Annotated in this window: 158 protein-coding genes, 1 other RNA gene and 1 pseudogene; 80 read left to right on the top strand and 80 right to left on the bottom strand. The window is 44.6% G+C overall.

What is annotated here, in order from left to right; genetic code table 11:
• From LHL20_RS08145 to LHL20_RS08135, 3 genes are all read left to right on the top strand, one after another.
• On the top strand, positions 1 to 1,636 hold a 1,636-nt coding region (locus tag LHL20_RS08145), incomplete at its 5' end, for an NADH-quinone oxidoreductase subunit L (protein ID WP_226432942.1).
• A complete protein-coding gene (locus LHL20_RS08140; protein WP_226432941.1) occupies positions 1,636 to 4,047 on the top strand; it encodes a YbcC family protein in 2,412 nt (803 codons plus the stop codon). The genes LHL20_RS08145 and LHL20_RS08140, both read left to right, overlap by 1 nt.
• A 165-nt stretch (positions 4,048 to 4,212) precedes the next feature.
• Entirely contained in the window at positions 4,213 to 5,805 is a 1,593-nt protein-coding gene (locus tag LHL20_RS08135) for an ABC-F family ATPase (protein ID WP_226432940.1), read from the top strand.
• An 84-nt stretch (positions 5,806 to 5,889) separates the two neighbouring features.
• On the opposite strand, the gene LHL20_RS08130 is transcribed toward LHL20_RS08135, so the two are convergent.
• The 3 genes from LHL20_RS08130 to LHL20_RS08120 are packed head-to-tail and all read right to left on the bottom strand — an operon-like array spanning position 5,890 to position 8,880.
• Positions 5,890 to 6,807: a hypothetical protein gene (locus LHL20_RS08130; protein WP_226432939.1), complete on the bottom strand. Its 918-nt coding sequence runs from the start codon at positions 6,805 to 6,807 to the stop codon at positions 5,890 to 5,892.
• 58 nt (positions 6,808 to 6,865) lie between these two features.
• Positions 6,866 to 8,005: an N-acetylglucosamine-6-phosphate deacetylase gene (nagA, locus tag LHL20_RS08125; protein WP_226432938.1), complete on the bottom strand. Its 1,140-nt coding sequence runs from the start codon at positions 8,003 to 8,005 to the stop codon at positions 6,866 to 6,868.
• A 2-nt stretch (positions 8,006 to 8,007) separates the two neighbouring features.
• Complete coding sequence (locus LHL20_RS08120) at positions 8,008 to 8,880, bottom strand: BadF/BadG/BcrA/BcrD ATPase family protein (protein WP_226432937.1); 873 nt, start codon at positions 8,878 to 8,880, stop codon at positions 8,008 to 8,010.
• 269 nt (positions 8,881 to 9,149) lie between these two features.
• On the opposite strand from LHL20_RS08120, the gene LHL20_RS08115 reads away from it, so the two are divergent.
• The gene (locus LHL20_RS08115) at positions 9,150 to 9,905 is read left to right on the top strand and encodes a MipA/OmpV family protein (RefSeq protein WP_226432936.1); all 756 of its coding nucleotides are present in this window, start codon (positions 9,150 to 9,152) and stop codon (positions 9,903 to 9,905) included.
• A gap of 10 nt (positions 9,906 to 9,915) precedes the next feature.
• Here the strand turns inward: LHL20_RS08115 and LHL20_RS08110 are convergent, their stop codons facing one another.
• The 4 genes from LHL20_RS08110 to LHL20_RS08095 all read right to left on the bottom strand — a co-directional run bounded on the left by LHL20_RS08110 (position 9,916) and on the right by LHL20_RS08095 (position 14,504).
• Complete coding sequence (locus tag LHL20_RS08110; RefSeq protein ID WP_226432935.1) at positions 9,916 to 10,398, bottom strand: CreA family protein; 483 nt, start codon at positions 10,396 to 10,398, stop codon at positions 9,916 to 9,918.
• A gap of 108 nt (positions 10,399 to 10,506) precedes the next feature.
• The gene (gene hutH / locus LHL20_RS08105) at positions 10,507 to 12,060 is read right to left on the bottom strand and encodes a histidine ammonia-lyase (RefSeq protein WP_159623823.1); all 1,554 of its coding nucleotides are present in this window, start codon (positions 12,058 to 12,060) and stop codon (positions 10,507 to 10,509) included.
• A gap of 4 nt (positions 12,061 to 12,064) precedes the next feature.
• Positions 12,065 to 13,747 carry a urocanate hydratase gene (hutU, locus tag LHL20_RS08100; RefSeq protein WP_226432934.1) on the bottom strand — a complete coding sequence of 561 codons (1,683 nt, stop codon included), beginning with the start codon at positions 13,745 to 13,747 and terminating at the stop codon, positions 12,065 to 12,067.
• 31 nt (positions 13,748 to 13,778) lie between these two features.
• A complete protein-coding gene (locus LHL20_RS08095; RefSeq protein WP_226432933.1) occupies positions 13,779 to 14,504 on the bottom strand; it encodes a UTRA domain-containing protein in 726 nt (241 codons plus the stop codon).
• 118 nt (positions 14,505 to 14,622) lie between these two features.
• Between LHL20_RS08095 and hutI the strand changes: the two genes are divergently transcribed.
• Together hutI and LHL20_RS08085 are read left to right on the top strand one after the other, a co-directional pair.
• Positions 14,623 to 15,852: an imidazolonepropionase gene (hutI, locus tag LHL20_RS08090; RefSeq protein WP_226432932.1), complete on the top strand. Its 1,230-nt coding sequence runs from the start codon at positions 14,623 to 14,625 to the stop codon at positions 15,850 to 15,852.
• A complete protein-coding gene (locus LHL20_RS08085) occupies positions 15,845 to 16,972 on the top strand; it encodes a formimidoylglutamase (RefSeq protein WP_226432931.1) in 1,128 nt (375 codons plus the stop codon). The genes hutI and LHL20_RS08085 overlap by 8 nt, the downstream gene beginning before the upstream one ends.
• On the opposite strand, the gene sstT is transcribed toward LHL20_RS08085, so the two are convergent.
• The 5 genes from sstT to LHL20_RS08060 form a co-directional block, all read right to left on the bottom strand.
• On the bottom strand, positions 16,969 to 18,186 hold the full coding sequence (gene sstT / locus LHL20_RS08080; protein WP_226432930.1) for a serine/threonine transporter SstT: 1,218 nt from the start codon (positions 18,184 to 18,186) through the stop codon (positions 16,969 to 16,971). The genes LHL20_RS08085 and sstT overlap by 4 nt on opposite strands.
• Positions 18,187 to 18,321: 135 nt before the next feature.
• Positions 18,322 to 22,059: an AAA family ATPase gene (locus LHL20_RS08075; RefSeq protein WP_226432929.1), complete on the bottom strand. Its 3,738-nt coding sequence runs from the start codon at positions 22,057 to 22,059 to the stop codon at positions 18,322 to 18,324.
• The gene (sbcD, locus tag LHL20_RS08070) at positions 22,056 to 23,465 is read right to left on the bottom strand and encodes an exonuclease subunit SbcD (RefSeq protein ID WP_226432928.1); all 1,410 of its coding nucleotides are present in this window, start codon (positions 23,463 to 23,465) and stop codon (positions 22,056 to 22,058) included. The genes LHL20_RS08075 and sbcD overlap by 4 nt, the downstream gene beginning before the upstream one ends.
• A gap of 311 nt (positions 23,466 to 23,776) precedes the next feature.
• The gene (locus LHL20_RS08065; protein WP_159623839.1) at positions 23,777 to 24,100 is read right to left on the bottom strand and encodes a DUF3718 domain-containing protein; all 324 of its coding nucleotides are present in this window, start codon (positions 24,098 to 24,100) and stop codon (positions 23,777 to 23,779) included.
• Between the two features lie 257 nt (positions 24,101 to 24,357).
• Positions 24,358 to 25,602 (bottom strand): TMEM143 family protein, encoded by a 1,245-nt coding sequence (locus LHL20_RS08060; protein ID WP_226432927.1) that lies wholly within the window; start codon positions 25,600 to 25,602, stop codon positions 24,358 to 24,360.
• 168 nt (positions 25,603 to 25,770) lie between these two features.
• Here LHL20_RS08060 and LHL20_RS08055 point away from each other — a divergent pair, with 168 nt between their 5' ends.
• The gene (locus tag LHL20_RS08055; protein WP_226432926.1) at positions 25,771 to 26,370 is read left to right on the top strand and encodes a YigZ family protein; all 600 of its coding nucleotides are present in this window, start codon (positions 25,771 to 25,773) and stop codon (positions 26,368 to 26,370) included.
• A gap of 24 nt (positions 26,371 to 26,394) precedes the next feature.
• On the opposite strand, the gene LHL20_RS08050 is transcribed toward LHL20_RS08055, so the two are convergent.
• The 4 genes from LHL20_RS08050 to LHL20_RS08035 all read right to left on the bottom strand — a co-directional run bounded on the left by LHL20_RS08050 (position 26,395) and on the right by LHL20_RS08035 (position 31,512).
• A complete protein-coding gene (locus LHL20_RS08050; RefSeq protein WP_226432925.1) occupies positions 26,395 to 26,931 on the bottom strand; it encodes a peroxiredoxin-like family protein in 537 nt (178 codons plus the stop codon).
• Positions 26,932 to 27,210: 279 nt separating this feature from the next.
• Positions 27,211 to 28,674 (bottom strand): serine hydrolase, encoded by a 1,464-nt coding sequence (locus tag LHL20_RS08045; RefSeq protein WP_226432924.1) that lies wholly within the window; start codon positions 28,672 to 28,674, stop codon positions 27,211 to 27,213.
• A gap of 368 nt (positions 28,675 to 29,042) precedes the next feature.
• Positions 29,043 to 30,986, bottom strand: coding sequence for a M1 family metallopeptidase (locus LHL20_RS08040; RefSeq protein WP_226432923.1), 1,944 nt, complete (start codon positions 30,984 to 30,986; stop codon positions 29,043 to 29,045).
• Between the two features lie 97 nt (positions 30,987 to 31,083).
• Entirely contained in the window at positions 31,084 to 31,512 is a 429-nt protein-coding gene (locus LHL20_RS08035; RefSeq protein ID WP_159623847.1) for an organic hydroperoxide resistance protein, read from the bottom strand.
• A 162-nt stretch (positions 31,513 to 31,674) separates the two neighbouring features.
• Here LHL20_RS08035 and LHL20_RS08030 point away from each other — a divergent pair, with 162 nt between their 5' ends.
• From LHL20_RS08030 to LHL20_RS08020, 3 genes are all read left to right on the top strand, one after another.
• The gene (locus tag LHL20_RS08030; protein WP_159623848.1) at positions 31,675 to 32,127 is read left to right on the top strand and encodes a MarR family winged helix-turn-helix transcriptional regulator; all 453 of its coding nucleotides are present in this window, start codon (positions 31,675 to 31,677) and stop codon (positions 32,125 to 32,127) included.
• Between the two features lie 199 nt (positions 32,128 to 32,326).
• The gene (gene trhA, locus LHL20_RS08025; protein WP_159623849.1) at positions 32,327 to 33,013 is read left to right on the top strand and encodes a PAQR family membrane homeostasis protein TrhA; all 687 of its coding nucleotides are present in this window, start codon (positions 32,327 to 32,329) and stop codon (positions 33,011 to 33,013) included.
• Between the two features lie 59 nt (positions 33,014 to 33,072).
• A complete protein-coding gene (locus LHL20_RS08020) occupies positions 33,073 to 33,570 on the top strand; it encodes a hypothetical protein (protein WP_226432944.1) in 498 nt (165 codons plus the stop codon).
• Between the two features lie 9 nt (positions 33,571 to 33,579).
• Here the strand turns inward: LHL20_RS08020 and LHL20_RS08015 are convergent, their stop codons facing one another.
• From LHL20_RS08015 to LHL20_RS08000, 4 genes are all read right to left on the bottom strand, one after another.
• Positions 33,580 to 34,521, bottom strand: a complete 942-nt coding sequence (locus LHL20_RS08015) for a hypothetical protein (RefSeq protein ID WP_226432922.1) — start codon at positions 34,519 to 34,521, stop codon at positions 33,580 to 33,582.
• A gap of 29 nt (positions 34,522 to 34,550) precedes the next feature.
• Complete coding sequence (locus LHL20_RS08010; RefSeq protein WP_226432921.1) at positions 34,551 to 35,321, bottom strand: hypothetical protein; 771 nt, start codon at positions 35,319 to 35,321, stop codon at positions 34,551 to 34,553.
• Positions 35,318 to 35,851, bottom strand: a complete 534-nt coding sequence (locus LHL20_RS08005; RefSeq protein ID WP_202263895.1) for an RNA polymerase sigma factor — start codon at positions 35,849 to 35,851, stop codon at positions 35,318 to 35,320. Before LHL20_RS08005 ends, LHL20_RS08010 begins: the two co-directional genes overlap by 4 nt.
• Before the next feature lie 168 nt (positions 35,852 to 36,019).
• Positions 36,020 to 36,928 carry a hydrogen peroxide-inducible genes activator gene (locus LHL20_RS08000; RefSeq protein ID WP_226432920.1) on the bottom strand — a complete coding sequence of 303 codons (909 nt, stop codon included), beginning with the start codon at positions 36,926 to 36,928 and terminating at the stop codon, positions 36,020 to 36,022.
• A gap of 255 nt (positions 36,929 to 37,183) precedes the next feature.
• On the opposite strand from LHL20_RS08000, the gene LHL20_RS07995 reads away from it, so the two are divergent.
• Positions 37,184 to 38,164: a universal stress protein gene (locus tag LHL20_RS07995; protein ID WP_226432919.1), complete on the top strand. Its 981-nt coding sequence runs from the start codon at positions 37,184 to 37,186 to the stop codon at positions 38,162 to 38,164.
• Positions 38,165 to 38,296: 132 nt separating this feature from the next.
• On the opposite strand, the gene LHL20_RS07990 is transcribed toward LHL20_RS07995, so the two are convergent.
• From LHL20_RS07990 to LHL20_RS07970, 5 genes are all read right to left on the bottom strand, one after another.
• Positions 38,297 to 39,568: an inorganic phosphate transporter gene (locus LHL20_RS07990; RefSeq protein ID WP_159623856.1), complete on the bottom strand. Its 1,272-nt coding sequence runs from the start codon at positions 39,566 to 39,568 to the stop codon at positions 38,297 to 38,299.
• Between the two features lie 340 nt (positions 39,569 to 39,908).
• Positions 39,909 to 40,625: a phosphate signaling complex protein PhoU gene (gene phoU, locus LHL20_RS07985; RefSeq protein WP_202263885.1), complete on the bottom strand. Its 717-nt coding sequence runs from the start codon at positions 40,623 to 40,625 to the stop codon at positions 39,909 to 39,911.
• Between the two features lie 89 nt (positions 40,626 to 40,714).
• Entirely contained in the window at positions 40,715 to 41,521 is an 807-nt protein-coding gene (gene pstB / locus LHL20_RS07980) for a phosphate ABC transporter ATP-binding protein PstB (protein WP_159623858.1), read from the bottom strand.
• A gap of 2 nt (positions 41,522 to 41,523) precedes the next feature.
• Positions 41,524 to 43,080: a phosphate ABC transporter permease PstA gene (pstA, locus tag LHL20_RS07975; protein ID WP_226432918.1), complete on the bottom strand. Its 1,557-nt coding sequence runs from the start codon at positions 43,078 to 43,080 to the stop codon at positions 41,524 to 41,526.
• Complete coding sequence (locus LHL20_RS07970; protein ID WP_226432917.1) at positions 43,073 to 45,256, bottom strand: ABC transporter permease subunit; 2,184 nt, start codon at positions 45,254 to 45,256, stop codon at positions 43,073 to 43,075. The genes pstA and LHL20_RS07970 overlap by 8 nt, the downstream gene beginning before the upstream one ends.
• Positions 45,257 to 45,456: 200 nt before the next feature.
• On the opposite strand from LHL20_RS07970, the gene LHL20_RS07965 reads away from it, so the two are divergent.
• The 4 genes from LHL20_RS07965 to LHL20_RS07950 all read left to right on the top strand — a co-directional run bounded on the left by LHL20_RS07965 (position 45,457) and on the right by LHL20_RS07950 (position 50,614).
• Positions 45,457 to 45,963, top strand: coding sequence for a glycine cleavage system protein R (locus tag LHL20_RS07965; protein WP_159623861.1), 507 nt, complete (start codon positions 45,457 to 45,459; stop codon positions 45,961 to 45,963).
• A 108-nt stretch (positions 45,964 to 46,071) separates the two neighbouring features.
• Entirely contained in the window at positions 46,072 to 48,144 is a 2,073-nt protein-coding gene (gene ppk1, locus LHL20_RS07960; protein WP_202263878.1) for a polyphosphate kinase 1, read from the top strand.
• A gap of 7 nt (positions 48,145 to 48,151) precedes the next feature.
• Positions 48,152 to 49,714: an exopolyphosphatase gene (ppx, locus tag LHL20_RS07955; protein ID WP_226432916.1), complete on the top strand. Its 1,563-nt coding sequence runs from the start codon at positions 48,152 to 48,154 to the stop codon at positions 49,712 to 49,714.
• A gap of 102 nt (positions 49,715 to 49,816) precedes the next feature.
• Positions 49,817 to 50,614: a substrate-binding periplasmic protein gene (locus LHL20_RS07950; RefSeq protein WP_226432915.1), complete on the top strand. Its 798-nt coding sequence runs from the start codon at positions 49,817 to 49,819 to the stop codon at positions 50,612 to 50,614.
• Positions 50,615 to 50,634: 20 nt separating this feature from the next.
• Here the strand turns inward: LHL20_RS07950 and LHL20_RS07945 are convergent, their stop codons facing one another.
• On the bottom strand, positions 50,635 to 52,629 hold the full coding sequence (locus tag LHL20_RS07945) for a prolyl oligopeptidase family serine peptidase (RefSeq protein ID WP_443983611.1): 1,995 nt from the start codon (positions 52,627 to 52,629) through the stop codon (positions 50,635 to 50,637).
• 346 nt (positions 52,630 to 52,975) lie between these two features.
• On the opposite strand from LHL20_RS07945, the gene LHL20_RS07940 reads away from it, so the two are divergent.
• Positions 52,976 to 53,428 (top strand): hypothetical protein, encoded by a 453-nt coding sequence (locus LHL20_RS07940; RefSeq protein WP_226432913.1) that lies wholly within the window; start codon positions 52,976 to 52,978, stop codon positions 53,426 to 53,428.
• Between the two features lie 73 nt (positions 53,429 to 53,501).
• On the opposite strand, the gene LHL20_RS07935 is transcribed toward LHL20_RS07940, so the two are convergent.
• From LHL20_RS07935 to tkt, 4 genes are all read right to left on the bottom strand, one after another.
• Complete coding sequence (locus LHL20_RS07935; RefSeq protein WP_202263866.1) at positions 53,502 to 54,401, bottom strand: fructose bisphosphate aldolase; 900 nt, start codon at positions 54,399 to 54,401, stop codon at positions 53,502 to 53,504.
• Positions 54,402 to 54,638: 237 nt separating this feature from the next.
• A complete protein-coding gene (locus LHL20_RS07930) occupies positions 54,639 to 55,814 on the bottom strand; it encodes a phosphoglycerate kinase (protein ID WP_226432912.1) in 1,176 nt (391 codons plus the stop codon).
• Between the two features lie 145 nt (positions 55,815 to 55,959).
• Complete coding sequence (epd, locus tag LHL20_RS07925; protein WP_226432911.1) at positions 55,960 to 56,970, bottom strand: erythrose-4-phosphate dehydrogenase; 1,011 nt, start codon at positions 56,968 to 56,970, stop codon at positions 55,960 to 55,962.
• A 19-nt stretch (positions 56,971 to 56,989) separates the two neighbouring features.
• A complete protein-coding gene (tkt, locus tag LHL20_RS07920) occupies positions 56,990 to 58,981 on the bottom strand; it encodes a transketolase (RefSeq protein WP_226432910.1) in 1,992 nt (663 codons plus the stop codon).
• Between the two features lie 398 nt (positions 58,982 to 59,379).
• On the opposite strand from tkt, the gene metK reads away from it, so the two are divergent.
• Positions 59,380 to 60,525, top strand: coding sequence for a methionine adenosyltransferase (metK, locus tag LHL20_RS07915; protein ID WP_159623878.1), 1,146 nt, complete (start codon positions 59,380 to 59,382; stop codon positions 60,523 to 60,525).
• Positions 60,526 to 60,619: 94 nt separating this feature from the next.
• Here metK and LHL20_RS07910 read toward each other — a convergent pair whose 3' ends face one another.
• Entirely contained in the window at positions 60,620 to 61,138 is a 519-nt protein-coding gene (locus tag LHL20_RS07910) for a hypothetical protein (protein WP_226432909.1), read from the bottom strand.
• A gap of 270 nt (positions 61,139 to 61,408) precedes the next feature.
• Between LHL20_RS07910 and LHL20_RS07905 the strand changes: the two genes are divergently transcribed.
• The gene (locus LHL20_RS07905) at positions 61,409 to 61,879 is read left to right on the top strand and encodes a hypothetical protein (protein WP_202263852.1); all 471 of its coding nucleotides are present in this window, start codon (positions 61,409 to 61,411) and stop codon (positions 61,877 to 61,879) included.
• 13 nt (positions 61,880 to 61,892) lie between these two features.
• Here the strand turns inward: LHL20_RS07905 and LHL20_RS07900 are convergent, their stop codons facing one another.
• Positions 61,893 to 62,396 carry a 3'-5' exonuclease gene (locus tag LHL20_RS07900; protein WP_226432908.1) on the bottom strand — a complete coding sequence of 168 codons (504 nt, stop codon included), beginning with the start codon at positions 62,394 to 62,396 and terminating at the stop codon, positions 61,893 to 61,895.
• A gap of 343 nt (positions 62,397 to 62,739) precedes the next feature.
• Here LHL20_RS07900 and LHL20_RS07895 point away from each other — a divergent pair, with 343 nt between their 5' ends.
• The 3 genes from LHL20_RS07895 (at position 62,740) to LHL20_RS07885 (ending at position 67,552) form a co-directional block, all read left to right on the top strand.
• On the top strand, positions 62,740 to 63,927 hold the full coding sequence (locus LHL20_RS07895; protein ID WP_226432907.1) for an ABC transporter substrate-binding protein: 1,188 nt from the start codon (positions 62,740 to 62,742) through the stop codon (positions 63,925 to 63,927).
• A gap of 3 nt (positions 63,928 to 63,930) precedes the next feature.
• The gene (locus LHL20_RS07890) at positions 63,931 to 66,813 is read left to right on the top strand and encodes an ATP-binding protein (protein WP_226432906.1); all 2,883 of its coding nucleotides are present in this window, start codon (positions 63,931 to 63,933) and stop codon (positions 66,811 to 66,813) included.
• Between the two features lie 76 nt (positions 66,814 to 66,889).
• Positions 66,890 to 67,552, top strand: coding sequence for a substrate-binding periplasmic protein (locus LHL20_RS07885; RefSeq protein ID WP_226432905.1), 663 nt, complete (start codon positions 66,890 to 66,892; stop codon positions 67,550 to 67,552).
• 6 nt (positions 67,553 to 67,558) lie between these two features.
• Here LHL20_RS07885 and LHL20_RS07880 read toward each other — a convergent pair.
• From LHL20_RS07880 to LHL20_RS07855, 6 genes and pseudogenes are all read right to left on the bottom strand, one after another.
• Positions 67,559 to 68,487, bottom strand: a pseudogene (locus tag LHL20_RS07880) (DMT family transporter).
• A gap of 150 nt (positions 68,488 to 68,637) precedes the next feature.
• An RNA gene (gene rnpB / locus LHL20_RS07875) (RNase P RNA component class A) lies at positions 68,638 to 68,989 on the bottom strand.
• A 79-nt stretch (positions 68,990 to 69,068) separates the two neighbouring features.
• Positions 69,069 to 70,532: a potassium/proton antiporter gene (locus LHL20_RS07870; protein WP_226432904.1), complete on the bottom strand. Its 1,464-nt coding sequence runs from the start codon at positions 70,530 to 70,532 to the stop codon at positions 69,069 to 69,071.
• 20 nt (positions 70,533 to 70,552) lie between these two features.
• Positions 70,553 to 73,096, bottom strand: a complete 2,544-nt coding sequence (secD, locus tag LHL20_RS07865; protein ID WP_226432903.1) for a protein translocase subunit SecD — start codon at positions 73,094 to 73,096, stop codon at positions 70,553 to 70,555.
• An 86-nt stretch (positions 73,097 to 73,182) separates the two neighbouring features.
• Entirely contained in the window at positions 73,183 to 73,548 is a 366-nt protein-coding gene (locus tag LHL20_RS07860) for a hypothetical protein (protein WP_226432902.1), read from the bottom strand.
• A gap of 187 nt (positions 73,549 to 73,735) precedes the next feature.
• On the bottom strand, positions 73,736 to 74,392 hold the full coding sequence (locus LHL20_RS07855) for an NAD(P)H-dependent oxidoreductase (RefSeq protein WP_226432901.1): 657 nt from the start codon (positions 74,390 to 74,392) through the stop codon (positions 73,736 to 73,738).
• A 140-nt stretch (positions 74,393 to 74,532) separates the two neighbouring features.
• Between LHL20_RS07855 and LHL20_RS07850 the strand changes: the two genes are divergently transcribed.
• The 8 genes from LHL20_RS07850 to nrtS all read left to right on the top strand — a co-directional run bounded on the left by LHL20_RS07850 (position 74,533) and on the right by nrtS (position 78,839).
• Entirely contained in the window at positions 74,533 to 75,012 is a 480-nt protein-coding gene (locus tag LHL20_RS07850; protein WP_226432900.1) for a hypothetical protein, read from the top strand.
• Positions 75,013 to 75,338: 326 nt separating this feature from the next.
• A complete protein-coding gene (locus LHL20_RS07845) occupies positions 75,339 to 75,815 on the top strand; it encodes a YHS domain-containing (seleno)protein (RefSeq protein WP_159623894.1) in 477 nt (158 codons plus the stop codon).
• A gap of 6 nt (positions 75,816 to 75,821) precedes the next feature.
• On the top strand, positions 75,822 to 76,151 hold the full coding sequence (locus LHL20_RS07840) for a thioredoxin family protein (RefSeq protein WP_226432899.1): 330 nt from the start codon (positions 75,822 to 75,824) through the stop codon (positions 76,149 to 76,151).
• A gap of 10 nt (positions 76,152 to 76,161) precedes the next feature.
• Positions 76,162 to 76,446, top strand: a complete 285-nt coding sequence (locus LHL20_RS07835; RefSeq protein WP_159623896.1) for a BufA1 family periplasmic bufferin-type metallophore — start codon at positions 76,162 to 76,164, stop codon at positions 76,444 to 76,446.
• Positions 76,447 to 76,476: 30 nt separating this feature from the next.
• Positions 76,477 to 77,385, top strand: coding sequence for a DUF692 domain-containing protein (locus LHL20_RS07830; RefSeq protein WP_226432898.1), 909 nt, complete (start codon positions 76,477 to 76,479; stop codon positions 77,383 to 77,385).
• The gene (locus LHL20_RS07825) at positions 77,375 to 78,124 is read left to right on the top strand and encodes an HvfC/BufC family peptide modification chaperone (protein WP_226432897.1); all 750 of its coding nucleotides are present in this window, start codon (positions 77,375 to 77,377) and stop codon (positions 78,122 to 78,124) included. The genes LHL20_RS07830 and LHL20_RS07825 overlap by 11 nt, the downstream gene beginning before the upstream one ends.
• Positions 78,125 to 78,139: 15 nt before the next feature.
• Positions 78,140 to 78,634, top strand: coding sequence for a TlpA family protein disulfide reductase (locus tag LHL20_RS07820; protein WP_226432896.1), 495 nt, complete (start codon positions 78,140 to 78,142; stop codon positions 78,632 to 78,634).
• Between the two features lies 1 nt (position 78,635).
• On the top strand, positions 78,636 to 78,839 hold the full coding sequence (gene nrtS / locus LHL20_RS07815) for a nitrate/nitrite transporter NrtS (RefSeq protein WP_226432895.1): 204 nt from the start codon (positions 78,636 to 78,638) through the stop codon (positions 78,837 to 78,839).
• Here nrtS and LHL20_RS07810 read toward each other — a convergent pair.
• The 3 genes from LHL20_RS07810 to LHL20_RS07800 form a co-directional block, all read right to left on the bottom strand.
• On the bottom strand, positions 78,836 to 80,068 hold the full coding sequence (locus LHL20_RS07810; RefSeq protein WP_226432894.1) for an alpha/beta hydrolase-fold protein: 1,233 nt from the start codon (positions 80,066 to 80,068) through the stop codon (positions 78,836 to 78,838). The genes nrtS and LHL20_RS07810 overlap by 4 nt on opposite strands.
• Positions 80,069 to 80,145: 77 nt before the next feature.
• Positions 80,146 to 80,604: a DoxX family protein gene (locus LHL20_RS07805; protein ID WP_202263776.1), complete on the bottom strand. Its 459-nt coding sequence runs from the start codon at positions 80,602 to 80,604 to the stop codon at positions 80,146 to 80,148.
• A gap of 115 nt (positions 80,605 to 80,719) precedes the next feature.
• Positions 80,720 to 81,535: an AraC family transcriptional regulator gene (locus LHL20_RS07800; RefSeq protein ID WP_226432893.1), complete on the bottom strand. Its 816-nt coding sequence runs from the start codon at positions 81,533 to 81,535 to the stop codon at positions 80,720 to 80,722.
• Between the two features lie 218 nt (positions 81,536 to 81,753).
• Between LHL20_RS07800 and LHL20_RS07795 the strand changes: the two genes are divergently transcribed.
• Positions 81,754 to 82,695: a LysR family transcriptional regulator gene (locus LHL20_RS07795; protein ID WP_226432892.1), complete on the top strand. Its 942-nt coding sequence runs from the start codon at positions 81,754 to 81,756 to the stop codon at positions 82,693 to 82,695.
• Between the two features lie 4 nt (positions 82,696 to 82,699).
• Here LHL20_RS07795 and LHL20_RS07790 read toward each other — a convergent pair whose 3' ends face one another.
• Complete coding sequence (locus LHL20_RS07790; RefSeq protein ID WP_226432891.1) at positions 82,700 to 83,617, bottom strand: PhzF family phenazine biosynthesis protein; 918 nt, start codon at positions 83,615 to 83,617, stop codon at positions 82,700 to 82,702.
• A gap of 90 nt (positions 83,618 to 83,707) precedes the next feature.
• Between LHL20_RS07790 and LHL20_RS07785 the strand changes: the two genes are divergently transcribed.
• The 4 genes from LHL20_RS07785 to LHL20_RS07770 all read left to right on the top strand — a co-directional run bounded on the left by LHL20_RS07785 (position 83,708) and on the right by LHL20_RS07770 (position 86,636).
• Positions 83,708 to 84,631: a LysR family transcriptional regulator gene (locus LHL20_RS07785; protein ID WP_226432890.1), complete on the top strand. Its 924-nt coding sequence runs from the start codon at positions 83,708 to 83,710 to the stop codon at positions 84,629 to 84,631.
• 146 nt (positions 84,632 to 84,777) lie between these two features.
• Positions 84,778 to 85,725 (top strand): DUF3034 family protein, encoded by a 948-nt coding sequence (locus LHL20_RS07780; protein WP_226432889.1) that lies wholly within the window; start codon positions 84,778 to 84,780, stop codon positions 85,723 to 85,725.
• A gap of 16 nt (positions 85,726 to 85,741) precedes the next feature.
• A complete protein-coding gene (locus LHL20_RS07775) occupies positions 85,742 to 86,167 on the top strand; it encodes a group I truncated hemoglobin (RefSeq protein ID WP_226432888.1) in 426 nt (141 codons plus the stop codon).
• Positions 86,168 to 86,294: 127 nt separating this feature from the next.
• Positions 86,295 to 86,636, top strand: coding sequence for a hypothetical protein (locus tag LHL20_RS07770; RefSeq protein WP_226432887.1), 342 nt, complete (start codon positions 86,295 to 86,297; stop codon positions 86,634 to 86,636).
• A 61-nt stretch (positions 86,637 to 86,697) separates the two neighbouring features.
• Here LHL20_RS07770 and LHL20_RS07765 read toward each other — a convergent pair whose 3' ends face one another.
• On the bottom strand, positions 86,698 to 87,420 hold the full coding sequence (locus tag LHL20_RS07765) for a YebC/PmpR family DNA-binding transcriptional regulator (protein ID WP_226432886.1): 723 nt from the start codon (positions 87,418 to 87,420) through the stop codon (positions 86,698 to 86,700).
• A 243-nt stretch (positions 87,421 to 87,663) separates the two neighbouring features.
• Positions 87,664 to 88,761, bottom strand: coding sequence for a cell division protein ZapE (gene zapE / locus LHL20_RS07760; RefSeq protein ID WP_226432885.1), 1,098 nt, complete (start codon positions 88,759 to 88,761; stop codon positions 87,664 to 87,666).
• 263 nt (positions 88,762 to 89,024) lie between these two features.
• Between zapE and LHL20_RS07755 the strand changes: the two genes are divergently transcribed.
• From LHL20_RS07755 to LHL20_RS07745, 3 genes are all read left to right on the top strand, one after another.
• Entirely contained in the window at positions 89,025 to 89,462 is a 438-nt protein-coding gene (locus LHL20_RS07755) for a ZapG family protein (protein WP_159623910.1), read from the top strand.
• An 88-nt stretch (positions 89,463 to 89,550) separates the two neighbouring features.
• The gene (locus tag LHL20_RS07750) at positions 89,551 to 90,912 is read left to right on the top strand and encodes a DegQ family serine endoprotease (protein WP_202265892.1); all 1,362 of its coding nucleotides are present in this window, start codon (positions 89,551 to 89,553) and stop codon (positions 90,910 to 90,912) included.
• 273 nt (positions 90,913 to 91,185) lie between these two features.
• On the top strand, positions 91,186 to 92,256 hold the full coding sequence (locus LHL20_RS07745; protein ID WP_226432884.1) for a trypsin-like peptidase domain-containing protein: 1,071 nt from the start codon (positions 91,186 to 91,188) through the stop codon (positions 92,254 to 92,256).
• A gap of 124 nt (positions 92,257 to 92,380) precedes the next feature.
• Here LHL20_RS07745 and murA read toward each other — a convergent pair whose 3' ends face one another.
• The 7 genes from murA to mlaF form a co-directional block, all read right to left on the bottom strand.
• Complete coding sequence (murA, locus tag LHL20_RS07740; RefSeq protein WP_159623912.1) at positions 92,381 to 93,643, bottom strand: UDP-N-acetylglucosamine 1-carboxyvinyltransferase; 1,263 nt, start codon at positions 93,641 to 93,643, stop codon at positions 92,381 to 92,383.
• 12 nt (positions 93,644 to 93,655) lie between these two features.
• Complete coding sequence (locus LHL20_RS07735; protein WP_159623913.1) at positions 93,656 to 93,913, bottom strand: BolA family protein; 258 nt, start codon at positions 93,911 to 93,913, stop codon at positions 93,656 to 93,658.
• A gap of 31 nt (positions 93,914 to 93,944) precedes the next feature.
• Positions 93,945 to 94,253 (bottom strand): STAS domain-containing protein, encoded by a 309-nt coding sequence (locus tag LHL20_RS07730; protein ID WP_159623914.1) that lies wholly within the window; start codon positions 94,251 to 94,253, stop codon positions 93,945 to 93,947.
• Entirely contained in the window at positions 94,250 to 94,927 is a 678-nt protein-coding gene (locus tag LHL20_RS07725) for an MlaC/ttg2D family ABC transporter substrate-binding protein (protein WP_226432883.1), read from the bottom strand. Before LHL20_RS07725 ends, LHL20_RS07730 begins: the two co-directional genes overlap by 4 nt.
• A 103-nt stretch (positions 94,928 to 95,030) precedes the next feature.
• Positions 95,031 to 95,504 carry an outer membrane lipid asymmetry maintenance protein MlaD gene (gene mlaD, locus LHL20_RS07720; protein ID WP_159623916.1) on the bottom strand — a complete coding sequence of 158 codons (474 nt, stop codon included), beginning with the start codon at positions 95,502 to 95,504 and terminating at the stop codon, positions 95,031 to 95,033.
• A 9-nt stretch (positions 95,505 to 95,513) separates the two neighbouring features.
• Entirely contained in the window at positions 95,514 to 96,290 is a 777-nt protein-coding gene (mlaE, locus tag LHL20_RS07715) for a lipid asymmetry maintenance ABC transporter permease subunit MlaE (protein ID WP_159623917.1), read from the bottom strand.
• Positions 96,287 to 97,087, bottom strand: coding sequence for a phospholipid ABC transporter ATP-binding protein MlaF (gene mlaF / locus LHL20_RS07710; RefSeq protein ID WP_159623918.1), 801 nt, complete (start codon positions 97,085 to 97,087; stop codon positions 96,287 to 96,289). The genes mlaE and mlaF overlap by 4 nt, the downstream gene beginning before the upstream one ends.
• A 535-nt stretch (positions 97,088 to 97,622) precedes the next feature.
• On the opposite strand from mlaF, the gene LHL20_RS07705 reads away from it, so the two are divergent.
• The 12 genes from LHL20_RS07705 (at position 97,623) to mgtE (ending at position 107,016) form a co-directional block, all read left to right on the top strand.
• On the top strand, positions 97,623 to 98,579 hold the full coding sequence (locus tag LHL20_RS07705; protein ID WP_226432882.1) for a calcium/sodium antiporter: 957 nt from the start codon (positions 97,623 to 97,625) through the stop codon (positions 98,577 to 98,579).
• Between the two features lie 2 nt (positions 98,580 to 98,581).
• Positions 98,582 to 99,562, top strand: coding sequence for a KpsF/GutQ family sugar-phosphate isomerase (locus LHL20_RS07700; protein ID WP_226432881.1), 981 nt, complete (start codon positions 98,582 to 98,584; stop codon positions 99,560 to 99,562).
• Positions 99,563 to 100,111, top strand: a complete 549-nt coding sequence (gene kdsC, locus LHL20_RS07695) for a 3-deoxy-manno-octulosonate-8-phosphatase KdsC (RefSeq protein WP_159623921.1) — start codon at positions 99,563 to 99,565, stop codon at positions 100,109 to 100,111.
• Positions 100,108 to 100,686 (top strand): LPS export ABC transporter periplasmic protein LptC, encoded by a 579-nt coding sequence (lptC, locus tag LHL20_RS07690; protein ID WP_202263738.1) that lies wholly within the window; start codon positions 100,108 to 100,110, stop codon positions 100,684 to 100,686. Before kdsC ends, lptC begins: the two co-directional genes overlap by 4 nt.
• Complete coding sequence (gene lptA / locus LHL20_RS07685) at positions 100,655 to 101,209, top strand: lipopolysaccharide transport periplasmic protein LptA (RefSeq protein ID WP_202263736.1); 555 nt, start codon at positions 100,655 to 100,657, stop codon at positions 101,207 to 101,209. The genes lptC and lptA overlap by 32 nt, the downstream gene beginning before the upstream one ends.
• A gap of 2 nt (positions 101,210 to 101,211) precedes the next feature.
• Positions 101,212 to 101,937, top strand: a complete 726-nt coding sequence (lptB, locus tag LHL20_RS07680) for an LPS export ABC transporter ATP-binding protein (RefSeq protein WP_159623924.1) — start codon at positions 101,212 to 101,214, stop codon at positions 101,935 to 101,937.
• Between the two features lie 73 nt (positions 101,938 to 102,010).
• Positions 102,011 to 103,507 (top strand): RNA polymerase factor sigma-54, encoded by a 1,497-nt coding sequence (locus LHL20_RS07675; RefSeq protein ID WP_202263733.1) that lies wholly within the window; start codon positions 102,011 to 102,013, stop codon positions 103,505 to 103,507.
• Positions 103,508 to 103,536: 29 nt separating this feature from the next.
• A complete protein-coding gene (gene hpf, locus LHL20_RS07670) occupies positions 103,537 to 103,824 on the top strand; it encodes a ribosome hibernation promoting factor (protein ID WP_012517338.1) in 288 nt (95 codons plus the stop codon).
• A 13-nt stretch (positions 103,825 to 103,837) separates the two neighbouring features.
• On the top strand, positions 103,838 to 104,281 hold the full coding sequence (ptsN, locus tag LHL20_RS07665) for a PTS IIA-like nitrogen regulatory protein PtsN (RefSeq protein WP_202263731.1): 444 nt from the start codon (positions 103,838 to 103,840) through the stop codon (positions 104,279 to 104,281).
• Positions 104,282 to 104,339: 58 nt separating this feature from the next.
• Positions 104,340 to 105,185 carry an RNase adapter RapZ gene (rapZ, locus tag LHL20_RS07660; protein WP_202263729.1) on the top strand — a complete coding sequence of 282 codons (846 nt, stop codon included), beginning with the start codon at positions 104,340 to 104,342 and terminating at the stop codon, positions 105,183 to 105,185.
• On the top strand, positions 105,185 to 105,457 hold the full coding sequence (locus LHL20_RS07655; protein WP_159623928.1) for an HPr family phosphocarrier protein: 273 nt from the start codon (positions 105,185 to 105,187) through the stop codon (positions 105,455 to 105,457). The genes rapZ and LHL20_RS07655 overlap by 1 nt, the downstream gene beginning before the upstream one ends.
• Before the next feature lie 200 nt (positions 105,458 to 105,657).
• Positions 105,658 to 107,016 (top strand): magnesium transporter, encoded by a 1,359-nt coding sequence (gene mgtE, locus LHL20_RS07650; RefSeq protein WP_226432880.1) that lies wholly within the window; start codon positions 105,658 to 105,660, stop codon positions 107,014 to 107,016.
• A 19-nt stretch (positions 107,017 to 107,035) separates the two neighbouring features.
• On the opposite strand, the gene LHL20_RS07645 is transcribed toward mgtE, so the two are convergent.
• Positions 107,036 to 107,773 (bottom strand): response regulator transcription factor, encoded by a 738-nt coding sequence (locus LHL20_RS07645; RefSeq protein ID WP_226432879.1) that lies wholly within the window; start codon positions 107,771 to 107,773, stop codon positions 107,036 to 107,038.
• Between the two features lie 208 nt (positions 107,774 to 107,981).
• Between LHL20_RS07645 and LHL20_RS07640 the strand changes: the two genes are divergently transcribed.
• Both LHL20_RS07640 and LHL20_RS07635 read left to right on the top strand, forming a co-directional pair.
• Positions 107,982 to 108,797 carry a spondin domain-containing protein gene (locus LHL20_RS07640; RefSeq protein WP_226432878.1) on the top strand — a complete coding sequence of 272 codons (816 nt, stop codon included), beginning with the start codon at positions 107,982 to 107,984 and terminating at the stop codon, positions 108,795 to 108,797.
• An 11-nt stretch (positions 108,798 to 108,808) separates the two neighbouring features.
• Positions 108,809 to 109,648, top strand: a complete 840-nt coding sequence (locus LHL20_RS07635) for a spondin domain-containing protein (RefSeq protein WP_226432877.1) — start codon at positions 108,809 to 108,811, stop codon at positions 109,646 to 109,648.
• A gap of 165 nt (positions 109,649 to 109,813) precedes the next feature.
• Here LHL20_RS07635 and LHL20_RS07630 read toward each other — a convergent pair whose 3' ends face one another.
• The 7 genes from LHL20_RS07630 to rplM all read right to left on the bottom strand — a co-directional run bounded on the left by LHL20_RS07630 (position 109,814) and on the right by rplM (position 114,933).
• Entirely contained in the window at positions 109,814 to 110,290 is a 477-nt protein-coding gene (locus LHL20_RS07630) for a ClpXP protease specificity-enhancing factor (RefSeq protein WP_198814515.1), read from the bottom strand.
• Positions 110,287 to 110,919: a stringent starvation protein SspA gene (gene sspA / locus LHL20_RS07625; protein ID WP_012517332.1), complete on the bottom strand. Its 633-nt coding sequence runs from the start codon at positions 110,917 to 110,919 to the stop codon at positions 110,287 to 110,289. Before sspA ends, LHL20_RS07630 begins: the two co-directional genes overlap by 4 nt.
• A 111-nt stretch (positions 110,920 to 111,030) precedes the next feature.
• Positions 111,031 to 111,765 carry a cytochrome c1 gene (locus tag LHL20_RS07620; protein ID WP_159623934.1) on the bottom strand — a complete coding sequence of 245 codons (735 nt, stop codon included), beginning with the start codon at positions 111,763 to 111,765 and terminating at the stop codon, positions 111,031 to 111,033.
• A complete protein-coding gene (locus LHL20_RS07615; RefSeq protein WP_226432876.1) occupies positions 111,762 to 113,027 on the bottom strand; it encodes a cytochrome b in 1,266 nt (421 codons plus the stop codon). Before LHL20_RS07615 ends, LHL20_RS07620 begins: the two co-directional genes overlap by 4 nt.
• 1 nt (position 113,028) lies before the next feature.
• Positions 113,029 to 113,661 (bottom strand): ubiquinol-cytochrome c reductase iron-sulfur subunit, encoded by a 633-nt coding sequence (petA, locus tag LHL20_RS07610; protein WP_159623936.1) that lies wholly within the window; start codon positions 113,659 to 113,661, stop codon positions 113,029 to 113,031.
• Positions 113,662 to 114,099: 438 nt separating this feature from the next.
• Entirely contained in the window at positions 114,100 to 114,492 is a 393-nt protein-coding gene (gene rpsI / locus LHL20_RS07605) for a 30S ribosomal protein S9 (RefSeq protein ID WP_014948330.1), read from the bottom strand.
• A gap of 12 nt (positions 114,493 to 114,504) precedes the next feature.
• On the bottom strand, positions 114,505 to 114,933 hold the full coding sequence (rplM, locus tag LHL20_RS07600) for a 50S ribosomal protein L13 (protein WP_014948329.1): 429 nt from the start codon (positions 114,931 to 114,933) through the stop codon (positions 114,505 to 114,507).
• 268 nt (positions 114,934 to 115,201) lie between these two features.
• Here rplM and LHL20_RS07595 point away from each other — a divergent pair, with 268 nt between their 5' ends.
• The 16 genes from LHL20_RS07595 to LHL20_RS07520 all read left to right on the top strand — a co-directional run bounded on the left by LHL20_RS07595 (position 115,202) and on the right by LHL20_RS07520 (position 130,075).
• Complete coding sequence (locus tag LHL20_RS07595; protein ID WP_226432875.1) at positions 115,202 to 116,113, top strand: hypothetical protein; 912 nt, start codon at positions 115,202 to 115,204, stop codon at positions 116,111 to 116,113.
• An 80-nt stretch (positions 116,114 to 116,193) separates the two neighbouring features.
• A complete protein-coding gene (locus LHL20_RS07590; protein ID WP_226432874.1) occupies positions 116,194 to 116,859 on the top strand; it encodes a response regulator in 666 nt (221 codons plus the stop codon).
• A 1-nt stretch (position 116,860) separates the two neighbouring features.
• Positions 116,861 to 118,150: an ATP-binding protein gene (locus tag LHL20_RS21175; protein ID WP_226432873.1), complete on the top strand. Its 1,290-nt coding sequence runs from the start codon at positions 116,861 to 116,863 to the stop codon at positions 118,148 to 118,150.
• On the top strand, positions 118,134 to 118,499 hold the full coding sequence (locus LHL20_RS07580) for a cupredoxin domain-containing protein (protein ID WP_159623940.1): 366 nt from the start codon (positions 118,134 to 118,136) through the stop codon (positions 118,497 to 118,499). The genes LHL20_RS21175 and LHL20_RS07580 overlap by 17 nt, the downstream gene beginning before the upstream one ends.
• Positions 118,489 to 119,253, top strand: coding sequence for an FTR1 family iron permease (locus tag LHL20_RS07575; RefSeq protein ID WP_226432872.1), 765 nt, complete (start codon positions 118,489 to 118,491; stop codon positions 119,251 to 119,253). Before LHL20_RS07580 ends, LHL20_RS07575 begins: the two co-directional genes overlap by 11 nt.
• Positions 119,250 to 119,945, top strand: coding sequence for a hypothetical protein (locus tag LHL20_RS07570; protein ID WP_226432871.1), 696 nt, complete (start codon positions 119,250 to 119,252; stop codon positions 119,943 to 119,945). Before LHL20_RS07575 ends, LHL20_RS07570 begins: the two co-directional genes overlap by 4 nt.
• A gap of 83 nt (positions 119,946 to 120,028) precedes the next feature.
• Positions 120,029 to 120,766, top strand: a complete 738-nt coding sequence (locus tag LHL20_RS07565) for a glycosyltransferase family 2 protein (RefSeq protein ID WP_226432870.1) — start codon at positions 120,029 to 120,031, stop codon at positions 120,764 to 120,766.
• Positions 120,756 to 121,448 (top strand): TVP38/TMEM64 family protein, encoded by a 693-nt coding sequence (locus tag LHL20_RS07560; RefSeq protein ID WP_226432869.1) that lies wholly within the window; start codon positions 120,756 to 120,758, stop codon positions 121,446 to 121,448. The genes LHL20_RS07565 and LHL20_RS07560 overlap by 11 nt, the downstream gene beginning before the upstream one ends.
• On the top strand, positions 121,445 to 123,145 hold the full coding sequence (locus LHL20_RS07555; RefSeq protein WP_226432868.1) for an ArnT family glycosyltransferase: 1,701 nt from the start codon (positions 121,445 to 121,447) through the stop codon (positions 123,143 to 123,145). Before LHL20_RS07560 ends, LHL20_RS07555 begins: the two co-directional genes overlap by 4 nt.
• A 152-nt stretch (positions 123,146 to 123,297) precedes the next feature.
• Positions 123,298 to 124,050: a thermostable hemolysin gene (locus tag LHL20_RS07550; RefSeq protein WP_226432867.1), complete on the top strand. Its 753-nt coding sequence runs from the start codon at positions 123,298 to 123,300 to the stop codon at positions 124,048 to 124,050.
• Positions 124,040 to 125,563 carry an AMP-binding protein gene (locus LHL20_RS07545; protein WP_226432866.1) on the top strand — a complete coding sequence of 508 codons (1,524 nt, stop codon included), beginning with the start codon at positions 124,040 to 124,042 and terminating at the stop codon, positions 125,561 to 125,563. Before LHL20_RS07550 ends, LHL20_RS07545 begins: the two co-directional genes overlap by 11 nt.
• Before the next feature lie 3 nt (positions 125,564 to 125,566).
• Entirely contained in the window at positions 125,567 to 126,247 is a 681-nt protein-coding gene (locus LHL20_RS07540; RefSeq protein WP_226432865.1) for a TenA family transcriptional regulator, read from the top strand.
• Positions 126,248 to 126,292: 45 nt separating this feature from the next.
• Positions 126,293 to 127,138, top strand: a complete 846-nt coding sequence (locus LHL20_RS07535) for an SDR family oxidoreductase (protein ID WP_226432864.1) — start codon at positions 126,293 to 126,295, stop codon at positions 127,136 to 127,138.
• Positions 127,139 to 127,259: 121 nt separating this feature from the next.
• Entirely contained in the window at positions 127,260 to 127,859 is a 600-nt protein-coding gene (locus LHL20_RS07530; protein ID WP_413228886.1) for a tetratricopeptide repeat protein, read from the top strand.
• Between the two features lie 207 nt (positions 127,860 to 128,066).
• Positions 128,067 to 128,714 (top strand): hypothetical protein, encoded by a 648-nt coding sequence (locus LHL20_RS07525; protein ID WP_226432862.1) that lies wholly within the window; start codon positions 128,067 to 128,069, stop codon positions 128,712 to 128,714.
• A 194-nt stretch (positions 128,715 to 128,908) separates the two neighbouring features.
• Complete coding sequence (locus tag LHL20_RS07520; protein ID WP_226432861.1) at positions 128,909 to 130,075, top strand: hydroxymethylglutaryl-CoA reductase; 1,167 nt, start codon at positions 128,909 to 128,911, stop codon at positions 130,073 to 130,075.
• A 12-nt stretch (positions 130,076 to 130,087) separates the two neighbouring features.
• On the opposite strand, the gene LHL20_RS07515 is transcribed toward LHL20_RS07520, so the two are convergent.
• Positions 130,088 to 130,456 carry a YbaN family protein gene (locus tag LHL20_RS07515; protein WP_226432860.1) on the bottom strand — a complete coding sequence of 123 codons (369 nt, stop codon included), beginning with the start codon at positions 130,454 to 130,456 and terminating at the stop codon, positions 130,088 to 130,090.
• 302 nt (positions 130,457 to 130,758) lie between these two features.
• On the opposite strand from LHL20_RS07515, the gene LHL20_RS07510 reads away from it, so the two are divergent.
• Both LHL20_RS07510 and LHL20_RS07505 read left to right on the top strand, forming a co-directional pair.
• Complete coding sequence (locus LHL20_RS07510; protein ID WP_226432859.1) at positions 130,759 to 132,921, top strand: TonB-dependent siderophore receptor; 2,163 nt, start codon at positions 130,759 to 130,761, stop codon at positions 132,919 to 132,921.
• Positions 132,922 to 133,009: 88 nt separating this feature from the next.
• Complete coding sequence (locus LHL20_RS07505) at positions 133,010 to 134,197, top strand: PepSY-associated TM helix domain-containing protein (RefSeq protein ID WP_226432858.1); 1,188 nt, start codon at positions 133,010 to 133,012, stop codon at positions 134,195 to 134,197.
• Between the two features lie 53 nt (positions 134,198 to 134,250).
• Here the strand turns inward: LHL20_RS07505 and mazG are convergent, their stop codons facing one another.
• The 11 genes from mazG to djlA form a co-directional block, all read right to left on the bottom strand.
• Positions 134,251 to 135,138, bottom strand: a complete 888-nt coding sequence (mazG, locus tag LHL20_RS07500) for a nucleoside triphosphate pyrophosphohydrolase (protein WP_226432857.1) — start codon at positions 135,136 to 135,138, stop codon at positions 134,251 to 134,253.
• On the bottom strand, positions 135,116 to 137,299 hold the full coding sequence (gene relA, locus LHL20_RS07495; protein WP_226432856.1) for a GTP diphosphokinase: 2,184 nt from the start codon (positions 137,297 to 137,299) through the stop codon (positions 135,116 to 135,118). The genes mazG and relA overlap by 23 nt, the downstream gene beginning before the upstream one ends.
• 5 nt (positions 137,300 to 137,304) lie before the next feature.
• Positions 137,305 to 138,786, bottom strand: coding sequence for a 23S rRNA (uracil(1939)-C(5))-methyltransferase RlmD (gene rlmD, locus LHL20_RS07490; protein WP_226432855.1), 1,482 nt, complete (start codon positions 138,784 to 138,786; stop codon positions 137,305 to 137,307).
• 26 nt (positions 138,787 to 138,812) lie between these two features.
• Positions 138,813 to 139,205, bottom strand: coding sequence for a holo-ACP synthase (gene acpS, locus LHL20_RS07485; protein WP_226432854.1), 393 nt, complete (start codon positions 139,203 to 139,205; stop codon positions 138,813 to 138,815).
• Between the two features lie 28 nt (positions 139,206 to 139,233).
• A complete protein-coding gene (gene pdxJ / locus LHL20_RS07480) occupies positions 139,234 to 139,971 on the bottom strand; it encodes a pyridoxine 5'-phosphate synthase (RefSeq protein WP_226432853.1) in 738 nt (245 codons plus the stop codon).
• 188 nt (positions 139,972 to 140,159) lie between these two features.
• Positions 140,160 to 140,864, bottom strand: coding sequence for a DNA repair protein RecO (gene recO / locus LHL20_RS07475; RefSeq protein WP_226432852.1), 705 nt, complete (start codon positions 140,862 to 140,864; stop codon positions 140,160 to 140,162).
• Positions 140,865 to 140,944: 80 nt separating this feature from the next.
• Positions 140,945 to 141,226, bottom strand: a complete 282-nt coding sequence (locus LHL20_RS07470) for a hypothetical protein (RefSeq protein ID WP_202263656.1) — start codon at positions 141,224 to 141,226, stop codon at positions 140,945 to 140,947.
• A 23-nt stretch (positions 141,227 to 141,249) separates the two neighbouring features.
• Complete coding sequence (gene recJ, locus LHL20_RS07465) at positions 141,250 to 142,971, bottom strand: single-stranded-DNA-specific exonuclease RecJ (protein WP_226432851.1); 1,722 nt, start codon at positions 142,969 to 142,971, stop codon at positions 141,250 to 141,252.
• 165 nt (positions 142,972 to 143,136) lie between these two features.
• A complete protein-coding gene (gene dsbC, locus LHL20_RS07460; protein ID WP_159623962.1) occupies positions 143,137 to 143,859 on the bottom strand; it encodes a bifunctional protein-disulfide isomerase/oxidoreductase DsbC in 723 nt (240 codons plus the stop codon).
• Positions 143,860 to 144,108: 249 nt separating this feature from the next.
• The gene (gene xerD / locus LHL20_RS07455) at positions 144,109 to 145,035 is read right to left on the bottom strand and encodes a site-specific tyrosine recombinase XerD (RefSeq protein WP_226432850.1); all 927 of its coding nucleotides are present in this window, start codon (positions 145,033 to 145,035) and stop codon (positions 144,109 to 144,111) included.
• A complete protein-coding gene (gene djlA, locus LHL20_RS07450) occupies positions 145,036 to 145,896 on the bottom strand; it encodes a co-chaperone DjlA (RefSeq protein ID WP_226432849.1) in 861 nt (286 codons plus the stop codon).
• Positions 145,897 to 146,323: 427 nt separating this feature from the next.
• On the opposite strand from djlA, the gene LHL20_RS07445 reads away from it, so the two are divergent.
• The 8 genes from LHL20_RS07445 to LHL20_RS07410 all read left to right on the top strand — a co-directional run bounded on the left by LHL20_RS07445 (position 146,324) and on the right by LHL20_RS07410 (position 156,967).
• On the top strand, positions 146,324 to 148,576 hold the full coding sequence (locus tag LHL20_RS07445) for an LPS-assembly protein LptD (RefSeq protein ID WP_226432848.1): 2,253 nt from the start codon (positions 146,324 to 146,326) through the stop codon (positions 148,574 to 148,576).
• A 61-nt stretch (positions 148,577 to 148,637) separates the two neighbouring features.
• On the top strand, positions 148,638 to 149,921 hold the full coding sequence (surA, locus tag LHL20_RS07440) for a peptidylprolyl isomerase SurA (protein WP_159623966.1): 1,284 nt from the start codon (positions 148,638 to 148,640) through the stop codon (positions 149,919 to 149,921).
• A gap of 14 nt (positions 149,922 to 149,935) precedes the next feature.
• A complete protein-coding gene (gene pdxA / locus LHL20_RS07435; RefSeq protein ID WP_226432847.1) occupies positions 149,936 to 150,922 on the top strand; it encodes a 4-hydroxythreonine-4-phosphate dehydrogenase PdxA in 987 nt (328 codons plus the stop codon).
• Positions 150,919 to 151,746 (top strand): 16S rRNA (adenine(1518)-N(6)/adenine(1519)-N(6))-dimethyltransferase RsmA, encoded by an 828-nt coding sequence (gene rsmA / locus LHL20_RS07430; protein ID WP_226432846.1) that lies wholly within the window; start codon positions 150,919 to 150,921, stop codon positions 151,744 to 151,746. The genes pdxA and rsmA overlap by 4 nt, the downstream gene beginning before the upstream one ends.
• A gap of 7 nt (positions 151,747 to 151,753) precedes the next feature.
• Entirely contained in the window at positions 151,754 to 152,128 is a 375-nt protein-coding gene (apaG, locus tag LHL20_RS07425; protein WP_226432845.1) for a Co2+/Mg2+ efflux protein ApaG, read from the top strand.
• Positions 152,129 to 152,139: 11 nt separating this feature from the next.
• Positions 152,140 to 152,967 carry a symmetrical bis(5'-nucleosyl)-tetraphosphatase gene (locus LHL20_RS07420; protein WP_226432844.1) on the top strand — a complete coding sequence of 276 codons (828 nt, stop codon included), beginning with the start codon at positions 152,140 to 152,142 and terminating at the stop codon, positions 152,965 to 152,967.
• 273 nt (positions 152,968 to 153,240) lie between these two features.
• The gene (locus LHL20_RS07415; protein ID WP_226432843.1) at positions 153,241 to 155,265 is read left to right on the top strand and encodes a HAMP domain-containing methyl-accepting chemotaxis protein; all 2,025 of its coding nucleotides are present in this window, start codon (positions 153,241 to 153,243) and stop codon (positions 155,263 to 155,265) included.
• 121 nt (positions 155,266 to 155,386) lie between these two features.
• On the top strand, positions 155,387 to 156,967 hold the full coding sequence (locus LHL20_RS07410; protein WP_226432842.1) for a diguanylate cyclase: 1,581 nt from the start codon (positions 155,387 to 155,389) through the stop codon (positions 156,965 to 156,967).
• 77 nt (positions 156,968 to 157,044) lie between these two features.
• Here LHL20_RS07410 and lysC read toward each other — a convergent pair whose 3' ends face one another.
• The 4 genes from lysC to LHL20_RS07390 form a co-directional block, all read right to left on the bottom strand.
• Complete coding sequence (gene lysC, locus LHL20_RS07405; protein ID WP_226432841.1) at positions 157,045 to 158,394, bottom strand: lysine-sensitive aspartokinase 3; 1,350 nt, start codon at positions 158,392 to 158,394, stop codon at positions 157,045 to 157,047.
• A gap of 59 nt (positions 158,395 to 158,453) precedes the next feature.
• Positions 158,454 to 158,894, bottom strand: coding sequence for a DUF192 domain-containing protein (locus LHL20_RS07400; protein WP_226432840.1), 441 nt, complete (start codon positions 158,892 to 158,894; stop codon positions 158,454 to 158,456).
• Between the two features lie 150 nt (positions 158,895 to 159,044).
• Positions 159,045 to 159,905, bottom strand: coding sequence for a DNA ligase (locus tag LHL20_RS07395; RefSeq protein ID WP_226432839.1), 861 nt, complete (start codon positions 159,903 to 159,905; stop codon positions 159,045 to 159,047).
• A 372-nt stretch (positions 159,906 to 160,277) separates the two neighbouring features.
• Positions 160,278 to 160,871 (bottom strand): hypothetical protein, encoded by a 594-nt coding sequence (locus LHL20_RS07390; RefSeq protein WP_202263602.1) that lies wholly within the window; start codon positions 160,869 to 160,871, stop codon positions 160,278 to 160,280.
• A 241-nt stretch (positions 160,872 to 161,112) separates the two neighbouring features.
• On the opposite strand from LHL20_RS07390, the gene LHL20_RS07385 reads away from it, so the two are divergent.
• Entirely contained in the window at positions 161,113 to 161,523 is a 411-nt protein-coding gene (locus tag LHL20_RS07385; protein WP_202263600.1) for a hypothetical protein, read from the top strand.
• A 9-nt stretch (positions 161,524 to 161,532) separates the two neighbouring features.
• On the opposite strand, the gene LHL20_RS07380 is transcribed toward LHL20_RS07385, so the two are convergent.
• The 5 genes from LHL20_RS07380 to LHL20_RS07360 all read right to left on the bottom strand — a co-directional run bounded on the left by LHL20_RS07380 (position 161,533) and on the right by LHL20_RS07360 (position 167,876).
• A complete protein-coding gene (locus LHL20_RS07380) occupies positions 161,533 to 162,711 on the bottom strand; it encodes an alpha/beta hydrolase-fold protein (protein ID WP_202263597.1) in 1,179 nt (392 codons plus the stop codon).
• Positions 162,712 to 162,839: 128 nt separating this feature from the next.
• Positions 162,840 to 163,049 carry a response regulator gene (locus tag LHL20_RS07375; RefSeq protein WP_226432943.1) on the bottom strand — a complete coding sequence of 70 codons (210 nt, stop codon included), beginning with the start codon at positions 163,047 to 163,049 and terminating at the stop codon, positions 162,840 to 162,842.
• 95 nt (positions 163,050 to 163,144) lie between these two features.
• On the bottom strand, positions 163,145 to 163,324 hold the full coding sequence (locus tag LHL20_RS07370; protein ID WP_226432838.1) for a hypothetical protein: 180 nt from the start codon (positions 163,322 to 163,324) through the stop codon (positions 163,145 to 163,147).
• A 170-nt stretch (positions 163,325 to 163,494) separates the two neighbouring features.
• Positions 163,495 to 166,305, bottom strand: a complete 2,811-nt coding sequence (locus LHL20_RS07365) for a bifunctional aconitate hydratase 2/2-methylisocitrate dehydratase (RefSeq protein ID WP_226432837.1) — start codon at positions 166,303 to 166,305, stop codon at positions 163,495 to 163,497.
• Positions 166,306 to 166,691: 386 nt separating this feature from the next.
• Complete coding sequence (locus LHL20_RS07360) at positions 166,692 to 167,876, bottom strand: PQQ-dependent sugar dehydrogenase (protein ID WP_226432836.1); 1,185 nt, start codon at positions 167,874 to 167,876, stop codon at positions 166,692 to 166,694.
• A gap of 66 nt (positions 167,877 to 167,942) precedes the next feature.
• Here LHL20_RS07360 and LHL20_RS07355 point away from each other — a divergent pair, with 66 nt between their 5' ends.
• Positions 167,943 to 168,392: a hypothetical protein gene (locus LHL20_RS07355; RefSeq protein WP_226432835.1), complete on the top strand. Its 450-nt coding sequence runs from the start codon at positions 167,943 to 167,945 to the stop codon at positions 168,390 to 168,392.
• Between the two features lie 121 nt (positions 168,393 to 168,513).
• A complete protein-coding gene (locus tag LHL20_RS07350; RefSeq protein WP_226432834.1) occupies positions 168,514 to 170,082 on the top strand; it encodes an AMP-binding protein in 1,569 nt (522 codons plus the stop codon).
• Positions 170,083 to 170,201: the final 119 nt, after the last annotated feature.

Genomic DNA, 170,201 nt, shown 5'->3' with positions numbered 1-170,201 from the left:
GTGCTTTACTCCACACAATAAAAAGGAGTACATCATGTCGTCACAAACCAGTTCATTTCTGCTTGTTTTATTACCGCTGTTTTGGACTTTAATGTCATGGTTCAGCGGACCAAGAAACACATTTTTTTCAAAGCTTTATATTGAAAGAATAGCAATATGGGGCAGTATTATTCTGTTTGCTATTTCACTTGTTGTTGGCTTTATCGAGAACAACACTGCAAGTGTAAGTACCATGCTGGTTACCCTCTCTCCTTTGAAGTCAGCAGTTATTTTAACGGTAGTAGCAATTGGCGTAATTCTTATGCGCTTCTCGCGCAATTACTTTGTTGGTGAAGCATGCTACCCGCGTTTCTTAAAATGGATGCAACTTACTCTTGCGTCAGTGGTTATTACTATACTAGCTAATCACCTCATTGTTTTCTGGTTTGGCTGGCTGGCAGTAAGTTTGTCGTTGCATAACCTACTGTTATTATATCCCGACCGTCCCCGCGCCATCGTTGCAGCACATAAGAAATTTATTTTAGCCAGAACCTCTGAATTGTTTATGGCCGGCGCATTTGCGTTACTTTACTTGGCTTTTGACACGCTTTACATCAACCAAATTGTCAATGCACTTGTGCAAACCTCGTTAATTAATAGTGACGCACTGAGTAGTACACAACAAGAGTATACTGAGCTTGCGGCTTGTTGTATTGCCATAGCAGCACTCATAAAATGTGCACAACTTCCAGCGCATGGATGGCTAATTAATATTGTTGAAGCGCCAACACCCGTTAGTGCACTACTTCATGCCGGTGTCATTAATTTGGGCGGGTATTTGTTATTAGCTTTTGCCCCACTTATAGCCCTTCATGCTTCTGCGCAATGGATCTTAGCCGTTGGCGCTGGTTTAAGTGTGTTATTTAGTGCGCTCGCCATGACTACGCGCGTAACGGTAAAAGTTCGCTTGGCGTGGTCTACTTCGTCGCAAATGGGTTTAATGTTGGTTGAATGCGCCCTTGGTCTGTATTCTCTTGCGCTTATTCATTTGGTTGCGCACTCTTTCTACAAAGCGTATGCCTTCCTAAATTCTGGTTCAGCGGTATTCGAAGCGCTAGAAGATGATATTAGTGCCCATCGAACGCCACAGTTTGCAGATTGGTTAAATGCACTGTTTGTTACATCACTTATTGTGTTGGCCAGCTTTTCATTTGCCGAATATCAAGGGCCGCTCAGCCCATGGCTGCTTATTACGCTCGCCTTTACCGCCTACATCGCCACACGCACAGCGAATTCAGATCAAACACAGTTGTACGTTCTAGTAGGTATTTCCATTGTGCTCATTAGCTTATATAGCACAGCAAAAGACATGGTAACCCGCTACCTTTTTGCGCATTTCCCCGCGCCAGCTTCTATGTTGTCAACTATCGATATCTGGGTTGTCAGTCTAATTGCCGCGCTTTTTATTATTCACATCGCAATGCAAACCTTCGGGCATAAACCTGCAGTTCAGCAATTTAAACAGTTACTTTTTGCAGGACTTTACCTAGATGAATGGTTCACAAAAATCACCTTGAAAGTGTCGCCTATTTCACTTCGCAAACGCAGTACAACCAAGCAGACCTCAGCGTCGGTTACTCACATTGGAGGCAAGTAATGGCTGTTTTATCGCTCAATACCACTAATTTAGATACTAAACGCCTGTTTCGCGCTGCTAGCGAGGCGTGTGATAGCGTTGCGCCCAACTTTCCATTAGACAAAATGATTGCAGTGAATCCATTTTGGAAGCTAATTGACGCACCTTTTCAGGATGTATCAGCGCGCGTACACGCACTTACTGGAATAAACGCAATTATGCCTGCGTCGCATTGGCTCGACCTTTATAAAGAAGGGGCCATTTCAGACGATGCCGTAAAACACAGTATGGACCTGTACGGCATTAATCTGAATAAAGAGACGTTTCTATCCACCCTATCTGATGATACTCAATCGCCACCTTTACCGCTATTGACCAAACATTTCGACGCTTACCGAGGCGCTAGCGAAATGACATGGGAAGAAGAATGCACATTTCAGATTAGCCAGTTTTGTGCAGCTTATTTTCAGCATGAATCGCCTCTTGTTCAAATAGAAGGAAACTCACCAGCGGACACCTTATATAAGAGCTGGCTAAACGGTTTAAAGCACGACACCGGTATTAGCGTGCTGATGAGCACCAAAAGCCTTAAAGGCATTTTCAAATCTTTGCCAGACACAGTCGATGCACTACTAAGGGAATCTGCAGATGAGCTTGGCCTTGAACCCGTGCGCGCAAAGGATTATTTCTATGCGCTGATTATGAGTATTAATGGCTGGGCGTCGTATGTTGCCTACCGCACCTGGCTGAAAGACAGTAATGAAATGCAAGGGTTGCTCGCTATTCGCTTAGCATGGGAACTTATCATTCATCGCTATTACCAAGCACATCAGCAGGAAAGAGGTCAGCAGGTTAGCATTAGGTGGCAATACTTGCTTAAACAGCTTCCAGCACGTATTGCACAGCATAAAGACAAAGAACTCGCCTTGTGGGTAATGATGTATGCCTATGAATACGAGCAACAGCAGCGCTTGCAGTCTAAACTCATTACGTCATCGCCAGCCCCGCAGCTTACGCCCGACGTACAGGCCATTTTCTGCATTGATGTTCGCTCAGAAGTAATACGTCGCATTTTGGAACTGAAAAGTCCTACGATTAAAACAATGGGCTTTGCAGGCTTCTTTGGAATGCCTATCGCTTATGCTCCTGTAAATACCGATGCAACACGCCCTCAATTACCTGGGCTTTTGTCTCCAAAGCTTACGGTAAAAGAAAAAGATGCCACTTCTCACAGAGCAGAGTTTATTCAGCAGCGTGCCACCTGGCACAAGTGGAGTAAGTCCCCCCTTGGCAGTTTCTCTATGGTTGAATCAGCGGGCTGGTGGTATGCCTTTAAGCTACTGAAAAATACCCTTATGCCATCAAGTAAAGAGAACCCAATTAATACGCTGAGTCATCACAGCGAATGGGAAATCAGTAATGAACGCGGCCTACTTAGTCTAGATGACAAAGTGGCACTTGCTGCAGGTGCCCTCAAAATGATGGGGATGACAAAATTTTCTCCAACGGTATTGCTGGTAGGACACGGTAGCAAATCCCGCAATAACTTACATGCAGCAGGACTAGATTGCGGCGCCTGTGGCGGTCAATCTGGCGAAGTAAACGTGCGAGTATTGGCACAGCTTTTAAACGAAGGTGAAGTGCGCAAAAAGCTCATAAGTATGGGTTACAAGATTGCTGGCAATACTCGCTTCGTGCCAGCACTACACAATACCACTACCGACGATATTGAGTGTTTCGATACGCAAGTACCTGAGAAAGTTAAAAACTTACTTGTTGAAGCCAAGCACCAAGCACAGAAAGAACGGGCTAAGCACTATAGTAAGAATCTACCTTTTGAGTCGGACAAAAAACGTAATCAACGCTTTCAACACCGTGCTTGTGATTGGTCGCAGGTACAGCCTGAATGGGGATTAGCAGGCAACGCCTCTTTTATTATTGGCCCTAGAATTCGCACTCGTGGTCTCGATTTAGAAGGTAAGAGTTTTCTGCACGATTACACATGGCAAATAGATGAAGATAGCGCTGTGCTAGAAACCTTAATGACAGCCCCTATGATTGTTACCAATTGGATAAATAGCCAATACAACGCATCGGTTGCCGACAATCAAAAACTGGGCAGCGGTAACAAAGTGCTTCACAACGCGCTTTTCAACAATATTGGCGTGTTTGAAGGCAATTCGGGTGACCTGCGCATTGGCTTATCTAAACAATCACTGCATAACGGTGAACGTTGGGTACATCAGCCACAGCGACTCAGCGTTTACATTGTCGCGCCTAGCAGCAAGATTTTGCAAATAGTGCAAAAACACCAAATGCTTCAGGACCTCATTAATAATGACTGGCTGTATGTATTTAGCTGGGAAAGTCCCGCTGTTATCGAAAGACTATACAAAGGCAAGTGGTACAAATCCCACGGTTTAAGCATGTAAGTAATGTGTTGTGTGTAGGAGAAGTGACAGGGACGTCTTTTTCTCCTTGCTGTTCAATTTTCCCTCGACTTATGCAGTGTATTTCCTTATAGTGCGCCGGCTTTTACATATTGGTGGCATTCCCATCAGTATCTCCTCTTTAGTTTTACCCTCTGGAAACCTGTTTTGATTACCACTGCAAATATCACCATGCAATTTGGCTCTAAGCCATTATTTGAAAATATTTCTGCTAAATTTGGCAACGGCAACCGATATGGCCTTATTGGCGCAAACGGTTGCGGTAAGTCTACCTTTATGAAAATTTTAAGCGGTAAGCTTACTCCGTCATCAGGAAACGTATCGATGGCGCCAGGTACAAAGCTTGGTATTTTAAGCCAGGATCAATTTGCATTCGAAGAGTTCAGTGTTGTTGACGCGGTGATCATGGGAGACCGTGAGCTATGGGAAGTTAAGCAAGAGCGCGATGCCATATACAGCAAATCTGAGATGAGCGAAGAAGACGGTATGCGTGTTGCGGACCTTGAGACCCAATTTGCAGAAATGGACGGTTACACCGCCGAAGCCCGTGCAGGTGATATTCTTAACTCAGCGGGCATCGATGAAAGCTATCACTTTGGCCTAATGAAGGAAGTTGCACCCGGTAAGAAAGTACGTGTGCTTCTTGCTCAAGCCCTATTCGCCGAGCCTGACATTTTGTTACTCGACGAACCGACCAACAACTTGGATATTTACACCATTAGCTGGCTTGCTGACGAATTAAACAAACGTAAGTCGACAATGCTGATTATTTCGCACGACCGTCACTTCTTAAACTCGGTGTGTACCCACATGGCCGACATCGACTATGGCGAACTGCGCATTTATCCGGGCAACTACGACGATTACATTCAAGCTGCTATGTTAGTGCAAGAGCAGTTGCATGCCGAAAATGCGAAGAAGTCGGCAGAAATCGAGGAGCTCCAAAGTTTCGTAGCGCGATTCTCAGCTAACGCATCAAAAGCAAAGCAAGCAACCTCGCGCGCACGACGTCTTGAAAAAATCGAGTTGGCTGAAGTTAAAGCGTCTAGCCGCCGCAAGCCTTACATTGTATTTAAGCAACATAAAAAACTTCACCGACTTGCGATCACCCTTGAAGAACTTGGTCATAGCTACCCAGACCTACCGCTGTTTGACAATGCAAATTTGCTTCTAGAAGCCGGACAACGTCTAGCCATTATCGGTGAAAATGGCGCGGGTAAAACAACGCTGCTGAAGTGTTTAGTTAACGATATTGAACCTACGTCGGGAAGTTATAAATGGGCTGAAAATGCCGCTATTGGTTACATTCCACAAGACAACGCGAAATATTTCGCCGACGATCTTACGATGTTCGAATGGATGAGCCAGTGGCGCAGTCCAAAGCACGATGACCTTCAAATTAAAGGGATGCTTGGTCGACTGTTATTTACATCTGACGATTTTAACAAACGCGTTCAAGTGTGTTCAGGTGGTGAGAAAAACCGTTTGTTATTTGGCAAGCTAATGCTTGAAGACATTAACGTTTTGGTAATGGACGAGCCTACTAACCACATGGACATGGAATCTATCGAAGCGCTAAATAATGCGCTTTTCAAATTCGATGGCACCGTGATTTTTGTAAGCCACGACAGAGAATTCGTGTCTTCACTTGCAACGCAAGTTATTGAAATAAAAGATCAGAAGCTTAACCACTTCGATGGCAATTACGAAGAATTTTTGGCTCACAAAGAAAACGCCTAAAACCAATATTTGCGTGTGAGGCGACTCTGTTAAGCCTCACACGCTCCTCTTCTTTACCATCTCAGTCAACTGCCTTAAACGCAGCTAGTGTGCGGCAAAGTAATCCGCAGCCACCTCAGCCAAGTCGTTAATATAGTCAGTAATTGCTTGTTTAACGGGAATTAGTTCATCTTGAGTTAGTTCGTCAAAATCACTCGGCGCAAAAAAGCTTTCCAGTTTGAGGTTTTTCGCTTTATCGTTGGTAAGTACTTCAAATTCAGGTAGCGACGATACCTCAATTGGCGTGTCGATGCGTTCAACACTCACAGTAAAGCTTGCCGAAGCAACGTAATTATCGGTCCCTAGAAAGCTTCGGGTGAATAAACCATACCCTTCGCTTCTATGCTCAACACACCCATAAGTACCACATTCTGTCGCCGCTATAGTGGGGGTTTCGTTAACGATAACCACAGCTGACACCCCGGTGCTAACTAGCGCATTTCTTAATGTATCAGCACCATTAAAAAACACTGATTTGTCCTGTTCATTTACGACAAAATTCGTTTTTTCATTCATTGACGATAAAACAGATTTATCAATGCTATCTAGTGTAGCAACGTCAACAACATCATAACCACTACTCGATTCTATTTTGGCCTTAAGCGTATTGAAAATAGTTGATTTAATTTGCCAGTCATACGGGTATTGCTTGGTAAAATTATTAAACGTTGTGGTACCAAGGTGTGTGTGGGTGGGATGCTCACTGACATTGACGAGTATAGCTATTTTTTCAACAGGCACTTTGTGTGAAGGCCGCTGATTGTCACTTATTCCTGAATCGGCGGAAGTATCAGTATCTTGTTTATCGCTTCTAGTGGGGTTAGCGTTAGAAGTATCGTCGCCTTTCACCGCTTCATCAGAAGTATTAACAGCGGGGTCAGTTACGGTGGGAATATCCCTTGAAACGCACCCGACAACCATTAATAACACAAACATAACGCCAATCTGAGAACATAACTTCATTGTGAGTCCTTGTAGTGGTCCCTTTTGTTGCACTATGTCTTTAATACTCTTTTGGTCGCTAAAAGACCACTCGCATTTTGCTCCACACTTGCTTTAATTGGTTACGTTGATCTACCAGCACAAAATCGGCATTTCTCCCCAACGCAATACTGCCAATTTCATTCTCAACGCCCATAAAGTGAGCTGGCGTGGTACTGGCCATTAAGCTGGCTTGTTCAAGTGTTACGTTGCATCCATCAATGGCATTAACTAGCGCAGAATGCATATCTAAACATGAACCTGCCAATGTGCCATCTGGCGTGGTGAGCTTATCTCCCTCACGCACAATTTCGGTATTGAAAAAGGGTATTGTGGTGAGGTCGCTGCCAGCATGTGCCATGGCATCGGTGACTAGCATAGCGCGCTTTTCTCCTTTCACCTTAAGCGCAAGCTCAGCGCTTCTTGGATGAAGGTGAAAGTGATCGATAATAAAACCACAATAGGTTTGGGTATTAAGCAGTGCAGCGCCAACTGCGCCCGGTTCTCGTGACGTTAAGGCTGACATTGCGTTATAAAGGTGGGTAAAGCCCGTCGCCCCAGCATCGATAGCAAGCTGAACCTCATCAAACGTGGCGTTGGTATGGCCTAACGATACTACAACCCCTTCAGACACCATTTCTTTGATAAAACCAACATCGATGGCTTCAGGGGCAACTGTAATCAGTACTCGACCAATATCTTTGCGCGTTATTGTGGCGATCTCTGCATCAGAAGGAGGTCGTATGAAGCGTTCATCGTGTACCCCTTTTTTAGCTCTGCTTAGAAAGGGCCCCTCAAAATGTACGCCTTTAACAATTGCTTTTACACTAGCGACGCCTGATGCCATTACCTCAGCAACAGCGTCTGCAGCCGCTGCCATAGTGTCAGCATTATCAGTAATGATGGTGGGCAACATTGCCGTAGTGCCATAACGCAAATGCGCTAACGCCATGGTTTCAATGTGCGTTACAGACGGCTTGTCATTAAACAAAATACCGCCACCACCATTAACCTGTGTATCAAAAAAACCTGGCAGCAAGCGCCCTTTAAGCACATGCTCACACTCAGCCTTGCTCGCTTCTCGAATGTCGGTGATAACACCATCATTGGTAACAATCGTTTGATTTTGTGCCCAACCATTAGGCAATAATACGGCTTCAACAGTGAGCGTTGATATCATAGCTAGTTAGTCTGTTTCAAAAAATCAATAGCACCTTGCTGGGCGGGCTTTGCAGCATCACACAGCACGCTAGACACGTCTGATGATAAAAATGGTCGATAAACATTTGATAAGCCACCTACAAAACAAATAGGTAACGCCTGCCCTGCTTCACGGTGTAAGGCTTTACCTAATTTTGAAAGGTAGTCACCACCTTGCTCAAGTAGCTTTTTGGCACTTTCACAGCCTTGGGAAAAACTTTCCACAACAATGGGGGCAAGCTGACCATAAGACTCTGCGGTAAACTGTGAGACCTCTTGAATAAGGGTTTGAGGATCGGTGACATCAAAATGAGAGGTTAAACGTTTAAACAGCATACCGCGATTTTCAATGTTATCGAAGGCAAGTAGTGTGTGCCTGATAGCTGATTGGCCTAACCATGCTGCGCTGGCGTTATCGCCTACATTCAAGCCATAGCCACCTTTATCGGCAAAGCGCCCTTTTTGGTAAACGGTACCAGCCGAGCCAGTACCACAAATGATCATCGCGCCGTCTTGCCCGTTGTGCGCGCCAAGGCATGCTGCGTGTAAATCACTCATTACTTCAAGACGAGCGAATGGCATGGGCAGCGAGAGAAAAGCACTTTTCGCTTGTGGAATATTGGCTCCTGCTAACCCTGCTGCAACGGCAATGTCGCCAAGCGCAACATTGACGGTAGATTTTTGAATAGCGTGTTCACTTGCCTGAATAATCGAGGTCAGTGCTTGGGTGGCATTGCTCATAATATTGGCTGGACCTGCTTCACCCGTACCCAATATATTTCCATTGATGTCTTGTAACATTGCACGACAATAGGTGCCGCCGCCATCAATCCCAATTACAAATTCTTGACTCACTTCAATTCCAGATATCACTCAATAGCCGCCCACTTTACCACTGCTTCAATTCAATATCACTGTCATATTTGACCTGCATACTGGGGGCTCTGTCGTTAATTTTTAAAACACCCACAGCGCGTATACAGACCGCTGGGCGCTTTATTTGTTCAATTTGTACAAGATATTAGTTTGCCCGGGTATCAGTTTGAATAAAAACAACTATTTACTTCGCGGTTGTGATCAAGTTTCGCCGTTTACCAGTATTGTCATTAAAAAGGATGTTCAACATGAAATACCAATCTCTAAGTTCATTGGCAGCGCTTTCGTTACTCACTTGTAGCTTCAATACCTACGCTCAAGCTCCACAACAACCTCAAGGCTGGATGTGGGGATTCGGCGTTGCTGCCTCACAAGATGTATATACTGATTTCGATAATCGAGTTGTTCCTATTCCTATCATTGGTTATGCGGGCGAACGCCTGCGCGTTTACGGCCCTTTTGCAAGCTATCAACTACTACAAGAAGGGGCGATGTCTGTTGATGCTCAGTTGGTGCCTGTATTTGCTGGTTTCGAAGAAGATGACAGCTTCATTTTTGAGGGTATGGAAGACAGAGACTTTAGTTATGCAGCGGGAGTTGCACTAAGCTACAATTGGCAAGGCTGGACGTATTCTTTATCGACTAACGCCGATATTCTTGGAAAATTTGATGGCTATCAAGCGTCGTTTCGCTTAGGTAAACCCTTTCGATTTGACGGCTACATGATTGAGCCATCGCTGGGTGTAACTTTCCAAGATGAAAACTATGTGGATTACTACTACGGTGTGCGCCCTGAAGAAGCAACAAACTTTAGAGCTTTCTATGAAGGAGAAAGCGCGGTTAACACAGAACTACGTCTTGCCATTTCAACACGACAGTTCTTGGGCGGTATGACTCGCCTTGAATTTGGCGCGACCTTTTTTGATGACAGTATCAGCGACAGCCCTTTGACTGACGATGATACTGCTCTAAGCGCGATGTTTGTTTACACACGCATGTTCTAACAACGAAAACTTACGTTGAAGGTTGAGATGACACCGCAAACGCTTGGGTTTCCCAAAGCGGTACGGTAGATATGCTATGCTTGTAACTGCCTGAAGTTTCTTTCGTACTGTACGACAAATAGATCAGCGTTTTAGTCTCTTCATCATAGATACGGCGAAGTTTCATATTTTTAAAAAATACGCTTTTGGACTTTTTAAATATGACTTCGCCTGAATCAGATTTATCTATCTCTGAAAGCATCTTGGCCGTTATAGGCCCAGTTTGTCTGCAAGCGATGGAGCTATCAGACGGGTCGGAAAAATCCAAATTGGCTTCAATGCTTGATATATGACAAGTTACACCTGTTACAACTGGGTCTTGTAGCGCATCAATCTTAATGTCTTTAGTTGTAAACAGACCAAGGGAGACATCACCCACCTCGCTGTCGCTACACCCTGCCAATGTCAAACTTGTCGCACCAACAGCCAATACTGTTTTAAACCATCGCTTCATTTTCTTCTCCCTAATACTAAAGCTGCCCCCAGCCTATTACATTTTTGCGAAACGCAACCACATGATTTAGGCCGAGGGATTAGCCAATGTACTAAGCATGGGGTGTGTTTACTTGTCATTCAACATATTTAATGCCGTTGTATCCATTAAATGATGCTGTTTGATAAGTTGTTTGGCAGCTTCAATGTCAGGAGCAAAGTAACGGTCTTTATCGTAAAACGGTACTTTTTCTCGTAACAGTGACATTAACGGCAGTAAACGCTCACTGGTTTTTAGCGGCTTTCTAAAGTCTAAGCCTTGGCATGCTGCTAACCACTCAATGGCTAAAATGCCGGCGACATTGTCAAATATATCGCGAAGCCTGCGGGCGGCAAATGTCGCCATAGACACGTGGTCTTCTTGGTTTGCTGATGTGGGAAGAGAATCAATTGACGCCGGATGTGCCAGCGTTTTGTTTTCACTGGCCAATGCGGCACAGGTAACCTGAGCAATCATAAAGCCTGAGTTAACACCGCCGTTTTCCACCAAAAATGGCGGTAAGCCACTTAGATGCGTATCAATCATCAATGACATGCGACGTTCAGACAATGCACCAATCTCAGATAACGCAATAGCTAACATGTCCGCCGCCATCGCCACCGTTTCTGCGTGGAAGTTGCCGCCAGATAAAATATCACCCTGCCCACTATCACCACCATCATCGTTCACAAATACTAACGGGTTATCGCTAACACCATTAGCTTCAGTGACTAGCACTTCTTGTGCGTAGCGCATTTGCTGCAAACACGCCCCCATCACCTGAGGCTGACAGCGCAAAGAGTAAGGATCTTGTACTTTTTCACAGCCCTTATGTGACTGTCCAATTTCTGAGGTATCTAGCAGAGTTCGAAATGCTTCGGCCACATCGCACTGGCTTTGGTGGCCGCGTACTTGGTGGATGCGTGGGTCAAACGGCACGCGTGATCCTAGCGCGGCATCAACGGTTAATGCACCAATACCGATGGCACTGCAAAGGGCATTTTCAGTGTAAAACAAGCCTTGTAAGGCAAACGCGGTAGACGCTTGTGTACCATTTAATAGCGCAAGCCCTTCTTTTGGCGCAAGGGCAATGGGTTCAAGTCCTGCTATTTGTAGCGCTTCAGTGGCGGTAATTCGCTTGCCTTCATAGAACGCTTCACCTTCGCCCAATAGCACCACGCTCATGTGCGCTAACGGCGCTAAGTCGCCGCTTGCACCTACCGAGCCCTTTTCCGGAATGGCGGGGTAGACTTGTGCGTTGTATAGCTTAATGAGTGCTTCGATAACACTTAGGCGAATGCCAGAGAACCCACGAGCCAATGAGTTTATTTTAAGCAGCATCAGCAAGCGTACGGTATCTTCGCTCATGAAGTCCCCTGTACCAGCGGCATGGGAAAGCACAATACTGCGTTGTAAGAGTTCAAGCTCATCGACATTAATGCGCGTGTTGGCTAACAAGCCAAAGCCTGTATTAATGCCATAGACAGTGCGGTTTTCTTTTATGACGTTTAACACAACCTGCTCTGCGGCATTGATGGCGGGTTTAGCACTTTCATCAAGTGCCAAGTGCACATGCTGTCGATGTACGTCACGCAGTTGTGAAAGAGTAAGCGTACCGGGAATAAGGGTTAATGTAGGTTTCATTCGCTTATTCCTCGCCTTTTGCCGTATTTAACATTGGCAGGTCTAAGTTGTGCTTTTGCGCACAGGTTTTAGCAATATCGTATCCAGCATCGGCATGACGCATAACCCCTGTTGCAGGGTCATTGTGAAGCACGCGCGCAATGCGTTCGTCAGCTTCTTTTGAGCCATCGCACACAATAACCACACCTGAGTGCTGACTAAAGCCCATGCCAACGCCGCCGCCGTGGTGCAAGCTTACCCACGTTGCACCGCCTGCGGTATTGAGAAGTGCATTCAATAACGGCCAATCTGAGACTGCGTCAGAGCCATCAAGCATAGATTCTGTTTCTCTGTTCGGCGACGCTACCGAGCCAGAGTCAAGATGATCGCGTCCAATGACCACTGGCGCACTTAGCTCACCATTGCGCACCATTTCGTTAAAGGCTAAGCCAAGCTTTTGTCTTTCGCCTAACCCAACCCAGCAGATACGCGCGGGTAACCCCTGAAATTGAATACGTTCTTTGGCCATATCAAGCCAATTGTGCAAATGCGGATTATCAGGAATAAGCTCTTTTACCTTGGCGTCAGTTTTGTAAATATCTTCAGGGTCGCCAGATAATGCAGCCCATCTAAAGGGCCCTATGCCTTGACAGAAAAGCGGACGAATATAGGCTGGCACAAAACCTGGGAAGTCAAAGGCATTAGCAATTCCTTCTTCCAGTGCCATTTGACGAATGTTGTTGCCGTAGTCTAGCGTTGCCGCCCCGGCCTGTTGGAATCCCAGCATTGCTTTTACTTGCAGCGCCATTGACTGCTTAGCCGCTTTTACCACGTGCGCTTCATCAGCGGCGCGCTCAAATACTGCTTGCTCCATCGACCAACCTACTGGTAAATAGCCATTTAGCGGGTCATGTGCACTGGTTTGATCGGTAACCACATCGGGTATAACACCGCGCTCAAGTAACGCTGGAAATACTTCAGCCGCGTTGCCAAGCAAACCAATTGAAATAGGCGTACCTGATTTTTCTGCCTGAGCCAGCATATCTAATGCTTCATCAATCGAGCTCGCTTTTCTATCAACATAACCAGTGCGAATTCTAAAATCGATACGACTTTCATCCACTTCTACGGCAATCATTGAAAAACCCGCCATGGTTGCTGCTAGCGGCTGTGCGCCGCCCATACCACCAAGACCACCGGTTAAAATCCAACGTCCCTTTGCTTGGCCATCGAAATGGGTCTTAGCAACACTGACAAATGTTTCATATGTACCCTGCACAATGCCTTGCGAGCCAATATAAATCCAAGAACCTGCGGTCATCTGCCCGTACATCATCAAGCCTTCTTTATCGAGCTTGTTAAAGTGCTCCCAGTTAGCCCAGTGTGGAACAAGGTTAGAGTTAGCAATGAGTACGCGAGGTGCGTTTTCATGAGTAGGAAACACGCCAACCGGTTTACCTGATTGCACTAGCAGTGTTTCGTTGTTGTTCAGGCGCTTTAACACCTCGACAATTTTATCGAATGACGCCCAGTCTCTGGCCGCACGGCCAATACCGCCATATACCACAAGGTTTTGTGGGTGCTCAGCAACATCAGGATCTAAGTTGTTCATCAACATGCGAAGTGGCGCTTCAGTTTGCCAACTTTTAGCATTCAGCGTAGTGCCCTTTGGGGCGCGAATGACTCGTGTAGGGTCGAGGCGTTTCATAAACTTCTCCAAAAATATGTGAAGGCCGTTATTAGAATTCTAAGTGGCCACCTAAGCGGTAACGACTTCCGGGGTGATATAGCACCGCGTGACTTACCACTGTGTTATCTGATGTGTTTTCTTGCAGCTTTGTGCGTGTAAAGGTGCGCCTTGTTACTTTCAAGCAAGGCTCTTTATGTTGAATAAGAAGCGATTGAGCAATGTCTTTGTCTACCAACACTGCTTCCACGCTATGGTCGGCCTGTGACAAAGGTGCAACTTGGTTTAAGTAGTAGTTCGCCGTTTGCGCTTTAAAGTCTTTATCAAGGTAATCTGCTATCCACTTTGGGCAAACCCAGCGGTCTTCATACTGCACCGGCAGCTTGTTTTCGCAGTGCACGATAATGCTATGGAATACGTCATCTCCTTCGCTTAGCCCTAATCGCCTAGCGATGTCAGCGCTTGCCGAAGTGCGCTCCAATAACAAAATTTCGTTGCTGTACTGATGCCCGCGTTGCTCAATTTCATCGCGAATACTTTTAATTTCCAGCATGGAACTCATAGGGCGATGATCAGACACAAAGGTTCCAATTCCTTGGCTTCGCATCAAAATACCTTCATCAACCATTTCACTAAGCGCACGCCTTGCTGTCATTCGACTTACGCTATGCTGCTGTGCCAGCTGGTTTTCCGAGGGCACCTGCTCTCCTGGCTTCATGTCACCCTTTTCAATGGCATCGAGTAACGCCGTTTTGATTAATACGTAACGTGGCTGCATAACAAGGATGTACTACTCTTAGTCTTTAACATTTTGATAACAGCATACTTGTATATACAAGTATGTACAAGTAGACTCAGTACAAAATTTGTTTTTACGTAGGAAGCAACATTTGGCCATGAATTATCAATACGACGCCTTATTCCACAATGTGCGCATTGCCTCTATGCAAGATAACAATGCCCTATACGGAGAACTACTAGACACGGCCGTGGCTGTTAAAGATGGTCACATTGTTGCGCTTATCGACGCGCAAAATAACAGCGAGTTTCAACAACACGCTAAAGCGGCTAAACAACTTATTGACGGCAATAATCAATGGCTATTGCCCGGTTTTGTCGATTGCCACACACATTTGGTGTATGGCGGCAATCGCGCCATAGAATTTGAACAACGTCTTCGCGGTGCCAGCTATCTTGAAATTGCTCAGCGAGGTGGCGGCATAAAAGGCACCGTCGCCAGTACGCGAAGCGCAAGCAGTGAAGAGTTACTCAAAAATGCTGTTAAACGGGCAAAAAGGCTATGCGAAGAAGGCGTCACAACGGTTGAAATAAAGTCGGGATATGGACTGGATATCGACACTGAAGTACGCATGTTAAAAGTTGCCAAGCAACTTGAACAATTGTTGCCTGTTTCCGTTTTTACGACCTACTTAGGGGCACATGCGCTGCCTCACGAATTTGCTGATGATGCTGATGCCTATATCGATTTTGTTTGCGAGCAGGCTATGCCACGTATGGCAACAGAGCACCTTGCCGATGCGGTAGATGTATTTTGCGAGACCATAGGGTTTTCAACGGCACAAACCGAGCGGGTGTTTAACAAAGCCCTTGAACTTGGACTACCCGTAAAAGCCCATGTAGAGCAACTTAGCGACAGCAAGGGTGCTTTACTGGCAGCGCGCTACAATGCGTTATCGGTGGATCATATTGAATATTTGGCTGACAGCGACGTCCCTATACTTGCTCAAAGCGGAACCGTTGCGGTGTTGTTACCTGGTGCGTTTTATTATTTAAATGAAGTACAAAAGCCGCCTATTAACGCGCTTAGAAGCCATAATGTGCCTATGGCAGTGGCAACTGACTTTAATCCGGGAAGCTCGCCCCTTGCATCTATTTTAACGGCAATGAACATGGGCTGCGTCCAATTTCAGTTAACGCCTGAAGAGGCGCTGCGCGGTATTACCGTACATGCCGCAAAGGCGCTGGGTTTGACCGACAGAGGCGTTATTGATGTAGGCAAAGTGGCTGATATCACGTTGTGGGATATAGATACTCCTGCTGAACTTGCTTATTGCATTAATGGACATCGCCCCACTGCCATTTTTAAAGGAGGCGAACATGTTTAACTGGCAAGGTCGTACTGACAGTGAAGATGGTGAAAAAGGCCTGCGATGGCATCAGCGCGTTAAGCGTGATGTTGATCTTCAGGACTTCGCAAGTGATGCTGTTACCACGGATGTTGCGCTAGTAGGGTTTGCAAGCGATTTGGGCGTTAAGCATAACAAAGGCAGGCTTGGCGCCGCTGGTGGGCCTAACGCAATCCGCGGCGCCCTTGCCAATTTGCCGTGGCACTGGCCTTACGCTCAGTTGACTGATTTTGGCGATGTGGGCGTCGACCCTATTCGAACAGCTAATTCGCAACATAGCTCACATGGCAATTCAGATATCGATAACACGTCGCGTACCGCGCAAGAGGCAATACCACAATGTGCACTCTCCCAAGCGCAGAACCAATATGCAAACGCTATCAGTTATGCCCTTACAGCCGATTTGCACACGAAGGCTAACGGTACGACTAACAAGAAGCCTACCGACAATCAACGACTTGTGATTGGTTTAGGCGGCGGTCATGAGATAGCCTGGGGAAGCTACTTAGGGCTTTTTAATGCCCATGCTAACCATGCTGAACAGGCAACTGTCGCAGGTAAACGTTCAGGTAAGCGCATAGGTATTATCAATTTTGATGCGCACTTTGACTTACGTAAACCGGCCCCGAACACCAGTTCAGGCACACCATTCAGGCAAGTGTATGAACACTGTCAACTGCACAATGTGCCTTTTCATTACGCCTGTGTCGGTGTGTCGAAAGCGGCGAATACTTCTGCGCTTTTTGAATTTGCTGACTCTTCTAATACGCGTTACGTTTTGGATACTCAGTGTAACTTTTCTACCATCTGCGACACCTTAGCGCCCATGTTGCAAGACATTGACTTGCTTTATGTCACCGTGTGTTTAGATGCGTTTCCAGCATCTGCAGCACCTGGCGTGAGTGCGCCAAGTGCACTGGGTATAGACCCACTATTGGTTATTCGCGTGTTACGTTACTTGGCAGAAAAACAACAGGCCATGCAATACAAGTGGCAACTTTGCGATATTGCCGAAATGAACCCGCAGTTTGATATAGACAGTCGCACAGCCAAGCTGGCTGCACGACTTATTTTTGAAGTGACTGACGCGCTGGTTTAGTTTTCAGCGCGTTGACAAGCGGCTGCAGTAAACAACACATCGGTAGAGCTATTCAGCGCGGTTTCAGCAGAGTCTTGAATGACACCAACAATAAAGCCCACTGCCACTACTTGCATTGCAATTTCGTTAGGAATATTAAACAAGCTGCACGCGAGGGGTATAAGCAGTAGCGAACCACCTGCAACACCTGAACTACCACACGCCGATACAGCAGCAATAACGCTAAGCAAGACTGCCGTTGGAAAATCAACATCTATACCTAGGGTATTTACCGCTGCGAGTGTTAACACGGTAATGGTAATGGCAGCGCCAGCCATGTTAATGGTCGCACCCAGCGGAATAGACACCGAATACGTATCTTCATCAAGCTTTAAGCGTTTGCAAAGGGCCATATTCACCGGAATATTGGCCGCAGAACTGCGCGTAAAGAAAGCCGTGATGCCACTTTCTTTTAGGCACTTAAATACCAGTGGATAAGGGTTCTTTTTCGTCGCCAAGAAGACCAAAAATGGGTTGGTGATAAGGGCGATAAACAGCATGGCGCCAACCAGCACAGTAATAAGTTGCCCGTATTCTACAAGCGCACCAAACCCGGTAGAGGCAATAGTGTTTGCCACTAATCCAAAGATACCAAATGGCGCAAGCTTGATCACAAAACTAACAACGCTGGTTACGCTGTCTGCCATGTTTTGAAGCAAGGCTTTGGTTGCTTCGCTGGCATGCCTAAGCCCTAATCCAAGACCGACGGACCAGGTAAGAATGCCGATATAGTTACCATTAACCAGTGCGTTTACGGGGTTATCTACCATATTGTAAAGCAAGGTAGTTAGGACCTCTGACACGCCTTTTGGCGCAGCTTGGCTTACCTCTGACGTCACAAGGCTCAGGCTTGTTGGAAAAGCAAAACTGGCAAGCACCGCTGTTAAAGCGGCAATTAAGGTACCAATTAAATAAAGGACAAGAACGGGCTTAATAAAGGTTTGCTCGTTTTGTTTGTGATTGGCAATTGATGCCATCACTAGAACGAAAACAAGCAGTGGTGCAATTGCTTTTAAGGCTTTGACAAACAGAGTTCCTAGTAAACCGGCTGATTGTGCTGACGTGGGCGACAAAGTCGCTATCGCAATGCCGCATACAATTCCGATGATAATTTGCAGTACCAAACTGCCATTCATATAGCGCTGAAACAGGCTCGGGCGTGACGTTGAATCCATAAATATTGGTCCATTATTATTTTGACGACGCACCTTATAGGATTACGCGCCGCAAATGAACCTGTTTGGCCTTAGTTTCCTGCAAATTACCGTATGATTGGCGTTTATACCAGTTTACGGTTCATCTCAACTTGATCACCCCACCGCGTATTGTTTTTCTAACGCACTTAACCCAACGCCGTTGCGTTTGATCACTTTGAGCTGAGTAGGAATGCGTTCTTTCATGGCTTCGATATGACTGATTACGCCGATCATTTTGCCGCTGGCGTTTAAGTTGTCTAGCGCATCAAGCGCCACATCCAGCGTTTCAGCATCTAGTGTGCCAAAGCCTTCATCTAAAAACAGTGAGTCGATACTGGTCTTGTGACTCACCAAATCAGAAAGCGCTAATGCAAGCGCTAAGCTCACCAAAAAGCTTTCGCCGCCTGATAAGGTTTTGGTATCACGCACAACGTCGCCCTGCCACGTATCCAACACACTTAACCCAAGACCTTCGTTTTCCTTGCGAATAAGCTGGTAGCGACCGTGCAACTTATCGAGCTGTTGATTCGCTAACTGCACCAGATTGTCTAGCGTTAAACCCTGCGCAAAGCGCCTGAATTTGTCACCGCTTGCCGAGCCAATTAACGAGTGTAAATAAGTAATGTCATCGTAGTAGGTTTCAAACGACGCCATTTCACTGACCAACTGCTGCTGCTTTTCGCGTGCTTGGTTGTTTGCCCTAACCTGCTGCTCTACCTGCCCTTGTTGTGAAAGCAGCGTATCTTTTTGCGCCATTTTTTCTGTAAGTGCGTCTGACACCCACATGGCGCCCTTCTCATCAAGGCTTGCCTGCCACGATGTTGCATTCTCATGAGATAACAGCTTGTTTAACGCCTCTTCAGCATTGGATAAGCGCAGTTGCGCTTGACTGCGTTTTTCGGCAAGTGTTTTTTCTAAACTGACTAGCCGCTTGCGTTCATCATCGCCAAGCAATGCAGCGGAAAAGGCCTTTTCATCATCAAACGGGCTTGCTGACAACTTTTCGGTAAATTGCGCATTGGCCTGTTCAAATGCGGCACTTTTCTCTTTTAACTGCTCGTTTAACTGTGCAATTTCAGCTTCTAGTGTAGACACACGGGTATCCGCGGCATGCAATTGCTGCGTGGTGTCTTGCAGAGTAGATTCTGCTTTGGCTATTGCGTTACTTGCCTGGGTTCGTTGTGCATCAATGTCTTTCTCAGGAAACAGAGTGTCTCGTTTTTGTTTAAGCGCAGCTATGGTTTCCGCTACTTTAACGCTCTCATCATTAGCTTGTTTTAACTGCTTTGACACACTCTCAATGTCGCGTTTTAGCTCGATAACTTTATTATTAAAGTCAGTGATATGCGGTGTTAATGCTTCGAATTGTTGTTTGTTTTGCTTGTAGGTTTTAAGGGCTTCAGCCTTATCAACCAGCCACTTCTGAAGGTTTTGTGCGCTGGGTGCTTGTTCTTTTTCTTGTTCTGGCGCCTGTTCTAGCAATTCAGCTATACGTGTTAATACCGACTGAGTACGGCTGTCGAGATCACGTTGTTTTTTCTCCAACACATCGCTGTCATTGGTCATTCGTTGTTGTAGCGAAGTGACCTGTTGTTCAATCAACTGCTTTTCATTGGTTTTACTTAACAAGGTATTTTTTGTGTTCGTCACGGTAGACGTTGCGCCATTTAAGGCGGCTTCTGCATGAGCAATATTCTCAAGCTGCGCTTTTATTGCCTCGCCTCGCGCTTTAAACTGGGCCACAAAATCTGACAGGCCCTTTTTGTCTGTAATATCAAGCGCAGGTAGCGTCTCGTTAAACGACGCGAAGGCAGTGATGAGTTCCTCGGTAAAGTCACGCCATTTAACGGTAAGTGATTCCTTAGACGTAGTAAGTTGGCCGCACTGCTTTTCAATTTGCGCAAGTGTGAGCTCTGCGTTAGTAACACTCTCTTTGGCTTTGGCACCTTCTAGCTCAATGCTTTCTAGCTTTTGCTTAAGGGCATCACGACGGGTAATAGTCTCTGGTATATCAATCGCTACGCTTGATACAGGGTGCTCGTTTGCGCCACACACAGGGCAGGGTTCACCGGCTTTAAGCTGCGCACGCAGCTGAGCCACTTCAGCATCAAGTGCGATAAGTGCTTCAATATCTTTAAGCTCAGTTCTGGTTTGCTTGTACAATTCGACAAGCCGGTTTCGCTCAGCCTGCTGCTGTAAAAGAGTTTCACGTTGCGCATGGTGTTGCGACGTCAATTCACTAAGCTCACCTTCAGCATCACTATATTGTTGCTGTAAATGCTCTAGCTGAAGCAAATTGTTCCACTGCGCTAGCTTGCTATCACGCTCCAGCGTCAGTGCCGCTTTATCACCGTTAACTAATAATGTATCAAGCACTTGCTGGCATTGTGCGAGGTGTTGCTGTTCCTTTTCACACTGCGTGCTAAGCGCTGCAACAGATTGCTCAATGCCCTGCTGCTTTGATTTAAGCTCGGCTAAACTATGGGTATCGGCTTCATGCTTTTGAGCCAACGCTGAAATTGTTTGATATTCATTGGCAATATGCCCTGCGCTTTCATGCCACCCGCTAATGTGTTCGGCCATAGCGCCTAGGCTTGCGTTCGCGTTAAGGTAGCTAGACAGCGCTTCTTGCTCACGCTTTTGACTTGCCACATCATGCTCTCGCTGCGTTTTTTGCTGCTCTAGCGCGTTTAATTCACGGGTAAGCGTTTCAATAGATGCACGGTGATGACGCAGTGCTTTTTCACTATGACCAAGTTCGTTGTCTATAGGAAGAACATCGTTTGTAATGCGCTGCTCTAGTGCGCTACTTTGCGACTTTGCATTATTAAGCGCAGCATGGGCCTGTTCAACCCGTTGGGCGGCTTGTTGTTTTTGTTGCTGCACATCTGGCAACAGCGCTGTTTTTTCATTCAGGCGCGTTTGATAGCTTTCTACATCTAACTTGAGTGATTGCATGCGTACATAAGGCACCCTAAGCGCTTCGGCAGGTTCACTGCGCCTTAAACTATCGAGCTCATCTTTAGCTTCGCTTATTGCCACATCAGCGTCGGCTTTGTTGTGCTTTGCCGTATTTACTGCGCTTTGACTGTTTTCTAATGCTTGTTGCCAATGCTTTTGTTGCTGTAAATACTCAATATCTGTATTCAGCGCTTTCACACTCACTTGCACTTCACTAAGCTGTTGCTCAAGGGCCGAAACTTGCTCTTCGCTAAGTAGGGTTACACCTTCTAACTTAAGCGAGTATTCTTTTTTGGTTTGCTTGGCTTCAGTAAATTGTTGATGCACCGCCTGTGATATTTGGCCGTAAATCTCTGTTCCGGTAAGCTCTTCAAGGAGCTCCGCCCTATCACCTTCATTAGCATTTAAAAATGCAGCGAAATCGCCTTGAGACAGCATCATCGATTTTGTAAAGCGCGCAAAGTTAAGCCCCGTTAAGCGCTCAATCTCGTCACTTTTAGGTCGCACTTGTGTGGCCAGCACTTTACCTGATTCAACTTCGGCAAGTTCTACATCGGCACTTTGCAAATTGCCATCAGCTTTACCTCTTGCTCGTCGCATACTCCAAAACGCGCGGTACGCTTTGCCCTTAATATCAAATTCTACCTCAGCCAAACACTCGGCAGTACCGCGGGTCATAATGTCGTTGTTCGACACAGAAATCGCCCCAAGGCGCGGCGTTTGGTGGTAAAGGGCCAGACAGATGGCATCGAGCAATGTAGTTTTTCCCGCGCCAGTGGGCCCGGTAATAGCAAATAAACCATTGTCTACAAAAGGCGATTGTGTGAAATCAATTTTCCACTCGCCTTTGAGGGCGTTTAGGTTTTTAAGACGTAAATTGAGGATCCTCATGCTTTATCCTCCGTCTCATCAAAGAACAGCGAGGCTTGCTGTAAACTCTTTGTATCTTCTGGCGGTGTATTTTCTGGCGTCTCGCCAAGCTCGCTACTTTGAACGCTCTTTTTGCCACCATCTTGAATACTGTTTTGAACACCTTGCTGACCATCAAGGTCTTCTTGATTGGTGTTGACCAACTCAACAGCGTCAGCAAATAAGTTGGATATCCGCGACATACGCTCAGGCGTGTCGTCAAAATTCTCAAGCTCAAGTCGCGCTTCGAACACCTCAGTGACTGACAGCTCACTTAGCTGCACATTCTGCTTATCAGATAAGCGCTTCACTTGCTGTTTTCTCACCCGCTTAAGCTGCAAAATTTCTGCATGCTTTCCGTCTAGCATTTGCTGAATGCGTTGCTGTAAGTCCGTCAGGTAGTCTTGAGTTTCAACTTCAATACACAGCCATGCTGGCTGCGCTTCAGTGGCATTAGCAATGTCGTCAGACGTAGTAATTTTTTGCTCTATGGTGGCAAGGTCGCCCTTTATAACTTGCATTGCCTGAAAACGAGGCACCGATATTGTGGTTATCTCGGGGCCATTTTCATCACCATCAAAATCCACCAGCACAACTTGTTTTTGCGTATTAAGCTCATCAAAACTTAGGGGAATTGGCGAGCCAGAGTAACGAATATGTGCTTTCCCAGCCACTTTTTGTGGTCGATGAATATGACCTAACGCAATGTAATCTGCCGGCGGAAAGCCCGATGCATCAAAACCTTCTAATGTACCTATGTAAATATCGCGAACACTTTCTGACTGGCTTACGCCAAGTGCTGTTAAATGTCCTGTGGCAATAATAGGGATCAGCTTGTCACTTGCGCTTGAACTAGCTTCACGCAGCGACACGGCCTTTTGGAACAAAGTGGCGTAATGCTGTTTTATTGCATCACCCAACGCTTGGCGTTTTTCAACAGCATCTTGCCCTGCGCTACTTATAATGACATCACGAGGACGAATAAATGGCACCGCACACAAGATGGCACCGCAATTCCCCTGACTGTCTTCTAATGTAATGACCTGGTCGTCAGCATCGCCGAAAGTACTGGCGATAACGTGGCTATTTAAGTATTTCAGCAACGCTTTGCTTTCGTTAAGTACAGATACAGAATCGTGATTTCCGCCCAGTACAATCAGCGTACATTTCTTTGTTTGCAGCGCACCGATAAATTCATGATATAGCTCACGGGCATAACTTGGCGGTGTGCCCGTATCAAACACATCGCCTGCTACAATAAGTGCATCAACACTGTGCGTTTCAACTTCATTAAGAAGCCATTTTAAAAAGGCAGCGTGTTCGTTCTTTCGGCTTTTGGTAAAAAAGCTTTGGCCAAGGTGCCAATCTGAGGTGTGCAGTATTTTCATGTAGCAGAGAAACCAGGAATGTAGTGTAGAGAATTAGCGCATCAAGACGGTTAATGCCTTGTCTGTATGAACTATAGAGATTTTCTATTTGTGTGACAACGACCTAATGACATTAAGGTCTATGGTTTTTGGGTTTTGGTTTTTGAGTTTTGAGTTTGGGTATTGAGGTTTGAGCTTTGAAGCTTGGGTTTTAAAATTTGGGATCTTAGTGGCACTTACATCTGTTTTGAAAATGGTGTGCGCTATATTGAGCAAGCCATTGCCCATTCACGATGACTGCTGGTGAATGGGCAAGGTTACGGTACGCCAACTTATTTGCTGTAAGAAACGTTAGCAATAGCCTGGCTTTCAATATTTAGGTACTTTTTAATTGCTTCACTGTTTGCACCGTATTGGTCAACGAATTCAGCAACAGACATGCCGTTACAGGTCATTTCGCTGGCAACGTACTGCTTATCAACAGCAGACAGTTTAAGCTCTTTATGCAATTTCCATTTATTACCCGTAGCTGCAGCAACACAAAGATTTGAAGTAACAGAGTCATCTGCTGCCTCAATTTGTGTAGAGGCCATAGCAGCACCAGTGAACATAGTAGCAATTGCAACAGTAGCGATAGATTTTACAAGCGTTTTCATAGCACGATTTCCTTATTGGATGACATTGAGTAATGTTTAGTGAATGCACTTGTGTGCAATTTGCTAAACTTACCTAGTCTATTTCAATGACCGCGCCAACTTTTAATTATTCAACCAATTCAAAAGCTTAAACAAAAAACACCAAAAACAAAGCCAACATCACTCTGTGCCAAAAACCATCAAAATACGCTATTGACTAACATTTAGCGATTTTGACCACTACGATTTTTTTTGCCTTTGCAATGAACGTGAACTTGCTACGCACTTTGATAGATATTATCCCAATAATCATCGAGTATAGCGCAAGCCTCACGCAATGGTTTTGCTTTAAATATGTCGTTTGATTGCGAAACAATATTCATACGCACAAGTTTGTTAAGGGCATCGGCCACGTCGAAATCGAGTACGCATTGGTGCTTCTGCATAAACCAGTGCTCAATTTTCTCGTCGAGCTCCTCTGCGCTAATGCCCGCGCTACCGAAGTTAAGCAAAAAGGAATAAGCCAACAGCGCCTCTTTACAATCCTCTTCTTCTGCAGCATCGATAAGGGTGTGAAAAACGCCCGCGTTGTTATCAAGGTTTTTAAAATAGAGATTGTCAGACAAGGCTTTCATAAAGCGAATCTTTCTGTTTTTAAACTTTGTCCACTCTTTGAAAACAAAGCTTCCGAAGACGCCCATACCAATACCAAAGGTCATTAAACTTTGCGTAGTGAGCGTGACTTCTTCATCTCTTAACCCTAACCAAAACGCCACTACTGACGCCATTAAAATAAGCGATGCGCCAAGCTTAGTAACCAATACTACCGTGCCTCCTACTGCCGCCGACGCGCCGATAATCAGCTTATCTAGTGGTCTCATGCGCACTTCGCTGTTGGGAAACAGCATTTCCAAATCGGCTTTTGGGACGTTCTGAAAAAGCTTCACTATGGTTGAGCCGGGCGTAAAAGTAAGTGATTTTCGGTTATTTTGATTAAAGTAATCTGCGTCTTTAAACGTAATGTATACCGCTACGCGATCGTAGTGCGTAAACTCAATTTTTCTTTTTCTTAGCCCCCACCACTGACGGAGTGTTTCGGTTTTAACTGACTCTCCACGTCGGTAAAACACAACATCTTCAAAATCGTCAAACTGTACTTCTAAGCGCACTTTAAATAACGACTCTTCATTAAGCGCTTCTCTTAGGTCTTCGTCAGTGACTTTCTCAAAATTTGCAGCGTCGAGCAGTTCGGCAAAGCCCGACGAAAATGCCTGTTTGCTTGTTTGTAAGTCAGTATGAGTTATTTGACCTATCACCCGAGTATCACGGTTAGGATCAAACAGCGCATAGTTATCTTTAAGGTGTTCTAAACGATTGTGATAATCATAATGAATGCGGCTCACTAAAAGCTTCGCGAACGTGTCGAATTGATTGGCATTCTCTATATTAGGCGATTCAGTAAGGTCTTCGCACAATGTAATAACATCATGCTTTCTAAAAGGAATATAGCGTTCTCGCGTCATTGTATTTTTCTTATTCCCGAGCATAAACAAATGAGGTTATAGCAATGTGGTACAGCAAAGCTAGACTGAACTCAAGTTTCAGTTCCCAGTTTACATCTAAGGTATAAACGTCATCACTTCATAGATATTCATCATTTTATGTGCATCACGATTTGGTATACTTAACCAATGAGTTATCCCGTTCCTGCCAATCAGGTTGAAACCCTGTACGAAATAAAGAAAAGCAAGTTTATTGCTTTTGCTGCCTTTGCGAATTCTCGCGAAAGTGCCATGGCGTTGTTAGACAGCGTTAAACAACAATATCCGGACGCACGTCACCATTGTTGGGCCTATGTATTTGGTAGCCCTAGTATGCCCACTAGTGCAGCGATGGCCGATGACGGTGAACCGAGCGGTACTGCGGGGAAACCGATTCTTAATGTGCTACAACACAAAGACATTGGTGACATCATGATTATTGTCACACGCTACTTTGGTGGCATTAAATTAGGTGCAGGCGGATTAGTACGAGCCTATTCAGCGGCTGCACAGCAAGTAATTGACGAATTAGAGATACGCCAAGAAATAAGCTTAGAAGATGTGTTTGTAGAGGTCGACTTTAAGCATGAACAATTTGTGCGCCACTTGGTAGAACAAGCTTCAGGCGATATAGCACAGTGCGATTATTCCCACTGTGTAGATATGCACATAAAGCTACCTGCCACCGAAGTGGCAGGATTTAAAGCGCACATGGCACCTGTCGCGATGAGTGTAAAGTCGTCGCGTTAGCTAGAGAGTTAAAACTGACTCACGCTATGCCTTATACGTGCCACGGATAGGGTAATTGTTGTCTGGATTTCTTATAAACTCTAACCCTGAAACCAACTGCTCTAGATCGGGGCGTACAAATGGTGCGTTGGCTATTTCAGCAATATGAATCTCGTTATTCTCGTTGAGCACAAATAACGCAGGTTCAGCAAAGTTATGATCCGTTTCTTTTTCTGAACGAGGCGTTGAGATGTAAAGTCCTAGTGTCTCCATGTCTTGCTGAGTAAGGCCGTAAGCAATAGGAAAACTGATGGAGAGATCTTTCATATGCGCTTCAAATTGCGCTTTGCTGTCTCCACTAACAGCGACTAAGTCGACGTTTAATTCTCGTAGCCGACCTTTGAATTCTTCAAGCTTGTTGAGATATTTAGTACAGATTGGACAGTGCTTTCCCCGAAACACTACAACCATTTTCCAGTCACATCCTTCTTGCTTGTCAGCAAGTGCGACAACCTCATCTGAAGACGATTTAACCGTAATATCGGGAAATTGAGTAGCGGGGTGCAATTTCTGTGTATACATATCGAGTTCCTTAGCAATAGTAATTCGTAAATCCTTCACAAAAGCGATGAATGCTTCACTTTTATTTTGAAGTATCATTTATTGCTACGCTGATTCGTCTTAATAGATCGGCACAATGAAGTAGCGCCTACGAAAAGTGTGGTAAAACAGCATGATATTAAAGTACTGTTTACGCCGTTTACTAGTGTGATTGAAAGCGGTGCGCAACACGATTCAGGTAAGTGCAGCCGGTATGTTTAGCACTATATCGGTTAAAATACAGCAGCCAGAAGCCCGTATTTAGTCTGCTTCACTGATTTGTTTTAGACGTGTAGCGCTGTTATCACACCAAAAGCAATTTTCTGCAGGCTTGCGTTTAATCGCTTGGGTAAAAGCCTGCTTAGCCGGTGCATACTGCCCGTTTATAAAATACGCCTCCCCCAGACTGTCCCATAAATTACCGTCGTCGCTGTAGAGTTCGACATTCAGCAGTAACAGGGCTATTGCGTCGTTATATCGTTCATGATCCACTAACCGCAAACCGGCGCGATTCAGAATACGCTTGTTATCAATCTTGCTGGCAAAAGTTTTCTGTATCACTGCCTTTTTGTGCTCAGGGCTACCGGTTGTGTTTAGCGATAGTCCTACGATTTGGCTGGTGATGCCGGTCTCATAGACTGGTAACGGTTCATTTTCAAAAAGGTACTGCTCGATGTAATAAGGCAAGGCCATGGTACTTTCTACCAATGCATTTGAGGCAAACAGGATTAGTATCTTTTCATCAGGCAACCAACGAAAATCAAAGTAGTAGGTTCCATTTGAGCCATTGTGACCAACAAAAGTGGTTTCCCGTGGGGTTGGCATGACTGCCCAGCCATAACCATAGTGGCTGGTGCCCTCCTCGTTTTCTGCTACATGGGGCTCAAAGAGCTGATCGCGGTATTTTGCAGACAACACCGATTCACTCTGTAGCGCTTGTGCCCACAGATACATATCATTCATGGTGGATAGCATGCCGCCATTTCCTTTCAGTGGCCAGGCGATAGCTGTATCCTCAAAGTACTTATCCCGGGTACTACCCGTCTCTACTTCGCCAAACAAATACCCTGCAGCCGCAGGGAGTTCCGCCAATACTGGATTAAGATAACCAGTATGGTACATACCGGCTGGCTCAAACAAGGCCTTTTGAAGGTACTCTTCGTAAGACATCCCGCTTACCAGCTCAATGATCCGCGCCAGAATACTGTAACCAGCATTTGAATAGGCATAGCCTTCACCTGGCGCAAAATAAAGCGGTAAAGCAAACAGCCGGTTAAAGAACTCATCGGTCGGGACGTGTGTAAAATCACTCGCTCCAATGCCATTGGCAATGCCGGCTGAATGGGTAAGGAGCTGATGCAGAGTGATAGCTTGTTTATCTTCGGGCAGGCTGTTAAAAAACCGGCTAATTGGCATTGTAGTGCTTAGTTTGCCCTGTTGTACAAGATGCATCACTGCCGCAGCGGTAAACTGCTTGGTTACAGAACCGATATCAAACAAGGTATCGGCGGTAATAGGCGTACTCCCCTGTCGCTCTGTTTTTCCGTAACCTTTATTTAAACGAAGCTTACCGTCTTCAGCAATTAAAACGGCGCCGCTGAAACCGTTGGTCTCAGCTGTGATTAAATACTGATCGAGCTTATTTAAGCCGGATGCATCGGCGGCTAACACCATGGGGCTGGTTGTTATCACCAGGGCAAGTAGGACTATTTTGAGTAAACGCATTACCAACTCCGTTTCAGGTGCTTTTTAGTAGAGTCGCAGACGCAGACCAAAAAGTTTTTATTGTTGCTGTTGTTGTTTAATCGTCTGCCACTGAGAAACGTAACAGTTGTATAGTGTCTGGTCGAATAGGTAAAAATCAATCTTAAGTGTGGATGCAAATTGTAAACAAGCGTTAATGTCCACGCTTGCCGCTCAAACACGAAAAAGCTAAAAGCATCTGCCGGAACATTTATGAAATTTTATACCGTCAGGTTCTGTCAGCTATGGTTGAGATTACCTCTTGGAAATGTTGCTCTTTCTGAAAGTAAAAAAGCAGCCCTAGGGCTGCTTTGATTTTTTGTCTTTCGCAATTACTACTGAGAGAATTATTACTGAACGTAACCCTCGTTAGCTTTCACCGTCAGTGGGTGATAGCCCGGCTTCGCTTCTTCAAACGCACGTTTTGCAAAGGCTTTGCCTTCTGGCGTTTTAGACAGTTCGCGATAAAGCGGCTTAACCAGCTTATTACGACCAATAGTGACTAAGTAGCTATATAAACGTTCAAAGGCAGGTTGGTAGTTGTTCTCAACTGCAATCATTAGCCAGCTGTGCGCTATTTCATTGTTTTGCGTTGACGTTAATGAGAATGCAGCATCCAGCTCTGCAAGCTGCTCTGCACTTAGCGACTTTGGCATGTTGTTAAGGAAGTATAACCACTCATGCACTGTCCACTGTGCAGTATCAATATCAGCCGCTTTCACTTCACCGGCTAGCCATGCATTGCGCGTAGTGTCTATTTTTGCAAAAGCATCTGATTCAGGCTTAGGGGCACCTTCTGGAATACCCGGCTCGAATATCCAAGTGTTAATACGCTTGGCATCTAGCTTAGATGGATACTGTTTTAGTAAGGTATCTTCTAAGTAAGTAATAAAGGTATCGGTTGTAATGCTCTTGAACGCGAAGTCTTTAAAGTATTGCATTAAGAATGCATCAAAGTTTTCACGACCAATCTTGTGCTCAATTTCGCGTAAAAACAACGCGCCTTTTTCATAAGGGATATTTGAAAATACGTCGTCAGGATTACGGCCGCGTAAGTCGATTGCCAGTATCTCATCGTTGGCGTCTAGCGCAGCAACATCATTTTGTAAGTCTTGGTATCCCAATACCGCTTCTTTCTTGAAACGATCATGACCGTAGATCATTTCCATAATGCGATAGGTTAAATAAGTGGTGAAACCTTCATTTAGCCAAAGATCGCGCCACGTTGCATTAGTTACGGTATTGCCAGACCAACTGTGTGCAAGTTCATGTGCAATTAACGACACTAAGCTCTTATCACCCGCGATAACGGTTGGGGTGATAAAGGATAAACGCGGGTTTTCCATGCCGCCAAAAGGGAAAGAAGGAGGAAGAATTAACAAATCGTAGCGATCCCATTGGTATGGACCATATGTTTCTTCGGTCACTTCTAGCATGGCTTCAGTGTCTTCAAACTCTCTTGCCGCGCTTTCTAACAATGCAGGTTCAGCATATACGCCCGTGCGCTCGCCCATTGCTTTAAACTCTAGGTCGCCAATAGCTAACGCAATAAGGTATGACGGAATAGGCTGAGGCATAGTGAATTCGTACTCACCGTCGCGCTCTGTTGTTGGATCATTTGAAGCACTCATTACAGCCAATAACGATTTCGGCGTTTTGATCGTGGCATCATAAGTAACGCGCACTTGAGGCGAGTCTTGAAGTGGAATAAAACTACGCGCATGCACGGCTTGTGCTTGGGTAAACAAGAAAGGGTGTTGTTTACCGGCAGTTTGCGCGGGAGTTAACCACTGTACACCCGACGCCTCTGGCGACGTTGAATAAGCTACCGTTACACTGTTTACGCCTTCTGGTAGTGTAATTGAAAGCGGTGTACCTAAATCATCATCAACCTTGCCCATTTCAAATGCGATATCGCTACCTTGCGCCGTTACACTCTTGATATTGAGTGCACGCGTATCAAGCACAAGTGTGTTGTTCTCAGGAGCAGTGCGTTCAACGTCTAAGGTCACTTCACCAATAAGCTGTTTGGTATTGAAGTCTGCTGTAAGGTCGATAGTTAAATGCTTTACTCGAACTTCGTCTGGATTAGCAAAGGAGTGATAATCAACACCAGAGGCAATCTCAGCGTGTGAGTTCAACGCTTGGTCTGTACCCTTTGTTGTATCTTGCGAGGTATTTTGAACAGCGCTATCTTTGGCGCCTTGCGCTTGAGAGGCGACGTCGCTACTTTCGCTGCAAGCAAAAAGTACTGGCATGCTTATACATGCTGCCAGTAATCCATATTTATTCATGTGACTTCCTTAAGGTAGTGATAACACGGTTTATGTTATCAAGCCTTTAGGAATCACGCGAATATAAAGCGACCATTACACGAATAGTACGATGTATTTACTTAACTGAAATCTCTACTTCGATGTTGCCGCGAGTAGCGTTTGAGTAAGGGCAAACCTGATGCGCAGTGTCAACGAGTGCCTGTGCTTGCGCCTTGTCCATGTCGCCTAAATCAACCGTAAGTTTAACCGCAATAGCAAAGCCTTGCTCGATAGGACCGATGGATACGTCACCCGTTACATTAATGTCGTCGGCCAATTTAATTTTCTGTGCCGCAGCCACGTGCTTAAGCGCACCAATAAAACACGCAGAGTAACCCGCTGCGAACATTTGCTCAGGGTTAGTACCCTCTCCGCCTGCACCGCCCAGCTCTTTTGGTGTAGACAGTTGAAGTGATAGCTTGCCGTCACTTGATTTTGCCGTACCTTCACGACCACCCGTCGCAGTTGCTGTGCCGGTATAAACCACTTGTTGAAGCTTGTGCATAAGTGCTCTCCTTTCGTTCATTAATTTGGTGCGCTTGGCATACTAAAACTTACCTTACCAAACCCACATATTTTGCATGCAAAATAAATTAACACTATCCCATCTTGCAGATCAAGTACTTTGCATGCAAAATATAAAATCATTTTTTAACGAGGCCGTACCATGTCTGAACTCCTAAAATTAGAAAATCAGCTGTGTCATCGGTTTTATACATTGTCGAATGCCTTTACACGGGCATACCGGCCCTTGCTGAAAACCCTTGATATAACCTACCCTCAGTACGTCACGTTAATGGCGCTTTGGGAAAACGACGATATCACTATCGCGAACTTGTTAGAGGTCACTGATATTGACGGTGGCGCCATGTCGCTTATCTTAAAGAAGCTTGAAGCAAAGGGCTTTTTAACCGTCATTAAAGACGACAACGACAAACGCGTGCGACGGGTAAAACTTACGACCGAAGGTATAGCGAAAAAAGCGGTTGCTGAAGAAGTTCCCACACAGATGCTATGTAAACTGCAGGGGATGACCAAAGAGGAAAGCCACATGCTAAGAGACTTACTTGATAAGCTCGGTGGATGTTTTTCGCAATCAGCCTCTGACGATAACCTGTAAAATGTCACTGCATTGTCATCACATTTTGCGCTAAGTTTGCTATTATCAACGTATTGAGCGAACAAGTGTTCGCCTAAAAAGCGTGTTTTTTCTAACATTATTTTGCGATTAGATGTATCAACGCACGCTACAAGGCAAAACAGCACTTAGCAATATTAGCAATATTAGCAATGTCATTAGCAATATCAGTGGAGCCAGCATGACGACTTCAAATGCGTTTACGCAAACTGCAAATGCCGCAAAAGAAAAAGCGAAGCAAATTCCCGCCAAAGCGTATTCTGTTGTGGAAGAATGGCTCAATAGCATCAGCCATGGTGCGGGATTAATTGCGGCCATTGTTGGTTTGGTTTTTATGCTCTATCGAGCCGACAATACGCTAGAGTTGACCACCGCTGCCATATACGGATCTACGCTGATATTAATGTTCCTAAGCTCTACCTTGTATCACGCCATTTCACATCACAAAGCCAAAAGCTGGCTTAAGCTTTTTGATCATAGTGCAATCTATTTGTTGATAGCAGGTACTTACACACCTTTATTACTTGTATCCATAGGTGGCGTATTGGGTATCACTATGACAGCCATTATTTGGTGCTTAGCCATTGCGGGTGTTGCCTTTAAACTTGTGGCACAGCATCGCTTTCCTAAAGTGTCGGTAATGACCTATCTATTAATGGGATGGATAGCATTAGGGCTTATTTATCCGCTCTACATGGCACTACCCGGCGCAGGGCTATGGCTATTGGTAGCAGGCGGTTTGTGCTTTAGCGTAGGCGTATGTTTTTACGTTGCCAAAAAAGTAAAGTACACTCACGCCATATGGCATGTGTTTGTCATCGGTGGTTGTAGTTGTCACTACTTCTCTATCTACTATTTTGTGGTATGACTGCACAGTAAAGTCAATTGTTGTAAACCTTAAAAGGCGAGTATTACTTCGTGGAATCGATGCAAGATACATCAGAAAAGCAACCCAGTATTGCTTGGTTTTCCCTTGGTGCAGGCAAGATCTGCCTTGGAAAGAAACCCACTGATGATGTATATCCTCGTCTAAAAAGTTTAGGGGTTACACACCTTGCTACAGTACAAACCAGTGAAGAAGATGCGCCTAGAATACGAGATGGTGCTTTAGCGGCGGGTCTTGAATGGCTATGGGTGCCGTTCCTTCACCCTTCTGCAAAGTCACCTACTGAAGATGTTCACCTGCATCAGTACCTTCACGAACTATCTCAAATATTAAGTGAAGGTGCGCGTATTTATTTACATTGTGATGGTTCGCAGCACCGTTGCAGCCTGCTTTTCTACGCGCTTTGTCACTACCGCCGAGTACCTTCTAACAGTGCTTATAGCGCGCTTCATAGTTTTGGTGCAAATGCCGCTAACGGGTTGTTGCGCTCTGAATTAGCGTGGGCAGCGGAACTTGGTCACACTGCGCCACGCATTTAGATTACTGCATTAAAAGCTATACACATCGGCATTAGCGAGTAATTTATTCGCATCTATTTTTTCTTGTACGCACTTCACAATATCCGTGCGCGTGAACACATAAATTCTGTCTTTACGCTGGTTGTTTTCACTGCTATCAAAGTCTTTTAAAACCATACTAATGTGTTCATTGTCTGGCAAGCCGCGAAGTCCCGACCCAAAGCGACAAAGGGTATCGCTCATGCCCACTTCAAACCCGGCTAAGAAGCGCTTATAGGCTTGCTGCTGCTTTTCTTTGCGCTCAGCAAGTTGTTTCTCCTGCTGTTTCTCTAACGCTTTTAGTTCTTCTTTCATTGACTTCGCTTTAGCCTCAACTTTTGCAAGTTTTTGCTGAGACATTTCTTTTTCAGCTAATAGTTCCTTTTTTCTTTCCTCATCAGCATGACGAAGTTCAAACGTAATGTCGCGAAGCTGACGTTCAGCTTCTCTTGATTCCCATGCCATCTCTCTTTGCATAGCGCGCAAATCTCTCACTCGCTCATGGCTTTCAGAGAAGGCCTCGGCAAAACGCATACTCGTTGCATCAGCATAAGCCTCCCATTCCCGCGTGGCTTCAAATACAATATCATCAATGTTTTCAAGCGAGCCTGTTAAGTTGGGTGTTGGTGGCTCTGGCGGCGCTGGTGGCGTCACTACTACCAGTCCTTCAACCATGGTTTCAATATCTCGTATCCAAGAGCTGCTTTGGCCGCGAACATTCAACGTAAATACCGCACCCTGTCCAGCTAAATAGCTCGTTTCTATGTTACTTACGCGCCAATTATCTGAAGATACATTTTGACGTAGCGACGTTTTTAGCACGCCGGACATAATTTCTAGTTCGTTAGCTAACTCATCATACTTTGCTGTGTTTTGAGCAAAGGCCAAACTACCCGTGGTGCATAGCACTAATGCGGTTAATAAACGTTTCATAATTCCACCTATCTGTCTAATCTTTAGGTTTAGTCTTCTAACGAAGGCTGCGTGTTGTTTACCGGATAAGAAGATGCTCCTGCGCCACTTGCACCACTTGGCGTAAGCACAGCACTGTACCCCATCTCCATATCATCAATTTCATCTTGAAGTCTGCTGAACTGTCGTGCATAAAAACGCTGATCGTCTATGCGCTGATCGTTAATAAACTTCAATAGTTCTGCAAAATCTTGCTTGCGCTCTTCGCGGCTAGAAGCCAGCAGATATTTGGTCAACTCCGCGCTATTTTGCTGTTGCTGACTAGACAATGCTTGAGCGTACTCTTTAAACAACGACTGATTAGCCTGCTGATAGAATTCTCGCTGTTCGCCCAATGCTTCAGCGACTTTTTTAGCAACAAGTTCATCAATGTCATTTTGATCCATAGTCGGCTGTGAAGGTTGCTTTGTGCTTTGCGAGAAGGTAAGCGCAATACCACTATCGTTAAATGATAATTGCGCTCCACTTAGCACCACTACCATTGCACAGGCAGACATTGCCATTGCAATGCCTGGTAGCGAGAACCATGGGCTTTTATCAGCACGAGGATTGCTACCGAAATACGTTGCCTCTTTATTCCACTGTGGCACAGGTGGGGCAGCAAAATTGTCTGCAAAGTTGTTAAGCATTTCGCTGGTTTCAACTCGGGCTGCAAATTCACTGTCTGTTTCAACAAGCTCATCAAATACAGCTTGTTGCTCTTTGCTTAGTTCGCCGTCAATAGACGCAGCGAACAGCGCTTCTTTTTCTTGTAAAGTCATTGCTCTAACTCCAACTTTAACTTAGCTAATGCAGCATACAATCTAGATTTCGCCGTATTGGTAGAGATGTCCATTTGCTCGGCTATTTCTTCAAACGTGAAGTGCCCAAAGAACTTTAATTCGACCACGGCTTTTTGGCTTAAACTCAATTGCTGCATTGCTTGCGTCAATGCGCGACTCTCTCTGTTACTGTTGAGTTGCATTTCAGGGCACGGCGCTTCGCTTATTGGCGTGGCTACATCGTCAATGTCGGTATGTGGACGGCGTTTTCGATATAGCTCAACACAGCGACAATGGGCAATGCGATACAACCAACTCTTAAAACTACCCTCGCCCTTAAAGCAAGCGAGGCTGCGAAACACAGAGATAAATATCTCTTGCATTAAATCTGCGGCGTCGTGGCTATTTCCTGTCATGCGAAGCCCGTATTGATACATGGCTGATTCGTAGCGAGAAATAAGCGTAAACCACGCTTTTTTGTTTCCTTTTAATGCCTGTTCCACGAGTTTTTCATCTCGTTTCGTAAACACGGCGTTCCCCGTTTTGTTGTTGATCTCTTTAACTTAATCATTAAGTCGAGGACGTGGGTAAAAAAGTTTGTACTTTTTTGCTTTTTTTTGGAAAAAAGAGTGAATTGGGCAAATACGTGGATGGCGTGTCAGTATTAACACGCCGTAAAAATGATTTGCTAGGGTGTGCTATTTAAGCGTTGGAATGGGTAGTAATGGAGAAATGATTTCACCGATACGACGGAAAAGCTGCATACGTGTTGTACCCGAACGCCATACTAAACCAATTTCTCTATATCCCTGTTCTTCTGCAGGAAAGCTCTTTAGGCCCGTGTGCTCTAAGATAGATTGGTTTAATGCAAGCTCTGGCAAAAAGGTATACCCCATTTTACTGTTGGCTAACTGCACTAACGTGTAAAGGCTACTTGCAGCGACTTTACTGATTTGTTCGCTATGCTGCAGGTTACATGCACTCACCGCATGTCCTGTCATACAGTGCTCTTGCTGTAATAAAAATATGCTTTTCTTTGGCAGTGTTGAAATATCAACTGGGTTTGGCAGCTTTTCAGCCATTTCCTCATGGGCTATTAAGTGAAATGGGTCATGACCAAGAATCATTTGCTTACACCCAGGCGTTTCCATTGGCAGTGCAAGAATAAGTAAGTCTAAACGTCCATCGGTAAGCTGCTGTAATAGCTTCTCGGTAGTATCTTCTTGCATTTCCAGGTTAATTTCAGGCAAGAACGCATTGAACGCTCCCATCATACCTTCAAATAAGAATGGTGCAATTGTGGGTATAACACCTAACTTCAGTGTGCCACGCTGCCAATTGCCAGCATTTTGCGCATATTCCACCAATTCACCGGCTTCTTGAAGCAGTACTTTACTGCGCTCGACAATGTCTAAACCCAACGAAGTGAATACAAATGTTTTATGCTCACGCTCTAGTAATTGACTACCAAAATGCTCTTCTAGGTTTTGAATTGCGGTGCTTAGTGTCGACTGGCTCACATTACAGCGTTGCGCTGCTCTGTGAAAATGCTGTTCTTGGTGAAGCGTAACTAAGTAATGTAGGTGCTTAAGATTCGGCCACTTCATAGGCTTCTCACAGTAAAATAAAAATGAATTAAAATAGAAAGGTTTAATCTAACATAAAGATTATAAACAACCCAACTCTAACTCGCGCCCCATGCACACAGTAACAATCTTTACCGTTTTAAGAATTCGTCAAGCGGTGGCTGGAAAGTGCAGAAAAGTAGGGTTAGGATAAATACAGTCAGTGTATTCTCGCTTCAAGCAAGCTCGTAGTGGATTGCTGTTCTACTACTTAATCTTTTTGCCACAGAGGACGCCATGAAAGGCCATTATAAGAATATTCTATGTGTCTTAACCGACTCCCATCGTCAAGATGATACCGTGGCACAAGCCATTCATATCGCAAAGGCCCACCAAGCCAATCTTACTATTATGCTTTCTTTGGAAGCATTACCACCTAATGCCAGTATGGTGATGGAATCTTTTTCCTATATTGATTCGCAGCAAACTATGGAGACGCAGGCAAATCATTGGCTTAGCGAACAGGCCGAAAGTTGGGGCAAGCAATACCATGTATCGACTCAAGTGACCGTCGGCCAGCCCCTTATCGATGTAGTGAGCTATGTGCTTGAATACAAGATCGATTTAGTGATTAAGCGTGCAGAGGAAAGTTTTTTGGACAAGCTGTTTGGCAGCTTAGATATGCGCTTGTTTAGAAAATGTCCATGTCCAGTATGGATTATCAACCACCAGCCGCGCAGCCAGTACAAAAATGTTGTTGCGGCACTCGATTTAAACTACCACTATCCCGAACATGAAGTGGCGATACGACGCGATCTAAACCGCGATATTTTGCGTCATGCAAGCCAAATAGCGCTGTTGGAATTTGCACAACTTCACATTGTACACGTGTTCGATGCGGTGCCCGAAAATATTGCAAGAGATGGTTTTATTACCGTAGATAACGATCGCATGGAAACCGACCTTGCTAAAATCCATTCAGAGCGTGAAGAAGAACTCGATAGCCTGCTCGCGGAACTTGGCGAAGAGTTAGATGTCGATGTACTTGATTACCTTAAACCGCAAAAACACATTGTGCATGGTTACCCGCGAAGAGAAATAGCCGCCACAACAACGTCACTTGATACTGATGTTATCGTTATGGGGACCGTTGCACGCTTAGGCGTTCCAGGCTTTATTATGGGTGGAACCGCTGAGGAAACGATTCATCAGCTAAAATGCGCAGTAGTAGGCGTTAAACCGCGTGGTTTTGAAACGCCAATTGCAGTGAAAAAATAAACGGGTTGTATGCTTGTTCGCGTTCAGTAGCAATGCGATAAGGCAAATACACCACAAATAAAAATGCCGCCAGGGTTCCCCTTAGCGGCATTTTTGTATTCTCGGCATTCCGATGGATTGTGTTTTTTACGATTATTCTACGCCAAACGCGGCTTTCAAAATGAAGAAGAAAATAATCGACAATATTGCTCCAGCCGGAAGCGTAACTATCCAAGACACCACGATATTTCTAACAATACCCAGATTAAGTGCCGAAACGCCTCGCGCTAAACCTACACCCAACACTGCACCAACCAAGGTTTGAGTTGTTGAGATAGGTAAGCCAGTACCCGATGCAATAACAACTGTACATGCAGCAGCAAGCTCTGCGGCAAAGCCTCTACTTGGTGTTAAATGCGTAATACCTTGACCAATAGTTTTGATAACGCGATGGCCAAACAGCGCCAGACCGGCAACAATGCCCAGACCGCCTAACGGTAATATCCAAGGAGCAAGTGTCGCACTTGAGTTTATTTCACCACCGCTGCTAACCACACTTACTACCGCAGCGAGTGGCCCGATAGCGTTGGCCACATCGTTTGAGCCATGCGCAAATGCCATACAGCACGCGGTAACCACCATAAGAAGTGCAAACACTTTTTCCACATTGGCTGCTTGTAAATCAGCGTCCTCTGAACCACTGAATTTCATACGGCCAATAAACCATTTTCCAAGAAACGCCAGCAATACAGCAATGCCAATAGCAAGCAAGTATCCGTTAGTTGCGCTTAGTTCCAGGCCTACGTGCTTTAGACCTTTCTTGATGGTAACAAGCGACATTACAAAGCCTGCCAACGCCATATAGAAAGGCACATAACGCTTTGCATTCTCAAAAGGCGATTGAGTCTGGAAAATGAGTTTGTGTGCACTCATAAAAATAAGGTACGCAATGACACCGGATATCGCAGGAGTGACTACCCAGCTCCCCACAATACCGCCCACTTTATCCCATGAAACGGCATCCATGCTTACGCCTGTTGCCGTAAACCCGATAATTGCCCCTATAATAGAATGGGTAGTAGATACTGGCCAACCCAACCATGACGCCACAGCAAGCCAAATACCGGCTGCTAACAATGACGAGATCATACCCAATACTAAATATTCAGGTATATCTATGAAATAAGTAGAGTCGATAATCCCTTTTCGAATTGTCGAGGTTACTTCCCCACCTGCAAGGTAGGCACCAGCAAACTCGAATATCATCGCGATGATAATTGCTTGTTTTATAGTTAAAGCTTTAGAACCTACTGACGTACCCATTGCGTTAGCAACGTCATTCGCTCCAATACCCCATGCCATGACGAAACCAACGCCAGCGGCAAGAAGAATAAGAATTAGGCCGTAACTTTCAAAAAATTCCACGGATAATCGCTCCCGATCTAAACGCGATTTAGGCTGGATGCTACATGATTACGTAGCATGGTCTCTGGGCCACATAGGCTAGAGACAAAAGTTAAAGACAAATTGTGTTTTATCATAAGGTTCGATTAAATTTTGCACGATCTGTTCTTGGCTGCGGCGCATGATAACGTAATCGTCTTCGAAGCCATAGTGAAAATCACTGAAAAACGATAAAAGAGTACTGAATTATTACTATGCGATGATAAAACAACCAAATATTGCAGTTTTATGACATATAAATTTCACTGCAGATTGAATTTAGACTAGTCAACGCAAAATTGCGTTGACCAATTGGACAAGATTACGTCAAATCTTCTATCTTTTGCTGAATATTTTCCAGTGGCGTGTGACGAACATCAGTGCCTCTTGTTAAGTACACAACGTACTCGCACACGTTTTTACACCTATCACCAATACGTTCTAATGAGCGCAATGCCCAAAGCACATCAAGCCAGTCTTGCATGTCTTCGGTACTCTTTTCCATCTCGTGGGTGGTGTAAGTCAGTAGCTTCTTGTACTCACTGTCGATTCGGTTATCTTGATCGTATACCGCTAATGCGGCGTCTTCGTCTTGCCGAGCAAACGCATCAAACGTACCGCGCATCATTGCTGCGACACGTTCACCTATTAGTAGCATACTGCTTCTGATAGTGTCTGAAGAAGGTAGTTTGTTTCGTGTAACCAGTTTGGCAATGCGTTCAATTTCATCACCCATTCTTTCTATATCGGTAATGGCTTTAGAAATCGTCATGATTAGACGTAAGTCACTGGCAGTAGGATGGCGTTTGGCAATAATACGCAAGCATTCTTCGTCAATTTGCACTTCCATCGAGTTGATTTTTAAATCGTTAAGTACAACTTTTTCTGCTAAGCCTGCGTGATTATGTTTAACCGCTTTAAGCGTATCTACGAGCTGCTGCTCTACTTCGCCACCCATAGTAAGTACTGAATTACGCAAGTTTTCCAGTTCTATGTTAAACGTACCAGAGATGTGAGTATTTAAAGCAACTTGGCGCATTTCACTGCCTCTTCTGACTGTTTAGACCCGACGCGCTTGCGTTGAGTACACTTTTCCCATGACCACTTGTAAGATGACTTACCAAGTAACTAGCCATAGCGTCCGGTAATGTAATCTTCTGTTTGTTTCTTATCAGGCATCGTAAACAACGTATCGCTATCAGCGTATTCCACCAATCTTCCCTGGTGGAAAAACGCGGTATAGTCACTCACACGCGCTGCTTGTTGCATATTGTGCGTCACAATAATAATAGTGCATTGCTTTTTTAATGAATCCATCAACTCTTCAATAAACAAGGTGGTGAGTGGATCCAACGCTGATGTAGGTTCATCTAATAGCAAAATATCGGGTTTAAGTGCCAACGCTCTGGCGATGACAAGACGTTGCTGCTGTCCCCCCGAAAGTACGTGGGCAGATTCGAACAACCGGTCTTTTACCTCGTTCCAAAGGGCCGCCTGTTTAAGTGCACCTTCAACAGCATCATCTAAATGACGTCGCACTTTAATGCCTTGAAGCTTTAATCCATAACATACGTTTTCGTAAATGCTCATAGGAAACGGGTTTGGACGCTGAAATACCATTCCCACTTTGGTTCTAAGGCGTGACACATTGACTTTTCGACTGTTGATATCTCTACCATCAATGATGATTTCTCCGCTGTATTTGCAGCCGTCGTACAAGTCATTCAAACGGTTAAAACAGCTGATCAACGTCGATTTTCCGCAACCACTTTGCCCAATTAAAGCGGTGATTTTATTTTTTGGTATACGCATGCTGATATCATCTAGCACATGCTTGTTACCAAACCATAAGTTGAGATTTTTAACCTCAACTGCGGTTTGCTCTTCGCTTATATCATTGACGTTAAGCGTATGGTGTTCAAACAACTTAAGCATGATTATCCTTTAAGATAGCGTCTGCGTAAGCGGGTTCTGAGAATGACCGCCAGTATATTCAGTACAAAAACAACCAGTAATAGCAATAAACACGCAGCAAACATCATGCTGGCACTTTTACCATCGGTTTGACTGTGAAAAGCACCGTCGTAAATAAGCACGCCTAGGTGCATAAACTGCCTATCTAAATGCAAATAGGGAAATTCGCCATCAATAGGTAAACTTGGTGCAAATTTGACAGCCCCTACCAACATAAGTGGTGCAACTTCGCCAGCAGCCCGTGCAATTGCCAGTATTACGCCAGTCATGATCCCCGGTGATGCAATGGGCAGTATGGTTCGTACAATAGTTTCCATTTTTGTCGCGCCCAAGGCATAACTTCCCGCTTTTAACCCTTCGGGCACCCGTCGTAAACCTTCTTCTGTCGCCACAATAACCACTGGCAATGTCAAAATAGCCATTGTTAACGCTGCCCAAAACACACCGGGACTCCCCATGGTGGGTGCAGGTAGTTTGTCGCTAAACAATAGCTCATCAATACTGCCACCTAAGGTGTAGACAAAAAAACCTAGACCGAATACGCCATAAACGATTGAGGGTACGCCAGCCATGTTACTAACACTTACCCGTATTACGGTAGTGAGCGCATTGTGAGGCGCATACTCGCTTAAATATATTGCCGCGAGCACGCCAAATGGCGTTACGATAATGGTCATCAAAAACACCATTAACACCGTACCAAACAATGCTGGGAACACACCGCCTGACGTATTCGCTTGCTTCGGTGAGTCCGTTAGGAAAACACCAATTTCACTTAAGACCACTTTCCACTTTTCAAACGTGCTCAGTCGGCTTACAAAATCTACGTCTTGAATGCGGGATATGGGCAGTGAGAAGCTGCTGCCACCTGCAAAGGCAACCTGAAGCTGATATTCATTGCGCCTTGCCTCATACCCTAACACTTCAGTTTGGTAATACTTAAACGTAGCGACCAATTTTTCTCTGGCTGGCGCGTCGTCATCAACATTGCGAATATCAAACTCAGAGAGTGCCTCGTGAATAGGCGCTAAATGCTGTGTATTTATCGTTTCTATCTGTTCGGTAATCAGCGCGACGTCATCTGCAATAGCATCGAGTGTCGAAAGCGGTGCGCGGTCGTTCTCTGGTGTAATAATGTATTGGGGTATCGCAAGCACCCTTCGGCCATCGTTGAGTTTGATTTCAGCACTGTTAAATGCCAATACCATTTCATCCAGATCTCTTCTTTCAATTCGCATTTGCGAACCATATGGGAAACGCTCATTTGAGTACTTTAGAGTAACTTCAGAGTCTGATGCATCGTCGTACACATTGGCCAATACTGAATACTTTCCTTCTTCGCCGGTCATCGTGATTCGATAAATAGGCTCAGGCCAAAAATACGCCGTCCCCCGATAAGTGATGAGGATCAGTACGCTAACCAATGCGATCAGCAACAAACTCGTAAAGAATGCCGTTAAACTGATAACGAGTGATTGTCGTTGAACAGGGTTTAAGCCTGTAAGAGAAGGATTAGCCAATGAAGACCCTCCCTTTAATGCGTTGACGCATTAGCTCGGCAGCAGTATTTACCAAAAAGGTAAATGCAAACAAAATACAGGCCGTAAAAAAGAGAATTTGATAGTGTGCTGACGACACATCTGCCTCAGGAAGCTCGATAGCTAAGTTCGCAGTAAGTGCTCGCAAACCTTCAATTAATCCCCAGCTAGATATTGGCGTATTTCCCGTCACCATAAGTACTATCATTGTTTCGCCAAATGCACGCCCAAACCCCAACATGATTGCCGCTACTATGCCCGGTAGCGCTACATGAATAACCACATGCAACAAGGTTTGTAATCGGGTAGCCCCTAGGGCAAACGATGCGTATTTAAGGTCATTCGGAACACCATTAATTGCATCTTCGGCCAATGAATAAATACTCGGAGAGATAGCCACGCCAAGGGCAAGAGCAACAACAATTGTCGTTTTACCTATTGGACTTTCTGATTCAGCAGCAAGCAAGGTAAAACCATCAACGCCTAACAATGAGAAAATTAACGACGGTGCTAATTCAACGCTTATGTAACCTAAAACAAACACGCCGCCCACCGCAAAGAGTAACTCTGCTCCATGTCTAAAGCGTTTTGGAAGCAGTTCAGCCACAGGACGTTGAACTACCGCTACACCGATAAGCACAAATGGAATGACGACAAGGAAGAAGCCGAATGAAAACAAAAATTGCTCGGCTTTAGGCGATAACCAAATAGCGGCAATAAAACCAATTAAAACACTTGGGATTGCTTCTAAGAGCTCGATGGCAGGCTTAAGTACATTGCGCAACTTGCTCTTAGCGAAAAATGCCGTGTAAATAGCCGCGCCAATCGCAACAGGAATGGCGATAAGTAATGCCAGTAACGACGCTTTAATACTGCCAATTAATAACGGCGTAAGACTAAATTTAGCCTCTTGATAGTCAGATGCACTAGTAGTTTGCCAAACCGTTTCATCGTCATGATACCCCTCGTAGTGCTGAGGGCTAAATAGTGAAGACCACGTTGTTATGCCACTTAAATCATTTCCCTGCCAGATAGTAAGTGAGTTATGGGTATTGCCATAAAGCTTATCGCCATACCACGCCAACGCATTGGCCTGCGTTTTTATCTTCTGTGCCGTTACCACTTCTCCAGACACCCGATTGATAAGCAAAATACGATGCTTATTGGTAAGAATGGCAATCAAGTTCATGCTGGCGTGCTCAGCTACATCAAGCACGTTTTCATTTTTGTTAAGCACAAGCTCGTAAGTCTTCTCGAAACGGCTGCCTAGTTCGTCTCTCACCACCACCCAACGCGACACAGTTTGGTTAAGGGGATTGGCGAGAAAAAACGTTCTCTGCTTTTCTAAACCAAATAACCTCATATCACTGTTAAACGCAATAACACCTCTGGTAGCGTTGCTCAGTGTACTGCCTTCATCGCGCAAACGATTTATCATCAATGCGCTACCTGATTGAATTAATACGCTTTCGCTACCTGGCATCAATAGATAGCGGGGCGAGCTTGCAAAACTGCGGTCTATGACATTGGTAGGTTGCTGACGGTTTATCCATCTGACCCACAGTCCGTCAGCATGCTCTATAGCAACCACAACCCACTTGGCAGACAGTGCAATACGCCATGCGCTTCGCTGCTCCCATCGCTTTTTAGGAAGTGCAAACGCAATAAAATTTGTCATCTGAGACTGCGATAAATCCGCAATATCATTTTGCCCTGTCGCACTTTTGCCCGTATTAAAATAGCGAACAGGCAAGATCCTGACCTGTGCGTTAGGCGATACGTCTACAATAAAGTTTTCACCCATTAAGCTTAATGTTGTCAACTCGTACTCACAGGGTCTGATGTAATCGTGTTGGCTTAAAAGCGTATTGTTTGAAAGCGTACTTAGACTTAATCGACAATCCTGTTTTCTGACTAAGATGGGCTGCCCGTTAACCACGTCGCCAGCGCGCAAAATACGCTGACCGTTGTCTACAGAATGAGTAGCAATAGGAGTAAGGCTTGGAATATACGCTAAGGGTAGCGCTTGGCTTATAAGATGGGTAATAAGAATAACCAGAGTAAGCAGCACTAGGCCACCAAACCCAGTAACAACATAACGTGACCACTTGTCGTTACGTTGGCGCTTTTTGTTAATGCTGTCGCTGTCGAAACTCATTAATAATTCTTATTTATTGAAATTCTTCTTTTAAAAGAGAATTCGGCGAAAATTGCACTGGTGAGCAGTGTAAGTTTTGTTATGCTAATAGCAAGTGAAAGTTTATCACATACCCTATGCGCACTTTCTGATGCGCTATGGTATTACCCTGCAAGAAGACGATCAAAGTTTTTCTTATTTAACCCGCTAAGGAGCGCCGCATGCAATCATTAGTTATAAGCATTATGGGTAAAGACAAGCCTGGCTTGGTAGATTCGCTGGCAAAGTGTGTTTATAAACATCAGGGCAACTGGCAAGGCTCCAGCTTTGCTCACATGGCTGGCATGTTTACTGGCTTTGTGGAAGTACACGTATCTGAAGATGAAAAGCAAAACCTCATCGACGCTTTAGATTCGATTAAGGATCTTTCTGTTCAATCTGTTGCAGTAGCAACGAGTGGCGAAACCAACTCGACCAAACTCACTGTTGATGTCATGGGTAACGACAAGACAGGTATCGTTCAAGAGCTTACATCGGTACTCAATCAGTTTAATTTGAACATAGTGACGTTTTCTTCTCATTGCGAAAGCGCACCGAACTGGGGAAGCTTAATCTTTAAAGCAAAAGCCGAAATAGCCGTACCAGCAGATTTTGATGACGACGCGCTACAAGATGCGCTTGAAGCGCTCGCAAATGACTTGGTAGTTGATATAACTGCTAAGCGCTGAGAGTGAGTTAACTGCTGCACATCGCGCCAAATATGTGCGCGCTGTCACAGTAGTGTCACTGACTGATGGCAGTCTTTGACCATTTTTATGAACGTAAATTGAGACATTATGGATAGCGACGTTTTATATTATCCCAAAGAATTGAGTTGGCTGGCGTTTAACGAACGCGTATTGCAAGAAGCCGCTGATAAAAATAACCCTGCTGTTGAGCGCATTCGCTTTTTAGGAATCTATTCAAATAATCTCGATGAGTTTTATCGTGTTCGTGCCGCCGACGTTAAACGTCAAATTACCATTGCACAAAATGACGGTAATGAAGAAGAAGCACAACGCCAAACTGAGCTAATGGCCCAAATTCAGAAAAAAGTGGTGCAACTTTCTGAAAAATTCGACCAGATCCACAAAGATGTTGTACGCGCACTCGCACGCTACAATATTCATATTCTGCGCAAAGACGATTTAGACGATTATCAAAAGCAGTGGGTGCGCAACTTTTTCGTAAACAAAGTGCTTCGCCATATCGCGCCTATTCTCATTGACAAAAAAACCGACTTACTGAGCCGCTTAAACGGCAACTCGGTGTATTTATATGTGGCACTAAGACGAGCAGAACGCAATCCAAAGTTTGCCGTTATTCAGGTACCCACATCTGAAATGTCGCGCTTTATGCTTATTCCTCCACAGAAAAGCCGTAAGAAGAAAAGCATTATCATGCTTGATGACATGATTCAGCTTTGTATTGAAGATATATTTCGCGGTTTCGTGAAGTTTGACGAAATAGAAGCCTTTTCGTTCAAAATGACACGAGACGCAGAATATTCCATCAACGAAGAAATCGACGAAAGCTTCGTTGAAAAGATGTCAGAAAGTATGAAGCAGCGTCTTATCGCTGAACCTGTTCGTGTCATATACGACAATGATATGCCACAAGATATGCAGCAAGATTTGCGTAAACGTTTGAAAATCACCAAACTGGATACCATGCATGCGGCTGGTCACTACCGCAACTTTAAAGACTTTATTGGCTTTCCCAACGTTGGTCGAGAATATTTAGAGCATGCGCCACTCCCGGCCATCGACAGTAATGCATTTTCAAAATACAACACCGTATTTGACGCCATTACCGCGCATGATATTTTACTGCATTACCCCTATCACAGGTTCTTGCACTTCACTGAATTCGTGCGTCAGGCCGCGTTTGACCCTAACGTGAAAGCCATTCGCATCAATATTTACCGTGTTGCCAGTAATTCGCGCATCATCAACTCACTGATTGACGCTGTTGATAATGGTAAGAAAGTAACCGTAGTTGTTGAACTTCGTGCGCGTTTTGACGAAGAGGCCAACATTGAATGGTCTAAACGCATGACCGACGCAGGAATTCGCGTTGTACTTGGCGTACCCACACTGAAAATTCACTCTAAGCTATGTATCGTGACCCGTGAAGAGCGCGGTAGCATGGTGAATTACGCCCACTTTGGTACAGGTAACTTCAACGAGAAAACGGCCAAAATTTACACCGACTACAGTCTATTTACGCGCAATCAAGAGTTGGCTGACGAGGGCGTAGCCGTATTTGACCTTATTCAATACCCTTACCGACGCTATAAATTTCAGCACCTACAAATATCGCCATTAAATGCGCGCACCAAAATTCAGTCGCTAATTCGTCAGGAAATTCAGCACCTTAACCAAGGTCACAAAGCGCAAATCACGTTCAAGATTAATAACCTTGTTGATAATGAGCTTATTGATGATTTATATCGCGCAAGCCAAGCCGGTGTGAAAATTCGAGGGATTGTACGTGGTATGTGCTCACTTAACCCGGGGATTAAAGGTATAAGTGACAACATTGAAATTATATCTATTGTTGACCGATTCTTAGAGCACCCACGTGTGATGATATTTGAAGGTGGTGGCGACAGAAAAGTGTATATCTCTTCCGCTGACTGGATGACGCGTAACATGGATAACCGCATTGAGGTTGGTTGCCCCGTATACGATAAGGGACTTCAACAGCGCATTGTTGATATAATGGAGCTACAATTTAAGGATACCCTTAAAGCCCGTGTGATTGACAAGGATCAGAGCAACAAGTACGTTCGCAGGGGTAACCGTAAAAAGCTTCGTTCACAATTAGAGATTTACGACTATTTGAAGAAGCTCGAAGAAAAACTTTAGGAAGTACATGACCCAGCACGAATCTGTTTTTAATGCCGTGGAAACGCGAGAAGTAAATAAAGTCGCCGCTTTAGATATCGGCTCGAACAGTTTTCATTTAGTGGTAGCGCGTATTGTCGCTGGGTCAGTTCAAATTCTCCACCGCGTTAAACAGAAAGTGAGACTGGCAGAGGGCTTGAACGACGACGATGTCTTGTCAGACGAGGCCATGGAACGCGGGCTCTCTATGCTAAAAGTTGTCGCAGAGAGCCTAAAGGGCTTTGAACCCGACTCTGTGCGCATTGTGGCCACTCACACGCTGAGAAAAGCGCGTAATGCCCGTGACTTTATTAACTCGGCGAAAACCATTCTTCCCTACCCCATCGAAGTTATTTCAGGTGTCGAAGAAGCGCGACTTATTTATTCTGGTGTCGCTCACACTAATCATGCAGACGGTCAACAGCTGGTGATTGACATTGGCGGTGGTTCAACAGAGTTTGTTATTGGAGAAGGGTTTACCCCACTACTTTGTCGCAGTCTACAGATGGGCTGCGTTAGTTACACTAAACGCTTTTTTGCCGATGGCGAGTTAAAAAACAAAGCTTTTGAGCGGGCAATAACTGCTGCACAGCAAGAGCTTGAGATGATTGATGTTAAATATCGTCGCTTAGGCTGGGTACAGTGTATCGGGACTTCCGGCACAATACGCTCACTGTTTACCTTGTGTCAGCAAGACCGTCCAAATGGCCATGACATTCCGGTTACATTAAAAAGCCTGCGCACACTCATGAAGCAATTTGTCAGTGCCGGTCACATCGACAAGCTCAACTACCCTGATTTAAGTGAAGATAGACGCGTTGTTATTGCAGGTGGTCTAGCAATTTTAATAGCAGTATTTAAGGCGCTTGAAATTGATGGCTTAGTGTATTCGCCCGCTGCGCTTCGCGAAGGTGTGCTTTATCAAATGGAAGACGAATTGCACCATGCGGATATTCGAGGGCGTACGGCAAGCAGCTTAGCCACCCGCTACGACGTAGACACATCGCAAGCCACCATGGTGCTAAACACAACATTGTCTTTATTTAATAGCGTTGAGAAAGCATGGAAGTTGAAAGGCCGAGACTTTAAAAGCATGTTAGGTTGGGCTGCACTGCTACATGAAGTCGGTATGCAGATTAATTCTCGAGGCATTCAAAAACACAGCGCGTACATTTTAGCGAATGTCGATATGCCTGGATTTACGCAAGAGCAGCAACTGCTGCTAGCCACTCTTGTTCGCTTTCATAGAAAGAAGATTCGCACCAATGAACTTCCAGCGTTTAACTTATTTGATGAACTCGCCGTAAAACGTTTAATTGCATTATTGCGATTAGGTGTGCTGCTTAATATTAAGCGCCAAGAAGGTTTTCTTCCCGACTTTACTGTTGAATCTGATAAAAGCAGTATGACCATCACCTTTCCAGATGGATGGTTAGACGAAAAGCCAATTATTTCAGCTGATCTGGTTAGAGAAAGTCAGTACTGGAAGTCATTGGATTTACAGCTAAATATTTATCCCGATATTGCTCAGCTGCATCAGTTGCCAGATTAACGCTTAATTTGTTTGTTTAATAGACTAAATAGTGAGAGCATAAAAGGCAGATGAGGTCACTCATCTTATTCGTTATGTTTTGTAGAGCTACAGGTAATTATATTGCAGTTCGGTATAGTAAGGCGTCTATTAACACTACTTTTGCTTGCCTATGTGAGCACATCGGTTAATGCCTCTTCCAAACACATTTGCTTTCTAAGCGAGGTGACACCGCCTTTTTACTGGATAGATGATTCAGGACAAACGAAAGGGGCTAGCGTTGACCTTGCTAAGGCCATTGCTCCACTGTTGCCGTTCTCGACTTCGTTAGAACACATGCCTTGGGCGCGAGCTTATCAAGAAACACTCACCAAACCCGACATGGTGCTACTTACCCTTCTTAAAACTCCCAAGCGTGAGCCACAATTTGAGTGGCTAGGTACAATAAGTCATGTCAACGCATCGCTTATTCGCCTCAAAAGCCGTGAAGATCTTGTAGTGTCTGATATTGACCAAGCAAAAGCGTTTCGCGTTGGCACTATTCGAGGCTATGGTTCGGCGACGTATTTAGCGCAACAAGGCTTTGAAGAAAATAAGAATCTTGTTTTGGTGAGTGAGCCACATCACTTATGGAAACTGCTGTTTCACGGACGTATCGATTTTGTGGTCTCAACTTTAGATACAGGCAGCTATGAAATTGAGGCTTCGGGTTTCAACCCTAATGATGTGAGTAGCGCGTTGACTATAGCACCATTGAGCGCCGAGCTACACGTTGCCACTGGCATGAAAACAGGCCAAAGCGAAGCCAATGCCATTAAGCACGCGATTGCCACACTGAAAGAGAACGGTGAATATCAACGCATTATGCAAAAATGGGGGCTTCAACCTGTTGGTAGCGCCCCCTTTGCATCAACGCACTAAATGCTGTTTTACCAAAACATTTAGTTTTTGACGTCTTGCTCACCAAGCGCTTTGCTTGGGTCGTATTTCTTAAACCACGCCAAAATATTTTCCACCTTTCCAATCATACGCGACGGTTTTGCTGCGATGCCATGAGATGATTCAGGTACTTTGACTAACACCGTTTCTACCTTTTGAAGCTTTAAAGCTTGGTAGAACTGCTCAGTTTCAGACATTGGCGTGCGTTTATCTTCGACACCCGTAATTAGCATCGTGGGAGTTGTAACATTACCAACAAGAGAAAGCGGCGAGCGCTGCCAATAATGCTCTACGTTTTCCCATGGCTTACCCGGAAATTGGAAAGGAATTTGATACAGACCCGAGTCGGCGGTAAGTACTTTAGATAGCCAATTGATGACCGGTTTTGCTACAACTGCGGCTTTGAATCTATCCGTTAAACCAATAGCGTAAGCTGATGCGATGCCACCTGCAGAGCCCCCCGTAATAAACAACCGGTTTGGATCGACTATCCCCTTTTCAATTAAGGCATCCACGCCAGACATGTGATCCGCAAAATCATACTTAGAGCTATATTTACCCTGCAGCAATAACGCAAAGCGTTCGCCATATCCCGTACTGCCGCGGTGGTTATCGTAGAATACGATATAACCTTCGGCTGCCATACGCTGGAGTTCAGCGGTAAACACAGGCCCATAAGCTAAGTTAGGTCCACCATGAATTTCTAAAATTAGCGGATATTGCTTTGAACTATCGTAATCAGGCGGGAGAATATACCAACCTTGAATGGTTTCGCCATCGATAGACGATGTATAGGTTATCTCTTTAACTTCGCCTAATGTTTTGTGTCCAAGTACATCTTCATTTAGTGCGGTAAGCTGCTTCTCTTTGCTGGTTTTAATGTACAGATCTGCAGGACGATCGGTGCGTCCTTTGGTGTACGCAACAACATTATCGTGTGCATGGAAAGTACCAAACACATAAGGCCTGCCCAAAGTAGTGCCACCTAGCCCTTTGGCAACGCTTTTCACTTTACCAGACAATGACACTAGATCAACTTGTGCTAGACCTCTTACCGACTGCTGAAAATAGATGTGCTTGTTATCTTTCCACTGAAAATTAGATACGGTGTTATCTATTTTTTCAGTCAGGTTTTTATGTTCAGAACCATCGGCGTTCATGACATACAGATAACTATTTTTGTACATCACCTTTTCATCACTGCGGCGTGCATATGCAACGTGCTTACCGTCAGGTGAAACTACTGGCGACGCTTCAAGCCCTTTGAAGTTGGTTATTTGCGTAATATCACCACGCATATTCACCGTATAAATGTCTGCTTCAACTGGCTCATATTCCCAGTTGTCGCTACGGTTAGCAGAAAAGTAAATGGTGCTTGAGTCAGGTGAGAAACTTAAGCTCCCACTGTGATGATAGTTTCCAGAAGTTAACTGTCGCGCGGTACCACCGTCAGCAGGTACAACAAAAATGTGCGTATACGCAGGTTCTAATACACCCCGTCCGTCGGCTTGATAGCGCGCTTTGGTAATATACTCAAACGACGGAGACCACTTTGCGCCTTTGGGCTTTTTCGGCATATTAACGCTTAACGGCTTTTCCTTAGCATCCACACTCATTGTAAACGCAATATGTTTACCGTCTGGCGACCAGGTAATATTGCCAAGTGAAGAGGTAACATTGGTAACCAAAGCGGTTTGCCCGGTATCCATCCAGCGAATATAAAGCTGCGGTTTCCCTTCTTCATTTGATAGGTAGGCTAAGCGTGAACCATCTGGTGACCACCGCGGCGAGTAGTAGCTTTTTTTCGAAGACAAAAGCGGACGATGATATTTCCCGTCAACGGAGGCTAGCCACAGGTTTGAGCGCGTACTATCTGTCATTATGTCATTAGAACGACGGACATAAACCACCTGCTCACCATTAGGTGATACGCGCGCCTCACTTACGTACTCAAGATTGAAAATATCCTCAGATTGGAAGTAATGCGTTGTTACCATATTACTTTCTTCTACACGTATTGCATCATCGTTGGCAAAAGCCAGTGTTGTGGATAATGCGCATGTACTAAGTGCGATGCCCGCAATATAGTTGGCCAAAACTGAAGACAAATTTCGATGTGTCTCAGTGTGTTTATTTACTATCGAGCTCATAAAAACCCTACTTTTTATTATTGTTCAAGACTTGTTGTATCAGTACATATATTAACGAATAAATTAATGAGGTTAGCAATAAGCGGTGAGCTTACAGAGAAAGACGATAGAAGGTTTATTAGCCCAATGGATAGTTGCGCAGTTGATTGCACATGCTAACGTTTTAGTATGATCAGAAAGCGAAGTAAGCTGAATGAACAATCAACATGGTGAGTTCGAAACTTGTGTCACACGCCAACTGTTACTTTTCTCTGGAAGAGGTCCATGGAACGACGAAACCATGCGAAACGGCGTCGTTCGAATGGCCGCTAACATATCTCAAATTGATGAAAGTACACCTTGGGCACAACTAAGCTGCTTATACGGTGAAAGTATTATGCCACCATCTACTTTCGACATCTTTGTAAAACAAACTCGCATAAGAAAACGTCGCGGCCTATCGTTTTTGGCTGTGGTGATCCTTGATACCGATATTATGCTTACCATTAAGCAGCAAATAAGCATGTGTTACGAATTAGCTGAAGTTCCTTTCGCCTTTTTTGACAATGTGAAGGACGCGCTTTGCGCTATAGAAGAGAGGGAGATTAGGTTTGATAAAGAAGAGGCTATCGGCTTTTTTGAACAATTTAATTTTACTGCTCAGTGACTGCGCCGCTAAAAGCCTAACTATAAGCTAAAGAGAAGAGTGTTTCTCTTCCCTTTAGCGACCACTATAAGTGTTAAGACTTGGACGCTTGGTAAATACCTTCAATCGCGTCATCTAATGTGGCTTCAAACTCTTCCTGTGTCTGTTGTGCTGAAACACCTTGTGTAAGCGCACGAGAAAAGCTCGCGATCATACCTTGGTTTTCAGACAATTTAGCGTTTGCTTCTTCTCGGCTATATCCGCCAGAAAGTGCAACTACTTTAAGCACTCGAGGGTGATCTACAAGCTCTTTGTAGAAGTTCGCTTCTGTTGGCAGCGTCAGTTTCAACATAACCTCTTGGCCTTCGTTCAAAAGGTTAAGCTGCGTAAGGATTTCAAGTTTAAGCAATGCTTCTGCTTCTGCTTTTTGTGGGCTGTGAATATCGACTTCTGGTTCGATAATGGGCACCAATCCAGCAGCTAGAATTTGTTTACCTACTTCAAATTGCTGTGCTACAACGTCTTTAATGCCTTGATGGTTAGCAAGTTTTACAACGCTGCGCATTTTAGTACCAAATACATCCTGCGCTACTGCTTTTGCCAACAATGCATCTAAGCCAGGCATTGGTTTCATAACCTGTACGCCGTTACTCTCTTCTGCTAACCCTTTATCCACTTTCAAAAACGGAATCACACGCTTTTTCTGCCATAAGTAATGTGCAGTAGACATGCCTTCAATTTCTCTGTCGAGGGTATTTTCAAACAAGATAGCGCCAAGTACGCGTTCGCCGCTAAAAGGGGTGCTGGTGATAATGCGAGTACGCATTTCGTGAACAAGGTTAAACATCTCTTCATCTGAGCTGTATTCAGATTCTTCGATGCCGTAAAGACGTAGTGCTTTTGGTGTACTGCCACCGCTTTGATCTAACGCTGCAATAAAACCGGTTTGCGTCTTTAATTTATCCAGCATTGCCTGCTGAGCTTGTGATGCCATTGCAACACTCCTTTCGTATTGTATCTGCCACTATGGGCAGGTGTAGGGTTTATAATTATGTGCCGACGTACGTCACTGTATCGTCAGTAAAATCGTTACCGATTTAAAGGCTGCGCTTATGATTGCTGTTAAAAGCGCAGCTCATTTTGTTTTTATGGCGATAACTTTACCTGCTATGCATGTAAATAATGGTTATACCGCCAAATTAAGCCATTTTTATTATTATTCGCGCTTAATCTATTTGTTTTTTTCTTCAAGTACCGCGACAGCGGGTAACGTCTTCCCTTCAAGAAACTCAAGGAACGCACCACCACCGGTTGAAATATAAGACACTTTGTCTGCAATTTCGTACTTATCTACTGCGGCAAGTGTATCACCACCACCAGCGATAGAGAAAGCATCGCTCGCGGCAATCGCCTCAGATAATGCCTTAGTTCCTGCGCTAAACTGTTCAAATTCAAATACACCTACTGGACCATTCCATACAATGGTTCCAGCATTTTTGATGATGTCTTCGAGCGCTTTTGATGAGTCTGGGCCGATGTCGAAAATCATGTCGTCGTCAGCAACGTCAGATACTACTTTAAGCGTAGCTTCTGTATTTTCATCAAATGCCTTACCCACTACAACATCCGTCGGTACAGGAATATTGCCGCCATTTGCTTGCGCTTCGCTCATCAATTGCTTGGCCTGTTCAACCAAGTCCATTTCAACGAGTGATTTACCGACATTGTGGCCTTGCGCTGCAATGAAGGTATTAGCAATACCACCACCTACAATCAACTGGTCAACTTTTTCAGCAAGTGATTTAAGTACAGTTAGTTTAGTCGATACCTTAGAACCACCTACAATTGCTACCATAGGACGCTTAGGGTTATCTAGCGCTTTACCTAATGCATCTAATTCTGCAGCAAGTAGCGGGCCAGCACACGCTTTCGGTGCAAACTTTGCTACGCCGTGAGTCGACGCCTGCGCACGGTGCGCCGTACCGAATGCGTCCATAACGAAGATATCGCAAAGGGCTGCATACTGCTTTGCTAGGGTTTCGTCGTCTTTCTTTTCACCTTTGTTAAAACGCACGTTTTCAAGAATAACTAACTCACCATCGTTTAGCTGTACGCCATCAAGGTAGTCTTTCACAAGCTTTACAGGTACATCTAACGCGTCGTTCAGGTAATCCACTACGGGTTGAAGAGAGAATTCGTCGGCGGGTTCGCCTTCGGTTGGGCGCCCTAGGTGAGACATCACCATTACTGCCGCGCCCGCTTCTAACGCCGCTTTAATAGTAGGAATCGATGCTTTGATACGCGCATCAGAAGTCACTTTACCGTCTTTTACCGGTACGTTTAGATCTTGTCTAATAAGAACGCGTTGACCGTTAAGTGCCATGTCGTTCATGCTTGGAATTGCCATTGTCTTTCCTTGTTAATTTAAAATTTAGGTGAGCGTGCGAACCATTATGGTGCATGAGACTATTCATGCCCTCGTGGTGTACACACTCTAATTAACTGTGAAAGCTGCGCGGGCTGGTGCTACCAACCCGTGGCAGCATCAATGCTTATTTTGCGTCGAACATTACTTTAGCTGTGTCGAGCATACGGTTTGCAAAACCCCATTCGTTGTCACACCACACCAGTGTTTTAACCAGTTGCTTGTGACTGACCCTTGTCTGTGTACCATCTACGATACACGAGTGCGGGTCATGATTAAAATCTACTGATACCAACGGTTCTTCAGTGTAGTCCAAAATACCGTGTAAACGACCGTCTTTTGCTTGCCTTAATGCGCGATTTACGTCTTCAATCGTAACCTTACTACTTAATGTAACGCTCAAGTCCATGGCCGTTACATTGATGGTTGGGACGCGCACGGCAATAGCTTCGAATTTACCGGCAAACTTAGGCAGAATGCGCTCTATACCCGCAGCAAGGCGTGTATCAACCGGAATAATTGACTGACTCGCAGCGCGAGTTCGGCGTAAATCTTCATGGTATGCATCGATAACTTGCTGGTCATGCATAGAAGCATGAATAGTAGTGATCGTACCACTCTCAACGCCAAAGGCTGCATCAAGTGCTTGGATGACGGGCACAATGCAATTAGTGGTACAGGAACCATTGGAGACTAATTTTTGTTCACTGGTCAATGTGTCTTCGTTTGTACCGAAGATGACGGTATTGTCTAAATCGGGGGAACCCGGAGAGGAGAACAACACCTTACCAGCACCTGCATCTAGATGAGCTTGCCCTGATGCCCTATCGTCAAACTTACCTGTGCATTCCAACACAATATCGACGCCAAGTTCTTTCCATGGCAGATCGGTAATGTCACTGATAGCCAGCAACGTAATATCGTCACCAGCGACGTTAAGCGTGTTATTTTCTAAGGCCACATCAAAACGGAACCGCCCGTGGGCGGTATCGTATTTAAGTAAATGTGCAATGCCTTCTGGCTTGGCAATGTCGTTAATGGCCACAACATTAAATTCGTTATTGCGCCCACTTTCATAAAGTGCACGCAATACATTGCGACCAATACGACCAAACCCATTAATGGCAATATTTACCATAGGCTTATTTGTTTACCTCTTACAGAGACAGTGCAGCCTCTACTACAGCGTCAGTGGTAATGTTGAAGTGCTTGAACAAATCACCTGCAGGTGCAGACTCACCAAAGGTGTCCATACCTACAATCGCGCCATTAAAGCCAACATACTTGTACCAGCTGTCTTTCGACAACGCTTCTACCGCAACGCGTTTAACAACACTTGATGGCAATACGCTTTCACGGTAGTCAGCAGACTGACGGTCAAATACGTCAGTAGATGGCATAGACACTACGCGTACCGCTTTACCTTGCTCGGTAAGTTTAGCAGCTGCTTCCACTGCAAGCTGAACCTCTGAACCCGTACCAATAAGAATAAGTTCTGGCGTACCTTCACAGTCTTTAAGCACGTAGCCGCCTTTCGCAATATCAGCAACTTGTTGTGCTGTTCTTTCTTGCTGTGCAAGGCCTTGACGCGTAAAAATTAGCGTTGTTGGGCCGTCTGTACGCTCAATCGCTGACTTCCACGACACCGCCGATTCAACTTGGTCACACGGACGCCAGTTATCAAGATTAGGCGTAGCTCGTAGTGCAACTACCTGCTCTACCGGCTGGTGCGTTGGGCCATCTTCACCCAAACCAATTGAGTCGTGAGTGTAAACGAAAATAGCAGGCTGCTTCATTAGTGCTGCCATACGTACCGCGTTACGCGCATATTCCATAAACATTAGGAAGGTTGCACCGTATGCTTTAAAACCGCCGTGAAGAGCAATACCGTTCATCATGGCAGACATACCAAATTCGCGTACGCCGTAGTAAATATAGTTACCTGATGCATCGTTTGCTTCAACACCCTTGCTACCTTCCCAAATGGTTAGGTTAGAACCAGCAAGGTCGGCAGAGCCGCCTAATAGCTCAGGAAGTAACGGACCAAACGCGTTTAATGCATTTTGCGACGCTTTACGTGAAGCAATGTTTTGAGGATTAGCTTGAAGTTCAGCGATGATAGCGTCTGCTTTGTCGCTGAAGTCAGCTGGCAGTTCGCCATTAACACGGCGTTTGAATTCTGCAGCAAGTTCTGGATAGGCAGCTTCATAGGCAGCGAAGGCATCGTTCCATGCGCTTTCTGCTTTTGAACCTTTGTCTTTACCATCCCAACCTGCATAGATATCGTCTGGGATTTCGAACGCACCGTGGCTCCAGCCAAGCTTTTCACGAGTAGCAACAATTTCATCTTCACCTAGTGGTGCACCGTGACAAGACTCGGTACCTTCTTTGTTAGGCGAACCGAAACCAATGGTGGTCTTACAACAAATTAGCGTAGGCTGAGCAGTATTCGCTTGCGCCTTTTCAATAGCCGCTTTAACTTGCTCCGCATCGTGACCGTCAACACCTTCAATCACTTCCCAACCGTAGCTCTTAAAGCGTGCTGGTGTATCGTCAGTGAACCAGCCTTCTACTTCACCATCAATTGAAATGCCATTGTCATCCCAAAACGCGATGAGTTTGCCAAGGCCTAGTGTGCCAGCCAATGAACAGGTTTCGTGTGAAATACCTTCCATTAGGCAGCCGTCGCCCATAAATGCGTAAGTGTAGTGATCAACAATGTCGTGACCGTCACGGTTAAATTGTGCGGCAAGCACTTTTTCAGCAAGCGCCATACCTACTGCGTTGCTGATACCTTGACCCAACGGGCCTGTGGTCGTTTCAACACCTGGCGCATAACCGTATTCTGGGTGACCTGGTGTTTTTGAGTGTAGCTGACGGAAGTTTTTCAACTCTTCAATTGGCAGTTCGTAACCTGACAAATGAAGTAAAGAGTACAACAGCATCGAGCCGTGGCCGTTTGAAAGAACAAAGCGGTCGCGATTTGCCCATGACGGGTTTGCAGGGTTATGTGATAAGAAATCACCCCATAGTACCTGCGCAATATCAGCCATCCCCATTGGGGCGCCTGGGTGACCAGATTTAGCTTGTTGAACGGCATCCATGCTTAATGCACGGATAGCATTGGCGAGTTCACGACGAGAGGGCATGTTGTCTCCTGATTTATTTTGTATCTTTAAGTACCGCAGTAGTAAGTTGGTTAGAGCACCAAGGCACACCAATTATCTGCTATTGCTCTACTTCTAGGCACTTTTGAATGTGGGGGTATTCTTACCCATGCCACCTTTCAGTTCAATGGATTTTCATTGCCATTGTCGAAAGTAAATCCAAAAACATCTATTTGGCTTATAAAGCGCTGGACACTGCCGATTACCTTAAACACTGCAATCTCTTTGTAGTTTATCGAAATAACCCCAAAAGTGATCGGGTTATGTCAACAATTCGTAACGAAGAGACTTTTAGACGTCTAGAAGTAAAGACTGGTATTTATAACTTGTTTTAGTACAATATACGACTATTTTGATAATTTAACGCTTACGGAGCATTTATGGCCACGCATTTATTCACATCCGAGTCAGTGTCTGAAGGACATCCGGACAAGATTGCTGATCAGATCTCAGATGCCGTTCTTGACGCTATTTTAGAACAAGATCCGCGCGCTCGGGTGGCCTGCGAAACGTATGTAAAAACCGGTATGGTTTTAGTAGGTGGTGAAGTGACCACCTCAGCATGGGTAGATATTGAAGAGCTTACCCGTAACACAGTAAAAGAAATTGGTTACACGCATTCAGATATGGGTTTTGATGCAGACTCGTGTGCTGTATTGAATGCTATTGGTAAACAGTCACCTGATATTAATCAAGGTGTTGACCGCGAGAGTTTGGAAGAACAAGGCGCTGGCGACCAAGGCCTAATGTTCGGTTACGCCAGTGACGAAACTGACGTATTAATGCCGGCACCAATCACATATTCTCACCGTCTTGTTCAAAAACAGGCCGAAGTACGCAAATCTGGCAAACTCGACTTTTTGCGTCCAGATGCGAAAAGCCAAATTACGTTTAAATATGAAAACGACAAACCTGTTGGTATTGATGCGGTAGTGCTTTCAACCCAACACTGCGACTCAGTCACAACCGAACAGGTTCGTGAAGCGGTAATGGAAGAAATCATCAAGCCTGTTTTGCCAAGCGAATGGATTGATGCCAATACTCGTTTTCACATTAACCCTACTGGTCGCTTTGTTATCGGCGGCCCGATGGGCGACTGTGGTCTAACAGGTCGTAAAATCATCGTTGATACCTACGGCGGCATGGCTCGTCACGGCGGTGGTGCGTTCTCTGGTAAAGATCCTTCAAAAGTTGACCGCAGCGCTGCATACGCAGGCCGTTATGTTGCTAAGAATATTGTTGCAGCAGGTCTTGCTAAGCGTTGTGAAATTCAAGTGTCTTACGCTATTGGCGTAGCAGAGCCAACATCTATCAGCATTGATACTTTTGGCACTGGTGTTGTGGACGAGAAAACACTCGTTGCGTTAGTACGCGAACATTTTGACTTACGTCCTTACGGCCTAATTCAAATGCTTGATCTTGAGCGCCCTATTTACCGTCCTACTGCAGCGTACGGCCACTTTGGTCGCGACGAGTTCCCGTGGGAAGCAACAGACAAAGCAGAAGCATTGAAAGCGTCACTGTAATTTGTTGTCGTTTAAAGAGAAAAGCAGCCAACTGGCTGCTTTTTTAATGGCTTTGTTTTACAGATAAACTTTTATCACTTAATTTTGCAAAGGCTCATACAGACAGTCGATAGCTTTCATTAAAACTGGGGGAAATGATTCTGTCTGGTAGACCAAAGCGCGCTAGCGCAATGTTCTGAAACTCCTTGCGGTGCGTAACTTCTATATCTGCAAAATCAGGAGGTAAAAACTGACGACTGCTGATTTCACTATCAAACTCGACTTCAACCAACTTAAGTGGCGCAAGCGTTCCCGTGAATACGTCTATCACCAATTGCGCACCGTAGAAATCTATGCGATAGCGCTGCTTTTCTACTCGCATTTTTTGAGTGAGTGGCCATAAATCATTAAATTGAGACGCCGACAGTTCAATACGAGTTTCCCTGTGCTTTAATCCAATACCCTGCGTCACCGCCATACTGAATTTACCACCTTCATCTCGCAAACATATTTGTTTGTCGAACTCACATGATAGGTAGCCTTGGCGTATGTTAACAGGAGTTCGTGTATCCAATAGTCCCTCTGGTACAAAAGTGACCATAAACTTTCTTTCGAATTCCCATTCCGTTTGCATTTCAAAAGACCTCCGTTCAATGATGGCGGGCTTATTTAAAACGATAAAAATAACCCTGTATCTTTAAAACTAGTTCACGAATGAAAAATTCATCAAGTTTATTTTTATGATCTATTTTTTACAGCTATGCTTATACAATGTGATAGTACATTGCGATAAGTTGTGGCGCGGTGGCTCTAGCATCAATTACAAAAATGGTTCCGACAGGGTGGTCAGAAATAACGCTGGACACATAAACAAGCACTCACTAAACAACTTGGGTCGCATGCCATGAAAGCAGCTATAAGCTTCACATGTTTGTCATTATTGTTGTCGAATCTGTACTCTTCAAACGCAGTCGCAGACGTGTCTAATGCGTCTTACAGTCCTATTTATTTTAAAAGTGAAAAAGTAGCCAAGTGGCAGCTTCAGACCCAATATCGGGTCCGCTCTACCACTGAGGCACATTACTATGACAATAGCTTCACCTACCCTACAGGTTCGCAAAGTACCCTTAGCGCAAGCAGGCGTTTTGATACCCATCTCCCCCAATCGGTATACGCCACTTACAAAACCAATAACACAGCCTTTCAGCATTATGCGGAATGGCTCTATTTGCCCAATGATGTAGGCACATTTACGCGATTAGGATGGCTATTGGGTCACAATCAGGGGCTAAATATGGCGGTAGAAATAGAACACAGACAAGTGGGCGAAGAAGAGAACATGGCCTTATCACTTGGCGTGCACTACCTTTTTTAAAACGGCATTGTGGCTAACCGTTTGAATATTCAAGTGTTTCAGCATAGGTCTGCTGGATAAGAAACGCATCTGCGCTTGCCCTGTGTCGTCTAGTATCGAGTTTTTGAGCAAGTTCAGATTTTACTTCATGCCACTTTTCCATTTGCGTTTGGCTGAGTATATACTCCAGTGCGCGGCACGAGAACGTCATTTCTACTTGCGCCGCCGAGAAGAGCTTTATCAACCATGGGTTGTCTACTACCCAGCCGTCACTGTACACCATCGTATTTCCCAAGAAGTGATTTAACTCGTGACAGACTTTGACTGGGTCCACGCCTTTGGTAAGTAACATCGCCTGTGAGATGCCGTGTAAGGCTTCAGCCTCTTTATCCCAATGAACCCATGAGTCAAAAGGACGGATTAACTTACACCACTTTGCACCATCATAGCGCACAATGCCAATCTCAATTGGATAACTCACTGCGCCAAAACCGCTTGCTTCAACATCGACAATTGACGGCAGACTCTTTTTTCCCACACCTTCTCCCAGTGATACCCATTGCTGTGAGCCACCCACGATTCTCAACAGCTTTGAACGTAATACTTAGTGTATGTAAACAGCTTATTCTTGCACATTTCATATCGCATGATGGTCATGACAATGGGTAATAAAGAATGACCTTCTTCACACAACAAAGATATAAGCGAATGGTAGAATCATGCCACTTTTTACACCTAATACGTCAAAACCTTTAACAGCTCTTTAAAAAACCGTTAATTGTATGAATAAACATCCAAAACTTTAGGCTAAGTCTATACTAAAGGATGATGTAACTTATTAAACACGCACAAAGCAATGCTATACACTTGGGGAAGGTTTTTTGGATAGCAATATTATGCGCTCTACGTCACTTATCATTTTCTTACTTACATTTTTTATTGTAGCGGCTTCCCCTCACGCGAAATCGCAATCAGAGCCGTTAGTAATTGCTATCGATGCAGATTTCACTGCCGTTGCCGTTGAGGGTGGTATTGCGATTAAGCGTGGCGTGGAATTAGCGGTTGATGAAATAAACGCCCGTGGCGGTGTCTTGGGAAGACATTTGACCGTTGTCACCAAAGATCACCGAGGTAATCCAGCTAGAGGCTTACACAATATTGAAACAGTAAGCAAAGACCCTAATTTGCTTGCAGTTATTGGCGGCGTGCACACACCTGTGGTTCTTGCTGAAGTAGAAGCAATACACAAAAATAATGTGCTGATGTTGGTTCCATGGGCAGCCGGTACACCTATTATTGACAACGGTTATAGCCCTAACAATATTTTTCGCGTATCGGTAAGAGATTCTGAGGCGGCCTCAGTACTTATTGAGCACGCGAAGCAAAAAAGCATAAAGCACGTTGCTTTGGTTTTAGAGCGAACGGGTTGGGGGCGCTCTAATTTAGCATCGCTTAAGAAAGCTGCTGCACAGCAAGGCATTGCAATAACGTCAATTCATTGGATTAATTGGCAACAAAAAAGCTTTGCCGAAGATATTTCTGCCATAAAAAATAGTGAGGCCCAAGCGATTTTATTGGTAACCAATGTACCTGAAGGCGTCGTAGTGCTAGATGAAATGGCGCAGCAAGGCATTGCCTCTATGCCCGTAATATCACATTGGGGTATTGCTTCTGGGCAGCTTGCTGAGAAGCTTAATACACCTATAGGAAGTTTTGATATTTCAGTGCTTCAAACATTTCATTTCAGTAAGCCTAAAACGGAAAAAGCCAAACAGCTTCTCGATGCCTATTATAAGAAATACGGCATAGTTGATAAGACGACTATTAACGGTGTAACTGGGCTTGCCCACGCTTTTGACCTAACGCATTTAATTGCTGCTGCGGCTGAGAAAGCTGCTAGTATAAGAGTAGACAAACTGCGAGAGGCACTTGAGTCTCTTGAAAACGTAGAAGGCGCGGTAAAGGTTTACACCCCGCCATTTACTTCAGAAAAACATGATGCGCTTTGGTCAGATGACTATTTCATGACGAAATTCAACGAACAGGGCCATCTAGAAACAATGGATTAATACATGCAGCAACAGCGACCGAGGTTAAGGACACTCCTTCTCTCGAGCATGCTCCCACGGCTGATTGCCCTAGTGTTATTTGCTTCTTTGGTGTTGTTTGCCATCTCGTTCCATTATGTGGTTACTCAAGCAGAGCAATTGCAGCAAGAATCAGTCGATGGACTAGAGCAAGACCTTACTTTCATTGTCAATGACACCACTCGTCAGCTAGCTGATTTGGCCGCCAATGACATTATCATCAACGCATTTGTTGATTTACAGCAGCGTGACAATTACTTGCCAATGTTTTTTCGCTCGCTGAACCTAACCCAAGCGAAAACCGTCGAATTTGCGTTGTACGATTTTGCGGGTAATAAAATTATTGATAAGAACTGGGATGCAGTGTTACCGAGCACATTAGACACTGCGTGGCGTCAGCAAACACTCGGCTCGTCACTACCTTATTCTTCTATTTCTCAATATGGCGTATTGATTAGTGTGCCTGTATTGCTTGGCGGTGTCGCTGAAGGCGCACTGGTTATGTATGTCGATAGTTTACAATCGTTATTGGCGCCTTACCCTCGGTTGACTAATCAGTTGGTCAGCGATAGCGACGGTAAGGTGTTATTTAGTAGCCAGCCTACTGTAATAAAACCGGACTCTTTGCTTAGTGAATTTAGTTCAAATGGCTATTCATTAAAGCAAGCTAAATGGCGTGATTTAACACTGTACAGTGTTAAACCTGCGATCACGGTCTACAAAGAAGTCACTGGCATCAGCGTTGTGTTACTTTCAACGATCGTCGGCTTCGTTTTCATTATTATTCATATGCTAAAAGTCACCGGTGCGTTGGCTGAGTCCACCCTCTCGGCACTGTATCGTGACATCAAAGGCAGATTGAAGCACAGCAATGTTGAACTCCAAAGTCAAACCACTGTAGAGGCACAGGAGCTTGCAGACATACGGGAAGCTTTTGATAAGCTAATCTGGGATCTTTCCGAAGTATCATTATCTAATGAACAATTCTCCAATGTACTCGAATCGATGGGCGACATGCTTGTTGTTATCGATCAAGAAGGGCAGATCATGCTATCGAACAAGCGCTTTGATAGCTTTTGTGACGGCCAGCGGGAAACTAAGCCCGAGCTCTTAGAGCGCATCGACCTCGCCTTGAGTTCTTCGCAGGCCATTGAATTAACACATTTATCTGAAAGTAATGAACAGCTATTTGTGAGATGGACCAAAACATCATTAGTTGATGTTAATGGTATAAACAGGGGGACAATTTACGTAGGAGGAGACGAAACCAAGCAACGCTCTCTTGAAAGTAATGTTCAAATTCTTAGCCACGCCATTGATGAAGCAACGGTATCAATAATCATCTCTGACATTCGTCAGCCCGGCCAACCCGTCATTTACGTCAATAGCGCATTTGAGGAGTTAACGGGTTACAACAAAGACGAAATCATAGGCTATAACTGCCGATCAATGCAGGGACAAGATACTGATGCCCTCAATATTGACACTGTCCGTCAAGCAATCGCAAAAAGAGAGCCCATAGAAATTACTTTGTTGAATTATAAGAAAAATGGAGAAGCGTTTTACAATAGGCTCAACCTGACGCCAGTAACCATAAATGGAGAAGTGACCCATTATATTGGTTTCCAGCAGGACGTAACGCAACAGCGTCAGACTGAACAGTACCTGCAAGAAGCAAGAGAAAAAGCGGAAGAATCGGTACGTTTAAAATCAAGCTTTCTTGCAAGTATGAGTCATGAAATTAGAACGCCAATTCACGGCATTTCCGGGGTCCTGCAGTTACTTGAATCATCAGAGCTAAACAGTGAACAACAACATTACCTGTCGCTGGCTAATTTTAGTATTCAAAGCTTATTGCATATCGTCAACGACATACTGGATTTCTCGAAAATAGAGGCAGGTCAACTTCAGATTGAACACTCCCCTTTTGATATAGAGGCGTCGCTTGAAAGTATTCACAGCCAGTATGCCATTTTGTGTCAAGAAAAGGGGTTAGACCTACATTTTCAATTTAACCTACTGAATCATCACATGGTCTTAGGCGATGAAGTAAGGCTAAGACAAGTATTAACTAACTTAATTGGTAATGCGGTTAAATTTACTGAAAACGGCAATATCTCAGTGACGGCTAACCTAGAGTCTCGACCTGACGGCAAACTGTCTTTCTTGTGTAGCGTAAGCGACACGGGCATTGGTATTGCAAGAGAAAAACAACAAACTATTTTTGACGTTTTTACCCAAGAAGATCTCTCTACAACACGAAAATTTGGTGGCACAGGCCTTGGTCTATCAATCAGCAGGCAGTTATGCGAACTCATGGGCGGCAATATTGATGTGCATAGTGAAAAAGGTAAAGGCAGTAACTTCAGCTTTTGCGTAGTGCTAGAAGAGGCAACTGAAGAAGCCATTGTACCTGCACGCACCAAGACTACAGCCACATCTGACAAAGCCCTGAAGCGCAAAATACTTATTGTGGAAGATAATGACATTAACCAGATTATTGTTAAGCAACATCTAAATCACCACACAACGTTAAGCGCAAAATCAGGTCGCGAGGCCTTAGAAGCACTTATAAAAATGAAACCCACATTCGACGTTATATTAATGGACTGCCAAATGCCGGAAATGGACGGTTTCGAAGCCACCCAACGTATAAGACAAGGTGAAGCAGGAGAGCGTTACAAACACGTTCCAATTATAGCGTTAACGGCAAACGCAATGAAAGGGGATAAGGAGCGCTGTGAAGCAGCAGGCATGAATGATTACCTTAGCAAACCCTTTGAGGCAGGCGATCTTGTAGAAAAAGTAGAGTATTGGGCAAGCGAATCTGTTTCAGGGCATAAAACAGAAGACACGGGCGTAACATAACATTATGTATTTAAAGGCCGTTCTAGTTGCATTGGCGTTTTACTTTGCTACATTCACCGCAGTCGGTGTAGAAACTGTGCTGAAGTATAATTTGGGTACATCAGGTAGTTCCGTTCCTTATGAGAACGCAGTAGATGCTTCAAGAAAAGGCATATTAGTTGAAATCTTGCCGCTAATTATGGAACGCGCTGGCATTAAAACTGAAAAAGTGATGTTGTCGACTAAACGCGCTATGGTGGCGTTTAATACTGGCAAACTAGATTTCGACTTCTTTAGCCCTGGATGGTTGCCTGAGGGAGAGCCGCAAGGCGACTTTACGTTCTCTCACTCCATACTCACCGTCACAGAGTACTTTATTACCTTGCCAGAAAAGCAGCACCTGTATGCCGATATTGAACGTATTTATGGCAACCCTGTTGGCACGATATCAGGCTACGTCTATTTCAATGACAAACGCTTCGACCGCCTCGATTTCCACTCTGAAAGCACATTAATGCAAGCCTTAGGCAAAAAGCGTATAGATGTGATCATTATGGAAGAAGCGGCGGCTCGCTATTGGTCGGCTAAACACAAAGTTAAGATTGCGTTGGGCCCAATACATACCCAAGGTTCGTTAGCGTTGAGAGTTCATAACCGTCATAAAGACAAACTAAGCCGCATTAATAACGCGATAGACTATTTACAGGAAACAGGCCAAATACAAGCCATACTTGATAAATACGCTGACTTTTCAATATAGCGGCCTTTAGTTTGCAACTGTACTACTAAGGCTGAAGCGCTGCGGAAACCTGATTGTTTGTATGACCAGGCACAGGCACACCATTGCCATTCCCAGCCACCCAAGCACAGAGAAGGTTTCGCCAATAAGAAAAATCGCGAATAACGTTGCAACAACAGGTTCAATGAGCGTAATTAATGTAGCTTGACTGACTTCGATGAAACGCAACCCGAAGCCAAACAGTACATACCCCAAAAACATGGGTACGACCGCCATGTAAAGCGCGGCAGTAGTGTTGATTGGCGTGGCAAATAAGCGCTCACCCGTGAAGTACAAAGAAGGCAATAGCAGTATAGCGGCACAGCCAAAAAGGCTCGCCATAGCAGATTTAGAGTGCCCTCCAGCATTAATGAGTTGCTTGGCTGCCCACGAGTACCCGGCATAAGTTACTCCCGCTACCAGCCCCAGTACTATCCCCGCATGTTGTTTGTATTCTGTCTCTGGTAGCATCACCACACTTGACGATTTTCCTGTGCTTAGCAAAACAATTCCCACCGCGCCTAAAACGAAGCTGACCACCCATTTAAAAGACACCTTTTTTTTGCCGAATAGGTATTCGAAAACAGCGGCAAAGAGAGGGGCAGTGGCAATAGAAACAACCGTGCCAATTGCCACGCCTGAGAGTCGCATTGAGGCATAAAACGCCAGAGGATATAAGGCAACACAGCAGCTTCCTGCAATTACTACCAGAGGGTTAGCGCGCAAGACAGCGCTGTCTTTCTTCAGTGTTTTCCATGCAGTTAAGCATAAGAGTACACCACCCCCCCCATAGCAAATGCGCCAATGGCAAACGGGCTTATCGTTGGTGCGTATTGCGCTGCCGTCCCGGTAGTCCCCCAAAGAAAACTGGCAACCACGACAGCCAATACCCCCTTTGTACTCGCTTGAACAATCATATCTACATCTCTACGTCATTTCAGTTGAATACATAAATAGTACAGATATACATGATAATGTATTGAAGTAGCTAGGCGCTTTTATTTGCAGATTAGACGGTTTTGAGTCGTATAGGATTAAAAAAAAGCCCGAGTTTTGGCTATAGAAAAGAGTGGAGTTGGCCGATAAGCCGGGTTCTGTCGTGGGCAACCATTCCTCTAGATCAGCAATCACTCACTGATTCAAGCAACCTACCCGATCCCCATGCGGGCCACACGTTAAGGGATCCTATTTGGTCTTGCTCCGGGTGGAGTTTACCTCGCCACACTCTGTTACCAGAGGTGCGGTGCGCTCTTACCGCACCCTTTCAGCCTTACCGGCATGCGAACATGCTTAGGCGGTCTTCTCTCTGCTGCACTTGTCGTCGGCTCACGCCGCCCAGACGTTATCTGGCACCCTGCCCTTTGGAGCCCGGACTTTCCTCCCCTTTCTTACGAAAGCGACGGTTGCCTGGCCAACTCCGCGGCGCATTCTACATGAAGTACTTATTAATAGCGACAATCAAAAAACACTGCGTTGTGTTCACGCTTTAACAAGGGCGCTATTCTTGCTTAGTGAAAAAACACGATTCGACTGCACTTTTATCGGTTAATTTAGTAATGATAAACACATGATCCCCCTCTTTTAATTGGGTTTTGCCTTTTGGCACTAGCGTTTTTTCATTTCTAGCGATCATGGCAACAACGGTATCTGATGGTAGCGCTAGTTCGCTTATACACTTGCCCAATGCCGTTGATTGAACGCCAAGCTCAATTTCAATTAACTCGCGTTTATTCTTCGCAATTTTGACAATTTCTAGTGTTTTGGAAGACTCGGTCTTATGGGCTAACACCAAACCAAGCTTTCGGGCTGCAAGGGGCAATGTAGAACCTTGCAGTAGCGCCGATATTAGTACAATGAAGAACACAACGTTAAAGATGAGTTCCGCATAATCCATATTGAAGATGAGAGGGAAAATTGAAAGGATAATGGGTACTGAGCCTCTTAGCCCAACCCATGAAATTAAAAGCGACGCTTTGAAAGAAAATCGAGTAAGTAGTAGTAACGGCATTACAACCAATGGCCTTGCGATAAAAATCAATACAATCGCTATTAGTAGCCCTTCTTTCCAGTTAACAAAAAGCTCTGTAGGTGTAACTAATAGCCCTAGAATAACAAACATCGCTATCTGTCCAAGCCATGCCAACCCATCTAAAAACACAAAGGTGTTGCGTTGATAAGCAAATCGACTATTTCCAACAATAACGCCGGTTATAAAGGTTGCCAAAAAGCCGCTTCCGTTTAAGTTAGCCGCCAAACCGAACGCTAATACGCCGAATAGCATTACAAAAACGGGATACAGGCCAATTGCCATAAGTGTAATTCGCCGAAATAGCCATACTGCCAATCCTCCTATGGCAAAACCCACCACAGCCCCTACTCCCATTTGACTTACAAATAACACCAGTAAGTCGCTTGGCGTTGTATTGGTGTTTTGTATTAGAGAAATGAGTCCTATGGTAAGAAATATAGCCATTGGATCGTTAGACGCACTCTCAAGTTCCAAGGTAGACTTCACTTTTTCAGGTATGCGAATACCAGCATTGCGCAACACCGAGAATACCGCAGCGGCGTCCGTCGACCCCACTATGGCGCCAATTAACAACCCTTTGTACAGGGGCAATTCAAGCACGTACATTGCCGTAATCCCTGTGATGACCGCAGTGCCCACTACGCCAAGCGTGGCCAACAATGCAGCAGGCTTCCATGCTTGTACAATCGACTTTTTAGACGTCTGTAATCCACCGTCAAACAAAATAAGAATTAGTGCAAATGTACCGATAGCATGAGCAGCATCAGCATTGTCAAAGAATATTCGCCCGATGCCGTCTTCTCCAGCAAGCATGCCAACGCCTAAAAAAAGCACCAGAACAGGTACCCCAAAACGCGGAGACAGCTTACTTGCCAGCACGCCAATAATGGCAAGTACCGCACTAAGTAATAAAATATGATCTACTGCAAACATTTTGGGGACCTTTGTTTAACTTATGGTATGTGCGCCAGTGACGCTTGAATCTCTTCAGACGTAGGTTTTAGCTGTGCTTTTCCTTGTTGCTCGCGACGCACTCCTAACATATACAGCAAAGCTGACGTGATAAACAATGTTGAAGAGGTGCCAATGACCACGGCAAAAACCATGGGTACGGCAAAACTTTCGACTGCATCGCCACCAAAAAGTGCCATAGGTAAAAGCGCAAGTAGCGTAGTGACGGATGTAAAAACAGTTCTACTTAGCGTACTGTTTACTGCGTCATTGATGGTGTCTGCCAGTGGCTTTGTAGGATCTATACGCAGCAATTCACGTATGCGGTCAAGTACAACCACTTTGTCATTAATTGAATAACCAATGAGTGCTAAAAGGGCAGCAACGGCGGTTAAATTAAACTCGATGCCTGTAAGCGCGAAAAATCCAACCGTTTTAGTAAGGTCGAGCAAAACCGTTAACAGTGCCGCAGTTGCAAAGTGCGCCTCAAATCGCGCCCACAAGTAGACCAACATTCCCGCTCCCGCTATTAGCAGTGCCAAAATGGATAGCTCAGCAAACCCACCACTTACTTTCGGACCCACAACATCTACCTTATCGAACGAAACGTGACTGTCAGCGTTTTGTATCTCTGCTTTAAGTGAGTCAGTATAAGATACCTTGCTACCATCAACTTTCGCGTTACTCTGCGCCTCTGCTAGCGGTGCGCGCAATAAATAATGATGTTCGCTGCCATACTCTTGGATAGCCACCTGTTCAAAACCGCTGCTTCTTATTGCATTGCGCAGTTCGTCAGTTGACAAATTAGGGGCTGTTAGCTCAATCATGGTACCGCCCGTAAAGTCAACGCCATAGTGAAGCCCCGGTTTCGCAAAAAGGCCTATCGACGCCATCGTTAGCACAACAGAGAGTGTCAGCGCTATTTTGCGTTTCGATAAGAAGTTAATGCCTTTTAAACTGTCACTCATTCGTAGCAATGGTGATGAAAACGTTAAAGGCGTTCGTGTGGCCGGCTTACCTTTTCGGTACTTCACAACCCAGAGCATCAACATTTTTGTTAATGCCACTGCGGTAAATACGGAAGAAATCAAACCTAGCGCAATGGTGATGGCAAAACCTTTTATTGGCCCGCTACCAAACATAAAAAGTAAACTTACTGCAATAAGGGTAGTAAAATTTGAGTCCACAATAGTGGCAAAGGCTTTATCAAACCCCACATTGATAGCACTAGTAGCAGGGCGCCCTTTTCGGCTCTCTTCGCGAATGCGCTCATTTATGAGGATATTGGCATCCACAGCCATTCCCATTGTTAGAATAATTCCCGCAATACCAGGTAGCGTCAGCGTGGCTCCAAATAAGGTGAGAGCGCCAAATACTAAGCCCATGTTGATACAGAGCGCAAAACTCGCAATAGCTCCCCATCGTCCATAAATCGCCACCATGAACGCGAGCACTAATAATGCACCGGCCACACCACTTTCTACGCCAGTTTGAATAGCGTCACTGCCCAAATCGGGACCTACTGTGCGCTCTTCTACAATATCAAGTGGTACTGGTAGCGCGCCCGTTCTCAACATAAGGGCAACATTGTGCGCCTCGGGTAACGTAAAATTACCTGTAATTTCACCACGTCCCCCTGGAATCACACTATTGATAACGGGGGCTGTCACCACCTTGTCATCTAGCACAATAGCAAGCACTCGACCTATATTTTCCCGCGTCATGCTAGCGAACTGTTTCGCCCCTGTACTATCTAACTTAAACGTAACTACAGGTTGGCCTGTTTCACTACTGAGCACCCCGGCAGCATCAGTGATATGCTCACCTTCTAGAGCAACGCGCTGCTCTAGACGATAAGTATTGCCCGACTCATCTTGTTTTGTCATTGATGCTGTGGACTGACTATTTGCTTGCCAGTGAAACGTCATTTGTGCAGTGGTACCCAATAGTTTTTTGACCTGAGTGGGATCCGACACCCCAGGCATTTGCACAAGTATGGCATCACTGCCTTGTAACGTTACGCTTGGCTCTGTAAGTCCTGTTTCATTTAATCGTTTTCTCACCACCTCTACACTTCGATTAAGCGCATCTTTAAGTAACTGCTGGGTATACAACTCACTTAGTGCAAGACGAACGTTAGCATTGTCGATGTTAACGTCTAACGCCCCATAGCCAGATGGTTGTGCAGATACCTGAAATGCAGTTTCTTTGACCTTTCGCGCATCTTCACTATTACGAAGGGTGAAACGGATACTGTTTGATTGATTGCTAGACTGCTTTGAATAACGAATATTGGCGTCTCTTAACGCACTAAATAAATCGCTTGAGAAGCTATCGAGTTGCTTTTTGACAAGTGCATCGGCATTAGCCTCTAGCAGCAAATGAGAGCCACCTTGCAAATCTAAGCCCAAAGATAATGTATGTGAGGTGTACCACTTTGGTAATTGTTGGTTTATTGAATGTGGTAATAGGTTGGGTAATGCGCTAAGTAAGCCAAGTATGACAATAAGCACATACACAACACCACGAATAGGTGATCGTGTCATTGGAAGTCTTCCTAAATTTAATATACGGCACGACGACACTGCGAGTATTTGCACTATCGCCGATGGTGGTACCCGTGAAGTACCGTTTACGCGTTATGAAAATCTAGAAAGTGAGGTGGGCCCCTTGGGCGAGGGTAGTTATAAGACTGTTTGCCTTTGTTATGCGGTATTCCCGCGAAAGGCACTTCAACAATACGCGACGGCACATTGATAAACATGTAGGAAGGTAAAGCATCTACATCATCAGTACTATCAAGCGTTTGGGCTGTAGCGATAAGCCTTAAGCCATTAAAGCGTAACGAATAGTTATTGCCAGAGTGGTTAAACTGAGCAAGCGGTGATTGAGTAGTAAACCCCACATCCTCAGCAATACTTTTACTTTGAAAACCAGCGCTAAATACTAGGCACGACAACACCCATGCCAATACAAGCGGCATGTAGTGATAAGACATTGGACGTGAAGCATTTGGTGTCAGAGCAACTACTCTATAAATTTTTTATTGAGTGCGATTGATACTACGCATTAAATGTGGGGAATAAAAGACATTACTCAAGGTAAAGCATAACAAATTTCTTTACCGCCTAAAAAAGCCCTAGTTGTCTAGGGCTTTATATAATTACCATAAAGCGAAAGCCTAATTATACGACGGCAATCACATCTTCTTTTGCTAATCGGGCTTTTGGCAAGCCATAATTCCAGTCTTCTTCTGTATCTGGGTAACCCATGGCGAGGGCGACTTCACAAACGTGACCATCTAGTTCGTCTTTAAACAGCTCGCCGATAAGGTCAGGGTCTACTCCTTCCATTGGCGTAGAGGCAATACCTAACCGAGCTACGGTGTGAAGTACATTACCCAAAGCCAGATAGACTTGCGCTTTTGTCCACTGGGCATTGTTGCCGTTGTCATCTGTATTCATTTCAGCAAAAGCATAAGCTCCCATGAAATTTTCACGCATAGATTCAGGCAAGTGGCCCGATGACACTTCAGCATCTACACGTTTTACAAACTTTTCTTTAGTGAATGTAGGATCGTATGCAAACAAAATAATATGTGATGCTTCTTTTGCATGATGCTGATTGAATTGATGCTTGTTAGCAAAGGTATCATGCAAGCGCTGCTTCGCCTGTTCACTCTCAACAACCACGAACTTCCACGGTTGAGAGTTGATAGAAGACGCAGATAATCTCATTGCCTCAAGGATTACATTGAGGTCTTGAGCATCAATGCGCTTGTTACTGTCATACTTTTTGACCGTATAACGCTTGTTGAGATCTTCGATAATCGGATGAGACATGGCTAACTCCTCTCAATGTCATTTAAGGGTTTTGTAAACTGAGCGCTATAGTAATCAGTTTGGTTTTCAATGATAAGACGGGTAAAAGCTGAATCAGTTTCTGTCATTTTTTGAAAATAAAAACACGCTGAGTGTCGCTTGTGCGACAGCCAGTTATTAATGGCAGCTCGACCTTGAGACGATCAGTTTTATTTTTAGTACGAAATGCCACACACAGTAAACCATTTGCTTATAAAGTGATTAATATTGTTCGACAAGAATTTCGTATGATGGAATTAAAAGATTTACATGACGCCACGGCTTTTATATTAAAAAACAAGCCAAGTATTTTTTGGTACAGAATTGCGAACCGAATTTTTAATGGCGCATTGATGGAAAAGATATCGCTATCATTATTCGCGGGCCTTTGTAAAAAGATATATACCGAAAATAACGACAGCACAGTGGTAATTACACTAAAAAAGCAGAAGCATATAATTAGTCAGAAAGAGTTTATTTTGTTGTACCTTTCTAGTTACCAAGAATTGTGCACAAACCAGATATCAATCATTTTAAAGCAAGAAGTGAGCGATATCGAAACCACATTAGCCAGAACAAAAAGCAAACTTACGACTCAATAGCTTAAGCATTTAAGCCGCCAATTTAAATTTCACGTCAGCTTTAGCATCAACAATTCAATCATTTCTTTGCGTATGATACTTTCTGCGTTGCTACTTTCTGTCTTACTACTCTTTGTCTTTAGTCTCTCTTCTAACCCCGCGCCTTGTACTTATTTACAACACGCTTTTATCCAGCAGTCTCATTTTTTTATTTTCAACTTTGAACAATTTGTCGATCTTTCTAGATGATCGGTTTCATTCGCGCGTTTTGCATTTGCTTAAATATATTTCAGAGATTGAGGTCGTCTCTTCTCTCTAAATTTGACTGGTATATTAAGGAAACGAAAATGAAAGTATCTAAAACGCTTAAGTTAATTGGTGCAGCAAGCGCACTTATCTTCAGTAGCTTCACATTCGCCTCTGCGGTTAACGTTGAACAGAATGACGTGGCAATCCACGGTTACGACCCTGTAGCTTACTTTGTTAGCAACAAAGCAGTAGAAGGTTCTGCGCAGTACACTGCAACGCACGACGGCGCTATCTACCGCTTTTCTAGTGCTAAAAACCGCGACCTTTTCAAATCAAACACCGATAAGTATGCACCTCAATTCGGTGGCTACTGTGCAATGGGTGTTGCGCTAAACAAAAAGCTAGACGTAGATCCAAGCGCCTTTTTAATCAAAGGTGACAAGCTTTACTTAAACCTTAACAAACAAGTACAGAAGAAATGGATGGAAGACATCCCAGGTAACCTAAAAACGGCTTACCGCGTATGGGATGGTATCGAAACCCTTACTGTTGCTGAAGCGAACGCTGAGGACTAAGCCAACATGAATTTAGTACCTGATGATTCACATGCAGGCACTACTATCGCAGAGCCTGAATTGGTTCTGCTTTATTTCACTGCTCAGTGGTGTGCACCTTGCAAACAACTTGGTCCATCGATGTCAATGTTAACAGAAGCCTACAAAGCGAAAGTTCGCGTAGTGAAAATTGATGCTGATGAAAAGTTTGAAATGATGAGGGAGCTTGGGCTAAGAGCCATTCCCGCATTAGTGCTAATGCACAGCGATAAACGATTAGATGAACGAATTGGCCTGCAGGCGTATAACGACTTAACTCAATGGCTAGATTCACACATTCAGCTTTTGAAAAAATAAGGAAAAATCAATGGATAACAAGACTAAACTAGCCGCTGCGGCGCTTGCCGTAGTGCTTACAACGTCAATTACCGCGCCAGTGCAAGCTGCTGCAAAAGAAAAATGTTACGGCATTTCAGCAGCAGGCCAAAATGACTGTGGAAACTTAGCTGGCACACACTCATGTGCAGGCCAGTCAACTGTCGACAATGATCCAGGCGAATGGAAGTTGGTTGCAAAAGGTACATGCGAATCATTAGGTGGCATGCTCAAAGCGGAAGCGAAACGTCGCTACCAGCAAAACAAAGAGCAATAAGCACAAGTTTAAAGGCGGTGGAGACTACTTATGTCAAACAAAGATGAAGCGCAAACTACATCAAATACTCTACCCAATTTTGGTGTTGGCTTGCGTCATCAGCATTATTCCGACGCGTTGAATGACAAAGTAGACTCCACCGACTTTATTGAAATACATGCAGAGAACTTTTTCGCTGAGGGTGGAAAACTTATTGATTATCTCGAGGCTGTAAGCACGCAATATCTAATGAGTATTCACGGTACCGCTATGGGGTTGGGCTCAGCAAGTGGTGTGCCTGTTTCCTATCTACGACCTTTTAAGCAACTCGTGGAGCGAGTAAACCCAATTCATATTTCAGATCATGCTAGCTTCAGCTGGGGCACGATAAACAACCAACCTGTGCATTCCGGTGATTTGCTTCCGCTCACCTTCGATAGGGCCCATTTAGATATACTGGTGAATAATGTTGATCACGTCCAACAAACACTCGGTAGAAAATTGCTGGTTGAGAACATTGTCAGCTACTTAGATCACGCTTACGATCCTATGTATGAATGCGACTTTTTATCTGAACTCGTATCAAGAACACAATGTGGTTTGTTGGTTGATATTAACAATATAGTGGTAAACCAAAGAAACTTCGCACGTACTTCAAAAGACGTGATACCCGCAGCAACAAGATGGTTGTCTTCTATTGTGTCAGATGCAGTAGAAGAAATTCACTTAGCCGGCAGCAGTAAACCACCAGCAGGCGAGCTTATTGTTGATGATCACAGCCAACCTGTAGATGAAGAAGGTTGGATGCTGTACCGACACGCAACCACTTTATTTACCAACGCTTCAACCCTTATAGAGTGGGACAACGATTTACCGTCGTGGCAGGAACTCAATGCTGAAGCAAAAAAAGCGCGAAAGTTCCATTCAACACTGAGCGAGTTAAAGGACGATGAAAAATAGCGACCTCACTCCACTGCAATACCAAAATGCACTGATTGACTCAATTTTTACGAATGAAGATACCGTGTTACTCAGCGATAAGGCGAAACGGATTTATCGTAGTAACCTCATTCATACTGCTCATAGAGCGTTATCGATAAGCTATCCTATTTTTGAATCGATGGTGGGTGAGCAAGTCACATTGACACTCGCTATACGACTACTCGCGCAGGAAAAGCCACGCCATGGAGATTGGGCACAGTGGGGTTCTTCACTCTCTTTGCTTGTTGCAAATAGCGAGCTTAGTGACGCCCACCCTTATCTAACAGATGTCATTGATGTAGAGTGGAAAATTCATACTGGCTTTAGAAAAACGCAGCGACCATTTGACCGCGACAGCTTCAGTGCGTTAGCAAAAGACGATTTGGGCAAGGTATTTATCGAGCTGCAAGACGGTGTTTCTATCATTCAAAGCCCATATGCGTTAGACAGCTTTAGGCGAATGCATACTGACACAACCTATGAGCCTCAGCTGGACACGTTGCTTGCTCCGCAAGGTTTCTATTATTTTGTTATTTATCAAGATGAAATGGGGTTAATGAAAGTAGAACGTACGTCAGAGGCGACTTACTTATGGCTGCATGACATTCAAAAAAGTCACTCTCTTGAATATTTGCTCGACAAGTACCCTTCATTCGACATGCCCAGTTGGCTTCAAGAAGCTATTCAAAAACATTGGCTTGTTTCATTAATATCATAGTATTGAGAACCCAACATGTTTAATTTAAAAAGTGTTGCCTTAATTTTTTTACTTATTGCCGCCTCATACCCATTAAGCACTTATGCAGAGGCAGAACTCCGCGCTCCCAACTTCACCGTCTCAACCATCAATGGCGAGCAGTTCGAGCTTAAGGACAAGTGGCTAGAGAAACCGACTTTACTCTATTTTTGGGCGACGTGGTGCCCATACTGTAAAAAAGCGACACCTTCATTAGTTACCATTCACACTGAGTTTTATGACGCTATCAATGTTATTGGTGTCAATGTGGGGATAGAAGATGAAGAAGCAGACATAGTCCGATATATGAGCAAATATGACATCGCGTTTCCCATTGTTTTTGATCAATCACACGAGATAAGCAATGCTTATCAGGTCATAGGGACACCCGTTATTGCTATTGTCTCTACCGAGGGTGAATTGTTATACCGCGGTCATACATTACCCGTAGGGTTTACTGATTACCTAAGAAGTATTAAAGAAGGTGGCTAGCGTGTTTTCACACATAAGAGACAATACACCATTGTTGCTTCGCGCCGCGAAAACCGCAATGGTGGTGGGTACAATCTTGTTAATCATTAATCAGTACGAAGCCTTAATTGGCGCAACACCGATTAACACGGTCAAAGCCGTATTGAGTTATTGCGTTCCGTTTTGTGTATTTCTATACGGCAGCAAAACTCGCATCAATCCTTAAGGTAGCTGTGCCGCGTCGGTGAGCGATGCTTTCAACTGCTTTAGCTTTGCCCTATCTTCATCTGTGAGCGTGGCTTTCAGCGATAGACCGGTATTTACCGCTTGCAGTGCCTGTTTGTACTTACCTAACTGTTGAAGTGCTAAAGCCTCGAGATAGTAGGCTTTCGGCACCTGCGGTATTTTCTCACTTAACCATTGAGAAACCGACACCGCTTGATGCCAATGCTGTGCGTTCACAAGATATTCGATATGTCCGATTACGCTGTTTTGGGTCCAATAACCATGAGTAAACGGGCGTATGTTGAATTTGTATTTTTGTTCAAGAGCTTGATGAAATTGCGTTAAAAAGGTTAGCGACATTTCTGGTTTCTCGCGCAGTAGAGGGTAATTCGGCCGCCATAGCGACATAGGAAAGAGCGTAGACATGGCTTGAATAATTGCAACAGACGCGTGTTCATAGTGTTCGGTTTCATCATGGATAATGGCATGGAGGCCAAACTGACGTAACGATTTGTCTTTTTGAAGCTCAACGAAAGGGACGGCTCTTTCCGGCTCATTGTCTCGGTCTTCAGAAGCCAGGCTTAGATAGAGAAATCGTCCTTCGCTTTGTTTCGCTTTTCTGACTAGAAGCTTTTTAAGTGACGTCTCACTATGGTTGAATGAGGACGTTGCTAAAAAATCTGCTGCCATAGCTATATGTGCAGAAAAAAGCGGTGATTCGTTCAAATAGTCATAAATGACATTGGTCGATGTAGGCGAAAGACCAATAATCGCGCGATAGTCATTCACGTTAGTGAGGTTTTCAATATAGGGAATGAGCTCTTTGCGCATAAAGTTGTCGAAGACTTCGGGTTTGCTTTGTGAAAACACAACAGCATCCCCGAACAAACGTTTTAGTGGCACTGCAAAACCGAATCGTTCATGAGCATCCCGCGCTCTTACTCCCACTATAACGGCTTTGGGGGCTAAACCTCTTTCCCAGCGCAGTTTCAACGTAGAAACCACAACATCAAACAATACGTTGCTGTCGAGAACATAAACCGTTGGCAAAGCGATGGGTGATACATCTATGTCTTGTGGAATGTAGATGTCAATAACACGCTCTCCTTTCAAATACTCTGAAGTAAAAATAAATTTCTCGCCCAGCAGGCGCGTTTGCCCATCTGCCAACGCACTGATGCTTGTCACAAAAAGAAGTATCCCTAACCAAACTACGCTACGAATTTGCATTGTCTTCTCCATTAATAAAAAAAGCGCAGCTTGCGCTGCGCTTAAAAAGGGAACGGCCTAAAAACAATCAGTCGCGCTTAGTCAAAACGACTGGCTTTTTTCTTAACAAGAAAATCCACAGACAACTTGCCTGCTCCCCAAAACACGATGTGCAGCAAAATTACGCCCCAGATAATGTGCTCATTAAGTGCTGCTGGCGGCATATCTTCTAAACTCATCACCGCAACTACGTTAACAACACTTAGCGCTAGTGCACTAAAACGACTCGCAACACCAAGTGACAGTAAAATTGGAAAAACAATTTCACCAAACGTCGCCAGATAAGCGGCAAGGGTAAAAGGCAGTAGAGGCACTTGGTATTCGTATTCAAACAAGAATAATGTTGATTCAAAGTCAGCAATTTTGGTAAGGCCTGAAGCCCAGAAAACCCAAGCTACATACAGTCTTCCTAGTAGACTAACTAATGACTGTGGCGTTGATAAAAGCGTCGATAAATTCTCGAACAATTGATATGAATTGGCAGTGAGTGACTTCATAAGTAATCTCCTAAACGTGGTATTTGACTAACTGCGTGCTACCAACAAATATTACTTTTTTCGTATCAACAAAATGAAACCAAGCGTACTGCGAAAGTGACAATTCGTTTAAATATCACGCATTTTTCAACCATTCTTTAGGCGATAACCCCAAGCGTTTTCTAAAAACTCTTGCCAGTGCAGAGGCATGCTCATACCCCACTTTATTGGCCACAATACTTACCGGCACATTATCTTTTAACATCTCCTTGGCCAGTGCTATTCGCACATCTGTAATATAGTCGTTAGGTGTAGTGCCTACCGTTTCACGAAATAAAGTGGCAAATTTTGAACGAGACATCGCGGCAACATCAGCCAAAGAATCAACTGTCCAACTTTGTTCAGGCGCACCGTGAATTGAGGCAATAACTTTTGATAATTGAGGGTGTGTTAATGCGGCAAGTACACCACCTTGTACCATTTGGTTGTCCAGTACGTAGCGCAACACTTGTAATAAGAACATTTCACTAAGTTTGTCGATCATGGCCAGCCTAGCCACAGACTGGTTAAACGCTTCTTCAAATAACCAAGAAGCAGTGCGACCAATATCGTCATGCAAAGACAGCGGCAGCACCAAAATATCAGGTACTGCATCGAGCAATAGTTTTTTATCAATCGATTCAATAATAACGTTGGCACATACCAACTGTGGTGCGTCAACGTTGTCAGAGATTATCCTGTGAGTTGTGGGGCCTGGCATGAAAATAACCGAAGGTTCGTCGACAATAATTTTTCGGTTATTGTCTAACACTAAGGTTAGCTTTCCGCTTTTCAGCAAGTGAAGATGCCCGTTATTATCTCCTTCAAAAGATTGGATGCCGCACAACTTACCACTGAAAAACACATCGGCTTTAATAGAGATTTTGCGAAGAATTGTAGCGATGTTTTCCATTGGATTAAGCACTCAAAAAATAATGAAACCAAAGCGAAGGCATTCACTTGGTCTATTGCACAATAGCGACAAGCATAGCGATAAGTTTATTTTAGAATGAAACAATGCGTACAAAATACTTGTCCGAGAATACGCAATGTTGCTCATCGGTCTTCCCTAAAACTATAGATAGGATAGACTCAATATAGGCAACACCGATCAGTAAATGGAGAGTAACGTTGGACAGACTAACGGCAATGCAGGTGTTTGTAGCAGTGTTTGAGAGCGGTAGTTTTTCGGCCGCCGCCAGAAAGCTCAACAAGCCCCAAACCACCATTAGTCGCCAAGTGAAAGATCTTGAAGAATACTTGGGTGTTCAATTGATTTTAAGGACAACGCGCACGCTCTCGCTCACCGAAGCAGGCCGAAACTATCTCTCCTGTGCAAAAAAGTTACTCGACTCATTAAGTGAGATGGAACAAGAAGTGAAAGGGGAATTCAAAGAGCCCAAGGGTAATTTAACGATTACCGCCCCCATTATAATGGGAAGGATGCATGTATTTCCTTTGTTAGCTGAGTATATGAACGCCTTTCCTGATGTATCGGTGAGATTAATATTGACCGATCAGAACATGCATCTTTATGAAGACCTTGTCGATATTGCGATTCGAGTTGGCGACCTCCCCAATAGCGATCTTGTTGCGAAAAAAGTAGGAGAGGTACATAAGATTTTATGTGCTTCACCAGAGTATATAGAACAAAATGGTATGCCTAAATCGCCACAAGCTTTAAGTCATCACAGTGTAATTACCTTTGAGGGGCTCGATTCAACAACGCGATGGCGATTCAGTGAGCATGGCAAAGATATTGACGTGCCAGTTATGTCACGGATGAAAGCAAATTCCACTGATATTGCAGTACTCAGCGCCCGAGAAAGTCTTGGTATTGCGCGCGTTCTTTCCTACCAAGCCTTACCCTACTTGATGAATAACGAGTTGGTACGCATTCTTAACGAATATAATCCACCTGCGTTGCCGGTTAACTTACTCTTTATCAGGCATGATCCACTGCCTATTAAACAACGCAGTTTTATTGATTTCATGGTACCTAGACTGCAAGGGCGATTAGCCGACGTTGCGCGCGATTGGCATTCCCTCGACCAGCAGAATGCCAACCGATGATAAATCAAAGTTCTATCTCAATGTCTTGCTGAACCTTGCCTTTCCCGCCGGCCATTAGCCCCGTAATTTTACCGTTTGAGGTAGTAAGGTCCACACTAATCAAACTCGGCGATGGCGGTGCCATGAATTTGCCCTGCTCTATCTGAAATGTTTGCTTCTTTATACCTACAATATCATGCAATACACACGCTAAAGGCCCTGCTGCCATGCCGGTTGCAGATTCTTCTTTTATGCCATAGCGCGGCGCAAACATTCTGGTTGTCGCATCTTTATCTGTAGCACCGGGATTGGTGGTAAAAAGGTAGTAACCAACAAGATCCAGTTTATTACTGATAGTCTCTATTGCATCAAAGTTGGGCTCGAGTTGTTGTAACCTCGTTCCTTCTTTTACACCAATAACGATAAAGCTATTACCGGTGTTAACCAGTATTGGGCTTACTGTCACGTCCAAGTCTTTTGTCGAAAGTCCAACTGAGTCAAGAACGCTATCTAGCGTAACCCCTTGTTTCGGCCAGTCTGAGGGGGCAGTATACCTTGGGCTTAGTTGCTCCATAAACGCCATTGTACCTTTAATTGAAATAGCTCTTGAGCCATCAACCGTCTCTTTCGATGTCATGCCCTCTTGTACTATCCCCTTCTCAGCCATGTAAGCAAAGGCCGCTACCGTGGCGTGTCCACAATGAGCAATCCGACGCACGGGGGTAAAGAAGTCTAACTTAAAGCCATCACTTGTCGAATTAGAAACAAAAGCGGTTTCAGATAGGCCTAATTGCGCTGCAACTTTTAGCATTTGCGCTTCGCTTAGCGCGTCTGCATCAAGCACCACGCCAGCAGGATTTCCTCCTATTCCGTTGTGAGTAAAACCACTAACAATGTGTGCAGAGATTGTATTTCCCTGCGCCTTAAAATGAGAAATTTTCATTATTTTCACCTTTCACAATAGATTAAAGTCGTTACAAAGAATATGCTTATTTATGTTAACTAAACACTCATATAAACATGTGAAAAACTCATGAATAGAACTCATGTCGATTTGGCCAAACTGGTACAAAGCGCTCCTTTGCTCGCAGCAATTCATAGCGAGAGAAGTTTTACTAAAGCAGCCGAAAAGCTTGGTATTGACCAGTCAGCGGTAAGCCACAGAGTAAAATCAATTGAAGCGTCGATTGGCTTTGCCTTGTTTAGTCGCACAACTCGGCAATTAGCCCTTACTGATGCCGGGCGCATTTTATGTGAAGCAGCAACATCGTCTGTTGATCTGTGGACGCAGGCTTTAGCACAGTTAGAAAGAATAAATAAAACTGAACAAATTCAACTTTCTGTTTCTTCCTCTCTAGCAATGAAGTGGCTTATTAAAACACTACCGAGTGCAAAGCAATACGGTATCAGCGTTGCACTTAATGTTGATGATGAGCTTGTTGAGTTTGAGCAAAGTGGCATTGATGCAGCAATACGGTTTGGTGTAGGTCCCTTTCCTGGTCATTATGCGATGCGTATTTCAAAGTGTGCCTTACAACCTGTAGTAAGTCCTCACTACGCCTCTTCTATCCTCCAGTCACAGGAAGAAAGTTCAACGCTGTTATTAAACAGCAATACTGTGTTCCTTGCAGACCGAAAGGGAGAGCATGACAAAACGCAGTACAACTGGGAAACCTACATTAAAAAAGCGAAGCTATCGATTGACCACTTCGGTATTTCCTACGAATTCGACCGAGCGGACTTGTTGCTACAAAGTGTCATTAGTGGCTTAGGTGTAGGACTAGGCCGCACACTGCTCATCGAAGATGATATTAACCGTGGCTTTCTAAAGCCTATTGGAAAAGCGGTTTCAATTGACGCGAGTTACTGGCTAGTATGCTCTGCAAACTTTGCTCAAACTGAGCGTTTTGAAAACTTACAGCGCTGGCTTAGATCGCTTGTGTGCACAACCAACTAACACTAACCCGTAACAGCCAAATATCACTCTTATGACTATAGTGATCATAATGGGGAATCATTGCGGGTAGTCATAGCGTACATAACAACGTACAGTAGACACACGTTCTACCCACCAGAAAAACAAATATAAAAGGAATGGCGAATATGAAGAAATACGTTTTAGCGCTCGCTGCACTAAGTGCCCTAACAGTGAATGCTGATACGGGCTCGCGGCTTATTGCTTCAGGTGGTATTACTTCGATAGAGGGCGTTGCAGGTGGTGGTATCACGCCTTGGGCTTTTATTGGCGGGTACGCGAGCAAAGAAGAAATCTCTTACAATGCAAATTTGCAATACTTAAGTTTAAACGACTATTCGCTTACCACTGCGGGAGGGAGTATTAGTTTCTATGATCGGGTTGAAGTAAGTCTTCAGCGACAGAAATTAGAAATAGCATCAGGGTTAACCAGCAATGTATTTGCATTACTTACTGACGGCGCAATTACCAACGCTAATTCAGCCACCATTGAGCAAGACATTTTAGCCGTTAAAGTGAAACTATTTGGTGACGGTGTCTTTACTCAAGACTCTTGGATACCGCAAGTTTCTGCCGGTGCACAGTATAAGAAAAATAACGATTTTGACAGTTCGTTAAGCCTGCCAGATGGTAGCGTACCGCTACCTAATATTGGCGTACCTCAACTACTCGGCGCCAAAGATGACAGCGGTACGGACGTATATATCACGGCCACCAAGCTTTGGTTAGGTGCAGTAAATGGCTACAACTTGCTAACTAATGTAACCGCTCGATACACCAAAGCAAATACACTCGGCCTATTAGGTTTTGGCTCGCCAACTGATGACGACGCAACTTTGGAATGGGAAGGCTCGCTTGCACTTCTTATAAGCCCGACCACTGCAATAGGCGCTGAATTTCGCACTCAATCCAACCGCCTTGGTGGGCTCGGGGAAGAAGATACGATTAGCGATATCTTTGTTGCTTACTTCCCCAATAAATCCATGTCACTAACCGCTGCTTATGTCGATATGGGAAACTTGCCGCTGCAACAAAGTTCAAGTGGTTTTTATCTTACCTTCAATGCCAACTTTTAATAGGGAGGTAAAGACAATGACTTTTCGAACTTATGTACTTAGCGCCTTGCTTCTAGTAGCAATCTTAGGGTGTGCATCAACGTCTCGTCAAAGTCTGTACGATGAGATTGGTGGCCATCAAACCCTTAACACCATTTTTGGGGTATCGATAACCCGTATTTATACCCACCCTGAGATTGGCCACTATTTCAAAGGCGTTCCGAAGCAGCATTTGCGTGAGCAATTAGTAGCACAAACGTGCGAACTCATTGGTGGACCTTGTGAATACGACGGAGAAAGTATGTTGGAGTCACATAAGGACTTAGATATAAAAGAACGGGAGTTCTATATTCTTGTTGAAATTGTACAAGGCGCTATGAGAGATGTTGGACTCACTTACCAACAGGAAAATCAGATTTTAAAAAAGTTAGCTCCCATCAAATACCAAACTATCAATCTGTAGCTTTGGTTAAGAAAAAGCATCGAAAAAGCGTCACAAGAAATTTAACTAAAATACTGAACAAAATATAGCCAAAGCATAAATTTTGGACTAGCATGATGTTGCAAGTTTGCATCTTTAAAGGATTGATATGAAAAAGTTTATGTTTACGTTGATGGCGGGCGCGACCTTGGTCGCTGGAGTAAATGCACAAGAAGGCACAGGAGGTGCAGATACTAATGGTAGTGGCGCTATTAATGGTAGTTATATCGCTACGGGCCTAGTGGCTGCCGGTGTTGTTGCAGGCATCGTTAATAATAACTCAGCAAATGCTCCTGTAACGCCTCCTGGCCCAACACCTCAACCCTCATGTGAAGGCGACGACCCACTTGATGGCGATGTGTGCGTTGGTACTACGATTACAGTTACCGTTTCTGGTACAACAACAATAACAGTACCAGTAACCTTTACCTACGCACCAACAGTTCAATAATTGAATATTAACAACGAAAAAGCCCTCTAGAAGAGGGCTTTTTTAAACGCTTATTGCCTAATTAATTAGGTGTAATTGCGTTGTGATATACGTCCTGAACATCATCGCAGTCGTTCAACATATCCATAAACTTTTCGAACATTGGCATGTCTTCTTCACTGATCTCTGTTTCAGTTTGTGGCATCCAACTCATTTCTTCTGCAATAAAGCTAATGTCTGGATAAGCCTCAGTTAATGCCGTTTTCACTTGATAGAATTCAGTGTGCGGCGCGTAAACCGTCACTTTACCATCTTCAACTTCAACGTCAGTAACATCGACATCAGCTTCCATCAAAACTTCTAAAATAGCGTCTTCGTCATCGCCTTCAAACTGAAATACAGCTTGGTGATCGAACATGTGCGATACCGCACCTTGGGCACCTAGCTTGGCATTTGTTTTTGTAAAGCAGTTACGGACTTCAGTGATAGTACGGTTTGCGTTATCTGACAAGCAGTCAACAATCACCATACAGTTACCCGGTCCAAAACCTTCGTAGCGCATAGGCTGGAAATCTTCACCCGCACCACCGGCAGCTTTATCAATCGCTTTTTCAATTACGTGGCTTGGAACTTGGTCTTTCTTCGCCTTTTCCATTAAGCGGCGAAGTGAAAGGTTAGTGTCTGGATCGGTACCACCATTTTTCGCGCATACGTAAATTTCTTTACCGTACTTAGAATACACTTTAGTTTTTTGGCCGGCAGTTTTTGCCATGGCGTTTTTACGTACTTCGAATGCTCTTCCCATCTTAAAATTCTCTTTCTCGCAATACAGAATGCTGCGTTGGGGTTGATTTCAGTTTATTTCATACTCTGAACTATCAAGTGAACGAAAGCATTGAACAGCCCGTTTGTCATGCAAACGCATGGGATAGCGCAGAAAAAAGTGGCGAAATTCTACCTTATTTTATACCCAACAATACAGCCCCAATTCGCTTTTGTTGCTCTATTGCGCCACTTGTAGGCTGATAAACCAATTCAAATAGCACTTTTAAGGCAAATGCTCCGTTGCTAGGTAATCGTGTGATTGCATCTCTTTTAAACGGCTTAAACAGCGTCTAAATTCGAAATTCAACAGTCCTTCTGTGTACAACTTTTCCAACGCAACTTCTGCAGAAATAATCAGCTTTACATTGCGCTCGTAAAACTCATCAACCATTGCAATAAAGCGCCGTGCTACATCATCGTTGTGCTGCCCCATCTCTTTTACATTGGCTAGCAGCACAGAATGATAGCAGCGGCTAAGCTCTATATAATCACTTTGACTGCGCGGGCCGCCGCAAAGATCGCTAAAATCAATCATAAGCACACCATCGGCATTGCGCAGCGTTTTGATCTTCCGGTTATTCACATCTATCTCTTCACCTGACGTACCTTCTTCCGGTGCCAGTTGAGCAAAATAGCAATGCAGGTTTTCTGTTGCTTTGTCATCCAGTGGGAAGTGATAAATCTCTGCTTGTTCGAGGGTACGAAGCCGATAATCAATACCGCTGTCGACATTCACAACACGCGTGTTTTGGTTGAGCAGGTCAATGGCAGGTAAAAACCGGGCGCGTTGTAAACCATTCTTATACAGGTCATCTGGTACAATATTTGACGTGGCCACAAGCACAATACCGTGACCGAAGAGCTCTTCCATCAAGGTACCTAAAATCATCGCATCGGTAATATCAGACACGAAAAACTCATCAAAACAAATAACTCTCGCCTCTTTCGCAAGCTTTGCAGCAACCAGCTTCAACGGATCTTGGGCATTTTTCAGCTGCTTAAGTTCATCGTGAATACGATACATAAAGCGGTGAAAATGAACGCGCATTTTCTTTTCAAACGGCAGACAATCGTAAAAGGTATCAACAAGGTAAGTTTTTCCGCGTCCCACGCCGCCGTAAAAATAGATACCCTGAATACCAGGTTTAGCATGGCCCTTTCCGAACGCCGCTTTTAACTTCACCCGCCATGTCGTTTTCTTTTCTGGCTGGGTTAACTCATCGAACAAGCGCTGCAACTCTTTAACCGCATTTTCTTGCGCTGCATCATAATGAAAGTCAGACGACTGTAGATCTAGCTGATATTTTTCCCATGGCGTCATCGCCGAAACCACTCCGTACAAAAGTCAATAGCGGTACTTGCTGCACCGACCTGCTTGAATTTCTCAATTATGACCTTAATTTTACTGGAAATCACGGTAGAATCGCACCTTGAAAATAGACATACACTGTTATCATTACAATAAATGTCAGTATGTATGCGCTTTTCGGGTTCGACCTTGCTATATTCAAAGTGTGGTCGAAAGCAGCGTTCTTGCCGTAATAGTTAGGTCAGCTGCAGATGTTGATTGATTCGGAGAATATAATGGAATTGTTAGTATCTCTTGCTTTATTAGTAGTTGGCCTAATTATTGGCTTTTTTGTAGGTCGCTTTTTTCAGCAAAAGCAAGGTGCAGGTAACACCGCACAAACTGAGAAGCAGGTGAAAGAAATTCTTGCACAGCAGGCGCAACACCATATTCATCAGACCCGTCAAAGCTTGGAAAGCATTGAAAACCAGTGCGACGTGCTTAAACAACAAATTGAAGAATATGAACTGTTGCTAGCGCAAGGCAGCGATGAAGAAGATAGCAAGGTTCCTTTTTACGGGGAACAAGCAACGACTTACTTACGAAATAATCTTAAGAAGTCTGATAAAGCTCGCGTGAAACGCGTATCTGATACGCAACCGAAAGACTTTGCAAATTCTGGTTCAGGGTTATTCGTCGGACGTTCTGAGCAGAATAACGCAGAAAAACAGTAACATCGGGAACTTTTCACAGGCCTCAGACTCTTTTAGTGAAACCATGCTATGTCGCATATAACATGAAGGAGTGTAAGCGAACATGAAAATGTCTTTCCGCCATTGTCTATTGGCGTCTGCCGTTGTTGTTAGTTCATTAGGCTTTACTGCTAGCACACAGGCGGCGTTACCGTTTTTCTCTGACAGCAAGGACGAAGTCCCCTCTCTCGCCCCTATGCTAGAAGAAGCGACGCCTGCTGTAGTCAGTATCGCTGTCGAAGGAACCCAAACCTCAAGACAGCGTGTGCCTGAAATGTTCCGCTATTTCTTTGGTGCGCCTCAAGAGCAAGTGCAAGAGCGCCCATTTAGAGGATTAGGCTCAGGTGTCATTATCGACGCCGACAAAGGTTATGTTGTTACTAATAATCACGTTGTAGATAACGCTGACGAAATCACTGTTAAGCTTACTGATGGCCGTGAATTCAAGGCCAAAAAGCTTGGTGCTGACGAACAGAGCGACATTGCCTTGCTTAAAATCGAACCTGATGACTTAAAAGCATTGCCACTTGCTGACTCTGATAAGTTACGCGTAGGTGATTTTGTGGTGGCGATTGGTAACCCCTTTGGTCTATCACAAACTGTCACCTCAGGTATTGTTAGCGCATTAGGCCGCTCTGGTTTGAGTATCGGCGGTTACGAAGACTTTATTCAAACTGACGCCGCTATTAACCGAGGAAACTCTGGTGGTGCATTGGTAAATCTACGCGGTGAATTGGTTGGGATAAACACCGCCATATTTGGTCCTAACGGCGGTAACGTGGGAATTGGTTTTGCCATTCCTGCTAACATGATGAAAAGCTTGGCCGACCAAATCGCAGAATATGGTGAAGTTCGCCGCGGTCTTTTAGGTATTTTGGGCAACGACATTGATGCTGGTCTTGCAGAAGCAATGAATGCCGAGGTCAATATCGGTGCGTTTGTGAGTGAAGTACAGCCTGACTCAGCTGCTGAGAAAGGTGGTCTTCAAGCAGGTGACATCATCACCGCTATTAACGGTAGACAGTTAAATAGCTTCCAAGAGCTACGCGCGAAAATTGCTAGTATGGGCGCAGGCGCTGAAGTAGAACTGACCGTTATGCGCAAGGGTAAGAAAATGACCGTTGATGTTGTCCTTGATGATGCAACAGATACAACGGTAACCGCTGCACAAATCCATCCTGCGTTAGAAGGTGCAACCTTAACAAATGGCGAAGATAATGCGGGTAATACTGGTGTAGTCGTGTCTGAAGTAGAACGCGGTGCCCCTGCAGCACGAATAGGTCTACAAGAGAACGATGTGATCATCGGTGTTAACCGAGTACGCACATCAAGTGTTGCTGAATTTAGGAATGCGTTAGACGAAGCCAAAGGCGTAATTGCACTTAACGTGAAGCGTGGAAATTCCACACTCTACTTGGTAATTCGTCAATAGTTTCCCACCAGAAACCGTTAACGAAGATAAAAAAACAGCGCCAAAATGTGGCGCTGTTTTTTTATACCATTCCATACACAGTAAACGGCAAATGCTTACCACAAAATTTGTGCATCATTACGGTAGTTTATTAAATAAAGTGATATCCTCTTATCAATAGTGTAGAGATACTCTACAAAAACTAACAATGTTGCACTTCGCGATTGTGGTGTCGTACTGCTAGCATACAAGTACGAATCGAGTAGATGTGACAAACAACAAGAAAGTGTATTTGTGATTGGCCGTTCAACCTTAAACTTCATACTTAAATCAATCTTCCTTGGCATCACTGTAGCGGTGCTTTTGTTGCTCTTTTTACCAGATTTGCGGCAAGGCAACGGCCTGGCCACCAGCTGGTTTGCAACACCGTCTGTAAGTGCAAATCGAGAAAGTTACTTTGGTGCATTAAGTCGCTCTGCGCCTGCGGTGGTGAATATATACAGTGTCAGTATCGAAAACGACACTGGCTTGTTTAGAAACCAGCCTCGTGAGCGAACAAGTTTGGGGTCCGGTGTAATTATGACCGAAAATGGTTATATATTGACTTGCCACCATGTCGTTCAAGATGCTGATAGCATATACGTAGCGGTTCAAGATGGACGTGTGCTTGAAGCTCAAATTGTGGGTACCGATCCACTCACCGATTTGGCGGTGCTAAAAGTCACTGCTGATAACCTACATATTATTCCACAGGTTTCGGAGCCAGATACTCACGTGGGCGACGTGGTTATGGCTATAGGCAACCCTTTTGATCTTGGCCAGACCATTACTCAGGGTATCGTCAGCCGTGCTGGTCGTAATGGGCTGTCTAACTACGTCGACTTTATTCAGACAGATGCGGTACTTAACCAAGGCAATTCAGGCGGCGCCTTGGTTGACAGTAACGGTATTTTACTCGGTATCACTAATGCGAATTTTCAAGTACGTGACTCGCGCAATCGCGTTCGAAATGTAGATGGTATTAACTTCGCTGTACCTTACGAACTCGCTAAGCGAGTGATGGATGAAATTATTAGCAATGGGCGTGTTATTCGAGGTCAACTTGGTTTTATAGGCAGTGAGAATCGCAATAGGCCAGGTATTGATGTGACGGCTGTCGCCAAAGGTAGTCCGGCCGATGTGGCGGGCCTTCAACCCGGCGATATCATTGTGGCGATTGATGGTGTGCAGCTTGAGAGTGCATCGAAAACCCTTGATATGATTGCAGAAACCACGCCTGGAACAGAACTAGACATTGAAATAAGTCGCGATGGACGCTCATTGTCAATAAAGGCTACCGTTGCCGAGTTAAGAACAAATCAGTAACGGCAATAGTACGCAGCACGTCAGCAAGTACAAAAAAAGCGCCCGATGGGCGCTTTTTACTTGTTGGCTATTTGCTCGTTAATTCACTAAGGATTAACGTAAATTAAGCTGTTTTGGAACGCTTTTATTCTTTTACGCGTTGAATATTAGCTCCTAGCGCACCAAGCTTTTCTTCAATGGCTTCATACCCTCTATCTAAATGATAGATTCGATTTACGTGGGTTTCACCTTCTGCAATAAGTCCAGCAATCACCAAACTAGCAGATGCTCGCAGGTCTGTTGCCATTACAGGCGCGCCTTTCAGTTTTGAGCTTCCTTTTGAAACCGCAGAGTTTGCCTCTAGCGCAATTTCAGCGCCCATACGTTGCAACTCAGGCACATGCATAAAGCGATTTTCGAAAATAGTTTCGGTGATAACACCCGTACCCTCAGCAACACAATTAAGGGTCACAAACTGAGCTTGCATGTCAGTGGGAAACGCTGGGTGTGGCGCTGTTTTTACGCGCACAGCCTTGGGCTTGTTTCCTTGCATATCAAGCTCAATCCAGTCATCACCAGTGGTAATTTTTGCACCGGCTTGCTCAAGCTTGTCGAGCACGGCATCAAGAGTATCAGGCGCTGCATGGGTACATCGAATTTTACCGCCCGTTGCGGCAGCCGCAACAAGGAACGTCCCCGTCTCAATACGGTCAGGTAACACAGCATAATCACAGCCAGACAGTGTTTCTACACCTTCAACCGTAATTTTATCACTACCAGCGCCGCTGATCTTCGCACCCATTTGAATTAAGCAATTTGCCAAATCTACAATTTCAGGCTCACGTGCTGCGTTCTCTAGTACAGTAGTACCATCAGCAAGCGCTGCAGCCATCAGTAGATTCTCGGTGGCTCCCACGCTTACCATATCCATGAATATGCGTGCGCCTTTTAACCTACCATCAACTTCAGCGCGAATATAACCTTCATCAACTTCAATCTTGGCGCCCATTTTTTCTAGGCCTGTAAGATGCAGATTCACAGGTCGCGCGCCAATTGCACAGCCGCCAGGTAATGACACATTTGCCTTACCTTGTTTTGCTAGTAGCGGACCTAGCACAAGAATAGAAGCTCGCATGGTGCGAACAAGATCATAAGATGCTGTTACACTCTCTAGCGTACTTGCGTCGATTAAGATGTCATTCGGCGCTGGTTGAGCAACCTCCACGCCCAGCTCTCTCAGCAAAGCCATCGTGGTATTTATATCGCGCAGACGCGGTACGTTTGTGTATCGACAAGGAGAGTCTGTTAACAGGCTTGTCATCAACAATGGAAGGGCAGCATTTTTCGCGCCGGAGATTCGCACCGTGCCTTCTAATGCCGGGCTCTTCTTTATAACTAGTTTATCCACGTATACAGCCTATTATTGAGGGATATTGAACTGGCGCTCACGCTCCCAGTCTTTAACTGAAAACGTCTTAATCGTAATTGCATGCATGCTGCCATCGGCTATTTTATCTGCAAGTGGTGCGTATACGGCTTGCTGGCGCTTAACGCGGCTCATGTCGTTAAACACGTCACTTACAGCGATAATATTATAATGCGACCCCTCGCCTTTCACGTGAACTTCGTGAAGGTCTAAAGCGTCCTTCAAAATTTTTTCGATTTCAGACAATTCCATAACTTACTTCTTATATTCGCTAATGTGGGCTCTATTCTACTGGCAAAAAGCTATCTGCGTCGCTAATTTTTGCAAGCTTGTGCAGCTTCTCAGGCATTTTGAGAAGGGTCATGCTAACACCGTTTTGACCTGCGTCCCTAACCGCATTAATTAGCCATGCTAGGCCAGCACTATCCGCGCGCTCTACATCGCTGAGGTCAATTCGACACGCACCACTATTGATTAATTGCTCCCGCTCTTTGCTACTCAAGCATTCCCAAAAGTTTTTGGACAGCGTGTCACGGTCAAGGTGACCGTGAACAACAATATTGCCTTTGTCGTTTACCTCAAAAAGGCTCACTCAGACTCTCCCTCAGCTTCACCTGAAATCTCAACCGCTTCGCCTTGGTTAAGTTCTACTGGCTGGCCAATCTTATCACGCATAAGTGCAATAACTGAGTCGATACCATCTTGACGTAAGATAGATTCAAATTCACTACGCTTGCTATTTAGTAGGCTAATGCCCTCTGCAACCATGTCATACGCTTTCCATTCATTTGTCTTGCTGTCTTTGCGTACTTTGAAAGCAATTTTGATTTCTGGACGATCTGGATCCTGTACTACGGCGCGCACTGTTACTGATTTCTTGTCATCAAAGCGCGACTCTGGTTCAAACACAACGGTTTGATTGTCGTAATACCCCATTGCTATAGCGTACGTAGTAATTAGGTATTGGCGAAAAACACTGATGTATTCACCCATCTTTTCCTGTGGTACTGACTTAAAGTGCTTACCTAAAACCATAAACGCGGCAAACTTATAATCAATATGCGGTACAAGCTCTTCTTCCATAATGGTACGCAGCATTTCTGGATCAGCTTTAATTGCTTCTTGGTTTGCCTTAATACGCTCAAACGTTCTATTTGCAACGTCTTGAACGAGTGCATACGGGTTCTGCTCATTCACTTCCTGTGCGCTAACCGACCCTACTACTGACATCATCAATATGCCAATTGCTACCATTAACTTTTTCAAAGTAACTCTCCTAAAACAATCTCACTTATGCAGACCCGTTAATACACTGTTTAGTTTCAACGAACCTCATCAAATCTTTATATCTGTGCTTTTATTTACGCTACTAGTCTTCGTCACTACCGCGGTTAAATAAGAATTGGCCAATCAAATCCTCTAATACCAATGCTGACTTAGTATCTTGGAGGTAATCACCATCTTGTAAATTCGCCACACCATCGAAAGAGAAACCAGGCTGGAACCCAACATATTGCTCTCCAAGAAGACCTGACGTCAAAATGGATACTGAACTGGTTTCTGGAAAACCGTTGTATTCTTTAAGAATCGATAGCTCAACAACTGGCGTGAAGTCTTCCTGATCTAAGGTAATTGAAGATACTCGCCCTACAGTAACGCCACCAACCTTGACGGCAGAGCGCGGCTTGAGCCCACCAATGTTGTCAAATTTTGCATATAGCGTGTAGGAATCGCCTTCTGTTGCAACCGTTTGGTTAGCCACTTTTAGCGCCAACAACAACAGTGCGCCGATTGTCAGCATGACAAACACACCAACCATGACTTCCGTTTTATACTTGTTCATTCCGATCCCCTACTCGATACCAAACATAAGGGCGGTAAGTACGAAATCCAGCCCTAATACTGCTAATGATGAATACACTACTGTTTCAGTAGTGGCTTTGCTGATCCCTTCCGATGTTGGAATAGAATCGTACCCTTTAAATATGGCAATCCAGGTCACAACCAAGGCAAAAACGAGGCTTTTTATTACACCGTTCACTACATCTTGGTTCCAATCTACTGTGGACTGCATAATTGACCAATAACTTCCTGCATCAACGCCTAACCAGTCAACGCCCACTAAGTGCCCGCCTAGTATACCAATTGCGCTAAAAATGATTGCAAGCATTGGCATAGCTAACATACCCGCCCAAAAGCGCGGTGCAACAATGCGGCGCAGTGGATCGACAGCCATCATTTCTAGGCTACTTAACTGTTCGGTCGCTTTCATTAGTCCTATTTCAGCAGTTAATGCTGAACCCGCTCGCCCTGCAAAAAGGAGTGCAGTAACAACAGGCCCGAGCTCTCTTAATAACGAGAGCGCTACCATGGGACCTAGGCTACCTTCTGCACCGTAATCCACCAAGATAGTGTAGCCTTGAAGCGCCATTACCATGCCAATAAAAAGTCCTGACACCATTATGATAAGCAGTGATTGAACACCAACCACGTAAAGTTGCCTGATAATCAGTGGTATATTTTTAATACGAGGTACGGCGATTAACGCACCAAATAGCATAATGGCAGCACGGCCAATTGCCGTAATTTTACCTATGGTGTTCGCACCGACGGATTGTAAGAAACTCATTTACCCGCCCCCAGAAAACTCGTTTTCAAATCAGATGCCGGATAATGAAATGGGACAGGGCCATCAGCTTTTCCTTTCAGAAACTGCTGTACTAACTCGCTATCACTTTCTCTAATTTGTTGTGCACTTCCTTCACCAATTACCCGCTTATCAGCAAGAATATAAATGTAATCGGCAATGGTTAATACTTCCGTGACATCATGGGTTACCACTATGCTGGTAAGACTTAATGCGTCGTTCAGTTCACGTATAAGTTTAACAAGAACCCCCATTGAAATAGGGTCCTGACCTGCAAAGGGCTCATCATACATAATTAAGTCAGGGTCAAGAGCGATTGCTCTGGCCAAGGCTGCGCGTCTCGCCATACCGCCTGACAATTCACTTGGCATCAACTTCGCTGCCCCGCGTAAACCTACAGCCTGTAGCTTTAAAGCGACAATAGTAGCAATCACATCTTCTGAAAGTTGGGTGTGCTCACGCAGTGGGAAGGCCACGTTGTCAAACACGCTCATGTCAGTAAAGAGCGCGCCGCTTTGAAATAACATGCTCATTCTGCGTCGGGTTTGATATAGCGACTTCCTCGACATAGAGACAATGGAGTCCCCGTCGAACTTCACATCACCTTCATCAGGTGTTAACTGGCCGCCAATAAGGCGCAGCAGTGTGGTTTTACCAATACCACTTGGGCCCATTACCGCAGTAATTTTTCCCTTGGGCACTTTAAGCGAAATACCATCATAAATAATACGATCGGCACGCTTAAAGGTAAGGTTGTCTATTTCAACTAAATGATCCATAGCGTGTTTAATGTCGACCCTTGACCTAATGAAGCCGCCAGTATTTACGTCGGCGGGCTTTATAAAAATTTATTTAACATCGAGAACATTCAAGTTCTATGCCTTCGATTACTTTCACAGTAAAGTTTACTGGGCAGTGTAATCTAGTGACATTCTACGCTTTTTCAAGGGCGTCGCCAAAGTCAAAAAGTTACAAGTTATGTTCGATGAATACGAATGATTAAGCCTGTCAGCCCAATTGCTGTGTTAGTTGTCTTATTCGAAAAGCCCTATAACACTTATCTGGGCACTGAAATGGTAGAGTATTTTTTATTAACTGAAACTGAACGAGCTCATCGTAACGCCTGATTTTACAGTAAATTTCGCTAAAATCTGGTCGCTTGTCGTGTGTTAAAGGCAACGCAACATGTTTGTAGAGTGTGGTAACGCGCAAAACAGATACTTTATCGCTACAATAAAATAAAATGCACTTCCCATATGCAAATGGCACTGTTTTTGCGACAATCTAGCGAAATACTTTTTATTACAGGTTGTTGTGCTTTTAAACATCGTAATTTTCATCGTAGGACTAGTGATTTTAAGTTGGAGTGCCGATCGCTTTGTGTACGGTGCATCTGCACTGGCGAAAAACATCGGAATATCGCCGATGATGATAGGTCTCACCATTGTGGCGATGGGCTCATCAGCCCCTGAAATCGTCGTATCAGCGATTGCCTCAGCAAACGGAAATATGAACACTGCGGTAGGTAACGCATTAGGGTCTAACATCACCAACGTCGCATTAGTGTTGGGTATCACCGCGTTAGTTAAACCTCTTATCGTTTCCTCAACAACGCTTAAGCGTGAACTCCCGGCGCTACTCATCATCTCGCTTATCGCAATAGGCTTTATGTTTGATGGTGAATTAAAATCCTACGAAGGCATTATTTTGCTAGGTCTTTTTATTTTTGTTTTAGCGATGATGGCGTGGCTCTCGCTGCAAGTTGATAAAGAAGACCCTCTCGTTGCCGAAACTGCCGATGAAATCCCTAAAGATGTGTCGAACACGTCTGCGCTTATTTGGATTGGTGTTGGTCTTGTTATTTTGCCTTTGAGTGCCCATTTCCTAGTAAATTCCGCTGTAGAAATCGCGCGTTATCTTGGTATTTCTGATTTAGTTATTGGATTAACAATTATCGCACTTGGAACAAGCTTACCCGAACTTGCAGCCAGCATTGCCGGCGTGCTTAAAGGTGAGGATGATTTAGCATTGGGTAACATTATCGGCTCAAATATTTTCAACCTACTCGCCGTGTTGGGTATGCCAGGTCTAATAGCACCAGGGCTACTGGACCCTGATGTTTATAATCGCGACATGTACGTCATGCTTGGCTTGACCTTGCTACTGTTCCTGTTTAGTTTCGATCTGATTGGCAAACGCACTATTTCTAGGCCTAACGGACTTTTATTGCTTGCCTGTTTTATCGGCTATCAATTCTGGCTGTTTGGATAATCATGAATAACGAATTACAAAACACCTACATTGCCTCTGCAAAACGCGTTATCGATATTGAAGCTAGCGCTATCGAAAATCTTGCCAGTCGCTTAAATGAAGATTTTGAGAAAGCGTGTGACATTCTGTTTTCCTGTACGGGTAAGGTTGTTGTTTCAGGAATGGGAAAATCCGGTCATATTGGCAATAAGATTGCTGCAACACTTGCCAGCACAGGTACCCCCTCTTTTTTCATGCATCCTGGCGAAGCAAACCATGGAGATCTAGGCATGTTGAGCAAGGGCGATGTATTGCTCGCTATCTCCAATTCGGGCGAGACGAGCGAAATTGTTAACTTGCTGCCCGTGGTGAAACGCTTAGGAATAAGAGTTGTCGCCATGACAAACAGTGCACAAAGCTCGCTAGGCCAATACGCAGATATCGTACTTGATATTAGTGTCGAGCAAGAGGCATGCTCACTAGGCTTAGCGCCAACCTCTAGCACAACAGCAACATTAGTTATGGGGGATGCACTCGCAGTCGCATTGTTAGACAAGAAAGGATTCACATCTGACGACTTTGCGTTGTCACACCCAGGTGGAAGCTTGGGCCGAAAACTACTGCTTAAAGTAGGCGACATAATGCTCTCGGGTAGTGATATTCCGCTAACAAAGTCAGATGCAACCGTTGCCGAAGCACTCCTTGAAATTTCTAAAAAAGGATTAGGAATGACAGGCATTATTGATAGTGCCGGAATTTTGCTTGGCGTGTTTACAGACGGAGACTTGCGTCGTATTTTAGATGCGCGAGTTGATTTACATAGCGCCCAAGTTATTGACGTTATGACACAAGGCGGAAAAACAACCACTCAAGAAGAGCTAGCGGTTGAAGCATTGAACCTAATGGAAAGCCATAAAATTAGTGCATTGATGGTGGTTGACAGCGATCGCAAACCTATCGGCGCCTTTAACATGCATATGCTATTAAAAGCGGGGGTGCTGTAAATGGCGACAACGTTATATACCGAATTAGATGACACGCTCTTTAAGCGTCTTGCAGATATTAAACTGTTGGTTTGTGATGTAGATGGTGTTTTTTCTGATGGGCGCATTTATCTGGGCAATGATGGTGAAGAGCTCAAAGCATTTCACACCCGAGATGGCTACGGCGTAAAGGCCTTAGTGAGTCATGGCGTTGACGTTGCAGTAATTACGGGGCGTCGCTCTACCATTGTGGAAAACCGCATGAAGGCACTCAACGTAGCCCATATCATTCAAGGTGAAGAAAATAAGTCTGCCGCACTACAAGCCCTAATGACTGAATTGTCATTGCGCCCTGATAATGTTGCCACTGTAGGCGACGACATGCCTGACACAGGTATGTTTGCCCATGCAAGCGTAAAAATTGCAGTTTCAGATGCCCATCCTTTTGTCGCTAAACAAGCAAACTGGAAAACTACGCTCCCTGGTGGATTTGGGGCTGTGCGCGAAATTTCTGACACAATCCTGCAAGCCAAAGGGGTTGAGCAAGGTATTTTTGGAGCGAGTGTATGAGCCAATTTGGCTTCAATCGACTGGGGCTGAGCATTTCTGCGCTATTTATATTGGCGCTACTAATGTATTTACCCACGTGGATGGAAGAGCCGCCAGAAGTAAGAAATAGCGGCGAACTTGATGCATTAAAACCCGCGTATAAGGCAAAAAATCTTACTACGACTCTTTATAATCAAGACGGCCAGCTCAATCATAAGGTGTTTGCAGAATCGATGGAGCATTACGATCAACTTGGCTTTGTATTGTTCCGTGCGCCACGCTATACACTTTACACTGATAACGCTACGTCACCGTGGGTCGTTACCGCTGTGGAAGGAACATTGTACAACAACGAGCTGATTCAGCTTGAAAATAACGTACAAATAGAGAACCAAACTACAGATGATTTTGTCAAAACCATTACGACACAATACATTCAGATTAATTTAGACAACAAGCAGATGACATCTGATCAACCAGTAGAGATACTGGGGTCGCAATATGTCATTCAAAGCAATGGGTTTAATGCGAATTTGCGCACCCAAGAATATGAGCTTATCGATCATGTACAAACCACTTATTCCCCTAGCAACTAGCTTAATTTTAGCGTTGGCTAGTGGTTCCGTTTTCGCTAGTGAAGATGACTTTTCTAAGCCAATTAAAGTCGATGCTAAGTCACAATTTGTTGATGGAAAAAATAAAACATCGTTGTTCAAAGATGATGTTCTAATTACTCAAGGCTCGCTTGTGATTAATGCCGACGAAGTTGAAGTTATCGCGACAGCGGGCGAAGGCAGAGAAGTGTTTGTCGCACGCGGTAACCCTGCGAGCTATACGCAAGAGCTTGAAGATGGAACGCCAGTATCCGCTAAGGCGAATGAAATTCGCTACGAAGTGATTAATCGGGTGATATCGCTTACCGGGAAAGCGGAGCTGAAACAAGACACCAGTATGGTAAAAGGTGACAGCATTACCTTTGATATGATTACCGAGCAACTGCTTGCAACCGGTGGCGATGACGACAACGGTGAAGGAAGAGTGACAACTGTTTTCACTCCTGAAGCAATTCGCAAGACGAATGCTAAAGACAACGAACAAGATAACGAGGGCAACCAATAGCAATGGCTACTTTGAGCGCAAGAAACCTTGCTAAGGCGTATAAATCACGCCAGGTTGTCCGAGATGTCAGCCTCAGTGTATCGACAGGTCAAATTGTAGGCCTGTTAGGCCCAAATGGTGCTGGTAAGACCACAACATTTTATATGATTGTTGGGCTTGTTCCTCTTGATAAGGGCGCCATTGAAATTGACGACAACGAGTTAACACATCAGCCCATGCATGAGCGTGCACGCCGCGGAATTGGCTACCTCCCGCAGGAAGCATCTATATTTAGAAAGCTCACTGTGCATGAAAATATCATGGCAATTTTACAAACCCGTAAAGATTTAAATTCACAGCAGCAAGAGGAAGAAGCCGATGCGCTACTTGATGAATTTAATATTAACCATATACGTAATAGTACGGGGATGAGTTTGTCAGGGGGAGAACGCCGCCGAGTGGAAATTGCGCGCGCCCTTGCAGCTAAACCACAATTTATTTTATTGGATGAACCCTTTGCTGGTGTTGATCCAATATCAGTAAATGATATAAAGAAGATTATTCAACATCTTCGAGATAGGGGTATCGGTATCCTTATCACTGACCACAACGTACGAGAAACATTGGATGTTTGTGAAAAAGCGTACATTGTGAGTCATGGCGAGCTTATTGCGCAAGGAACTGCGGAACAGGTTTTAAGTAATCAAAAAGTAAGGGATGTATACCTAGGCGAACAATTCAGGCTATAGTTAGTGTAACCGGATTGTCATTTTTCAATCTCGCTCAGGTATATTCAATTTAGAGCATTTAAATAAGACGTAGATGAAACCATCTTTACAGCTAAAATTTAGCCAACAACTCACCATGACACCTCAGTTGCAGCAGGCCATTAAACTGTTGCAGCTTTCTACGCTCGATCTTCAACAAGAAATTCAAGAAGCGTTGGATTCAAACCCGCTATTAGAAGTTGAAGAAGGCCACGACGAGCCTCAGCTTGAAAAAAATAACATCGATAATGATGACAGTGGGGTAGAAGCTTCTGCCACTGCATCAAGTGATACTTTGGAAGCTGGCGACGCACTAGAAAAAAATGATCTTCCAGACGAATTGCCAATCGATAGCACATGGGATGAGTATTATTCAGCATCGTCTGCGCCGGCACCAGGACCTGCCAGTGACGACGAACAAATTTTCCAAGGTGAAACGACTGAGGACATACAAGAACATCTATTGTGGCAGATGCGCCTCACCCCTTTTTCTGACACTGACCGTGCCATTGCAATGGCTATCATTGATTCTATCGATGAGTCAGGGTATCTAACCGTTACTCTTGAAGAGATTTTAGAGGCGGTTAACGCGCAAGAAGCCTCTGGCGAAGATGAAGAGGAACTCATTGAAATGGACGAAGTAGAATGTGTATTAAAGCGCATTCAAATGTTCGATCCCATTGGTTCTGGATCGCGCACCCCACAAGAATGCTTGATGGTACAGCTTCGCCAATTCGCAGATGATACACCATGGCTTGCCGAGGCAAAGCAGTTAATAGAAGACTATTCTGATTTGCTGAGTAGCAAAGATTACCGCACCTTAATGCGCAAGAGCCGATTGAAAGAAGATCAGCTTCGCGAGGCTATGCGTTTGCTGCAAACCTTGAATCCTCGCCCAGGTAGTGCTTTAGTTACTAAAGAACCTGAGTACGTTATTCCAGATGTATCGGTTACCAAAAAGAATGGCCGTTGGGTGGTTGAGCTGAACCCTGATAGCCTGCCAAAACTTAGCGTCAATCAACAATATGCCGCAATGAGTCGCCGTGCGAAGAACAGTAGCGATTCACAATTTATCCGCTCACACATGCAAGAAGCCAAGTGGTTTATCAAAAGCCTAGAGTCGCGTAACGACACACTGATGAAGGTAGCAAATTGTATTGTGCAGCAACAAATGGGCTTTTTTGAACATGGCCCAGAAATGATGAAACCAATGGTATTAAATGATGTCGCAGAAATGGTAGATATGCACGAATCGACTATTTCACGTGTGACAACACAAAAATACATGCATACCCCTCGTGGCATCTTCGAGTTGAAGTATTTCTTCTCTAGCCATGTTGCAACGGAGTCAGGTGGTGAATGTTCATCAACCGCCATTCGTGCATTGATCAAAAAACTAGTGGCAGCTGAAAAACCCAGTAAACCACTAAGTGATAGCAAGATTGCTTCATTGTTGGCCGAGCAAGGCATTAAAGTTGCCCGGCGGACAATAGCAAAGTACCGGGAATCGTTATCGATCCCGCCGTCGAACCAACGCAAGAGCCTTATTTAACGGGCTTAATAATATAAGGAAGACGAAATATGCAAATCAACCTTACTGGTCATCATGTCGAAATCACCGACTCTTTGCGTAATTATGTCGATACGAAGTTCAGCAAACTTGAACGTCACTTTGATCACATTTCTAATGTGCATGTCATCCTGAACGTTGAAAAATTAAACCAAAAAGCAGAAGCGACAGTTCACTTAAGTGGCGCTGAAGTATTCGCATCCTCAGAAAATACCGACATGTATGCGGCGATTGACAGCATGGTTGATAAACTCGACCGGCAGGTAATCAAGCATAAGGAAAAACTTAAAAAGCACTAGTAGTTAATTAAGTATGGATATACAAGCCATCGTAAGTCTGGACCGCACTGAATGTGCGGTTCAATGTAATAGTAAAAAGCGTATTTTAGAGATCATTGCCGATATTGCTGCTAAGAACAACGCGCATATCGACCAGTCGACAGTACTGAATAGTTTGTTGGCGAGAGAACGAATGGGTAGCACAGGTATCGGAAACGGCATTGCCCTTCCCCATGGTCGCTTAGCTGGCCTTGATAGAGTTATTGCCATTGTTGTTACCAGCACACCAGCTATTGATTTTGATGCGCTAGATGAAAAACCTGTCGATATTTTCTTTGCACTATTAGTACCTGAAGAACAAACCGAAGGTCATCTACAAACACTAGCCACAGTCGCAGGCAAACTGAGTAATAAAGACACTATTAAAGCAATAAGGCGTGCTACCACAAGCGATGACATTATAAATGCGTTAGCGTAACTCGCTGCTATACAACATTACTGCATTAAGCGCTTAACAGTGTAAAGGGAGAATATAAGTGAAGCTGATTATTATCAGTGGTCGTTCGGGCTCAGGAAAATCAATTGCACTGCGCGCTCTTGAAGACTTAGGGTATTACTGCGTTGACAATATTCCGGTTAACTTGCTCCCTACGCTAACGCACACAGTGGTTGATGAATACGATCAAGTCGCCGTTAGCATAGACGTACGTAACCTGCCTAAAAATCCAGACGATTTAGTAGAAATACTTGATTACCTGCCTTCGTCTTGGTCGATGACCATTGTGTATATTGATGCTAGTGATGATGTGCTCGTTAAGCGTTTTAGCGAAACACGCAGATTGCACCCGCTGGCCAAGCTCAACAAGTCTCTCTCTGAAGCCATTCGCGCAGAGTCAGCGCTGCTGGCCCCTATTGTCGAGCGAGCCGATCTCTATTTGGATACCGACAAACTCACTATTCATCAACTCGCTGAGCTAATACGCGAACGTATTCTTGGTAAGAAAAGCTCGCGATTAGTGCTTGTGTTTGAGTCATTCGGCTTTAAGCACGGCATTCCCAAAGATGCAGACTATGTATTTGATGCACGGTTTTTGCCCAACCCTCATTGGGAACCAGATTTAAAGCACTTGACTGGGCTAGACGCGCCTGTTGAAGTATTTTTAGGGTCTCAACCTGTAGTAACAAAATTTATTTGGCAAATACAGAACCTGATCACAACGTGGCTTCCACATTTAGAGCGCAATAATCGCAGTTATGTCACCGTGGCAATTGGTTGTACTGGCGGACAGCACCGCTCGGTATACATCGCCCAAGCGCTATCAAAAACATTTTTGGAAATTCATCCAGACGTTCAAATCCGTCACAGAGAGTTGAACCAGTAATGATTATTGAGAAAACACTCACAATCGTTAATAAATTAGGGCTTCATGCTCGTGCTGCCACGCAACTTGTACAACTAGCCAACCAATTTGACGCCAAAATTGTGCTTAAAAAGGGTGACAAGGAAGCTGACGCAAACAGTGTACTGGGACTAATGATGCTTGAAAGTCATCAAGGTGAACAAGTCAACGTTGTCGTGCAAGGCAGTGATGCCGAAGAAGCCATGGCAGCCATTGAGCAACTTATTGAAGGCAAATTCAACGAGGCCGAGTAAGTGCTCCCGCCCAATACAAGCACTTGAATTGGCGAAATAAACAACACTTAGTCATAATAACGTCATTATGCTCGCAATTGTCATGACAGCTTCATCACAATTGCGATATTCTACTGCATAAATCCCAAATTGCCCTGTAGACAAATTGGGATGAGCTCGTTTCATCTAATCTCAGTTTAGCTTAGTAGGACTCGCTACTTATGGCAGAAGCGCTTGTTTCCAAATACGTACAGACTCAGCTTCGTGCATTAAATGGTGCATTGAACAACGGTCAGTTCGTGTCTGTGCGTAAGCTTCTGCTAGAACTTCCCCCGTCTGATGTTGCTCATATTCTTGAATCCAGCCCCAGCCGAACTCGTGATGATTTGTGGGAGCTAATTGATGGCGATTTCCACGGTGATATATTAGAAGAACTTTCTGATGACGTGCGTAATGGCATCATCGCTAAAATGCTTCCAGCTAATGTTGTTGATGCATTGGAAGAGATGGACACGGATGACTTAGCCGAAACGCTCAGTAGCCTTCCAGAAACCGTTTTACAAGATATTCTCGACTCCATGGACGCCCAAGATAGGGTGCGTGCCGAGCAAGCACTATCATACGGTGAAGAGACCGCTGGTTTCATTATGAACACGGACACAATTACGTTGCGTCCAGATGTTACTATTGATGTTGTTCTACGCTATATACGCTTAAAAGGTGAACTGCCTGAGAATACCGATACCTTTTATGTAGTAAATCGCACCGATAACCTTGTTGGTATTGTCCCCGTTACTCGCTTACTTACCGCCGATACAGATGACAAAGTGTCTGACGTAATGGATACAGAGTCAGAAGCAATACCCGTTAATATGCCTGATGATGAAGTGGCAAGTCTCTTTGAGCGATATAACTGGTTATCAGCACCTGTGGTAGATGAAAATAATCGTCTCGTTGGTCGTATTACTATTGACGACGTAGTCGATATTATCCGTGAAGACGCAGAGCACTCGATGATGAGTATGGCGGGCCTTGACGATGACGAAGATACTTTTGCACCAGTCATGCAAAGTACTAAACGTCGTTCTGTTTGGTTAGCGGTTAACTTAGTCACTGCCCTTATGGCGGCAATGGTAAGCGATTTATTCGAGGCAACCTTAAGTCAATTGGCCGTGCTGGCGATTCTAAATACTATTGTGCCAAGCATGGGAGGTGTTGCAGGTAACCAAACACTTACACTGGTCATACGCGGTATGGCACTTGGTCACGTCAACGCGAGTAACTCCCGCTGGTTAATTAGTAAAGAGATGTCCATTGGCTTTTTAAATGGGGCTATTTGGGCAGTCCTCATTGCCTCGGTAATCGCGCTGTGGAAACAAGACTATATGCTTGGGGTAATTATCGCCTTTGCAATGCTAGTCAATATGATTGCAGCAGCGTTAGCAGGCGCAACCTTACCTATGATTATGAAACGCTTAAAAATAGATCCTGCATTAGCAGGTAGCGTTATCCTGACTACCATCACTGATGTTGTAGGTATTTTTGCCTTCTTGGGTACCGCTACCCTTTTCCTTATCTAACCTTTCAGCGAAATACACATTACGCACTGAGTGCTTTGTCGACGTAGCCGGTTAAATTTAACTTATATCCTACACCCCACACGGTTTCAACGAGCTGTGCGCCGTTATCTATACTGGCTACATTATCTAACTTATTACGCAATCGATTGATGTGGGTGTTAACGGTATGCTCATACCCTTCATGGTTGTAGCCCCATACGTCACTCAACAACTGATTGCGCGAAAAAACCTGATTTGGGTGACGGCAGAGGTAGTTAATAAGGGTAAACTCTCTGGCAGTTAACGATAGGGCTTGTCCGTTTAACGTAACGCTGTGATAGCGTAAATCAACTTTAAAGGGCCCAGCTTGAATGCTGTTGTCTGCGTTTTTTTGAAGGCTTGTGTCAAGGCTCGGCATACTCCTTCTCATATGCGAACGAATTCGAGCAACAAACACACGCTCGTTGAATGCGCCTCCAAGGTAATCATCGACGCCCACCTCAAAATAATCCGCTTCATCAGCACTCACGTTAGTTACTTGCTGACCGTCAACGGCCATAATCCAACTGTCTGGGTTTTGTAATACCAAACGTTCAATACGGTCTAAGCAAGACTGTTGCGCGTGGGACTGCACGATGACGAGTGAATAGTGCTGAGCATCAAGTAATGACAGTGCAGCTTGATAATTTGAAACCACGTCATGCAAGAATCCATGCTTGCTCAAGCTTTGCGTAATGATTTGCTGAAACTGGTTGTCACTATAGATTACAAGGATCATAGCTAGCTCCTATTTTGCCCTTAACAATCAAGACCGGAGGTTGCTTAAAATTATTCCACTTTCTATTAAAAAATTGTTCATTCTACTTTAGTACTTCGTTTTTAAGGCGACAGAGATCTGTGTCCTTTTTGTAATACTTCTGTGATGAAATGTGCATTTTGCTGACCTACATTTTTATGCGCTTTTAGGTCAAAACAAGGACAAAAAAATGAAATTTACCAAACTTGCTAGCGCTACCCTGCTATCGTTAGCCGCGGCTTCATTCAGCCACGCAGTGACTGTCGATGTTGAAATTACCAATTTAACGCAGGCACAAAGCTTTACCCCTCGACTGGTTATTGCCCATGACAACACGGTAGATGCGTTTGAAGTGGGTCAGCCTGCATCAACTGCATTAGCGTGGCTTGCAGAGGCTGGCGTTATCGACGATGAGCAAAATGAAGATTCAAGTGGCGCTAACTTTGAAGCGCTTCTTGGCCCTGTAGACACGGATAATGGCTCAAATACATGGCACCGTTTTGGTGGTCTTCTGGCGCCTAGTGCGACACTTAGCTATCCGTTCGATACTATGGATAAGCCATACCTTTCGCTATTGGCGATGTTGATCCCAACTAACGATGCATTTGTTGGTATGGACAGTATAGAAATCCCCACAGAGCCTGGCACTTATACTTACTATCTTAATGCCTATGATGCAGGTACAGAGTTAAATGATGAGTTGAACAGTGCACGCACTGATGTAGTTGAAGCGGGTACAGGCAACGCCTTAGGTGGCTATGGTCTGCCTGGCGTAGCGGGTGGTGGTGCCCCAACTCGTATTGTTGATTTGGGTACCGGTGGTACAGGTGTAGGTGCACAAGTTGTTAATGGGGAAGTTGAAGATGGTGAAGACGGCCCGGTTCATATTCACAGAAACGCGCTAGGTGATACTGATAACGCTGGCGGCGCTAGCGACCTTGATTCTACGGTACACCGCTGGTTGAACCCTGTTGCACGTGTTGTTATTACGGTTCCTGCGTCGTAAGGAGCGTTAGAATGAAAAATCCAATTGTAAAACTCAGTACGCTGCTAATCCTCTCTGCACTAGTCAGTGCGTGTGGCGATGATGGCGATACAGGACCCCAAGGGCCTGCTGGTCCGCAAGGTGAAGCGGGTGTCGATGGCACAGATGGACAAGACGGCGCAGATGGCCAAGACGGTATTAACGGTAATTCCGCAGTATATACCGTCCAAATCACCAATCTTACCTATGCACAGCCGTTTGCCCCAGCAGCCATTGTTCTTCATGAATCAGGCTACCACGCTTTTGCAGAAGGCGAAGCGGCGAGCATGGGCATAGAAGTTATGGCCGAAGGCGGTAACCCAGCTATGGTGATTGAAGAGGCTATGGACTCTACCGATTTCTTGGATGCGCAGAACTCGGGTGGAATTTTAGGACCTAAAACGAGCAGTGACATGTTCACCTTGGTGGTTCCTGAACTCGATGCTGACGATTTACGTTTAACGGTAACCACGATGCTGGTAAACACCAACGATGCCTTCACAGGGCTAAATGCAGCCGATGTTAGCAATATGTCGGTGGGTGACAGTAAAACCTTTATGACAGTAACATGGGACGCTGGAACAGAGGCAAATACTGAAACCGCAGCAACCATGCCTGGGCCAGCAGCGGGTGCAGCAGGTGGCGGCGGCGAGGCTGCGGGTTATGATCCAGTACGAGACGACTTAGCGGATGTTGTGCGTTTGCATACAGGTGTTACTACCAATGCTAATGCAACCGATCCCAGCCGTGAAGGTTTAGCGACTTCGGTTTTAACTGAAGGGCATCGCTTTGACTTCCCAACAAGCAGAGTTGTGATCACGCGAACACGCTAATTGTCATTAGTTTGCTTAGCAGATTATGACATTTGTGTATGACAAGGGCGCCCTCGCACTACGTGCTATGGGTGCTTTTTTATAGATAGATAGACATTGCGAAACAGAAAAGTGGCGATGCAATGAGCTGGCTTCAGCATAATATTGAAACCAGTCTACATCGATTTATTTGATCACCTTAAGGGTAGGCTTACCTTTTTTAGGTGGCACAGGTGCATCTGCTTTGTCTGCTGCATCTGCGTCTTCAAGTGACGTAGGGCCACTTTGAGGCTGTGGTGCATCAGACTCCTGCTGTTGACGCTCCTCTTGTGCACGCGCAATATCCTCTTCTGTGGCAAACACAGTTCCGGCACCATTCTCACGTGCATATATGGCCATTACCGCTTCGCAGGGCATGCTTAAACGACGAGGTTGGCCACCAAATCGCGCTTGAAATGACAAGCCTTCCACATCAAGTGAGAAGTTTACACATGCGCTTGGGGATACGTTTAAGACAATTTGTCCGTCTTTAACGAATTCCTGCGGCACTTCCACCAACTCATTGGTTGCATCAACTACAATGTAAGGTGTTAAATCGTTATCAACAATCCACTCATAAAAAGCCCTAAGTAAATAGGGCTGGTTTGACGTCATAGATGTCATAGCGGGTTGTGGATCTCACGCTCTTGGTCCGTCAAAGACGCTTTAAATGAGCTGCGCGAGAAAATACGGTTCATATACGCGTTAATCTCTTTACTGCCAGCACCATTTAGCTCAATACCTAGCGCAGGAAGACGCCATAGTAGCGGAGCAAGATAGCAATCAACTAAGCTGAATTCTTCACTCATGAAGTAAGGCATTTCACCAAACACAGGCGCTAAAGAAAGTAGCGCTTCACGCAATTCATTGCGCGCTGCTTCAACATCGCCTTCACCACGGAAAATACGTGCTGCCAAAGAGTACCAGTCTTGCTCAATGCGATGCATCATAAGACGGCTTTGACCACGCGATACTGGGTAAACCGGCATAAGTGGTGGATGTGGGAAACGCTCATCAAGGTATTCCATAATGATGTGTGACTTGTAAAGTACAAGTTCACGATCAACAAGAGTTGGAACAGTACCGTAAGGGTTTAGCTCCAACAGATCTTCAGACAGATTGCTAGGATCTGTGTAGCTGATTTCAACACCCACACCTTTTTCTGCCAACACAATGCGCACCTGGTGGCTATAAATATCAATTGTGTCAGAGAACAACGTCATAATAGAACGTTTATTCGCGGCTACGGCCATTCAATTTCCTCCGTCGAGAAACAAGTTTATGCCCACTAAAATGAGCGAATTACAAATGCCAAAAAAGGGGGCGAGAAGCCCCCTTTTGGTATTATACATAAATCTGCGCGATTAGTGCACTTCTCGCCAGTATTCTTTCTTCAGTAAGTAAACAAATACAAACAATACTGCGATAAAGATAAGTACCCACTTACCGATTTTGTGAGATTCAAGTTTTGAAGGCTCACCTGTGTACTCAAGGAAGTTCACAATATCGGCAACCGCTTGGTCGTACTCGTCAGGAGACATCGCGCCAGTACCATCTGACTTAATGCCTACGTAACGCTTAACCATTTCACCGTCAACCATTTGCTCTTCATAGGTGCGCGTTGGCGTACCTTGAAGTGGTTGAAGTACGTGTGGCATACCCACTTCAGGGAACACTGTGTTGTTCACACCAAACGGACGGCTCTCATCAACATAGAAAGAGCGAAGGTAAGTGTAAATCCAGTCTTCTCCACGAACACGAGCAACAAGCGTAAGGTCTGGTGGCGCCGCACCGAACCATGTTGCAGCCGCCTCTTCAGGCATAGCACGGGTAATATAGTCAGAAACCTTTTCACCCGTAAACTGCAAATGCTCTTGGCCCAATTCATCAGGAATACCCAAATCTTGGAATGAACGCTGATAGCGCTGATACTTCATAGAGTGACAGCCTAAACAGTAGTTCATGAACAATTGTGCACCGCGTTGTAAAGACGCCTTATCGGTTAAATCGATAGGCGCTTTATCAAGGTGTACGTTTCCACCTGCCGCAAGCGCTACGCCAGGTAGGAAGAAGGCTAAAAAGCACATCAATTTTTTCATTTAGAAATCCTCTCTGGCACAGGTTTAGTGTTTTCATTTTTGCTGTACAAGAACAGTGCAATGAAGAAACCGAAATACATTACTGTCGCGATTTGAGATGCAATGATTTTCCAGTTTTCTTGTGGCGTACCACCTAGGTAACCTAGGAAGATAAACACAATAGCAAACACAATAAGGTTTACTTTGTGTAGACCACAGCGATAGCGCCATGACTTAACACGTCCGCGATCAACCCAAGGCAGAGCGAATAGCGCTGCAATTGCGCCAAACATTGCTAATACCCCGAATAGCTTATCCGGTACCGCTTTCAAAATGGCATAGAACGGCGTGAAGTACCACACTGGGAAGATATACGCAGGTGTCTTCAGCGGGTTAGCAATTTCAAAGTTAGGGTGCTCTAGGAACTTACCGCCCATTTCTGGCGCAAAGAACAACACATAGGTAAACAGCGCTAAGAATACACAGAACGCCACTAGATCTTTAAGCACGATGTGCGGGAAGAACGGTAGTACATCGTCAGCAATATCGTACTTGCTTGTGTAGTACTCGTGAATTTCATATTTAGTCTTTTCAGACTCAGGTAGTGATCCCTTCTTATGTTTGATAGCGATACCATCAGGGTTGTTAGAACCCACTTCGTGAAGCGCGATAATGTGAAGGAATACAAGAATTACAATAACCAATGGCAGCGCAATAACGTGTAGTGCAAAGAAACGGTTTAGCGTTGCACCAGAGATAACGTAGTCACCCTGTAGCCAGATTACAAGGTCAGGACCAACAACAGGTATAGCACCAAACAGCGATACGATTACCTGTGCACCCCAGTAAGACATTTGTCCCCAAGGAAGTACATAACCCATGAATGCTTCTGCCATAAGTGCAAGGTAGATAAACATACCAAACACCCATAGAAGCTCACGTGGCTTCTGATAAGAACCGTATATCATGCCACGGAACATGTGCAGATATACCACAATAAAGAACGCTGACGCGCCAGTACTGTGCATGTAACGGATAATCCAACCGTAGTCGATCTCACGCATGATGTATTCAACAGAAGCAAACGCGCCTTCTGAAGAAGGAACGAAGTTCATGGTCAACCAAATACCAGTAATAATTTGGTTAACTAAAACGATAGTTGCCAAGAAACCGAACACATACCAAAAGTTCATGTTCTTTGGCGCAGGGTATTGAAGAGCGTGCATATTTGCTACGCGCATCATTGGGATGCGTTCTTCAATCCAACCTAGGAAAGCATTCATATTAAACAACCTCCGCTTCTGAGCCGATAATAACAGTTGTGTCATTAACGAACTGATAAGGCGGCACAACTAGGTTTAATGGTGCCGGTACGTTTTCAAATACACGTCCTGCCATATCAAACTTAGAACCGTGGCAAGGGCAGAAGAAACCATCTGGAACCCCTTCAACTACCTCTTCGAAAGCGCCATCTTTAAGGTGCTGTGGAGAGCATCCAAGGTGCGTACAAATACCCACTAGAATGAGGTATTCTTCTTTCATTGAACGGAAACGGTTTTGAGCAAAAGTAGGTTGCTGCTCAGCTTCAGAGTTAGGATCTTTCAGCTTATCTTCGTGCGTGCCTAGTTCTTCAAGAATTTCTGGCGTGCGACGTACAATCCATACAGGCTTACTTCGCCACATTACACGTACTAACTGTCCAGGCTCAATCCCGCTGATATCTACTTCAACGTCAGCACCAGCCGCTTTTGCTTTGGCGCTTGGATTCCAGGACGCAATAAAAGGCACAGCAGCACCAACAACACCTACACCACCAACTACCGACGTGGCAACGGTCAAGAACCGACGACGAGTGTTGTTTTCTGGCTGGTTATCGTTTTGTGCAGACTCTGTTGCATCTACAGATACATTGCTCATCCACATTTCTCCAGGTTTGGATAATTATGATGTGTAACACAAGCTTATACTGGTTTTATCTCGCTTGTGTCGTAGCATCATATGGCTTGTCATGAAAGCGACGTAACAGTGAATTTTCACTAGCTTACGAATTCACGAAATTTTACAAAATTTTCGACCGCAAATGATAAAAGAAAAGCCCTTATAAACACAAGGTTTTACTGATATTTAAGCGACAATTTAATTGAAAACTTTATTTAAGATCAAAGTAGGAAATACCGCAAATCAAGGTTTTGCTGTTGTTTTGAGGTAAAACACGGCAGAAATTAAACCTTTGTTATTTTAACTAGCGCTAAGTGCTGTGGGGTATATAGCGGTATAAATCGTTGAAGTTGTGCAGATTGAGATAATAAAAAACCCGGCATAAGCCGGGTTTTTGCAATACAAAAAGCGTAAAAATTAACGCTTTGAGAATTGTGGACGCTTACGCGCTTTGTGTAGACCAACTTTCTTACGTTCAACGCGACGTGCGTCACGAGTAACGAAGCCAGCTTTACGAAGTGCTGGACGTAGAGCCTCATCATACTCCATAAGAGCACGAGTAAGACCGTGACGGATTGCACCCGCTTGACCGTTAGAACCACCACCTTTAACAGTGATGTATACGTCAAACTTTTCAGTCATTTCAACAAGTTCAAGTGGCTGACGAACAACCATGCACTCTGTTTCACGACCAAAGTACTCGTCAAGAGCGCGTTGGTTTACTTTAATGCTACCTGTGCCTGGACGTAGGAACACACGAGCAGTAGAACTTTTGCGGCGGCCTGTGCCGTAGTATTGAGTATCTGCCATGTTAATAGCTCCTTAAATGTCCAAAACTTGTGGTTGCTGTGCGGTGTGCTTGTGCTCTGCACCTGCGTAAACTTTCATTTTGCGGAACATTGCGCGGCCTAGAGGGCCTTTTGGCAACATGCCTTTAACTGCTTTTTCAATAACCATTTCTGGCTTGTGAGCAATTAGTTTTTCAAAGTTTGTCTCTTTAAGACCACCTGGGTAACCAGAGTGCGCATAGTACATTTTGTCTTGCGCTTTACGGCCTGTTACCGCAACTTTCTCAGCATTGATTACTACGATGTAATCACCAGTGTCCACGTGAGGCGTGTACTCTGGCTTGTGCTTACCACGAAGGCGTAGTGCGATTTCAGAAGCCAAACGGCCTAGAGTTTTGTCTGTGGCGTCTACCACATACCAGTCACGTTGTACCGTTTCTGGCTTAGCAACAAAAGTTTTCATTTTCAAATTCACCCGAATAATATCGTCGTTACTGATTTCTGAACACCAGAAATCACCTTAAAATCAACACAATGACCCCTTCGAGCCGGCTGATTCTTCCACCTTCCCAAAGGTGGGCGTAACTGGGCAGGGCGCGAATTATACAGGAATTGTCGCAAATGCGAACCCCTAAAACCAAAAAAATAGGATGATTTTTCAACGAACATCGGTGACTTGGTTTAAAAATTGGTGTAGGGTTGATGTGTTGTATTTTTAAACAAAAATAAAAATGAAAAACGCTTTCTGCATTACACTTTGTGCATGGTTGTTTTCAACGTGCATAAGTATTTCGCAGGCAAAGGAAGCAGACGAAATAATCTATACCCGAGCATTTGCTGACAGTGACTACGGGCACTATCATATTGCTGTTTTGCAAGCGGCGCTCAATATTACGCCTGAACTCGGGACAACATCAATTGCTCCGCATCCCCACCCTATGAGTCAAAGTCGACAACTGGTGTCATTAATAAACGGTGATGCCGATATTATGTGGAGCGTTACTAATCGCACTCGAGAGCAAAAACTTATCGCGATAAAACTGCCACTTTTAAAAGGTTTTGCCGGTCACCGGGTATTGGTTATTAACCCTAAGCGTCAACTGGACTTTCCTCTCCATATCGATATAAATCAGCTTAAATCAATGACTCTAGTACAAGGCAATGATTGGCCCGACCTTGAGATTTTAGAGCATAATGGCTACACGGTCTCAGGCGAAGACTGGAGTTTATGGTTTCAATCGATGTTCTCTATGGTCGAAAGAGACTTGGTCGACGGGTTTCCCCGCAACGTTATTGAGGTGCATCGCGATTTAGCGCGTCACGCTGATAAAAACATTATATTGGAAAAAAACCATATTCTTCGATATCCAAGTTACGAGTACTTTTTTGTTAGCCCTCAAAATAGTGCACTTGCGAATCGGTTGCGTATTGGACTGATACGCCTGTTAGAAAACGGTGAACTGTCGGCATTATTTGAAGCGCAAGAAGGTCATGAACATGCAGCGTTAATTGTAGATTCACCCTCACGAACAACCCATACTTTAAAAAACCCCGCCATTCCTTATGTCCTTGACTACGCGCAGTGGGACAAACATGCAAGTTCAGCAATAAAAGCATTACACGACGAAACGAATAGCAACTGAGCAAATATTCGGTAAAAACCTTAAGGTTTTCTTAAGGATTCTGGTATACCCTTAATTTACTGACTTATTGTAGGAATACTATGCGCATACTGTTGGTAGAAGATGACAAGCCATTGTCAAGTGCACTCACAACCTCATTGAGTAAGGCAAACTATGTAATAGATTGTGTGTATGACGGTGCTAGCGCTCTTAATACGCTCCGTGCTGCACAAAACGACATAGTCGTTCTCGATCTTGGGCTTCCAGACCAAGATGGGTTAAGCGTACTTAAACGTATCCGCACAACTAATCCCACCTTGCCAGTTTTGATTCTTACTGCGCGAGATAAAACCTCAGACAAGATATCAGGGTTAGATGCAGGTGCAGATGATTACCTTCCTAAGCCCTTTGAAATTGACGAGTTGCTTGCTCGGCTTCGCGTATTAGAGCGACGACTTGGCACTGCTTCACAAAGCGTGATTACAGTAAAAAACGTCAGTCTTGATACAACCCACCACACACTTACTATTGATGGAAGCAACGTACACCTCCCTCGTCGAGAACTCATGCTTCTAAAAGCGCTGATTGAAAACGCGGGCCGAATACTGAGTAAACATCAACTTGAGAGCAAACTCTATGAATGGGGTGAAGAAGTGGCCAGTAACACAATAGAAGTGCATATCAGTCATTTGCGAAAGAAAATGCCAGATGACTTCATTCGTACTATAAGAGGCGTTGGATATTGTATATCCAAGTCTGGAGACTAACGTGACGTCAATTCGTCGCTTTCTTATCTTAACGCTTACCAGTGCTCTAGTGCTTATAGTATTTAGTGCGGCACTGCACGGCTATCGCGCTACTATAGGTATATCCACTACCCTACTGGATAATGAACTGACTGCGTTAAATAGCGCCATTGCTTCTTTTGATAGCGGAACATCAGGCAACGAGCACACCTTATTATTTCAGATATGGCAAAACGACACCTTAATAAAGAGCTCAAATAGTGCATTAACAACACCGCTTTCTGAATTCAAAAACGGTTTCTCTGAAAAGAATGTGCTTGGAACGCGATGGCGTGTGTATACCGCTTATTTACAAAGCGAGGAAAAGTGGTACATGGTAGCTCAACCATTGAGTAATCGTTTTGTGTTAACCGATGCGCTCACGGTTGCTTCCATTACCCCTTTTATAATAAGTGTCCCCCTTCTCGCCATTATTTTGTTTTTAGGGATCACTTGGGGACTTTCTCCACTTAAACAGCTTTCTCGACAACTGGCAAAGCGAACGGGTAATGATTTTTCTACTATCTCTCTAGATAGAGAGCCAAGCGAATTAAAACCGGTTGTATCCACACTCAATTCAATGTTTACTCGACTAAGCGCGGCATTTGAAAGAGAGCAACAGTTTGCCTCTAATGCTGCACATGAACTGCGCACCCCGCTTAGTGTGATGAAAATCAATATCCATAATATTGCAGAAGAGCTGGGGGAAAACGGCAAACAGCTTCAAACACTGCAACGCGATACAGACAGAATGATCCACGCTGTAAACCAATTCTTGCTACTAACGCGCACCAGTCCAGAAACCTTCGTAGAGCAAAAAGAGCCGGTAAATCTTTATTTTGTAGCCCAAGAAGTGATTAGTGATCTCTATGGAAAAATAGAAGCCAAGCAGCAAGACATTGCTTTGGAGGGCGATGAGATTTGGTTAAACAGCGTTCACTTCATGTTGTACACCTTGCTACAGAACCTAATTACTAACGCCAGCAACTACTCACCAGATGGGGCACAAATAGTTGTACGAATAGTAAGGCTGGCCTCCACGGTCGTATTAAGTGTCGCTGACTCTGGTCCTGGAATTCCGCGTAGCGAACGAGAAAGTGTACTAAAGCGATTCAACCGCGCTACCCAAGCCAAAGCGACGACAGGAAGTGGTTTGGGCTTAGCCATAGTTTCGCAAATTGTTGCTCTGCATGATGCAAAAGTTGTACTTGATGATGCAGAACTAGGCGGCCTTGAAGTAAAAGTGGAGTTTAACAATGAACTCTTACTTTAAAACTTCTCTCGCTATTTTAGCCGGTGTGTTTTCGTTTGCATCTCCTCGCGCATATGCGCTTCCTGAAGTGGTGATAGAAATAAAAAACCACCTTTTTTATCCCCAGAATGTTGTGGTACCTGCAGGAAAAAAAGTACGACTTACGTTTATCAACTTTGACGATACGCCAGAGGAAATTGATAGTTTTTCGCTTAACAGAGAAAAAGTGATTTTCGCCAACAGCAAAGGCAGCATTTACATCGGCCCTTTGAAACCGGGGGAATACCCGTTCTTTGGTGAATTTCACCCCAACAGTGCTGTGGGTAAAGTTGTGGTAAAAGCACATGAAGAGGTACGCGATGCTGATTAATACCGTGGTACTTTTTTTGCGCGACACGCTGCCAATCTTTCTGTTGCTCTGTGTACTCATTGCATTGCCGGGTGTACCTCGCGTCTCACTAGTATGGCGCGTCGGTTTAATGCTTGTGACAGCAGTTATTATGTATTCATATCTTGGCGTTATCTCTGAGCTAGCAGAGGGTGCAGGGTTTGAATTGCTGAAGTCTCTGCTATTGGTCAGTGCATGGTTAGGTATGTGTATGCTAGCGATATTCCCATATTCAAAAGGACGCACAGTAAGTTTAGGTATTACACTACTTGTGCTTGGTATTGGACTTCCTAACAGCCTACATTTTATGGTGTATTTTGTGTCCGAGCTAACCCGTAATAGTGATAGTTCGTTGCTGATTCTTGGCACTACGATTGGCTTGGGGATCAGTATTAGTATCGCTATTTTGCTAAACATTGCCCTTACACATTTTGTAGGCGCCAAAATAATGTTTTGTTTCACGACACTATTTGTGGCCGCGCAAGTTGCGAATGTAGCCCTTCTCCTTGAACAAATCGATATCTTGCCTACGTCAAAACAAATCTGGGACAGCAGTCACTTTATTAGTGATAACAGCGAATACGGGCATTTATTGAACGCCCTAATTGGCTACGAAGCCACACCATCAATGAGTTACATGATGTTATTTTTATTATCCTTGGCTGTGCCTAACGCCATTGCGGCTTTGAAAAAGCACACTCCTGCACTGTGGCAACACGTGGAGGGTATTCGATGAAACGTATTATTTTGATGATGTGTTCTGTGCTTGCTAGCTTTGCCGCGAGCGCTGACAATTTCACCGTTGATAGAGTCTATCAACCTTACGTTTTACCTTTTGAACGCGAATTCGAATGGCGCCTAACCTCACGTCAAAATGACAACGGGAATGTGTTAATGCAACGCTTCTCATTTGGACATGCGCTTTCTGAATTTGTCATATTAGAAGCCTACGTTGTAGGTGCACGCGATGAAAACCAAGATTTTGGTTTGGAATCTTACGAACTTGAACTGCGTTGGATGGTGACCGAGCAAGGGCGGTATTGGGCTGATTGGGGAACCCTATTTGAATTAGAAAAGCAGCACAATACCGATGACTGGGCAGCGAAAGCGGGCATTCTCACTGAAAAAGAATTTGGTCAGTTCAGTCTAACGACCAATATAAGCTTGGTGTATGAGTGGGGAGAAACCGTAGCCAACGAGTGGGAAGGTGAATTCAAAGCAAAGTTCCGCTATCGCTGGATCCCAGAAGTACAGCCTGGTATTGAGATGTATGTGGCTGAGGACTATGTAGGTGTTGGACCAGCCTTTATGGGCATAAAACGCTTCGACAGACAAAAGCAATTAAAGTGGGAGCTCGGTTTCATTGCTGGACTCAATGGCGATAGCAAGGATCATACATTACGTATGTCACTCGAATATGAATTTTGATTTATAGAATTAAGAAGCCTTAAGCTTTTCTTAAGGTTTCCTTTTTACAGTACTGGGCATAGTCACTTTACTATTCTATCCCTATGCATCAGATTCAAGTCAGTGTAGTACTCCCAGCAAAAAATGAAGCCAAAAATTTACCTTTGCTGCTACGAGAAATTGCACAATCCGTTAACACCGAACAAACTGAGATAGTGGTAGTCGATGACGGCAGCAATGACGACACGACAACATTGCTTTTGTCATTAGCAGACTCCCTCCCTCTTAGTTGCAAAGTAATCACACACCCTCATAGCTGCGGCCAGAGTACCTCGGTGTATCATGGTGTGCTGTCTAGCCAAGGAAAATGGGTTGTTACACTAGACGCCGATGGACAAAACGATCCAGCAGATATTCCAAGACTCATAGAAATGGCCACACAAGAAGAAGGGGCGCATTTTTGTGTCATTGGACATCGCCAAAAGAGACAAGATACCCACTGGAAGCGTTTGCAGTCTAAAGTGGCCAACCGAGTAAGGCAGTGGATCCTACAAGATGATACACCTGATACAGGTTGTGGTTTAAAGCTGCTTCCACGCGCAACCTTCCTGATGCTTCCTTATTTTGACCATATGCATCGTTATATACCTGCACTGACTAAGCGATTGGGTGGCAATATAGTTTGTGTACCTGTTAATCACCGTGCGCGTACTGAAGGACAGTCCAATTATAATGCCTGGAATAGAGGCTGGGCAGGCATTATAGATATGCTCGGAGTAAGGTGGCTAATGTATCGAAGTCGACTCGACGCCATCAATAAGACATTCACTTATGAAAAGTAAGTATTTTCAGCTTAACGCGCCCCTTAGTTTTTTCATAGGCTTCGTATTTATTTCAGTGCTTTGCTATTTATCATTTCAGCTAACTTCTGACGTTCTAGCCCACAGTAGCGATCCGAGTTGGCTAACATCATATATCGCGAAGCTTAGTACGCGTGAAGTACTATTGATTCTTGGTGCGTTTGTCGTGTTAATGACACTGGGCATTCCCCGGCAAGCTATTAGCTTTTTTTGCGGGGTTGGCTTTGGTGCTATTGAAGGCAGTTTCGTCGCGTTATTACTTACGTGTATGTCTGCAAGCGCAGCTTATTTAATGGCACGCGGTCCGCTTAACAAGATGCTTGCACCGCTCATTAAGACAAATGGGTATGCTAGTAGACTGTTGCCTTTGCGAAAAAAATTTGTAGATAACAGCTTTCGAACTGTGCTTATGGTTCGACTTTTTCCAATAGGCTCTAATGTTGCAACCAATGTTATTGCAGGCGCATGTCGAGTGCCCTTCATACCCTTTATCACAGCAAGTACCCTAGGCTTTGTTCCACAAACAGTACTTTTTTCGTTGCTAGGAAGTGGTTCTCGCTACATCAGTACTGTTGAACAGCCTATTCACATTGCTGGTCTAGTCATTAGCGTATTTTTGATATTATCGTTGTCTCGCTATACGCGAAAGGAGAAGGCGCAATGACATCTGCGTTTGCTCATAACCGCACTGCTGTCATCCTTTTCGTGGTTGCAACAGTCATTATTTTTGCAGGCATTGGCGTTCGCGACGCCTGGCCTCCTGACGAACCTCGCTTTGCACTTGTTGCTAAAGAAATGGTGACGAGTGGTCAGTGGCTTATTCCTATGCGTGGTGGAGAAATTTACCCTGACAAACCGCCTATTTTTATGTGGTGTATTGCACTGCTCTATCTTGTGACAGGCAGTTTAAGCGTCGCAATGCTTCTACCAAGTGCTATTGCGAGCCTAATAACCTTGGCACTTACTTATCGTTTAGCGCGCACGCTCGCCGACGAAAAAACGGCCATATTCAGCATGCTATTGTTGTTGTTAAGTCCACAATTTGTGATCCAAGCAAAGTTTGCGCAAATTGATGCGTTGGTAGCATGTTTTATCTGGGTTGGTGTTTATGGTTTTGTGCGCCATTTTTGTATCGCAAAAAGCTGGCGCTGGTACTACATGGCTTGGGCTGCCATGGGCCTTGGTATCATTACTAAGGGTGTAGGCTTTCTGCCGGTTTTAATCTTTATTCCCTTTTCTTTTTTAGCGTTTAAGCACCAACTTCCATCAAAACGATGGGAAAAACGCGCGTTATTCGGCCCCTTAATCATGCTATCGGTTATACTCATTTGGCTTGGTCCTGTGCTTTATTTGGGCGTGTATCAACAAGATCCTATGATACAGCAGTACTTGTCTAACATTTTACTTAAGCAAACGGCTCAGCGATATGCAAATGCGTGGCATCATATTGAGCCTTGGTATTACTACATTGTAAAAGTCATTCCACTGTTTTGGTTGCCGTCGATTGTTGTACTGGTCTTAAAAAGAAAAGATCTCAAGCTCGCATTAAACGAACATCCTGCCTTCTTCGCACTAGCATTCTGGGCGGTGTTAGTTGTGATATTCTTCAGTTATAGTCCGGGAAAGCGCGGTGTTTATGTGTTGCCCGCACTTCCGGCAGTAGCCATGATTGCAGGTTTATTATTATCTCGCGGGGGAATGTCAAGAACCATAGAGACGATTGGACGCATAATCACACTCGTACCATCACTGCTTTTAGTCGCAGCAGGTGCAATGCTTTTACTCAGTGACCAAACCGTAAGTACTTTAATTTCACGTTATCACAGTGATGTAATTACAATAAACACACTTGCCGCCGTTTGTTTGCTACTAGGTACACTCACCGTCGCAGTGCAAGGTTTACGCTTTTCTAAGCATATCGTTGCATGGTTAATATTGATAACAGTTATCCCATCAACACTAGGAGCTTGGGCGCTCAATGATATACGTACACCAACGCACCTTTTACATCGTGCTCATATGCAAATAAGTCACCTTTCATCAAACGAGGCTGCCCCAAAAGAAGAATCAATGGTAGGTATTGTTGACTTTAAGGAACAGTATTTACTGTTTTCGCCATTTTCACTTACTCATTTTGGCTACCATACTCCAAAAGACATAGAGAATGGCACTGCATGGGCGTGGCTTAACGCACACCCTTCTCGATTTTTGCTAGCGCCTAAGGACTATGATTTCCAATGTGTCGATTTAGAAAAATCAATCCCATTGGGTTTTGCACATCGAGATGAATGGCTACTCATTCCATCAATAGCTGCGCATTCAAATTGCACACTATCTTCAGACGGACCTACCTTCCATTGAGGAAATAAACACAACCGCCTTCGCTTTTCGCGCATACCAATGCGAAAAGCGAGTCAAAAAATATCTATTAATTTTAAAAAAAGCGTTAACTTAAGGTTCTCTTAAGGTAGCGCATCAATACTCATACCATCGAAGAACACCAGAGTGTATGTATGAGCCTTACGTTATCAGTAGCACCCAACTCATGTGATGATAAAACTACTCGTCAACATGAAAAGCGGCGCCCATCACTAGCTTTCATTACAGCCAGCCTTACACATCCAGCTAGACACAATATTGAAACCTTTATCGCTAATGGTTTCGCCACCCGCTATGACGCACATATTAGTTCGTTCATGCCTATGTTATTTGCACTTGAAGTTAACGGAATAAAGGCAGCTGTTGGCGCTAGGTGCAGTGCTACTCACAATACGCATCACGCACTTTTCATTGAGCAATATCTTGATAGCCCTATTGAAGTCGCATTAGAGGCCCAGGAGATTTTTGCGCAAAGACACGACATTGTTGAAGTAGGTAACTTATTTAGTAGCGCATCGCGTTACACGCTGCCCTTGTTACTTTCATTATTTTTTTTGTTCTCGCAAATTGGCAAAAAATATCTTGTGTTTAGTGCAACAACTCAAGTGCAACAACTATTACAGGGTGCAGGTATTTCGCTTACTACATTAGCGAACGCTGACGTTAATAGACTCACTGCTGACCGCGATGATTGGGGCACCTACTATGACACTGCGCCGCAAGTTATGGCGTTGTCTCTTCAAGAAGTTACTCACCATGTCATGCGCAGCAGCTCTCTTCGTCAATACTATCAGCAAGCGGTTGGACTCATCGCAAGCTCTGATAGCGAGCTTCAGCTGCGCAGCGCTTTAGCTTATCCGCAAAAAGGAGCGTCTCATGTTGCTTGAGAAGTACTTAACTGGTGATGATGCTTCTGTTGCACTGAAGCATCATGGAAAGTCGTTAACCTACCGCGAGCTTAAAGATGCCATCGCGCAACTCGCAAATTGGATCACAGCCAATGATGTGAGCCGTATTGCTATTGCTTTTGACAACAGTTTCGCTTGGGTAGTCGCTGACCTTGCGTGCCAGCAAGCTGAAGCGTGCTGTGTGCCTCTCCCACTCTTTTTTAGTGAGCAGCAGCAGCAACACATACTTAGCGAAAGCCAGTGTGAGTACCTACTAACAGATGCAGAGCCCCCTGCTTTCGCGTCAACAACGATGAAACGCGTGTGTAAAACTGTCGATATTGTTGGCTATGCACTAACTTCTGACACAACATCTGTGTGTATGCCCAACGGCACTCATAAAATCACCTTCACATCGGGGTCCACTGGCGCACCAAAAGGTGTGTGCTTGTCCAGTGAATCTCAGTGGAAAGTTGCTCAGTCAATAAGCAAGGCTTTTGAACAAGACTATGTCAACCACTTGTGCCTGCTTCCGCTATCAACGTTACTTGAAAATATCGCCGGTGTTTATGCCCCATTGCTTCACGGTGGCACAGTGCAACTTGCATCAGCAAGTGCTAGAGGCTTTGAAGGTAGTCGCCTTGTAAACCCACAAGCGCTAATTGGCTTAATTGATAGCGTCCAACCAACGTCGGTTATTTTAGTACCCGAGTTACTCATGGTATTGCTTCATGCCTGCTCACAAGGTTGGGTCCCACCTTCGTCGTTGTCGTTTATCGCCGTAGGCGGTGCACATGTATCACCTGTGCTACTGGCACAAGCACAAGCTAAAGGCCTACCAGTCTATGAAGGCTATGGTCTGTCAGAAGCCGTTTCAGTCTCTACGCTTAACACGGGGCAATGCAATGTAGTAGGCACGGCAGGAAAAGCACTCGGGCACAACACACTTCATATAGATAAAGGCGAAGTGGTAATAACTGGCAACCACTTTTTGGGATACCTCAATCAAGTAGAAAGCTTTTACCCCGCGCACGTCAGAACCGGAGACTTAGGTGTGATAAAGGATGGCGTCTTAACTCTCAGTGGCCGCAAGAAAAACATCATGGTGAACAGCGCAGGTAGAAACGTATCGCCTGAATGGATTGAGTCTCTGTTGATGGGAAGTGGCGTACTGCGCCAAGTGGTCGTCTTCTGTGAAGCTCGTCCACACTGTGTTGCTTTGCTTGTCCCTGCATCGCCTCACATATCCATTGATGGAATACATAAAGCCATTGCGTTGATTAACCAACAATTGCCCGACTATGCCCAAATAGAAAACTTTGATGTGGTTGCGCCATTTACGCCAGAAAACGGGTTGTTAACCCAAACTGGCAAGATTAAGCGCGACGATGTGATTACGCACTACAGCGGCACAATAGCTGCGCTGTATCGCGACCCTCAATTTATCTCGCACACTGAAACCTGCACGCATCCTGAATCTTGTGCGACTCAAACGATCACCTTTGGAGAGTAAATAATGTCTTTTTATCAACAACTTCAAGAAAGTACTGAGCAAGCTAGAAACCTGTTTTTACAGGCACCAATAATTCAACGTTGTTTTAATGGCGACTTTTCCCTTGACGATTATATTGCGTTTCTTCAACAAGCGTATCACCACGTTAAATTTACTGTACCGCTTCTTATGGCTACAGGCGCTAAATTAAGCGAAGACAAAGAGTGGCTGCGTGAAGCCATTGGCGAATATATTGAAGAAGAAATGGGTCATCAAGAGTGGATTTTAAACGACTTAGCTGCGTGTGGTGTCGATAAGGAACAAGCTCGAAATGGACAACCTGCACCTGCGACTGAACTTATGGTCGCTTATGCGTTTGATGCCATTGCACGCAAAAATCCACTTTATTTTTTCGGCATGGTGTTTGTACTCGAAGGCACTAGTATTGCGCTGGCAGATGCTGCAGCAAAGCAAATTAAAGATAAACTATCACTGCCTAGATCTGCGTTTAAGTATTTAACCTCACATGGTGCGCTTGACCAAGAGCACATCGTTTTCTTTGAAGGGTTAATGAACCAAATAGTAAACCCTCAAGAACAAGCCATGATCATTCACAGCGCCAAAATGTTTTATCGCTTGTATGGGGATATTTTCCGTGAACTTACTCCTGAGCACGGTTTACGTCCTATTGCACAGATTGCGTAACGTGTGTAGCACTCTTTTTATAGGGTTAACTCAAGGTAAAGCGTGATGACTATTCAATGGCAAAATCAAGTAATACTCGTAACAGGTGCTAGTGGCGGCATTGGACATGCCATTGCTAAAGCACTTGATGAGAAAGGTGCTCATCTCATCTTAACGGGCAGAAATGAAGTAAAACTCAAACAGCTGCAACAGTCGCTCAAACATCAACATACCATTGTAGCGGCGGATATCTCGCATTGTGAAGGCAGAGAAAAACTGATTCACACGTGCGAGCGATTACCAGTGAGTATGCTGATAAACAATGCTGGCACAACCCATGTCGGCCAATTCAGTGATGCCCCTATCGAATCAGTGGTGACTACTAACCTACTCTCTCCAATGCTGCTAACCCAAGCGCTGCTTCCCCTTTTAGAGCGACGCCCTCATGCGCATATCGTCAATATTGGCTCTGCTTTCGGCAGTATTGGTTTTGCTGCGCATAGCACCTACTGCGCAACCAAATTTGCGCTTAAAGGGTGGACTGAGGCCCTTCATCGTGAATATCACAACAGTAATATTCGATTTCACTATGTAGCACCAAGAGCAACATCTACGGCGATAAATGACGAGAGAGCGGTAGCGCTCAATAACGCACTGGGTAATCACGTTGATACACCCGATGTTGTAGCACAAGCACTTGTTAAAGCGCTCGAGCAAAACAAAGCGCGACTAAGCATTGGCTTTGCAGAACGCTTTTTCGCCAAATTAAATGCCATTTTACCCAATATTGTCGATAACGCATTAGCCAAAAAGCTACCCATTATTAAACGCCACACATTCAGCAAAAGTGAGCAGAACACGCACATCGATACTGTGACAAATGCCAACGACTTATCCAGTAAGTTGGTTTAACACCGGAGTGAACATTATGAAACATTTAACTACTGTAACCCGAATGACGCTTATTACATTATCTTTAGGCGCAATGAGTTATGCACTTGCGCAAGATAACACAAGGCCGTCAGCAAGCGATATGTCGCCTTCTTCAGTGCAACAAGAGATACAATCTCCCCTCTCTATGCTTCAGCATGAATGGGCACACATCAACTACGAAGTAGAGGAAAAGCAGAAAGAAAAAGCATTTGCCGCGCTTATTGAAAAAGCGAAGTTTTTTGTCAGTGAAGATCCCAACAATCCAGAGTTGATAATATGGCAAGGAATTATTCAATCAAGCACTGCAGGCGCTAAAGGCGGGCTAGGCGCTTTAGATTATGCCAAAGCCGCGCGCAAGAGCTTTGAACAGGCCATGCGATTAGACGAAAATGCCTTAGCAGGTTCAGCCATGACAAGTTTAGGTGTGCTCTATCATAAATTACCTGGTTGGCCGATTAGCTTTGGCAATGACAAAAAAGCCGAAAAGTTGTTGAAACACGCGTTAGAAATAAACCCAAATGGGATTGACCCCAATTATTTCTATGCCGAATTTCTCTATGACAATGGTGAGTATGCTCAAGCACGCGTTTATGCCAATAAAGCAAAACAAGCCCCAGCAAGAGCAGAGCGTCCACTTGCAGATTTAGGAAGAAGACAAGAAATTTCTCGACTTGAAGCCAAGCTAGCTCAAAAAAGCTAATAGCAACCTTAAATTCAAAGCGCTCGCAATACTGCTATTGCGAGCGTGTTACCTCTCTCAGTACGCTTCACATCAGCATTATCAACGTTAATGGCAAGACATAGTCGCTTTTCTTTTAAAGAATCGCTAAATTACCGCTCTTTCAAAGAACTTAGGCGCATTTAGCGCACTTTTTCATCACCTTTTATTCTTTTAAGGAACGTTTTCATGTTAACAACGTATTTAAAACGCCTGGGGTTCTTAGGTATTGCATCGCTATCACTTATGGCACATGGCGAGGACCAAGGGGCACCTTTATTGTCTCTTCAGCATCAATGGGCAAAAGTAAACTATGAGATGGAAGGCGATGCACAACTTGACGCGTTTTTACGTCTTATAGACCAAGCCAAGAATTTAACCGAACTGACATCAAACAGTCCGCAAGCACTTACGTGGCTAGCCATTTCGCAATCAAGTACAGCAAGTGCCAAAGGCGGGTTGGGCGCATTGGACTATGCAGAAAGCGCCAAAGACAACCTAGAGAAAGCTATTGAAAAAGATGAACGTGTATTGGAAGGTACTGCACTTACCGTTTTAGCCGCGCTTTATCATAAAGTGCCGGGGTGGCCTGTCAGTTTTGGTAGTGATAAAAAAGCAGAAGCTTTGTTTAAACGCGCTTTAGAGGTAAACCCCCAAGGTATGGATCAGAACTTTTTTTACGCAGAATTTTTATTTGATGAAAAAGAGTTTAAAGAAGCACAAAAACACCTTGATATAGCAAAAAATGCCCCTGAAAAACCAAACCGACCTTTGGCCGACAAAATGCGGCGACAAGAAATTGCGAAGCTACAAGAAAAGCTGAGCACTAAACTCTAATTAAACTCTCAGTTACCTTTTAAGTAATGCGCTTTATAGGTATATCAGTTTTGTAAACTGGCGCGCATAACGCGCCAGCCACCATCATTAACAATTTATTCACACGACTTATCTATGTGTATAAAAGTCAATCGCTTCTCTTCTATCCACTTCACTTCTACTATGAGTACAGTGTATGTAAATGGAATAAGCAGATGGCAAAGATCCCACGTACAAACAGTAATGATCACAGCGCACAAATGAGTCAAACGCGTCGCGACTTTATCGAAGCTCAGACAGGTGTAGCATTGACCCATACTGGGCACTACTCTGTGCCAGAAGAAACGCTTGAAGGAAATATTGAGAACTTCACGGGCATTGCACAAATACCAGTGGGCTTTGCCGGTCCTATGCACATAAATGGAGAACACGCTAACGGTGAGTTTTATGTGCCTATGGCCACTACAGAAGGTACCTTGGTTGCCAGTTATAGCCGTGGCATGCGCCTTACGCGTGAAGCCGGAGGTGTTACTACCACAGTAATTGATGACGCCATGCAGCGCGCTCCTATGTTTGCCTTTAAAGACGCTCGCGAAGCACTCGCTTTTGGTAGCTGGGTAAAACAACATTTTTCAAGCATTAAAGCAGCGTGTGATGCGACAACAAGCGTTGGGCGCTTGCGCGACATCGAACAGCACGCAGTGTCTAAGCTACGTTGGTTACGATTTAACTTTACCTGTGGTGATGCCGCAGGCCAAAACATGGTAAGTAAAGCCACTAAAGCGGGCTGTGAGTGGATCATGGCGAATTACCCTGCCCCCATTGATCACTTTGTGCTAGCTGCGAACTTAGACACAGATAAAAAGCACTCTCACCTTAACTCACTGCATACTCGCGGGAAACGAGTAGTCGCTGAAGTGACCCTGCCTCGTCAGCTGGTTACCGATATAATGCATTGTACGCCAGAAGCGCTTTATAAGCAGCGCCAGTACTCCAATATGGGGGCCATGATGGCGGGAAGTGTGAGTAATGGTGCTCATTTTGCAAATGGTGTCACCGCGCTATTTATTGCTTGCGGTCAAGATGTGGCGAACGTTGCGGAGTCCTCTGCCGGGTTTACCTTTGCAGAAATTACGCCCCAAGGTGATTACTATTTTTCAGTTACGATCCCGTCTTTGATCGTCGCCACTTATGGTGGGGGGACGGGCCTTGCCACTCAAAATGAATGCCTTAGCGTTTTAGGCTGTAGCGGCAAAGGCAGTGTAAACAAGCTCGCAGAAATTGTAGCCGCCACGGTGTTGTGTGGTGACCTGTCGTTAGGCTCCGCCGTCGTTGCAGATGAATGGGTGAGTAGCCATGAACGCTTAGGTCGAAATCGATAACACCGTTGCTCGCTAATGAACAACAAGACTTGGGCGCGTGAGTACAAAATACGCGCCGCATCCCATAAAAATTGCAACACAGATATAAGCAAGTAACGGCATAGAAGCAAATAAACACAGCCCCGCGAAACTTAACAACATACTGCAACAGGCAATGCACTTCACTTTTTTAGAAATCGCACCATGACGCCGCCACGCCTGCAAAGAGGGACCAAATCGAGGATGACTTACTAGCCATAACTCCAAGCGCGGCGAAGACTGTGTGAAACAATAAAGTGCGCCGATAAGAAACACTGTTGTTGGCATAACAGGTAAGAATGCGCCAACCACTCCAAGTGAAGTAAGTACAAAACCACACAAAAGATAAAACGGTTTTCTCATAGACTTTACATACCAAGAATATGCCATTCACTGCAGCAACAGCTTGCCCTTAACTTTTTATAACGATATTGCCAACTTGCTGCAATACAAAGTGTTTTTACGAGTACATTGTTAACCATAGCTTATTTCACTGCTGTGTGCATTGCGACAAATCAAACAGTAAAAGAAATCGCTAATACTAATTGACGATTCTTAGCCAACACACTATAGAAAATGAAAATAATAACAGTTATCATTTACACTAAAGTTTAAGGGCCAACCTTAACCCCTTTGTTAACGTTAGATATTGGACAGTAGTATCAATGAAGTATATAGCTGCAGTTATTACCGCCGCGCTGGCAACCAACGCTTTTGCTCAAGAAAGCGGAACTACAACACAAAACACACCGCAAGAAGCCAACAACACAAATGCTAAAGAGGTAGAGCGTGTAGTCGTGACTAGCCGGGCGTTAAACCTTTATCGCAACGGAGAATCATCCACAGGTAAGCTCAGTGTTGATGCACTAAATGCAACGCAACAAATTACCACTATCAACGAAAGCCTTATTCGTGACCAAGGCGCGAGAAACGCTAAGGATATTTATCGAAATATTGCCGGCGTTAGCCAGTTTAGTTATGCAGGCGTTACCGCCCGAGGATTTAGACAAGAAGAAATTTTCTTTGACGGCTTACGCGGTGACCCCTACGTAGGGTTTAACGTGCCACAACTGTTCAATGTTGAAAGGCTCGACTTCCTAAAAGGCCCTGCAGGAATGCTTTACGGTGCTGGCGCGCCAGGTGGACTATTCAATTATGTAACCAAAAAACCACAGTCAGAATTTAGCGCCAATGCGCGCGCGATTGCAGGCTCGCACTCTCGCGTTGGTGGCTCAGGCGAAATTACTGGCGCCTTAAGCGACAACCAAAACGGACGTTTAGGTGTTTTTTACGAAGAGCAAGATACCTATCGCGACAATAGCGCAAGCGAAGTATTTATTTTTGATTCAGGCTATTCGTATGATTTAAACAATCATTTGTTCACGGCTCAATATACGCATTATTCGCAAGATCTCGATGGCAATCGACTGCGTGGTGTGCCCACAGATGACGCAGGAAACTTCTTAACTGACCGCGCTTGGAACCACAATGAAGCCAGCGACTTCTTGAATCTACGATCAGATGTTGTACAGCTATCACTTGAAGGCCAAGTAACATCATCAATGAGTTACAACACTAAGCTTCGCTATATTGATAATGAGCAAGAGCAAAACTATCACGAGCCCCGTGCATTAATTGATAGTGACGGAGATGGTTCTATCGATCTGGTCGGTAGAGAGTTCAGAGACCAGCTACGTGAACAAGAGCAAATAAGTTTCGCGGCAAACTTTGTCTACGAGGGAACGTTGTTTAACGCTAATCAACGTACTGCTTTTGGTGTTGACTTGTATAAGGGCACTGAAGATGCATTGTTAGGTGGTACTGCATTTAGCGCCGATTTTGTAGAGCGCTACTTAGCGGTTACTTCACTGGACTCAGACATTATTCCGCTTAGGCTGACCTCTCCTAATTACGGTGAGTCTCAACCTAGCAACTATGATGTGCAGTTTAGAGCCCCACGTACGACAGAACAGGTGCGCAACGGTGCATATGTACTTAATGAACTTGCTTGGGACAAATTTACGCTTGTTACCGGTGTGCGCTATGACACATTTGAAGACGACTCAAATGGCACTGCGTTCGATGACAACAACGTTACCTATCGTTTGGGAGCAATTTATAAAGTCACCCCTTCCATCTCACTATATGGTCAGTGGGCTGACTCTTATGAACCTCAAGCTGTAACAAGTCAGACTCAACAAGCAGGAGGGCCCTTTGAACCCACCACAGGTGAAATCATTGAAGGTGGTGTGAACGCCGAGTTGTTCGACGAAACTACGTTACTTCGCATGGCGGTGTATCAAATCAAACGTCAAAACCTACTGCAAAATACAGGTCTTGATCCTGAAGGTGACGGTATCGATAACCTTGCACCTGTGGGCGAAGTCACCAGTGACGGTATAGAAATAGAAGTTATCTCTGACATTACGCCAAACTGGATCATGAGTGTGGCATACAGCTATAACGATGCACGCATTACCGCTGACAATGGTGGTACTACAATACGAAATAGCGTTGGAGACCAATTCGCCAATGCCCCTGAAAACCAGTTAGGTTTTTGGACGCGCTATCAAGTACCTGAGTGGGATCTTGCGTTCGCTTTTGGCGGCAACTACGTTGATGAACAGCTGAGCTTGTCTGGGCAAACAGTGAAATCTTATTTTGTGGCAGATGCCTCTATTACCTGGGAAGTCGAAAACTACAGCGTATTGTTTAGAATTGATAACCTATTTGATAGAGAGTATGCCGAGTCCGGTTTCTTGTCACGTACCGGTCACTTCCCTGGCAACCCGCGTAATGGCTTCGTAGAATTTACCTATAAGTGGTAAGACTGCACAAGTTAAAAGGCGACGTACTTTGCTGCGTTGCCTTTTAATTTATGAAGCGCTAAGCAATGTAAATAACAGAGTCACTGTCATGTCTAAAACGCGAGAGCGTAAGTATCTTAAAAAGCTCTATAACTTGCATGCATGGGTTGGTTTTCAGCTGGCCATTGTTATGTTTGTTATTTTAATTACAGGGACGTTTGCCACTATATCAAATGAAATAGACTGGCTTATTTTCGACGAAATGCGCGCAACGAGCGAGAACCATAATACTGACTCAGCGCCAGACTGGTCAGCGATTTATGACGCCGCTTCTGGCCATGCATCAGAGGTAAAAATAAAGTCTATCTCGACAATGGGAAGCGATTATTTTACCTACCGCGTGCGCGCGCAATTTGAAGATGGTAAAGACAGGTTTGTTCATGTAGACCAGTATACTAATGAGGTTACAGGCGACATCCCGCTTCTTACCGTTCAACGCTTCTTGCGAGATTTTCACCGTTACTTATTTATGCCCAATTATTTGGGCATGCCCACTGTCACCTTCTTTGCTTTTATTTTAGCAATATCACTCTACACGGGGCTGAAGACCACCCGCAATTGGAAAACAGCCATCACTCGATTGCGATTTCGCCAAGGTCCTCGAATACTACTAAGCGATTTACATAAAGTGTGTGGACTATGGGCAATTTGGTTTGTCGTGATAATTGTTTTAACGAGTTGGTGGTATTTATTCGAATTTGGCGCAGCGGTCGGCGGCACTCGGTTTGAACCACCCGCCCCAAAATTAACCCATAGTATTCACGAAAAGTACAACGCCCCTATTTCAGCACATCAGCTTGATAAAGCGGTGAGGATTGCTGAGAGTGCGATCGATAACTGGCAAATCACCAGTATTCAGTTCCCTAGTTCACCCAAAAGCACACTGCGCTTTAAAGGTGTCGGCGACAACCCGCTTTTGCGAGACCGCGCGCACAAGGTCGATATCGACCCAGTCACCCTCGAAGTCATTGCTGTGCAGTCTCCGGACAATATGGCATGGACGAATTATATTAATGAGTATGCCGACCCCATTCATTTTGGGTATTTTGGAGGGCTTGCCACCAAAGCCATATGGTTTATCTTCGGGTTGGGACTTACCGCGCTATCAGCGACGGGCGTAATGATGACGTGGAAACGAACCAAAAGCACCGCATTGACGAAGGTGCAAATACGCACTCTACCCGTTTTTGCAGTGTCGGCTATTTGTTTTGTGGTGTGGTTATCGCGTTATTTGTGAACTAGGTGACGCGCTTAGTATAAATTTGTTGGCCAGCTTGAGCGCGCAATAGTTTAGCTATTGCGCTTGATGGTTTGCCAAAGGGTTTCCATTTCCTCTAGGCTCATTGTATCGAGTTCAGTACCTTGTTCGCGGGCCAATTGCTCAACGCCCTTAAAACGCGCTGCAAATTTGTGGCTGGCTTTGCGAAGTGCCGTATCGGCATCCACTTTTAAATGACGCGATAGGTTGACCATAGCAAACAGTGCATCGCCAATCTCTTCTTCTATGGCGTCGTGATTAAGGGGTAATGTGTCGCCAGACTCAGTAGATTCACTCTCTAATGCAATATGTATCTCTTGCGCTATTTCATCGACTTCTTCGCGCACTTTATCAAGAACTGGCATTACCTCAGGCCAGTCGAAGCCCACTTTTGCACATGCTTTTTGTAGCTTTTGCGCATGCATAAGTGCAGGCATACCTGAGGGTACATTATCTAAAATACTGTTGCTTGTTGCTTTTTTAGCACGCTTCTCTTGTACCTTTATCGCTTCCCATTGAGCATTAAGCGACGCATCACTTAACGCATCACCGCTATTAGTGCCAGCAAACACATGAGGGTGTCGCCGCACTAATTTATCACTAATGCTTTGCGCCACGTCATCAAAGGAAAAAGCATCTTGCTCATTGGCTATCTGTGCGTAAAACACCACCTGAAACAATAAATCGCCCAATTCGTCTTTAATGTCGCCCATATCACCGCTGGCAATAGCGTCGGCCACTTCGTAGGCTTCTTCTATGGTGTAGCGCGTTAAGCTTTCCATGGTTTGTTTCACGTCCCATGGGCACCCCGACTCTTTGTCGCGCAACTGCGCCATAATGGCAAGAAGCCGCTGGGTTTCACTAAGCTTAAGCTTGTTTTCCTTAAGCTTGCTTTCCTTAACTCTGCTTTCGTTTTGCATCTGTCACGCCTTTAAGCTGTCGTAAACGCGTAAGTACTTTAGACACTGTGTCTAAATCTTGTACTTCGATAGAGATTGTAATAAGCGCGGTTTGTCTGTTTTTATCGCTTAGGCTGTTTACACCCAGTAGCGGCACATTTTCATTTGCCAAAACGGTGGTGATGTCGCGCAGTAGGCCCGTTCTATCGTGGCAGAAAATATCAATTCCGGTTTCAAAACCCACTTTCAGTTCTTCAGACCAATTAACCTCAATTTGGCGCTCCGGGTGTTGTGATAACAAATGCTGTAGCTGATCACAGCTTTCCTTGTGCACGCTAACACCACGTCCTTGGGTGATATATCCCAAAATAGGCTCGCCCGGCACGGGTTTGCAGCAGTTCGCTAGTTGACTCATAAGGTGGCCTACACCCTGCACCACAACAGCGTCTTTTTTACCACTGCCCGCTGCGGTTTTACGGGTTTTCACCTTCGGACTTATTTCAGGCTCGGCTTGAACAGGCTCTTGTAGGTGATGGATAAAGTTAATCACCTGCATAACGCGTACATCACCGGCGCCTACCGCCGTGTATAGGTCATCCACGCTTTGTAAGTTAAACTTTTCAAATGCTTCTGCTGGCACCTTTGCTGGCAAGTGCGCCCGCTGAAGTTCACGCTCTAGCAGCTCTTTGCCCGCCGCTAGATTTTTATCGCGATCTTGCTTTTTAAAGTACGAGTGAATGGTGGCGCGGGCACGAGAAGAATGCACATAACCAAGCCCTGGGTGCATCCAGTCACGACTTGGATTTGGCTCTTTGCCTGTAAGTACTTCTATTTGATCGCCACTTTGTAGCAGGTAAGTAAAGGGCACAATACGACCATTTACTTTAGCCCCTATGCAGCGGTGGCCTACATTACTGTGAATGTAGTAGGCAAAATCAAGGGGCGTAGCGCCTTGTGGTAAGTCAATAACGTCGCCTTTTGGTGTGAACACGTAAACTCGATCATCAAACACTTGGCTGCGCAATTCTTCAACCAAATCACCCGATTCGGCCACTTCTTCTTGCCATGCTAATATTCGGCGAAGCCAATTAATGCGCTCATCATAGCCAGACTGCTTGCCCGTACTGCCCTCTTTGTATTTCCAATGCGCGGCGACACCTAGCTCGGCATCTTGATGCATTTTCTGAGTGCGTATTTGAATTTCAACCGATTTGCCCTCAGGGCCAACAATTACCGTATGTATAGACTGGTAGCCGTTAGGTTTTGGCGTAGCGATATAATCGTCAAACTCGTTAGGTAAATGCTTATAACTCGCGTGAACCGTACCCAATGCCGCATAACAATCTTGCAGGCGTTCAGCGATAATACGGACCGCACGAATATCAAAAAGCTGCTCGAAAGTAAGACGCTTTTTCTGCATCTTCTTCCAAATACTGAATATGTGTTTTGGGCGCCCGTACACCTCAGCGCGTATATGCTCACTATCTAGCAAACCCTGTAGGTCGCTAACAATCGTGTCTATGTACTCGGCACGCGCTTTACGTTTACCGTCTAATTGCTGGGCTATCTGCTTGTAAGTTATTGGATGTAAGTAACGAAACGCAAGATCTTCTAATTCCCATTTGAGCTGGCCTATCCCCAAACGGTTAGCAAGGGGCGCATAGATGCTTGCGCACTCTCGGGCCACCATAACACGGGTTTCTTCATCAGCCTTTTTAACTTGCTGAAGTGCACAAATGCGCTCTGCCATTTTAATTACCACAGCACGCACATCTTCCACCATCGCCAACAGCATACGTCGTATGCTGTCGATATGCTGTTCATCCGATTTTTCAGCAAATCCAGAACCATTGACCTTGCGCGCATGAAGCGACTTTATCGCGTCCATACGACGTACACCCACGACGAGGTCACGTATTTCAGCGCCAAACTCCTCAAAGATATCGTCTTCGCTTAACGCATGTTGTTCACAGTATGGAAATACTAACGCTGCTTGAAGGGTGGCATCGTCCATGTTGAGCTGACAAAGAATTTCAACCATTTCCTGACCGACAAGGAGTCGCTCAGGAATATCTGAAACCGCGGTGAGCTTTTCTTTAGTCTCAGCGGTCAAATTCAAACTGTCTAACCACGCTTCAAACGGTGGTCTATCGGCTTCGTGTACCTTACGTGTTGATACCATATCCGTTACTCGTTACTGCTGCGCTGCGTAAATAAAGCCATCATTTCCATGTGATGTGTGTAGGGAAACATTTCTGCTACACCTGCCTTTTCCATGTGGTAGCCGCCTTCTAGTAGTACTTTTGCATCTCTAGAAAACGTACTGGGGTTGCAAGAAACATACACTATCGCTTTTGGTCGTGCTTGTACAAGTGCATGACATACCGTCAAGGCCCCTTCCCTTGAGGGGTCAAGCAATACCTTATCAAAGCCGGTGCTAAGTGCCTGCTTAACATTGTCTTCATTCGACAAATCTAAATGCAGCCAGTCCACGTTAGATATGCCCTGTTTAAGTGCATTCTCTTTTGCCCGCGTCACCATTTCGGCAACTCCTTCGATGGCCTGAACCTGAGCCCCAGTTTTAGCCATGGGCAGGGTGAAATTCCCTAACCCGCTAAACCAGTCAGCAATACGCTCGCCGCGTTGTGGTGCCAACCAAGCAAGCGCTTGGGCTATCATTTTTTGATTCACCGGCCCGTTCACTTGAATAAAATCGTTAGGTGCAGGGTTTAAAGTAAAACCTTCAGCGGTTGCGATAGACACATCTTGCGCAGTTTGCCCTTTTACCTGAAGCGGTGTTAACGTGCCTTTCTTATTTTCTAGCACCACGTAAACCTGGTTGCTCAGTGCAAAGTCGACAAGGTTTTCAATAAGTTCATTCTCGAGGGCTTTGGTATGCTTGATAGCCACTTGCGTGATGTTATCGCCCGCAACCAGCACAATATGCCCTATGTGCTTAGCGCTTTCAAAACCTTCAAGCGCTTCGCGCAGGGCTTTCGGTAACGTCTTGAGTGGGTCCACCAATATTGGGCAAGCATCAATATTCACAACCTTGTTGCTGCCTGCTTCTCGAAATCCAAGTTTAATGCGGTTGATGTTTCGCGCATCAATGGCAAGCCTTGCTTTTCTTCTGTATTGCTCACGATTACCAGATAGCGGCGGCTGCCAAATAGTGGGGTCCATCGCCAGCTGTCGCATGAGCATGTCTTTTAATGCTTGGTCGCGATATAGCAATGCAGCTTCTGCATCTATATGCTGTAATTGACATCCGCCGCACAGTTCAAATACAGGGCAAAATGGCGTGACTCTATCAGAGGAGGCATTGATTACACGACTTACACGAGCGTTGGCTACCTGCTTTTTGCTAGCCGTTATTTCTATTTCACAGGTTTCATTTGGTAACGCTCCTTCGACGAATATCACCGGATTTCCGCGCGCGACTCCTTGCCCCATCCAATCTAATGCATCGATTGAAACACGACTTTTATTGCTTACGTGTCCAGACTCGATATCCGAACCCCGTGCTTTAGCGTCTAGTTGTTTTTCTGATGTAGATGACTTTTTGAAACGCAGCCCAGCGACCTGTGCATTAGCACTGGTTCGTTTTTTAACGCCTTGCGTAGCGCTTTTTTTTTGTTTGTCGCGCGATTGCTTAAACAAGTTTGCCAAGTGAATCTCCGGTGGCTGAAATGCTATTAAAGGGTTTCAAGAATGACAGTGGCAACAGCATAGTGCTGCTCGTCTGAAATACTGACTACAGCGCTGACAATCCCTCTCGCTTCGCAGCGCGATGCGAACTCACCAGAAAACGTTAAACGAGGTGCACCCAACTCGTCGTTTGTCACTTCGATATGCTGCCAGCTAATGCCATTGCCGATGCCTGTTCCTAACGCCTTTACCGCCGCTTCTTTAGCGGCAAAACGCTTAGCGAGAAACCGCATAGGCGTTTTGTGTTCACAAAATTGTTGGTACTCGGCGGACGTAAGTACACGCTTAGCTAAGCGCTCATTAACGGTAACTCCGTCACCTGAGCGACAGCTTAAGCGCGCTATTTCAATAATATCGGTCCCTAAACCCGCTATTGCCACGTGAAAGCCCTACCTTTTTTTGCGAATTCTAAATACCAGCGCGAGCTTCTAACATGAGCTTACGCATATCGGCAACTGCGGTATGTAGCCCATCAAACGCCGCGCGAGCAATAATAGCGTGACCAATGTTTAGCTCGATCAATTGTGGTATCGCCGCAATTGGTTTTACGTTGTGGTAATGCAAGCCATGACCTGCATTCACTTTAAGTCCTAAGCTATCGGCATACTCAATGCCTTCAATCAATCGTGCTAGTTCTTTTTGCTGTTCATCTTCACTAGTAGCTTCTGCATACTGACCAGTATGAATTTCGATATAAGGTGCATTACACTTTGCAGCGGCATCAATTTGCGTCTTGTCAGCATCAATAAACAGCGACACCAAAATGTTGGCCTTGGCTAGCCTTTCACAAGCCGCCTTAATTGTCTCAAAGTTACCAGCTACATCAAGCCCACCCTCTGTAGTCAGCTCTTCGCGTTTTTCAGGCACGAGACAACAAAATACGGGTTTAACTTCTTCGGCAATGGCGAGCATTTCATCAGTGACTGCCATTTCTAGATTTAAACGCGTATTAATGGTTTGTGCTAATAAGCGCACATCACGATCTTTAATATGACGGCGATCTTCCCGAAGGTGCACAGTAATACCGTCAGCGCCAGCGCGCTCTGCAATATCTGCTGCATGAACTGGGTCAGGGTAATGGGTACCACGCGCATTGCGAAGTGTTGCGATATGGTCGATGTTAACGCCTAATAAAATCGTGCTCATTTCACCACCTGGGTTTTGTAGGCTGAACAAGGGCAACAGCCAAAAAAAGTTTACCAATAGAGTCGCGCAATTGTAGCAAAGTTTTTAGACTACAGCGGCGTAAATGCTATGCGTTAACAGAAAATAATGTAATGAATTCGAGGGGCTAGCCTTTATTTTAAGTGCGCAAGTTAAGCGCGCGAGCTATGCTAGCGACTTTTGGGCATGAATAATTCGCGACTCTTAAGTGGTTTATCACCAATAAGCGGTTTTAGCAGGTCGCGACAAAGGACTTTAGCGACTTTCTTACTTAGTGGCGTAAATTCTCCTTGAGCGAGGGAAAGTAAAGCTGTTCCGGGAAAGCCTCTCGCCCCTTGAATATGCTCGGGCATTTGCACAAAACCTGCGTCAGCTTGAAAATGGTAGCTGCCGTTTTCTTCAATAGGCATCTCATATTCAACATCGGTCGTAAAATCAGGTAATAGCCCCATTTCATCTAATAATGCAAACTCGAATTGGCGCAATGTAACTTCTATGTCGCCTTGCTCACTTAATGACATAAGTGCCTGTTCATAAGCATTGAACACGCCATCGCTGGCAAGGCCGCTTGGCATGATTCTATTGGCAAGTTCATTGACGTACATAGCACAAAACAGTGATGTCCCTACAAGGGGTATAGAGGGCGAAACACTTTCAACATGCGACAAATTCTTTAAATCAGACTTTCCTCTTAATTGAACACGTAATTGCTGGAATGGCTGCAACAAACTCTTCTTATCTGATTTACTGTTCTTAACACCTTTAGCTACTGCGCTTATACGCCCTTCTTCTAACGTGAAAAAGTCAACAATATAGCTTGTTTCACGGTAAGGGCGGCGGTGCAATACATAAGCGTTTAGCCAGTCGTTGTTCATACCTTTTCCACGATGCTTTTACCTAATCTACGTTGCACATACCTTTGCCACCTTGTGGGTCGCGCTTATGTGCCAAAACGCTAGCTGCGCTTTATACGAACCACTTTCATGGTTTCAAACTCGATGCCCGCGACGTCTTGCACTTGTCTGTAGTACGTCACGTTAACACGTGCCCCTTTAAGGCTTTGATATTGTTGCTTTCGCCGATAGATAAAAGGCACATCTATACCTTCAAGCATGATGGTGTGACGAATCCAATCACTGTCTTTCTCTTCACGCTGGACATGCGAGACCACTTTTGCATTGTCAGTCTGGTTTAGCTGCTGGTGCTTCTCGACGAGTTTTTGTCGCTCGCTTTTCATAGTAGACATTCCCCAATCGAAGGCTAGCAGGCCGTGATTTGCTCAATGATAAGTTGCACCGTTTCCTGACCGCGAAAAACATTGATATCAAGACGGTAAGCGATATGAACCCGCCTCACCATAGCGTTGGGCCAGACGTTTAAATCCACATTAAATGCAATTGCATCTATTTCATTATTTCCATCACTTTTTAACACCATTTTGAGGTGTTTTTGCCCGACAAGCCTTTGGTCTAGCAAGGTAAATTCACCATCAAACAATGGCGACTCAAAGCCTTGCCCAAAAGGCCCCGCTTGACGCAATTGGTGAGCAAACGTCAAACACAACTCGCTGTCGGTTAAGTCACCATCAGAAAGCAGCGCGTGATTGCCGTCAAGCTTTGCCATATGTTGACTGGCAATAGCGACAAACGCGTCTTCAAACGCATTGAGCTTAGCAAGTGGTAAACTGAGCCCGGCCGCCATGGCGTGCCCACCGAATTTATCGATAACCCCCGGGAAGCGCGTATTAACTTCATCAAGTACATCGCGAATATGAACGCCAGGAATAGAGCGTGCTGACCCTTTAATTATCTCATCGTCTTGATGTGCAAAGGCAATCACCGGCTTTAAATACTTCTCTTTTAGCCTGCCCGCAACAATACCAATTACGCCTTGGTGAAAATCTTCTCGGTAAACCACCAAGGCTTCAGGCATCTCGCCTTCATTTAGGGCCATACTTTCAAGGGTTTGCTCAGCCTGGGCTTTCATACCCGTTTCAATTTCTCTGCGCTCTTTGTTAAGTGCATCAAGTTCAGCGGCAATCATTCTTGCCTGAATGGTGTCGTCTTCCAGCAAGCACGCTATACCTTGTGACATATCATCTAGACGCCCTGCTGCATTTAAACGCGGCCCTACGACAAACCCCAAGTCTGTTGATGTTAAGTGAGCACATTCTCGGTTTGCCACTTCTACTAGCGCTTTAATACCCGGACGGCACTTGCCAGCGCGTATTCGCTGCAAACCTTGATGAACGAGAATTCGGTTATTTTTATCTAGCACCACTACATCGGCCACTGTCCCCACTGCCACAATATCAAGTAGCGATGCCAAGTTCGGTACAGCAATATTAGCCTTTTCGAAATATCCCCGTGATTGCAACTCGGCTTTCACTGCCAACATAATGTAAAAAGCAACTCCCACACCAGCGAGGTTTTTAGAAGGAAACTCACAGCCAGGTTGGTTAGGGTTTACTATCGCATCAGCGTCTGGCAGTACATCACCAGGCAAATGGTGATCAGTAACAATGACATCAATTCCCTTTGTCTTAGCATGAGCGACACCATCAATACATGAAATACCGTTATCAACCGTGACAATTACGTCAGCGCCTTGCTCTGCAGCCACATCAACAATAGGCACACTCAGGCCATAGCCAAAATCAAAACGGTTAGGTACTAAATAGTCGATATTGTGATGCCCCATCATTCGCATCGCTAAGATACACACAGAAGTACTGGTCGCGCCGTCTGCGTCAAAATCGCCGACAATAATAAGCTTTTCATTTTGCTCGACGGCATCTGCTAGCATGCGTGCGGCTTTCGGCATACCTTTAAGCTCATTAAAATGCGTTAGCCCTTTGAGACCATTTTCCAAGTCATCAATACGCACAACATTACGACCGCGATAAATTCTATCAATAACGGGGTGAAGGTCTGCGCTTAGCGAGTCGCCAGAGACCTCTCGGCGAACAATGGGCAATATCATGAGGTACCACTATATATCGTTGTAAATTATGAAGCTGAGTATTATATCTGTGCAGTAACCACTTGCATGTCATGCAAGCGCGACTGCAGCCAAAATAGTACCGCAGAAAAACAAAAAACGCACAAAGCGTGCGTTTTTTTATCTAAAATAATGTAAGGAGTATGCTTACTGTGCTTGCTCTAGTGCTTGAACAAGTAAGTCAGCAGGTTGATACCCCGGGATAAGTGAACCGTCAGGTAAAATGATATTGGGTGTACCATTTACGCCTAGCTTTTGTCCTAACAGGTATTGCTCAGCCACTTTATTTTTACAACTTGCACTTGCTACATTGTCACCGGCTTTGGCATCAGTTAGGGCCTGCTGTGGATTAGCGGCACACCATACAGAAACCATATCTTCATAGTTCTGGCTATTTAACCCTGCTCGAGGAAACGCTAAATATTGAACCGTCACACCGTTATCATTTAATTCGCCAATCTCATTGTGCAGTTTGCGGCAATAGCCACATGTTGTGTCGGTAAATACGGTGATCACATGTTTTTCATTTTTTGCTTTAAACGTTATGGCAGATGAAGCCATGTCTTTCACACCGGCTAAGCGCAGTGACGATAATGCTACTTCCGTTTCATTTCGCATATTCTCATCAATATTGAAAACGCGAGCCTGAAGTAAGTATTCGCCGCTGTCACTTACGTAAAACAAACCGCGATTAGTCGATACTTGCACTAGACCAGGTACAGGAGAGTCAGCAAAGCTATCTACTTCAAGACCTAACATGGTTGTTAGCTTCGTACGAATTGCGGTTTCGTCAGCGGCATGGGCAATCACACTTACAAAACTAGTTGCCACAACAGCGCTCGCTAACAAAAATTTCTTTATAGCTTTCACTCAATTACTCCATTACATCATATCTGGCTTACACTAAAAAACGACCACATCTCTTATGCAGCATGTCGTTCAACGCCTAATAAAAAACCCCTTGGTTATTTATCAGACCTAAGGTACGCCCTAAAAATTTCATTTATTTGCCGCTATGCTAACACACACCAGCGGGAACAAAATACTGCAGACTCGCCGCTTGTCGCAAACCTGCTCACAATCATAGCAAAGCGCTTTGATCGTGAGCTTCCGTGCAACCTAGCCCCTAGGATGATGGCTATGTATCAGTGTTTGCAATCGCTCTGTCGCTACATGGGTATATATTTGCGTAGTAGACAGGTCACTGTGACCTAGTAACATTTGCACAACACGTAAATCCGCTCCATGGTTAAGCAAGTGAGTAGCAAAGGCATGCCGCAATGTATGGGGTGACAAATGCTGCTCGATACCCGCTTTTACCGCATAGTATTTTATGCGATGCCAAAACGTTTGCCGCGTCATTTTCTGCCCGCGCCTACTCAAAAACACCACATCAGTTTGTTTACTTGCCAAAATAGGCCTTGCCGTCTTAACGTAGGTAAGTAACCACTCGATGGCCTCTTCCCCCAAAGGTACAAGGCGTTCCTTATTTCCTTTACCGACAACGCGCACCACGCCTTGTTGCAAACTAACCTGTTCCATCGTCAAACCAACAAGCTCGCTTACTCGAAGCCCTGTGGCATACAGAACCTCAAGCATGCTTTTATCGCGGCATTCGATGGGATCTTCGGTGTCTGGCGCGGCAAGTAAGTCTTCGACTTGCTGCTGTGATAACGACGAGGGTAATGACTTTGGCGTCTTAGGATTAGATAAAGCTGATACCGGACTATCTACGCGAATCTGCTTACTTATAAGAAAAATAAAAAAAGCTCTAATGGCACTTAGCGCACGCTGCGTGCTTCGTGTCGAAAGACCCTTTTCATGCCGATAAGCGAGGTAGTCCTGCAGCTGCTCTGTAACAAGCAATGCAATATCTTTGACACCTTGATTATTACAGTAAATTGCTAATTTAGTAAGGTCGGTGCGATAACTTTGCTGGGTGTGCTCAGACAGCCCTTTTTCTAACCACAGCATTTCAATGAAGCTATCAATGTGCGCTTGACTTGCCGCAGGCACGTAGGTCAATTCACGTTGTGTAGATTTCATTTAAAAGCCACGCTTTTGCTTAATAAGTTCGTATGCAGACTGAATGTCTTGTGCTTTCTTTTTAGCAATTTCCATTGCCTGCTCAGGTAACCCTTTTGATACTAATTTGTCAGGGTGGTGTTCAGCCATTCTTTTGCGATACGCGCGCTTGATAACCTTTTCATCATCTGAAGCTGAGACGCCGAGTATGCGATAAGCATCATCAATAGTTTGTTGTTCTGAATAAGCCTGCTGCCCTTGAGCGCCCTGACGATATTGCCCATTAGAATACGAGCGTTGTCCACCACGCTGCCTAAAACGGATTTCTGCTTCGTACATTGAAATAAGGTAGTCGAGGTCACGACGCCTAAACCCAAGCGGTTTCGCTACCTTTTCAAGTACGTTGTACTCTTCTTGTGACAAGGTGCCATCGGCAAAGGCAGATTGAATGAGAATTTCTAAAAATACCTGAAGAATATCGCGGCGACCATGAGTCGCTTCATAAAAGCCTTTAAGTGTCTCAACCAAAGGAAAGTCACGTGCTTTCCCTTCGCGAAACGCATCTTGCGCCTCGCGACGGGCATCGCCGGTTAACCGCATTTCATCCATTAATGCTGTCGCGATTTGTATTTCTTTGCTGGTCACCTTTCCGTCTGATTTAGCAAGATGCCCCAGTGCGCTAAAAAGACTGTGAAAGAAAATAGCTTGTTGCTTTAGGCTATTTTGGTCGGTAAAAAAACGACCAAATCCACCAAGCTGATTGAAATCCTGGCTATAAGCTTTATCAAAAAAGTGCCCTACAACTAAGCCGAGAATCGCACCTGGAATCTTTAAGAACATAAAGCCGAATAAGGCACCGAGGATCTTCCCCCAAATAGACATCTACGCGTACTCCATTGTTTGCTTAGTTTCCCATTACTTGGCTTTATTACTCGCAGACTCACTCCATTTTTTAGTCAAAATGAACTGCGGCATTTCAGAGCACTATATCAAACGGCTCTCTTAATCCAAATAAGATGTAGGTGTGGAGTGAAAATTTTCAAGCTTAATGGGTCATGCGAAAAGCGTTTACCGCTCATATTTTCTATTAGGTGATAGATAATATGCATTTTTTCACATCAATGGTTGGTAATTGCGCGAGAAGTGCTTAGAATTGACCGCTTAGACTATTAGCGTCCTCCTTTAGCAACAATTAAGCTTTGAAATATGCTTGAGGTGGGGTAAACAATAATGCTGAACTATACAAGACGCGCGTCGTCTTAGCTGGGTTATAAAAGCAATTTACAACAAATAGGCCACCCATTAACGCATGAAAAAAACCTGCGCCATCGTTGTTTGTGCGACATTTTTGCCTACTGTCGCGTTTGCACAGGAAACAACAGATTCTCGTACTAATTCAGATTCGAATGCAGCTCCACTTGCGTTCTGCTCTGTTGAACCTGTTACCTTTAGCAGCAAAGCACTTATGCCTAAAGGGCATGTTAAGGTTGAAGCCAATCGCACTGAAATTATACAAGACAAAGTGGCGTTGTTTTCAGGCGATGTTGATATTACCTCTGACACAGCGGTTATTCAGGCCGCGCAAGCGCAAGTTAACGGCAACGGAAAAGATCTGATTGCCAAAGGCGATGTCACCTACCAAGATGCCCAACTAAAAGTAGAAAGTGATTCCGTTTCGCTTCGCTCTGTTGAAGAGCGCTTAGAAATGACGAATACCCGATATCAATTGACGGGTTTCGTGGGTCAAGGCGCGGCAAAAGACATTGTTTTAGATACCGACACCGGGATTGTGTTAAAAGACGTAAGCTTTACTACGTGCCCTGAAGGCGATGAAGACTGGTTAATTCGCGCCAGCGAAATAAGCCTAGAAAAAGGCACCGTTTGGGGTCAAGCCAAACACACCCGCTTCTATATTGCTGACGTGCCTGTTTTCTATCTACCCTATTTTGCCTTCCCAGTAAGTAACGAGCGTCAAACTGGCCTACTATTTCCAGAGCTTACCAGCTCTAGCAGAACTGGCGTAGACTATACTCAGCCGTTCTACTGGAATATCGCCCCCAACTACGACATGACAATAGCACCGCGGGTTATGACACTACGCGGCGTTCAGTTAAATACCGAATTTCGCTATTTAACCGAGCACAGTCAAGGTAAAGCGTATGTCGAATATTTACCGAGTGATTCAGACATATCTGGCAACCCAGACCGTTATTTTTACCGTTTACAGCACCAAGGGTTAATTGGCGATAATTGGCTTCTAAATGTTGATTTTAACGGGTTAAGCGATAACAACTACTTATTAGATTTAGGTTCGGATTACTATAGCCGTGCCGACACCCACCTGTACCGCAGTATTGGTATGAGCTATTACTCAGAAAATCTGTCGGTGAATATGCAGATTAAAGACTTTGAAGTGTTGGGTAATACTGCAGATAGTTATCGCGCGGTTCCAGAAATTAAAGTTAATTATAACAAACCATTAGGTGATTTTTTTGAGTTTAATCTCGACTCAGAAGTTGCTCATTTTGACAATACGTTAGATACCGCACCTACTGCAACACGCTTTCATATAGCGCCAACACTTGCAATGCCACTGCGTTCTGCATGGGGAGAGTTTACTGCTGAAACTACGTTATTTCAGACGGTATACCGTCAAGATAACGTAGAGGGCACAGACTTAGATGAAAACGTAGAGCGCACACTTGGCCAAGGCCGACTTTACGGAGCCTTGTATTTTGAGCGAGATAAATCGTGGTTTAGCGATGACATGTCAATGACCTTTGAGCCAAAAATACAGTATTTGTATACGTCGTATGAAGACCAAACTGCTATTGGCTTTTATGATTCTACGCCGCTACTTACTGACGTAGAAGGGCTCTTTAGAGGACAAGAATTTACAGGCCTTGATCGTATCAGCGACAACAATCAAATTACCCTTGGTGCGACCACGCGAATGTTAGATAAAAACAATCGGGAACAATTTGTCCTAAGTGTGGGTCAGATATTCTATCTTGAAGATAACAAAGTTGTGGCCGCCACCAAAAATCAAGACCGTTCAGCACTTGCTGCCGAGGTTGATTGGCGCGTTAATAAAAATTGGTTCTTCCATACTGACGTTCAGGTAACAACAGATACTGACAAAGTCGACTTGAGCAGTCTTGGGGTAGAGTACAGAAAAGATGACGCGCGCTTTATCCAAGTCAGCCACCGTTATGTACGCGACTTAAGTGGCGAAACCATTGATCAAATTGGTATTTCTGCAAGTTGGCCTATTTCTGAGAACTGGCAGTGGGTAGGCAGAACCTATCGTGATTTAGAGCGCCATCGCAGTGTTGAAACATATACCGGTATTCAATATGAATCGTGCTGCTGGGCAATTCGCTTAGTTGCTCAAAGAAGCTTGAATAATCGATTCAATGCCCGTGGCGAGCAAACCACAGACGACTTTGACTCTGGTGTGTCGCTTCAGTTTATCTTTAAAGGTATAGGTTCTTCAGGAACCCGTAGAAGCATGCTAAAAGACGGTATGTTTGGCTATCGCCAGCCTTATAGTTTAAATTAACCCGCAGTTGAGCATACGCAAGTGTGCACAAGTGTAATTAACCAATAATAAAAGAGTGTGTATGAAGTTCATTATCCGAGCATTGATGTTAGGTGCCCTACTCTCATTTAACAGCATTGCGCAAGAAGTTATGCTAGACCGCGTAGCGGTAATTGTTGACCAAGGCGTGGTACTTGAAAGCGAGATCGAAGCCCTTGTGCAGGAAGTAAAAAGAAACGCCGAGGCGAATGGCCAGCAGCTCCCCTCTGATCGCGCACTTCGCACACAGGCCATTGAACGACTCATTACAAAAAGCCTTCAGCTTCAAATGGCTGAACGCATGGGTATTCAAATCAGTGACCCTCAATTAGAGCAAACGATTGGGAATATCGCGGCGAGTCAAAATGCTACTATTGAGCAACTTCGCGAATCAATAGCACTTCAAGGCATTGCTTATGAAGATTATCGCGAAGATATCCGCGAAGAAATTATCATGGGTGAAGTTCGCCGCGCTAATGTGCGCCGCCGTGTTTATATCACACCTCAAGAAATAAACACCTTGATAGAACTTATGGAACAGCAAGGTGCCGAGCAAGCGGAATATCGTCTTGGTCACATCCTTATTGGATTTCCAACGGAGCCAACAGACGAAGACATTCAGGCGGCACGTGAACGCGCTGACAAAGTTATTGCACTTTTGGAGTCTGGTTCAGACTTTGCTAAAATAGCCATCGCATCTTCTTCAGGTAACGAAGCACTTGAAGGTGGTGACATGGGATGGATGAACATCAATGCTATGCCTACCCTATTTGCAGAAGCAATTCAGGGTAAAGACAAAGACGTATTGGTTGGTCCAATTCGAAGCGGCGCTGGCTTTCACATTCTAAAAGTACTTGATACCCGTGGAATTGAAAAAATTACGGTAGAAGAAGTTAACTCACGCCATATCTTGGTAAAACCGTCTATTATTCTTAGTGAAGACAAAGCCAAATCGATGCTAATTCGCTTTAGAGAAGAAGTTGAGAGTGGTGAGTCTGACTTTGCTGAATTGGCAAAAGAATATTCTGAAGATCCTGGTTCTGCACTGCGCGGTGGTGAATTAGGCTGGTCAGATCCAGAGAACTACACACCGGCATTTAAAGAAGCGTTGGCACAACTTGAGCCAGGTGAGTTTAGCGATCCGGTTCGTTCAACGTTTGGCTGGCACTTAATTCAACTTATCGATCGTCGAGTTGATGATGCAACAGACAAGCGCAAAGAAGAAAAAGCATCTCAGTTAATCTTCAACCGTAAATTTGCCGAAGAAACCGAAAACTGGCTTCGCGAAATGCGCGATGCGGCATATGTTGAAGTTGTAGATTCATAAACATTAAGTGATACATGAGTACACCAATTAAAATAGCAATTACGCCGGGAGAGCCGGCTGGAATAGGGCCAGATTTAATCATTAAACTGGCCCAAGAGACATGGCAAGCACAGCTTGTCGTGTTTGCCGACGGTGACATGCTCAGGGCAAGGGCCGAACGGCTAGGTTTACCGCTAACCCTTATTGAATACGACGCCAATAACCCGCAAGTACAAGCTGCGGGTTCGTTGTTTATTAAGCAGATAGATAAATCTATAGACGTTATCGCAGGTACGCTTGATAGCGAAAATGGACTTTACGTTGTCGAGACATTGCGACAAGCCTGCCAAGCCAATATGGATGGAGACTTTGACGCAGTTGTTACAGGCCCTGTACATAAAGGCATAATTAACAAGGCAGGGGTATCATTTAGCGGACATACCGAGTTCTTCGCCTATCAATCTAACACTATCGATGTGGTTATGCTGCTAGCAACGGAAGGACTTAACGTTGCCCTTGCGACAACACATATCCCGCTAGAGTACGTGGCGAAAGCGATCACTCGTGAGCGATTACACAAAGTGATTCACATCATTAATACCGATCTTAAACTTAAATTCGGTATTAAAGAGCCCCACATTTACGTATGTGGACTAAACCCTCACGCTGGTGAAGATGGACATATTGGAACGGAAGAAATTCATACCATCATACCGGCACTGGAAGAGTTACGCGCTGAAGGTTTGAATATTACCGGGCCTTTGCCAGCCGATACCATTTTTCAGCCGAAGTATTTAGAAAATGCTGATGTTGTACTGGCTATGTACCACGACCAAGGCCTACCTGTATTAAAATACAAAGGCTTCGGCGCATCAGTAAATATCACTCTAGGTTTGCCTTTCATTCGTACCTCAGTAGATCACGGCACCGCCCTTGACCTTGCAGGTACAGGAGAAGCTGACGCTGGAAGTTTTAGAAAAGCATTGGAAAAAGCCATTGAGCTTGCACAACATCAACAATGAGTAAAACACATTTAGGCCATACGGCCAGAAAACGATTTGGCCAAAACTTTCTTCACGATGAATATGTGATTGGAAAAATTGTTGCCGCAATTGGCCCCAAAAACGAACAAAACTTAGTCGAGATTGGCCCAGGTCTTGGTGCACTAACCGATCCGGTATGTGAAGAGGTTGACGCCTTAACGGTTATCGAACTGGACCGAGACTTAGCTAAGCGGTTGCGCCATCACCCTTTCAATGGTGACAAGCTAACCGTTATTGAACAAGATGCCATGACAATGGACTTTTCGGCCTTATTAAAAGAAATGCCGATTAAGGACAAAAAGCTTCGCGTGATTGGTAACTTGCCGTACAACATCTCAACGCCTTTAATGTTTCATTTATTCGATCACGCCAGCAGTATTGAAGACATGCACTTTATGCTGCAAAAAGAAGTGGTGAATAGATTGGCTGCTGGGCCCGGTTCAAAGAACTATGGCCGTTTATCGGTTATGGCACAATATTACTGTCATGTCATTCCTGTACTTAACGTGCCGCCAGGTGCTTTCAAGCCTGCACCAAAGGTAGACTCGGCAGTAGTAAAATTAGTTCCCCACAGTGCACCACCCGTTGATGTTGTTTCGGTAAATACGCTTGAGCGTGTCTGTGCACAAGCCTTTAACCAACGCCGAAAAACCATTCGTAACTCTTTGAAAGATTGCTTGAGTGAAGAAGAAATAAGCGCATTAGGTATCGACCCAACATGTCGGGCAGAAGTGCTGTCTCTTGGCAATTTCGCCACACTTGCCAATGCAGTTTCAGCTAAAGAGAGCCAGCAAGAGCAGTAAGGCATCTATGGAAGAACTCGATATTCAGGTGCGAGTGAAAACTCGCCACCTTCCTGACCACCTCCCTTCTGACGCCAAGCAATACGCGTTTGCCTATCACATCACAATAGAGAATAAGAGTAACGAGACAGTTCAATTGATTAATCGTTATTGGCGTATAACCGACGCAAACGGTAAAACCTCTGAAGTGGAAGGGGTCGGTGTTGTTGGAAAACAGCCGATATTAAAGGCAGGTGAAAGTTTTGATTACACCAGTGGCGCGGTCATTGACACACCCGTTGGAAATATGGAAGGCTACTATGAAATGGAACGTGAAAACGGCGAGCGTTTCCGCGTGCCAATTTCAGTATTCCGTTTAGCCATTCCCAGTATTCTCCATTAAGGTAGCTTCGCATGTCGCAAGGCAACACGTACGTCATTGGTGATATTCAAGGTTGTTATGATGGTCTGCGTCGCGTGCTGGATAAAGCGCGCTTTGACCCCAATGCCGATTCACTCTTCGCAGTGGGCGATTTAGTGGCTAGAGGTGAAGACTCTCTAAGTACATTGCGCTTTCTTAAATCTCTTGGTAACAGTTTTTCCAGTGTTTTAGGGAATCACGACCTCCATTTACTTGCCGTTGTAAATAACATACGCAAAGCGAAAAAATCGGATAAGCTCGCGCCGCTACTCAGTGCTCCAGATTTGCCGGAACTTGTGGATTGGTTACGTCACTTTCCTCTTGCCCAAAAAGTAGCAAACAACACAGTCATCGTTCATGCAGGCTTATATCCTATGTGGTCAACGCACAAGCTACTTGCGTTAAGTGACGAAGTGAGTGATGTACTCAAGCGCCCGCAATACGCTACCTTTCTAACAGAAATGTACGGCAACAAGCCTGATAAATGGTCAGAGGAATTAACAGGTAGCGAACGCCTGCGGTTTATCGTAAACGCCTGCACAAGAATGCGTTTCGTTCACAAAAATTCGACGCTAGATTTCGATAACAAAGCACATCCCAGTGCCATAATGCATAGTACAAGCAGCACCTTACTTCCATGGTTCGAACATAAAAATACGCATTTGCGCCACAATGAAAAGGTCGTTTTTGGGCATTGGGCCGCGCTGGCAGGACAAACCAATAACCCGCAATTTATTGGTCTAGATACCGGTTATGTATGGGGCCAATCCATGACAATGTTAGAGCTTGGTAGAAATGAGGTAATTAGCGTTTCGGCATGAGCGTACGCTTCATTTAGTAAGCAAACTTGCTTACGAACAGTAAAAACTTGACCTAAACTGGTACAACCAGTAACTATTTATGTGCAAATAGCATAAATAAAGTAAACATTAAGTCCCTGAAGCCGATACAATTATTTGTGATAGTAACGATGATGTATTAAACCTTCACCCTAAAGTACAATCACATTCGTGTTGATTTGGGTGTATTTTAATAAGGTTGAGGGGTAATATCGTTAGTGATAAGAACAAAAATGCACTCATCCAGGAGTTCCGATGAAAATAACCGTAGCCACGCGCGTAATCGGGGGATTTGTAGCGATCAGCGCACTTCTGATCGTAATCAGTGTTGTTTCGCTTTATAACCTCAATTCAATAGGCTCTGCGACCGAAGAGGTCAACGATGTCGCTCTTCCAACCGTTGCAGGTAGTAACGCGTTGAAAGCCAGCTTTCTGAACATGGGTCGGCTAACTTTTGAGAGTTATATTGAAGAAGAGCTCAATGGACTTGAGAAAAAACGCACTTCGTTTAACGCCGCAAAAGAGAGCTTTGATAGTGAGTACAAGAAACTTGCCCTTGCTGTCGATGACCAACCACAGTTAAAGAGTACGCTGAATTCAGTTCGACAATCTTTTGATGCGTATACCGTAAACGTCGAAGAAATGTATAAGAATCATGAAAAGTACTTGGGACTTCGCAATACAATTCAAGACCGCTTAGGCGACGCTGAAGATAACGCAGATGACGCTTCAACATATCTTCTTGATTTTTCTGACTTAGATGCTGTTCAAAGCAACGCTAGTCTACGTAGAGCAGCCGAAGTAGGCAGTCAATTAGAGTCTTCACTGTTATCCCTACTTACGGTATCTAACGAATACGTAAAAACGCAAACGATAGTGCGCTCTCAAACTTTGGGTAATGAAGTTGACCTTGTTGTTGAAAAAGTGGTTACCCAGCTAAGCGAAATGGTTGAAACCGCTGGTGGCCGCGATGACTCAGGAACACTGGATGAAATTAACGATTTAGTTAACGGTGCAGTAAATGCGATTAAAGCAAGTGATGGCGTAGTTCAGCTACATGTAGATCGCTTAGAGCGCCGAAATGATGCGGAAAAAGCGCTTAACGCATCTGATGCGAATATCGCTCAGGGCATTATTGAGCTAGAAAAACTGTTAACAGAAGCCGACAGAAAGGCCAGCGATATAGAAGAACAGGTAAACGGCACCATCACGACAGGTAACACCATTGTTGTGCTAGTGGTACTTTTCTCAATTGCCATTGCTGCATTTATTGGGTTTGTAACAGTACGCGCGATTACTCGCCCGCTTTATCGCGTTAATGAGTTACTGACAGTAGCATCGTCTGGAGATTTAACACATCGCCTTGATGATTCAGCACAAGACGAGTTTGGACTGCTGGCCAGAAACTGTAATAAGCTAATTGGTAACTTGAAAGAGTTGATCACTGCTATTAACGTGCGTGCAGAGCAGCTTGCTGCCGCATCAGAGCAAACCTCAGCAGTGACCGCGCAAACTACGCATTCAATCCAAGACCAAAAGTCGCAAATTGGACAAGTGGCCACAGCAACAACAGAAATGCACTCCACGTCACAACTTGTGGTGCAAAATGCAGAAGATACGCTTAGTCAAATCCGTCATGCGGATGCCGAGGCAGAAAATGTCAGACAAATTTCAATAGAAAACAAAAATACTATCGAAATTTTGGCTAAAGACGTTCAAGACGCAGCAGACGTTATTAATAAGCTTCATCAAGATAGCGCAAGTATAGGCGGCATTCTTGACGTTATTCGCGGTGTTGCAGACCAAACTAACTTACTTGCACTTAACGCAGCAATTGAGGCGGCGCGTGCTGGTGAGCAAGGTCGTGGTTTTGCGGTTGTAGCTGACGAGGTAAGAACCCTTGCAAGCCGTACTCAAGAATCTACCCAAGAAATCAACGCCATGATTGAGGTTCTACAAGCTGGCGCTGAACGCGCTGTTGCGGTTATGAATCAAGGTAAAGAGCAAACCGCAGCCTGTGTGGCGCAAACTGAACGTGCAACACAGGCTCTGGACATTATTTCTGATGCGGTGCATAAAGCGCACGATGTAAGTTCTCAAATTGAGCAGTCGGCCCGTGAACAAAATACGGTATCGCAAGAAATCAGTGAGAAGCTTGAAACTATAGTAGGCATTGCAGAAGAGACTACCGCTGGTGCACAACAAACGTCTGAGTCTAGCCACGAAGTGGCAAGATTAGCGGAAGAACTGCAACAATCAATTCGTCAGTTTAAGGTGTAAATACCCGTAAACTCGATAAAAAGTATGTAATGAAAGGGCTCCGCAAGGAGCCCTTTTTTGTTCCCCGGCGAAACCTAATAGGTTGGCTATACTGTAAGAAGTGTTTGTCGAGGGGGATATTTTGAGTACTCGGTCGCTTCGTTCTCAATTAGTTTTTGGGGTAGTCATTGTGATCACTACCTTTGTTGCTGTGCAATTGTGTATACGCGCATTTGTGACTTACCCACAGCTAAAAGCCCTTTCTGAGAAACACGACTTTTATGAGCTGCAGCGGGTTGCATCAGAAGTTCAGCAAGAACTTAGGGCACTTGAAAACTTGGTGTACGACAATGCCGTGTGGGACTCTACGTATAACGCCATTGCGACAAAAGATGTGAACTGGCTAGCGAAGACCTACTTTTTACCTACCAGCTATACCACGTTAGGCATTGATGGATGGCTTTTCTTTGACAAGCAAAATAATGTCGTTGCTGCTGAGGTGTTTCAATCCACTCTTACCCTTGATGAGATTAGTCAGGCCGTCACTACAAGTGGCATTTTCGACGCTGTTGAACGACAGAGCACGGTTCATACTGTGTTTTCAATGTTTAGAGATACCCCTGTGGCACTTATCGCAAGTAAAATACTTCCTTCCGATGAACAGGGTGACTCCAATGGAACCGCTGTTGTTTTACAACGAATTGACCAAGGTTTCATTGAAAAGATCACGCCTAATATTACTGGTGACATTACCTTTCATGCTATTGATTCACTAGCACCACAGGCTATTTCGCAAAGTACTTCCTTCGATGCGCTAAATGTAGATGGTATTTCAACACCAACTGGCACGGCAACACTGCCTCGTCTATACGTGCGTTTCGAATCACAACAAGGGCAAACACTATTCGCTATATCAATCGCCCGTCCCAAGGGGCCGGATAAACACGTAATTGTAGATGGAAGCCTATTAGGAGGAGCACTTGTGTCGGTGCTATCTTTGATTGTGTTCTACGGCTTTATTAATAGAAAACTCATCAACCCCGTCTATGAATTGCTGAGTCTGGTTCAGCGTGCCCAAGACGAGCAAGACTTCTCGCTTCGCTGTAAACCAGATGGTGACAACGAAGTACATCAACTCGGCACCCGATTGAATAACCTGCTCTCACTTATTGAAAAACAACAAAACGCGGTTTATGAAAAAAATCAAATACTCGAAGGGTTAAGCCGTACAGATGCATTAACAGGACTTTCTAATAGGCGCTACTTTGACGAGTGGCTAGCCACACTAGCAGATAGTTCAAGCACAACGAACAACGCCCTTAGCCTTTTAGTGATTGATATCGACTACTTTAAACTGTTCAACGATTATTACGGACATGCAAAAGGAGACGAAGCACTGAAGCTAGTTGCTTCAAGTATTAAACAGTCACTTCATGAGGCTACCGACCATGCGTTTAGGTTTGGAGGAGAAGAGTTCACCGTTATATTGCAAAACACCAACTTAAATGATGCCAAAACCGTCGCGGACAATATTCGCAAACACGTAGAGAATATTAATTATGCGCATGATAAGTCTCCTATTTCTGACTATATTACTATCTCAGTAGGCGTTGCCGCTAAAGCCCCGGGCGAGCAACTAAACGAGAGTGAACTATTTGCCGATGCTGACCGCGCACTCTATCAAGCAAAAGCCAAGGGGAGAAACACGGTGTGCAGTGCCTAGCACACCAGAGCACGCTACAAAGCATAAAAAAACGGCCAACATTGGTTGGCCGTTTTCAATAAAACAATAAAGTAGGTCTATTCAAAAAGCGCTTTATGCAACTTTCTTACAACGTCTTCACTATCTGTTTCGTTAACCAGAAATGACAGGTTATGCGGGTTTGCGCCAAAGCAAATCATACGCAAATTGAAATCAGACACCGCAGATAAGATTTTACTCGATACACCAGCAGCCGTTTGCATGTTATTACCTACGACAGTAACTAAGTCATACCCCTTTTCAACTTTCACATCACATATTGTTTCAAGCTCTGCGATAGTCTCTTTATTCAACCGCTGTGCAACTGAATTAGCCGGGTTATCTAGCGTGAACGACACCGATATTTCAGAAGTGGTTACCAAGTCTACGCTCAATTTGTGCTTTGCGATAATCGCAAACACCTGCTGCAAGAAACCCTGTGCATACATCATTTTTGGCGTTTTAACCGTCACCATTACCTGCTCTTTGCGACGGGTGATTGCGCGATAAGCGGGTTCATGCTCACAGTCGCGAACAATCCATGTGCCGCCCTTTTCAGCCTCTTTGCTCGAACCAACGAAAACTTTAATATCTTTGCGAAGCGCAGGCTCCATAGTAGCGGGGTGTAGTACTTTTGCACCAAACGTAGCCATTTCTGCGGCTTCTTCAAAGCTTAACTCAGGTAATGGACGTGCAGCAGAGGTAATTCTCGGATCGGTGGTATACACACCTATTACGTCTGTCCAAATTTCACAAGACTCAGCATCAAGTGCTTCAGCCAACAGTGCCGCGGTAAAGTCTGAACCACCGCGCCCTAATGTGGTTGTTCTGCCTTCTTCATCAGCGCCAACAAATCCTTGTGTAACTACAATGGCACTTTCTAATTCAGGTGCAAGCAGCTGTTTAGCAAGCTTTTCAATTTCTTCAATTTGTGGGGCGCCTTCGCCAAATTCACTGTCAGTGCGCAGTACTTTACGCACGTCAAAATTCATAGTTTTGACGCCCTCTTCGGCAAGTACCGATGAAAACATTAGCGACGACATTCTCTCGCCCATCGACAATAGCTGATCTTTTAAGTCATCACGATGTAAGATTTCTTCGTGAAACGCGAGGCTACGCATTTCATCAAGCAAGTCATTGAGCTTAGGCTCAATGCTCTCTTTGTCACTCAATTTATTGAGGATAGCTAACTCAATATCGATGATTGCTTGGCACGTTTCCTCAATTTGTTGTTGCGTCATTGGTGTATGCGCAAGACTGACGAGGTGGTTGGTTACACCTGCTGCGGCACTTACCACTACAATTCGCGTTTTATCATTACCGGCAACAATTCGGGCACAATTTTGCATTACTTCATAATTCGCAACGCTAGTTCCACCGAACTTAGCTATCGATAAGGCATTTGTCACTATATTTAACTCCAGAATAAGCTAGCTTTAAGCCAGCACAATCGCGCGTTAACTCGCAATTAGTCAATCGTTATTTGGTCGCCGACTTTAATCTCATTCTCGGCAAACCACCCTTGGTTCATTTCCAATGCGTAAAGTACCTCTTTCGATGATCCGACCGACTCCAAGCTATGTGGAGTGAGAGGTTTTATATCCGTGATTACGCCATTTCTGTCGATAAATGCTACGTCTAGAGGAATGAAGGTGTTCTTCATCCACATTCCCGCAAACCGTGGTGATTCGAACTTGAAAAACATGCCACAGTCTTCACAAAGCGACTTGCGAAACATCAAACCGCGCGCTCGCTGCTCGAACGTTTTGGCGTATTCAACATTCAAGGTTTCCTCACCGACTGTGAGTGTTGCCTTGTCAAATACCACTGTTGATTCTGCGTCAACTTGCGCTTGAGCACACCCTAAGGTTAATACAAGTGCGGCAACAATAAAGAAAGATTTTCCCATTAGACATTCCTTTTCGCCATAAAAAAGCCGGTCGCCTATAGGGCCACCGGCTTTGTAGTTTATACACTATTTTATGCAACATTCAATGTTGGGATAATACGTGCCTTGGCCTCTTCTTCTGCTTGCTTAAAGCTAGGCATTTTGTCGAAGTTAGTGAGATATGTCTGCATTTGGCCTTTGCCGAAGGAAACTTGCAAAGCGGGGTTTGCCATTACGGGTTTTACCTGCGTACTTAAACGTTACCCAACTATTGACTGGCGGAGGGTTTTCTCTTTCTTTGTCACTAAAGCCGCTACCTAATTTAAAGATAACGCCTTCTCTGGTTTGCACCAATAAGGCGCCTAATACATCAGTATATTTCCCTTTGCCTTTCACATGGCTAATCACTTTAGCCTCGTCATCATCAAACTTTTTGAGTTTTAAAAGGTATTCACTTCTACCGTTGAAATAGAGCGCGTTTTTGTGATGAAGCATTAACCCTTCACCACTGTGAGACAGCACTTTATCTAGCGTTTTTTCTAGCTCATGCAGTGACGTTAAGTTGTACTGTTCAACCAGTGACAATGAGACATTTTTCGCGTCGTCTATAAGGCGGCGCAGCACCTTTAAGCGAGATTCAAAAGGAAGATCAGATTGGGGAAGGTCAAAAGCCATAAAAGCAACATGGTGCCAGCGGGTATCCGGTGTATAGCTAAGCACCACAGAAGTAGTCTTCTCAAACTGCCCTCGCTCAATCCACAATTCGCCATCTAATGCTACATTTGGCCAATCCTTTGTAAACCAATGCGGTGTATGAATAAGTGTTCCACTGCGGGTCAACAGTTGACTTCCCGTCCACCTTGCGCGGATACCATCAAGCTTTTCACTAACCCAGTAATTTTCTATGGTGATAATGTCCTGTTCAATATCGTAAGGTGTTGCTAGTTGAAGTGGCGTTATGTCCGCTGCAGCATGTAACGGTGAAGCTACGAGCATTGAAAAAACATACGCTGAGTACCCGGCCCTGTTCATCACTTGTCTCCCTTGATATAACGCGTTATGTCAGGGTCAAGTGTACAGTGCAGCGAATAGGTTAAAACTGGTCTTTGGCATGGTTTTTAGAAACCCAAAGTACACAAATAGTGCTAACTGTGGGCTGCTATTGAAATGGGCAAGTAAAATTCCGCCATAGCATTGGGACAGCAATGGCTTATGTTGCTTTCACTAAGAAAACAAATAGGAACTACGATAAATGATATTTTCTGAAAATTAGCTGACCAAGCAAATCCATTAAGTCGATTCAATGAACCTGCTTGGGCTACGATGTATACCTTGCTCTCACCAACAGGTATTAATTGTTGGGTAAACAGCAACGTCGTTTAACTAAATTCCAGCAAAATATCACTACCGAAGTGGCAAATATGCTACCTCGGACTCTGCTCTTTGAAGTGAGTTTCTAACTCTAGTAATTTCTTGCTCGTGAATAGTTGGAGCAAAAACATCTACCTTTTTAATTTTTTTCGGGCCTGTATCAACGCCGTTTCCGTCGCGACAAGAATTATTCGGCGCACCTCGAACCCGACTAATCTGGCGAGGGCAATTATCTAAAACATCGGGTGCGTCGTTGAATGCTAATGCTGAGCTTTGCTTAAAGACGAGTTTTCCACCAAAGTAAATCTTCTCTTCGGTTAAATTTAATGGAGAAAGCTGGCCTTCAAGGACATTCAAAACACTGGTTTCACCGTCTTTTGAACAGGTTACTTTGCCAAAAGTATAAATTCCGGGCTGTACATCGACAGCGGCAAATGCACCATCAGAAAATGTTAGGTGGGATACACTCTCGCCTGAAGATGGCAGGAGTTCAACATTCAAGCTTTCGCACCCTAAGTTGCTTGATACCTGAAGAATATAGGTTGCATTGGCCGCTGTCGCTGGGCTGGCTACGGCAGAAGCCGCCGCCACTGCTAAAAAAGAAGAGGCAAGTAAAACACGAGTCATAGCATTTCCTTATGTACGTTGACGTTATTGAAGGTTTGCAGAGACAATAAATCGTCTGTGAGCAAACCGTGTAATTCAACAATAGTTGAACGCAACTTGTTCATCAAGTAGACACAACGTTTTTTTAAATGATTACTTGTTAAATACCAACCATTGCAGTCGTTGAATAAATTCACTCTCGCTTCACTCTTTACAAGTCACAATAAATTTCCCAAAGGTAATAAACGAATTTGAGATAACAATGGCAGGTAATGACGTACGAATTAGATTTCACTATGCAATTTATGCAGTTGTACTTCTAGGAGTAGGTGTTGCAAGGATGGTGCAAAAGGCAACCAATGATGAGGGCGGAATTATCAGTCAATATGGGCCACTTGCTTTCGCATGTCTAATGTCTGTATGCGTTGTCAGTTATTCATTGCGCGCCCCTATTCTGAAGCGTTATTTTTGGCGTGTATTACTATTTACTCTCGTTGTCGTTGATTGCTTAGCCGTTGCGTTTACTGCCTATTTATCAATAAACGCAGTTAGCCTCTTTCAGGGGCCGGTAATGCTCACCTGGGGCGCGCTACTTCTAACACTACCGGCACAAGTCATCATGTATTACTACTCACACAATCGGAATTCAATTTGGTATAAGAAAACGAATTAACATCCGCTGTTATTGGAGTTGAGCAAGAAGACGTTTTTGTCGATTTAGATAAACCTGATAGCCATCATGACTTTCATCTGCCAGTTTAAGCGCTTTATTTACGTTAGTCAGCGCTTTGCGATACTCCCCCATTTGCTCAAAGCCATAGGCCAAACCATTATAGGCATCGGGTGTATTTGGGTATTGCGCGATATCGTACTCAAACAGGGCTATCGCTTTCTCGTAATTTTGCATGCCTACGTAATAATAACCAAGCTCTCTTATAACCCATTCAGGCGCCGTAAGATTCTCACCGCGCTGAGCAGATACTCTCGTGTAATAGTCTGAAATACTCGAAATATTGCCATCGTATTGGTGGGCACGAAGATACGCGGATAAAAACAATTGATGATACGCACTAAACGTGGATGCTGCGGTAATCAAGTTATGTGATACCCCTGGGTAGGTTTCATTTACCCACCTCATACCTTGAGGCTGATTTGCTTTTATGCCTGCAATCATGTCGTCGTAATAGGGGCGCATTGGTGCACCTTCATTACCGATAGACGTGTAAATATAATGATCTAACTGTGGTTGCGATTTAAGAAACGCCACCATATTTTTAGCCGATGCACCGTTGGCCCACCATACTGCTGCACTGTAAGCCAATGCAGCCTTAAACAAGTGTGGTTTTTCTCTTAAGGCATAAAGCGCAAAAACCCCTCCAGCAGATGCGCCTTCAATTACCCTAAAATCATGAACGCGATACTTATTTTCAACTAATGGCATCAACTCTTCGGTGATAAATGAAAGAAATTTAGCACCGCCCCCGCCATAACCAACAGGGCCGTTTGGGTCTTGATTGACCGTTGGATAAAAGTCACGTAATCGGTCGGTATTTTCAATGGCGACCACTATAACTTCAGGGGCAGCATTTTGAGACTGAAGAGACTCAAGCACTGCATTCATAGTTGTCAAATTACCTGCGCCATCTAATCTGTATATGACAGGATATTTCTTATCTTGGCTATCGTGGTAACTTTTGGGGAGTTGAACTACAACGCTTCGCGACTCATTCAACACCTTTGAATGAAGCTGCTCCGTTACGTACTGGTAGCGTTCTGCGGCACTAATTTCTTGTGAGAAAGCACCACCGGTGCTTAAAAATGACAGCACAACAACGAGGGTAAGGCTTAGAAGAGATTTCAAATTTAAATCCTTTTAAAGTACACCTACGATATACGAACCTTTATTCGCTTTTTAAGGTCAGCATTATATATTAGGTGAAAAATAGTAGACGCGTTATCAGTGAAGATAACATGGCAATATACGCTAACCTACGCGGTATTGAATGCCTTTTCAACATCAGTATTTGTAGAAAATGTTTTTGAGTTCAGATACTTCGCTAAAATTACATGTAAGGCATCTTTATCGATGGGTTTAGTGAGGTAGTCATTCATCCCCGCCGCTAACGCCTTTTCCAACTCATCTTTTACCACCGCAGCAGTAAAGGCAATAATTGGTGTAGAAATACTGTGATTGCGCAGAATGTTGAGAAATAACTAATTAGAAAATGCTCTTTGTAATATCGCCACCATAAGATCTCCAAACAGTGCCCCTGCAGTAGAGCGCTCGGCGCGTCTTACTTGGTAAGATTTATCAAGACAATGTGCAATCGCGTATTTGCCACTTCTGCACTGTTCGTTTCATCTTTCTCGATTTGCTCGATACAGTTATCAGTCTGAGCCATGCTAGTGGTACTGCAGCCACCACCCCACATCAGCGATAAGAGTAAAACAGCAGAGCCAATAAGTTTTTTCATTTGTTACCTTTCCTTAGTCGACGAATGAAATTGCGATGTAAACACGATACTAAAACATGCTCATCGTTATAGTACTTTCAAGTGTAGTGCTAAACGCTATTTCGTCAATCACAACAAAAAAGCCCCAACCGAGGCTGGGGCTTTCAATATTTGGTTATGTTGCTAAGTGCTTATACGCGCTTAACCGCCACATCCGCTTCAAACTTAGGCTTAACCGCCAAATCTTCTGAAGGAGGCGCAAACTTAGTTAGGTCAATTCCTGCAACTGCTTGCTTGTACTCTTCAGTTGTTGGGAAACGGCCAAGTACGGTTGAAAGTACTACCAGTGGTGTAGAACCTAGTAGTGATTCACCTTTCTTCTCAGCAGAGTCAGCTACAACACGGCCTTGGAACAAGCGAGTAGACGTAGCAATAACAGTATCGCCCGGCTCCGCTTTTTCTTGGTTACCCATACATAGGTTACATCCAGGACGCTCTAGGTAAAGAATGTTGTCGTACTTAGTACGGGCCGCTTCTTTAGGCTTAGCATCATCGAATTCAAAGCCAGCGTACTTCTGAAGGATTTCCCAATCGCCTTCTGCTTTTAACTCGTCAACAATGTTGTATGTCGGTGGTGCAACAACAAGAGGTGCTTTGAACTCTACAGAGCCGTTAAGCTTCTCTAGGTTACGTAGCATTTGCGCAATAATTTGCATGTCACCTTTGTGTACCATACAAGAACCAACGAAACCAAGGTCTACAGGCTTACCATCGTAGTAAGAAACCGGACGAATAACGTCGTGCGTATAACGCTTAGACACATCTTCGTTGTTTACGTCTGGGTCAGCGATCATTGGCTCATCGATTTGATCAAGGTCGATAACCACTTCTGCGTAGTACTTAGCGTTGTCATCTGGAGCAAGCGCTGGCTCTTCACCAGACTTGATTTCAGCAATACGCTTGTCAGCAAGGTCAAGTAGGCCTTGAAGCATCTTAGCTTCGTTGTCCATGCCCTTGTCGATCATAATTTGGATACGGCTCTTAGCAAGCTCAAGTGACGCAATCATAGTCTCATCGTTAGAGATACAGATTGACGCTTTCGCTTTCATTTCCGCAGACCAGTCGGTAAACGTAAACGCTTGGTCAGCCAGTAGAGTACCGATTTGTACTTCGATAACACGGCCTTGGAACACGTTTTCGCCAGAGAACTGCTTAAGCATTTGTGCTTGAGTAGCGTGAACCACATCACGGAAGTCCATGTGTTCTTTCATGCTGCCTTTAAAGGTCACTTTCACAGACTCTGGAATTGGCATTGCCGCTTCACCTGTGGCAAGTGCTAGAGCAACTGTACCTGAGTCAGCACCGAACGCGACACCTTTAGACATACGTGTATGCGAGTCGCCACCAATAATGATTGCACGGTCGTCTACCGTGATGTCGTTAAGCACTTTGTGGATAACGTCAGTCATTGAGTGGTAAACACCTTTAGGGTCACGCGCTGTGATTACGCCAAAGTTGTTCATAAAAGACATAAGCTTTGGAATGTTAGCCTGTGCTTTCTTGTCCCATACTGATGCAGTGTGACAACCAGACTGGTAAGCACCGTCAACAAGTGGAGATATTGTTGATGCCGCCATTGACTCTAGCTCTTGGCAGGTCATTGGGCCTGTAGTGTCCTGAGAACCTACAATGTTTACCTTAACACGAACGTCAGAACCTGCGTGAAGCGGTGCATCTGAGCTTACGCCAACCGCATTGCGGTTAAAGATTTTCTCAACAGCAGTAAGGCCTTGACCTTCGTGTGATACTTCTTTTGAAGGTGCGTAAACGGCTGGTGCTTTAACACCTAATGTACGCGCTGCGAAAGACTGAAGCTGCTTACCAAATACCACAGCGTAAGAGCCACCCGCTTTCATGAACTCCATTTTTTGCGGAGTAAATGAAGCAGATACGTCAGCTAGCTCTTCTGTTCCGTTGTAAAGCTTCTTCGCTTTAGTATCGATTGTAAGCACAGTACCTGTTGCTACAGAGTATGCTTCTTCTAGGACTGGGTCGCCATTTGCATCGCGAACAATTTCGCCGTTTTCGTCGGTTTTCTTAACCCAGTTTTTAAGATCAAGACCAATACCACCGGTTACGTCAACTGTAGTAAGGAAAATTGGAGCAATACCGTTAGTACCTGCAACAATTGGCGCTTTGTTTACAAATGGAATATAAGGACTTGTTGGTTCACCAGCCCATAGTGCAACGTTGTTCACACCAGACATACGTGATGAACCTACACCCATTGTGCCTTTTTCAGCAATAAGCATAACTTTTGCGTTAGGGTGTTTTTTACCTAGCTCAACAATTTCTTGCTGCGCTTCAGGAGAAATCATGCACTGGCCATGAAGTTCGCGGTCTGCACGAGAGTGCGCTTGGTTACCTGGAGAAAGAAGGTCGGTTGAAATGTCACCTTCAGCAGCAATATAGGTTACTACTTCAATTTTCTCTGGTACTTCAGGAAGCTTAGTGAAAAACTCTGCTTTCGCATAGCTTTCTAAAACGTCTTTCGCAATGGTGTTGCCTGCTTTAAACGCAGTTTCAAGACGTTCTGTATCCGCTTCGTACAGATAAACTTGCGTTTTAAGTACTTCTGCTGCTGGCTTAGCAACCGCTTCGTCATCAGAAAGCGCTAAGTCGATAAGCACTTCTACAGACGGGCCACCTTTCATGTGTGAAAGTAGCTCTAGTGCAAATTCAGGAGTAATTTCTTCTACTTTTTCTTCGCCAAGTACAATTTCCTTAAGGAATTGCGCTTTAACACCTGCAGCAGGTGTTGTACCTGGCAAGGTGTTATAGATAAAGAATTTTAGAGAGTCTTCGCGGTGCTCGTTCGTTGTATCTTTGATTTGAGCAATAATTTCAGACAGCAGGTCTGCACTGTCGATTGGCTTAGGGTTAAGACCTAGTTCCGTTTTACGGGTCTCGATCTCTGCCAGATATTCTGAATACAAACTCATAGTGTTCTCTCAGTCTTAGTTTTACTTGGGCGTAGTGTTAAGTCGGTCTTAGCTATACGCATATAAAAGTGGGCTATATTTTAACTGATTTTCTCGCTGCACGTAATGTTTGAAGTGAAATGGAATGAGTACTTTTCACTGTCAGTTTTTATTGACTTTGTACCCTCTCAACCTCTACTCACGCCGTTAAGCGCGGAATCAAATAAAAAAATAACGCTTTCATTTCATTAACTTGCAATAAAAATTAAGGCCCACACCATTTACATTGCGTGCCATACACACCCACTATCTGAATAAATGATAGTGTTGCACTTATGACAGACATTTTTCACACTTATGGTACTACCAGTTCAAATAACACACAACAATAGTGTTCTTTAGGCGCTTTATCGAGGAGATATTCGCATTACTTTGCTATTTTCCCCGTCAGTTAATACTAGGATATTGCCCTCACTATCAACAACGACATCGCGTAATCTTTCATAAAGCGAGTTACTTGCACTATGGGAATTGAGTACCGGGTGCACCTCAAACTTATCGGTCTGCGTGATGATGGCAAATAACTGCTTTGCTTTTAGCGAGGTTACAAGTAAGGTGTTTTGAAGTGTGGGGAACGCCGTCTGCGAGTAAAGTGTCATCGATGAAGGTGCTATAGATGGCGTCCAATTTACGAGTGGGTCCTGCATGCCTTTATAATGGGTAAAAGGTGAGATGTTTGCCCCTGAATAATCTTTACCTAATGTGACTACAGGCCAACCATAGTTCATGCCAAGCTCAATACGATTAAGCTCGTCTCCACCATCCGGACCATGCTCATGTTGGTAGATTTCACCATCAGCGCCATACACCAACCCTTGCGGGTTTCTGTGACCTAAGGTGTAAATGTAGGGTGAGTTTTTAAACGGTGCGTTTGGTAAAGGCGCGCCATCAATAGTAAATCCTATCACCTTCCCTAGATGAGAATTCTGTACCTGCGCCTTTTCTCGATAGTCAAAACCATCGCCCGTTGTAACGAGAAAACCACCGCTTTGTAGTGCTAGTAATTTGCCACCGTAATGTACTGGCGTATCTTTCGATTCATTCACTTCATAGACGTTGTGGATATCGCCAAAGCCTTGTTCTAGCGACAAGGTTGTTTTGACAACGGCAAGCCTATTGCTGTCATCAGAACCTTTAGAGTAAGACACCAACACGCTGACGTCATTTGCGCTGTTACCGCTAGATGTTTCGCTGTCGATAACAAGTAAATCGAGTAACCCACCCTGCCCCTGTGTATAAAGCTCAGGCAGCGCCAACGAGAAGCGTGAGCGACTTTTGTCTGCAGTAATAACGGTGACAAATCCATCTCGCTCGGCAATAAGCAGGGTGTCATTGGGCAATATTGCCATCGATTTAGGAAAATGGAGTTCAGATGCATATTCTTCTAGGGAGTACGAATGAATTACACCTTCTGTATTTTCTAATTCGTTGATGGCGCTAGTCTGAGCGAAAGCCTGTGCAGTTGTATGGGGTGATAGATGCAGGCATCCCATTGTTATGGCTAAGCCCGCTGTTAGAAAACTCAGTTTCATTAGGTGTACTCATTAATGCGATATTTATGGTATACCAAAAACAACGCACCATGTTTAGGTAAAAATATGCCGAGCCTCACAAATCGCTTTATTAAACTCATACTGCCTTTCTTATCAGCTTGGTTGGTCGCATTTTTACTCGCCAGTGTTTTTCATTCCTGTTTTGTCCTTTATGGGCTGATAGCAATTGATATTGATATCAACACGGCGTCTGCGTTTTCGATGATCTTTCAAGATATCACTGGATTATTACCTACTTACGGCGTCATTATTGCTGCTGCACTTCTTATTGCGTTCATCTTCGCTCGGTTTGTATTTTTAAGACAACCAACAGCAACCTCGCTCTCAATACTGGTATTTGCTCTTTCTGGCGCAGCTGCGTTCATGGTGATGTTAGCAGCTATGCAACCTATCTTAGATGTAACCTTAATTGCTGGCGCAAGAACCACAATGGGCATATTTGCGCAATGTGCTTCTGGGTTTGTTGGCGGTGCACTTTTCGGCAAACTGAAATAATAAGATAGCGAACGTACCATTAAAATTTATTATGACAATCTATAAGGTAACAAGCATGTAAATAGAAAGTTAACTTTGCTAATGTTATACGATATCAATCAATGTTTAGGAAAATTGCACAATGATAGCGTATCCCGATAATGTCTCTTGTTTAGCCGATTATATCGAAAGCGTTTTAGAGAAATTTGCAGACAAACCTGCGTACACAGCACTGGGCCAAACGTTAACATTTAAAGAGATAGACGAGAAATCCGGTGCCCTCGCCCGCTATTTTGTGCATAAAGCTAAGCTTAAAGCGGGAACAAAAGTTGCCATTCAACTGCCTAACCTTATTCAAAATCCTATTGCGGTTTATGCGGCACTGCGTGCTGGATTGGTTGTGGTTAATACAAATCCACTCTACACCGAACGTGAGATGAAGCATCAGTTTACTGATAGCAACGCCCAAGCCTTGGTTATTTTGAGCGACCTGCTCCCTAAGTTTGATAACATTAAAGCCGACACCAACATTACCACTGTTATTACAACATCAGCTACAGAGCTGCTCGATGCTAAAACAGCACCCGATATTGCTGGCACAATATCAATGACAGCAGCAATTCAAATTGGCGCAGATGCACCGAGTTTTGAGCGCGAGAATACCAGTTTGGGCGACCTTGCAATGCTACAGTACACTGGCGGAACAACCGGTGTCTCGAAGGGCGCAGCGCTTAGTCACAATAATGTGTTGAGCAACTGCATTCAAATGCTTGAACGCATAGGCGATGGTTTTAAGGATGGCGAGGAAGTACTTGTGTGCCCTTTGCCGCTTTATCATATATACGCGTTCACTGTTGGCATGATGGCACTTTTTGCAAAAGGCAGCCAAATTATTTTAATCCCCAACCCTCGGGATATAGACGGTTTTATCCAGACGCTCAAACCACATCGTATCTCCGCCTTTATGGGTATCAATACTCTGTTCGTCGGCCTTGGTCGTCATCCAGAGTTTGCCAAACTCGATTTTTCAAGGCTCCATCTGACTATGTCTGGTGGTACAGCCTTAACTCAAGCAGCTGTTTCAATCTGGAAAGATGTGACAGGCAATATGATTACTGAAGGCTATGGTTTGTCAGAGACTGCGCCGGTAGTGTCGTTCAATATTCCAGGTAAAGAAGAGATTGGTACTGTAGGCCATGAGCTTTTAGATACTGAAGTGGCATTACTAGACACTTACGACAAACCGGTTGCCGATGGTGAATCAGGACAAATTGCAGTGCGTGGCCCACAGGTAATGATGGGCTATTGGCAGCGTGATGATGAAACCGCTAAAGTAATGACAGAAGATGGGTTCTTCAAAACAGGTGATATTGGTATACGAACCGAATCGGGTGCAATCAAGATTGTTGACCGCTTAAAAGATATGATTATTGTGTCTGGGTTTAATGTCTATCCAAATGAAATTGAAGATATTTTAACGTCTCATCCAGATGTAATGGAAGCTGCAGTTGTCGGTAAACCCGATGACAAAACCGGTGAGCGAGTGTGTGCTTTCATCACAGTCAGCCAGACTGTAAATCATGATGACATTATCGCATTTTGTAAGACACATCTAACCAATTACAAAGTACCAAAATCTATCACAATATTAGATGAGCTACCAAAATCCACTGTCGGCAAAATTTTGCGCCGAGAATTGCGCTCAGCATAGTCTAATAAAAGCAGCCGAATGGCTAATGCCAGTCAGTTAAGCTGACTGGCATTTTTCTTTTTGGCGGGGTACTTACTTGGTTTGGGTTTAACACATCGTGGATATAACCTATCCTCTCG

It is taken from the genome of Alteromonas sp. McT4-15, from assembly GCF_020515205.1.
GTDB lineage: Bacteria > Pseudomonadota > Gammaproteobacteria > Enterobacterales > Alteromonadaceae > Alteromonas.
This window is presented reverse-complemented; position numbering and strand designations above follow the sequence as displayed.

Bases quoted from the DNA above. Each gene is read 5' to 3' on its own strand.
- LHL20_RS08140 (WP_226432941.1), top strand. From the start codon at position 1,636: ATGGCTGTTTTATCGCTCAATACCACTAATTTAGATACTAAACGCCTG.
- LHL20_RS08130 (WP_226432939.1), bottom strand. From the start codon at position 6,807: ATGAAGTTATGTTCTCAGATTGGCGTTATGTTTGTGTTATTAATGGTT.
- nagA (WP_226432938.1), bottom strand. From the start codon at position 8,005: ATGATATCAACGCTCACTGTTGAAGCCGTATTATTGCCTAATGGTTGG.
- LHL20_RS08115 (WP_226432936.1), top strand. From the start codon at position 9,150: ATGAAATACCAATCTCTAAGTTCATTGGCAGCGCTTTCGTTACTCACT.
- LHL20_RS08110 (WP_226432935.1), bottom strand. From the start codon at position 10,398: ATGAAGCGATGGTTTAAAACAGTATTGGCTGTTGGTGCGACAAGTTTG.
- hutH (WP_159623823.1), bottom strand. From the start codon at position 12,060: ATGAAACCTACATTAACCCTTATTCCCGGTACGCTTACTCTTTCACAA.
- hutU (WP_226432934.1), bottom strand. From the start codon at position 13,747: ATGAAACGCCTCGACCCTACACGAGTCATTCGCGCCCCAAAGGGCACT.
- LHL20_RS08095 (WP_226432933.1), bottom strand. From the start codon at position 14,504: ATGCAGCCACGTTACGTATTAATCAAAACGGCGTTACTCGATGCCATT.
- hutI (WP_226432932.1), top strand. From the start codon at position 14,623: ATGAATTATCAATACGACGCCTTATTCCACAATGTGCGCATTGCCTCT.
- LHL20_RS08085 (WP_226432931.1), top strand. From the start codon at position 15,845: ATGTTTAACTGGCAAGGTCGTACTGACAGTGAAGATGGTGAAAAAGGC.
- sstT (WP_226432930.1), bottom strand. From the start codon at position 18,186: ATGGATTCAACGTCACGCCCGAGCCTGTTTCAGCGCTATATGAATGGC.
- LHL20_RS08075 (WP_226432929.1), bottom strand. From the start codon at position 22,059: ATGAGGATCCTCAATTTACGTCTTAAAAACCTAAACGCCCTCAAAGGC.
- sbcD (WP_226432928.1), bottom strand. From the start codon at position 23,465: ATGAAAATACTGCACACCTCAGATTGGCACCTTGGCCAAAGCTTTTTT.
- LHL20_RS08065 (WP_159623839.1), bottom strand. From the start codon at position 24,100: ATGAAAACGCTTGTAAAATCTATCGCTACTGTTGCAATTGCTACTATG.
- LHL20_RS08060 (WP_226432927.1), bottom strand. From the start codon at position 25,602: ATGACGCGAGAACGCTATATTCCTTTTAGAAAGCATGATGTTATTACA.
- LHL20_RS08055 (WP_226432926.1), top strand. From the start codon at position 25,771: ATGAGTTATCCCGTTCCTGCCAATCAGGTTGAAACCCTGTACGAAATA.
- LHL20_RS08050 (WP_226432925.1), bottom strand. From the start codon at position 26,931: ATGTATACACAGAAATTGCACCCCGCTACTCAATTTCCCGATATTACG.
- LHL20_RS08045 (WP_226432924.1), bottom strand. From the start codon at position 28,674: ATGCGTTTACTCAAAATAGTCCTACTTGCCCTGGTGATAACAACCAGC.
- LHL20_RS08040 (WP_226432923.1), bottom strand. From the start codon at position 30,986: ATGAATAAATATGGATTACTGGCAGCATGTATAAGCATGCCAGTACTT.
- LHL20_RS08035 (WP_159623847.1), bottom strand. From the start codon at position 31,512: ATGCACAAGCTTCAACAAGTGGTTTATACCGGCACAGCAACTGCGACG.
- LHL20_RS08030 (WP_159623848.1), top strand. From the start codon at position 31,675: ATGTCTGAACTCCTAAAATTAGAAAATCAGCTGTGTCATCGGTTTTAT.
- trhA (WP_159623849.1), top strand. From the start codon at position 32,327: ATGACGACTTCAAATGCGTTTACGCAAACTGCAAATGCCGCAAAAGAA.
- LHL20_RS08020 (WP_226432944.1), top strand. From the start codon at position 33,073: ATGCAAGATACATCAGAAAAGCAACCCAGTATTGCTTGGTTTTCCCTT.
- LHL20_RS08015 (WP_226432922.1), bottom strand. From the start codon at position 34,521: ATGAAACGTTTATTAACCGCATTAGTGCTATGCACCACGGGTAGTTTG.
- LHL20_RS08010 (WP_226432921.1), bottom strand. From the start codon at position 35,321: ATGACTTTACAAGAAAAAGAAGCGCTGTTCGCTGCGTCTATTGACGGC.
- LHL20_RS08000 (WP_226432920.1), bottom strand. From the start codon at position 36,928: ATGAAGTGGCCGAATCTTAAGCACCTACATTACTTAGTTACGCTTCAC.
- LHL20_RS07995 (WP_226432919.1), top strand. From the start codon at position 37,184: ATGAAAGGCCATTATAAGAATATTCTATGTGTCTTAACCGACTCCCAT.
- phoU (WP_202263885.1), bottom strand. From the start codon at position 40,625: ATGCGCCAAGTTGCTTTAAATACTCACATCTCTGGTACGTTTAACATA.
- pstB (WP_159623858.1), bottom strand. From the start codon at position 41,521: ATGCTTAAGTTGTTTGAACACCATACGCTTAACGTCAATGATATAAGC.
- LHL20_RS07970 (WP_226432917.1), bottom strand. From the start codon at position 45,256: ATGAGTTTCGACAGCGACAGCATTAACAAAAAGCGCCAACGTAACGAC.
- LHL20_RS07965 (WP_159623861.1), top strand. From the start codon at position 45,457: ATGCAATCATTAGTTATAAGCATTATGGGTAAAGACAAGCCTGGCTTG.
- ppk1 (WP_202263878.1), top strand. From the start codon at position 46,072: ATGGATAGCGACGTTTTATATTATCCCAAAGAATTGAGTTGGCTGGCG.
- ppx (WP_226432916.1), top strand. From the start codon at position 48,152: ATGACCCAGCACGAATCTGTTTTTAATGCCGTGGAAACGCGAGAAGTA.
- LHL20_RS07945 (WP_443983611.1), bottom strand. From the start codon at position 52,629: ATGGTAACAACGCATTACTTCCAATCTGAGGATATTTTCAATCTTGAG.
- LHL20_RS07940 (WP_226432913.1), top strand. From the start codon at position 52,976: ATGAACAATCAACATGGTGAGTTCGAAACTTGTGTCACACGCCAACTG.
- LHL20_RS07935 (WP_202263866.1), bottom strand. From the start codon at position 54,401: ATGGCATCACAAGCTCAGCAGGCAATGCTGGATAAATTAAAGACGCAA.
- LHL20_RS07930 (WP_226432912.1), bottom strand. From the start codon at position 55,814: ATGGCAATTCCAAGCATGAACGACATGGCACTTAACGGTCAACGCGTT.
- epd (WP_226432911.1), bottom strand. From the start codon at position 56,970: ATGGTAAATATTGCCATTAATGGGTTTGGTCGTATTGGTCGCAATGTA.
- tkt (WP_226432910.1), bottom strand. From the start codon at position 58,981: ATGCCCTCTCGTCGTGAACTCGCCAATGCTATCCGTGCATTAAGCATG.
- metK (WP_159623878.1), top strand. From the start codon at position 59,380: ATGGCCACGCATTTATTCACATCCGAGTCAGTGTCTGAAGGACATCCG.
- LHL20_RS07910 (WP_226432909.1), bottom strand. From the start codon at position 61,138: ATGCAAACGGAATGGGAATTCGAAAGAAAGTTTATGGTCACTTTTGTA.
- LHL20_RS07905 (WP_202263852.1), top strand. From the start codon at position 61,409: ATGAAAGCAGCTATAAGCTTCACATGTTTGTCATTATTGTTGTCGAAT.
- LHL20_RS07890 (WP_226432906.1), top strand. From the start codon at position 63,931: ATGCAGCAACAGCGACCGAGGTTAAGGACACTCCTTCTCTCGAGCATG.
- LHL20_RS07870 (WP_226432904.1), bottom strand. From the start codon at position 70,532: ATGTTTGCAGTAGATCATATTTTATTACTTAGTGCGGTACTTGCCATT.
- secD (WP_226432903.1), bottom strand. From the start codon at position 73,096: ATGACACGATCACCTATTCGTGGTGTTGTGTATGTGCTTATTGTCATA.
- LHL20_RS07860 (WP_226432902.1), bottom strand. From the start codon at position 73,548: ATGTCTTATCACTACATGCCGCTTGTATTGGCATGGGTGTTGTCGTGC.
- LHL20_RS07855 (WP_226432901.1), bottom strand. From the start codon at position 74,392: ATGTCTCATCCGATTATCGAAGATCTCAACAAGCGTTATACGGTCAAA.
- LHL20_RS07845 (WP_159623894.1), top strand. From the start codon at position 75,339: ATGAAAGTATCTAAAACGCTTAAGTTAATTGGTGCAGCAAGCGCACTT.
- LHL20_RS07840 (WP_226432899.1), top strand. From the start codon at position 75,822: ATGAATTTAGTACCTGATGATTCACATGCAGGCACTACTATCGCAGAG.
- LHL20_RS07835 (WP_159623896.1), top strand. From the start codon at position 76,162: ATGGATAACAAGACTAAACTAGCCGCTGCGGCGCTTGCCGTAGTGCTT.
- LHL20_RS07830 (WP_226432898.1), top strand. From the start codon at position 76,477: ATGTCAAACAAAGATGAAGCGCAAACTACATCAAATACTCTACCCAAT.
- LHL20_RS07825 (WP_226432897.1), top strand. From the start codon at position 77,375: ATGAAAAATAGCGACCTCACTCCACTGCAATACCAAAATGCACTGATT.
- LHL20_RS07820 (WP_226432896.1), top strand. From the start codon at position 78,140: ATGTTTAATTTAAAAAGTGTTGCCTTAATTTTTTTACTTATTGCCGCC.
- LHL20_RS07810 (WP_226432894.1), bottom strand. From the start codon at position 80,068: ATGCAAATTCGTAGCGTAGTTTGGTTAGGGATACTTCTTTTTGTGACA.
- LHL20_RS07805 (WP_202263776.1), bottom strand. From the start codon at position 80,604: ATGAAGTCACTCACTGCCAATTCATATCAATTGTTCGAGAATTTATCG.
- LHL20_RS07800 (WP_226432893.1), bottom strand. From the start codon at position 81,535: ATGGAAAACATCGCTACAATTCTTCGCAAAATCTCTATTAAAGCCGAT.
- LHL20_RS07790 (WP_226432891.1), bottom strand. From the start codon at position 83,617: ATGAAAATTTCTCATTTTAAGGCGCAGGGAAATACAATCTCTGCACAC.
- LHL20_RS07785 (WP_226432890.1), top strand. From the start codon at position 83,708: ATGAATAGAACTCATGTCGATTTGGCCAAACTGGTACAAAGCGCTCCT.
- LHL20_RS07780 (WP_226432889.1), top strand. From the start codon at position 84,778: ATGAAGAAATACGTTTTAGCGCTCGCTGCACTAAGTGCCCTAACAGTG.
- LHL20_RS07775 (WP_226432888.1), top strand. From the start codon at position 85,742: ATGACTTTTCGAACTTATGTACTTAGCGCCTTGCTTCTAGTAGCAATC.
- LHL20_RS07770 (WP_226432887.1), top strand. From the start codon at position 86,295: ATGAAAAAGTTTATGTTTACGTTGATGGCGGGCGCGACCTTGGTCGCT.
- LHL20_RS07765 (WP_226432886.1), bottom strand. From the start codon at position 87,420: ATGGGAAGAGCATTCGAAGTACGTAAAAACGCCATGGCAAAAACTGCC.
- zapE (WP_226432885.1), bottom strand. From the start codon at position 88,761: ATGACGCCATGGGAAAAATATCAGCTAGATCTACAGTCGTCTGACTTT.
- LHL20_RS07755 (WP_159623910.1), top strand. From the start codon at position 89,025: ATGGAATTGTTAGTATCTCTTGCTTTATTAGTAGTTGGCCTAATTATT.
- LHL20_RS07750 (WP_202265892.1), top strand. From the start codon at position 89,551: ATGTCTTTCCGCCATTGTCTATTGGCGTCTGCCGTTGTTGTTAGTTCA.
- LHL20_RS07735 (WP_159623913.1), bottom strand. From the start codon at position 93,913: ATGGAATTGTCTGAAATCGAAAAAATTTTGAAGGACGCTTTAGACCTT.
- mlaD (WP_159623916.1), bottom strand. From the start codon at position 95,504: ATGAACAAGTATAAAACGGAAGTCATGGTTGGTGTGTTTGTCATGCTG.
- mlaE (WP_159623917.1), bottom strand. From the start codon at position 96,290: ATGAGTTTCTTACAATCCGTCGGTGCGAACACCATAGGTAAAATTACG.
- mlaF (WP_159623918.1), bottom strand. From the start codon at position 97,087: ATGGATCATTTAGTTGAAATAGACAACCTTACCTTTAAGCGTGCCGAT.
- LHL20_RS07700 (WP_226432881.1), top strand. From the start codon at position 98,582: ATGAATAACGAATTACAAAACACCTACATTGCCTCTGCAAAACGCGTT.
- kdsC (WP_159623921.1), top strand. From the start codon at position 99,563: ATGGCGACAACGTTATATACCGAATTAGATGACACGCTCTTTAAGCGT.
- lptC (WP_202263738.1), top strand. From the start codon at position 100,108: ATGAGCCAATTTGGCTTCAATCGACTGGGGCTGAGCATTTCTGCGCTA.
- lptA (WP_202263736.1), top strand. From the start codon at position 100,655: ATGTACAAACCACTTATTCCCCTAGCAACTAGCTTAATTTTAGCGTTG.
- lptB (WP_159623924.1), top strand. From the start codon at position 101,212: ATGGCTACTTTGAGCGCAAGAAACCTTGCTAAGGCGTATAAATCACGC.
- LHL20_RS07675 (WP_202263733.1), top strand. From the start codon at position 102,011: ATGAAACCATCTTTACAGCTAAAATTTAGCCAACAACTCACCATGACA.
- hpf (WP_012517338.1), top strand. From the start codon at position 103,537: ATGCAAATCAACCTTACTGGTCATCATGTCGAAATCACCGACTCTTTG.
- ptsN (WP_202263731.1), top strand. From the start codon at position 103,838: ATGGATATACAAGCCATCGTAAGTCTGGACCGCACTGAATGTGCGGTT.
- LHL20_RS07655 (WP_159623928.1), top strand. From the start codon at position 105,185: ATGATTATTGAGAAAACACTCACAATCGTTAATAAATTAGGGCTTCAT.
- mgtE (WP_226432880.1), top strand. From the start codon at position 105,658: ATGGCAGAAGCGCTTGTTTCCAAATACGTACAGACTCAGCTTCGTGCA.
- LHL20_RS07645 (WP_226432879.1), bottom strand. From the start codon at position 107,773: ATGATCCTTGTAATCTATAGTGACAACCAGTTTCAGCAAATCATTACG.
- LHL20_RS07640 (WP_226432878.1), top strand. From the start codon at position 107,982: ATGAAATTTACCAAACTTGCTAGCGCTACCCTGCTATCGTTAGCCGCG.
- LHL20_RS07635 (WP_226432877.1), top strand. From the start codon at position 108,809: ATGAAAAATCCAATTGTAAAACTCAGTACGCTGCTAATCCTCTCTGCA.
- LHL20_RS07630 (WP_198814515.1), bottom strand. From the start codon at position 110,290: ATGACATCTATGACGTCAAACCAGCCCTATTTACTTAGGGCTTTTTAT.
- sspA (WP_012517332.1), bottom strand. From the start codon at position 110,919: ATGGCCGTAGCCGCGAATAAACGTTCTATTATGACGTTGTTCTCTGAC.
- LHL20_RS07620 (WP_159623934.1), bottom strand. From the start codon at position 111,765: ATGAAAAAATTGATGTGCTTTTTAGCCTTCTTCCTACCTGGCGTAGCG.
- LHL20_RS07615 (WP_226432876.1), bottom strand. From the start codon at position 113,027: ATGAATGCTTTCCTAGGTTGGATTGAAGAACGCATCCCAATGATGCGC.
- petA (WP_159623936.1), bottom strand. From the start codon at position 113,661: ATGAGCAATGTATCTGTAGATGCAACAGAGTCTGCACAAAACGATAAC.
- rpsI (WP_014948330.1), bottom strand. From the start codon at position 114,492: ATGGCAGATACTCAATACTACGGCACAGGCCGCCGCAAAAGTTCTACT.
- rplM (WP_014948329.1), bottom strand. From the start codon at position 114,933: ATGAAAACTTTTGTTGCTAAGCCAGAAACGGTACAACGTGACTGGTAT.
- LHL20_RS07595 (WP_226432875.1), top strand. From the start codon at position 115,202: ATGAAAAACGCTTTCTGCATTACACTTTGTGCATGGTTGTTTTCAACG.
- LHL20_RS07590 (WP_226432874.1), top strand. From the start codon at position 116,194: ATGCGCATACTGTTGGTAGAAGATGACAAGCCATTGTCAAGTGCACTC.
- LHL20_RS07580 (WP_159623940.1), top strand. From the start codon at position 118,134: ATGAACTCTTACTTTAAAACTTCTCTCGCTATTTTAGCCGGTGTGTTT.
- LHL20_RS07575 (WP_226432872.1), top strand. From the start codon at position 118,489: ATGCTGATTAATACCGTGGTACTTTTTTTGCGCGACACGCTGCCAATC.
- LHL20_RS07570 (WP_226432871.1), top strand. From the start codon at position 119,250: ATGAAACGTATTATTTTGATGATGTGTTCTGTGCTTGCTAGCTTTGCC.
- LHL20_RS07565 (WP_226432870.1), top strand. From the start codon at position 120,029: ATGCATCAGATTCAAGTCAGTGTAGTACTCCCAGCAAAAAATGAAGCC.
- LHL20_RS07560 (WP_226432869.1), top strand. From the start codon at position 120,756: ATGAAAAGTAAGTATTTTCAGCTTAACGCGCCCCTTAGTTTTTTCATA.
- LHL20_RS07555 (WP_226432868.1), top strand. From the start codon at position 121,445: ATGACATCTGCGTTTGCTCATAACCGCACTGCTGTCATCCTTTTCGTG.
- LHL20_RS07550 (WP_226432867.1), top strand. From the start codon at position 123,298: ATGAGCCTTACGTTATCAGTAGCACCCAACTCATGTGATGATAAAACT.
- LHL20_RS07545 (WP_226432866.1), top strand. From the start codon at position 124,040: ATGTTGCTTGAGAAGTACTTAACTGGTGATGATGCTTCTGTTGCACTG.
- LHL20_RS07540 (WP_226432865.1), top strand. From the start codon at position 125,567: ATGTCTTTTTATCAACAACTTCAAGAAAGTACTGAGCAAGCTAGAAAC.
- LHL20_RS07535 (WP_226432864.1), top strand. From the start codon at position 126,293: ATGACTATTCAATGGCAAAATCAAGTAATACTCGTAACAGGTGCTAGT.
- LHL20_RS07530 (WP_413228886.1), top strand. From the start codon at position 127,260: ATGTCGCCTTCTTCAGTGCAACAAGAGATACAATCTCCCCTCTCTATG.
- LHL20_RS07525 (WP_226432862.1), top strand. From the start codon at position 128,067: ATGTTAACAACGTATTTAAAACGCCTGGGGTTCTTAGGTATTGCATCG.
- LHL20_RS07520 (WP_226432861.1), top strand. From the start codon at position 128,909: ATGGCAAAGATCCCACGTACAAACAGTAATGATCACAGCGCACAAATG.
- LHL20_RS07515 (WP_226432860.1), bottom strand. From the start codon at position 130,456: ATGAGAAAACCGTTTTATCTTTTGTGTGGTTTTGTACTTACTTCACTT.
- LHL20_RS07510 (WP_226432859.1), top strand. From the start codon at position 130,759: ATGAAGTATATAGCTGCAGTTATTACCGCCGCGCTGGCAACCAACGCT.
- LHL20_RS07505 (WP_226432858.1), top strand. From the start codon at position 133,010: ATGTCTAAAACGCGAGAGCGTAAGTATCTTAAAAAGCTCTATAACTTG.
- mazG (WP_226432857.1), bottom strand. From the start codon at position 135,138: ATGCAAAACGAAAGCAGAGTTAAGGAAAGCAAGCTTAAGGAAAACAAG.
- relA (WP_226432856.1), bottom strand. From the start codon at position 137,299: ATGGTATCAACACGTAAGGTACACGAAGCCGATAGACCACCGTTTGAA.
- pdxJ (WP_226432853.1), bottom strand. From the start codon at position 139,971: ATGAGCACGATTTTATTAGGCGTTAACATCGACCATATCGCAACACTT.
- recO (WP_226432852.1), bottom strand. From the start codon at position 140,864: ATGAACAACGACTGGCTAAACGCTTATGTATTGCACCGCCGCCCTTAC.
- LHL20_RS07470 (WP_202263656.1), bottom strand. From the start codon at position 141,226: ATGAAAAGCGAGCGACAAAAACTCGTCGAGAAGCACCAGCAGCTAAAC.
- recJ (WP_226432851.1), bottom strand. From the start codon at position 142,971: ATGATATTGCCCATTGTTCGCCGAGAGGTCTCTGGCGACTCGCTAAGC.
- xerD (WP_226432850.1), bottom strand. From the start codon at position 145,035: ATGAAATCTACACAACGTGAATTGACCTACGTGCCTGCGGCAAGTCAA.
- djlA (WP_226432849.1), bottom strand. From the start codon at position 145,896: ATGTCTATTTGGGGGAAGATCCTCGGTGCCTTATTCGGCTTTATGTTC.
- LHL20_RS07445 (WP_226432848.1), top strand. From the start codon at position 146,324: ATGAAAAAAACCTGCGCCATCGTTGTTTGTGCGACATTTTTGCCTACT.
- surA (WP_159623966.1), top strand. From the start codon at position 148,638: ATGAAGTTCATTATCCGAGCATTGATGTTAGGTGCCCTACTCTCATTT.
- pdxA (WP_226432847.1), top strand. From the start codon at position 149,936: ATGAGTACACCAATTAAAATAGCAATTACGCCGGGAGAGCCGGCTGGA.
- rsmA (WP_226432846.1), top strand. From the start codon at position 150,919: ATGAGTAAAACACATTTAGGCCATACGGCCAGAAAACGATTTGGCCAA.
- apaG (WP_226432845.1), top strand. From the start codon at position 151,754: ATGGAAGAACTCGATATTCAGGTGCGAGTGAAAACTCGCCACCTTCCT.
- LHL20_RS07420 (WP_226432844.1), top strand. From the start codon at position 152,140: ATGTCGCAAGGCAACACGTACGTCATTGGTGATATTCAAGGTTGTTAT.
- LHL20_RS07415 (WP_226432843.1), top strand. From the start codon at position 153,241: ATGAAAATAACCGTAGCCACGCGCGTAATCGGGGGATTTGTAGCGATC.
- LHL20_RS07400 (WP_226432840.1), bottom strand. From the start codon at position 158,894: ATGGGAAAATCTTTCTTTATTGTTGCCGCACTTGTATTAACCTTAGGG.
- LHL20_RS07395 (WP_226432839.1), bottom strand. From the start codon at position 159,905: ATGAACAGGGCCGGGTACTCAGCGTATGTTTTTTCAATGCTCGTAGCT.
- LHL20_RS07390 (WP_202263602.1), bottom strand. From the start codon at position 160,871: ATGACTCGTGTTTTACTTGCCTCTTCTTTTTTAGCAGTGGCGGCGGCT.
- LHL20_RS07385 (WP_202263600.1), top strand. From the start codon at position 161,113: ATGGCAGGTAATGACGTACGAATTAGATTTCACTATGCAATTTATGCA.
- LHL20_RS07370 (WP_226432838.1), bottom strand. From the start codon at position 163,324: ATGAAAAAACTTATTGGCTCTGCTGTTTTACTCTTATCGCTGATGTGG.
- LHL20_RS07365 (WP_226432837.1), bottom strand. From the start codon at position 166,305: ATGAGTTTGTATTCAGAATATCTGGCAGAGATCGAGACCCGTAAAACG.
- LHL20_RS07360 (WP_226432836.1), bottom strand. From the start codon at position 167,876: ATGAAACTGAGTTTTCTAACAGCGGGCTTAGCCATAACAATGGGATGC.
- LHL20_RS07355 (WP_226432835.1), top strand. From the start codon at position 167,943: ATGCCGAGCCTCACAAATCGCTTTATTAAACTCATACTGCCTTTCTTA.
- LHL20_RS07350 (WP_226432834.1), top strand. From the start codon at position 168,514: ATGATAGCGTATCCCGATAATGTCTCTTGTTTAGCCGATTATATCGAA.